This window comes from Pseudomonas palleroniana (assembly GCF_003031675.1).
Lineage (GTDB): Bacteria > Pseudomonadota > Gammaproteobacteria > Pseudomonadales > Pseudomonadaceae > Aquipseudomonas > Aquipseudomonas palleroniana.
Map to the genome: position 1 here is coordinate 56079 of NZ_PYWX01000053.1, position 224850 is coordinate 280928.

Below are 224850 nucleotides of genomic sequence, written 5' to 3' on the forward strand. Positions count from 1 at the left end.
CTGCTCGGCGTCCAGGCGCAGCTCCTTGGCCAGGCTGCCATGGTGCGCGGCCACGGCAGCCTTGCCCAGGCGCTCGCTCAAATGCCGCGCCAGGCGTTCGGCCAGGCGCCGGGTATTGACGAATATCAGGGTGGTGCGGTGTTCGCGGGCCAGTGTGGCGAGGCGGTCGTAGACCAATTCCCACACATCGTTGGCCATCACCGCCGAAAGCGGCACTGGCGGCACTTCGATATCCAGGTCGCGAGCCCGTGCATGACCGATATCGACGATGGCGCACGCGCGCCCCGTGCCCACCAGAAAGCGCGAGACCGCCTCGATAGGTTTTTGCGTGGCCGACAGGCCGATCCGCGTCAGCGGTTCGGTGCACAGCCCTTGCAGGCGCTCCAGGCTTAACGCCAGGTGGCTGCCGCGCTTGCTGGCGGCAATGGCGTGGATCTCATCGACGATCACCGTGCGGGTGCTGCCCAGCATCTGCCGGCCGGAGTCCGAGCCCAGCAGTACATACAGCGATTCGGGGGTGGTCACCAGGATATGCGGCGGGCGCTTGCGCATCAGGGCGCGGTCTTTTTGCGGGGTGTCGCCGGTGCGCACGGCGGTGCGGATCACCAATGGCGGCAAGCCCTGGCGCTGTAACTGTGCGGTGATGCCCGCCAAGGGGTTTTGCAGGTTGATCTGGATGTCGTTGGACAGCGCCTTGAGCGGCGACACATACACCACCAGCGTTGCATCCGGCAGTTGCCCGCCATGGGCCAGGCCCTGATGGACGAGGTCATCGAGCACCGCCAGGAAGGCGGTCAGCGTCTTGCCGGAGCCGGTGGGCGCGGCGATCAGGGTTGAGCGGCGCTGGCGGATCAGCGGCCAGGCCTGGGCCTGCGCATCGGTCACCGAGGGGAAGGTACTGCGGAACCAGGCGCTGACGGCGGGGTGGAAGCCGTCCAGGGCCGTGTCCGTGGATTCAGGAAGGTTCATGCAGTCAGTTATGGCGCCGGCCCCGACAAGTTGCAACCCCACACTTTTATCCGTGACGGTTGCGCGATAAACCCGCAAAATGCAACGATTCTTACAAATATCCAAAAACCTTCGTTCCACACAGACCGGGCCTGCTCAATCTATGCGAATGCGCCTTATGTTACTGGGCGGCGGGAATGCCCTCGGGCAGGCGCTGATTCGCCTCGGTGCAGAGGAAGACATCGGTTTCCTCGCACCCAAACCGCCCCAAGATGGCTGGGATGCCGCGAGCCTCACCCAACTGCTCGACGACACCCGTCCCGATGCGTTGATCAACCTCGCCTACTATTTCGACTGGTTCCAGGCCGAGGCCGTCAGCGAAAGCCGTCTGGCCGCCCAGGAGTTCGCCATCGAACGCCTGGCTGAACTGTGCCAGCACCACGGCATCACCTTGCTGCAACCGTCCAGCTACCGCGTGTTCGACGGTTCCCGCGCCACCGCCTACAGCGAAAAAGACGAGCCGGTGCCTTTGGGCCTGCGCGGCCAGGCGTTGTGGCGTATTGAACAGAGCGTGCGTGCGACCTGCCCGCAGCATGTGTTGCTGCGGTTTGGCTGGCTGCTGGATGACAGTGTGGAGGGCACCCTGGGGCGCTTCCTGGCCCGTGCCGAAAAAACCGATGAGTTGTTGATGGCTGACGACCGTCGCGGCAACCCGACGCCGGTGGATGACGCTGCGCGGGTGATCATTTCAGTGCTCAAGCAACTCGATTGCGCGGCACCGCTGTGGGGCACCTATCACTACGCCGGCCAAGAGGCGACCACGCCGTTGGCCCTGGGCCAGGCGATCCTCACCGAAGCGCGCAATTATCACGCGCTGGCCATCGAATCACCCACCGCCCAGGCCCACGCGGCACGGCCGGATGCGAGCGATGAGCCGCAACATGCGGTGCTGGCCTGCAAGAAAATCCTGCACACCTTCGGCATCAAGCCACGGGCGTGGCGGGCGGGGCTGCCGGCATTGCTGGACCGCTATTACCGCCACACCTGACCCACCACAAAACCGAATGTGGGAAAGCTCCAAATGTGGGAGGGGGCTTGCTCCCGATTGCAGTGCGTCAGCCAATATACATTTGACTGATGCACCGCAATCGGGAGCAAGCCCCCTCCCACAATCCCCTCCCACAGGGTGATACGGTGTTGCTTAGAACTTGTAGCCGATACCCACCATGTAGACCATCGGGTCCACGTCCACATTCACCTTGGCGCGAGTGCCTTGGCCCAGCGCGTTGTTGTCCACGGTCGCCTTGGTGCTGATGTCGATGTAGCGCGCCTGGGCGTTGATCATCCACTTGTCGTTGATCATGTAGTCGGCGCCGATCTGCGCGGCCCAGCCCCAGGAGTTCTCGGCCTTGAAGTTGCTGAAACCGGCTTGCTGTGCACGGCTGCCGACGTGTTCGTCGTAGATCCAGGTGTAGTTGATACCAGCGCCCACGTAGGGTTGGAACGCCGACTTGCTGTCCAGCGGGTAGTACACGACGCTCAGGGTCGGCGGCAGGTGTTTCAAGGTGCCGAGCTTGCCGTTGGCGGCGCCCAGGGCGGTGTTTTTGATCTTCACGTCATGCTCGAACGGAGTGGCGGCCAGCAGTTCGATACCGACGTGGTTGGTCAGCATGTAGGCGAAGTTCAAGCCCAGCTGGGTGTCGCTGCTCATGGTCGCCTTGCCGCCCAGGTTGGTGCCCGCCAATGGGCCCTGGTCAACTTTCACGTGGCCGCTGTCAGCCTTCGGGTTCACGGTGATAGCACCGGCGCGAACCAGAATGTCGCCCGCTTCGTGAGCGTGGACGGCAGGGGCGGCGAGGGCGAGCGCGAAGAGGGACGCGCCGAGCAGGGACTTGTTCATGGGAGCTCCAAAAGGACGTTTAAAAGTTGTACGTCCAATGGTAAAGATCGTTCCGTTCGATCTTTTGACTCAGCTCAATGAATGGGCAATCAGCGCTAGTCCGGCAGTTCGTAGACGTAAATCTTCTCGGCATCCATCTGGTAACCGGCATCCGCCAACTCGCTGGTGGAGGGTTTGACCTGCATTGAACCCTCGATCCAATACGGTTGGTAGAGCTCATCGAGCTTCACGCCGATTTCGCTTTTCACATGCACGATCTGGTTCGACGGCGGCGGCGGTACGTGAATGCAGGCGCCGAAATACGGCACCAGCAGAAACTCGGTGGTGCGGCCTTCTTCGCTGACTTCCAGCGGCACGATATAACCCGGCAAACGGATATGCTGGCCGTCCAGGCTTTGCACCACCGGCGCGTTGGGCAGTTCCTGCTTGGCCGCGGGCGCCGCCTCGACCGACAAGGCATCGGCCATGTTCGACAGGTCGTGCAACGGTTTCATGTTGGGGATTTCCGGTGGCGCATCCGGCGGGATCATCTCCTGCCAGGACAGGTCCTTGGGCTGGTCGGCGGACCAGGCGGGCACGCTCACCAGCAGCAACAGCGCAAACAGGGCACGACGCATCGAAGCCTTCCTCATAAACGGATCGACAGGCCATCGGCCAGGGATTGCCGATAGGCGCGCCACGCGGGCACGCTGCCCATCAACAACGCTGCGCACAGGATACCGGCGAGCAATGTCCATTCATATTCGCTCGGCCACGACATCGGCAAGTCCAGCCCGTAGTTGGCCTGCAAATACCCACGCGATGCGGCGATGCACAGGTACAACAAGCCCACGCCCGCCACCACGCCGGACAACGCCAGGGCGAAGGCTTCAAAGATCAGCAGCGTGGCGATATGCCAAGGCCGCGCGCCCACCGAGCGCAATATCGCCATTTCGCGGCGTCGTTCGTTGAGGCTGGTGAGGATCGCCGTGAGCATGCCGATCAAACCGGTCAGCACCACAAACAACGAGATCACGAACAGCGCCTTTTCGGCGGTGCCCATCATGCTCCACAGCTCTTGCAAGGCCACGCCCGGCAAGATCGCCAGCATGGGCTCGCCACGGAAATCGTTGATTTCCCGTTGCAGGGCGAAGGTGGAAATCTTGTTGTTCAGCCCGAGCATGAACGCCGTGATGGCCTGCGGGGTGAGGTCCATATTGCGCGCCTGATCGGCACTGATGCGGCCCTTGCCCTGGGCCGGTACGCCGTTGTGCCAGTCGATATGGATCGCTTCCATGCCGCCGAGGCTGATGTGCAGCGTGCGGTCTACCGGAGTGCCGGTGCGCTTGAGAATGCCGACCACGGTGAACGGCTTGTCATCGTGTTTCACCAGGCTGACGACCGCCACGCCGTGGGCCAGTACCAGCTTGTCACCGAGTTTGTAATGCAGCGCGTCGGCCACTTCGGCGCCCAGTACCACTTCGAACGGATCGGTGGCGAAAGCGCGGCCGCTGGCCAGTTCGAGGTTCTGTTTGCGGCCGTACTGGTAATGCTCGAAATAGGACTGGTTGGTGCCCATCACGCGGTAGCCGCGATGGGAGTCACCGAGGGAAATCGGGATCGCCCACTTCACTTGCGGGCTGGCGGCGAAGTGCTCGAAGCTGTCCCAGCGGATGTTGTTGGTCGCGTTGCCGATGCGGAACACCGAATACAGCAACAGGTTGACCGAGCCTGAGCGGGCGCCGACGATCAAGTCGGTGCCGCTGATGGTGCTCGCGAAGCTGTTGCGCGCTTCGGTGCGTACCCGCTCCACGGCGAGCAACAAGCACACTGAAAGCGCGATGGCGAAGGCGGTGAGGATCGCGGTAAAGCGGCGGTTAGCCAGGCTGGCCATGGCTAGACGGAACAGATACATCTCAAACCTCTGCGGGCGTGGCGGCGCGATTGAGTTCGGCCAGCGACAGGTTGCGGTCGAACAGCGGTGCCAGGCTCTGGTCATGGCTGACAAACAACAGGCTGGCGCCCGCTTCGCGGCATTCGGCGAACAGCAACTGGATGAACGCTTCGCGGGCGTCATGGTCCAGGGCCGAGGTGGGCTCGTCGGCAATCACCAGTTCCGGCTGGCCGATCAGCGCACGGGCGGCGGCCACCCGTTGCTGCTGGCCGATGGACAGCGAGTCGGCACGGCGCTCCAGTAGGTCTGGAGCGTTGAGCCCCAGATGCGCGAGCAAGGTGGCAGCCGCCTGATCGACACTGCCGTGACGCTGAACCGCCCGTTGCGCGCGCAGCCTGGAGAAGTGGCAGGGCAGTTCGACGTTCTCGCGTACCGACAGAAACGGCAGCAGGTTGAACTGCTGGAAGATATAGCCGGTGTGGTCGACGCGGAAACGGTCGCGGGCACCCGCCGACAGTTCGGTGAGTTCCTGGCCGAGCAGGCGGATGCTGCCGCGGCTGGGTTTCTGCACGCCGCCCAGCAACCCGAGCAGGGTGGTTTTGCCGCTGCCGCTCGGGCCTTTGAGGAACAGGGTTTCACCCGCTTCCAGGCGGAACGCGGGAATGTCCAGCAACTGGGGGTGACCGGGCCAATTGAAGCCCAGGTCAGACAGTTCGATCAATGCTTGGGTCATGTGTTCAGAACTTCAGGGTGGCTGCGGCGGCCGTCGCTTCAACACCTTGCTGGCCGCTCGGACCGATCAGTTGTACCTGGATTTTCTGGGTCGCGGGGAAGGTCTTGAACACTTGCGTCAGGTCAAGGTTGCTCAATGCCGTCGGCGTGGCGCAGGTGAATTGATAGTGGGCGTGGATCTCGCTGTGATCGTGATGATGCTCGTGGGCGGCGGCGCCTTTGCCGTCGGTGGCATGGTCGTCATCGTCGTCGTCATGCTCGGCTTGCGGCTTGTCGCCGAACAGCGGGCTGTTGAGTTCCTGGGTGCTGATCACGCAGCCGGCGGCCTTGGGCAGGTTGAACAGCGCCAGCGGGTTTTCCAGCTGTTTGCGTGCGGCGGCGACCTTGGCCTTGTCGGCGGCGGTGCTGGCCTGGTGTTCGAAACCCACAAGGTTCATGGCCGGGCTGTCGAACTCCACTTCCAGCGCCTGGCCGTCGAGCACGGCGTTAAGGCGGCCGACCCCGTGCTCATGGGCGCCGAGGCTGCCATGTTCATGTTCGTGATCATCATGAGCGTGGGCGACAGCCAATGGCAGCAGGGCAAACGGCAAAGCGAGCAGCAGACGGCGCATGAGAAGGCTCCAGAACATGAAAGTTTTGTTATGTGATCTTATAACAATGTGTGCAGAGTTTGACCGCCCGCTTGGCGTTGCGCAAGCCGCGTGGGAGCATGCCTGTCAGAAAAATGCAGGAGGAAGGACGATGTTGCGAATTCGTGGAACCGTTGGCGATCTGCCGGTGGATTTGACCCTGGAGCTGGACGACGGCGACTGGGCCCGGCTGGGCGCGCAGTTGCAGGCCGCCCCGGCGCCCCTCGCGCCGACTGCTGCGCCAGTCAAGCAGATCGATGATCTATGGCAGAAGGCCCAGGACCTGTTGCGCCAGGCCGGGCAACTCAGCGGGCTGGAATTGCTCGATCAACTGGAAGGGCTGGCCGGCGATGCCGCGTCCGGCAAGCGCCTGTTGGTGCGCTTGCGACACAGTGCCAATGTCAAAGTCGCTAGCGGCGGGGACACGCCGCTGTACCGTTGGGTCGACGCTTAATACAGCGCGGCGAACAACTTGCGGCGGTATGCCGTGACCAATGGGTGGTCGTTGCCGAGCAATTCGAACACCTGTAGCAGGGTCTTGTGCGGCAAGCCTTCGCTGTAGCTGCGATTGCGGATAAACAGTTTCAGCAAGCCTTCCAGCGCCGCGTCGTACTGCTGGCGCGCCAGTTGTTGAATCGCTAGCTGATAGGCTGCTTCATCATCCTGCGGGTTTTGCGCCAGGCGGCTTTTCAGCTCGGCGGCGTCCGGCAGGTCGGCCGCCTGGCGCAGGAAGGTGATCTGTGCCTTCGCCCCGGCGAGTGCGGCTTTGTGATCGTCGCTCTTCACGGCATCCAGCACCGCCTGGGCTTCGCCCAATTCACCGCGTTCGGCCAGGCAGCGTGCGTACAGGATCAGCGCGGCGGCGTGGGTGTTGTCCTCGCCCAGCAGTGCGACCAGCACCGCTTCGGCCTCGCTGATACGCCCTTCGGCAAACAGCGCCTGAGCCTGTTCCAGCGGATCGGCCGCGGCCGGTGGCGGCATCTGCACATGTGGCTCCAGCATCGCCCGCACCGCCGACTCCGGCTGCGCTCCGGCAAACCCGTCCACCGGCTGGCCATCCTTGAACAACACCACCGTCGGCAGGCTGCGAATGCCAAAACGCGCAACGATATCCTGCTCGGCCTCGCAGTCGACCTTGGCCAACAGCAACTCGCCCTGATAACTCTCGGCAATCTGCGCCAACAGCGGCATCAACGCCTTGCACGGGGCACACCACTCGGCCCAGAAATCCACCAACACAGGCTTGTGGAACGAGTTTTCGATGACTGCCTGATCAAAGGTGGCAGTGGTGGCATCGAAGATGTACGGCGTGGGCTCACTCATGGGGCGTCTCGAATAAAGCGGGAATGGCGCAACTATAAGGGCTGGCGCGGGCTACCGGAAGCGGCTTGGCGTTCACTCGCGAGCGGCGTGCCAAAAGGTGTCTTCATACCAATCGCGGGGAAAACCCATCGACTTAAGGTTAACGGCGGGAAACTCACTGATCAGGTGATATAAGCGTTGGTCCCAGCCATATACCAGTGGCTACCGTAGGTAGGTCCCATGGGTTGCTGATAACGGCGCGGGATGCAATCTCAACTCTTTCGATGGCATCCATCGTTAGTAATCGAAGGCGCCGGTCAAAATCGTACAGTTGGGTTAACTGGCGGAACTGGCTGCCCTCACGGAACCGATGGTCGAGACCTTCCGGCTTTTGGAAAGGCCGCATGTAAGGGCTTAATCGAAAGAAACTGACGGCCTGTAAAAAGGACTTGGCGCGGGCTGATGCCAGTCAGTTAAAGGGTGGGCTGTAGAACACATGATCTGTAGTGAGCGGGCTTGCCCCGCGCTGGGTGGCGAAGCCGCCCCAAACCCAGGCACTTCGGTCCTTCTGAAATACGGCGGCGTCTTTGTTGGGGCGGCTGCGCCACCCAGCGCGGGGCAAGCCCGCTCACTACAGAGTTTGGTTGCGGCAGGTTCTCTTAACTGACTGGCATTACTCGGCGCGGGCCTCATTTTGAATGTGCAAACCGCGCTGCTTGAGCAGTTCCAATTGAGCAGGAACGTCTATGGCAGGCTTGTTGAATGTCCTCATGCTCAAAAAATACCGAGCATAAAAAACCCGCACAATTTGTGCTTGGTTACTGACGCAACCAGAGGCATGGCGGGTGTATTACTGCGAAGGCTAGGCAGCTGCCCGGCGTTTTGCAAGCCCTTCATACGACCGGCGATAGGCGACGGGGTCTGGAAATGCATGCTGATTAATTGTCCAAGTGCGTGCAAAAGGAGGGCATTTTCCACAGCCATTCCTTTTATGTCTCAGCGAACGTATTGCCAGAAATTTGTAACGTTCGGGTTTAACGCCGCGAATGGTACAGGCTCACCTTGCGAAACTCCCAAGGCTCGGCCAGGTCGGGCAGTGTCAGTGCATCAAGGATCTGCAACCGCCGGTAATCCGGGTGCTGGAAGTCCCTGACCCGCGAGTCGGCCACCAGCGCTTCGCGGCCACGGGTGAGGAATTGATCCAGCAGCGGCAGGTTGGCCCGGTCGTAGAGCACGTCGGCCACCAGGATCAGGTCGAAGCGGTCGGCTTCGGCGAAGAAGTCTGCCGAATAACCCAGCGTCACACCGTTGAGTTCGGCATTGGCCCGGCAGGCGGCCAGCGCCAGTGGGTCAAGGTCACAGGCCACCACTTCGCGCGCGCCCGCCTTGACGGCGGCAATCCCGGCCACGCCGGAGCCGGCGCCGAAGTCCAGTACGCGTTTGTCGGCGACCCACTCGGGGTTGGCCGCCAGATATCGCGCCAGTGCCAGGCCGCTGGCCCAGCAGAAACTCCAGTAGGGCGGTTCATGCAGGATACGCCGGGTTTCTTCCTGGCTGAATTCGCGGTCCATGTTGTCCGCATCCAGCAGCCACAATGACAACTCGGTGCCCGGCAGCGGGCAGGGCACCAGTTGCGCATCGCCGATCAGCTCGCTGAGGGCGCGCTGCAGAGGCAGCGGTGGCGTCATGGTGCCTTGACGAGTTGCAAGGGACCGGTGGTCTGGGTGATCGCCTGGGTGATACGCACGGCGGGCAGGTGCAGGATCAACTGGCCGGACTGGCTGGCGCGGCCGCGTAATTCAACCCGCGCACCGGCCGGGAACGCCTCGGGGTTGAAGCGCAGGCGGAAGGCCAGGGGCTTGCCGTTGGCGGACAACACGCTGCTGGCGAGCAATTGTTGCGGGCGGTTGCGTTCATCGATCACCAGCAGTGCCAATTCGACTTCGGCATTGGCCGGCACGCCATTGAGCACGCCGCTGATTTCCCGCTGATACGCCGGCAAGGGGCCAAGGTCTTCAATACCCGGGACTTTTTTCTCTTGGGCTGGTGTCGGTTGAGGTGCGGCCGGCTTGGGGGCTTCGCTGCTGCAGGCGACCAGAAAACTGAACAGGCCGAGTAAAACCAGTGGTCGTAACTGCATGTACGGCTCCAGAAGTGACAAAATCCGTGGTTTGAAAATCAAGAAACATAATAGCCCGCCTATATACCGTAAAGGCTATGGCTTGTCTTGCCACGGGGATGCGCTACCATGGCCCTCCCTTTTTTTGTTGCCTGCCACCATGCACTGTCCCTTCTGCGGTGCCAACGACACCAAGGTCATTGATTCGCGTCTGGTCGCCGAGGGCGATCAAGTGCGTCGCCGGCGCGAATGCCTGGCCTGCGGTGAACGTTTCACCACCTTCGAAACCGCCGAACTGGTATTGCCGCGTCTGATCAAGTCCGACGGCAGCCGCCAGCCTTTCGACGAAGACAAACTACGCGCCGGTATGCAGCGCGCCCTGGAAAAACGCCCGGTGAGTGTCGAGCGGCTGGAGGCGGCGCTGGTGCACATCAAGCACAAGCTGCGCGCAACCGGCGAGCGCGAGGTCAAGAGCCTGGTGGTTGGAGAACTGGTGATGGGCGAGCTGCAAAAGCTCGACGAAGTCGCCTATATCCGTTTCGCCTCGGTGTATCGACGCTTCCAGGACCTCAATGAGTTCCGCGAAGAGATCGACCGCCTGGCCCGTGAGCCGGTCAAAGAATGAACCCGTCTTCCACTGCCGAGCAGGCTGTCCTCGACGCTCATTACATGGCTCGCGCCCTGGAACTGGCGCGCAAGGGCCTGTACACCACCCACCCTAACCCGCGTGTAGGCTGCGTGATCGTGCGCGATGGGCAGGTGGTCGGCGAAGGCTGGCATGAGCGCACCGGCGAACCCCACGCCGAGCCCAACGCCCTGCGCGCCGCCGGCGACAAGGCGCGTGGCGCCACGGTGTACGTGACCCTCGAACCCTGCAGCCATCATGGGCGTACCCCGCCGTGCGCGGATGCATTGGTGAGTGCCGGTGTGGCGCGTGTCGTCGCCGGGATGCAGGACCCGAACCCGGAAGTGGCCGGGCGTGGTATGCAGCGCCTGGCTCAGGCCGGTATCGAGGTACAGAGCGGTGTGCTGGAAGCGCAGGCGCGTGCATTGAACCCGGGTTTCCTCAAGCGCATGGAACACGGCCTGCCATTTGTGCGGGTCAAGCTGGCAATGAGCCTGGACGGCCGCACCGCCATGGCCAGCGGCGAAAGCCAATGGATCACCGGCCCGGCTGCCCGCGCCGCCGTGCAACGCCTGCGTGCCGAAGCCAGTGTGGTGCTGACCGGCGCCGACACCGTGTTAGCCGACGGCGCCCGCCTGACCGTGCGTGCTGCCGAACTGGGCCTGGATGAGGCGACCACCGCTTTGGCCATGTCGCGTCCGCCCTTGCGCGTGCTGATCGACGGCCGCCTGCGCGTGCCGCTTAACGCGCCGTTCTTCAAGGCCGGCCCGGCCCTGGTCATCACCTGCGTCACTCCGGAGAATCAGTTCCCGCGGGGCCCTGAATGCCTGGTGGTGCCGGGGGTTGATGGCCAGGTCGACCTGCGTTCGGCCCTGGTTGCCCTGGCCGCGCGTGGCGTCAACGAGGTGCTGGTGGAGGCCGGTCCGAGCCTCGCAGGCGCCTTCGCCCAGCAGGGGCTGGTGGACGAGTACGTGATTTTCGTCGCCGGCAAGTTCCTTGGCTCCGCCGCTCGGCCTTTGTTGGACTGGCCGCTTGAGAAACTGGCGGATGCCCCCCAACTCAAGATCACTGAAATGCGCGCTGTGGGCGACGACTGGCGAGTCACTGCCATTCCTTTGCCAGTAGCGAGCGTATAATTTCCGGCCTGCGCCCGGCGCAGCCCTGTTTTCCTGGAGAAGGCCATGTTCACCGGCATTATCGAATCCATCGGCAGCATCCGCGCCATGACCCCAAAAGGCGGCGATGTACGCCTGCTGGTTGAAACCGGCAAGCTCGACCTCGGCGACGTCAAGCTGGGCGACAGCATCGCCGTCAACGGCGTATGCCTGACGGTCATCGAACTGCCGGGCAACGGCTTTGCCGCCGACGTCAGCCGGGAAACCCTGGACTGCACGGCGATGAATGACCTCAAGGCGGGCAGCCCGGTCAACCTGGAAAAAGCCCTGACGCCCACCACCCGCCTGGGCGGTCACCTGGTCAGCGGCCATGTCGACGGCGTCGGCGAAGTGGTGGCGCGCAGCGAAAACGCGCGTGCTGTGGAGTTTCGCATCCGGGCTCCCAAAGAGCTGGCCAAGTACATCGCCCACAAAGGCTCGATCACCGTCGATGGCACCAGCCTGACCGTTAACGCGGTCAATGGCGCCGAGTTTGAATTGACCATCATTCCCCACACGCTCAGCGAAACGATCATGGCCTCGTACCAGCCGGGTCGCCGGGTGAACCTGGAAGTGGACTTGCTGGCCCGTTACCTGGAGCGCCTGCTGTTGGGCGAAAAGGCCGCAGAGCCAACCGGTAGTAACATCACTGAAAGTTTTCTGGCCGCTAACGGCTACCTGAAATCCTGACCAAGGGGGTGCCGCGTGGCGCTCAATAGCATCGAAGAACTGGTTGAAGACATCCGCCAAGGCAAGATGGTCATCCTGATGGATGACGAAGACCGTGAAAACGAAGGCGACATCATCATGGCCGCCGAGGCCTGCCAGCCTGAGCACATCAACTTCATGGCCAAGCACGCCCGCGGGCTGATCTGCATGCCCATGAGCCGCGAGCGCTGCGAGTTGCTCAAGCTGCCGTTGATGGCGCCGCGCAACGGCTCGGGTTTCGGCACCAAGTTCACGGTTTCCATTGAGGCGACCACCGGCGTCACCACCGGTATCTCCGCCGCTGACCGCGCACGCACTGTGCAAGCCGCCGCCGCCAAAGATGCCAAGGCGGAAGACATCGTCAGCCCGGGTCACATTTTCCCGTTGATGGCCCAGCCGGGCGGCACCCTGGCACGTGCCGGCCACACCGAGGCGGCCTGCGACCTGGCGCGCATGGCCGGTTTTGAGCCGAGCGGGGTGATCTGCGAGGTGATGAACGACGACGGCACCATGGCCCGTCGTCCTGAGCTGGAAGCTTTTGCCGCTGAACACAACCTCAAGATCGGCACCATTGCCGACCTGATTCACTACCGCATGATCCACGAACGTACCGTTCAGCGGATTGCCGAGCAGCCTCTGGACAGCGAACTGGGCCAATTCAATTTGGTGACCTACCGTGATTCAGTGGAAGGCGACGTGCACATGGCCCTGACCCTGGGCAACATCTGCGCCGAAGAACCGACCCTGGTGCGGGTGCACAACATGGACCCGCTGCGTGACCTGCTGATGGTCAAGCAACCGGGGCGCTGGAGCCTGCGGGCCGCCATGGCTGCGGTTTCCGAGGCCGGCAGCGGTGTGGTGCTGCTGCTCGGTCACCCGCTTGATGGCGATGTGCTGCTGGCGCATATCCGCGAAACCGCCGACCACGCGCCGGTAAAAAAACCGACCACCTACAGCATCGTCGGTGCCGGTTCGCAGATCCTGCGTGACCTCGGTGTGCGCAAAATGCGCCTGATGAGTGCACCGATGAAATTTAATGCGATATCCGGTTTCGACCTGGAAGTTGTAGAATACGTGCCCTCCGAATAAAGGCCGGCGATTTTTGCCCCTTGTTCGCGGTTAAATCATCACTAAGGGGCGCCTTTTTCGCGTCCCGGCTCTTTAAGAGATTTGTCGAATGACCCTGAAGACCATCGAAGGTACCTTCATCGCCCCCAAAGGCCGCTATGCCCTGGTGGTTGGCCGCTTCAACAGCTTCGTGGTTGAAAGCCTGGTAAGCGGTGCCGTGGACGCCCTGGTTCGCCACGGTGTGAGCGAAAGCGACATCACCCTCATCCGTGCCCCTGGCGCCTTCGAAATTCCGCTGGTTGCGCAAAAAGTCGCACAGCAGGGCGAATACGCGGCGATCATCGCCCTGGGCGCGGTCATTCGTGGCGGTACTCCGCATTTCGAATACGTGGCTGGCGAATGCACCAAGGGCCTGGCCCAGGTGTCCATGGAATTCGGCGTACCGGTTGCCTTCGGCGTGCTGACCGTTGACTCCATCGAGCAAGCCATCGAGCGCTCCGGCACCAAGGCCGGTAACAAAGGCGCCGAAGCTGCCCTGTCCGCCTTGGAAATGGTCAGCCTGCTGTCGCAGTTGGAGGCCAAGTGATTTCCGACGAGAGCGATCGTTTCAACCCACGCGACCCACGCCCAGCGGACGCCGGCAAGCCATCGAAGAACGAGAAGCGTCGTGCTGCTCGTCAGCTGGCGACCCAGGCGCTGTACCAGCGCCACCTGGCGGGTGCTTCGTTGAACGAAATCGAAGCGCAGTTTCGCGTCGACAACGATTTTACCTTTGCCGACCTGCCGTACTTCCACGACATCCTGCACGGTGTGCATGCCCACCTGAGCGAGATCGATGCGGCCCTGGCACCGTGCCTGGACCTGACCATCGAAGAGCTGGACCCGGTTGAACTGTGCGTGATGCGCTTGTCGGCCTGGGAACTGCTCTATCGCGTCGACGTACCGTACCGCGTGGTGATCAACGAAGGTATCGAACTGGCGAAAGTCTACGGTTCGACCGACGGCCACAAGTTCGTCAACGGCGTGCTCGACAAGCTGGCCCCGCGCCTGCGTGAAGCCGAAGTGAAGGAACACAAGCGCTGATTTGCGCTTGAGTCCCTGATGGGTGAGTTCGAGCTGATCCGCAACTACTTCGCCGCCGCGGCCTGTGCGCAAGGCGGCGAAGGCATTGCCCTGGGGATCGGCGACGACTGCGCCTTGCTGGCGCTCCCGCCTGGGGAGCAGTTGGCAATCTCCACGGATACGTTGGTGGCCGGCGTGCATTTTGCCGACCCTTGCGATCCGTTCCTGCTCGGCCAGCGCTCGTTGGCTGTGGCGGTGAGCGACCTGGCTGCCATGGGCGCCAACCCTCTTGCGTTTACCCTTGCCCTGACGACGCCGACGGTCAATGCCGATTGGCTGCAACGCTATGCCCAGGGTTTGAACGCCATGGCCCAACGCTGCGGTGTGAGCCTGGTGGGTGGCGACACCACCCGTGGGCCGCTGAGCCTGACCCTCACGGTATTGGGGCGTGTCCCGGCTGGGCAGGCGTTGACGCGCGGCGGTGCACGGCCGGGTGACCTGCTGTGTGTGGGCGGTGAGTTGGGCAACGCTGCTGGTGCCTTGCCGCTGGTGCTGGGCCAACGCAGTGCACAGGCGGCCATCGCCGATCCGTTGCTGGCGCATTACTGGTCGCCACAACCGCAGCTGGCCTTGGGGCTGGCGTTGCGGGGCAAGGCCACGTCTGCGATGGATATCTCCGACGGGCTGCTGGCCGATTGCGGGCATATTGCCAAGGCGTCATCTGTCGGCCTGTTGGTCGAACGTCAGAAACTGCCACTGTCCACGGCCTTGCTGGCGTTTGTCGGCGATGACGAGGCGCGTGTGGCCGCCTTGAGTGGCGGCGACGATTATGTGCTGGTATTTACCTTGCCACCGGCCCAGTTGGCGCCGCTGCAGGCCGACGGCTGGCCGATCCATGTGATCGGTCGGGTCGAGGCGGGGCAGGGCGTGAAGCTGCTCGATGTAAACGGGCAGGACATCACCCCGGCCGTGCGGGGCTATCAGCATTTTAGCGAAACGCCATGAACCGGCGAGCTGCGCTACCCTTTATACGGTCCACACTGTGTTGGAGACCGTCACCATGCCTATGCGTCACTGGCTGCTGATTGCGTTGTGTGCCGTCGCCCCGCTGGTGCAGGCGGATGAAGCGTCGCCCCCAGGCAAGATCATGCTGGCCAGCGAGGAATGGAACGACTACACCAACGCGGATGGTACGGGGCTGGCCTGGGACGTGTTACGTCAGATCTTCGAGCCGGCAGGCATCACCTTGCAACACCGCAGCGTGCCTTATACGCGCTCGGTCGGCCTGGCCCAGCGCGGCGAAGTGGATGGCTGGGTGGGGTCGTACCGCAACGAAGCCGATGGCGTGCTGTACCCCCACTGGCACTTTGACTCGGATCACATCTACGCCCTCGGGCTGGCCACCGCGCCGGCACCGAGTATCGCCACGCTGGGCAACTATCGTCTGGCCTGGGTGCGTGGCTACAAATATGAGGCGTACCTGCCCAATGTGAAGCGCTTCCACCCGATTGAGCGGCGCAGCGGCATTCTGCCGATGCTGCAATACGGCCGTGCCGACTTTTATATCGATGCGCTCCCCGAAGCCCAATACATCCTGGCTCAGGCAGACGACCCCACACAATTCAAGCTCACCCATATCGCCGAACTGCCGGTGTACGTAGGCTTTGCCGATAACGAGCGGGGGCGTGCCCTGATGGCGGTGTATGACCAGCGCGTGGCTGCCCTGGTCAAAAGTGGCGAATTGAAGCCGATTTTTGCACGCTGGAAACAGCCCTATCCGTTCTGACCTGCATAGAACCAGGATGAAGGCCAATCGAACCGATTGATCTTTATCAGCGATAATTCAGCTTAAGCGTCTGTAGGAACCTGCTGTTACAATGACCGCCTTTGTGAAATCTAGAAATCAGGAGCACACGGTGCCCGTCGTTTTCGTCGCCGCTTCCAAGCTGCCTACCCCTTTTGCCACGTTCACCATGAACGGCTTCCTTGAAGAGGCCACCGGTCGCGAGCACGTTGTGCTCAGCCTGGGTGACATCGCCGACGGCGCGCCGGTGCTGGGCCGTGTGCATTCTGAGTGCCTGACCGGTGACGCACTGTTCAGCCAGCGTTGTGACTGCGGTTCGCAATTGGAAGCGGCTTTGCGCGCCATCGCCCGTGAAGGCCGTGGCGTGTTGTTGTACCTGCGTCAGGAAGGCCGTGGTATTGGCCTGATGAACAAGATCCGCGCCTATGAATTGCAGGACGGCGGCGCCGATACGGTGGAAGCCAACGAGCGCCTGGGCTTTGCCGCCGACCAGCGTGACTACGCCATCTGCCTGCCGATGCTGGAGCATCTGGGTGTGAAATCCCTGCGCCTGATGACCAACAACCCGCGCAAGGTCAAAGCCTTGACCGAGATGGGCATCACCGTGGCCGAGCGTGTGCCGCTGCACACGGGGCACAACCCGCACAACAAACTGTACCTGGCGACCAAGGCCAGCAAGCTCGACCACATGATGGGCAACGAACATCAGGGCGAGGTCGACCGCGCGTGACCCGTGGCCAGGTAAAGCGACGACTGTCCTTCAATTGGTGGCAGTACCTGGCCCTGGCGTTGCTGCCCTTGTTCGTGATCAACCTGCTGTTCAGCCAGGCCGAACCCATGCTATCGGTGCTGGCCATGCCGTTTTTTATCGCCGGCGTGGCCTCGATGTTTTTGAGCCTGCGCTACTTCAACGGCTATAAACACGCGCTGATCGCCACCTCTAAAGCCCTCGACACCCCCGATGAACCGGCCGCCTGGATTACCCTCGCGGCGCGTCGACGCACGGCGTTGATGGTGGCTGCCCTGCCGGCCTGGATCGGTACGCTGGCGGTATTCGTGGGCCTGGAAGCCGTGCCGTTGTGTTTGCTGGCACTCTCGACCCTGGTGTTGTTCTACCTTTATCGCATCCCGCGTCAGCTGGGATGAGGCGTCATTGGCTGGCGGTGCTGCTGCTGGCATTCAGTGTGCCGGGGCTGGCCGTTGAACGGGTGGTCAGCCTGGCGCCATCTCTCTCTGAAATCGTCGTGGAACTGGGGGCGGCCGACCTGCTGGTGGGCGTGCTCGACGGCGGCGAACGTCCTGCTGCATTGGCCAAGGTGCCCTCGGTCGGGCATTACGGCCAACTGGATATGGAGCGCCTGCTCAGCCTCAAGCCGGACCTGATCCTGCTGTGGCCCGGCAGCATCGGCCCGGCCCAGCGTGAGCAACTGCAACGCCTGGATATCCCCGTGTATGTCGCCGAACCCCACAGCCTTGAGCAACTGACCGGCCAAATCCAAGCCATCGCCGAGCAGTTGGGGCGGGCCGAGGCGGGCCGGCAGTTGGCGGGGCAGTTGCATCAGCGCCTGGCCGACCTGCGCCAGCGCTACCAACGGGCCGAGCCGCTGCGGGTGTTTTATCAGGTGTGGAACCAGCCGCTGTATACCGTCGGTGGCGGGCAGATCATCAGCAATGCGTTGAGTGTGTGCGGTGCGCGCAATGTGTTCGATGACCTCAAGCTGCCTGCGCCGCAAGTCAGCATCGAGTCAGTGTTGCAGCGTAATCCCGAGGTGATCCTGGTCGGCGATCAGCCTCAGTTGGAGGCATGGAAAGCATGGCCTCAACTCGCCGCAGTGGCGCAGGGGCGGTTGCTGGTGGTGCCGGACAAGGGCCTTGAGCGGCCCAGCGGGCAGATGCTGGAGGCGGTGGCGCGCTTGTGTGAGGTGCTTGCCCGTTAGAGTTCCGGAGTCCAGGTGATGCCAAACATCAGCGTCCTACCTTCTTCGCGGTAGCCATATTGCTGGCCTTGATACTGATACAACGCCCGGCTGTAGCGTTTATCCAGCAGGTTATCGAGCTTCATGTTCAGCGCGATTTCGCGGCTCATGGCCCAACTGGCGCGTAACCCGAGCAGTCCATAGCCGCCCAATGGGTGTTGGTTCTTCGGGTCGTCGTAGCTGCTGCTGACGGCTTGCCAGCTGGCGCCTACGCCGAAACGCTCGAATTGCCGATCCAGGTCCAGGCTCAGGGTACGCCGGGCGCGACGTGCCAAGGTGCGCCCGGTATCGCGGTCGCGTGGGTCAATCATGGCCAGGCCCAGGCTGCCTTGCCAGCCGAACAGATCCTGCCTGAGTGTGGCTTCGAAGCCATTGATGCGTGCCGAACTGACGTTTTGCGGGCCGTCGCTGCCGAACACGATCGCGTCCTGGATATCGGTGCGGTACAGCGAAGCTTCCAGGCGGGCGGTGTCGCTGAGTTGGCTGCGCCACTGCACTTCGTAACTTTTCGAGGTTTCGGGGCGCAGGTTCGGGTTGCTGTTTTTAAAGCCGTATTCGTCCGGGTAGTACAGGTCATTGAACGTCGGGGCGCGAAACCCCTCGCTGTAACTGAACAGCAGGTCGTTGTCCGGGTTGACGGGCAGGGTCAAGCTGCCGCTCCAGCTGTTGTGGCCGCCGAACTGCTGGTTCTGGTCGCGACGCAGGCCCAGCTCGGTGGAAAAGTACCGCGCTGCAAAGCGATGCTGGATAAACACCGCACGGTTCCAGCGGCTGTCTTCGGCGAGCGCGGTGCTGCTGTTGACCTGATCTTTGTAGCCATCGGCGCCCAGGATCAGGCTGTTCTGATCATTGAGGGTCAGGTCGTTCTGCCAGTTCAGCGAATTGCGGTAGGTGTTGAACACACTGTGTTCATCGCTGAGTTTATCCAGCGACTCTTCGCGGTTTTCGCTGTGGCCCAGTTCGACGCGGGACTTCCAGGTGTCGTTGATCCGCGCGTCGATAAAGCTGCTGACGTTACTGACGCTGAAGTCGGTGTAGGGTTTCTGTTGGAAACTCTGGAAGGTGGTCGAGTCATAGCGACCAAACGGGTTGTCGTACGCGCTTTTGCCACGGTTATCCAACACGTTGATGCCGGCGTCGACCTGGTCGCTGAAGGCGTGGCTCAGGCTGAAACTGAGGGCCTGGTTGCGATAGGCATCATGATCGCCATCGCTGGGGTAGGAGGTGTAGGTGCGGTTGATCCCGGCGGTGTCATCCAGGCTGGCGCCGAGGTTGAAGCGGGTCTGCGAATCGCCCCCGGACACTCCCAGGCTGCGTTCCCACGTCTGGCGGCTGCCGAAGCCCAGGTGAAGGCGCGGTTGCAGACCGGACGTCGTATTGCGCCGGGTGAAGATCTGAATCACCCCGCCAATGGCATCACTGCCGTAGATCGCCGAGCGTGAGCCTCGCAGCACCTCGACGCGCTCGATCTGCTCGATATTGAGGTATTGCAGGTTGCTGGTGCCGGTGGTGGAACTGCTGATGCGTTGGCCATCCACCAGCACCAGGCTCTGGGCGGTGGAGGTCCCCCGAATGTAAACGTTGGTCGCGCTGCCGCGGCCACCACTCTGTGCTACCTGCACACCCGGCACGCGGCTCAGCAAGTCGCTCATGCTGCTGGGCTGCAAGCGGTCGATGTCGTCGCGGGTGAAGACCGTGTTGGCGGTGCTGCTGTCACTACGTGCCTGGACCTGGCGGTTGACGCTGATGACCACGTCGGGGAGTTTCAGGGCGTCGTCGCGGGTGTCGGCGAGCAGTTCGCAGGAAGGCAGAAGCAGCAGGGCGAGGCACAGGCGTTTCATGGTCTTTCCGTAGTTTTGAAGTGAACACCCATCAAATGTGGGAGGGGGCTTGCTCCCGATAGCGGTGCATCAGTCATAGATATTGTGACTGACACACGGCAATCGGGAGCAAGCCCCCTCCCACAGTTTGATGCTTGTTACAGGCCCAGCAGCGTCATGCGCTCACGCACCGCCGCCTCGATACCGGCTTCATCCAGCCCGCACTCAGCCAGCATCTGCGCCGGCTTGGCATGTTCGACGTACACATCCGGCAAGCCCAGGTGCAGTACCGACTTGAGCACATTCTCCCGCGCCAGGAACTCGCTGACCGCCGCGCCCGCACCGCCCATGATGGCGTTCTCTTCGAGGGTCACCAGCAGCTCATGGCTACCGGCGATCTCGCGCACGAGTGCTTCATCCAGCGGCTTGACGAAACGCATGTCGACCACGGTGGCGTCGATCTTTTCGGCCACTTTCAAGGCTTCGGCCAATTGCACGCCAAACACCAGGAATGCCGTCTGGCGGCCTTGGCGGCGCACGATGCCCTTGCCGATTTCGATCGGTTCCAGGTCCTTCTCGATCACCGCATTCGGGCCCGTGCCGCGTGGGTAACGCACTGCAGCCGGGCCGTTGTACAGGTGGCCGGTGCTGAGCATTTTGCGCAGTTCGTTCTCGTCGCTTGGCGTCATCACCAGCATGCCGGGGATGCAACGCAGGTACGACAGATCGAAACTGCCGGCGTGGGTCGGGCCGTCTTCGCCCACCAGGCCGGCGCGGTCGATGGCGAACAAGACGTCGAGATTCTGCACGGCCACATCGTGGACGAGTTGGTCGTAACCGCGCTGCAGGAACGTCGAGTAGATCGCCACCACGGGCTTGGCGCCTTCACAGGCCATGCCGGCGGCGAAGGTGACCGCGTGCTGCTCGGCAATCGCCACGTCGAAGTAACGCAGCGGGAAACGCTCGCTGAACGCCACCAAGTCAGAGCCTTCCTTCATGGCCGGGGTAATGCCCACCAGGCGCGGGTCGGCGGCGGCCATGTCGCACAGCCATTCGCCAAATACCCCGGAATACTTAGGCCCGCTGGCCTTTTTCGGTGCAGCGGCGGGGGCGTCCAGTGGCTCCAGCTTGGTGATCGCGTGGTAACCGATCGGGTCGACTTCCGCCGGCGCGAAGCCTTTGCCCTTCTTGGTGACGATATGCAGGAACTGCGGGCCCTTGAGGTCGCGCATATTGCGCAGTGTGGCGATCAGGGTCGGCAGGTCGTGGCCGTCGATGGGGCCGATGTAATTCCAGCCCAGCTCTTCGAACAGGGTGCCAGGCACCAGCATGCCCTTGGCGTACTCTTCGGTGCGCCGGGCAATTTCCCACGCGCCCGGCAGACGCGAGAGCACTTTCTTGCTGCCTTCACGCATGCTCGCATAAGTGCGGCTGGAGAGGATTTTGGCCAGGTAGTTGGACAGGCCACCGACATTGCGCGAGATCGACATGTCGTTGTCGTTGAGGATCACCAGCATATTGGCGTCCACTTCCGGCGCATGGTTCAGCGCCTCGAAGGCCATGCCGGCGGTCAATGCGCCGTCACCAATCACCGCAATCGCCTTGCGCTCGCTGCCTTGCAGGCGGGCGGCAATCGCCATGCCCAGCGCTGCACTGATGGAGGTGCTGGAGTGGCCGACGCCAAAGGTGTCGTACTCGCTCTCGGAGCGACGCGGGAAGGCGGCCACGCCGTCCTTCTGGCGCAGCGTGCTCATGCGCTCGCGACGACCGGTCAGGATTTTATGCGGGTACGCCTGGTGGCCCACGTCCCACACCAGCCGGTCGTCCGGAGTGTCGAACACGTAATGCAGGGCGATGGTCAGCTCGATAACGCCCAGCCCGGCACCGAAATGCCCACCGGTCTGGCCGACCGTGTAGAGCAATTCCAGGCGCAACTCATCGGCCAGGGTTTCCAGCTCGGCTTCACCCAGTCGACGCAGGCCGTCCGGCGTGGCAGCACGGTCGAGCAGGGGCGTGGACGGGCGCTTGCGGGGAATCTCTTGAAACGTCGTGGGCATCAGGCGAATCGTTATAGGTATAAAAGAGGCGGCAGTTTACCTCAAGCATCGCAAACTGCCCACGCGAAGCGCCGAACTTGGCTGATTAGGCGGCGCGAATGGCCGCACTTGCTCAGTGGCGGCTCAGTGGCGGCGTTCGACGATATACCGCGCCAGGTCGCGCAGCGGCTCGGCGGCCGCGTCGAAAGGTCGCAGGGCCTCCAGGGCCTGGTCGCGCAGTTCCAGGGCATAGACCTTGGCGGCTTCAAGGCCGAGCAGGGACGGATAAGTCGGTTTGTCCCGCGCGATATCGGCACCTTGGCGTTTGCCCAGGGTGGCGGTGTCACTTTCCACATCCAGAATGTCGTCCTGCACCTGGAACGCCAGGCCGATGGCCCGGGAGTAGGTCTGCAGGGCCGCCAATTGCGCAGCTTGCGCGCGGCCACTGGCCAGGGCGCCCAGGTGCACGGCGGCTTCGATCAGCGCGCCGGTCTTGTGGCGATGCATGTGTTCCAGGGCGTGCTGGTCCAGCTTGAGGCTGACGGAGCCCATGTCGATGGCTTGCCCGCCGACCATGCCGGCCGGGCCGGCGGCGTGGGCGAGTGTGGTCACCATGCGCAGGCGGATCTCGGCATTCACGCTGCTCAAGCGTGGGTCCAGCAAGGCGCTGAACGCCAGGCTCTGCAGGCCATCACCGGCCAGAATCGCATAGGCCTCATCAAAGGCTTTGTGAGTCGTCGGTTGACCGCGACGCAGATCGTCGTCGTCCATGGCCGGCAAATCGTCATGCACCAGGGAGTAGGCGTGAATCAGTTCCACCGCACACGCCGCGCCATTGGCCTCCTCGGCCGGCGCACCCAGGGCTTCACAGGCGGCATACGCCAGCAATGGGCGCACGCGCTTGCCGCCATTCATCACGCTGTAGCGCATGGCGGCATACAGGCGGTTCATTTCCGGGCTGGGCGCCACAAACAAGGGTTCCAGCGCCGCGTTGACCCGGGCTTGGCTACTGGCCTGATACGCGTCGATCATTCCGGCTGTTCCGCATCGAAAGGTTCCTCGGCCAGCTCCCCGTCACGTTCCAGCAGCACTTGCACCTTCTGCTCCGCCTGCGCCAACGCGCTCTGGCAGTCGCGAGTCAGGCCGATGCCTTGCTCAAACGCCGTCAACGAGTCTTCCAGCGACAACTCGCCGTTCTCCAGACGCTCGACCAGGGCTTGCAGGTCGGCGAGGGATTGTTCGAAATCGAGTGCAACTTTTTTGCGGGCCATGGCGGCTATTCCGGTAGACGGTAAACCGGCGCGACACTAGCAGACATGGGGATTCTGGGCAAATGAGCGGGGCGCTGTTCAATCTTTCCCATTGTTGATTTGATAGCGTGTGCTGCGGCCTCCACCGGGCAATCGCACCAGGCAGCCGGTTTCCAGCAGATCAGCCAGGTGACGCGTCGCCGTGGCTTTTGACACCTTGGCGACGGCTTGGTACTGAGCGGCGCTGATCCCGTGCTCAAAGCCCTTTTCACCGCCGTCGAGCAGGCGGTTGAGCACCTTGATCTGTTCGGCGGACAACGCGAGGTCGCGGTGCTGCTGCCAGAAACGGCTTTTGTCCAATACCCGATCAATCCGAGCCATCGCCTGCTGCAGGCTGTTCAACAGGGTTTTGAGGAACCATTCCAGCCAGTCGGTGATATCCAGCGTGGCCTTCTGACTGGACTCCAGTGCGTGGTAATAACCGGCGCGGTCCTCGAGAATGCTGGCCGACATTGCGTAAAAACGGATGGCTTGGTGCTCGCCCTGGGCCAACGCCAAATCCGTGATGGCACGGGTCAGGCGACCGTTGCCGTCATCGAATGGGTGCAGTGTGACAAACCAGAAATGTGCCACGCCGGCGCGGACCAGTGGGTCCAGTTCCGGTTGATTACGACTGCTTTCAAACCATTCCAGGAACTCCTCCAGCGCTTGCTCAAGGCCCAGGCGTGGCGGCGCCTCGAAATGCACGGTCGGTCGGTCAAGCCGGCCCGATACCACCTGCATGGGCTCATCCCCGCGCAGTGCACCTATATTCAATGCGCGGGCGGCAAAGCCTGCCTCGGGTGCCGGAAACAATAAGTGGTGCCAATTCAATAGACGCGCGAGGGTGAATGGCTGCGCGAATGGTTGAGTGGCATCCATCATCAGTTCAGCAAGGCCCTCGCTGCGACGGCTGACCTGCCCGTCTGTCATTGCCTCCAGGCCCATCCGTCGTGCCAGGGACGAACGCACCGAACCCACATTCAACTGTTCCCCCTCGATGGCCGAAGAGGTCAGGATGTTTTGCAGCAACGCATCCAGCGCATTCTGCGCACTGACCGTTTGGCTGACTGTACCGAGCATACCCAGCAGCTTGCCTTGCGCTTGCCCGCACTCGCGCAACAAGGCGGCCAGGCGTCCCGGTTGCCAGTGGAAATGCGGCCAATCGTTGTGTTGCCAGATCCAGAGCGGGTGATCCATGGAGAGATACCTGAGCGTGTGAGCCGAATAAAAACGCTATTCGGCTCATTATGTGAGCCGATTGTGCATTCTATTCGGCTCATCGTCCACTCAGGCAGGGGCTGTGGCCGATTGAGAGCAACGGCCGTGTGCGTTTTTTAATTGGGCTTCGAACTCGAGCAGCCCCGCCTGCATCTTTTGCAGTGCAGCCATTTGTACGGCCAACTCGCGTTTCTTATTGTTGATGGCCTGTTCCGCCCGTTCCCAAGGCAATGCGTCACCCTGATGGCCCTGGAGGATTTCCTGCAATTCCTTGAGTTTGAACCCCAGTTGCTGCGCGCACTTGATAAACATCAGCAACTCAACGCTCTGCTCCGAATAGACCCGGTATTGGCCTTGGCGCTGCGGTTCTGGCAGCAGCCCAATCGCCTCATAGTGACGGATCGCCTTGATGGTCGTGCCTGACAACTGCGCGGCTTTGCCGATGTACATGAAAACTCCCTTTTCCTATTAAAGCGCCGGCCTGTTTCAGCCACTTGTCCCGCTGCGCCGCAGTAGAGCCCAGCACCGGCCCGAACTGCAACGTCTTGACCGGCTTGATGCCGCAAAACGCCAGTGTGGTCTTGCGCATCTGATGGATGCCCGGCATGCGATAGAACCAGCGGTAATACCAGGGTGGTGTGTCCAGGGTCACCAACAAGTGTGCGGTCCGGCCCTGCAGCAGCTTGTCAGGGAACGCCTTGCCGGCTCGGTATTTGAAGGCGAAGCCGGACAGGAACACGCGATCGATGAAGCCCTTCATCAAGGCGGGGATGCCGCCCCACCAGACCGGGAAAACAAACGTCAGATGGTTGGCCCAAAGGATGTCGCATTGCGCGCTGAGCAGGTCGAGCTCCAGTGGTTGGGCCTGGCTGTAGCCGTGGTGCAGGACGGGGTCGAAAGCCAGCTCCCCCAGGCGCAACACGCGTACTTCATGGCCGGCGGCTTTTGCGGCATGGATGTAGGCGTCGGCCAGGGCCGAACAGAAGCTGGCGTTAGAGGGGTGGCCGAGAATAACCAGAGTGCGCGGCGGCATGAGGTGGGGTCCTGAACAAGGTGTTTCAGGGTAAGGGTTGCCGTATAGGGGAGAGTCAAGCGTGGGGTCCGCAATGCGCCGATTTGTCATTGCCAGCAGGACGTTTCGGTAATCCTTGGAAGGCTGTTCCTGAACCGCCCTTGGCCCCTTGTGACAGCCAATACCCCTGACTAGCCTGCCTCAAAACTCAACGAGTGAAACGGCATGAGCGAAACCTGTATCGGCTTGACTACGCCTCCAGCGGGCTACAGCGACTGGCTGACGGACCTGAAAGGGCGTATTCACGCGGCGCAACAGCGCGCCACATTGGCGGTCAATCGGGAGCTGGTGTTGCTCTATTGGCAGATTGGCCACGACATCTTGACCCGCCAGGCCGAGCAGGGGTGGGGGAGCAAAGTCATTGATCACCTGGCCCAGGATTTGCGCACGGCTTTTCCCCGCATGAAGGGGTTCTCGCCGCGAAATCTCAAGTACATGCGCGCTTTTGCCGAGGCGTGGCCGGACTCGGAATTTGTGCAACAAGCTGCTGCACAATTGCCCTGGGGCCACAATGTGGTATTGCTCGACAAACTCCCCAGTCCCGAAACCCGGCGCTGGTATATCGCCCAGGCAATCGAGCACAACTGGTCGCGTAATACCCTGGTCATGCAGATCGAAAACCGATTGCTGGAGCGCAGTGGCAAGGCTGTCAGCAACTTCGAATATCACCTGCCCAAACCGCAATCCGACCTGGCGCGGGAATCGCTAAAAGATCCCTATCGTTTCGATTTCCTCAGCCTGGGCCTGGACGCGCAGGAGCGTGACATCGAAAACGCCTTGATCAAGCACGTCACCGATTTCTTGTTGGAGCTCGGTGCAGGTTTCGCCTTCGTCGGCCAGCAAGTATTGCTGGACGTCGGCGGCGATGAGTTCTTCGTCGACCTGTTGTTCTATCACTTGAAGCTGCGCTGCTACGTGGTGATAGAACTGAAAGCGGGCAAGTTCAAACCCGAGCACCTGGGGAAGTTGAGCTTTTATCTCGCGGCTGTCGATGCCCAGCTTAAACATCCACAAGACGGACCCACCATCGGCCTGCTGTTGTGCAAGAGCAAGAACGAAGTCGTCGCCGAATATGCGCTGCGCGACAACAATCGACCGATTGGCGTGGCGCAATACCAGTTGGTTGAGTCGTTGCCCGCAGAGTTGCAAACCAATCTGCCGAGTATCGAGCAGATCGAACGGGAACTGGCGGGCTGATTGCGAATGGCGAGTTACTCACGAAAAAAGCCTGCTGTTCAAGGCAGGCTCAGTGGTGCAGCGGTTGACTCAGTCCTTGCGCGCCGTCAGCGCCGAATAACTATTCATCAAGTTGCGATAGTTAGGGATGCGCTGGGACAACAGGTTCCCCAGCCCTTCAATGTCGTTGCGCCAGTCGCGGTGCAGCTCACACGCCACCGAGAACCAGTTCATCAGCTGCGCCCCGGCTTGGGTCATCCGGCTCCACGCCGCTTGCTGCACCGTGGTGTTGAACGTACCGGAGGCATCGGTGACCACAAACACCTCAAACCCTTCCGCCAATGCCGACAACGTCGGGAACGCCACGCACACATCCGTCACCACACCGGCAATGATGATCTGCTTGCGGCCGGTGGCCTTGATCGCCTTCACGAAATCTTCGTTGTCCCACGCATTGATCTGACCAGGGCGAGCGATGTACGGCGCGTCCGGGAACATTTCCTTCAGCTCCGGCACCAGTGGGCCGTTAGGGCCTTGCTCGAAGCTGGTGGTCAGGATGGTCGGCAGGTTGAAGAGCTTGGCCAGGTCGGCCAGGGCGAGCACGTTGTTCTTGAATTCGTTGGGGGAGAAGTCCTGCACCAGAGAGATCAGGCCGGTCTGGTGGTCAACCAGCAGAACGATGGCGTCGTCTTTGTTGAGGCGGTTGTAGGTTGGAGTGCTCATGGTTGAATCCTTTTTGTTTAAGTGGGTTTGGCGTTGCGTTCAACATGGGCACAGATTACTGGGGGAGTGCTGGGCGATAAATCGGCTGAAACAAGTCATACCGTCAACTCAAAAGGGACAATCATGGATGGCTAAAAATCTCACGCGTGAGCTATTGAGCCCGGCAAGCATTACCTGTAGATTTTCTCACGCGTGAGTTTTTCAGAGCGAGGTCAGTGGTATGAACAGCAGCTCTCCATCGAGCCCGTCAGCAGGGCCCGAGACCGATTCAGCAAGCCTTCAGGGAGAGCGCTTGAAACCGTCCGCGAAAAAACCATCGAGCTTCTACATGAAGCAGATGCGCGCGGGCCTGGCGGCCGCCGGTTATGTGAAACACGAGACTTGGGTGCTTCCCGAAAATCGAAGCCTGCTCAAGCAAATGGAGAAACAGCTTCGCCAGCCGATTCTAGCTGGCTCATTCTTGTCGGAGACTTATATGAGCGCAGGTACTAACTGGAACATCGATCGCCTCTTCAGCGCGCTTCAGGCCCTGGACGAGGTGGTCAACAAGGACATCACGCTTTCTCTGCTTCAAGGGTCCGAGTCCAGCATCAAGCTGGAAATGAACGACTTCGGTGGCTTGCCGATTTACATCGCGGTGGTGGGCGAACAGATCATCGTGGATACCGTGCTGGTCGACGTCGAGTCCATCAACGACGTACCCCGGTTCAATGACGCGGTGCTGCGCAGCCGGGAAATGTTCCCGCTGTCTTCCATCGGTATCGAGTCCATGCCTAACGGGCAGGTCGTCTACAACATGTTCGGCGCGTTGAGCTCCGACTCCAGCCTGACCAACATCGTGACCGAGGTGAAAACCCTCGTCGACAACGTGCAGCGCGCCAGCGAAGCCTTTGAACGTTTCTTCAATTAAGTATTCGGGAGTATCCAATGACTCAATCCATCTGGAGCAAACTGTTCACCGCGCTGCGTGGCGGTGCCAACGAAGTCGGCGAATCGATCGTCGATCAACAAGCATTGCGCATCCTCGACCAGGAAATCCGCGATGCCGACAGCGCCCTGGCCAACGCCAAGCGTGAACTGGTCAGCATCATGGCCAAGCACAAACTGGCGACTGATCGCGTCAATGAGTACAACGCCAAGATTTCTGACCTGGAGTCCAAGGCGATGGCCGCGATCCAGGCCAATCGTGAAGACCTGGCCCTTGAAGTGGCCGAAGCCATTTCGACCCTGACCAACGACCGCGACGTCGAGCAAAAGCAGGCGGCCGAGTTCGGTGGCTATGCCGACGGCATGCGCAAGGACATCACCAAGGCCGAAGGCCGGATCAAAAGCCTGCGCCAGCAAGTGGATATGGCCAAGGCGCGTGAAAGCGTGCAGAAGGCCCAGGTCAGCGCTTCCATCGCCAGCGGCGGTGCCAACGGCAAGCTGGAAACCGCCGTCGGTACGCTCAATCGTCTGCAGGCCAAGCAGCAGCAACGCGCCGCTGAGCTGCAAGCCCAGGACGAACTGGCCGATGCATCGACCGGTACCGACCTCGAGCGCAAGCTTCGCGAAGCTGGCATCACGCCGAACGAAGGCAGTGCCAATGCGATTCTGGAGCGTCTGAAGCAAAAGTCGGCCGAGTAAATACAGCCGCAACAAGAAGGGCGCTGTCTGCCCTTCTTTTAGGTCGAGGTCAGGATGGACGCCCTGAAAGGTTTCAAGACAATCGCAGGCCTGGCTCTGTTCATGGTCGCGCTGCAACTGCTGAATGTAGCGACCGGCTACAGCCTCATGGCGTTTGGTCTGATCCCAAGAACACTACAGGGGTTGGCCGGCATCCTCACGTCACCGTTTTTGCACGCGTCTTTCGCCCACCTGAGTGCGAACCTGATTGCCTTCCTGGTACTGGGCACGCTGGTGATTATCGAAGGGCTCAATCGGTTCGTGACCGTCAGCGCGATCATTATTCTGCTGGGCGGTTCGCTGGTCTGGTTATTCGGTTTCGCGGGCATACACGTGGGGGCCAGCGGTTGGGTATTCGGCTTATGGGCCTACCTGTTGTCTCGCGCCTGGTTTCACAGGAGCTGGAGCAACCTGATAACAGCGGGTGTCGTGGCGGCACTGTATGGCGGCCTGGTCCTGGGCTTTCTTCCTCGCCAAGGGGTTTCCTTCGAAGGGCATCTGTTTGGTGCATTCGCCGGATTTATTGCAGCCAAGGTACTTCTCTCCAAACCACGTAGCAGGTTTAATGCCGGCTGAGCGCACTCGAGCATCCAGATGCCGAGGCGACGACATCAGGAAGCAAGAACCCAGGGAACCAGGGACGAAATGTCGATTTTTCTTCTGTTGCGCATGTACGCTTCCTCCCTTTTTCACCGTTTCGGCTGGGCAGGTCTGGTCATTGCCTTGGGCGTCCACCTGAGCACGGCTTATCTGGGCCTGGTGTATCTGGGCGAACAACACCTGACCGCTCTCGCCACATTTGTTTACTTCTATCTCACCACCACGCTGACCGTCGGCTATGGCGATCTTGCGCCGCAGACTTCGGCAGGCCGAGTGTTCGTGGCGGCTTGGGTCATGCTCGGAGGCATCGCGCTGCTGACCGCAGCCATCGGTAAAACCACCAGCAGTGTCATCGATGCATGGAGAAAAGGCATGAAGGGAAAAGGCGATTTCACCGGCAAGGTCGGCCATACCGTGCTCATCGGCTGGGAAGGTGCATCCAGTGAGCGGGTCATTGAGTTGTTGCTGCAGGACGAGACCTCGAACGACAACCTGATCGTCATCTGCGATTGCACCCTCGACGAAAACCCGATGCCGGGCAAAGCGGCATTCATCCGCGGCGAAAGCCTGTCCTCCATCGCGTTATTGCTGCGTGCGGGGGTACCCGGTGCAGAGCGCGTGCTGGTGCGAACCCCCTCTGACGATCTGACCCTGGCCACCGTGCTGGCGGTGAACCAACTCAATCCTGTCGGGCATGTGGTCGCCCACTTCAATGACAGTGAAATCGCCGCACTGGCCAGCTCCTATGCACCCCGCCTGGAGTGCACCTCAAGCATGGCTATCGAGATGCTGGTGCGCGCCTCTCAGGATCCGGGCTCGTCGGTGGTCATTAATGAGCTGCTGTGCGTGGGGCAAGGTGCCACCCAATACCTGATGAAGTTGCCCGAAGCCTTTGAAGCCACCTTCGGCGACCTGTACACCCGGATGAAAGAACAGCACAACGCCACGCTCATCGGCTATCGCGCCAAAGATGCCCAGCAACCGTCGATCAACCCGCCCAGCGCCACGCGTGTTGAAGGCGGCGAACTTTTCTACATCGCCTCCACCCGCCTCAAGGAAATCTCCAATGGGATGGTTTAAACAGTTGATGGGGCTTGAGGCCCCGAACGCGAATACCCCAGCGAACCGGGCCGCCGCCGAACCGCTGCCGACGACCGGGCCGCTGGGCCTGGCGCCGGGCAAAGGTGTGATGTTCGACAGCAGCCTGAAGTTGCTGCTCGACGGGCAAACCACAGTGGTCATACCCGGCTCCCAGGAAATCTGGAGCAACGGCACCATTGACCTCGGGCAGTCGACCTGGCTGTCGCGTTATTACATGAACGATGAAGATTACTGGTTGCAGGTGCACACCACGGGCGACATCGCCGGCCAGGTGGAGTCAGTGATCCTGTTCAACTACCTGAGTTACGTCACCCTCAGCAGCGAAGCGGAACTGCGTCGGCTGGCCGGCCCGCAAAGCCTGATCGGGTTGCCGACCTACACCCACGACGGCGTCGAATACGCGCGCGTGTGGGGCAGCGAAAATGGCCAGACAGAACTGGTGGCGATGAGCGAGCAGGTGATAAACCCCGAGACCTCCTACAGCGTCGAGCACCGCTCGATGCTATATGCCCGTGATACCGGCCTGACCGATCGCCGGGAGTTCCTGCTGTTCTCCGTCGAGGAAGACGCTGAAGGCACCGTCAGCCTGAGCACGTCGCTGGGCATCTCGCTGTACACAACCGATTTGAATGTGCTCTAAAAAAGGAAGAAGTCCATGCTCGAAGCTCTCTCTATTTCCCTGAACAAAGCGGCCGTGTTCGGGTTTGTCATCTACATCCTGGGGGCTGCCGTGCTATTCGGCCTGTTCCAGTTCATCTACACCCGCGTCACTCCGCACAAGGAGTTCGAGCTGATCCGTGCGAACAACGTGGCGGCGGCGGTCGCGCTGGGCGGTGCGATTATCGGTTTCGCGATTCCGGCCAGCAATGTGATTGCGTACTCGATCAACCTCCTCGACTTCGCCGTCTGGGCGGTGATCGCAGCCGTCGTCCAGCTGTTGGCGTTTCTGCTGACCAGCCTGGTGCTCAAAGGCACGTCCGAGCGCATCAAGAACGGCGAGCTCGCGGCCGGTATCTACGTGGCCGCCGTCGCCATCAGCGTCGGCATGTTGAATGCCGCGTGCATGACGCCTACCCAGAACTGATTACGCACGGAGCCTTTGATGAAACGAAGCAAGTATGTCCAGCTGTCGCTGGCTGCGTCGGTCGCCATGGCGATATCCGGTTGTGGGCCGACGGAAAAAACCTACGATTTGCAGAAGAAGTACAACTTCCAGTCGGTTCAGCAATGCGCCGATGAAAAGCTTCCGGTGGACGTCTGTTCGGATGCCTACATGACGGCCATGGCTGAGCACCGCCGCATTGCGCCGGTGTACGACAGCCAGGCCGATTGCGATGCCGACTTTGTCGCCGACTGGTGCCAGCAGGACTCCACCGGCAAGTTCATCCCCAGGCTGGGCGGTTTCGAACTGACCGCGGCGGGCCAGGTGACACAGTCCCAGGTCGACGCTGCCAACGCCCAAGTGGCTGGCGCGCAAGCCAGCGGTGGCGGCTCCGGCTTCTCCACCAGCAGCCTGCTGACCGGGCTGCTGATCGGCAACATGCTGAGCAACAACCGCAACAGCTACAGCTCCGAGCCGGTGTATCGCTATCGCGATGATCGCGGCAACTACGCCTCCTCGACGCTCAACCAGCGCGTGTCCAATGGGGCTACATTCGGCCGCTCGAACCAGGCCCGGTACGGCAGCAGCAACTACTCGAACACGCTGCGCTCTTCGAGCAAGCCGGTGTCCGTTGCATCGTCCACCTCCCGTGGCGGTTTTGGCAGCAAGGCCAGCGCACGCAGCGGCTGGGGTGGCGGCGGGTCGAGCAGTTAAGGAAATCTGGCCATGAAGAAGATCCATTGCGCAGAGCGTCATGACTGGAAACAGACGGCCGAAAGCCTCGGCTTTCTGTTCCATACCATTGACGACGAACCCTACTGGGACGAGCGCGCGTATTACCAGTTCACGCTCAAGCAAATCGAGCAAGACCTCGAAGACCCGACCACCGAGATCCATGACATGTGCATGGACCTCGTGGCCCGCGTGGTCCACAGCGAAGAGCTGCTCGGGCGCCTGAGCATTCCCGCAGCCTTCTTCGACATGATCCGAACCTCATGGCTCGAAGGGCACCCGCACTTGTATGGGCGCATGGACTTCTCCTACAACGGCGCCGGGCCGGCCAAGTTGCTGGAACTCAACTACGACACACCGACCAGCTTGTATGAAGCGGCGGCGTTCCAGTGGGGCTGGCTGGAACAATGTATCGAGCGTGGCTTGCTGCCCAAGCATGCCGACCAGTTCAACAGCATCGACACCAAACTGCACCAGGCTTTCGCCCAGTTGCAGGTCAAGCAGCCGTTCTACTTCGCCTCGATGAAAGACTCGGTCGAAGACAAGGGCACCACCGACTACCTGCGCCTGGTCGCGGAAACAGTCGGCATCGAATCGCGCCACATCGACATCGAAGACATCGGCCTGACCAGTGAAGGCCGTTTCGTCGATCTCGAAGATCGCTGGATTCCCCACCTGTTCAAACTGCACGCCTGGGAATTCATCTTCCACGAGCCTTTTGGTGCGGCGATCGCCCAGAGTGACACGCAGTTTTTCGAGCCCGCCTGGAAATCCATCCTCTCCAACAAAGGCATCCTGCCGCTGTTGTGGGAGTTCAACAAAGGCCACCCGAATCTGCTCGCGTCCCACCTGGATACCGACCCCGGCAAGGCCGTGCCGAAGGGCTGGGTGCGCAAGCCGTTCTTCTCGCGGGAAGGTGCGAATATTGAGCTGCAAACCGCTGACGGCCTGATCGTGAAAGAGGACGGGCCTTACACGGATGCGCCGTTTATCCTTCAAGAGTTTGCGCCACTGCCACGGTTTGGCGACAGCTACACGCTGATTGGCTCTTGGGTGATTGGCGATCAGGCCGCAGGCATCGGCGTGCGGGAGGACAATAGTCTGATTACCAAGGATTCGAGCCGGTTTTTGCCGCACTTGATATTGGACTGAGAAAGCCTGTCGGGCTGGTGATGGACAATAAGCACGCCTTACGCTTTTTGTCATTCAACTGTCCAACAGCTGTTGGACAGTTGGTTTGGGATTTTTACAGGCATTAAAAAGCCGGCTTGTGGCCGGCTTCTCGGGGACTGCCTCAGCTTGTTTTTGACAAACCTCAGCAGCCTTCAAATCGCTCAGCCAACATCGCGTCTGGCTGAATAGTAGGGGCATCCGCGGGAACTCCTCCGCTTCGCCTGGCAGGGTGTGTGGCTGAAAGCCTCCCCTGCCCAATGTGCCGCGCATGATACCCACATTCACCTCAATTGCCCACCTCCGGTTCCGATTTAGAGCCTTCCCAGCCCAAAAGCTGGTCATCCAGCGGCACGGGTGGGCGGCGGTTGTTGAGGGTGGACCACCAGAATACCCAGCCCACGATCTCAAAGTTCTGTTCGAAGCGTTGTTCGTAGGTGAGGTATTCGTCGGGGTGTTCGGCGGCGTTGTGGCTGCGCATGCGCAGGCCGCCGCCGGGGCGGTTGTAGAGGTATTTGATGCGTAGCATGCCGTCGTGTTCGACGGCGTAGATTTCGCCGTCGATGATTTGGGTGCGGCCACGGTCGACGGCGAGGGTGGCGCCTTGTTGGATGATCTCGATCATGCTGTTGTCGACCATGTAGGCGCCACAGGCGCGGTCAGGGTTTACTGTGAGGAGGTCGAGGGTGTGCCGGGAGACGCGGATGCGTTCGGTGGAGGTGAATGTGGGGTGGAGGGGGATCTCCACGTCGAGTTTTTCCGCAGGGCAGGCCGGGCCTGTGAGGTATTTGCCGGTGTCTTCGCGGGTGAGTGCAGTCCTTGCAGTGGGGCCGTCCAACAGGAAGTTGGCCGGTGGATGTTTGGGGCCCAGGCCGGTGTTCAGCCACCGGCTGGAGACGCATAACAACTCTGCGATCTCGTTGAGTCGGCCCATGGGGACGCCGCGCTTGAACCAGTTGTTCACGTGTTGAGGCGTGACGCCGCGGTTCTTGGCGAAGTCGGAGGCGGAAAGATGAACTTCCCGTAATAGCGCTTTTAAACGATCACCTGATGTATTCATAAACGCAGAGTTTACTGGCCGGGAAAACTAATCAAATAAACTATGCGTTGAATTGCGCTTGTAGGCTTTTACTGGGTTGTAGCCGGATTTTTCTATAGTTTCAGGATATTAAACATCGGTAGTTGTTAGTTGAACTTGGTGTTTAATTTCATGCATAAAAAAGCCCCGAATAGTCGGGGCTTTTTTGTATTGCCTAAGCAATGAAGAGCCGGTATCAGCCTTTGTAGGCGGCAACCGACTTCATGATCTCGGCGCGGGCGGCGTCTGCGTTGCCCCAACCGTCGATCTTCACCCATTTGCCTTTTTCGAGGTCTTTGTAGTTCTCGAAGAAGTGCTTGATCTGTTCCAGCAACAGTGGTGGCAGGTCGGTGTATTCCTTCACGTCCACGTACAGCTGGGACAGTTTGTCGTGGGGGACTGCGATAACTTTGGCATCGCCGCCGCCATCGTCGGTCATGTTCAGGATGCCGACCGGGCGTGCACGGATAACCGAGCCTGGGGTCACCGGGTAAGGGGTTACCACCAGCACGTCGAGGGGGTCACCGTCGTCAGCCAGGGTGTTGGGGATGAAACCGTAGTTGGCCGGGTAGAACATTGGGGTGGCCATGAAACGGTCAACGAACAGGCAGTCGCTGTCTTTGTCGATTTCGTATTTGATCGGCGCGTGGTTGGCCGGAATCTCGATGGCGACGTAGATGTCGTTCGGCAGGTCTTTGCCAGCCGGAATCTTGCTGTAGCTCATTGGGCGTTGCCCCCGTTAATTGGCCAAGAAACTTGGCCGGATTGGCCTAAAAGTGGCGGCGATTATAGGCATATTCTGACGCTGATGCCATGCGCCAGACGTCGTAAGCTCATTCGCCGTGCGGCGAGTAGCGCGGGTCATGGGCTTGCAGCCGGACCAGGCGTTCCAGCGGGTCCTGGCGGTAAAAACGGCTGAGTTGCGCGTATACCTGCGGATAATGGCTGACCAGTAAATCCGGGGCACTGAAGAAATATTCGCTGGTGACGGCGAAGAACTCCGCCGGGTTTTCGGCGGCGTAGGGGTCGATCTCGGTTTCGGCGTCCGGGTTGGCGTCCAGTTGGCGATTGAGGTCATCAAACGCGCTTTGCATCACGCTGGCCCATTCCTGCACGCGCATGTCGTGATGCAGCGGCGGCAGGCCGTTGGCGTCGCCGTTGAGCATGTCGAGTTTGTGCGCCAGTTCGTGGATCACCAGGTTGTAGCCTTCCCAGTTGCCGCTGGCCAGGACGCCGGGCCAGGCGAGGATCACCGGGCCTTGTTGCCAGGCCTCGCCGCTGTGTTCGCCGTCCCATTCATGCTCGACGCCGCTGGCATCGCGATGGCGCTGCGGGCTCAGGAAGTCGTCGGGGTACAGCACGATTTCATGGAAGCCCTGGTACCAGTCCAGGTCTCCCAGATTCATCAAGGGCAGTTGCGCCTGGGCGGCGAGCAGCAGGCGTTGTTCCTGATGCAGTTCGACGCCGGGCAGGGCGGTGAGGTGCTTTTCGGCGAGGAACACCACGCAGGCTTCGCGCAGCCACTGGTCTTGCTCGGCGCTGATGCCGTCGAGGAAGGTCAGGTGGTGGCGCACCCGCTGCCAGGTGTCATCGGCAATCGGGTGCTTGGCCAGCAGGCGCCGGCGACGCCAGGCGCTGAGGGACCACATCGGTGATCAGGGCTTGGCTTCGGAGGAAGCGTTGCCGAAGCGGCTGCGGATCACGCCGATGATCATCGGCACCAGGGACAGCAGAATGATGAACACCACCAGCAACGACAGGTTTTTCTTGATAAAGGGCACGTTGCCGAAGAAGTAACCCAAGGTCACCAGGCCACCGACCCAGATCACGGTGCCGAACACGCTGAACCCGAAGAAGCGCGGGTAAGGCATCTTGGCGATACCGGCGACGAACGGGGCAAAGGTGCGCAGGATCGGCAGGAAACGCGCCAGGGTCACGGTTTTGCCGCCGTGCTTGTCGTAGAAATCGTGAGTCTTTTGCAGGTAGTCGCGGCGGAAGATCTTCGAGTTCGGGTTACTGAACAAGCGTTCTCCCGCCGTTCGTCCGATCACATAGTTGGTGCTGTCCCCCAGGATCGCCGCCAACATCAACAGGCCGGCCAGCAACACCGGGTCCATGCCGCCACCTGCGGCGACGGCGCCGGCGATGAACAGCAGCGAATCACCTGGCAGGAATGGCATGACCACCAGGCCGGTTTCACAAAAAATAACCAGGAACAAAATGGCGTAGATCCACACACCGTAGTTTTTCACCAGCATGTCGAGGTACACGTCGAGATGCAGGATAAGGTCGAGCGGGTTGAAATCCATGAAAGGCACCTGTGTGAATGGCCCGGCTCAGCAGGCCAGTGCGGGGGGGCTACGGTTAAGTTGGGCTACAAGCTTATGTCGTGATTCTTACAACCGAAAGAGGCCCGCATTATACGGATCGGCAAGTGAAAAGCGTGTTGGTTTTGTAGCGGGGGATGTCGCGATTATCAAAGCTATACATCAATTCAGGTGCGGGAGATGTGGGAGGGGGCTTGCTCCCGATAGCGCAGTGTCAGTCGATACATCGATTGGCTGACCTGCCGCTATCGGGAGCAAGCCCCCTCCCACAGGTCACCTTCCACAGGTGATTGAGGGTGTTCTGCGGTCAGTCTTCACTGATCGGCAATACATAGTTCTTGAACTCGGTGTCTTCACGAAACCCGATCGACTCGTAGGTCTTCTGCGCCACCTTATTGTCACTGCTGGTGGATACTCGCAGCCGCACCGCCTGGGTTTCCTTGGCCATCTTCTTCGCCGTGCGCATCAGGTTGTCCGCCACCAGTTGTCGGCGGGCGTCTTCGGCGACGTAGATGTCGTTGAGAATCCACACGCGCTTGAGCGACAACGACGAAAAGCTTGGGTACAGCTGGCAGAACCCCAGCAGTTTCTTGTCGTCGTCATCCGCCAGGGCCAGGTAAATCACCGACTCCTTGCGCCGCAGGCGCTTTTCCAGGAAGTTTCGCGAGGAGTCCGGGAACGGCAGTGCGCCGTAGAATTCGCGGTATTTGACGAACAGGGGCGTCAGCAGGTCCAGGTGTTCCAGGGTCGCTTGAGTAATCCGCATGTCAGGCCTCGACGTCAAATGGGGGGATGACCACGCAAGCGGCCGTGACTCGATGCTGCCTAATGGCGCTAAAAAGCGCAATCACGCGGCTATCGGTCATCCGCTGGGCTAAGCAGGAAATTCCCTTTCATCAGGTCCGGATCATCTGACTCGATGGTCTGAACCTGCGCCTCGTCCTTGAGGTTGACGCCCGACAGTTGCCGGCGGCACGCCTCTTTCATCAAGTAAAGCAGGCGATGAGCCGCCATGCCGTAACTGAGCCCCTCCAGGCGCACATTCGAGATGCAATTACGGTAAGCGTCGGTGAGGCCGACCTTGGGGTTGTAGGTGAAATACAGCCCCAGGCTATCTGGCGAGCTTAGCCCTGGACGTTCACCGATCAGGATCACGACCATCTTGGCGCCGAGCAATTGGCCGATTTCGTCGGCCACCGCCACACGGCCCTGTTCCACCAGAATGACGGGAGACAAAGACCAGCCTTCGATGTGGGTCTGTTCTTCCATGCGCGTCAGAAATGGCAGCGTATGTTTATGCACCGCCAGCGCCGACAAACCATCCGCGACCACCACGGCCAGGTCGACCCCGCCAGGGTGGGCGCTCGCGTAGTCGCGCAACTGTTGCGCCGAGTCATCGCTCAGGCGTCGCCCCAGGTCCGGGCGTTGCAGGTACATATGCCGGTCGACGGCGGCGCTGTGCAGCAACAGGCTGTCACGGCCACGTTCGGCCAGTTGGCGGCTCAGGCCGGCGTGGTCGAAGGGCAAGTGCACCGCGTCACGCGCCTGGGCGTGGGCGAATTGAAAATCCAGCTGCGCCTGGGTGGGAATGCTGGTGCCGGTGCGGCCCAGCGCAATGCGCGCCGGCGTCAGGCGGCGCAGTTCCAGCCAGGGGTTGTCGGGGAGTTCTACGGGTTGCACAGGCGGCTCCTTCATCCCAATTGCGCCAAGGCGTGGCGAAACGCTGGTGGCAGGCTGTTGCCGAAGTGCACCTTGCCGTCGGCTTGCGTGAAGATGCCCATTTTCGCCAGCCACTGTTCAAACTCCGGTGCCGGTTTCAGCCCCAGGGTCTGGCGGGCGTACAAGGCATCGTGGAACGAGGTGGTCTGGTAGTTGAGCATGATGTCGTCGGAGCCCGGGATGCCCATGATGAAGTTGATCCCGGCCACACCCAGCAGGGTCAGCAGGGTGTCCATGTCATCCTGGTCGGCTTCGGCGTGGTTGGTGTAGCAGATGTCGCAACCCATCGGCACGCCCAGTAATTTGCCGCAGAAGTGATCTTCAAGGCCGGCGCGGATGATCTGTTTGCCGTTGTACAGGTACTCCGGGCCGATAAATCCTACGACTGTGTTGACCAGAAACGGCTTGAAATGCCGCGCCACGGCGTAGGCACGGGTTTCGCAGGTTTGCTGGTCCACGCCAAAGTGTGCGTTGGCCGACAAGGCACTGCCCTGGCCGGTTTCGAAATACATCAGGTTCTGGCCCAACGTGCCGCGGTTCAGGCTCAGGCCGGCGTCGTAACCTTCCTGCAGCACGCTCAGGCTGATGCCGAAACTGGCGTTGGCCGCCTCGGTACCGGCAATCGACTGAAACACCAGGTCCAGCGGCACGCCACGGTTGATCGCCTCGATGGAGGTGGTGACATGGGTGAGCACGCAGGCTTGGGTGGGGATTTCGTAGCGTTGGATGATCGCGTCGAGCATTTCCAGCATGGCGCAGATCGAGGCGATGCTGTCGGTGGCCGGGTTGATGCCGATCATGGCGTCGCCATTGCCATAGAGCAGGCCATCGAGAATGCTCGCGGCGATGCCTGCCGGTTCATCCGTCGGGTGGTTGGGTTGCAGGCGGGTGGATAAGCGCCCGCGCAGGCCCAGGGTGCCGCGAAACTTTGTGACCACGCGGATCTTCTGCGCCACCAGCACCAGGTCCTGCACGCGCATGATCTTCGATACGGCGGCGGCCATTTCGGGTGTCAGCCCTGGCGCCAGGGCGCGTAGGGATTGTTCATCGGCGGCGTCGCTGAGCAGCCAATCGCGCAGGCCACCGACGGTCAGGTGGCTGACGGCGGCAAACGCCTGTTGATCATGGGTGTCGATGATCAGCCGGGTGACTTCATCGCTTTCATACGGGATCAGCGCTTCCTGCAGAAAGTGCTTAAGCGGGATATTCGCCAACGCCATCTGCGCGGCCACCCGTTCACCGTCGTTCTGCGCGGCCACGCCGGCAAGAAAATCCCCGGAGCGTGCAGGGCTGGCCTTGGCCATCACGTCCTTGAGGCTGTCAAAGCGGTAGGTTTGCGTACCCACCGCGTGAGAAAAACTTGCCATACAGTGTCTCCTTGGCGGCACGGGCAAGGCGCCCGCGCCGAGGTTTACGGCATTTCAGTGCAAGGCGGCTTCCGCGGCCTGGATCGCCGCGAATTCCTCTTCCGGCGTGCCTGCTACCAAGTGATGCCGGCTGTAGAAAGCAAAGTAAGCAATTAATACTCCATAGATGATCGCGGCGCCAATGACGACGCGAGGGTCGACCAGAAAGCCCGCCACCACGGCCACGCAGGCCAGCACCAGGGCGACACCCGAGGTAAAGATCCCGCCCGGTGTGCGGTACGGACGGTCCATTTTGGGGCGGCGAATGCGCAAGGTGATGTGCGCGGCCATCATCAGTACGTAGGAAATGGTCGCGCCAAACACCGCCACCAGAATCAGCAAATCACCTTGGCCGGTCAGCGACAGGCCAAAGCCGATGATGCCGGGGATCACCAAGGCAAAGACCGGTGCTTTGCTTTTGGTGGTCTGGGACAGTTTGCGCGGCAGGTAACCGGCGCGGGACAGGGCGAAGATCTGCCGCGAATACGCGTAGATAATCGAGAAAAAGCTGGCGATCAACCCGGCCAGGCCAACCAGGTTGACGAAGCCGCCCATCCAGGTCGAACCGCCGTAGGACAGCGCCAGCGCTTCAACCAGCGGGTTACCCGACTTGATCAGCGCATAGGTGCCCGCGCCGCCGGGTGCAATGACCAGAATCAGCAAGGCGAAACTGGTCAGCACCACAATGGCGCCGATCAGGCCCCGAGGCAGGTCGCGCTTGGGGTTCTTGGTTTCTTCGGCGGCCAGGGGCACGCCCTCTACGGCGAGGAAAAACCAGATCGCATAGGGGATCGCCGCCCACACCCCGACGTAGCCGAAGGGCAGGAAGGTGCTGGCGCCCTTGGCTTGCGTCACCGGTATATCCAACAGGTTGGCGACGTTGAAGTGCGGCGCCATCGACACCAGGAACACCCCCAGGGCAATGGCTGCGATGGCGGTGATCACAAACATCAGCTTCAGGGCTTCGCCCACGCCGAAGATGTGGATGCCGATAAAAATGACGTAGAACGCGAGGTAAATCATCCAGCCGCCAATGCCGAACAGCGACTCGCAATAAGCCCCGATAAACACCGCGATGGCGGCTGGCGCAATGGCGTATTCAATCAGGATGGCGGTGCCCGTGAGGAACCCGCCCCAAGGGCCGAAGGCGCTGCGGGCAAACCCGTAGCCGCCGCCGGCGGTGGGGATCATCGACGACAGTTCGGCCAGGGAAAAACACATGCACAGGTACATGGTGGCCATCAGCAATGTCGCCAGGAACATGCCGCCCCAGCCACCTTGGGCCAGGCCGAAGTTCCAGCCGGCGTAGTCGCCGGAGATGACATAGGCAACGCCAAGGCCGACCAGCAGTACCCAGCCGGCGGCGCCTTTTTTCAGTTCGCGTTGTTGGAAGTATTCGGAGTCGACTTTTTCGAAGTCGACGGAAGAACTCGTGGGTTCGCTAGGCATGGGAAGTACCTTCCATTCTTATTGTTTTTAACTCGGCCTCTGTGTGCCGAATGTGGGAGGGGGCAAGCCCTAATGCCAGTCAGTTAAGAGAACCTGCCGCACCAAACTCTGTAGTGAGCGGGCTTGTCCCGCGCTGGGTGGCAAAGCCGCCCCAACAAAGACGCCGCGGTATTTCAGGAGGACCGAGGTGCCTGGGTTTGGGGCGGCTGCGCCACCCAGCGCGGGGCCAGCCCGCTCACTACAGATGATGTGTTCTACATCCCACCCTTTAACTGACTGGCATTAGGGCAAGCCCCCTCCCACAGTTGAGTGCATTTCAAATGCAGGAGAGGGGTATTAGTTAGAAGAAGCCCAACGGATTAATGTCGTAACTGACCAGCAAGTTTTTAGTCTGCTGGTAGTGATCCAACATCATCTTGTGCGTTTCACGGCCCACGCCGGATTTCTTGTAACCGCCAAACGCGGCATGCGCCGGGTACAGGTGGTAGCAGTTGGTCCACACGCGACCGGCCTTGATCGCCCGGCCCATGCGGTAGGCGCGGTTGATGTCGCGGGTCCATACACCGGCGCCCAGGCCGAACTCGGTGTCGTTGGCAATGGCCAGGGCTTCGGCTTCGTCCTTGAAGGTGGTGATGCTCACCACCGGGCCGAAGATTTCTTCCTGGAACACGCGCATCTGGTTGTTGCCCTTGAGCAGGGTCGGCTGGATGTAATAGCCGCCGGCCATGTCGCCGCTGAGCTGCTCGACCTTACCGCCGGTCAGCAGTTGCGCACCTTCGCCCTTGGCGATATCCAGGTAGGACAGGATCTTGTCGAACTGCTGCTCGGACGCCTGGGCGCCGACCATGGTGTCGGTGTCCAGCGGGTCGCCGCGTTTGATCTGTTCGATCTTCTTCATCACCACCTTCATGAAGTCGTCGTAGATCGACTCTTGCACCAGCGCCCGCGACGGGCAGGTGCACACTTCACCTTGGTTGAAGAACGCCAGCACCAGGCCTTCGGCGGCTTTTTCGATAAACGAAGGCTCGGCCTTCATGATGTCTTCGAAGAAGATGTTCGGCGACTTGCCACCCAGTTCAACGGTGGACGGAATAATGTTGGTGGCCGCCGCATGCATGATGTGCGAGCCCACCGGCGTGGAACCGGTGAAGGCGATCTTGGCGATGCGCTTGCTGGTGGCCAGGGCTTCGCCGGCTTCTTTGCCGAAACCGTGCACCACGTTCAGCACGCCCGGCGGCAGCAGGTCGCCGATCACTTCCAGCAGCACGTTGATCCCCAGCGGGGTTTGCTCGGCAGGCTTGAGCACCACGCAGTTGCCGGCGGCCAGGGCCGGGGCGAGTTTCCACGCGGCCATCAGCAGCGGGAAGTTCCACGGGATGATCTGGCCGACTACGCCCAGGGGTTCGTGGAAGTGGTAGGCGGCCGTGTGTTCGTTGATTTCGGCGCTAGTGCCTTCCTGGGCACGGATGCAACCGGCGAAGTAGCGGAAATGGTCGGCGGCCAGCGGGATGTCGGCGTTGAGGGTTTCACGCACGGCCTTGCCGTTGTCCCAGGTTTCGGTGATGGCCAGCAGTTCGAGGTTCTGCTCGATGCGGTCGGCGATTTTCAGCAGCACCAGCGAGCGGTCCTGGGCCGAGGTCTTGCCCCAGCCGTCAGCGGCGGCATGGGCGGCGTCCAGCGCCTTGTCGATGTCTTTGGCTGTGGAACGGGGGAATTCGGCGATAGGCTTGCCGTTGACCGGCGAGGTGTTGGTGAAATAGTTGCCCTCGACAGGCGCAACGAATTCGCCACCAATGTAGTTGCCGTACTTGGCCTTGAACGAAACGATCGCGCCTTCAGTACCGGGGTGTGCGTAACGCATGGTGGGTATCTCCTGGCTTTTATGTTTATTGGAGTGCAGCGCAAAGCGCTTGATAAAGCGTAGAGCAAAGGTTGGGCCACTGCTGCGCGAGCCAGGCAAATCAAGGGGTTAGGGTTTGTTGCAAGGCATTGCTGTGACGTAGCTGGTACAGGCGGTGTGACAGTTTGTGCCACACGCGATACAGCCTGTGACCGGTGAGTCTGCCCGGGATTGCAATGGTCGGATGGCTGGGGGATGCTGGCTGTTCTCACGCAGGGAGAATAATAAGAACATGCACAACGATCATTTCAGTCGCCATGCCCAGCAAGTCTTGACCGTCACCCGTGGGCAAGACCTTTCCCAGGGCCCGGGCAGCGACCCGTCCATCGCCCGCTCCTGGCTGCGCTGCCTGGAGGACTATCACCTCGACCCCGCCCAGACCCTCGCCCCCACCGTGCTTGAACACGGCCGCCTGCTGGAAAGCCGCGAGCGCCTGCAACAAGTGCTGCACATTGCGGGCAGCGAAATGAACAGCCTGCACCAGCAATTATCGGGCGCCGGCCATGCCGTGCTGCTCACCGATGCGCGCGGGGTGATCCTCAACTGTGTGACCGCGCCGTCCGAGCGCAAGATTTTCGAGCGCGCCGGGCTGTGGCTCGGCGCCGATTGGAGCGAGGCCTGTGAGGGCACCAATGGCATCGGCACCTGCCTGGTGGAGCGCCAGTCCCTGACCATTCACCGCGACGAGCATTTTCGCGGCCGTCATACCGGGCTGACCTGCTCGGCGAGCCCGGTGTTCGACCCGCAAGGTGAATTGCTCGCGGTGCTGGATGTGTCATCCGCGCGGGAGGCGGTGTCGCGCCAGAGCCAGTTCCACACCATGGCGCTGGTGAACCTGTCGGCGAAGATGATCGAGAGCTGCTATTTCCTGCGGCATTTTGAACATCACTGGCTGTTGCGCTTTCACCTGCAAGCCGAGTCGGTGGGGCTGTTCAGTGAAGGGCTGGTGGCGTTCGATGGCGACGGGCGTATCTGTGCGGTCAATCAGAGCGCATTGAACCTGCTGGGGCAGGGGCGCAGTGGCCTGTTGGGGCAGCCGGTGGAAGCCTATTTCGACTGCTCCCTGGACTTGCTGCTGGGCCGGGCCAGCGCCAATGCCACGGCCAGTTGGCCGCTGCGCACCCGTGATGGCCGGCAGTTGTTCGCCGCTGTGAGGGGGCAGTCGCGCAGCGTACCGGTCGCCATGCCGGTTCCTGCGGTGAAGACCGAGCCGCCTCGCCAACCGGGGATCTGCCTGGGCGATCCGGCCCTGCAAAACGATTTTCGCAAGGCGCTGCGGGTTTTCGAGCGCGACGTACCGTTGCTGGTCAGCGGTGAAACCGGGTCCGGCAAGGAAGCGTTCGCCAAGGCCGTGCACCAGGCCAGTCAGCGCGCCGATAAAGCCTTTATCGCCCTCAACTGTGCGGCCATCCCGGAAAGCCTGATTGAAAGTGAACTGTTTGGTTATCGTGCCGGCAGCTTCACGGGTGCCCGTAAGGAAGGCATGCAGGGCAAGTTGCAACAGGCCGACGGGGGCACGCTGTTCCTCGATGAAATCGGTGACATGCCGCTCGCGTTGCAATCGCGGCTCTTGAGGGTGCTGGAAGATCGCATGGTGGTGCCCCTGGGCGGCGAGCCCCAGGCGGTGAATGTCAGAATTGTCAGCGCCACGCACCGCAATCTGATTGAGCGCGTGCAGGAAGGCAGCTTTCGAGAGGACTTGTACTATCGACTGAACGGCCTGGAAGTTTCTTTGCCCGCAGTGCGTGAGCGCAGTGATAAAGAGCAGTTGCTGGCGTTTGTGCTGGAGCAGGAAGCCAGCGGGCAGCCGGTTTCGCTGCACGCCGCAGCGCGCCAGGCACTGTTGGCGTACGCCTGGCCGGGCAATGTGCGGCAGTTGCGTACGGTGTTACGCACGTTGGTCGCGTTATGCGATGACGAATGGATCGGCCTGGATGACTTGCCCGCCATGATTCGCCAGGCGTCAACGCGCCAAGGCGTGGCGGATGTGCCGTCCCGCTCGATGCTGGAGGATGCCGAGCGCCTGGCGTTGGTCAGCGTCCTGGAACAACAGCGCTGGCAGATGACCCGTGCCGCCGAGCAGTTGGGGGTCAGCCGTAATACCCTCTATCGAAAGTTGCGTAAGTATGGCGTCGAGTTGCGTATTAAACGTGAACAGGGGTAATTATGTAGTTTCTACTGTGTGTGGATATGTGGAACTGGGGAATTTTTTTATCCACTTATTGAGTGCCACTGAATGATTGGCTCAATAAGGTGATTGCTATGAGAATTCCCGCTATTTTTAACCCGTTTAAAAGTGCTCTCCATAAAATCAGCCCGCCAAAAGTCGAGGTACCTGCTGCGGGTACTGCAGGTAAGTACCTACCTGTTCCCCGTACGAACTTGCCCAACGTTCCGTCTGATCCCCATCGAGTGCTAGCTAATCAGAACTTCAAAAAACTCTTGTTGGATATGAAGAGTCCTGGTGCCGCGGGGGCCAAGCTTCCTTCACATTCGCACCCTGCTCCAAAGACGATGGGTGACGTTGTACAGAACATGATCACGGCGGATCGCTTGGTCAAGGCGGGTGTTTTCAAGACTGGGCCAGACTTGAAAACGGTGACCCGCGACGCTTTTGTCAATGCGGCGGTCAATGGGCTGGCCAGCACGCCCCTGAGCATTGCGACCTATGCAGGCTCCGTCTGGAGTGGTGAGCAGATCAAGGGCGCGTTCTCCGCCAATACGCCCTTGTTGCCTGCGGCGCACCAGCCGGCACCCAGCCAACAGTCCAAAGGGGTGGCAGGCTTGGGCAATGAGCTGCCCAAGCCATCGGCGCAAGATCTGCAGTTACGCCTGGAAAACGCGGAATTAAAGCTGCTGTTGACGGTTAATACCATCCAGTCATTTGCCGAGGGAGGTAAGGGGCTTGCTTTGGATAAGTCGGCAGGCTGGCCAACTGAGTCGAGTGCACGTCTTGATCATCTGGAAAAGTTATATGACGCCGCCGAAACTTCCTTGAAAGCGCTCGCCGAACATAACGAGTTCATCTTCAAACCTTATAAAAATCCATTGCTGACGCCTGAAACTTCCATGACGTCGCGCCTTGATGTGCTGGATAAGAGAAACGAAGTTATCCAGAAAATGATTGTTCGTATGCTTAATGTCTTGCAGGAAGAGGCGCCTCAGGAATCTGCGCAAGTCGTTTAATAATAGCGTTTGGTCGGGTACTGGCGCAGTGTCCGGGCATCGGACTCCGGGGGGAGGGGGCGGCAGCCTGCCAGGGCAAGCGCCGTGTGTAGGTAAAAGAGTGCCATTTGCCCCTCCCTGCGCTAACCTGCCTCGATGTTTTACGAGGTCGACTATGCACATTCATATTCTTGGTATCTGCGGCACATTCATGGGTTCGATGGCGGTTCTGGCCAAAGAGCTGGGCCATCATGTCACCGGCTCCGATGCCAACGTCTACCCCCCCATGAGCACGCAACTCGAGGCACAGGGCATCGAGCTGACCCAAGGCTATGACCCGTCGCAATTCGACCCGGTGCCCGACCTGGTAGTGATCGGCAATGCCATGTCCCGTGGCAACCCGGCGGTCGAGTACGTGCTCAATAAAGGTTTGCCTTATGTCTCCGGCCCGCAGTGGCTGGCGGACCATGTGTTGCAAGGCCGCTGGGTGTTGGCGGTGGCCGGCACGCACGGCAAGACCACCACCAGCAGCATGCTGGCCTGGGTGCTGGAGCACGCGGGCATGAGCCCGGGTTTCCTGATCGGCGGTGTACCGCAGAACTTCTCGGTGTCGGCGCGCCTCGGCGATACGCCGTTCTTCGTGATTGAGGCGGATGAGTACGACAGCGCGTTCTTCGACAAGCGTTCCAAATTTGTCCATTACCGCCCGCGTACGGCGATATTGAACAACCTTGAGTTCGATCACGCGGATATCTTCCCTGACCTGGCGGCGATCGAGCGGCAGTTCCATCATCTGGTGCGCACCATCCCGAGTGAAGGCCTGGTTATCCACCCGACCACTGAGCCTGCGTTGCAGCGCGTGATCGAGATGGGCTGCTGGACCCCGGTGCAAACCACCGGCGCGCACGGGCAGTGGCAGGTCAAACTGCTGAGCGACGACGGTTCAAGGTTTGAAGTGCTGTTTGAGGGTGAGTCCCAGGGCATCGTCGATTGGGGCATGACCGGCCAGCACAACGTCGCCAACGCGTTGGTCACCCTGGCGGCGGCACGCCATGTGGGCGTGGTGCCTTCCATGGGGATTGCCGCGTTGAGCGCTTTCAAGAGCGTCAAGCGCCGTATGGAAAAGGTCGCCGAGGTGAATGGGGTGACGATCTACGACGACTTCGCCCACCATCCGACGGCGATTGCCACCACCCTGGACGGCCTGCGCAAACGTGTTGGCGACGCGCCGATCATTGCCATTGTCGAGCCGCGCTCCAATTCGATGAAGCTTGGTGCGCACCGTGATGGCTTGCCGGAAAGCGTCAACGACGCCGATCAGGTGGTCTGGTACGCGCCGGCCAACCTGGGGTGGGACCTGCCGGCCATTGCGGCGCTGTGCACGGTGCCGTCGAAGGTCTGTGATTCGATCGAAGGCATCATCGAACACGTCAAGCAACGGGTCACGCCTGGCACTCACGTCGTGGTGATGAGCAACGGCGGTTTTGGCGGCCTGCACGGTAAATTGGCCGAGGCGCTGAAATGAGCGGCCCCGAGCGCGTCACCCTGGCGATGACCGGCGCCTCCGGCGCGCCCTATGGGCTGCGCCTGCTCGATTGCCTGGTACGCGAAGACCGTGAAGTGCACTTCCTGATCTCCAAGGCGGCGCAGTTGGTGATGGCGACCGAGACCGATGTCGCGCTGCCGGCCAAGGTCCAGACGATGCAGGCGTTCCTCACCGAATACACCGGTGCGGCGGCGGGGCAGATCAAGGTCTACGGCAAAGAAGACTGGATGTCGCCGGTCGCCTCCGGCTCCGGCGCGCCGGCCGCGATGGTGGTGGTGCCGTGTTCCACCGGTACCTTGTCGGCGATTGCGACGGGTGCTTGTAACAACCTGATCGAGCGGGCGGCGGATGTGACGCTGAAGGAGCGTCGCCAGTTGATCCTGGTGCCACGCGAGGCGCCGTATTCGAGCATTCACCTGGAACACATGCTGAAGTTGTCGAACATGGGCGTGACCATCTTGCCGGCCTCGCCAGGCTTCTATCACCAGCCGCAGACCATCGATGACCTGGTGGATTTCGTGGTGGCGCGCATTCTGAACCTGCTGAATATTCCCCAGGACATGCTGCCACGTTGGGGTGAACATCATCTGAGCAGTGATGAATAAGGCGCTGTTGCTGTTGCTGGCGCTGCAACTGACGGGCTGCGCGACCGCACGCACGCTGGATGCGGCGCAACCGGGCGCGCCGGTAGTGTATGCCGGCACGCGCTTGGACCTGTATGCAATGAACGGCGGTTGCTGCGCCAAGGACCGGTTTGGCGCTGAGGCCCCGGCTTATCCTGGCGTGGACCTACCGGCAAGCGCAGTCCTGGATACGCTGCTGTTGCCACTGTCGGTGTTGACGGTACTGGGCGTAGGATTCAACGCAACGGGTGGCCTCTGACCTGAGTCTTCAAAACCCCACAAAACCATTGTGGGAGGGGGCTTGCTCCCGATGACGGTGTGCCAGTCAGCTTATCTGTAACTGACCTGCCGCTATCGGGAGCAAGCCCCCTCCCACAGGGTTTTGTGTTGCCAGGTCTTTAAATGGGTTATTTGCCGAGCGTGCGCAGCTCATCCGACTTCAGCACTCGCACTCCATCCCTGGCATGGATCTACCGGCAAGCGCAGTCTTGGATACGCTGTTGTTGCCACTGTCGGGGGCTTCAAAACAACATAAAACCATTGTGGGAGGGGGCTTGCTCCCGATAGCAGTATGTCAGTCAGCTTATCTGTAACTGACCTGCCGCTATCGGGAGCAAGCCCCCTCCCACAGGGTTTTGTGTTGCCAGGTCTTTAAATGGGTTATTTGCCGAGCTTGCGCAGCTCGTCCGACTCCACCACCCGCACGCCATCCTGCTCTTCCAGCGCCAGACGCCACATGGCGCGGGCCAGTTCACAGACTTCGATGCCGCGGTATTTGCCCGGGATCAATCGCGACAATGGCCCGGCCAATTGTTCGGCCAATCGCGGCTCCAGGCGCTCCCCCAGCAATAGCGAAGGCCGCACGATGGTCAGTTGCGGCCAGTCCTGTGCCTTCAACGCCAGCTCCATTTCGCCTTTGACCCGGTTGTAGAAAATCGAGGATTTCGGATCGGCGCCAATGGCGCTGATCACGATCAAGTGGCGCGCGCCCAATTCCCGTGCGCGCTTGGCAAAGGCCACCACCATGTCCAGGTCAACGGCGCGAAAGGCGGCTTCCGAGCCCGCTTGCTTGATGGTGGTGCCCAGGCAGCAGAAGGCGATATCCACCTGGCCACCCAGTTGCGGCAGAAGCACGGCGGGGTCACCTACAGGGTTCTCCAGGCGCGGGTGTTCGGCCAGGGGTTTGCGGCTCGGCGCCAGTACGCGGGTCACCGTAGGCTCGTTGAGCAAGCGGTCGAGCAGATGCTCGCCGGTCAGCCCGGAAGCTCCGGCCAACAGGATATGTTGAGGTGTCAGGTACATGGTGTTTCCCCCCTTGTTACACGTTACAGCTTAGTTGCCTTTGGCTTCCTTGCTATTCATTGAGACGCTTTCGAGCGCCTTTCGGGCCTGCTGTTTACGTAAGAGTTGCCAATGGGCAATCACGCCTTTGGGGGCCCACATCTGCGGTTCCGAGGCTTCGAAGTTGTCAGCTTGTTCGCGCTCGGCCACGTGTAGTTGTGCCAGCTTGAACGCGTGTTGTAAATCGTCGGTCTGGTTGAAAGCCTGTACGAAAAGGGCATCGCCAAAGTAGGTAAAGTCTGCTTCTTCTGAGCAGCCGAAGGACACGCGATCAGCGCGCGAAGCGGTCATGATCAAGGTGCGTTCATCCTTGAGTGCCGGAATGAAGCCGCCGGAATAGCAGGCGGAGATCACGATGATCTTGTCACGGTTTTTCAGCGGCTCGAGCACGGCGGCCAATTCGTCGGCGGGCAGGTCGGCCAGTTCCATGCGCGGCTGGTCCAGCACGAACTCATGTTCGTGGGTGCCGTGGCTGGTCATGTAAATGAACACCAGGTCTTCCGGCCCGGTGCGTTCGGCCAGGGTCTGCACGGCGCGGCGCAGGCTCTCGCGAGTGGCCAGCGGGCGGTCGGTGATATGGTCGCGGTGGTTGACCAGGCGAATCTGCCCTCGCGCACCGAAGCGGCTGGCGAGCATATTGCTGACGTAGTCGGCTTCGCGCAGGAACACGCTTTGCTTGCCATCGCCGGCGATGGCCAAGGTGTAGAGCTCGACGGCGGGCGTGGAGGGCGGCACCGCCGCGAGGGCCGCCTCGAGCAAGCGGCCTTGGGCCAGCACGCCGATTTCCAGCGGGTCGGGCAGCAGCTTGCCGTCGGCATCACGCACGCGCATGCCGTTGACCCAAGTGCCGGCCTGTACCGTGCCGTCGGTGAGGACGAGGGTGCCTTTGCCTTGATAGTTGTCGCTGTCGAAACCACCGATATAGAAGCTGCCATCGGTGAGGTTCAGGCGACCCTCGCCGGTAAAGCGCCATTCGCTGAACTGGCCCACATAGTGGCTGCCATCGATGCCGATCAGCTCGCCCTTGCCGCTCAGTGCGCCTTCCTTGAACTGGCCGATCCACACGTCGCCGTCGGCGTTTTCATAGCGGCCTTTGCCGTTGAGCTGGTTCTGCTTGAACTGGCCGACATAGATATCACCGTCGGCGCTGTTGAAGGTGCCATTGCCTTCGAGCTGGCCATCGACGAAGTGGCCGCTGAACTGGTTGCCGCTGTCGTCGTTGCGCTGGCCTTCGCCATTGGGTTTGCCGTGGGCGAACTGCCCCTGGTACTGGCTGCCATCAGCCAGCTCGAGGCGACCGAGGCCGGAATACTGGTCGTCGAGGAACTCGCCGCGATAGGTCATCTGCCCTTCTTTGAGGGTGCCTTCGCCGTTGCGTCGACCGTTTTTGAACCCGCCGACGTAGCTGCTGCCCGGCGTGGTCAGGCTGCCCTGACCGTCGAACAAGCCTTGCTTGAACTGGCCTTTATAGACCTCGCCGTTGCTGCCATGCCATTCGCCCTGGCCGTGCCACTGGCCCTTGTCGAAATGGCCGGCGTACCAACTGCCGTTGGGGTAGTCCACACGGCCCTGGCCTTGCAACAAACCGTCGACCACATCGCCACGATAGCGGCCGCCATCGGGCAGGCGCGCATCGGGCGGCAACAGCGATTCGCCGTCTCCGCAAGCGGTGAGCAACAGGGCAAGGGCAAGGGGAGCAAGTGGGCGCATAGCGGGATCCGGATAATTGAGCGCCGAGTATGCCGCAGCTGCGAGGTTCATACATAAATTTACATACACTGTGGCAAGGTTTATCACCTCACCACAGGCACGCCGTTACACGAAGCAGAGTGACAGCGACTCGGCGATGTAAGCGGGTTTTTCCTGGCCTTCGATTTCCAGGGTGGCGGTGGCTTTAAATAGCCATTGGCCAGGTTTCTTCTCAGTGACGTCGGTGAGGGTGACGTTCAGGCGGACCTTGGAGTTCACTTTCACCGGCTGGATGAAACGTACGCTGTCCAGGCCATAGTTGACCGCCATCTTCAGGCCCTCGGGCATGATCAGGATGTCTTCCATCAGCTTGGGCATCAGCGACAGCGACAGGAAACCGTGGGCGATGGTGCTGCCGAACGGTGTCTGGGCGGCCTTGACCGGATCGACGTGGATGAACTGATGATCGCCGGTGGCTTCGGCGAACAGGTTGATACGCGCCTGGTCGATGGTGAGCCATTCGGAACGTCCCAGTTCCTTGCCGACATAATCTTTGAGCTGCGCTACAGGTACATAGGGCATTGCGACTCTCCTTGGTTCATCGGTTTTTTATAGGGGGCCAGATCCATGGTAGATCATCATGGGCAATCAGCTCGGTCAACCCACCATGCCTTTGGCGAATGCCGGAGCATAGGGCGGGCATGCTTATAATGCGGGCGAGTCTTGAGGGGGGAGAGAGCGGATGCTGTTACGTGGCCTGACCTGGCTGGTGCTGTTTCAATTGATCGGTACGGCGATCAACCACTTGCTGTTGCCGGTGCTGCCGGGGCCGATCATTGGCTTGCTGCTGATGCTGGGTTTCCTGATCTGGCGCGGTGAAGTCGGCGAGCCCCTGAGCCTGGCGGCCGGCAGCCTGTTGCGTTACTTGCCGCTGCTGCTGGTGCCGCCGGCGGTGGGGGTGATGGTGTACGCCAAGGACATTGCCGCCGACTTCTGGGCTATCGTCGGTGCGCTGGTGGTGTCGTTGGTGATCGCCATGGGCTTTGTCGGCGTGCTGATGCAACAGCTGGTCAAGCGCAAGGAGAAGGACCAATGACCTTCGACTGGTCGGGCGCGTGGGTGGCGGTGATTCATCATCCGCTATTCGGTATCGGCATCACCCTGGGCGCCTATCAACTGGTGTTGGCCGGTTTCGAGAAAACCCGCTGGATCTTCTTGCAACCCGTGCTGGTCTCCATGTTGCTGGTGGTCGCGGTGCTGCTCACCTGTGGCCTGAGTTACACCGAATACCGCAAGAGCACCGAGATCATGGGCATCCTGCTCGGCCCTGCGACCGTCGCCCTGGCTGTACCGCTTTATCTGAATTTGCGGCGGATTCGCCAATTGTTCTGGCCGATTTTTACTACGCTGGTGGTAGGCGGGGTATTGGCCACCGGCCTGTGCGTGTGGCTGGGCTGGTGGTTTGGTGCCGAGCATATGATGCTGATGACCATGGCACCCAAGTCGGTGACTTCACCGATCGCCATGCTGGTGGCTGAGCAGATCGGCGGCGTGGCGGCGTTGGCGGCGGTGTTTGTGCTGATCACTGGGGTGATCGGCGCGATGATCGGGCCGGCGTACCTGTCGGCACTGGGCGTGCGCAGCCCTGAAGCACGCGGCATGGCCCTGGGCATGACCGCCCACGCGGTGGGCACGTCGGTGGCCTTGCAGGAAAGCGAAGAGTGCGGCGCCTTTGCGGCGCTTGCCATGAGTCTGATGGGCGTGGCCACGGCAGTGTTCCTGCCGTTGGCCGTGTCGGTGATTGTTTAAACCGGGGTTAAGGAAACCTTTATGAGTCTGGCGCTGTTCCCGCTCAATACCGTGCTGTTCCCTGGCTGCACCCTCGATTTGCAGCTGTTCGAGGCGCGTTACCTGGACATGATCAGCCGTTGCATGAAACGGGGCGAAAGCTTCGGCGTGGTGTGCATCCTCGATGGCAAGGAGGTCGGCCAGGCGCCCGATGGTTACGCGCTGATCGGCTGTGAAGCGTTGATCCGCGACTTCAAGCAGCAGGACAACGGCCTGTTGGGCATTCGTGTCGAAGGCGGGCGGCGTTTTCGCGTGCGGGAGGCCGGTGTGCAGAAAGACCAGTTGCTGGTGGCCGAGGTGCAATGGCTCGAAGAGCTGCCGGACCAGCCGCTGGAAGAGGAGGATGCAGACCTGCTGGCGCTGCTGCAGGCTCTGGCCGAACACCCGATGGTTGCCTCGCTGGACATGGGCACCCAGGCCGAAGGCCAGCAGGCCCTGGGCAATCAACTGGCTTATCTGCTGCCGTTCACCGAGGCGGACAAGGTCGACCTGTTGCAACTCGACGATCCGCAACAACGGTTGGATGCCATCCAGATGTTGCTCGACGAGTTGCAGGGCGAGCTTTTCGCTCAGTAGGCGTAGCGCAGCAGGGCGCTGGAGGTGCCGGTGAAGGCGATGACACCCAGCACCGCCACGATCACCGGCAACAGCAACCACCAGGTTTTTTGCGGCATGGCGGGCAGCGGGCTGCGGTATTGGCTGGCGGTCAGGCTCAAGGCACACACACTCATCGCCAGCAGCGTGCCGGCCAGAATATCCGTTGGCCAATGCGCGCCCAGGTAAACCCGTGACAGTGCGATGAATGCGGCGGGAATGCAGCCCAGCAGCAGCCAGGTCAGGCGCAGGCGTGTGGGTTGGCCGCGACCGGCGAGCACGGCCAGGGCGAGGAAGAACGCAAATGAACCTGAGGCGTGCCCGCTGGGCATGCTGAAACTGGTCAAGGGGTCGGTGAGGATTTCAGGGCGGCCACGAGCGAAAAACAACTTGGTGCCCGTGTTGATCACCGCCGCCCCGGCCAAGGTCGCGCCGACGAACAGCGCATGGCGCCATTGCCGCGCCAAAAACAGCAGGCCGGTGAACACGGCGCTGGCGACAAACATCTTCTTGAATTCGCCCAACTGGGTGATCATCACCATGGCCTCGTCCAGCCACGGGCTGCGGTGTTCCTGCACCAGTGCGCTCAAGCCCTGATCGAACGCGTCGAGGTGCGGGTAGCCGATAAACAAGGCAACCAATAGCGTCAGGCTGGCGCAGCCTATCCACAAAGTGGCACGACGATGGCCGCGCAAGCTGGCGTTCAAGCTCAGCCCCAGCAGCACCGCGAGACAGGCGGCGACCACCCCGGCTTGGGGCCAGAAGCCTTCGGGCAGCGGCAAGCGGAACGCTGCGCCCGTCGCCCAGCCCGGCAACAGATAGGCCACCGACCAACCTGCCGCCGCCACAAGGCTCACGGCGGCGAAGCGTGGGAAGGGCATGTCGCACATGCCGGCCACCATCGGCAGCATGGGGCGCAACGGGCCTATGAACCGTCCTACCAACAGACTGGCGATGCCGTACTTGTGGAAATAGGTTTCGGCACCGTTCATCCATTCTGGATGGTGACGCAGGCCGGGCAGGCGCCGGATATTCTGATGGAAGTGCCGGCCCAGGTAGTAGGAAACCCCATCCCCCAGCAAGCCGCCGAGGAAACCCAGCAACAGGGTTTCACTCAAGGACAGCGCGCCGCTGCCCGCCAGCGCGGCAATCGCAAACAGCAACACCGTGCCGGGTACGATCAGCCCGGCAATGGCCAGGCACTCCACGCACGCGACGACAAACACCGCCACCGCCAGCCATTCGGGGTTCAGCGTCAGCCAGCCGGTAATGCTATCGAGCCATTGGCTCATAAATCCTCACTCCCACATGCCTTGTTCACAATAAAAAATAATCGCGGCCTTCGACCTGGCCCCGGCGCAGCGGGTTCCGCGTGCAATAAGCGGCATAGCCGGCATCGACAAAGCGGTACATCAGGTGTTCGTCGCGCCCGCTGGGTATGCCCAGGCGAGTGGTCTGGAGGATATGCGTCGGCGCCTGGCCGACGTCTTCCACGTAGAGCGATTGCGGGTCAAAACGTTTTGCGTCCCACATCGGCACTTTCAGGCCCAGCGCTTTGCACAGCAGGGTCTGGCCGGCGCACAGCTTGTGCGAGGGGCGCGGGTGGCCGTTGGCGTCCGGGTTGTTCAGCAGCATCTGCGCCAGGCTGGCCGGGCCGGACACTTCGTCGACCCAGGGATAGGCTGATTTGATCAGCACGGCATTGCCGGGGCCCTTGGCGCTGAAGTTCAGCGAATCGCCACCGCGGGCGTAATACATATAGATATGACCACCATCCAGAAACAAAGCCTTACGCTTTTCTGTGTAGCCGAGTGAGGCGTGGCTGCCTTTTTCGGCCATGTAGTAGGCTTCGGTTTCAATAATTCGCGCTGAAAGCCAGAGATCGCCGACGCGATGACGTATGACTTTTCCGAGTAAATCGCGTGCAAGCATTTGCGCGTCGCGGTCGAAAAAGCTGTCGGGCAGCGCGCTGGCGGGGTGTTCGGGCAAAAAAATCGACATGGCGGTAGGGGGGAATACGGCTAAATGTGACGGAATCATAACAACTCCCACCTTAATTACCGCTGAACCTCGGATTTTTACAGTTCATTTCGACCATCCGCCCCTCACCGCTGTCAGTCGAGCGGCGTCACAGCTATAATCTGCCGCTTTCCTCCCTGCCAAGACTCCCTGACTATGACTGAGTCCGTTCTTGACTACATGACCCGCCTGGGTCGCGCCGCCCGTCAGGCCTCGCGATTGATCGCCCGTGCGAGCACCGCGCAGAAGAACCGCGCCCTGATGGCCGCCGCCGATGCTCTGGACGCCTCGCGCTCCGAGCTGACCGCCGCCAACGAGCTGGACCTGGCCAACGGCCGCGCCAATGGCCTTGAGCCAGCCCTGCTGGACCGCCTGGCGCTGACCCCGGCGCGTATCGACGACATGATCGAAGGCCTGCGTCAGGTGGCCAAGCTGCCTGACCCCATCGGTGAAATCCGCGATATGCGCTACCTGCCGTCCGGCATCCAGGTCGGCAAGATGCGCGTGCCCCTGGGCGTGATCGGCATCATCTATGAGTCGCGCCCGAACGTGACCATCGACGCCGCGAGCCTGTGCCTCAAGTCCGGCAATGCCACCATCCTGCGCGGCGGTTCCGAGGCGATCAATTCCAACCGCGCCATTGCCGCGTGCATTCAGCAGGGCCTGGCAGTGGCCGAGTTGCCGGCCGAAGTGGTGCAAGTGGTGGAAACCACCGACCGCGCTGCCGTAGGTGCGCTGATCACCATGCCGGAGTTTGTCGACGTCATCGTGCCACGCGGTGGCAAGAGCCTGATCGAGCGCGTCAGCCGTGATGCCAAGGTGCCAGTGATCAAGCACCTGGACGGCGTGTGCCACGTGTTCATCGACGTCGCCGCCGATATCGACAAGGCCATCCGCATTGCCGACAACGCCAAGACCCACCGCTACGCTCCGTGCAACACCATGGAAACCCTGTTGGTGCACGCCGGCATTGCCGAGCGCGTGCTGCCGCCGCTGGCTGCCATCTACCGGGACAAGGGCGTGGAACTGCGCGGTTGTGTGCGTACCCGTGCGTTGCTGGGCGCGGACGTGATCGAAGCGACCGAGCTGGACTGGTACACTGAGTACACCGCGCCGATCCTGTCGATCAAGATTGTCGACGACCTGGACGAAGCCATCGAACACATCAACACCTACGGTTCCAAGCACACCGACGCCATCGTTTCCGAGCATTTCAGCGATGCCCGGCGTTTCCTCAACGAAGTGGACTCCGCTTCGGTGATGATCAACGCCTCGACGCGTTTTGCCGACGGCTTCGAGTATGGCCTGGGGGCGGAGATCGGCATCTCCACCGACAAGCTGCACGCTCGCGGCCCGGTGGGCCTGGAAGGCCTGACCAGCGAGAAATACGTGGTGTTCGGCGACGGTCATGTGCGCACTTGATGAGTAAACGCATCGGGCTGCTCGGCGGTACCTTCGACCCCGTGCACATCGGCCATTTGCGCAGCGCGCTGGAAGTCGCGGATGCCCTCGCGCTGGATGAGCTGCGCATGATGCCCAACGCACGTCCGCCGCATCGCGATACGCCGCAGGTGTCACCGCAGCAGCGCCTGGAAATGGTGCGCCTGGCGGTGGAGGGCATTGCGCCGCTGGTGATGGACGACCGTGAGCTCAAGCGCGATAAACCGTCCTACACTGTTGACACCCTGGAGCTGATGCGCGCCGAGTTGGCCGCGGATGACCAGTTGTTTCTGCTTTTGGGCTGGGACGCATTTTGCGGCCTGCCCTCTTGGCATCGCTGGGAGGAACTCCTCCAGCATTGCCACATCCTGGTTTTGCAACGCCCGGATGCCGACAGCGAACCGCCGGATGCCTTGCGCAACCTGCTGGCCGCGCGGTCGGTAAGTGACCCCTTGGCCCTGACCGGGCCGAACGGGAATATTGCATTCGTCTGGCAGACCCCGCTTGCGGTGTCCGCCACCCAGATCCGTCAACTGCTGGCCAGCGGGAAGTCGGTACGTTTCCTGGTGCCTGACGCGGTCCTGGCCTACATCGATGCGCACGGGCTTTACCGTGCGTCGAACTGAAAAGGCGCGCTTGAACGCACGCACAGTCGTGCAGCGAGCGCCCGAACATACGAGCAAAACGAGTTTTATATGACGAACAAAGACGTAAGCAAAGTTAAGCGCAAAGGCACCTTCAAAAGCGCGCCGTTGCCGGTTGAAGCCCATGTTGGCCCGGAGCTGGCCGGCGAAGAGCTGGTGAAGGTTGCCGTGGCCGCCCTGGAAGACGTCAAGGCCCAGGACATCCAGGTGCTGGACGTACGCGACAAGCAGAGCATCACCGACTTCATGATCATCGCCACCGGTACTTCGAACCGCCAGATCGGCGCGATGCTGGACAAGGTCCGCGAAGCCGTCAAAGCCCAGGGCGTGAAGCCGCTGGGTGAAGAAGGCAAGGGCGACAGCGACTGGGTGCTGCTGGACATGGACGACGTGATCGTTCACATGATGACGTCCAACGCCCGCCAGTTCTACGACCTGGAGCGTCTGTGGAAAGGCGCCGAGCAGAGCCGCGCGGCTGACGGCAAGCACCACAGCCCGGAAGTGGGCCACGCACACTTCGACAAGCTCAACAAAGACCAGGAATAAGGAACGGCTGTGCGCCTGCGTCTGATCGCTGTCGGTTCACGCATGCCCAAGTGGGTGGAAGAAGGCTGGCACGAGTATGCCAAGCGTCTGCCCGCTGAGCTGTCGCTGGAACTGGTGGAAATACCGCTCAATACCCGGGGCAAGAATGCCGACGTGGCTCGCTTTATCCGTCAGGAAGGCGAAGCCATGCTGGCCAAGGTCGGCCCCAACGAGCGCATCGTCACCCTCGAAGTGCACGGCAAACCCTGGAGCACCGAGCAGTTGGCGGTGGAGCTGGATCGCTGGCGCCTGGACTCGCGCACCGTCAACTTCATGGTCGGCGGCCCCGAAGGGCTGGCCCCGGAAGTCTGTGCGCGGGCCGACCAGCGCTGGTCGCTGTCGGCGCTGACGTTGCCGCACCCGTTGGTAAGGATCCTGATCGGTGAACAGCTGTATCGCGCCTGGACAGTGCTGTCCGGGCACCCTTACCACAAATAGTCTGCGCCCCTCCCGATGACCCAGCCGATCCGCATCAAGGACCACGAGAAAGACGCACGTCTGGTACGTTCGCGGGTGGTGTTTGGTGCGATTCTGGTGGTCGCCCTGCTGGGTGTGCTGATTGCGCGCCTGTATTTCCTGCAGGTGATCCAGTACGACTATCACTCCACGTTGTCGGAGAACAACCGGGTGCATGTGCAGCCGATTCCCCCGACCCGTGGCCTGATTTTCGACCGCAATGGCGTGGTGGTGGCGGACAACCGACCCAGCTTCAGCCTGAGCATGACCCGCGAGCGTTCCGGCGACTGGCAGCAGGTCCTCGATGTGATCGTCGAGGTGCTGCAACTGACGCCGGAAGACCGGGCGATCTTCGAGAAGCGCATGAAACAGGGGCGTCGGCCATTCGAGCCGGTGCCGATCCTGTTTGAGCTGACCGAAGAACAGATCGCGCGGATCGCGGTGAACCAGTTCCGCCTGCCGGGTGTGGAAGTGGTGGCGCAGTTGGTGCGGCATTACCCGCAAGGGCCGCACTTTGCCCACTCCGTAGGCTATATGGGGCGGATCAACGAGAAAGAGCTGAAAACCCTCGACCCGGTCAATTACAGCGGTACTCACCATATCGGCAAAACCGGTATCGAGCGCTTCTACGAGCCCGAGCTGCACGGCCAGGTCGGTTACGAAGAAGTCGAGACCAACGCTCGCGGCCGGGTGCTGCGGGTGCTCAAGCGTACCGATCCGGTGCCGGGCAAAGACATTGTGTTGAGCCTGGACATCAAGCTGCAGGAAGCGGCTGAGATGGCGCTGGGTGGGCGTCGTGGCGCCGTGGTAGCGCTGGACCCGAAGACAGGCGAAGTGCTCGCGATGGTCAGCCAGCCGAGCTTCGACCCGAACCTGTTTGTCACCGGGATCAGCTTCAAGGCCTACGCCGAGCTGCGCGACTCCATCGACCGGCCGCTGTTCAACCGCGTGCTGCGCGGCCTGTACCCGCCGGGTTCGACGATCAAGCCCGCCGTGGCAATTGCCGGCCTGGATGCTGGTGTGGTGACAGCCTCCAGCCGTGTGTACGACCCCGGCTATTACATGCTGCCCAACTACGATCACAAATACCGTAACTGGAACCGTACCGGCGACGGCTATGTCGACCTGGACACTGCGATCATGCGTTCCAACGACACTTATTTTTACGACCTGGCCCACAAGCTGGGGATCGATCGCCTGTCTGCCTATATGAGCAAGTTCGGCCTCGGTCAGAAAGTCTCCCTGGATATGTTCGAAGAGTCCCCCGGCCTGATGCCGTCGCGGGAATGGAAGCGTGCGACCCGTCGCCAGGCCTGGTTCCCAGGTGAAACCCTGATCCTCGGCATCGGCCAGGGTTATATGCAGGCCACGCCTTTGCAACTGGCCCAGGCGACGGCGCTGGTGGCCAACAAAGGGATCTGGAACCGCCCGCATCTGGCCAAGACCATCGAAGGCGAGAAGCCCGTGGATGAAAACCCGATCCCGGACATCGTGCTGCGCGACTCGTCCGATTGGACCAAGGTCAATCACGGCATGCAGCAGGTGATGCACGGCGCCCGCGGTACGGCGCGCAAGGCGGCAATCGGCGCGCAATACCGCATCGCCGGCAAGAGCGGTACGGCCCAGGTGGTCGCGATCAAGCAGGGCGAGAAATACGACCGCTCCAAGGTTCAGGAACGCCACCGTGACCACGCGTTGTTTGTTGGTTTCGCTCCGGCGGACGACCCGAAGATCGTGGTGGCCGTGATGGTCGAAAACGGTGAGTCCGGTTCCGGCGTTGCCGCGCCCGTGGTGCGCCAAGTGATGGACGCCTGGTTGTTGGCCGACGACGGCAGGCTCAAGCCCGAATATGGTGGCCCCCCTTCAAGCCCCGAGGTTACGGCCCGTGAAGAGTAATTTTGACCGCATCCTCTCCAGCGACGATGTGATGCGTCGCCGTGCGACGCTGCTGCAGCGCATGCACATTGATGGCCCGTTGTTGATCCTGCTGCTGACCCTGGCGGCCGGCAGCCTGTTCGTGCTGTATTCGGCCAGTGGCAAGAACTGGGATTTGCTGATCAAACAGGCGTCCTCGTTTGGCCTGGGTCTGTTGTCGATGGTGGTGATCGCCCAGCTGGAGCCACGGTTCATGGCGCGCTGGGTGCCGCTGGGTTACGTGGCCGGTGTGTTGCTGCTGGTGGTGGTGGATGTGATGGGGCACAACGCCATGGGCGCGACCCGCTGGATCAACATTCCAGGGGTGATTCGCTTCCAGCCGTCGGAATTCATGAAGATCCTGATGCCGGCGACCATCGCCTGGTACCTGTCCAAGCGCACCTTGCCGCCGCAGCTCAAGCATGTGGGCATCAGCCTGATCCTGATCGGCGTACCGTTTATCCTGATCGTGCGCCAACCCGACCTTGGCACCTCGCTGTTGATTCTCGCGGGTGGTGCGTTCGTGCTGTTTATGGGCGGGCTGCGCTGGCGCTGGATTCTCAGCGTATTGGCTGCCGCCATCCCCGTGGCCGTGGCCATGTGGTTCTTCTTTATGCACGATTACCAGAAGCAACGGATCTTGACCTTCCTCGATCCGGAAAGCGACCCGTTGGGCACCGGCTGGAACATCATCCAGTCCAAGGCGGCCATTGGCTCGGGTGGCGTATTCGGCAAGGGCTGGTTGCTGGGCACCCAGTCGCACCTGGACTTTTTGCCGGAAAGCCACACCGACTTCATTATTGCGGTGATGGGCGAAGAGTTCGGCCTGGTGGGCATTTGCGCGCTGTTGCTGATCTATCTGCTGTTGATCGGTCGCGGGCTGGTGATTACCGCCCAGGCGCAGACGCTGTTCGGTAAATTGCTGGCCGGCAGCCTGACCATGACTTTTTTTGTTTACGTTTTCGTCAACATCGGTATGGTCAGTGGCCTGCTGCCGGTGGTGGGGGTGCCGTTGCCGTTCATTAGCTACGGCGGAACTTCGCTGGTGACATTGCTGTCAGCGTTTGGGGTTTTGATGTCGATTCATACGCATCGCAAGTGGATCGCACAGGTTTGAATAAGGTGAAGATGTCAATGCAAGTAATGCGCGGCTGGGCGACTCGGCACGCGTCCTGGATGGGCCTGATCGGGCTGCTGGGCGCGACGCAGGAGGCGCTGGCCGGTGACTACGATGGTTCACCCCAGGTTGCCGAATTTGTCGGTGAAATGACCCGCGACTACGGTTTCGCTGGCGAGCAGCTGATGGGTGTGTTTCGCGAAGCCCAGCGCAAGCAGGCGATCCTCGACGCGATTTCGCGCCCCGCCGAACGCGTGAAGCAGTGGAAGGAATATCGTCCCATGTTCCTCACCGATGCCCGCGTGGCACGTGGTGTGGACTTCTGGCGTCAGCACGAAGCCGTACTGGCCCGCGCCGAGCAGGAATACGGTGTGCCGGCCCAAGTCATCGTTGCGATCATCGGCATTGAAACCTTCTACGGACGCAATACCGGCAGTTACCGGGTGATCGACGCCTTGTCGACCCTGGGTTTCGATTACCCGCCACGCGCCGAATTCTTCCGTAAGGAGCTGCGCGAATTTCTCTTGCTGGCTCGCGAAGAGCAGGTTGACCCGTTGACCCTCAAGGGCTCCTACGCCGGCGCGATGGGCCTGCCGCAATTCATGCCGAGCAGCTTCCGGGCTTATGCAGTGGATTTCGACGGCGATGGCCACATCAATATCTGGAGCAACCCCGACGACGCGATTGGCAGCGTGGCCAGCTACTTCAAGCGCCATGGCTGGGTGGCCGGCGAACCCGTGGTGATTCGTGCCGATGTGACCGGCGATCGCGCCGATGAAGGCCTGACCCAGGGCATCGAGCCTGCCAAGACGGTCGGGGAGTTGCGGGCGCTGGGCTGGTCGAGTCAGAATGCGCCACGCGATGATATGCCGGTGACGGCGTTCCGCCTGGAAGGTGAAAATGGCCCGGAATACTGGATGGGCCTGAAGAATTTCTACGCAATCACGCGTTATAACCGCAGCGTGATGTACGCCATGGCCGTGCATCAGCTGTCAGACATGCTGGTCCAAGCACGGGGCAACAAGTAATGCGGGTATCGCCGTTCAATAAACCGCTCAAGCTGGTGGCGTTTGCCGCGTTGTCCTTGCTGGTTGTCAGTTGCTCCTCCACGACCAGTCGCGCACCCGCGCAGAAGGGTGGTGCTATCGTCCGCGCCCAGCCGGGCCTGGACATCAACCGCGCGCATAAAGATGGCGCACCGTGGTGGGATGTCGATGTTTCGAAGATCCCGGACGCCACCCCAACCCTGCACACCGGCCCGTACAAGGCCAACCCCTATACCGTGCTGGGTAAAAACTACTTCCCGTTGCAGGAATCCAAGAGCTACTCGCAAACGGGTACGGCGTCCTGGTACGGCACCAAGTTCCACGGCCAGAACACCGCCAATGGCGAAGTGTATGACCTGTACGGCATGAGCGCGGCCCACAAGACCTTGCCGCTGCCCAGCTATGTGCGGGTGACCAACCTGGACAACAACCGCACGGTGATCCTGCGGGTCAATGACCGTGGGCCGTTCTATTCCGACCGGATCATCGACCTGTCCTACGCGGCCGCCAAGAAGCTCGGTTATGCCGAGACCGGTACGGCGCGGGTGAAGGTCGAAGGTATCGACCCGGCGCAGTACTGGGCCCAGCGTGGCAAGCCGGCGCCGTTGATGCTCAACGAACCGCAGACGCCGCAGCCACAGGTCACCGCTTCGGCCGGCAAGATCGAACAGTGGACGCCGCCGCCGGCGCAGCACGCACCGGATACCGTGGTTGTACCGCGTGCCGCACCCGGCGCCTCGATGGCCGGCGGGCAATACCTGCAAGTGGGCGCTTTCGCCAACCCGGACGCGGCGGAACTGCTAAGGTCGAAACTCAGCGGTATGGTCAGGGCGCCGGTATTCATCAGCTCCATCGTGCGTAACCAGCAGACCCTGCACCGTGTGCGCATGGGCCCGATCGGCTCGCCGAGCGAGGTTGCGCAAGTACAGAACAGCGTGCGTCTGGCCAACCTGGGGCAACCCAGCGTGGTCACCGCAGAGTAAAAGTAAAGGATTGATGGCTTGGGCCCGCACGCGGGTTCGAGCCTTGGTTGTTGGCTCGTTGAACAATAAAAACCCGGGGGCAAGGGGTGAGCGGGCAACCGAACACGCGACAGTCTGGAAGCGGGCTGTCTGAATAGTTTTGCCCGCGAGGGCAAGTTTTTATAAGCAATTTCGAGAGACGGATGAACATCACCACCTTAGCCAAACGCACGTGCCTGCTTCTTTCGCTGATCATCACCCCGGCCGCCTGGGCGGCTGAGATGGTGCCGGCTTCCCCGCAACTGGCCGCCAAGGCCTGGGTCCTCATGGATGCCGCCAGCGGCAACGTGCTGGTCGAGAGCAACGGTGACGAACGCCTGCCACCGGCCAGCCTGACCAAGCTGATGACGGCTTACATCGCGACCCTGGAAATCCGTCGCGGCCAGATCGGCGAGAACGACCCGGTGACCGTCAGCGAAAACGCCTGGCGTACCGGCGGTTCGCGGATGTTCATCAAGGTGGGTTCGCAGGTGACTGTCAGTGACCTGCTGCACGGCATCATTATCCAGTCCGGTAACGACGCCAGCGTCGCCCTGTCCGAGCACATCGCCGGCAGCGAAGATGCATTCGCCGACCTGATGAACAAGACCGCCGGCGACCTGGGCATGACCAATAGCCACTTCATGAACCCGACCGGCCTGCCGAACCCTGAGCATTACTCGTCGGCGCATGACATGGCGGTGCTGGCTCGCGCCATCATCCGTGTCGACCCGGTTCACTACGCGATCTACTCCCAGAAAGAATTCTTCTGGAACAACATCAAGCAGCCTAACCGCAACCTGTTGCTGTGGCGTGACAAGACCGTCGACGGTCTGAAAACCGGCCACACCGACGAAGCCGGCTACTGCATGGTGTCGTCCGCTGTACGTGATGGCCAGCGCCTGATCGCCGTAGTCTTCGGTACCAACAGCGAGCAGGCTCGTGCGGCCGAGACGCAAAAACTGCTGACTTACGGCTTCCGTTTCTTCGAAACCCAGACCTTCTACAAGAAGGGTGCCGAGCTTGCGACCGCGCCGGTATGGAAAGGCGCCACCTCCCAGGTCAAGGCCGGCCTGGCTGAAGACCTGACCCTGACCATGCCGAAAGGCCAGCTGAAAAAGCTCGCCGCCAGCATGACCATGAACCCGCATCTGGTTGCGCCAATCGCCAAGGGCGACGTGATCGGTAAGGTCGAAGTGAAGCTGGACGACAAAGTGGTGCACAGCGCCGACTTGATCGCTCTGGACGCCGTCGATGAAGGTGGTATCTTCCGCCGCGTGTGGGATAGCATCCGTCTATTCTTCTACAGCTTGTTCAACTGATAGTGTGCACCTGCAAAGCCCCGTGTCGACCCGACACGGGGCTTTGCCCGTCGCCACGGCTTACGCTTACGAGGCCGTTACGCCATGACCGATAAAGAAGTAAAGGCGCCAAAGATCGAATTCCCAGTGACTGATTATCCAGTCAAAGTGATCAGCGATACCGGTGTAGGCAACAAGGACAAGATTCTCGAGATCGTGCGTAAACACGCCACGATCAACGACAACCGGGTGGACGAGCGTTCGAGCACCAACGGTAAGTACACCACGATCCAATTGCACATTGTTGCGACGGATCAGGACCAGCTCTACAACATCAACAGCGAACTGCGGGCCACCGGCTTCGTACACATGGTGCTGTGATGTCGCAGGTCCTGGGCTTTCGCGAGCTCGGCCGGATGGACTACGAGCCCGTCTGGCATGCCATGCAGCGCTTCACCAACGAACGCGGTACCTCGGCTCCCGACGAAGTCTGGCTGGTGGAACACCCGCCGGTGTTCACCCAGGGCCAGGCCGGCAAGGCCGAGCATCTGCTGTTGCCGGGTGATATTCCGGTGGTGCAGGTCGACCGGGGTGGCCAGGTGACTTACCATGGGCCTGGTCAACTGGTGGCTTACCTGCTGCTGGACGTACGCAGGCTGGGTTTCGGCGTACGCGATCTGGTCAGCCGCATGGAGGCTTGCCTGATCGAGCTGTTGGCCAGTTACGGCGTGACGGCCGCGGCCAAGCCCGATGCGCCGGGTGTGTACGTGCAAGGCGCGAAAATCGCTTCGCTGGGGCTGCGTATTCGTCATGGGTGTTCCTTTCATGGCCTGGCCCTGAACGTGGACATGGACCTGGCGCCGTTTCGCCGGATCAACCCGTGCGGTTACGCCGGGCTGGCCATGACCCAATTGAGCGAGCATGCCACACCGATTAAATTTGCCGAGGTAAGTGCCCGGCTGCGTGCGCAGCTCGTCAAACACCTCGACTATGCTGAGCAGACGACCCTGACGGGCGGAATCGACTGATTATGACTACTGATGCAGTGCAAACCATGATCCCGACGGTGGACGTTACCGAACGTCCGGCCCCGGCCCCGCGTGCCAAGGTGGAAGCCGGCGTCAAGCTGCGCGGCGCCGAGAAGGTTGCACGCATCCCGGTGAAGATCATCCCGACCACCGAACTGCCGAAGAAACCTGACTGGATCCGCGTGCGCATCCCGGTTTCCCCGGAAGTCGACCGTATCAAGTCCCTGCTGCGCAAGCACAAGCTGCATAGCGTGTGCGAAGAGGCCTCCTGCCCGAACCTGGGCGAATGCTTCTCCGGCGGCACCGCCACCTTCATGATCATGGGTGATATCTGCACCCGTCGTTGCCCGTTCTGCGACGTTGGCCACGGCCGGCCGAAGCCATTGGACGTCAACGAGCCGGAAAGCCTGGCCATCGCCATCGCCGACCTGCGCCTCAAGTACGTAGTGATCACTTCGGTAGACCGTGACGACCTGCGCGACGGCGGTGCCCAGCACTTTGCCGACTGCATTCGTGAAATCCGCAAGCTGTCGCCGAACGTGATGCTGGAAACCCTGGTGCCGGACTACCGCGGCCGTATGGACGTAGCGCTTGAAATCACCGCTGCCGAGCCGCCGGATGTGTTCAACCACAACCTGGAAACCGTGCCACGCTTGTACAAGGCTGCACGTCCTGGTTCGGACTACCAGTGGTCGCTGACCCTGCTGCAGAAATTCAAGCAGATGATGCCGCACATTCCGACCAAATCCGGCCTGATGCTCGGCCTGGGCGAGACGGACGAGGAAGTGATCGAAGTCATGAAGCGCATGCGCGAGCACGACATCGACATGCTGACCCTGGGCCAGTACTTGCAACCGTCGCGCAGCCACCTGCCGGTGCAGCGTTTCGTGCACCCGGACACCTTCGCCTGGTTCGCCGAGGAAGGTTACAAGATGGGCTTCAAGAACGTGGCTTCCGGCCCGTTGGTACGCTCCTCGTACCATGCCGATGAGCAGGCCAAGCTGGTCAAGGCAAGCCTGGTTTCCTGATAGGGATTCAGACCCAATGTGGGAGGGGGCTTGCTCCCGATAACGGAGTATCAGGCAGCTTATGTGCTGCAGATGTACCGCTATCGGGAGCAAGCCCCCTCCCACATTTCGTTGCGTGTCAGTTAGGGAGAGTTGTGTATGACCGTAGCCGTTCCAGCCCTGCGTTCCGAAGGCACCATTGCCCTGATCGCACCCGCCGGCCCCGCCGCGCTGGATGTCGAAAAAGCCGGCCAGTGGATGCGTGCCCGCGGCTACCAACTGCGAATCTTCCCTGGGGTCTATGAGCGCGACGGCTACCTTGCCGGCAGCGATAAAACCCGCCTCAACGATCTTCACAAGGCGTTTGCCGACCCTGACATCGACGCGATCTTCTGCCTGCGCGGCGGCTACGGCACGCCCCGGCTGCTCGATAGCATCGATTTCGACCTGCTACGCACCCACCCCAAGCCTTTCGTGGGCTATAGCGACATTACCGCGCTGCACCTGGCAATCAGCCGTTACGCCGGGTTCGTGACCTTCCATGGCCCCATGCTCAATGCCGACCTGTTGGGCGACAAGCTGCCACCTACCGAGTCTTCATTGTTCGCCATGCTGCGCGGCCAACTGGGCACCGGCAGCGTGCTGGCGCACCCGGTGGCCTACCCGTTGAGCACCGTCTCGCCGGGCATTGCCTGCGGGCGCTTGCTGGGCGGCAACCTGTCGATGATCGCGGCAGTGATGGGCACGCCTTACGAGATCGAGGCTGAGGGCATCATCCTGTTGATCGAAGACGTCAACGAACCCCTTTACCGGATTGACCGGCTGCTGACCCATTTGCGCCTGGCAGGCAAGTTGGCCCAGGTCGCCGGCGTGCTGGTGGGGGATGTCGCCGGGGTGGATCAAGCGGCGTTAGAGCGCCTGCTGAAGCAAACCTTCGAGCCGCTGTGCATTCCGGTGCTGTCCGGCTGGCGCAGTGGGCATTGCGATCCGAACCTGACACTGCCGATGGGCGCGTTGGTGCGGTTGGATGCGGGGGAGCAGCGGGTGGTGTTGGAACAGGATGTGGTGTTTAAACCCTGAAACCGCCATCGGGAGCAAGCCCCCTCCCACACTGACGGTGTTCACAAATTCAGATATGTGAATACAGTCAGTGTGGGAGGGGGCTTGCTCCCGATGGCGTCAGTCGCCATAAGCCGATCTACCGGCTCTGCAACGACTCCAGCAGCTTCACCGTCGGATACCCATCTGCCGGCCAGCCCAATGACTGCTGCGCCGTGCGAATGGCCTTGCGCGTATTCGCGCCGATGATCCCGTCTGCGTTGCCCGCGTCATAACCCTTGGCGCTGAGCACTGTCTGCAAATCTATACGCTGGGAGCGGCTCAGCGGCAGCTCGTCCTTCGGCCAACTGCCGAGGATCACACCTGCTCCGCTGAACCGCTGCGACAACAAGCCCACCGCCAGCGCATAGGATGAAGAGTTGTTGTACTTGAGGATTGCCCGGAAGTTATCCAGCACCAGGAATGCCGGGCCTCGATAACCGGCCGGCAGCAGCAGGGCGGCGGAGAGTTGCTCGACATTCGGCGGCATACTGCTGCCGGGCGGCAGTTGGATACCCAGCCGCATCCATTCGGCGACGGTCTTGCGGATGCCGCCGTCGGCCAGGCTGTAGTCGAAGTTGGCTGGCAATTGCCGTACTTCAAAGCCCCACGGCTGGCCGCGCTGCCAGCCGGAGCTCTGCAGGTAATGGGCGGTGGAGGCGAGGGCGTCGGCCGGGCTGTTCCAGATGTCGCGGCGACCGTCGCCGTCGAAGTCGACCGCGTGGGTGTTATAGGTGGTCGGGATGAATTGGGTCTGGCCCATGGCGCCGGCCCAGGAGCCTTTCATCTGGTCGGCAGCGATATCGCCATGCTGGATGATTTGCAGCGCCGCTAGCAGTTGGGCCTGGGCGAACGCCGGGCGACGGCCTTCATAGGCCAGGGTCGCCAGGGAGCGAATCACCGAATTGTTGCCCTGGAACTGGCCGAAGTTGCTTTCCATGCCCCAGACGGAGACCAGCGCCTGGCGATCAACGCCGTAACGCTCCTCGATGCGTTGCAGGATGTCGGCGTATTTGATCAGCAAGGCCTGGCCGTTACGCACACGCAGCGGCGACAGTGCGCCGTCGAGGTATTCCCATACCGGGCGGGAAAATTCCGGTTGGCTGCGGTCGGCGCGGATAACCGCCATATCGGGCGTGACCCCGGCAAAGGCGTTATCGAACACCGCCGGCGTGATGCCGGCCTTCAGGGCGTCGGCACGAAACCCGGCCATCCACTCGGCAAAGGTTTGGGTCGGCTGGATATCGAGATTGTCCACCGCCAACGGGGCCACCACTGCGGGCGCTACGGCCGGCGCGGTCTGGAGTTTAGGCAGGGGCTGGGCATCTGCGGCGGTGGGTTTTTCCGCGCAGGCGACAAGCAGAATGAGGCTGGAGGCAGCGATCAATTGGCGAAGGTGCCAACGACGGGAAAGACTAGAGGGCATGCACAGGTCCAGGAATTACAGATCAGGTGCAGACCTTATCATGCCGGAGGGGCGCTTGCCTTCAGGCAGCCAGAAAGTAAGAAGCCTCCCAGCTATTAGACTGGAAGGCTTCGCGGCGGTAACTGCCTTTGCCCTTGCCGGCGCGTTCCTGACGGCTGCGGAACAGTGGCTGGGCGATGATGGATTTGGCCTTGTTGGGGCCATGCTTGGATGGCTTTTTGCTCATGGTGTTTACTCTCGTTTGGGTGGGAAGAAGCGGTGCAAATAATCTGCCGAAGTTGTGCGGCTGTAAAGCCTGAGAAGTTTCTTGGAATGTAAGCGCAGTCAAAATCTGCGAAGGAAGGTTATTCGGCGGGAAGGCTGAGCCGCTGACCCGCCATCAACAGCGACAAGCGACTCAGGCTCATCCACGGCGAACCTGCCGCCTGGCCCTTGATCTGCGCGTCAATGCGTTGTGCCTCCAGCAATAACTGCGCCCAGCGTTGCGCCGAGTGCCGTTGCAGGGCTTTGCTCATCAGGGGTTTGCGTTTGTCCCAGACGGGTGGCTTGGCCTGGCTGAAGGCTCTGTCCAGGGGCGTGCCCTGGCTGTATTGCAGGGCAATATTGGCCAGCACCCGTAGCTCCCGGGCCAGGGCCCAGAGAATCACCGGCGGTTCGACGCCTTCGCCGCGCAGCCCTTCGAGCATGCGCAGGGCGTGGGCGGGCTCACCGTTGAGGATCGCATCCACCAGCCCGAATACATCGAAGCGCGCGCTGTCAGCCACTGCGCCTTGCACGGTTTCGACGGTGATCTGCCCGTCTTCGGCCATCAGCTTGAGCTTTTCGATCTCCTGGGCGGCGGCAAGCAGGTTGCCTTCGACCCGCGCAGCGATCAGCTCGACCGCGTCTTGCGTCGCCGACAGCCCCGATTGGGACAGCCGTTGACGAATCCACTGGGGCAACTGGTTGCTGTCCACCGGCCAGATCTGGATGAACTGAGTCTGCGCACCCTCAACCAGCGCCTTGCCCCACTTGGTCTTCTGCGCACTGCCATCGAGCTTGGGCAAGCTGATCAGCAAGACCGTGTCTTCGGCGGGGCGTGAGCAGTATTCCATCAAGGCGGCTGCGCCCTTGTCACCGGGTTTGCCCGAAGGCAGGCGCAGTTCCAGCAGGCGTTTTTCGGCGAACAGCGACATGCTCGCGCCGGCTTGCAGCAACGTCCCCCAGTCGAAACTGGCATCGGCGCTGAACACCTGGCGTTCATCGAAGCCCTGCTGGCGCGCAGCCACGCGGATAGCGTCGGCGGCTTCCTGGCACAGCAGCGGGTCATCCCCACTGACGATGTAGACAGGCGCGAGGCCACTTTGCAGGTGTTTGGCGAGTTGAGCGGGAGCGAGTTTCATAGGCAGGGCGAACGGGGCGCCTGGGGCGCCCCGTATGGCTTACTCGGCAGGGACTTCAACAGGCGATTGTTTCGGCGTGTTGTCTTCATACTCCTGCGCGGCTTTCAGGGCATCGGCGTCAGCCTTGGCCTTGTTGTCAGCCGTCTGTTGCAGGGCTGCCAGTTTTTCCGGGGTCAGCTGTTGCAGGCGGACCATCAGACGCTGGATCAGCTCACGACGCATTTCCTTGCGCACCTGGATAATTTCCGAGTCCGAGCCCACCAGGTTGTTGCCGTCGTGGCTGACGACCTTCTGCACTTCAACCTTGTCGCCCATCAATGGCAGTTGATCACGGCCACGCAGTTCATACACGACTTTGGTATTCAGCTCGATGTCCGACGCACGACCGGCGCTGGCGTAGCTGAGGTTACGCTGGGTTTCCTGCTCGTCGATCAGGTTCAGCTTGTAGGTCGCACCGTTGTAGACGTGCACGCCGCTGTTTTCCAGGGTCTGGCGCAGTTGCTTGACGGTTTCGCCGTAGGCGTTGCGGGCGCTGACGTCTAGTTCCTTGAGTGACAGCTCGTTGGTGCCGGTACCGCGCAGCTGGAAGCCGCAAGCGCTCAGCAGCACGGCAAGGCCCATTACCAGCAGGTTGCGTTTGATCATTTTGTTGCTCCCCTTGAAACCATGTGGGCCCTATCGAGGCCCTGAAGGCTTTGTTCGGCGCAGGGCCCAAGCCCTGCGCCCGATCCGATTAGCTAGCGACGATATTGACCAGTTTGCCAGGCACCACGATCACTTTGCGGATCGTCAGGCCTTCGGTAAAGCGCAGCACGTTTTCGTTGCAACGCGCCGCCGCTTCAACTTCCTCGCGAGAGGCGCTGGCCGGCATGTCGATCTGGCCGCGCAGTTTACCGTTGACCTGGATCACCAGTTGCAGCGTGTCCTGTACCAGGGCGCTGTCGTCCTGCACTGGCCAGCGCGCATCGATGACCGCGTCGCTGTGGCCCAGGCGGCTCCACAGTTCGTGGCTGATGTGCGGCGTGATCGGTGCCAGCAACAGGGTGACGGTTTCCAGGCCTTCCTGGATCAACGCACGGTCCTGTTCGGTGGCTTGCGGTGCTTTTTCCAGCACGTTCATCAGCGTCATCACCTGGGCGATGGCGGTGTTGAATTTGTGGTTCTGGCCCACGTCCTGGCTGGCTTGGCGGATAGCCAGGTGAGTGCTGCGGCGAACGGCTTTCTGCTCATCGCTCAAGGCTGCAACGTCCAGCTTGCCCGGCAGGCCCTGGCTGACATGGGCGTGCGCCAGGCGCCAGACGCGCTTGAGGAAGCGGTGTGAACCTTCGACGCCCGAGTCGGACCATTCGGCGCTCATGTCGGGCGGCGAGGCGAACATCATGAACAGGCGGCAGGTGTCGGCGCCGAACTGGTCGATCATCGACTGTGGGTCGACGCCATTGTTCTTCGACTTGGCCATCTTCTCGGTGCCGCCGATTTCCACCGGCAGGCCGTCGGCTTTCAGCTTGGCGCTGATCACCTTGGCTTTGCTGTCGCGCTCAAGCTCCACGTCCGCCGGGTTGAACCAGGTGTAGGCGCCATTGGCTTCGCGGCGATAGTAAGTCTCGGCGATCACCATGCCCTGGGTCAGCAGGTTCTTGAACGGTTCATCGGAGCTTACCAGGCCTTCATCGCGCATCAGCTTGTGGAAGAAACGCGCGTACAGCAGGTGAAGAATGGCGTGTTCGATACCGCCGATGTACTGATCCACCGGCAGCCAGTGGTCGGCCGCGGCTTTTTCCACCAGGCCGCCCTCATAGTGCGGCGAGGCGTAGCGGGCGTAGTACCACGAGGACTCGACGAAGGTGTCCATGGTGTCGGTTTCACGCTTGGCCGGCTGTCCGCATTTCGGGCAGTTGCACTCGTAGAACTCGGGCATGCGCGCCAGCGGCGAACCGGCGCCATCCGGCACCACGTCTTCCGGCAGTACCACCGGCAATTGGTCTTCCGGCACCGGTACGTCACCGCAGCTTTCGCAGTGGATGATCGGGATCGGGCAGCCCCAGTAGCGCTGGCGGCTGATGCCCCAGTCGCGCAGGCGGAACTGGGTGCGCGAGGCGCCGAGGTTTTTCTTGATCAGGGCGACTTCGATGGCGTCGAAAGCGCCCTGGAAATCCAGGCCATCGAACTCACCGGAGTTGATCAGCGTACCGTGCTCGCCGTAGGCGTCTTGCCACGGGGCCGGGTTGGTGTCGCCGGAACTGGTGCGCACCACGGATTTGATCGGCAGGCTGTACTTGGTGGCGAACTCGAAATCGCGTTCATCGTGCGCCGGCACAGCCATTACCGCGCCGTCACCGTAGTGCATCAATACGTAGTTGGCGACCCACACCGGCAGCTTCTCGCCGGTCAGCGGGTGTTCGACGAACAGGCCGGTTGGCAGGCCTTTCTTTTCCTGGGTGGCGACGTCGGCTTCGGCCACGCTGCCGCCTTTGCATTCGGCGATGAATGCCTGCAGCTCAGGGTTGTTCTGCGCGGCCTGGGTGGCCAGCGGGTGTTCGGCGGCGACGGCAACGTAGGTTGCGCCCATCAGGGTGTCCGGACGGGTGGTGAAGACTTTCAGTGCGCCCGCTTCGCCGATCGAATCGACGTTGTACGGGAACTGCACTTCCATGCCCTTGGATTTGCCGATCCAGTTGCGCTGCATGGTCTTGACCTGTTCCGGCCAGCCTGGCAGGTCGTCAAGGCTCGACAGCAGTTCATCCGCGTAGGCGGTGATCTTGAAGTAGTACATCGGGATTTCGCGCTTTTCGATCAGCGCGCCGGAACGCCAGCCGCGACCGTCGATGACCTGCTCGTTGGCCAGTACGGTCTGGTCGATCGGGTCCCAGTTCACGGTGCCGTTCTTGCGGTAGATCACGCCTTTTTCGAACAGGCGCGTGAACAGCCATTGTTCCCAGCGGTAGTAGTCCGGCTTGCAGGTGGTCACTTCGCGGGACCAGTCCACCGCCAGGCCCAGGCTGCGCAGCTGGGTCTTCATGTAGGCGATGTTTTCGTAGGTCCACTTGGCGGGCGCCACGTTGTTTTTCATCGCGGCGTTTTCCGCCGGCATGCCGAAGGCGTCCCAACCCATGGGTTGCAGGACGTTCTTGCCGAGCATGCGCTGGTAGCGGGAAATGACGTCGCCGATGGTGTAGTTGCGCACGTGCCCCATGTGTAGCTTGCCGCTGGGGTAAGGGAACATCGATAGGCAGTAATAAGTCTCCTTGCCTGGCTGTTCACTGACTTCAAAGGACTTTTGCTCGTCCCAGAAGGTTTGGGCGGCATTTTCTATTTCACGGGGCTGATATTGTTCGTGCATGGCTACTTTTGAACTGAATAGGGGTGGCCTAATCCTCTTCGGTACAACATTCAGGTGATCGACGCCAAAAAGCGGCGCGTCTGTGCCCAAACCCTGCGGGAAGTGGAGTTACAGGAAGCGCCGTAGCATACATGACCCCACTCTATCGAGGGAAACCCTGATTGCGCGGTCGAGGCCGTCTGTCGCGGCGCCGGGCAGGCACAGTCACGCAGACTACGCTGTTTATTGGGGAGCAAGTATTTCTTCAATGAGGTGAGGGGATGGTTGAATCGCAGCGAACCTTAACGAAACCGCAATTGTACGAAGGGCTGATCGACCGTTTGGGTCGGGCATTGGATGCTGCAAAAACCGCAGGCCGATTGCGTGATGAGCGGCCTCTGGAACTGGAGTTGCGAGGCTTGAGCCAGGCTGAACTTGAACTGATCAAGCGCTACCTGGAATTGAATCAACATCGCGCCTCTTCTGGGCAGGCTTCCCCGCCGTCCCAGTCTCAAGAGCCGACGCGTTCAGCCAAGGTGATCTGGCTGAAGGACCTGTCCGCCGGGCGGGCAGGCGACAAACTCAAGGCGGTGAGGTGCAAGTGAAATAAACCGCGTGTCTGTCGTTGGTTTTTCTCGGAATGTGCTGGTAAGGATTGTCGCTGAACCCCGTTGCATCTAGGCTTCGGGCATCTTAGGAGATGCCCGATGCCTTTTCGTTATTTCATCAAACAACTATTGCTGCCGCCCGGCATCTTCTTGCTGTTGCTGGCGTTCGCCTGGTGGGTTCGTCGCAGCCGCCCGCGCCTGGCAGGGTTTTGCTTTGCCCTGGGTTTGGGGGGCATGTGGCTGATGAGCCTGCCGGTGATGGTGCAATGGGGAGCGCATGCGCTGGAGACCGAACCACCCCTGGCCCGTGAAGAGTGGGCGAGCCTGGCGCAACGGGCCGATGCGATTGTGGTACTGGGTTCGGGGCGCGAGCGCGGTGACTCCGCATGGGGAACTGACCAGCCGACCGGGATCGGGTTGGAGCGCGAGCGTTATGCCGCACGTCTGGCCAAGGCATCCGGCTTGCCGGTGTTGACCAGCGGCGGCTTGCACTACGGCACGCCGCCCAGCGAGGCCGAGCTGATGGCTGTGTCGATGCAGGATGACTTTGGCGTCACCGTACGCTGGAAGGAAGAGCGTAGCCGTACCACCTGGGAAAACGCGCAGATGAGTGCCGAGATCCTGTTGCCCCAGGGTATCAAGCGCGTCGTCGTGGTGACCCAGGCCTGGCATATGCCGCGTTCGGTGTGGAGCTTCGAGAAGGCCGGTTTCACGGTGGTGCCGGGGCCGGTGGGGTTCCTTGGCGTAGACAATGCGCGACCGCTAGGAGGCTGGATGCCCGAGTTCAAGTCGGTGTGGCAGAGCGGGCAGTTGCTCAACGAGGCCGTGGGGCAGGTAGGGTATCGGTTGTTCTACCGATAACACCGCAGATCAAAATGTGGGAGGGAGCAAGTCCCCTCCCACATTCGGTTAGAGCGCCTTGGACATCCGGCCGGCCAGCAGCGCCCAGCCAAACAGCAGCACGCACACGATGATCAGCGGCCACGAACGCCATTGCAGGTACGGCGTCAGGTTGTGCATCGGCACGACCTCTCCGTAGAGAATCCCGCGTTCGAACTGTGGGATCTGCGCAGTGATCTGCCCGAATGGGTTGATCAGGCCGGTCACGCCGTTGTTGGTGGCGCGGATCATCCAGCGACCGGCTTCCAAAGCCCGCATCTGCGCCATTTGCAGGTGTTGCAATGGGCCGATGGAGCGGCCGAACCACGTGTCGTTGCTGATGGTCAGCAGCAGGTCGCTCTGGGCCGCCAGGCCTGCGGCAAACTCCGGGTACACCACTTCGTAGCAGATGAACGGCGCAACGTGATAGCCCTTGGCCTGGAGCATGGCCTGGTCAGAAGGGCCTCGGGCGAAGTCCGACATGGGCAGGTCGAAGAAGGCGATCAGCCCGCGCAACAGGTCTTGCAGCGGCACGTACTCACCGAAAGGCACCAGCTTTTGCTTGAGGTAGGTGCCGTCGCCTTCGCCCACAACCGTGATGCCGTTGAAGTAGCGCTTCTCGTGATGGACTTCCTGGCGAATCGGTACGCCGGTGATCAGCGCTGAATTCCGCTCGGCGGCGAACTTGCCCATCATGCCCAGGTAACCCTCGACGGACTCCTTGAGCACCGGTACAGCGGTTTCCGGCCATATCAGCAGGTCGGTGCGCTTGGCGCTGAAGCTCATGTCGCGGTACAGCGCCAGCTGCGCATTGAGTTGCTCGGGGTCCCACTTCATGCTTTGTTCGACGTTGCCCTGGATCGCGGCCACGCTCAGTGGCGCGCCGGCAGGGCTGGTCCAGGCATGGTGTTTAAGTGCAAAGCCGACGGCCCATGGCCCAACCAGCAGCACCAGGCCCGCGCCGATAAAAGCGTTGCGCTTGCCCGCCAACAGGCGGGGCAGGTTGCACAGCAGGGCCGCCGTGAGTGCCAGGGCAAAGGAAATCAGCCACATGCCGCCCAGCGGCGCGAGTCCGCTGAGCGGGCCGTCGAGCTGGCTGTAGCCGGAGTACAGCCACGGGAAGCCAGTGAGGAACCAACCGCGGAACGCTTCCTGGCCGACCCACAACGCAGCAAAGGCCAGCGCATCCGCCAGCGGCGCCTCATTACGGCGCAGCCAGCGTGCCCATAGCCACGCGGGCAGGGCGAAGAACCAGGCGATGGCGGCGGTGAACAGCAGCATCAGGAAGCCGGCCAGCAGCGCCGAAGCGCCGCCAAAGTGGTGGATGCTGTAGTAGATCCAGCTGGTGCCGGCGCCAAACAGGCCGAAACCGAAACACCAGCCACGGCCCAGGGCCTGGCGTGGCGTCAGTTCCCGGAGCCCGACATAGAACAATCCGACGGCCACCAGGGCAAACGGCCACAGGTCGAAGGGTGCCAGGGCCAGGGTGGTGACGGCGCCGGCCACCACGGCTAGCAAGTTACCGGGCCAGCCGGGGGCTATAAAGCGGCGCATATCAGTCCTTAGCGGGCAATAGGTGTCAGGCGGATCAAGTGGATACGACGGCTGTCCGCATTCAGGATGCGAAAGCGATACGCACCGATTTCGGTGGTTTCGTTACGCTTTGGCAGGTGCCCGAACGCATTCATTACCAGGCCGCCCACTGTGTCGAACTCATCGTCGGAGAATTCGCTGTCGAAGAACTCGTTGAAGTTCTCGATCGGCGTCAGCGCCTTGATCAGGAAGTCACCGCTGGGCAGGGGCTTGATGTAGCTGTCTTCTTCGACGTCGTGTTCGTCTTCGATGTCGCCGACGATCTGCTCCAGTACGTCTTCGATCGTTACCAGGCCAGCCACGCCACCGTATTCGTCGATCACAATGGCCATGTGATTGTGGTTGGCGCGGAACTCGCGCAGCAACACATTCAGGCGCTTGGATTCAGGCACGAAGGTGGCCGGACGCAGCAGGTCCTTGATGTTGAAGTTGTCACCGTTCTCCTTGAGGATCAGCGGCAACAGGTCCTTGGCCAGCAGGACACCCATGACGTCGTCATGGCTTTCACCGATCACCGGGTAGCGCGAGTGCGCCGAGTCGATCACGGCCGGGAGGAATTCCCGTGGGGTCTGGGTCGCCTTGATGCTGATCATCTGCGAGCGCGGGACCATGATGTCCCGTACTTGCAGGTCAGCGACCTGGATGGCGCCCTCGACGATGGCCAGCGCTTCGCTGTCCAGCAACTTGTTCTGATGGGCTTCGCGCAGCAGCTCCAGCAGCTCCTGGCGGTTTTTCGGCTCGTGGGCAAAAGCCTGGGTCAACTTGCCCAGCCATGACTTCTGCCCGTTGCTCGATCGGTCTTCGCTCATAGCGATTACTCTGAATCCTTTGTTGTATAGGTTAAGTGTTGATCAGTTTTCGTCATCTGCATAAGGGTCAGGGTGACCCAGTTCTGCAAGCAACGTTTGTTCCAGTGTTTCCATTTCCTCGGCTTCGTCATCGTCTATATGGTCGTAACCCAAGAGATGCAAGCAGCCGTGGATGACTAGATGGGCCCAGTGGGCTTCAAGTTCCTTGCCTTGTTCACGCGCCTCGCGCTCCACCACCGGCACGCAGATGACCAGATCGCCCAGCAGGGGAATATCCAGTAACTCATCCGGTACGTCGGCGGGGAAGGACAGCACGTTGGTGGCGTAATCCTTTTGCCGCCAGGTGTGATTCAGCTCACGGCCCTCAGGCTCGTCCACCAGGCGGATGGTCAGCTCAGAGTCGGCGGTACGCTGGCGCAGGGCCAGGGCGCACCAGCGGCGAAACTGTTCTTCACTGGGCGCGGGCGCGTCGGTCGCCAGTTGCAGGTCTAGCTCAAGCATCGTGGCGTGCGTCCTTCGGGGCGTCGCCCTGGTGTTCGAAGCGCTCGTAGGCTTCGACGATGCGCTGCACCAGCGGGTGGCGCACGACGTCCTTGGGCATGAAATGCGTGAAGCTGATGCCCGGCACATCCTTGAGTACCTCGATCACCTGGCCCAGGCCCGATTTGGTGCCCTTGGGCAGGTCGACCTGGGTGATGTCACCGGTAATCACGGCGGTGGAGCCGAAGCCGATGCGGGTCAGGAACATTTTCATCTGCTCGACGGTGGTGTTCTGGCTCTCGTCGAGGATGATGAAGCTGTTGTTCAAGGTACGGCCACGCATGTAGGCCAGCGGGGCGATCTCGATCACCTGGCGCTCGATCAGCTTGGCCACGTATTCAAAGCCGAGCATCTCGTAAAGTGCGTCGTAGAGCGGGCGCAGGTACGGGTCGATCTTCTGCGCCAGGTCGCCGGGCAGGAAGCCGAGTTTCTCGCCGGCTTCGACCGCCGGGCGCACCAGCAGGATGCGGCGTACTTGCTCGCGCTCCAGGGCATCCACCGCGCAGGCTACGGCCAGGTAGGTCTTGCCGGTACCGGCGGGGCCGATGCCGAAGTTGATGTCGTTGCCGAGGATTTCCTTGACGTAGCGCTGCTGATTCAAGCCGCGTGGGCGAATCATGCCTTTCTTGGTGCGCAGGGCCACGCTGGCTTCGGCCACCGGGTTGTTGGCCAGGTCTTGCACGGCGGATTCCTGCAGGTACAGGTGCACGGTCTCCGGCGACAGCTCACTACCTTTGGTTTCGCGGTAGAGGCGACGCAGCAGGTTTTCTGCCGACGTGGTGTGCTGGGGTTCGCCAATCAGCTCGAACTGATTGCCGCGGTTGCGGATCTCGATGCTCAGACGTTGTTCGATCAGGCGCAGGTGCTCGTCGAACTGTCCGCACAGGTTGGCGAAACGGCGAGCCTCAAAGGGCTCGAGGAGAAAACGATGAGGTTCTATGGGTGCGTTCAAGGTCGCTTTTAGCCGCCCTTTGGCTGTTGAGGTGAAAGAGAGGATAACGCCAGCCGCCAGTGTGCGAAAGCACTTATATAACCCGAATTCGGCGTAATCCCATTGTGGGAGGGGGCTTGCTCCCGATAGCAGTGCTTCAGATAAAGCATCTGGGGCTGACACTCCCTCATCGGGAGCAAGCCCCCTCCCACATTTGATCTGTGTCGTTCACAAGGTCACTGCAATAACGACCCACGCAACGAGTGCGGTTGCGCCGCGTCGATGTGCACGTCGGCGAATTGGCCGATCAGGGTCGGATTGTCGCAGCGGAAGTTGACGATTCGGTTGTTCTCGGTGCGGCCTTGCAGTTCGCCCGGGTCCTTTTTCGAATAGTCGGTGACCAGGATGCGCTGGATCGAGCCGACCATTTGTCGGCTGATCTCGAAACCTTGCTGGTTCAGGCGATGTTGCAGTGCGTTCAGGCGTTCTTTTTTCAGCGCTTCGGGGGTGTCGTCCGCCAGATCGGCGGCCGGGGTGCCCGGGCGCGGGCTGTAGACGAACGAGTAGGAAAAGTCGAAACCAACATCTTCGATCAGCTTCATGGTCTGCTCGAAGTCTTTTTCGGTCTCGCCCGGGAAGCCGACGATGAAGTCCGAGCTGATGCAGATGCCCGGCACCGCCGCCCGCAGTTTGCGCAGTTTGGATTTGTATTCCAGGGCGGTATGGTTGCGCTTCATGGCCGCCAGAATGCGGTCCGAGCCCGACTGCACCGGCAAGTGCAGGTGCTTGACCAGTTCCGGTACTTCGGCGTGGGCCTGGATCAGGCTGTCGGAGAACTCCAGCGGATGGGAGGTGGTGTAGCGAATGCGTTCGATGCCGTCGACCGCGGCCACCACGCGGATCAGTTCCGCCAGGTCGGCCATTCGTCCATCATGGGTCTGGCCGCGGTAGCCATTGACGTTCTGGCCCAGCAGGGTCACTTCGCGCACGCCGTTTTCGGCCAGGTGGATGATTTCCGACAGCACATCGTCAAACGGCCGGCTGACTTCTTCACCGCGTGTGTAAGGCACCACGCAGAAGGTGCAGTACTTGCTGCAGCCTTCCATCACCGACACGTAGGCGCTCGGCCCGTCGATGCGCGGCTCGGGCAAGTGGTCGAATTTTTCGATTTCCGGGAACGAGACATCGACCTGCGGCATCTTGGTCACGCGGGCGGCGTCGATCATTTCCGGCAGGCGGTGCAGGGTCTGTGGGCCGAAGACCACATCGACATAGGGCGCGCGGTCGCGGATCGCAGCACCTTCCTGGCTGGCCACGCAGCCGCCGACGGCGATTACCATCTCCGGGTTCGCCAGCTTCAATTCGCGCCAACGGCCCAACTGGGAGTACACACGGTCCTGGGCTCGTTCGCGGATCGAGCAGGTGTTGAGCAGGATCACGTCGGCATCTTCGGCGCGGGCGGTGACTTCCAGGGCCTGGTGTTCGCCCAGCAGATCGACCATGCGCGAGCTGTCGTACTCGTTCATCTGGCAACCGTGGGTTTCGATGTAAAGCTTCTTGGCCATGGGGATCGTCAACTGGTGGTAAAGAACCGCGCATTATAGGGGGCATGCCCATGGGTTCCTAGCGTTGTGCATCGGGTGGCATGCTATAGTTCGCGCCCCCTTTTATATCCCCCGATGTGTTGTTTGCCCGCCATGACCAAACGTGAAGCTCCAATCTACAAGGTGATTTTCCTCAACCAGGGCCAGGTGTTCGAAATGTACGCCAAGCAGATCTATCAAAGTGATCTGTGGGGCTTCCTGGAAGTGGAAGAGTTCGTCTTTGGCGAGCGCACCCAGTTGGTCGTCGACCCGGGCGAGGAAAAGCTCAAGGCGCAGTTTGAAGGCGTGGTGCGCAGCTTTGTGCCGATGCATTCGATTGTGCGCATCGACGAGGTGGAGCGCCTGGGCACGCCGAAGATCAGCGAGGCCCGGGGCGTGGGCAATGTCATGCCGTTTCCGATGCCGATGCCCGAAAAGTAAAGCGTAGTGAGCGGGCTTGCCCCGCGCTGGGGAGCGAAGCCGCCCCAACAAGGACGCTGGTGTGTTTCAGGTAGACCGAGGCGCCTGGGTTTGGGGCGGCTTTGCCACCCAGCGCGCGGCAAGCCCGCTCACTACAGGTTCTGATCAGGGGAGGGGGGAGAAGGGCGAGCGCCCATCGGCACTCTGCAATTCCTGCAGGTAATTGCGGAAGATCTGGCCCAGTACTTGGGTGGCTACTTCCAACTCATCACGCTGCATGTGTTCGGCGACTTCGTCGGCGGTGTCCAGCGCGTCTTCGGCGCCGTTGACCGCGGCCATTTTCAGCACGATATACGCCTGGACGTTATTGGCCGGTACGCCTTCGCCCTTGAAGAACATGTTGCCCAGCTGGAATTGCGCCTGGGCGTGGCCCTGCAACGAGGCTTTCTCGAAGTAGCTCAAGGCTTTGTTGAGGTCGCGGGCCGGATTTTTACTGTCGTGGTAATACTCACCCAACTCGTATTGCGCCTGCGCATCACCGCCGTCGGCCTGTTTCTGGCACGCGCTCAGGGCTTCGGCCTGGCTGTCTGGCTGTGTATTGAGGGTGCAACGACCCATCGCTGGGATTAACAACGAGTTGCCGCCTGCTTGTGCATGTGCCAGCAGCGGCTGAAGGAGCAACAGGCAGCCCAGTACCAGGGTGCGGCCGGTGCGTTTCATGGGAATCGACTTACCTCTGACGGGGCGCGCGGACCCTCGGGGAGTCCAATGAGCGCGCATTATGAAATAAGCAGGCCCCTGCTTACAAAGTCTTTACTCGATTTTCTGCTGCGAGGGCAAGTTATCTGCCGGATTGCAGGGAGATTCTCGAAAAAACTAGGAAAAGTCTGTAGGCAAAGTAGTAAATCAGGCGTCGCCCAAGGCAACGCCTGACGTGTTGTCACTGTTATTTCAACGCGGCGAAGGCACGCTCGGCAGCATCCAGGGTCAGTTTCAGCTCGGCTTCGCCATGGGCGATCGAAGTGAAGCCGGCTTCAAAGGCGCTCGGAGCCAGGTACACACCGCCTTCCAGCATCAGGTGGAAGAAGCGTTTGAACAGGTCGGCATCGCTGCCCATGACGTCATCGAAGGTGACGATGTCGTCGGCACCGCTGAAGTACAGGCCGAACATGCCGCCCGCCTGAGTGGTGACAAACGGGATGCCCGCGGCATCGGCGCGCAGTTGCAGGCCGTCCAGCAGGCGCGTGGTGTAGTCGGTCAGCTCGGCGTGGAAGCCTGGGCGGCTGATCAGGCGCAGGGTGGTCAGGCCGGCCGCCATCGCCAACGGGTTACCCGACAAGGTGCCGGCCTGGTACACCGGGCCCAACGGTGCGATGTGCTGCATGATTTCGCGTTTGCCGCCGAAGCAGCCTACTGGCATGCCGCCACCAATGATCTTGCCGAAGGTGCTCAAGTCCGGCGTGACGCCGTAGTAGGCCTGGGCGCCGCCGAGCGCGACTCGGAAACCGGTCATCACTTCATCAAAGATCAGCACCACACCATGTTTGTCGCACTGTTCGCGCAAGCCTTCGAGGAAGCCTGGCGCCGGTGGTACGCAGTTCATGTTGCCGGCCACCGGTTCGACGATGATGCACGCCACGTTTTGGCCGACTTCATTGAGCATCTGCTCGACGGCGGCGATGTCGTTGAACGGCAGGGTCAGGGTGTGTTTGGCGAACGCCGCCGGTACGCCGGCCGAGCTTGGCACACCTTGGGTCAGCAGGCCGGAACCGGCTTTCACCAGCAGGCTGTCGGAGTGGCCGTGGTAGCAGCCTTCGAACTTGATGATGCTGTCGCGGCCGGTAAAGCCACGGGCCAGGCGGATCGCGCTCATGGTGGCTTCGGTGCCCGAGCTGACCATGCGCACCATCTCCATGGATGGCACGATGGCACACACCAGGTCGGCCATCTCGGTCTCCATGGCGGTCGGCGCGCCATAGGACAGGCCGTGTTCCAGTTGCTTGCGCACGGCGTCGAGTACGTCCGGGTGGCTGTGGCCGAGGATCATCGGGCCCCAGGAACCCACGTAATCCACATAGCGTTTGTCATCTTCGTCGGTGACGTAGGCGCCTTCAGCATGCTTGAAGAACAGTGGCGTGCCACCCACGCTCTTGAACGCACGCACGGGGGAGTTCACACCGCCGGGGATGTGTTTCTGGGCATTGGCAAACAGCGTTTCGGAACGGGACATGTCGGGGCTCTCTGAATTCAGGTGTGTTGTCTATTTAAGGCGCAGAAGGTCGTTGAATGCGCGGGCGCGGCGCGTGACTTCCTGGGTGCTTTCGGCACCGAACAGGCCATGCACCACGGCCAGCAGGTCGGCACCGTGGGCCACCAGTGGTTCGGCGTTTTCCAGGGTGATGCCGCCGATTACGCAGATCGGCAACTGCAACCGGGTGCGGGCCTGGGCGAGCATTTCGACGGTGGCAGCGGGGGCGCCAGGCTTGGTATTGGAATTGAAGAAACGGCCGAAAGCGACGTAGCTTGCGCCTTCCCTGGCGGCCTGCTCCGCCAGTTCGATCTGGCTGTGGCAGGTGGCGCCGATAATCGCCTTGGAACCCAGCAGGGCGCGGGCAGGGGTCAGCGGGCCGTCGGTCTGGCCCAGATGCACGCCGACGCCCAGGCGTGCGGCCAATTCGGCGTCGTCATTGATAATCAGCTGGGTCTTGTAGCGCGAGCACAGCTCTCGCAGCTTCTCGGCTTCGCGCAGGCGCCGTGCTTCGTCGCTGCTTTTGTCGCGGTATTGCAACAGGCTCACACCGCCTTCCAACGCCGCTTCGACGTAGGCGAGGAATTTGCCGGCCAACAGTTGGCTGTCGGTTATGGCATACAGGCCACGTAGTTTCATCGGGCAGGCCTCTTGCTTTTAAGGACGAAAAGTTACGAGCAGAAATCCAGCGGCAGCCGGCGCGGCACGAACTGGCCCTGGCCGAGTTGTTCGGCGTCGCGCAGGGTCCGCCAAGTGTAGTTGAGCGCCGATTGCACGGCACTGGCCAAGCCTTCGCCCTGGGCGATGCGGCCGGCCAGCGCACTGGCCAGCGTGCAACCCGAGCCGTGATAACTGCCGGGCAAGCGCTGGCAGGTAAAGGTCTGGCGGCTGCCGTCACGGCTGTACAGGCGGTTGTGCACTTCGTGCTCGTCGCCATGGCCGCCGGTGATCAGCAGGTGCTTGATATAGGGCAACAGCTTCTCGGCGCATTCGTCCGCCGTCCCCTCAGGCAACTCGGCGAGGATGCGCGCTTCAGGCAGGTTCGGCGTGGCGATCAGCGACAGCGGCAACAGGCGCTCACGCATCGCGTAGCCGACTTCGTCCTTGCCCAGGCTGCCACCACCGCCGGCGCGCAGCACCGGGTCGCACACCACTGGCAGGTGCGGATGCGCCTGTAGCAGTTCGACCACGGTGTCGACCATTGCGATGGAGCCCAGCATGCCCAGTTTGACCGACGCCACTTCGGAGTCGCCGAGCACGGCATTGGCCTGGGCCAGCACCCATTCGCGGTCGAGCACGCGGAAATCACTGACGTTGACCGTGTTCTGCACGGTCAACGCGGTGACGGCCGGGGCCGCATGGCAGCCTTGGGCGAGCAGGGCTTCGATATCTGCCTGCAAGCCGGCGCCACCACTGGGGTCGTGGCCGGAGAGACAGAGGACAACGGGACGAGAGCTGTAGATATTCATGGTGCGCGAGCTTACCACCAAACGCTTTTGGCGTGGCTGTCGGGCGTGGGGGGAATTAATGGCTTGAAAACCACCTGGATATTCCCTGCCAATGATCTGACTGAGCCGATGAAAAAGCGCTGAAAGCCTCGTGATAGAGGCTTTCAAAAAATTATTTCAATAGTGTCTAATGGCCTTTACTGGCTATGCTAGAGTGGATTCAAACAACTCACGGTATCGCCGGTGTACGTCTACTCAAAAGGAATGGGGGGCTTTTGACATAACCGGACAGTCCACGCTGGGGCTCTATGCGCTATTTGCTGATCTTATTGTTGTGCGGGTTGCCGCTGCTCGCCAACGCCGTCGACTTCGATCAGGAGACTCGAAGCCTGCCGCTGGGCCGGGTCATGCAAGTGCTCGAAGACCCCACGGATGCCCTCACCATCGCCGAAGTCAGTTCCCCGGCTTACGCTGCCCAGTTCAAGACCCATGACAAAGCCACCCTCAATGCCGGCTATTCACGCTCGGTGTTCTGGCTCAAGGTCGACCTGCATTACCTCGCCCAAGACCCTCGCGCCCCGCGTGGCTGGTTTCTGGAACTGGCCTATCCGCCGCTCAACCATGTGGACCTGTACCAGAAGGACGGCACCGGTCACTACCGCCTGACGGCGCGCACGGGCAGCGCCCTGCCGTTTTCCAGCCGTGAGGTCCGCCAGAGCAACTACCTGTTCAAGCTCAACTTCGTGCCCGACCAGCAGGAAACCGTCTATCTGCGCCTGCAAAGTGAAGGTTCGATCCAGGCGCCGCTGACACTGTGGTCCGGCACCGCCTACCTGGAACAGCAACCACTGCGCCTTTACGTGCTCGGGGCCATCTATGGCGTATTGCTGGGGATGCTGGTCTACAACCTGTTCATCTACTTGAGCGTGCGTGACACCAGCTACCTCTATTACATCCTCTACATTGCCTCGTTCGGCCTCTATCAGCTGGCGGTCAATGGCGTGGCGATGGAGTATTTCTGGCCGAACAGCCCGTGGTGGGCGAATGCGGCGGTGCCGTTCCTGATCGGCTCGGCAGCGCTGTTCGGCAGCCTGTTCGCACGCAGCTTCCTGCACACGGCGCAGCACAGCCGCTGGCTTGATCGTCTGTTGCTGGCGTTGGCGGCCTGCGGCGCGGTGGTGATGGTGCTGGCGCTGCTGACCAGCTATGCACTGGCCTTGCGCCTGGCGACCGGCCTGGCGCTGGTGTTTACCGTGACCATCTTTTTCACGGCCATCAAGGCCTGGTTCTGTGGCCAGCGCATGGCGCGTTATTTCATCATTGCCTGGTCGGCGTTCCTGTTGGGCGGGGTGGTCAACACGATGATGGTGCTGGGCTACCTGCCCAATGTGTTCCTGACCATGTACGCCAGCCAACTCGGCTCGGCCATTGAGGTGGCGTTGCTGTCCCTGGCCCTGGCCGATCGCATCAACGGCATGCGTGAGCAACAGGCGCAAATCCTCTTCGATGCCAGCCAGAAGCTCGAAGTGCTCAACCAGCAATTGGCCCGCAGCAACCGTCTCAAGGATGAATTCCTCGCCACGCTGACCCACGAGTTGCGTACGCCGATGAATGGCGTGATCGGTTCCCTGGAGCTGATGCACACCGTGCCGCTGGACGATGACTTGGCGCAGTACCAACAAACGGCTGCCGGCTCGGCGCGGGACATGATGCGCATGGTCAATGGCATCCTCACCTTGACCGAACTGCAAGCCGGGCGCCTCACCGCTCAGCCCCAGGTATTCAGCCTGCGCGGCACCCTGGATACCTTGCGCCAGCAGTTCAGCGCCAGCGCCCAGAGCAAGGGGCTGGCGTTTTCCATCGATGTCGCCGATGAACTGCCGGACCGCATGATCGGTGACGCGGGCAAACTCACTCAGTGCCTGGATTGCCTGTTGGACAATGCCTTCAAGTTCACCCACGAAGGCAGTGTGCGTTTGCGCGTGGTGGGCGTGCCCCATGCGGATGGCGGGTTGCGCTTGAGCTTTATCGTAACCGACACCGGCGTGGGCTTCGCCTTTCTGGACGAGGCCACGCTGTACCAACGCTTCTTCCAACTCGATGGTTCGACCACCCGCGAATACGGCGGCCTGGGTATTGGCTTGGCGATTTGCCGGCAGTTGATCGAGTTGCTGGGCGGGCGTCTGACCCACCATTCCGAGCCGCGTAAAGGCAGCCGGTTCCAGTTGGAGATGGAAGTTGGCGCAGCGCCGTCTGAACTGAAAGTGCCGCCTGAACCGAAAGTCGCCTCCGACAGGCAGCGTGCCCCTCAGGATTGCGCGGTGCTGTTGGTAGACGATAACAGCGTGGGCCAACTGGCGGTGCGCGGGATGTTGCTCAAGCTCGGTTACCGGGTGAAAACCGCAGACAGTGGCGCGTCAGCCCTGGCGCTCCTGCAAGACGAAACCTTCGATGCCGTGTTGCTGGATGTGCCCGAAGGTGGTTTCTCATTGTGCTGTCAGATCCGTGCCTTGCCGGGGTGCGGTGAGTTGCCGGTGATTGCCTTGAGTACCTCTTTGCAGGCGCCGGAACGTGAGCGTTGCCACGGTGTCGGCGTCAGCGACCGGCTGTCAAAACCCGTGCGCTTCGACGCTTTGCAGGCGGTACTGGAGCGGCGTGTATTGTGCTCGGTAGAGGGCGAAAGCGCCGGACATTCGGCGTTTATGCCACTTTTTAAAGGCCGATGACGGTGCTTAACTGAAACTTCGGCCCTACCGGTAGGCAGCGTGCAGCAGCGAGCAAGCTCGCTCCTGTAAACCGCCTTGATCGACGTGGCCTTTATTTCAGGAGGCCCGCCATGAACCTGCATTCGTTCGCCGAAACCCACGACGTCACCAACCAGCCGCCCTCCCTGGACGGTACCAACCTCTACCGCGTCGACTTGCCCCTGCAAGAATGGTCGCGGCGTTTCGGCGCCGGCTGGGCGCAGACACGTATCGATGCTTACGGTGCGCTGGCCGGTGGCCCGTTGATGGAAGCCGGGTTCCTGGCCAACCAGAACAAGCCGGTGTTCAATAGCCATGACCGTTATGGTCATCGCATCGACCTGGTTGAATTTCACCCGGCTTATCATGAACTGATGCGCACCGCCGTCGAACATGGCCTGCCGTCGCTGCCCTGGGCCCATCCGCAGCCCGGTGCCCATGTGGCCCGCGCTGCGATGACCTACCTGCACAGCCAGGCCGAAGCCGGTACCGGCTGCCCGCTGACCATGACCTTCGCCTGCGTGCCGGCGCTGCGCCTGCAGCCAGACCTGGCGCAGACCTGGCTGCCCAAAGTGCTCAACACCCAATACGATCCGCGCAACGTCGGCATCGCGCACAAGGGCGGTGCCACCATCGGCATGGCCATGACCGAGAAGCAGGGTGGCACCGATGTGCGCGCCAACACCACCCGTGCCTTCCCGGTGGGCGCGGGCGGCCCCGGGCAAGCCTATGAACTGGTGGGGCACAAGTGGTTCTGCTCGGCACCGATGTGCGACGCGTTCCTGACCCTGGCCCAGACCGACAAGGGGCTCACCTGTTTCCTGCTGCCCAGGCACCGCCCGGATGACACGCGCAACGAGTTCTACATCCAGCGCCTGAAAAACAAACTTGGCAACTGCTCCAATGCGTCCAGCGAAGTGGAGTTTCGCGGCGCCCTGGCCTGGATGATCGGCGAGGAGGGGCGTGGCGTGCCGACCATCATCGAGATGGTCGCCATGACTCGCTTCGATTGCATGGTCGGCTCCAGTGCCCTGATGCGCCAGGCGCTGACCCAGGCCAGCCATCATTGCGCCCATCGCTCGGTCGGCGGTCGCGTGCTCAGCGCGCAACCGCTGATGCAAAACGTACTGGCCGATCTGGCCCTGGAGAGCGAAGCCTCCCTGGCATTGAGCCTGCGCATGGGGCGGGCGTTGGACCATCTCGCTGACGAGCAGGAAGCCAAGTTCGCCCGGCTGGTCACAGCGGTGGGCAAATATTGGATCTGCAAGCGTGCGCCGGCGATGATCAACGAAGCGGCCGAGTGCATGGGCGGCGCCGGGTATGTGGAGGACAGCATCCTGCCGCGCCTGTACCGTGAGGCACCGGTGAATTCGACGTGGGAAGGTTCGGGCAATGTGCAGTGCCTGGACGTGCTGCGGGCGTTGTCCAAAGAGCCGGGTGTGCTGGAGGCGCTGTTCGTCGAACTGGGCAGCGGTCACGGCGATAAACAACTGGCGCGGCATATCGAACAGTTGAAGACGGCGTTCATGGACACCCAGGATATCCAGTACCGCGCACGGCAACTGACCGAGGATATCGCCCTGGCCTTACAGGCAAAGCTGTTGCTGGAAGCGGGGAATGCGGCGGTCAGTGACGGGTTTATCGCCAGCCGGCTGGGGGCATCGTCCGGCCGCGTGTATGGCACCTTGCCGCGAGGGGTGGAAGTCGAGGCGATTGTTGCGCGTTCCACGCCAGCCCTTTGAGGCGCTCGGTCAAGCCCACCCATTTTGCACGCATTTCAATCCTTGGTTTCCGTCCAGCAGGGATACAGGCAAGATAAAGGCCTGCAAGTCAGAACACAGGATGCTTACCGTGACCGAAGCTTTTGTTGTCGTTCAAACCGCTGAAGAAGCCGTGGACCGGCTGGCGGCTCTGCATGAGCGTGCTACCGGGGCGCTCAATCAGGCTCTCAAGCAATACCTCAAGAACCGCGTCGAACCCGACGCCGAACAGCGCGCACTGTTTCGCTACCCGGAACTGCGCCTGACCTACCATTGCCACGGTGAAGTCCCACAGACCACCCGGGCATATGCCAAGGTCCAACTGCCGGGAACCTACAGCGTTACCGTCACCCATCCTGCGGCGTTCCGTAAGTATCTGCTGGAGCAACTGGTGCCGCTGATGCACGACTTCACCGTGACGGTAGAAGTGGGCGTCAGCCAGCAGAACATCCCTTACCCGTACGTGGTGGAGCAGGGCGACGAACTGGCCGGCTCCGGCGTTACCGCCGCGACCCTGGCTCGCGTATTCCCCAGCACCGACCTGTCCGCCGCCACCGACGGCATCGCCGATGGCCTCTACGATTGGGAAAACACCGACCCGCTGCCTCTGGCACTGTTCGATGCGGCCCGCGTGGACTTTTCCCTGCGTCGCCTGGTGCACTACACCGGTAGCGACTGGCGCCATGTGCAGCCGTGGATTCTGCTGACCAACTACCATCGCTATGTTGACCAGTTCATCGTGCATGGCCTGGAGCAACTGCGCAGCGACCCGCGCTTTATCCGCATGGTGCTGCCGGGCAACGTGGTGATCGACAAGAGCATGGATCACGGCGAAGCCTCGGCGATTGCCGCCGGTGTGGTCTGGCACCGCTATCAGATGCCGGCCTACCACTTGCAGGCCGCTGACGGCCACGGCGTGACCCTGGTGAACATTGGCGTCGGCCCGTCCAACGCCAAGAACATCACCGACCACCTGGCTGTGCTGCGCCCTCATTGCTGGCTGATGATCGGCCACTGCGGCGGCCTGCGCCAATCCCAGACCATCGGCGACTACGTACTGGCCCACGCCTATATGCGCCGCGACGGGATTCTCGATCGCGTCGTGCCGCCGAACATTCCGATCCCGGCCCTGGCCGAAGTGCAACTGGCGCTGCAGCAGGCCGCGGCGAATGTCACCGGCGAGAAAGGCGAAGAGCTGAAAAAACGCCTGCGCACCGGCACCGTGCTGACCTACGACGACCGCAACTGGGAACTGCGTTGGGCCCAGGAACGGCCGCTGATCAACCTGTCCCGCGCCGTGGCGGTGGATATGGAAAGCGGCACCATTGCCGCCCAGGGCTACCGCTTGCGTGTGCCTTACGGCACCTTGCTGTGTGTGTCGGACAAACCGTTGCACAGTGAGATCAAGCTGCCAGGTTCGGCCAACGCGTTCTATGAGCGCGCGGTCAGCCAGCACTTGAAGATCGGCATCGAGGCGGTCGACCTGTTGCGCACCGAGCTCAACTCGCTGCACTCGCGCAAGCTGCGCAGCTTCGACGAACCACCGTTCCGCTAAGCGGTTGGGATGGTCATTTAGCGGTCAGGCCACTAGCATTGTCGGTCCTGACCGTTAGATGTTCTTTTTGCCATGTCCCGTCCCACTCGCCCCGATTCGCGCCGCCCTGGCGTGAAACCTCCGTATTCCGCTGCGCGGCGTGTCGCCAAGGCGCCCCCGGCCGAGCCGAAGCTGATCCTGTTCAATAAGCCGTTCGATGTACTGACCCAGTTCAGCGACGAAGGCGGGCGTGCGACCCTCAAGGACTTTATCGACATCCCCGGTATCTACCCGGCCGGTCGCCTGGACCGTGACAGCGAGGGGTTGTTGTTGCTGACCAACGATGGGCAACTGCAGGCGCGGATTGCCGACCCCAAGCATAAGCTGGCGAAAACCTACTGGGTGCAAGTCGAAGGCGAGCCAACGCCAGAGCAGCTGCAACGCCTGCGTGACGGCGTGGAGCTTAACGACGGCATGACCCTGCCCGCCGAAGCGCGCCAATTGGATGAGCCCCAGTTGTGGCCACGCAACCCACCGGTACGCTTTCGCAAAAGCGTGCCGACGTCGTGGCTGGAGTTGGTGATTCGCGAAGGCCGCAACCGCCAAGTGCGGCGCATGACGGCGGCGGTTGGGTTGCCGACCTTGCGCCTGGTGCGGGTACGCATTGGCGGCTGGTCGATCGATGGCCTGGATCAAGGCCAGTGGAAGGAAGTGCCGGCGCGTTTATAGGGCGCCGGATTCGATCAGGCCGATCACCACGCTTTTGATGATGAACGCCGCCACGCCCAGCCCCAGTACGAAAAACAGGATGAACGAGCCAAAGCGACCGGCTTTGGACTTCTTCGCGAGGTCCCAGACGATAAAACCCATGAAAATAATCAGGACAGTGACCAGGCCGGTCATCATCCATTCTTCAAACAGGGCGGGGTCGATGTTGTTCATGGGGATTTTTCCGGCAGTGAAGGCGGCGAGTATACGGCAGCGCTACTGACGCAATATTGACCTGGATCGAACTGTGGGAGGGGGCTTGCTCCCGATGGCGGAGTGTCATTCACTGGATGCATCAACTGACACACTGCCATCGGGAGCAAGCCCCCTCCCACATTGGATCGCCATTGTTCTTGGGGTCAGGTGCGCAGGTGGGTCAGGGGCAGTTCGGTGCTGTTCAACACCTGGTTCAGCACAAAGCTCGACCGCACGCTGGTCACGCCTTCGATGCGGGTCAGGTGGCCCAGCAGCAATTTTTGATAGTGGTCCATATCCGGCACCACGACTTTCAATTGATAGTCCGCATCCATCCCGGTCACCAGGCTGCATTCCAGCACCTGGGGCAGGGTGCGGATGGCCGCTTCGAAGTTCTCGAAACGCTCTGGCGTGTGACGGTCCATGCCGATCAATACATAGGCTGTGAGGCTCAGGCCCAGCATCTTGCGGTCGAGCAAGGCGACCTGGCGGGCAATGTAGCCGTCGTCTTCCAATTGCTTGACCCGGCGAGAGCAGGGCGACGGTGACAGGCCGATGCGCTCGGCCAACTCCTGATTGGAGATCCTCGCGTCGCGCTGCAATTCCGCCAAAATACTCAGGTCGTATCGGTCAAGCTTGCTCATTGGGTTGGCCTTTGTCGTAACTATTGCGGTGAATTATCTATGAAGGGTTAAAAATTGCGCAAGCACTGTTTATTGACGCAATCTTCGCAATCATCTGTCGGGCACACGCGGGTATCGTTATCAACAGAATCACCGCCTGGACAACAGTCCACTCCCAGCGAGCCCAATCAGGCACGCTGCGGCCGCCGCCCCAGCAGGGTTGAGCCGGCCTCCAGGCTGCACACTGTCTACCAGACGGCGTGAGGTGAGCCAACGTCAAAAGCGTTGAGCCAGGACAAAATTCTCAAGGGGTGGCCGACGGGTCGCCCCTTTTTCTTTGCCTTGAGAAAATTGTTCTCGTGACTGATAACCTGTCTCAGAACCGGGTGAGGCTTTTCCAGTCTCATATATGAGGCCGGGTATCCAGGCCCTAATCCGCAGTGAGGAATAGCATGAAACGCATCTGGCGTTTGGCAGGTGTAGGTTTGCTGATGGTCACCGTCAGCGCGCAAGTGATGGCTGATGACCCCCGTTCTGAAGGCGGCGGCCAACATGAAAGAGGGCCGGAGGGTGGGCGGCAGGGCAACGAACCGCCCCGCCCGCAAAACAACCAGCCCCGTCCACAGAATCAACATTTCGAGAACAATGCGCCGCGCCCGCAAAACGAGCATTTCGAGCGTGGCGAGCAGCAGGGGCACGGGCAGTGGCAAGGCCGGCCGCAAGGCGCCGAATCGCCTCGGCCAGCGCCGCAGCCTGCGAATAACCTGCCGATCCAGGGGCGCCCGGACACCGTTCGGCAAACCCAGGAGCCGCGCCAGGGTTACTATCAGGACATCCCACGGCGTAATGACGGCAATCCGCATTGGCAGCCCGGTAATGGCCCCGGGCCGCGTCCCGGTGGCGGTTTCAACAATGGCCGCCCCGATGACCACCGCTGGCCAGGCCGCCCCGATGGGCACGGCAACGGCTGGGGCCCAGGCCCGCAATACCGACCGGGCTATGTCGTCGACCGTTTCCCCGAGCGTAATTACCGCGTTCCCTACCGTGGCCAGGATTATTTCTACTCTGGTGGCTATTGGTATCGCCCGCAAGGCCCGCGTTATGTGGTGGTAACGCCGCCGTACGGTATCCGCGTGCAATACCTGCCGGATTACGCACGGGAAGTGTGGGTGGGCAGTGCGCTGTTCTTCCTCGCGGCCGGCGCCTATTACACCTACGAAAGCAGCACCCAGCAGTACGTGGTGGTGCAACCGCCGACCCAAGTGCCGACGCCGCCGCCGGCGCCACAGGGCAATGGTTACGACGTGGTGGCCTACCCGGCCAACGGCCAGTCACCGGGCCAGGTGCAACAGGATGGTTATGACTGCTATCGCTGGGCGGTGCAGCAAAGCGGTTTTGATCCGCAGGCGGTGACCTACGCCCCGGCGCCTGCGGTGGTGCAAACCTACCGTCAGGCCCAGGGCAACTGCCTGAGCAGTCGCGGTTATCAGGTGCAGTATTAGGTTTTATTGCCCGTGACCACTTCCCGCGGGTCGGCGTGCACCAGCACTTCGGCACGCGGGTAGGCTTGGTGAATGGCGTCGGCGGCTTGATCGCTGATGCCATGGGCGACTGACAGCGTCAATTCCCCCGGCAATTCCAGATGCAACTGCACGAACCAGTGGCTGCCGGAGATTCGCGTGCGCAAGTCATGGGCGCCCAATACACCGGGGACGCCACGGGCCAGTTCCAGCATGTGCTGGCTCACGTCCGGTGGCAGTTCCTCGTCCATCAATACCGCAAAGCTCTCCCGAGCGATCTGGATGGCGCTCCACAAGATGTAGGCGGCAATGCCCAGGCCGAACCAGGCGTCGACCTGATGGTAACCAAAACCCGCCAACACCAGCGCCACCAGGATGCTGCCGTTGAGCATCAAGTCCGAGCGGTAGTGCAGCGAGTCGGCGCGTACCGCGTTGGAGCCGGTTTCACGGATGACCCGGTGTTGCAGCATCAGCAGCGCCACCGTCATCAACAGCGAAAAGACGATCACCCCGATGCTCAACCACGGCGCGCCGACGGGTTCCGGATGCTGCAAGCGCTGGTACGCCTGGAACGCGATCAACACCGCGCTGCCGGCGATAAACAGCGCCTGGGCCATGCCCGACAGCGACTCCGCCTTGCCGTGCCCATAACGGTGGTCGTCATCGGCCGGGCGCAGCGCGTAATGCACGGCGAGCAAATTCAGCAGCGAGGTCACGCCATCGAGCAGCGAGTCGGTCAACCCGGCGAGCATGCTCACCGAGCCGCTGAACCACCAGGCGATGGCCTTGGTGATAATCAGCGCGGAGGCCACGCCCACTGAAGCGCGGGTGGCCAGGCGCAGGAGCCTGGCGTGTTCAGGACTGCTGGTCATGGACGATCCTTAGGCAGCGGGTTGCAGGCCCAGGGCGGCCAGTTGTTGCACGCTGCCCTTGAACTGGATCAGACGCGGGTCATCGAGTGGCAGGCTGCGCCCGGTTTCTTGCTGGATGATGGTTTGCAGCTTGGCGTTGTCGACCTTGCCGTCTGCGCCAATGGCGTCGTGGAGTTTTGCCGGGTCAACCTGGGCGGTCTTGCCCGGTTCGAAGTAGATGGCGCCGGTGGCGAAGTCCACGCCGAACGCGATCAGGCCGGGGATTACATAGAACAGCAGGCCCACGGCGTCGAGCACGGCAATCGCCGGGTCGATCTTGCCGTCGATCTGGCCACGGCGGTCCGGGTAGAAGATCGAACCGCAGGCGGTCAGCTGGCTCAACAGGGTGACGGCGAGGACACCGCCGATGATGCGGGAAGCGATACGCATGGAAACTCTCCTGAACACGTTTTAAGGGTGAATATAAGCCAGTTTTGTCAGGCGACGATGATCAAGTGTGGGAGGGGGCTTGCTCCCGATGGCAATGTGTCAGGCAACTGCTTGGCTACTGACCCACTGCTATCGGGAGCAAGCCCCCTCCCACAGTTGACCGCGTCGACAGCCCAGAACCGTGGTGTTGTTGAGACCATCATCGGCATCCGGCAGTTCGCCGTTATACTCGCCGCTCTGTTCTGGAGCCAGTATGAATTCGTTGCCGATTGATGAAGTTTTACCCGCCCTGCGTGACGCCTTGGCGATTCGCCATGAAGCCGTGCTGGAAGCGCCGCCCGGCGCCGGTAAAACCACCCGCGTGCCCTTGGCCTTGTTGAACGAGCCGTGGCTGGCCGGGCAAACCATCCTGATGCTCGAACCCCGGCGCCTGGCCGCTCGCGCCGCGGCCGAACGCCTGGCCAGTGAGTTGGGTGAAAAAGTCGGCGAAACCGTCGGTTATCGCATTCGCCTGGACAGCAAGGTCGGCCCGAACACCCGTATCGAGGTGGTCACCGAAGGCATTCTCACCCGTCGCCTGCAGGACGATCCGGCACTGGAGGGCGTGGGCTTGCTGATCTTCGACGAATTCCACGAGCGCAGCCTCGATGCGGACCTGGCGCTGGCCCTGAGCCTCAATGGCCGCGAGCTGTTTCGTGATGAGCAGCCGCTGAAAATCCTGTTGATGTCGGCCACCCTCGAAGGTGAACGCCTGGCGAGCCTGCTGGAGGATGCGCCGATCCTGCGCAGCGAAGGACGCATGTTCCCGGTGCAGGTGCGTTGGGGGCGGCCGTATCAGGCCGGTGAATTTATCGAGCCGCGTGTGCTGCAGACCATCCTTGAGGCCTTGCAGGACGAAGCCGGCAGTGTGCTGGTGTTCCTGCCGGGGCAGGCGGAAATTCGTCGGGTCAACCAGCAACTGGCGGACGCCCTGGGCGAGCGCAATGATGTGCTGCTCTGCCCGCTGCATGGCGAACTGGACCTCAACGCCCAACGCGCCGCCATCGACCCGGCGCCTGTCGGTAAACGCAAAGTGGTACTGGCTACCAACATCGCTGAGACCAGCTTGACGATTGACGGTGTGCGCGTAGTGATCGACGCCGGGTTGGCGCGGGTGCCGCGTTTCGACCCCGGCAGCGGCATGACCCGCCTCGACACCCAGCGCATCTCCCGCGCCAGTGCCACGCAGCGCGCCGGCCGGGCGGGGCGTCTGGAGCCGGGGGTGTGTTATCGGTTGTGGTCCGAGGATCAGCATGAAGGTTTGGCGGCGTATGGCAGCGCGGAAATCCTCGCGGCGGATCTCGCGGGCCTGGCCTTGCAACTCGCGCGCTGGGGCGTCGCCCCGACGCAACTGGTGTGGCTGGATGTGCCGCCGACCGCCGCCTATGCTCAGGCTCAGGACTTGCTGGTACGCCTGGACGCGCTGGAGGACGACAAACTGACCCCGCACGGTCAGAAAATGGCCGAGTTGCCGGCGCATCCGCGTATCGCTCATTTATTGCTGCGTGGGCAGGACCTGGGTTTGGCGGCCACGGCCTGTGAGGTGGCTGCCCTGTTGGGCGAGCGCGATATCCTGCGCGGTGGCGGTGCCGATTTGCACAGTCGGTTGGCCTTGCTGTCCGGCGAAGAGCGCGCACGTGGCACCCAGGGTGGTGTGCAAAGAGCCAGGCAACTGGCCCGGCAGTACCGTGGTTATCTGCGCAGCAAGGCGACTCAGGCGGTGGCTGATCCCGACCACCCGCGCTGGCTCGGCGCCTTGCTGGCCCTGGCCTACCCGGACCGCGTCGCGCAACAACGTCGCCCGGGTGGCGCCGAATACCGCCTGGCCAATGGGCGCGCCGCGCTGTTCGCCGAGGCTGACAGCCTGATGAAACAACCTTGGCTGGTGATCGCCGACCTCGGCAGCCGCCAGGGCCAGCGGGAAGAACGCATCTATCTCGCGGCGGATTTCGACCCGGCGCTATTCGATACGGTATTGGCCGAACAAGTGCGCAACGTCGACCAGTTGGATTGGGACGAGCGCGAAGGCGTGCTGCGCGCCGAGCGCCAACGCAAAGTCGGCGAACTGGTGCTCAGCCGCGAGCCCCTGACCGGCCTGGATGAATCCGCCCGCAGCCAGGCGTTGGTCAACTTCATCCGCCGCAAGGGGCTGGCGCTATTGCCCTGGACCCCGGAGCTGCGTCAATGGCAGGCCCGTGTCATGCTGCTGCGCCAGCTGGACGCCGGAAAAACCAGCGAATGGCCCGACCTTAGCGACAGCGCCTTGCTCGCCAGCCTGGAGCACTGGCTGATGCCGTACTTGGGCAAGGTGTCGCGCCTCAGTCATTTTTCCAACCTGGATATCTCCAGTTTTCTCCACAACCTGCTGCCCTGGCCGCTGCCCCAACGCCTGGACGAACTGGCACCGCAGCATGTGAAGGTGCCATCGGGTTCGTCGGTGCGACTGGACTACAGCGAACAGCCGCCGATCCTGGCGGTGCGCCTGCAGGAATTGTTCGGGTTGGCGGATACGCCGCGCATTGCCGGTGGGCGGCAGGTGGTGAAGCTGCACTTGTTGTCGCCTGCGCGGCGCCCGGTGCAGGTGACGCAGGATCTGGCGAACTTCTGGCGCAGCACCTATGCCGAGGTGAAGAAGGATTTGAAAGGGCGCTATCCAAAGCATTACTGGCCGGATGATCCATTGGTCGCCGAGGCGACAGCCCGGATTAAACCCCGCAAGTAGCCACCACGAAGAACAATGGTGGGAGGGGGCTTGCTCCCGATGGACTGCGTAGCAGGCCCATTTTTGAGGCCGCTGCGCGGCCTATCGGGAGCAAGTCGAATCGTCGCACCGCCCCTCCCACAATGACCGCGTTAAGCCTTAACTGACAGGCATTAGGGCAAGCTCCCTCCCACATTATTTCGGGGGTGCCTGTCAGGGCGCGGCGGGCAGCAGGAACCGGGCAATCACCGGCAAATGGTTGGAAATGCGCAACGTATCCTCCTGCCGCACCTTGGCTTCGACCCGCTTGATGCGTGGGCTGTAGAACAGATAGTCCAAGGTGCGATCCGGGCCGTCGAGGCTTGGGTCGTTGGGGTAGTGCGTCAGCCATTTCGCACGGTCGATGCCGCTGGCTTCGCTGTTGCTGGGGATCATCGGGTATTTGTCCCACAGCAAATGCAACTCGCTGTCCGGCGAATACTGACCGCGCTTGCCCGCTTCCAGGCGCAGGAACTGCCCCAGCGGCAGCAGGTTGAAATCCCCGCCGATCAACCAGGGCGTGCCTCGGCCTTCGAGCTTATCCAGCAATTTCACCGTTGCCTTGACTTGCTCATCCACCGCCGAGCGCCCAGGCATATCGCGACCCAGACGCGTATTGAGCACCGCCAGTTGGCCGCCATCGCTCAGCGGCAGATACGTCAGCAGCAAGGCCGGTTTGGGTTGGAACTGGCGGCTGATGAAGTTGCCGGGCGATACCGGCAGTTGCAGGCGTTCGGCGTGTTCGATCTGGTAGCGGCTCAGGGTCGCCAGTTTGCGGCCGACACTGCCGAAAATATGCAGGCTGGGGATGAAATCGGCTTTCCAGTCGAACGCCTGGGCGCTGCACGGGTAAAGGTCGACCAGGCGTTCCTGCAACAGGGCCAGCTGGTCTTGATAGTGGGATGGCTTGGCGTTTTCGTCGAGTTCCTGCAACAGCAGGATGTCGGGTTGTTCGTCACGGATCACCCGCGCCACTTCATCGAGGCTGTAGGCCATGTCTTCCACGGTCGGACGGTCGTCCGGGCCGCTGCCGTCGGGGGTGTCGTACCAGAACACGTAGTTTTTACCGGCCAGGTATTGCACGTTCCAGGTCATCACCTTGAGCGCCTGCCCCGGCAGCAGGGTCGGCGCGCGGGGGGCGCCACAGCTGACGGGCAGGGTTTGCTTGTCGGCAGGGCGCCAGGTCAAGCTGTAGATCAGGGCAATGAGCAGGCCCGCGATGATCAGCAGGCCCAGCAGGAAGATGCGCAATAAACGGGTCATTGGCTCGGCTTATCAGCGTGTCAGGACAGGCACGGAGCATATCACCGTGCGTCGGCGTCGCCACCGATCAGCATGAATAAACGGAACAACACCACACTGGTAAACAACTGCAGGAAACTGTGGGCGCTGTCCATCAACAACCCCAGTAACGGACCCGGGTCTGGATAGGCCGCGGCGCTGGCGCCCTTGAGCAACCACAGCGGCGTCATCACGCACAGCAGGCAGACCAGGATTCGCCAGAAGTGCCCACGGCTCAGGCGAAAGCTTTCCTTCATCGCGTCCAGTGCCGGCATGCCGCGCAGCACCAGCAGGTACTCGGCAAACGCCAGCACCACCATCAGCCACAGGCCGGGCAGGAAGTACAACGACAAGCCCAGCAGAATCAGCAGCGTGCTCATGGCCGTCAGCAGGGCGAAGCGTGGCCACAGGGTCAGGGCCATGGCCCAGACATCTTTAATGCGCGGCGACTCGCCGCGGGTGCGCGCATCCAGAAACAGGATCAGGGCGCCGGTGTACAGCGGATACACCAGCAGCCCGACAACCACGCTGTAACCGGGGAACGCATCCGGCCCCAGCGTGTGGTCCAGCACCTGTTGCAGCAGGGCTTCGAGGATCACCAGCGGCAGGCATAGCTGGACGATGGCACCCAGGTTGCGTTGGGTGAAGCGGAAGGAGTCGCGCAGTACGTCTAACGGATTCATCAGGTTCATCGCAGGCCAAAAAGCAAGGCCCACACTTTAACCGATCAGGGCTGGCGTTAAGCAAACGTAAACCTTACGTAAAGACTATTGAAACGTCTGGTAACAGCCCCATAACTAGTCGCGTAGCTTGCCTGGTCCCAGGCAGGCCCATGATTTCTACCGGCAATCTAACGAGGTCGCCATGAACAGCGAAGAGCAAACCCTGATCGATGGACTGTTTTCACGGTTGCAACAAGCCGAAAAGGACTCAGCCCCCCGCGACGCCCTGGCCGAAGCGCGGATCAAGGAGCACATGACTCGCCAACCGGCCGCCGGGTACTACATGACCCAGTCGATCCTGGTACAGGAACACGCGATCAAGAGTCTCGACGCGCAGAACAAGCAGCAGGCGCAGCAGATCCAGCAATTGCAGGATGAGCTGCAACAAGCCCGTTCCCAGGCAGCCCAGCCTGCGCCGAGCAGTGGCGGTTTCCTGTCGAGCATCTTTGGCGGCGGTTCCCGCGATCCGCAACCGGCCCAGAGCGCCCCGGCGTCGACGGGTGGCGGCTGGCGTGAACCGGGGCGGCCATCGTTCGGCCAACCTGCGCCGCAACAAAACTACGCTGCACCGCCGCAGAACTATCAACAGCCGCAACAGGCGCCGGCAGCGCCGATTGGCAGTGGTTTTCTCGGTGGCGCCCTGAAAACTGCCGCCGGCGTGGCCGGTGGTGTGATGCTGGCCGAAGGCATCAGCAGCTTGTTCAACCATAATTCTCAACAGCCGCAGGTCGTGGAAGAAATCATCCGCGAAGAGCCCGCGCCGGCCAGTGACAACGGCAACTGGGGCAATGACGACCAGCGTTTCGCCGGGAATGACAGTTGGGGCGGCAACAACGCTGACAACTTTTCAGACAGCGACTATTCCGACAATTCCTCGTCTTTTGACGACGACGACTCCTACGTCTGACCTGCATTCAACCGGGGCGCTTCGTCGCCCCGGGCTGATTTTTCTCGGAAACTTTCCCGTGGCTGGCATACTGGCGCCTTTGCGGACCTTCGTGTCCGGCGTCCAAGTGGTAAGCCTGGGGAAGTGCGGTGAAAAAAATTGCGGTGTTCGCCGATGTACAAAACCTCTATTACACCGTGCGCCAAGCCTATGGTTGCCACTTCAATTACGCCGCCTTGTGGGCTGACATCAGCTCACGCGGGCAGATCGTAGAGGCGTATGCCTATGCCATCGACCGTGGCGACAGCAAGCAGCAGCAATTCCAGCAGATCCTGCGCAACCTGGGCTTTACGGTAAAACTCAAGCCCTACATCCAGCGCAGCGATGGCTCGGCCAAGGGCGACTGGGACGTGGGCATCACCCTCGACATCATGGATGCCGCCGACCACGTCGACGAAATCGTACTGGCCTCCGGCGACGGTGATTTCGACATGCTGCTCGAGCGCGTTATCCACAAGCATGGCGTCGAAGCCGTGGCCTACGGTGTCCCGGGGTTGACGGCCAACTCACTGATACGCGCCGCCAGCCGCTATGTGCCGATCGAAGGCGCGCTGCTGCTCAAATAGAACGCTGCGGCGTGATAAACAGTTAGACGGAGTTGGAACGGGTTTGGAACGTATAGCGGTCATCGACTTTGAAACCACCGGCATCACCCCGAGCAGCCACTGCCGGGCCACGGAAATCGCGGTGGTCATCCTCGAGCGCGGCCAGATCGTGGATCGCTACCAGAGCCTGATGAACGCCGGTGTGCGTGTGCCGGGCTTTATCGAGCAACTCACCGGCATCAGTAACGCCATGCTGCGCAGCGCACCGCCGGCCGAGCGTGTGATGAACGAGGTCAACGAGTTCGTCGGCACGACGCCACTGCTGGCGCACAACGCGGCATTCGACCAGAAGTTCTGGGACTATGAGCTGAGCCTGATCCGCCGCACACGCCTGCAGAAATTCGCCTGCTCGCTGTTACTCGCCCGCCGCCTGATGCCCGCGGCGCCCAACCACAAACTCGGCACCCTCAACAGCTACGCCCAGTTGCCCCATACCGGCAAGGCTCACCGGGCGCTGGCGGATGCGGAGATGGCGGCCAACCTCACGGCGTACCTGGCCCAGGAACTGCGCGGGACTCACGGCTTGCGCGAACTCTCCCACGACCTGCTGTGCACCTTGCAGAAAGTGCCGGCGGCGAAGATCACCGAACACCTGAAGAAGCACCGCGGGTTCTGAGCCCCTGACAATGAAACTCCAACTGTGGGAGGGGGCTTGCTCCCGATAGCGGTGTGTCAGCTCCAGATTAGCGGGCTGGTCCACCGCCATCGGGAGCAAGCCCCCTCCCACAGTGTCGTCAGGGAGTAAACGCCATCACCGATGCAGGCGACCCTGATCCGCCTTCGAGCGCCAAGACACCTATCACCAATGTTGCACCCTTGGCCGGCAGGCGGTCGAGATGGGTCAAACACTCCAGCACAATCCCACTCCTGGCCAGCACCGCACGATTGGTCGCGAATGCAGTGCTTTGCCCCGGATCAACCCCATGGGTATCAATACCGACCCCGGCGATCCGACGCTGCTCAAGCAAAAAACCAATCGCCGCCTCGCCGATCCCCGGAAAGTGCGAGCCTTGCGCGTCCAGCCCGAAGAACGCCACCGGGTCGTGCCAAAGGTGTTGCCAGCCGGTGTATATCAAGACCACCGAGCCGGGCTCGATTGGCCCGTGCTGGCGTTCCCACTCTTCAATATCCTGCGGGCTGATTGCGTAATCGGGGTTGCCCTGGGTTTTACTGCGCACGTCCACTACCACTGCCGGCCGCACCAGGTCTTCGGGTTGATAACCGTCGATCCCCATTGCGTCGGCGTAGAAGCTGTTCGGCGCATTCATATGCGTGGCGCTGTGTTCACCCATGCTGAAACGTCGCAGGAAATAGCCATCCTTTTCCAAGGCAGCGACCTCTGCAAAAACCACCGGAGGATCGCCCGGCCATAGCGGGATACGTGGGCTGACCGGGTGGCTGAGGCTGATGACCTTGCGCTGTTTATCCAGCATTTCTGGCCTCCAACTGCCCCAACGGCACCCGACGCTCTATCGCGCTCGACAAAATGATCGAGGTCTTGCTGAACCCGAATTTTGCGATCCGGTTGATCAGGTTCTCCAACTCCGGCATCGAGCCCACGGCGGCTTGCATGATCACGCACGGGTCACCGGTCACGCGGTGACATTCGGTGAGCTCGGGAATTTCGGATAAGGCGTCATACACCTTCTGGCTGCCGTGATTGGTCAGGCGCAGCTCAATCACACACTGAATCGGCAAACCCACTTTGGACAGGTCCACCTTGGCCTGATACCCGGTGATCACGCCACTGGCCTCCAGCTTGGCCACGCGCTCAGCCACGGCGGGGGCGGAGAGGTTGACCGTGCGAGCCAGTTGCGCAAACGAGGCGCGGCCGTCTTCGAGCAAGGCACTGAGGAGCATGCGGTCGTATTTGTCCAATGATAAGGCTCCGTAATGTGCGGCTTTCGAATCTATGGTTTATATCCCTCATAACCGTGTTTTGAAAAGTGTATTGGCGTTTTAAACAGGTTTTGTAACTTATGTTTATCAACCTGCCTTTTTAGAATATGTCTTCTGTCCTCCTGCCATAGAGCCGCCCAATGCCTGGCCCACGTCGCTTTCCCTTACCGTTGATCGCCGCCTTTTTTGCGTTGTACGTGATCTGGGGGTCCACCTACCTGGTGATTCGCGTCGGCGTGGAGTACTGGCCGCCGTTGTTGCTGGCCGGGATTCGGTTTTGCACGGCCGGGGTGTTGATGTACGGCTTCCTCAGGTGGCGCGGGGTGCCGGCGCCGACCTGGGCTCAGTGGAAAGCGGCCGGGATGATTGGCATCTTGTTGCTCACCATCGGCAATGGTGGCGTGAGCATGGCTGAACATATGGGCGTGTCGTCCGGCGTGGCGGCGTTGGCCGTGGCGACCGTGCCGTTGTTCACTTTGCTCTGTGGGTATTTCTGGGGCGCACGTAATACCCGTCTGGAATGGGCCGGGGTGATCCTGGGCATTATCGGCATTGCCATGCTCAACATGGGCAGCACGTTGCAGTCGAGCCCCATGGGCGCGGTTCTGCTGTTGGTGGCGGCCGCGTCGTGGGCGTTCGGTTCGGTGTGGAGCCGGCAATTGCCGCTGCCCCAGGGCGCCATGGCCAGTGCTGCGGAGATGCTGGTCGCCGGTGTGGCGCTGCTGCTGGTCAGCGCGCTTTCCGGTGAGCGCCTGCAGGCCGTGCCGCCACTGGAAGGCTGGCTGGCGCTGGCCTACCTGACCGTGTTCGGTTCGATCATTGCCTTCAACGCCTACATGTACCTGCTCAAGCACGTGCGGCCGGCGGCGGCGACCAGCTATGCCTATGTGAACCCGGCAGTGGCCGTGTTGCTGGGGATCGTGTTCGTCGGTGAGACCATCGGCATGGAAGAAGCCTTGGCAATGCTGGTGATCATCAGCGCGGTGCTGTTGATCAGCCTGCCCCAGTGGCGAAAGCCCCGGCCGGAATAAGGTAAACTGCGCCGAATTGCGGTTTTTTTACCCGCTCATGCGCTGAATTTTCTTACGGTAGACACATGACTTTCGCCACCCTTGGCCTGATCGAACCCTTGCTGCGCGCCCTTGAGACGCTTGGCTACCAGACCCCGACGCCGGTGCAGGCGCAGGCCATTCCGGCGGTGCTGGCCGGTCGCGACCTGATGGCCGCGGCCCAGACCGGCACCGGCAAGACCGCAGGTTTCGCTGTGCCGCTCCTGCAATTGCTGACCCTGGAAGGGCCGAAAGTCGCCCCCAACTCGGCGCGCGCGCTGATCCTGTGCCCGACCCGCGAGCTGGCCGAGCAGGTTCACGCCAGTGTCGCCGAGTACGCTCAACACCTGCCGCTGACCACTTATGCGGTGTACGGCGGCGTGAGTATCAACCCACAGATGATGAAGCTGCGCAAAGGTGTCGACATTCTGGTCGCCACCCCTGGCCGCCTGATCGACCTGTTCCGCCAGAACGCGCTGAAACTCAATCAGCTGCAAACCCTGGTGCTGGATGAGGCCGACCGCATGCTCGACCTGGGCTTTTCCGAAGAACTGGCGAACATCTACCGCATGCTGCCGAAAAAGCGCCAGACCCTGCTGTTCTCCGCGACCTTCTCCGATGACATCCGCCTGCTCGCCGGGCAGATGCTCAACGACCCGCTGAGTATCGAAGTCAGCCCGCGCAACGTCGCCGCCAACACCGTCAAGCAATGGGTGGTGCCGGTGGACAAGAAGCGCAAGCCAGAGCTGTTTGTGCACCTGATGCGCAAAGGCCGCTGGAAGCAGGTACTGGTGTTCGCCAAGACCCGTAACGGCGTGGATGCGCTGGTGGATAAGTTGCAGGGCCTGGGCGTCAATGCCGATGGCATTCACGGTGACAAACCGCAGGCCACCCGCCAACGGGCGCTGGACCGCTTCAAGGCCGGCGAGGTGCAGATCCTGGTGGCCACCGATGTGGCCGCCCGTGGCCTGGATATCGAAGACTTGCCGCTGGTGGTCAACTTCGACCTGCCGATCGTCGCCGAAGATTACATCCACCGTATTGGCCGCACCGGGCGTGCGGGCAACACCGGTGAGGCGATCTCTTTGGTGTGTGCCGATGAAGTGAACATGCTGTCGGCCATCGAGATGCTGACGCGTCAGACCTTGACCCGCAAAGTCGAGCCGGATTTCGAGCCCGAGCACCGCGTGCCGGACACCGATGCCAGTGGGCAGGTGGTAAAGAAACCGAAAAAACCGAAGAAGCCCAAGGCCTCGGGCGGTGGCGGTGGCGGCAAACGTAACCTGGGCAAATGGGTGGACAGTGGCGAAGTGGCGCCGGCGGAGCCATCGATCAAACCGGTGCGCAAGGTGCCGGTGTTTAATACCGGGCCGCGTAAGAAGAAGTAATTTGCTACGTGGCTGATAGCCTCATCATAAGCAAGCCCCCACACTTTGAATCTGTTCACCGTTCAAAATGTGGGAGGGGGCTTGCCCCCGATGGCGGCATTAAAATCACCACAAATCTCAGCGTTTGAGCCACTCCAGCATCCCATGCCCCGCCGCTTTGCCGCTGGCAAAACACCCCGTCAGCAAGTACCCGCCCGTCGGTGCTTCCCAGTCCAGCATCTCTCCCGCACAGAACACGCCCGGTAACTGCTTGAGCATCAAGCGCTCATCCAACGCCTCAAACGGCACGCCGCCCGCGGTGCTGATCGCTTCATCGATTGGCCGGGTTTTAACCAGGGTCAACGGCAGCGCCTTGATAGCCACCGCCAACTGCGCCGGATCATTGAAGTGGCCTGCCGGTGTCAGCTCACGCAACAAGGCCGACTTGACCCCATCCAGGCCCAACTGGCTGTGCAAGTGCTTGCTCATCGAACGCGAGCCACGGGGCTTGGCCAAGGCGGCTTGCACCTTGTCCAGCGGCTTGCTCGGTAGCAGGTCGATATGCACGGTGGCTGAACCGTCGCGATTGATCGCTTCGCGAATCGGTGCCGACAGCGCATAGATCAAGCTGCCCTCGATGCCCGTGGCGGTGACCACACATTCCCCCAGCCGCGGCTTGTCATCCGCCAGGCCGATGGCGACGTTTTTCAGTGGTGCACCGGCGAATTTGCTGATCATCAAGTCGCTCCAGGCCGACACCTCGAAACCACAATTGCTCGGCTGCAAAGGGGCGTACGGCACGCCTTGATCTTCGAACAGCTTAAGCCAGGCTCCGTCGGAACCCAGGCGCGACCAACTGCCGCCACCGAGGGCCAACAATACGGCAGGGCTGTGGACAGTTTTTTCGCCGTCCGGGCTGTGGATAACCAGCCCGCCGTCTGCGGCCCAACCCACCCAGCGATGGCGGGTGTGGATAACCACGCCCTGGTCGCGCAAGCGCTTGAGCCAGGCGCGCAGCAGCGGCGCAGCCTTCATGTCCGTAGGAAAGACGCGGCCCGAAGTGCCGACAAAGGTCTGTATGCCCAGGCCGTGAATCCATTCGCACAACGCCTGGGCACCAAACGCGCGCAACAATGGCGCCATTTGCGGGGCGCGTTCGGCATAACGCGACAGGAACGCCGGGTACGCTTCCGAATGGGTGATGTTCATGCCGCCTACACCCGCCAGCAGGAACTTGCGCCCCACCGACGGCATGCCGTCGTAGAGGTCGACCCGCACGCCTGCCTGGCTCAAGACTTCAGCGGCCATCAGCCCGGCAGGGCCGCCGCCGATAATGATGACGTGTTGGGAAGGGGTATCGGGCATGGGGCAGGGCTACGGTCGCTTCAATAGGCCGAGCATTCTACCCGACGACAGCGCAAACGCCTGATCAAAAAACATACAGCTTCCTACAAGCCTTATGTAAAGCAGCGTTCAGACGCTTACGCTCAAGTTATCCACAGGTGGTTCCACAGGCATTGTGGGTAACGCCCAGGGTTCAATGACAACCTGATGACGCCCACACCCGCTGGGCGCTGTGATGCAAGATGCCGTGGCGGCGGGCCAGGGCGGGGCGGTCTTTGCTGTAACCGCCGCCGATCACGCCCATCACCGCAATATCACGGCCCAGGCAGTGGCGCATCACGCTTTCGTCGCGGGCGGCGACACCTGCGTCGGTCAGCTTCAGGTAACCGAGGGCGTCGTCCTTGTGCACGTCGACACCGGCGTCGTACAGCACCAGGTCCGGCTGGTAGAGCGGCAACAGGTAGTTGAGTGCGTCGTCCACCACCTTGAGGTAGTCGGCGTCCCCCATGCCCATGGGCAGCGGGATGTCCCAGTCGCTTTGGGCCTTGCGTGCCGGGAAGTTCTTTTCGCAATGCAGCGACACCGTGATCGCCTCCGGCGTGTCGTGGAGGATACGCGCGGTGCCGTCGCCCTGATGCACGTCGCAATCGAAGATCAACACGCGGTTGACCCGGCCGCTGGCCAGCAGGTAATGGCTGATCACCGCCAGGTCGTTGAAGATGCAAAAGCCCGCCGGGTAATCGTAATGGGCGTGATGGGTGCCGCCTGCCAAGTGGCAGGCCAGGCCGTGTTCCAATGCCTGCTCCGCCGCCAGTAGCGAGCCGCCGACCGCCCGCACGGTGCGCCGGGCCAGGGCTTCGCTCCAGGGCAGGCCGAGGCGCCGCTGGTCTTCACGGGACAACTCGCCGCTCATATAGCGCTCGATATATCCACGGTCATGCGCCAGGGCCAGAATCTCGGGTGGGCACAGTTGCGGGCGCAGCAACTGGCGGTCTTCGGTCAGGCCGCTGTCGACCAGGTGGTCGCGCAGCAGGCGGAATTTGTCCATGGGGAACCGGTGGTCCGCCGGGAACTCGGGGCTGTAGTCATCGTGATAGATCAATGGCAAGGGCATGGGATTTTCTGACGGGAACCTGCGACGCATCTTACCCGCGTTGTACACTCACGCACATGGCAAGGGAGGGGACCCATGGAGCCGATACTGGAATTGGAAAGCGCACGCCTGGTGCTGCGCCAATGGCGCGACAGCGACCTGCCGGAATTTGCGCGCATGTGCGCCGACCCGCAGGTGATGCGCTATTTCCCGGCTAAATTGAGCCACCTGGAAACGGCTGCGTTGATCGGGCGGATTCGCGGGCACTTTGCCGAGTACGGCTTTGGTTTTTGGGCCTTGCAGCGCAAGGACACTCGCGAGTTTATCGGCCTGACCGGGCTGCAGAATGTCAACTTCGAGGCCGACTTTACCCCGGCCGTGGAGATTGGCTGGCGCCTGGCCCGCGAACACTGGGGCCTGGGTTATGCCAGCGAGGCGGCGTGGACCGCCTTGCGTTGCGGCTTCGATCGTTTGCAGGTGGATGAGATCCTGGCCTTCACCACTGAGTCCAATCTGCCATCACAAAAAGTCATGCAGGCCATCGGTATGCATTACGATCCCCAGGCAGATTTTGAACACCCCAAGGTCGCAGCCGATGACCCGCTGCGCCATCATGTTTTGTATCGCATCACCCGCGCCCAATGGTTGGACACGCTGCACGGATAAGCAGACCGGAATGCCCCATAGATTGTAGGAGTTGCTCTATGAGCCAAGTATTGGAAGATCTGGTGGACCTGCTGACCCTGGAGCCGATCGAGGAAAACCTCTTTCGTGGCCGCAGCCAGGACCTGGGTTTTCGCCAACTGTTCGGCGGCCAGGTGCTCGGCCAGTCGCTGTCGGCGGCCAGCCAGACCGTAGAAGACGCGCGGCATGTGCATTCCCTGCATGGCTATTTCCTGCGCCCGGGCGATGCCGCATTGCCGGTGGTGTACTCGGTGGACCGCGTACGTGACGGCGGTAGTTTCAGCACGCGCCGCGTCACCGCGATCCAGAAGGGCAACCCGATCTTCACCTGCAGCGCCTCGTTCCAATATGACGAGGAAGGTTTTACGCACCAGAGCACGATGCCTGTGGTGGTCGGCCCGGAAAACCTGCCCTCCGAGCTGGAACTGACCCAGCAACGCGCCCACCTGATCCCCGAGCACATGCGCGACAAGCTGCTGTGCCCCAAGCCGATCGAAGTGCGCCCGGTGACCGAGAAAGACCCGTTCAACCCGCAGCCGTCCGACCCGGTCAAGTACGTATGGTTTCGTGCCGACGGCGCCCTGGCCGACTTGCCCGCGCTGCATAAATACCTGCTGGCCTACGCCTCGGACTTCGGTCTGCTGACCACCTCGCTGCTGCCCCACGGCAAAACCGTGTGGCAGAAAGACATGCAGGTCGCCAGCCTCGATCATGCGCTGTGGTTCCACGCGGACCTGCGTGCCGATGACTGGCTGCTTTACGCCATGGACAGCCCATGGGCGGGCAACTCCCGTGGTTTCTCCCGTGGCAGCGTGTACAACCGCGCCGGGCAGCTGGTGGCCTCGGTGACCCAGGAAGGCTTGATTCGTCATCGCAAGGATTGGGCATGAGCCTGGCGCATATCCAACATTGGGTCTTTGACATGGACGGCACCCTCACGGTGGCCGTGCATGATTTTGCGGCGATTCGCGTGGCCCTGGACATTCCGCCGGAGGACGACATCCTCACCCACCTGGCGGCGTTGCCGGCCGATGTGGCAGCAGCCAAGCATGCCTGGTTGCTGGAGCATGAGCGCGAGTTGGCGGTGGGCTCGGTTGCCGCGCCAGGCGCGGTGGAGCTGGTGCGCGAGTTGGCCGGGCGCGGTTATCGCCTGGGCATCCTGACCCGCAATGCGCGGGAGCTGGCGCATATCACCCTGGCGGCGATTGGCTTGGCGGACTGCTTTGCCGCCGAGGATGTATTAGGCCGTGATGATGCGCCGCCCAAACCAGACCCGGGCGGCTTGCTGAAGCTGGCGGCGGCCTGGGATGTTTCGCCGGGCCGGATGGTGATGGTGGGGGATTACCGCTTTGATCTGGATTGCGGCCGGGCGGCGGGAGCCCGGACGGTGTTGGTGAACTTGCCGGAGAACCCGTGGCCAGCGTTGGCGGATTGGCATGCCGCAGACTGTGTGGCATTGCGCCGTATGATCCAGGCCAGCCACTGAAAAAGCGAAGTGTGGGAGGGGGCAAGCCCTTAATGCCTGTCAGTTAAGAGATAGAGCGGACGATGGATAACCTGTGGGAGGGGGCTTGCTCCCGATAGGCCGCGCAGCGGCCTCAAAAATGGGCCTGCTACGCAGTCCATCGGGAGCAAGCCCCCTCCCACATTTTGAGTTGGTTTATTCAGTGCTTACTGGGTAAACAGCACCTTCTCGCCCTCAGGCGAGGTGAACATCTTGTCGCCGTCATGGCCCACGCCCGGTACTTCCACCAGCTTATGGCTCAGTTGCGGATGGCGCGTCTTGAGGTCGTCAAAGTAGTTGTGCCCACGAACCAGCCGGTACGCGCCCTGGGTTTCGGCTTCGCAGCTTTTATCCAGGGCCGGGTGGTTCGGGTCGGTGTCCTGCTGGCCCAGCAGGTAGGTGATGTCGCGTGACACGTAAGCCTGCTCAAGCTGCTCGGCGCCCTGGCCTGTTGCGTAGGCGGGCAGGTGCTGCATGCCGTACTTCCATTCGTTGAAGCTTGGGCAACTGGCCACATCGAACTTCACTGGGCGCTGCGGGCTGAAATAGGCGTACGACGAGGGGTTCGCCACCACGTAACGCAGGCTGATGCCTTCGGTTTGCAGCAGCGGGTGATCGTGGCCGGTGAGGGCAAAACGCTGCACCACTTGGCCGCCGCCGGAGTGGCCGGCGACCACGATTTCTTTCAGCGCCGGGAACAATTTACGGTTACCCAGGTGCTTGATGACCTGGTCCAGTGCACCGTAGGAGCTGAGTTGGCCGGGGCCGGTCGACAGTTCGCCGGCCATCCAGTCATTGCCGTGCCAGCGCAGCACCTGCTTATCCAGATGATTGCGTTGCACGTCCAGCTCGTTGAGAAACTGCGGTGCGATCACCAGGGTATGGCTGGCAACGCCTGCGTGTGCGGCGGCATCTTCGCCACTTTTGAGATAGGTCTGCGCATTGCGCAAGCGACCGTGCACGATGATCAGTGCACGGGTGACATCAGGCAGTGGCTGGCGCCAGTCCTGGCTCAGGCCCAGGCTCAGGTCACCCGCCTGCAGATGGAAACGCTCGGGGCTGACCACTTTGACGCCGTGCGCTTGCTCGGCGGCCCAGGTGTTGGCGGAACAGCTGATCATCAAGCCCAGCAGTAGACCCAGTCGTTGGTTCATTTAGAGGCTCTTGGCGGCAAAGGTATCGCATTGAGTGATCTGCCCCTCGGTAAAGCCGGTCTTGAACCAGCGCACGCGCTGTGCCGAGGTGCCGTGGGTAAACGAGTCCGGCACGACGCGCCCTTGACCCTGTTGCTGCAAGCGGTCATCGCCAATGGCGTTGGCGGCATTCAGTGCGGCTTCAATGTCGCCGGGCTCCAGCCAGTTCAGACGTTTTTGCGCACGGTTGGCCCACACCCCGGCGAAGCAGTCGGCCTGCAGCTCCTGGCGTACCAGCAAACCGCCGTCACCTTGCATTTGCCGGCCTTGCTGGCGCGCGGCCTGGATCTTGGACGAGATGCCCAGCAGTGTCTGCACGTGGTGCCCGACTTCGTGGGCGATCACATACGCCTGGGCGAACTCGCCGGCGGCCTGGAAACGTTGCGACATTTCCCGGAAGAAATCCAGGTCCAGATAGACTTGCTGGTCGGCCGGGCAGTAGAACGGGCCGCTGGCCGAGGTGGCGCTACCGCAGGCTGAGTTGACCCGGCCACGGAACAGAATCAGCTTGGGATTCTTGTAGACCAGGCCATTTTCCTTGAACACCTGGCCCCAGGTGTCCTCGGTGTCGCCCAGCACGGCGCGCACGAAGTCAGCCTGTTGGTCGTTGGCCGGCGGTGCCTGGCGGGTTTGCGTGCTCACCGAAGGCGCTTGCTCCATCTGGCCGGTCAACTGGCCGAGGATCTGCAGCGGGTCCTGGCCGGTCAGCCAGCCTATGCCGACGATCAGCACAATCGCCGTGAGGCTCAGGCCCTTGCCGCCACCAAAGCGCATGCCTCCACCACCGCCGCCACTGTCATCGCGGGCATCCACCACGTTGTCGCTGCGTCGGCCTTTTTTCCATAGCATGGGGGCAATCCTCTCGGTAAACGGTCTTACATTAATTGGGAAAGAGTATGGCCGTTAATCGCGGCAATAACCTTCGCCGGTATCGACAATCAAGCAGTCCTTTTTATCCGCCAGCCATTTCAGGCCGGTGGCCTCGCCGTCGCCGGCGCTCAATTGCTGCGGGCCGTCGGGGCGGGTAAAGGTAATGCCGTCTTCGTTGGCTTCCCCTTTGAAGGTGCCGGCGTCGTCGTTATCCAGGCCGTATTTCATGGTCAGCAGGTAGTGGCCACGGCCGATGCTGTCGTCCTTGGCGATGGTCAGGCTCAAGCCTTCGACGCCGATCCACTTGCCAACCCATTTATCGGTCGGCGGGGTTGCCGGTACCAGCGTGGCCTGTACCGAGGCGGGAGCGGGTTTGGGCGCGGGCGTTGGCTCTTTATTGCAGGCGGTGAGCAGGGCAAGGGCAGGCAGAACAAAGAGTATTTTTTTCATAGCGACATGGCCTTGATCAAAAAGTGTGCAGCCCTTGGGCAAACGTGCTGCGTTGGACTCGAATACCGTGATTTAGTGCGCTGTTCGCACGGTGTTTGGTTATGCTCTTGGGGCAGACTCCGACCCGACTGCTAGATTACCGGGTTGAGTGCTGCCGTGTTCAGTGCTCAGCGTTCAGCCCGCCATGCAAGAGAATTCAATGACCGTCAGCACCCCCCTTTCCGGCGTCAACCGTCCCTTCAAAGGCATTTTGCTGATTGTGGTGGCGACCTTTCTGTTTTCCAGCCACGACGCCTTGTCCAAATACCTGGCCGGGTTCTATCCGATCGTGATGGTGGTGTGGGCGCGTTACCTGGTGCACACCCTGTTGATGGCCGGGATCTTCCTGCCGCAATCGGGCTTGCGGGTATTGCGCAGTAAACGCCCGGGCATGCAGGTGGTGCGCGCTTTGTGCCTGTTGGGCACCAGCCTGTTTTTCACCACGGCGCTGCATTACATCCCGTTGGCGGAAGCCACGGCGGTGAACTTCCTCGCGCCGATCCTGGTGACGGCGCTGTCCGTGCCGCTGCTCGGCGAGCATGTCACGCGTGGCCAGTGGCTGGCGGTGATCTGCGGGTTTGTCGGGGTGCTGGTGATCATCCATCCGGGGGGCGAGTTGTTTACCCCGGCGGTGTTGCTGCCGCTGTGTTCGGCGCTGTTTTTCTGCTTCTATCAACTGCTCACGCGCATCCTCAGCCAATACGACACACCGACCACCAGCAACTTCTTCGCCGGCCTGTGCAATACCCTAGTGATGAGTGCCATGGTGCCGTTCTTCTGGCAAATCCCCACGTTATGGCACGCGGTGTTGATGCTGGCGTTGGGGACGTGCGGGATGACGGCGCACCTGCTGTTGACCCAGGCGTTCCGCTTCGCGGCGCCGGCCTTGCTGGCGCCGTTCGGCTATTGCCAGATCGTGTTCGCAGGGTTGTTGGGCTGGCTGGTGTTCAATCACACCCCGGACCTGACCACGGTGGTCGGGATCGGGGTGATCTGCATGAGCGGGTTGGCCGCTGCCTGGCAGCAACGGCGCAGATAGCTCGGGGGGATAGCTCGTGGGGTAGCTCAGACGTCTACGGTAGGAATTCTGCGCGGTGCCATGAAGTACATCCAGGTCAGGGCAATGAAGTACATCGCCGGGATCAGGGTGAACAGCACCGTGTAGTTGTTGTTCGTGACCGTGAGGATATGCCCGACGATCTGGGTCATGAACATGCCGCCGATCGCCGCGCACATGCCACCGAAACCGAACACCGTGCTCATCATGTGCTTGGGCGTGTAGTCCATCACCAGGCTCCAGATATTGGCGGTCCAGGCCTGGTGCGCGCCGATGGCCAGGGAAATGGCAAACACTGCGACCCACAGCTGGCTGGAACCGGCGGCCATGATCACTCCGATGATGCAGCAGGCAAACAGCAGCATCGACAGCAACCGCGCCTTGATCGGGTTCATCCCGCGGCCGATCAGGAACGACGACAGAATGCCCCCGCCCACACTGCCGAAGTCGGCGGTCAGGTAAATGATGATCAGCGGAATGCCCATCTGGGTCACGTTGATGCCCAGGTTGTATTGCTGGTTCAGGAACGGCGGCAGCCAGTACAGGTAGAACCAGAACACTGGTGCGGTCATTGCGTAGGCAAGGGCGAAGGCCCAGGTACCACGCATGCGCAGGATGCGGCTGAACGGGACGCGAGGTTGTTCCGGTTCGAGTTCCTGCTGTACGTAGTCCAGTTCGGATTGTTTAACGGTGGGGTGGTCTTCCGGGTTGTAGTACTTCAGGCCCCAGCACACCAGCCAGATCCCGCCGAGTGCCGACATGCACAGGAACGCCGCCTGCCAGCCCCACACGTGCAGGATCAACGGCAGCAGCATCGGCGTCACCATCGCACCGACGTTGGTGCCGGCGTTGAAGATGCCGGTGGCGACTGCGCGCTCACCCGCCGGGAACCACAGGCGCGTGGTCTTGACGCAGGCCGGGTAGTTGGCGGCTTCGGTGATGCCGAGGATAAAACGGCAGACCATAAAGCCGAGCGCCGAGGTGGCCAGGCCGTGGGCGCCGGTGGCCAGGCTCCACAGCAAGACCGCGCAGAAGAACACGCGCTTGACGCCGATGCGGTCGATCAGCCGGCCTTGCAGTACAAAACCGATGGCATAACCCACCTGGAACCAGAAGTTGATGTTGGCGTAGTCCATCGCCGTCCAGCTCATTTCCTTGGCCAGGATCGGTTGCATCACGCCCAGGGCGGCGCGGTCGATGTAGTTCAGTGTGGTGGCGAAGAACACCAGGGCCAGCATGCCCCAGCGGGTTTTACCCACGGCCAGGGCGCCGCGGATCTTGTCGCCGATGCCGGCGTGCGGGTTGCCCGGGCGCGCGGCCAGGACGGAGTTTTGCGAAGGCATGAGGTGGTACCCGTTTTTGAAATTGTTATGGTGTGTGCTGGGCTTCTTTTTCGGGTGTAGCTGCGAGAACGATGGTGCGTAGTGGCTAAAAAATCGTCAATTCGCCAAAGGGGCTTAGTGTTCGATAATCGCACCAAAAACTAACCGGTTCGTACATTTTAATTGCTGCGTGTAGGCTGGGGGCGAATAATTTGCCACAAACAACAATTGCCGGGAGTCGCCCCATGCAACGTTCCATTGCCACCGTTTCCTTGAGCGGTACTCTGCCGGAAAAGCTTGAAGCCATTGCCGCCGCCGGGTTTGACGGGGTCGAGATCTTCGAGAATGACTTGTTGTATTACGACGGCAGCCCGCGGGAAGTCAGGCAAATGTGTGCCGACCTGGGCATTGCCATCACCTTGTTCCAGCCCTTTCGCGACTTCGAAGGCTGCCGCCGCGACCGCCTGGCGCGCAACCTTGAACGGGCCGAGCGCAAGTTCGACTTGATGCAGGAACTGGGCACCGACCTGGTGCTGGTGTGCAGTAATGCTTCGGCCGATTGCGTGGGCGATGAACGCATTTTGCTCGACGACTTGAGCCTGCTGGCCGAACACGCCGGGCGCCGTGGACTGCGCATTGGTTATGAAGCGCTGGCCTGGGGCAAGCATGTCAACACCTGGCAGCAAGTGTGGAACCTGGTGCGCCAGGTCGATCACCCCAGCCTCGGCGTGCTGCTCGACAGCTTCCACACCTTGTCGCTCAAGGGCGACCCGAGCGCGATCGCGCAGATCCCCGGCGACAAGATCTTCTTTGTGCAAATGGCTGACGCGCCGATCCTGGCCATGGACGTGCTGGAGTGGAGCCGGCACTTCCGTTGCTTCCCCGGGCAGGGCGAATTCGACCTGGCGGGGTTCCTCGCACCGATCATCCAGAGCGGCTACACCGGGCCGTTATCCCTGGAGATCTTCAACGATGGTTTCCGCGCGGCACCCACCCGGGCGAATGCGGCAGACGGCTTGCGCTCGCTGCTGTACCTGGAAGAGAAAACCCGTGAACGCCTCCAGCAGCAAGCGCCTGCCCAGCCCGTCGATATCCTGTTCGATACCCCGCCCGCCAGCGAATACGGTGGCATCGAGTTCCTGGAGTTCGCCGTGGATGAAAACCTCGGGGCCAGGCTCACTCAATGGCTGGAGCGCCTGGGCTTCGTCAAGGCCGGGCAGCACCGTTCCAAGAGTGTGAGCCTGTTGCGCCAGGGGGATATCAACCTGATCCTCAACTGTGAGCCGTATTCCTTCGCGCACAATTTTTTCGAGGCCCATGGGCCATCGTTGTGTGCCACGGCGATTCGGGTCAAGGACAGTGCCAAGGCGATGGCACGGGCAGTGGCCTACAAAGGCCAGCCGTATCGCGGATTGGTGGGGCCCAACGAGCTGGAACTGGGCGCGGTTCGCGCACCGGATGGCAGCCTGATTTACCTGGTGGACCCAAGCGAAGGCGACTTGTACGACACTGATTTCAACCTGCAGCCGGCAGCGCTTTCCAGCGGCGGCCTGCTGCGCATTGACCATATGGCGATGGCCTTGCCGGCCGACAGCCTCGACAGTTGGGTGCTGTTTTACAAGAGCCTGCTGGATTTCGAGGCCGATGACGAAGTGGTGTTGCCCGACCCTTACGGCCTGGTGAAAAGCCGTGCACTGCGTAGCCGTTGCAGCTCGATCCGTCTGCCGTTGAATATTTCTGAGAACCGCAACACCGCCATTTCCCATGCACTATCGAGCTATCGAGGCTCGGGGGTGCACCACATTGCGTTCGACTGCGCGGATATTTTCGCCGAGGTGAGCCGGGCGAAGGCGGCAGGTGTGCCGTTGCTGGATATCCCGCTCAACTACTATGACGACCTGGCGGCGCGGTTTGATTTCGACGATGAGTTCCTCAGCGAGTTGGCGTATTACAACGTGCTGTACGACCGCGACGCCCAGGGCGGTGAGTTGTTTCATGTGTACACCGAGGCCTTCGAAGGGCGGTTTTTCTTCGAGATTATCCAGCGCAAGAACGGTTACGCCGGCTATGGCGCGGCCAACGTGGCGGTCCGTCTGGCGGCGATGGCCAAATCCCGTAGCGGCGCGGCGCGGCAGGCGCGTTTATAACGGCGGGTCAGGTGCTTCCTTCGGCGGGCGGCGCGGCCCATAATCACCGCCTGCATAACACTGGCCGTGAGCGCACCATGACCTCCGAAGCACCGCGCAAGAGTCGTAAGAACAATCCGGAAAAAACCCGCGAAAACATCCTTCAGGAAGCCATCGCCGAGTTCGTTCAACAGGGCCTGTCCGGCGCTCGCGTGGATGCGATCGCCGAGCGCATCCACACCTCCAAACGCATGATCTATTACTACTTCGGCAGTAAGGAACAGCTCTACGTCGAAGTACTGGAGAAGCTCTACGGCGACATCCGTAATACCGAAACCCGTATGAACCTCACCGCGCTGGAGCCCCGTGAAGCGATCCGGCGCCTGGTGGAGTTCACCTTTGATCACCACGACCAGAACGTGGATTTCGTGCGTATCGTCAGCATCGAGAATATCCACAACGCCGAATACGTGAAGCGTTCGGATGCGATCAAGGCGATGAACAGCAACATCCTTGAAGCGTTGGGCGCCACTTTGCGTCGGGGGGCCGAGATGGGGCTGTTCCGCGAGGGGCTGGAGCCGTTGGACGTGCACCTGCTGATCAACTCTTTCAGCTTTTACCGGGTGTCCAACCGCCATACGTTCAGTGAGATTTTTCAGATCGAGCTGTCGGACGAGGCGATCAAGCAGCGCCACCGCGAGATGATTTGTGATTCGGTGATGCGTTACTTGCAGGCCTAAGGCTGAAACAGGACCCATGTGGGAGGGGGCTTGCTCCCGATAGCGTTGTGCCAGTCAGCAGTTTTTCGACTGACTTGCCGCTATCGGGAGCAAGCCCCCTCCCACAGGTTAACCATCGTCCGCTCTATCGCTTAACTGACTGGCATTAGGGCAAGCCGCTCCCACATTGGGATTTTTTTGCCAGTCAGGTATTCATGCTCTGGAAGTGCGCCAGCATGCGGTCGGCGTCTGGCGCCTTGCCACTGAACAACTCAAACGCCTTCACCGCCTGAAACACCGCCATGTTGCCGCCATCCAGGGTGCGGCAACCCAAGGCGCGGGCGTCGCGCAGCAGTTCGGTTTCCAGGGGGAAGTACACAATTTCCGCGACCCATAACTCAGCCCGCAACAGCGCGGGCGGCACTGGCGTGCCCGGCAGTTTAGCCATGCCCATCGGTGTGGTGTTGACCAACCCATCGGCTTCGGCCATGGCACTTTCCAGGTGGCTGCCGACCTGGGCACGCCCGCTGCCGAAACGCTGTGCAAGGTTATCGACAAGGTCGCGGGCGCGGCTGATCTCCACGTCAAAAATACTCAAGTGTTGTACGCCTTCGGCCAACAGTGCGTGGGCCACGGCCGCTCCCGCACCGCCGGCGCCCATCTGAACCACGCGTTGGCGCGCGACATCATTGAAGTTGCGCCGAAACCCTTCGGCAAACCCCAGGCAGTCGGTGTTGTGGCCGATTCGCTTGCCGGCCTTGAATACCACGGTGTTGACCGCGCCGATGCCTCGGGCTTCGTCGGAGAGTTCATCGAGCAACGGCAGAATCGCCTGCTTGCACGGGTAGGTAATGTTCAGCCCGGTGAAGTGCATCAACTCGGCGGCGCGCAGCAGGTCGGGCAGGGCGTTGATGTCCAGGTGCAGCGGTGCAAGATCAATCAGGCGATACAGGTAACGCAGGCCTTGGGCGTCGCCTTCCTGCTCATGCAGCGCCGGGGTGCGGGAGGCCTGGATGCCCGAGCCGATCAGGCCGGCGAGGATGCGCGGTTTCATCGGGTCGATCCTTTTAGCAACTGGCTGAAGTGGCTCAGGGCCAAGTGGTAGCCGTGGCTACCGAAGCCGGCCAGCACTGCGGTGGCGACCGGCGATACAAAGGAGTGATGCCGAAACGCCTCACGCGCATGCACATTGGATAAGTGCACTTCGATCACTGGCACTTCACTGGCCACCAGTGCGTCGCGAATCGCGACCGAGGTGTGGGTCCAGGCGGCCGGGTTGATCACGATCCCGGCGCAACGGGCGCGGGCGCCATGGATCCAGTCGAGCAGTTCGCCTTCGTGGTTGGTTTGGCGAAACTCCAGTTTCAACCCCAGTTGTTCAGCGCTGCGGCCACACAGGGCGGCGATGTCGGCCAGGGTTTCATGGCCGTAGGTGGCGGGCTCACGGGTGCCGAGCAGATTGAGATTGGGGCCGTTGAGCACCAGGATGAGGGGCGGCATGGGGTGTCTCCACAATTATTGTTCGTTGTGGAGGTAAAATGTACTGAATGGTTAATTTGGTCAATCGACGGCAGTGTGCCCGAGTTGGCATGTGTTCGATTATCGAACCATTAATCCAGGGTAGTCGCTGCAGAAGGTGCGCCGCCCGAATACGGGCGGCGCACGGGTCAGCGTCGGGTCAACAACACGCCGGATTCCATGTGGTGCGTCCACGGGAACTGGTCAAACATTGCACAGCGGGTAATGCGGTGCGTGTCATGCAGTTGCGCAATGTTCGCGGCCAGGGTCTCCGGGTTGCAGGAGATGTACAGGATGTTGTCGAAGCGCCGGGTCAGCTCGCAGGTGTCCGGGTCCATGCCGGCGCGGGGCGGGTCGACGAACACGCTGCCGAATTCATAGCTCTTCAGGTCGATGCCTTGCAGGCGGCGGAACGGACGCACTTCATTGAGCGCCTCGGTGAGTTCTTCGGCAGACAGGCGCACCAGAGTGACGTTATCCACCGCGTTTTCATCGAGGTTGGCCAGCGCTGCGTTCACGGAGGTTTTGCTGATCTCGGTGGCCAGCACCTTACGCACGCGGGTGGCCAGCGGCAGGGTGAAGTTGCCGTTGCCGCAGTACAGTTCCAGCAAGTCATCCGGGCGATCGCCCAAGGCTTCATACGCCCAATTGAGCATCTTCTGGTTCACCGTGCCGTTGGGCTGGGTGAACGCGCCTTCGGGTTGGCGATAGCTGAAGGTACGGCCGCCGACTTCGAGTTTTTCCACCACGTAGTCATGGCCGATCACATCGCGCTTGCCCTTGGAGCGGCCGATGATGCTGACATTCAAGTCGGCGGCCAGCTGTTTGGCGGCGGTGTGCCAATGCTCATCCAGTGGGCGGTGATAGCACAGGGTGATCATCGCGTCGCCAGCCAGTGTGGTGAGGAACTCCACCTGGAACAGCTTGTGGCTCAGGGCGGCGCTGGCTTGCCAGGCGGCCTTGAGTTGCGGCATCAACTGGTTGATGCGGTGGCTGGCGATGGGGAACTCTTCGATCAGGATCGGCGTGCGCTTGTCGTCCTGGGAGAACATCGCGTAGTGGCGTTCACCACCTTCGCGCCACAGGCGGAACTCCGCCCGCAGGCGGAAGTTCTGCAGCGGCGAATCGAAGACCTGTGGCTCGGGTGCGTCGAACGGTGCCAGCAGGTCACGCAAGCGCGTGACCTTGTCTTGCAGTTGAGCGGTGTAGCGTGCGGCGTCAAAAGTCATGCGTTGAACCAGCCCAGCTTGATCACGAACAGAATCGACAGGATCACCAGTGCCGGGTTCAGCTCACGGTAGCGGCCCGAAAGCAGCTTGATGGCGGTCCAGGCGATGAAACCGAAGGCGATGCCGTTGGCGATGGAGTAAGTGAAAGGCATCGCCAGGGCGGTGATCACCACCGGTGCTGCCACGGTAATGTCATCCCAGTCGATTTCCGCCAGGCCCGACGTCATCAACACGGCCACGAACAGCAGCGCCGGTGCGGTGGCGAAGGCCGGCACGCTGGCGGCCAGCGGCGAGAAGAACAGCGCCAGCAGGAACAGGATCGCCACCACGATGGCGGTCAAGCCGGTACGGCCACCGGCGCTTACGCCTGCGGCGGACTCGATGTAGCTGGTGGTGGTCGAGGTGCCCAGCAGGGAACCGGCCATGGCGGCGGTGCTGTCGGCGATCAGCGCACGGCCCATTTTCGGCATGTGGCCATCCTTGCCCATCAGCCCGGCGCGCTTGGCGACGCCGATCAGGGTGCCGGAGTTGTCGAACAGGTCGACGAACAGGAACGCGAAGATCACGCTGACCAGGCCGATATCCAACGCGCCTTTGATATCCAGTTGCAGGAACGTCGGGGCCAGCGAGGGTGGCATCGAGGTCACGCCGCCGAACGGGGTGAAGCCCATGACGATGGAGACGATGGTCACCGCCAGGATGCCGATCAGCACCGCGCCGCGCACGGCCAGGGCTTCCAGCGCCACGATCAGCGCGAAACCGAGGGTGGCGAGGATCGGCGCCGGTTGTTTCAGGTCGCCCAGGCCGACCATGGTGGCCGGGTTGCTGACCACGATACCGGCGTTATGCAGGGCGATCAGCGCCAGGAACAGGCCGATACCGGCGGCAATCGCCGAGCGCAGCGGCAGCGGGATGCTGTTGATGATCCACTCACGGATACGGAAGATCGACAGCAGGAAGAACAGTACCGCCGAAATGAAAACCGCACCCAGGGCAACCTGCCAGGTGTGGCCCATGTGCAGCACCACGGTGTAGGTAAAGAAGGCGTTGAGGCCCATGCCCGGTGCCAGGGCGATCGGGTAGTTGGCGATCAGGCCCATTACCGTCGAACCGATGGCGGCCGCCAGGCAGGTCGCGACGAACACGGCGCCCTTGTCCATGCCGGTTTCGCCGAGGATGCTCGGGTTCACGAACAGGATGTAGGCCATCGCCAGGAACGTGGTGATACCCGCGAGAATCTCGGTGCGCACGTTGGTGTTGTGTGCTTTGAGTTGAAACAGCTTTTCCAGCATGCCGGCTCCCTGTGACGCTATCTTGCGTCGTTATTTGTTGACCTCTAAGTCAAAGCACAAACTGCGCCAAGCGCCTGTGGTTTCAGAGAGGATCGGAAAAAGCGGCGCATCATACCAGCAGCCGAGGCCGTGTGGCGCACGGGGTTGGCTTGGCGATGCATGGCTGTGGATCATGGCCTTGAGGCATACTGCGCCGACGTTCAAGGCAGGGTCGTTAACAGCATGAAAAAAGCCAACGCGTGGAGTCTAGCTCTGATCGCCAGTCTCAGCCTGTGGTGGGGTGCGGCACCAGCGTGGGGCGCAGCTGCACCGCCCTTGAGCGAGGTGCGGGTGTTCAAGGTCGAGTCGGCGCGTTGCAGCGAGAAAGTCGCGGAAGGCGCCCAGAGTACCCAGATGTGCGAGCACCGTGGCCCGACCCAGGTTTCGGTGATGGAAGTCGGACTGGGTAACAGCCCCATGGGCCGCTTCAATGGCGCCGAGTTGGACGGGCGGCGCACGCCGGTGTGCCAGGTCGGCAATATCAGCGAGGCGTGCAATGGCGTGGGCACGCTGATGGGCTACATCTATGTGTTTGACTTGAATGTCGAAGCCCAGGGGTGGTTCGAGTTCAGCAATACGTCGATCAACGGCCCGCAAAATACCTTGAAGGTGATGCTCAATATCCGCTGATCAATCCTCTTGAACGCTCATAACCACGGGTAGTCGTACCCCAGAGACGGCGACTTTCCCGAACGCCGCGAACGGACTTCAACCCGTGAGGTGTTTATGAGCGCAATCCCCAATGACGCGGCGGCCCGACCGTTCGTCAGCCACCCGATACACCTGACCCTGAACGGCCAGCAGCGCCAGCTGAACGTGTTGCCCTGGACCACCTTGCTCGACCTGCTGCGCGAACAACTCGACCTGGTCGGCAGCAAAAAGGGCTGCGACCACGGCCAATGTGGTGCCTGCACGGTATTGCGTGACGGCAAACGCGTGAATGCCTGCCTGACCCTGGCGGTGATGTGCGACGGTGCCGAGTTGACCACCATCGAGGGCTTGGCTGACGGCGACGAGCTGCATCCGATGCAGCAGGCGTTTATCAAGCATGACGCGTTCCAGTGTGGCTATTGCACGCCTGGGCAGATTTGTTCTGCCGTTGGCCTGGCCAATGAGGGGCGGGCCCAGGACCCCGCGCAGATCCAGGAACTGATGAGCGGCAATCTGTGCCGCTGTGGTGCCTACAGCAACATCCGCGATGCAATTGAAGCGGTCGTGCTGGGAGACAAACCATGAACCCTTTCCAGTACAGCAAGCCGACCGACGTACATGAAGCGGTGCGGCTGAGTAGCGCCGCCTCGCGCTTTATTGCCGGCGGCACCAATTTGCTGGACCTGATGAAAGAGAACATCAGCCGGCCCGAACACTTGATCGATATCACCGGCCTGCCGCTGCATGGCGTTGAACCTACGGCCAGTGGTGGCGTGATGATCGGCGCCCTGGTCAGCAACGCCGACCTGGCCTGGCACCCGTTGATCGAAGCCCGTTACCCTTTGCTGTCCCAGGCGATCCTCGCCGGTGCGTCACCGCAGTTGCGCAACATGGCCAGTACTGGCGGCAACCTGTTGCAGCGCACCCGTTGCTATTACTTCTATGACACCGGCGTGCCCTGCAACAAGCGCGAGCCGGGCAGTGGCTGCCCGGCGCGAACCGGCTTGAACCGCATTCATGCCATTCTCGGTGCCAGCGAGCAGTGCGTGGCAACCCACCCCTCGGACATGTGTGTCGCCCTGGCCGCCCTGGAGGCACGGGTGCATGTGGAGGGGCGTGGCGGTTCGCGTGTGATTGAGTTTGCCGATTTCCATCGCTTGCCGGGCGACACGCCGCAGCGCGACAACCTGTTGGCCGATGATGAACTGATCACGGCCATTGAGTTACCGGCCGACCGTCTGGCGGGCCACAGTCATTATTTGAAAGTGCGCGACCGTGCGTCATACGCGTTTGCCCTGGTGTCGGTTGCCGCCGCGTTGGAGCTGGACGGTGACACCATCGTCGACGCCCGCCTGGCCCTTGGCGGCGTGGCGCACAAACCCTGGCGGGACCGAGCGGTGGAAACCGCGCTGATCGGCCGTACGGTCAGCCGCGAAACCTTCAGCAGTGCCGCTGACGCCTTGTTGCAGGATGCCGAGCCGCTGGAACACAACGTCTTCAAGATCAAGCTGGCGCGTCGGGCGATTATCCGCGCCCTGAGCGATGCCGCTGTCGCAGGAGAACGCCCATGACCGCTATCGGAAAACCCCTGGACCGCGTCGATGGTCTGCTCAAGGTGACGGGCCAGGCACGTTATGCCGGTGAGTTTGCCGGTCAGGACCTGCTCCACGGCAGCGTGGTGTCCAGTACTATCGCCAAGGGGCGAGTGGTCAGGATCGATGCGTCCAGAGCCCTGGCATTGCCCGGCGTGGTCATGGTGCTCGATCACCTCAACCGGCCGAAACTCGCCAGTTACGACGACGCGTTTGCCGATGACGATGCCGCGGACGGTTCGCCGTTTCGCCCGTTGTACAACGACCGCGTGCTCTATAGCGGCCAGCCATTGGCCCTGGTGATCGCCGATAACCTGGAGCTGGCGCGGCATGCCGGTTCGCTGGTGCATATCGAGTACGAGCGCGAAGCTTTCGAGACCGACTTGCTGGCGATGCAGGAGCAGGCCCACGCTTCCCCGCAAACGCCGCCCAAGCCGCGTGGCAACTTTCAGGCGCAGTGGAGCGCCGCCGCCGTCAGCCTGGATCTGCACTACAGCACGCCCATCGAGCATCACAACCCTATGGAGCCGCATGCCAGTACGGTGCTGTATCAGCCGGATGGCACCCTGCATATCCATGACAAAACCCAAGGGCCACAGAACTGCCAGGCCTATGTGCAAAAGGTGTTCGGTCTGGATAAAAGCCAGGTGCGCATCTTTGCCGCTTTCGTTGGCGGGGCGTTCGGCTCGGGCTTGCGTCCGCAGTATCAATTGCCGCTGGCGGTGATGGCGTCGCTGGCGCTCAAGCGTTCGGTACGGGTCACCCTGACGCGTCAACAGATGTTCACGTTCGGCTACCGCCCGCGCACCTTGCAGCGCCTGCAAATGGGCGCCGCAGCCAACGGGCAACTGCTGGCACTTGGGCATACCGCAATCGGCCAGACTTCGCGTTTCGAGGACTTCAGTGAGCACGTGGTGGAATGGAGCGGCATGCTCTACCACTGCGACAACGTGCAACTGACCTACAAACTTGTGCCGCTCGATGTATTCACCCCGCTGGATATGCGTGCGCCTGGCGCTGCCCTGGGGGTGATCGGCCTGGAGTGCGCCATGGACGAACTGGCGTGTGCCTTGGGCATGGACCCGGTGCAACTGCGCCTGATCAATTACGCCGAGCGTAACCAGAACGAAGACAAACCTTGGTCGAGTAAAGCGCTGCGTGAGTGCTACCGCGAAGGCGCCGAACGTTTCGGCTGGCAGCGGCGCAACCCGGAGCCGCGCAGCATGCGAGAGGGCCGGCAATTGATCGGCTGGGGCATGGCCGGCGGTGTGTGGGAGGCCATGCAGATGAAGGCCAGCGCCAAGGCGCGGATCGACGCGCAGGGCAAGCTGACGGTGAGCAGCGCCACCACGGATATCGGCACCGGAACTTATACCGTGATGACCCAGATCGCGGCGCAGGCCAGTGGGGTGGCGGTCAAGGACGTGGCGTTTCTATTGGGGGATTCATCGTTGCCTACGGCGCCGCTGCAAGGGGGCTCGTTCACCGTCTCTTCCGTCGGGACCGCCGTTCAGCAAGCGTGCGAAGCGTTGAACGCCAAGTTGCTGAAAGTCGCCCGGCAGACTTACCCGGTTTTTAAAGGGGCTGAAGCGGTGCGCTTCGAAGACGGCCAACTGCACTGCGGGGATGTCAGTGTTTCGCTGGCGCAGTTGGTCAAGGACAGCGGTGAAGAGGCGTTGGAAGTCCAGGTCGACAGCGAGCCCGACAAAAAGCGCGAAGGCTACGCCACCGCCACCCATTCAGCGGTGTTCGTGGAGGTGCGGGTGGACGAAGACCTCGGCACTGTGCACGTCAGCCGGGTGGTCAGCGCCGTTGCGGCCGGGCGTGTGGTCAACCCCAAGATGGCCCGCAGCCAGATTCTCGGTGGGGTGGTGTGGGGCATCGGCATGGCGCTGCACGAAGAAACCCAGGTCGACCATCAGCTGGGTCGTTACATGAATCACAGCCTGGCCGAGTACCACATTCCGGTAAACGCCGATATCGGTGACATTGACGTGCTGTTCGTCGAAGAACACGACGAGATCGTCAATGCCCTGGGTTCCAAGGGGGTCGGTGAAATCGGCATTGTCGGGGTGGCGGCAGCCGTCGCGAATGCGGTCTACCACGCCACCGGCAAGCGGGTCAGGGACTTCCCGATCACCCTGGATAAGGTGCTTTAAACCTTGGCCTCTTCGACCGGAACATGCATCCGGTCGCGGTTGGCCAGGGTCGGGAACAGCTTGATCCACACCCCGGTGACCAGCAATGTCCCGACCCCGCCCATGACCACGGCGGGCACGGTGCCGAACCAATGGGCGGTGATCCCGGACTCGAACTCGCCCAGTTGATTGGACGCGCCGATGAACAGGCCGTTGACCGCACTGACGCGCCCGCGCATTTCATCCGGGGTTTCCAGTTGTACGAACGAGGCGCGGATCACCATGCTGATCATGTCCGCCGCGCCCAACACCACCAGCACCCCCAGGGAGAACCAGAACGAGGTCGACAGGCCGAAGGCGATAGTCGCCACGCCGAATACGCCTACGGCGGTGAACATCACGCGTCCCACGTGCCGGTCCACGGCAAACCGCGCCAGCCACAACGACATCAACAACGCACCCACCGCCGGTGCCGAGCGCAGCAGGCCCAGGCCCCAGGCACCGGTCAGCAGGATGTCCTTGGCGAACACCGGCAGCAACGCGGTGGCGCCGCCCAGCAGCACGGCGAACAGGTCCAGGGAAATGGCGCCGAGGATGTCCGGGCGGCTGCGGATGAAACGGATGCCGGCCAGCAGCGAATCCAGGGTGGCCTTGCCTTTATTGAGTGGGGTCTGGCGGGCGGGCAGGTTGAGAGTCAGTGTGCAGGCAATCAGGTAAAGCACCACGGTAGGCCCGTAGACCCACACGCTGCCGAATGCATACAGCAAACCGCCGAGCGCCGGCGCGACGATGGTCGCCAGTTGCTGGGCCGACTGGGAGGACGCCACCGCCCTCGGGAACAATGCGCTGGGCACGATGCTTGGCAGCAGCGCCTGGGTGGTGGGCATTTCAAAGGAGCGCGCGGCGCCCAACAGGAACGCGAGGATGAAGATCATCTCGCGGGTCACGTGGCCGGTCAGGCCGCCGATGGCCAGGCTCAGGGCAATCAACGCCTGCACGGTCTGGCAGATGGCGGCCACCTTGCGGCGCTCGTAACGGTCGGCCACATGCCCGGTATGCAGCATGAACAGTACGCGTGGCACAAATTCGACCAGACCCACCAAGCCCAGGTCCAGCACGTTGCCGGTCAATTGGTAGAGGTTCCAGCCAATCGCCACGGTGAGCATCTGGAAGCCGCTGGCGGTAAAGATCCGCGCCAGCCAGAACGCGATGAAAGGGCGGTGATGGCGCAGCAGCAACAGGGGTTCGCTTGGCATCGGGAGTTCAGGTCAGGGCCGGAGAAAGGCCGAGATTATCATCAAGTTGTAACAGATGGTTGCAGGAACTGAGCTGAGGCAGTCTGTCACGCGGCAAAAGACCACGCCGTCCTGCAACGAAAATGGGACTACTCTTTCAGCAATGCTTGATCCAGATCAAAACCGGCCGCGGAATTGTTCTGGCGGCCGCAAGGCCAGATTCCCCGCGTGGTGGGTAAAAAAAAGAAACGAATTGAAATTCGCCAGGCTCCATATCCGTGGGGGCAGTGGGTGCAGGCTCCCGCCAGCAGCCGGTATTACCTGACAGAGGAAAACTTATGTTCGGTTTGGAGGCGCTAGATCTCGCCCGAATTCAATTTGCGTTCACCATCTCGTTTCACATCCTGTTCCCGGCGATCACCATCGGCCTGGCCAGTTACCTTGCGGTACTGGAAGGTTTGTGGCTCAAGACCCACAACGACACCTACCGTGACCTCTACCACTTCTGGTCGAAGATCTTTGCCGTCAACTTCGGCATGGGCGTGGTCTCCGGGTTGGTCATGGCCTACCAGTTCGGCACCAACTGGAGCCGCTTCTCGGACTTCGCCGGCTCCGTTACCGGCCCGCTGTTGACGTATGAAGTGCTCACGGCGTTCTTCCTGGAAGCAGGCTTCCTGGGGGTGATGCTGTTCGGCTGGAACAAAGTGGGGCGCAAGCTGCACTTCTTCGCCACGGTGATGGTGGCCGTCGGTACGTTGATCTCCACCTTCTGGATCCTGTCGTCCAACAGCTGGATGCAGACGCCTCAGGGCTTTGAGATCGTTGACGGACGCGTGATCCCGACCGATTGGTTCGCGGTGGTCTTCAACCCGTCGTTCCCTTACCGCCTGGCACACATGGCCACGGCGGCCTTCGTGGCCACCGCGTTCTTCGTCGGCTCCTCGGCGGCCTGGCACTTGTTGCGTGGCAAGGACAACCCGGCAATCCGCACCATGCTGTCGATGGCGATGTGGATGGCCCTGATCGTCGCGCCTATCCAGGCGGTCATCGGCGACTTCCATGGCCTCAACACCCTCAAGCACCAACCGGCAAAGATTGCCGCGATTGAAGGCCACTGGGAAAACGTCGGCAACGAACCGACGCCGCTGATCCTGTTCGGCTGGCCGGACATGAAGGCCGAAAAAACCAAGTACGCGGTGGAAATTCCGTACTTGGGAAGCCTGATCCTGACCCACTCCCTGGACAAGCAGGTGCCGGCGCTCAAGGAGTTCCCGCCTGAGGACCGCCCCAACTCGACCATCGTGTTCTGGTCGTTCCGGGTCATGGTTGGCCTGGGTTTCCTGATGATCTTCACCGGCTTGTTCAGCCTCTGGCTGCGCAAGGGCGACAAAATGTACTCGTGCAAACCGTTCCTGTACCTGGCGTTGTGGATGGGCCCGTCCGGGTTGATCGCGATTCTCGCCGGCTGGTTCACCACCGAAATCGGCCGCCAGCCGTGGGTGGTTTACGGTTTGATGCGCACGGCGGATGCGTCTTCCGGACACAGCTTGGCGCAGATGACGATCACCCTGGTGTTGTTCGTAGTGGTGTACTTCGCGCTGTTTGGCGCAGGTCTGGGTTACATGATGCGTCTGGTACGCAAAGGTCCGGTTACTCACGAAAGTACCGAGCCAACCCACGGTGGCCCTGGCCAGAAACGCACACCGGCGCGTCCGTTGTCGGCGGCCGATGACGGCAGTGATGACCAACACGCCGACATCCAGCACAAGGGGAATTGAGATGGGTATTGATCTTCCGCTGATCTGGGCCGTGATCATCATCTTCGGCATCATGATGTACGTGGTGATGGACGGCTTCGACCTGGGTATCGGCATCCTCTTCCCGTTTATTCCGGGCAAAGTCGACCGTGACGTGATGATGAACACCGTCGCCCCGGTATGGGACGGCAACGAGACCTGGCTGGTACTGGGCGGCGCGGCGTTGTTCGGCGCTTTCCCGCTGGCCTATTCGGTGGTGTTGTCGGCGCTGTACCTGCCGCTGATCCTGATGCTGGTCGGGCTGATCTTCCGTGGCGTGGCGTTCGAGTTCCGCTTCAAGGCCAAGGACCACAAGCGCCACCTGTGGGACAAGGCGTTTATCGGCGGCTCGATTGCCGCGACGTTCTTCCAGGGCGTGGCGCTGGGGGCGTTCATTGACGGCATCCCGGTGGTGAACCGTCAGTTCGCCGGCGGCTCGCTGGACTGGTTGACGCCGTTCACGATGTTCTGCGGTGTCGCCCTGGTGGTTGCGTATGCCCTGCTGGGTTGCACCTGGCTGATCATGAAAACCGAAGGCAAGTTGCAGGAGCAGATGCACAACCTGGCGCGGCCATTGGCCTTCGTGGTGTTGGCGGTGATCGGTATCGTCAGCCTGTGGACGCCCCTGTCGCACCCGGAAATCGCCTCGCGCTGGTTCACCTTGCCGAACCTGTTCTGGTTCCTGCCGGTGCCGATCCTGGTGTTGGTGACCATGTACGGGCTGATTCGCGCAGTGGCACGTAATGCCCATTACACGCCGTTCCTGCTGACGCTGGTGTTGATCTTCCTCGGCTACAGCGGCCTGGGGATCAGCCTGTGGCCAAATATCATCCCGCCATCAGTTTCGATCTGGGATGCCGCCGCACCGCCGCAGAGCCAGGGTTTCATGCTGGTGGGCACGTTGTTCATCATTCCGTTCATCCTGGGCTACACCTTCTGGAGCTACTACGTGTTCCGCGGCAAGGTCACCCATGAAGACGGTTACCACTAGGAGGGAGCGTCCCATGTCCGGCAAACCGACGTTGCACGAGATTGAACAGGCCGAGAAACAGCCGTTGTGGCGGCGCCTGGGGTGGTTGGCGATGATCTGGACCGGCAGCGTGCTGGCCCTGTTCATCGTGGCCAGCCTGATGCGCCTGTTCATGAACGCGGCCGGCTTGACCACGCACTGACATCCCAATCCGGGCCTCACGGCCCGGCTTTCAGCCCTGTCATTTGCACGAGTGGCAGGGTTTTTTTATTTGCGCGCTTTGATAATCACGAATTTTGGCGTGGTGGCGATTTGCTCGACACCCCGGAACAACCGGGCCAGTTTGGTGTGGTAGCCCAAGTGACGGTTGCCGACGATGTAAAGAGCACCGCCGACGACCAGGGTTTCCCGCGCCTGCTGGAACATGCGCCACGCGAGGAAATCGCCGACTACCTGTTGCTGATGAAAAGGCGGGTTGCAGAGCACCACGTCCAGCGACTGCGCCTCCTGGCCGGCCAGGCCGTCGCCTGCGCGTATCACCACGTCGCGCTCACCCAGCGCGGCGCGCCAGTTCTCGGCGGCCGATTGCACCGCCATAAAGGACTCGTCCACCAAGGTGTAGTGCGCAGCAGGGTTTTGCAAGGCGCTGGCGATTGCCAATACACCGTTGCCACAGCCCAGGTCCGCCACGCGGGCGTTGCCGAGGTTTTTCGGCAGGTGGGGCAGAAAGGCGCGGGTGCCGATATCCAGGCCTTCACGGCAGAATACGTTGGCGTGGTTGAGCAGTTCGATGGCCGGGGCGTCGAGGGCGTAGCGGGTGGGGTAGGGCGAGAGGGCGGTGGGCCGTTGGTCGACGGTCGCGATCAACAAGCGTGCCTTCTTGACCGCCAGTGAGGCGTGCATTGGCCCGATGTAGCGCTCCAGCAATTCCCCCGCAGCCCGTGGCAGGTGCTTGATCATCGCCCCGGCGATCACTTCGGCACCCGGTGCCAGCTGACCCTGCAGGCGGATCAATTGTTCCTCCAGTAAGGCCAGGGTTTTCGGCACGCGGATCAGCACCCGGTCGAACGGCCCCGTGGGCACCTGGCTGGCCGGGATGAACGGCACCGCATCAAACGTCTTGCCGTTGCGCACCAGGTTTTTTTCCAACCCCAAGGCTGCAAGAAACGAATCACCACTGGAGGTCACTTGTACCTGCCCCTGGAGGCTGGCGGCCAAGGCGCCAAAGCTGTCATTGAGCACCAGCACGCGAGTGGCTGCCGCCGGCTGCTGCTGCGCCAGATAGTCGAGCAGGTACTCGTCGGCGGCATCGAAGGCTTGCAGCGGATCGTTATGTTGCTCGGGTTGGCGGATCAGATCGAGCTGGGCGAACGGGCTGTGGAGCAGGGGCATGGCGGGGGAGGCTCTGGGTGATCATCGGCGGAACCGTCTGAGTGAACTACGAGGTGACACCTGAAGGCGCCGCTCAACACTCAGAATGGGTCGTAAATGGTACTTTTTTTTGAGCCTGATGACATGCGGTGTTTCCGTGCCGGCTAAAACAACCCCGCTTTGGAGGCTCTGAGGACGGCGGCGATCTTGTTGTTGACCCCCAGTTTGTTGAACGTGCTTTTGATGTGAAAGCCTACGGTGCGCTCGGACAGGCACAGAATGGTCGCAATATCCCCGGCGGTCTTGCCCAAGGCTGACCATTTGAGGATTTCCGTCTCCCGTGGGGTCAGTTTGCAGCAGGGCGACGCACTGGGCTCATCGGTGTACTTGCGTGCAACCACCGAGTGCATTGCATGGCAAAGCCATAACACCTGGCCGGCTTTTTCATACAGCTCCTGCGGGCTCACTTCACCACTGCTGCGTGCAAGGGTCAGCATGCTGTAGACACCTTGGAAGTCGTGCACCGGCTGCGTCCAGGCACAATCCACACCAAACGTCTGGGCCAACGACCATAAGTTGGGTGAGGAGTCGAATGCCTTTTGCTCCCAGACAATAGGCAGTACACAGCGTTTACAGTGGGCAACAACAGGGTCGATGGGGAAGAAGTGCGCCTGTTGATACAGCTCGTTCCATTCCTTTGGGTAGTTATTGACTTGAATGGGTTTTGTTTGGTCGTCAGCGAGTTGGGTACTCATAGTAAAGGAACAGAATTGGAAGCCGAGTTCATTGGTACGGTTAAGGACCATGTCAAATACACTGGTAATCTCGTTTTCACCTTCCAGTTTGGGGAGCCGGGTATTGCGCCATTTCACCATTTGTAACTCTCCATGAATTTTGCGTGGCGTGGGTACGTCCTCCTCCCGACGCTGCACGAAAATTAGTGTAGGACATCGCCTACAGGGCCGTGGAAAAAATGTTCTGTTTAACTAGACGTGAGTTGAGTATTGTCTTGTACGGCTATTGCTGGCGTGTACAAGAATTTTTCTCCCCAATAACTTCTTTATGGAATTTAATGAGTTGTGGATAGTGTCAGACTGATGGCGCGTTGGGGCGCTGTTCCATCTGTCGTTAAAAGTTCGCTGGGCTAATAGCTAAATAGTTTGTTTGAACTAATGTGCCGTTATCGGCAACTGTTTTTGATATTGACAAAATCTGTACCGGTGCGCATTGCGACCCCTTCGGCAATGCCAGTACAAATCAGCGGTGTTTGCGCAGGCTGCTTTGAGGGACACTAGGGCTCTGTGCAAAACGGAGTTCCCCATGACGGCCAGTGCTGAGAAATTTACCCGCCAGACCTTGCTCGACGTGCAGTCGCTGACCCCCAGTCTGTTTACCCTGCGCACCACGCGCGACTCCGGCTTTCGGTTTACCGCCGGCCAGTTCGTGCGCTTGGGGGTGACCAAGGCGGATGGCAGCACCGTATGGCGCGCCTATTCCATCGTGTCTGCGCCCTTTGACGAGCACTTGGACTTTTTTTCGATTGTCGTCCCGGGGGGCGAATTCACCAGCGAGCTGAGCCGCTTGCAGGTGGGGGATACGCTGATGGTGGAGCGTCAGGCCACCGGCTTCCTGACCCTGAACCGCTTTGTGGATGGGCGTGATCTCTGGCTGCTGGGCACGGGGACCGGTGTTGCACCCTTCCTGTCGATGCTGCAGGACTTCGAAGTCTGGGAGAAATTTGAGCGTATCGTGCTGGTGTACAGCGCCCGCGAGGCCAAGGAATTGGCCTACCAGTCGTTGATCCACACGCTGGGCGAGCGGGAGTACCTGGCTGAGCACGCCCACAAGCTGACTTATATCCCCATTGTTACCCGTGAACAGCACCCGGGCGCGCTGAATGGGCGCATCACCACCTTGATCGAAAATGGTGAGCTGGAGCGTGCGGCCGGTGTCGAGTTAACCCCGGAACACTCTCGCGTACTGATCTGCGGTAACCCGCAAATGGTCGACGACACACGCCAATTGCTCAAGCAGCGCGATCTGCAACTGAGCCTGAGCCGTCGTCCGGGCCAGGTGGCCGTGGAAAACTACTGGTAGAAAAAGGCGCCTCGAAGGGCGCCTTTGGGTTGCATCGGTTAAAGCGGCTTGTTGTTCTGAGCCTTGAGCAAGTCGCGGATCTCGGTGAGCAACTCTTCTTCTTTGGTCGGCGTCGGTGGCAAGGTTGGAGCCACCGCCTCTTCGCGCTTGAGACGATTGATGGCCTTCACCCCCATGAAGATCGCGAACGCGATGATCACAAAGTCGATGATGCTCTGGATGAACTTGCCATAGGCCAGTACCACCGCCGGAGCGCCGCCTTGTGCGGCCTTGAGTTGCACCGCCAGGTCCGCGAAGTCCACGCCACCGATCAGCAGGCCGATAGGAGGCATCACCACGTCGCCTACAAACGAGGAAACAATTTTACCGAAGGCGGCACCGATGATGATACCGACGGCCATGTCGACGACATTGCCTTTGACCGCGAAGGCCTTGAACTCACTGATCACGCCCATAGGTTATTCCTTGTTACAGATGAGAAGGGTGGAGGTCAGTGTAAGTCAGTCACAGCAGGCTTGCTTGACACAACTGTTAACACTGACGGCTTTTATCGACACATTAAATCGTAATTAGTTTGCAAAGTGCCATCAATCGCGCGCGAAATACGCCTGAATTCAGTGGTTTACCACATTATTTTCTTAATCGGCCCTGTGGCGTTTTTCTATTTATCTTCTGACTCCCAGGTCACTAGCCTCTGGCAAGCACAACTGAATGTGCACTAAAAAAACCAGAGGAAACCTTGATGAACACTCTCATTCGCCGCAAGCCGGTATCGGCGCGCAGTGCGCTGGCACTGGTGACCGCCAGCCTGCTTTCCCTCTCCGTGCAAGCCGCCAACCTGACCCGTGACAACGGTGCAGCCGTCGGTGACAACCAGAACTCACAAACCGCCGGCGCCAACGGCCCGGTACTGCTGCAAGACGTGCAATTGATTCAGAAACTGCAACGCTTCGACCGCGAGCGCATTCCGGAGCGTGTGGTACACGCCCGTGGCACCGGCGCCCATGGCACCTTCACGGTCACGGATAACCTCAGCGACCTGACCAAGGCCAAGGTGTTCGCCGCCGGTGAAACCACCCCCGTGTTTGTGCGCTTCTCTGCGGTGGTTCACGGCAACCATTCCCCGGAAACCCTGCGTGACCCACGTGGCTTCGCCACCAAGTTCTATACCGCCGAGGGTAATTGGGACCTGGTGGGCAATAACTTCCCGACGTTCTTCATTCGCGACGCCATCAAGTTCCCGGATATGGTCCACGCCTTCAAACCGGACCCACGCACTAACCTGGACGACGACTCACGCCGTTTTGACTTCTTCTCCCATGTACCGGAGTCCACCCGTACGTTGACCGAGTTGTACTCTGACTCCGGCTCCCCGGCCAGTTACCGGGAAATGGACGGCAATGGCGTACATGCCTACAAGTTGATTAACGCCAAGGGTGAAGTGCACTACGTCAAGTTCCACTGGAAGAGCCTGCAAGGCATCAAGAACCTTGATCCCAAGCAAGTCACCGAAGTACAGGGCCGTGATTACAGCCATATGACCAATGACTTGGTCACCCATATCAATAAGGGCGATTTCCCCAAGTGGGATTTGTATGTGCAAGTGCTCAAGCCCGAAGACCTGGCCAAGTTTGATTTCGACCCGCTGGACGCCACCAAGATCTGGCCGAATGTGCCGGAGCGCAAAGTCGGGCAAATGGTGCTGAATCGCAACCCGGCCAACGTGTTCCAGGAAACCGAGCAAGTCGCCATGGCTCCGGCCAACCTGGTACCCGGCATCGAACCGTCGGAAGACCGCTTGCTGCAAGGTCGGGTGTTTTCCTATGCCGACACACAAATGTACCGCCTGGGGCCGAACGCCCTGCAACTGCCGATCAACGCCCCCCGGGTGACCGTCAACAACGGTAACCAGGATGGCGCGATGAATACCGGTAAGACCACCACCGGCGTGAACTACCAGCCGAGCCGCCTGATGCCGCGGGAAGAGCCGCAAACTGCGCGCTACAGCCAGTTGGCGCTGTCGGGCAGCACTCAGCAGGCGAAGATCCAGCGTGAGCAGAACTTCAAGCAGGCCGGTGATCTGTACCGCTCCTACAGCAAGAAAGAACGTCAGGACTTGATCGACAACTTTGGCGGCTCCCTGGCCACCACCGATGACGAGAGCAAGCACATCATCCTGTCGTTCCTCTACAAGGCCGACCCGGAGTACGGCACCGGCGTGGCCAAGATCGCCAAGGGTGACTTGGCGCGTGTGAAGGCGCTGGCTGAAAAACTGACTGACTGATCCGTTGGTTCCGATCGACGCTCCCTGGGGCGTCGATCTCTGACAGGAGAACCCTATGCGAATTTCTATCGGTTTGCTGATGGCCATGCTGGCGTTTGTCGCCCATGCCGAATCCCCAGAACCTGCGGCACTCAAGGCGCAGCTTCAGGACTATTACTTTGACGCTGCCCGCCGTGGCGACCTCGACATGCTCAATACCTTTATCGAGTCCGGCTACAGCCTCAATACGCAGGACGACAAGGGTTACACCGCGCTGATCCTCGCCGCCTACCACGGCCAGGGCCCTTTCGTGGAACGTTTGCTCAACGCCGGCGCCGACGCCTGTGTGCAGGACAAACGCGGCAACACTGCGCTGATGGGCGCGATCTTCAAGGGCGAACTTAAAATCGCCCAGCGCCTGCTGGCCACCGACTGCAACCCCGACCAACGCAATGGCGCCGGGCAGACTGCGGCCATGTACGCCGGTTTGTTCAAGCGTGTCGAGTTGCTGGATGCGTTGAAAGCCAAAGGCGCCGATCTCAACGCCGAGGACCCGATCGGCAACAGTGCTTCACGATTGGCCAGTGGTGAAATCCGGACCCCGGCGCCGCGCTGAGCTATCATCGCGGTTTTTCGGTTGGAGGTTCTCAAATGGCAAAGGCCAAGCGCATGTACGGCTGCACGGAGTGCGGCGCGACCTTTCCCAAGTGGGCCGGCCAGTGCAGCGAGTGCGGCGCGTGGAATACCCTGACTGAAACCATGATCGAAAGCGGCGGTGCGGCGGCGCCTGCCGGGCGTGCCGGCTGGACCGGGCAACAGGCGCAGATCAAGACGCTGGCCGAGGTCAGTGTCGAGGAGATCCCGCGGTTCTCCACGGCGTCCGGCGAGCTGGACCGCGTGCTCGGCGGCGGCCTGGTGGATGGCTCGGTGGTGTTGATCGGTGGCGACCCGGGCATCGGCAAGTCGACCATCCTGCTGCAAACCCTGTGCAGCATCGCCAGCCGCATGCCGGCGCTGTACGTCACCGGTGAAGAGTCCCAACAGCAAGTGGCCATGCGCGCTAGACGGCTCGGTTTGCCCCAGGACCAACTGCGGGTGATGACCGAGACCTGCATCGAAAGCATCATCGCCACGGCCCGTATCGAAAAGCCCAAGGTCATGGTGATCGACTCGATCCAGACCATTTTCACCGAACAACTGCAATCGGCGCCGGGCGGCGTGTCCCAGGTGCGCGAAAGTGCGGCGCTGCTGGTGCGTTATGCCAAGCAGAGCGGCACGGCGATCTTCCTGGTCGGCCATGTGACCAAGGAAGGGGCGCTGGCGGGGCCTCGAGTACTTGAGCACATGGTCGACACCGTGCTGTATTTCGAAGGCGAATCCGATGGTCGTCTGCGTTTGTTGCGGGCGGTGAAGAACCGCTTTGGCGCGGTCAACGAACTCGGTGTGTTCGCGATGACCGACAGGGGGTTGAAAGAAGTCTCCAACCCGTCGGCAATTTTTCTGACGCGTGCCCAGGAAGAAGTCCCGGGAAGCGTGGTGATGGCAACGTGGGAAGGCACCCGCCCGATGCTGGTGGAGGTCCAGGCGCTGGTGGATGACAGCCACTTGGCCAACCCGCGACGGGTCACCCTCGGCCTGGATCAGAATCGCCTGGCGATGCTCCTGGCGGTATTGCACCGTCACGGCGGTATTCCCACCCACGACCAGGACGTGTTCCTCAACGTGGTCGGCGGGGTCAAGGTACTGGAAACCGCCTCCGACCTGGCGTTGATGGCGGCGGTGATGTCCAGCCTGCGCAACCGGCCATTGCCCCATGACCTGCTGGTGTTCGGCGAAGTCGGCCTGTCTGGCGAAGTACGCCCGGTGCCCAGTGGCCAGGAGCGCTTGAAGGAAGCCGCCAAGCATGGTTTCAAGCGCGCTATCGTCCCCAAGGGCAACGCGCCTAAAGAGTCGCCGGCAGGTTTGCAAATTATTGCTGTCACGCGCCTGGAGCAGGCGTTGGACGCACTGTTCGAATAAATCGGGAAGGGACGCTATGCAACGATTGAGTTACCCGGGCCTCGCGGCCCTGTTTGTCCTGCTGGTCGGCGCACCCGCCATGGCCTGGGCTGCGCAGCTACCGGCCGGTTACCGCCTGGCGCAGACACTGACGATCGAAGAGGGCCGTCAGTTGCAAGTGCTGGAAGACCAGCGCATCAGCGCGCAGCTGCACAAGGACAGTTGGGGCAACGGGCAGCTTGAAGACTCGTTTGACGAGCCTGGCGACCTGGTCGACAACCCGCTGCTTGAAGCCCGCGTGCGGCTGGTGTCGGCTGCCGGTGAGGAGATCGCGCAGCAGGACCTGGGCTACCCGTTGGCCAAGGTCAAGAAAGCTGCGCTCAACGGGCTGCCCGAACCTGTGTATTTTTTGATCGTTGATCAAACCGCGCCGATGGGCACCTACAGCGGCCCGGCCACCCAACTGTTGCAGCCGGCTACACAGCAACTCAAGCCGATGAGCTACAAGAATGCCGAGGGCAGAGTCCAGCCGTTGACCCTGGCCCACACGGGCAAGGCAGCCTGGAAAGTGGCTCATCCGGCCAGTGGCGGGCCGGATGAGCTGCTGCAGGTGTCATGCTTCATGGAGGGCGAGGGTGAAGGTGAAGAGGATGATTTCACCACCCGTTATCAGACTTATCGCTTTGTCGACGGGCAATGGCAGAGCACTTCAAGCCAGAAACAGGGTTACTGGGACACGGAAAGCGACTTCCCGGCACGAACCGCATTTCCCTGAGGGATCACACTTCCAGTAAGGCGCCGAGTTCGCGCTCGAGTTCTTCCGGGTCACCCAGGTTCAGCTCGATCAGCCGACGCAGATGGCCGATCGAATCCAGGTCGATTTCCTTGCACATAAACCCCAATTGGTCGTCGCCATCGTGGGCCAGTTTCACCTGCATCTTGATGTGCGCCTTTGGGTCCAGGCGGATATCGACCTCGAACGGTAATGCCTTGTTACCCTTCCAGGCTTCGGGTCGTTTTATTGCCAAACCCTTCAGCGACAAGTCGACTAATTTAACCGGCCATTCGTGGCCGTTTTGCCGAAGTTCGGTCACAGCGTCCATTGCGATCCGGCGAAAGCAGCGACGTTCAGGCGGGTGTTCGGTCATGGTGAGTCCCTCTGTGGATAGAAGCAGTGTAGCCCTGCGCCATCATCGGGCGTGGTTTTCTGCTTTTTTTGCCATTGCAAGGCTCTAGACCAACGTAGGGGGGTGGTCTTTGAAGCCAACAGCGCTAAACTCGGGGTGGCTGTCCTTCTGTCCACCCTGGCTGGAATATAAAAATGAAAAATAATAATAGCCTGCTACGCCACCTACCCTGGCTGGTGCTGGCAATTGTAGGAGCGTGCGCCCTGGGCGTAGTGGCCTTGCGCCGCGGCGAGGCGATCAACGCCTTGTGGATTGTGGTCGCGGCGGTGGCCATTTATCTGGTTGCCTATCGCTACTACAGCTTGTTCATCGCTAACAACGTGATGCAACTCGATCCTCGGCGGGCCACCCCCGCAGTGCTCAACAATGACGGTCTGGACTATGTGCCGACCAACAAACATATTCTGTTCGGTCACCACTTCGCGGCGATTGCCGGTGCAGGCCCGCTGGTCGGTCCGGTGTTGGCGGCGCAAATGGGCTACCTGCCCGGCACCCTGTGGCTGATTGCCGGTGTGGTACTGGCCGGTGCGGTGCAGGACTTCATGGTGCTGTTCCTGTCCACCCGTCGCAATGGCCGTTCGCTGGGCGACATGGTCCGCGAAGAGATGGGCCGCATCCCGGGAACCATCGCGCTGTTCGGCTGCTTCCTGATCATGATCATCATCCTCGCGGTGCTGGCGCTGATCGTCGTCAAGGCACTGGCCGAGAGCCCATGGGGCATCTTCACGGTGATGGCGACCATCCCGATCGCGATGTTCATGGGCGTGTACATGCGCTACATCCGCCCGGGCCGCATTGGTGAGATCTCGATCCTCGGGGTGTTGCTGCTGCTGGGTTCGATCTGGCTGGGCGGGCAAATCGCGGCCGACCCGGTCTGGGCCAAAGCCTTTACCTTCACCGGTATCCAGATCACCTGGATGCTGATCGGCTACGGTTTCGTCGCCGCGGTGCTGCCGGTATGGCTGATCCTCGCGCCACGTGACTACCTGTCGACCTTCCTGAAGATCGGCACCATCATCGCCCTGGCAATCGGCATCCTGGTCACCATGCCAGAGCTGAAAATGCCGGCCCTGACCCAATTCATCGACGGCACCGGCCCGGTCTGGAAGGGCGGCCTGTTCCCGTTCCTGTTCATCACCATCGCCTGTGGCGCGGTGTCGGGTTTCCACGCACTGATTTCCTCGGGCACCACGCCCAAGCTGCTGGATAACGAAACCAACGCCCGCTACATCGGTTACGGCGGCATGTTGATGGAGTCGTTCGTGGCGATCATGGCCATGGTTGCCGCCTCGGTGATCGAGCCAGGCGTGTACTTCGCCATGAACAGCCCGGCTGCCGTGGTCGGTGGTGATGTGATGGCCGTGGCGCAAACCGTCAGCAGCTGGGGCTTTGCGATTACGCCCGAGGCGCTGCAGGCCGTGGCCCACGACATTGGTGAAACCACCATCCTGGCCCGTGCCGGTGGTGCGCCGACCCTGGCGGTGGGTATCGCGCAGATCCTGCACAGCGTACTGCCGGGTGAAAACACCATGGCGTTCTGGTACCACTTTGCGATCCTGTTCGAAGCGTTGTTCATCCTCACGGCCGTCGACGCGGGCACCCGTGCCGGTCGCTTCATGCTGCAGGACCTGCTGGGTTCCTTCGTGCCGGCGCTCAAACGCACCGAATCCTGGACCGCCAACCTGATCGCCACCGCAGGGTGCGTAGCGATGTGGGGTTACTTGCTGTACCAAGGCGTGATCGACCCACTGGGCGGCATCAACACCTTGTGGCCGCTGTTCGGTATCTCCAACCAGATGCTCGCGGGCATCGCGCTGATGCTGGGCACTGTGGTTCTGATCAAGATGAAGCGCCAACGCTACATCTGGGTCACCCTGCTGCCGGCGGTATGGCTGCTGATCTGCACGACCACCGCAGGCTTCATCAAGCTGTTCGACGCGAACCCGGCGATCGGTTTCCTGTCGCTGGCCAAGAAGTACAGCGATGCCCTGGCGAACGGCCAGATCCTGGCCCCGGCCAAGAGCATCGACCAGATGCAGCACGTGATCTACAACGCCTACACCAACGCAACGCTGACGGCGCTGTTCCTGTTTGTGGTGTTCAGTATCCTGTTCTATGCGCTCAAGGTGGGTGTCGCCTCCTGGGGCAACAAGGAACGTACGGATAAAGAAGCCCCATTCCAGGCTGTACCAGACGCGTAATCGAGGGTTGCAACCATGTTCAATGACATCAGTCGCCTCGGTAAATACCTCGGTCAGGCCGCGCGCCTGATGGTCGGCATGCCCGACTACGACACTTACGTCGAGCATATGCAAACCAAACACCCGGACAAACCGGTGATGGACTACAAGGCGTTCTTCCGGGAACGCCAAGAGGCCCGTTACGGCGGCAAGGGTGGGCCCAAGTGCTGCTGACCCGTTAATTCGGGTTGGCGGTGATTCTACTGTGGGAGGGGGCTTGCTCCCGATAGCGGAGTGTCAGTGACCTTATTAGTGGCTGACACTCCGTTATCGGGAGCAAGCCCCCTCCCACATTTGTTTATGTATTGCTTCAGGAGAATTGCGCTTGTCCTCTCCCATTCCAGTCACGGTCCTCAGCGGTTTCCTGGGCGCCGGCAAGACCACCTTGCTGCGGCACCTGCTAAAAGCCGAGCACGGCCTGAAGATCGCCGTGATCGAAAACGAATTCAGCGACGCCGGTATCGACACCCAACTCCTGGGTGATGAGCCGGTGCAAGTCATGACCCTGTCGAACGGCTGCGTGTGCTGCACCATCCACACCGACCTGACCAAAGCCCTGTACCTGCTGCTGGAACGCCTGGACAGCGGTGAGATCGCCTTCGACCGCCTGGTGATCGAATGCACCGGCCTGGCCGACCCCGCGCCCGTGGCCCAGACGTTTTTCATCGACGAAGAACTGCGCGAGCGCTACATCCTCGACGGCATCATCACCCTGGTGGACGCCGCCCACGCCGAACATCACCTGACCCAGACCATCGCCCAGGCCCAGATCGGTTTCGCCGACCGCCTGCTGGTGAGCAAGCGTGATTTGGTGGATGACGCGACGTTTGACGCCCTGAGCCAGCGCCTGACACGCATCAACCGCCGTGCGCCGATTCGTGTGGTGGACCATGGCGCTATCGATCTGGCCGAACTGCTCGATGTGCGCGGTTTCAACCTCAACGCCGGCATGACACTGCGTCCGGTGAGTGCCGCGCCTTCCATCGACCGCATCTCAAGCCTGGTGCTGCGCACCGACCAGCCGCTGGATATCGATCGTCTCAGCGCGTTCATGAACGAGTTGCTCGAAGATCACGGCAAGCAACTGCTGCGCTACAAAGGCGTGCTGAACATTGCCGGGGAGGATCGACGCCTGGTGTTCCAGGGCGTGCTCAAGCTGTACGGGTTCGATTGGGATACCGAATGGGCCGAGGGCGAGGCGCGGGAGAGTGTGATCGTGTTCATTGCCGATGAGTTGCCGGAACAGAAGATTCGCGACGGGTTTCAGCAGGTTTACCAATCCTGACTTGAAATACAGGCAACTGTGGGAGGGGGCTTGCTCCCGATGACGGGGTGCCAGGCAGTTATCTATCACTGACATACCGCCATCGGGAGCAAGCCCCCTCCCACAGTTGATGGTATTTCAAATTGAAAATGGCATAAAAAAACCCGGCTCTGGAGCCGGGCTTCTTATTCAAACCACTGCAATCAAGCGCCGTATACCGGCAGCTTTTTGCAGATGGCCTTGACCTTCTCACGGACCGCGTCGATCACGGCTTCGTTGTTCAGGTCAGCCAGGATGTCGCAGATCCAGCCGGCCAGTTCCTTGCACTCTGCTTCCTTGAAGCCACGAGTGGTCACAGCCGGGGTGCCGAAGCGCAGGCCGGAGGTGACGAACGGCGAACGTGGGTCGTTCGGTACCGAGTTCTTGTTCACGGTGATGAAGGCTTTGCCCAGGGCAGCGTCAGCATCTTTACCGGAAATGTCCTGCTTGATCAGCGACAGCAGGAACAGGTGGTTTTCAGTACCGCCGGATACCACGTCAAAGCCGCGGTCGATAAACACTTTGGCCATGGCCTGGGCGTTTTTCACCACTTGTTGCTGGTAAGCCTTGAACTCAGGCTGCAGGGCTTCCTTGAAGCAGATCGCCTTGGCCGCGATCACGTGCTCCAGCGGGCCACCCTGGGCGCCTGGGAAGACGGCGGAGTTCAGCTTCTTCTCGATGTCGGCGTTGGCGCGAGCCAGGATCAGGCCGCCACGTGGACCGCGCAGGGTCTTGTGGGTGGTGGTGGTGACCACGTCAGCGTAAGGCACCGGGTTCGGGTAGACGCCTGCAGCGACCAGGCCCGCCACGTGGGCCATGTCGACGAACAGGTAAGCGCCGACTTTGTCGGCAATGGCGCGGAAGCGTGGGAAATCCAGGATCTGCGAGTAGGCAGAGAAACCGGCCACGATCATTTTCGGCTTGTGTTCAACCGCCAGGCGCTCGACTTCGTCGTAGTCGATCAGGCCGTTGGCATCGATACCGTATTGAACGGCGTTGTACAGCTTGCCGGAGGAGGAAACGCTGGCGCCGTGGGTCAGGTGACCACCGTGGGCCAGGCTCATGCCCAGGATGGTGTCGCCGCCTTGCAGCAGGGCCAGGTACACCGCGCTGTTGGCTTGGGAGCCGGCGTGCGGCTGGACGTTGGCGTAATCGGCACCGAACAGTTCTTTGGCGCGATCTATCGCCAACTGCTCGACCACGTCGACGTACTCGCAACCACCGTAGTAGCGCTTGCCTGGGTAGCCTTCGGCGTATTTGTTGGTCAGAACCGAACCTTGAGCCTCCATCACCGCAGGGCTGGTGTAGTTTTCCGAAGCGATCAGCTCAATGTGCTCTTCCTGGCGCTGAGCTTCTTGCTCCATGGCGGCGAAGAGATCGGCGTCGTACTTGGCAATAGTCAAATCACGGCTGAACATGGCGGTCCTCAAGGATCGGGGGGCAGAAAAGGAAGGCATTCTAACTCAATGGGTTTTAGATGGCATATGAAAGGACATCATGTCGCGGACAAGTGGGGCTCATCCACGGATCAGCGGTGCCATTGTGTGGGAGGGGGCTTGCTCGCGATGAGGCCAGTTCAGTCGAACATGAACAGCGCATCATTGCTGAACTGCGCCTCGAATCGGTTGGCCGGCATTGGCCGCCCAAACAGATAACCCTGCACCTCATCACAGCCATGCTCACGCAGGAAGTCCAGTTGCTCATGGGTTTCCACGCCTTCGGCGATCACCGCCAGGTTCAGGCTGTGGGCCATGGCGATAATGGCGCGGGCGATCTGGGCATCCTGTTCGCCCGACGGCAGGCCGTCGACAAAGGTACGGTCGATCTTCAGTACGTCGATGGGAAACTGCTTGAGGTAATTGAGCGACGAATAGCCGGTGCCAAAGTCATCCACCGCAATGCTCAGGCCCAGGTTTTTCAGGCCGGCGAGGATTTGCAGGGCTTCGTTGACCTCGCGCATCAGGATACTTTCGGTCAGTTCCAGCTCCAGGCACGCCGGCGGCAGGCCCGTGTCCTTGAGGATGGTGGCGATGCGTTCACCCAACTGACCATCCGAGAACTGCCGCGCCGAGATGTTCACCGAGACTTTGGGCACCCGTACCTTGTTGTGGTGCCAGGTCTTGAGTTGGCGGCAGGCTTCACTGAGCACCCAGTCGCCCACATCCACAACCAGGCCCAACTCTTCCAGCACCGGGATGAAGTCCCCCGGTGGCACCAGGCCACGACGGGGGTGGCGCCAGCGCAACAGGGCCTCGGCGCCCGTCAGGCGTTTGCCGTCGCCGCTGAATTGCGGTTGGTAATAAAGCACGAATTCGTTCTGCTCCAGGGCGTGGCGCAAGTCGCTTTCCAGCTCCAGGCGCTCCAGGGCGCTGGCGTTCATGTCGGCCTGGTAGAACTGGAAGTTGTTCTTGCCGCGCTCCTTGGCGTGATACATCGCGGTGTCGGCGTTTTTCATCAACTGGCTCAGCTCGTTGCCGTCCTGAGGGCTCAAGGCGATGCCGATACTGGCGGTCACGAAAAACTCGCGGCCTTCCAGTACAAAAGGTCGCACCAGGCTGGCGAGAATCTGCTCGGCCACCGTGATCGCACGGTTCAACGCCATCTCACGGCTGACCCGCGGTTGCAGGAGCAAGGTGAACTCGTCGCCGCCCATGCGCGCCACGGTGTCGTCCTCGGCGACACAGCCCAGCAGGCGGGTGGCCATTTCCTTGAGCATGCGGTCGCCGGCGGCGTGGCCGAGGGAGTCGTTGATCGGCTTGAAACGGTCGAGGTCGAGGAACATCAGCACCACCCACGACTTTTGCCGCTCGGCCGACTGCAACGCGGTGTGCAGGCGGTCCTGGAACAGCGTGCGGTTGGGCAGGTGGGTCAGGGCGTCGTAATACGCCAGGCGGTGGATGCGTTGTTCGCTGGCCTTGCGCTCGCTTATATCACTGAAGAAACACACGTAGCTGGCCAGGTCGCCTTCATCGTCGAACACGGCGGTAATGCCGACCCAGGCCGGATAATGTTCGCCGTTGCGGCGCTTGAGCCACACTTCGCCTTCCCAGGTGCTGTGCTGGTGCAACTGCTTGAGCACGTAGCGCAGATGAGCTTCCTGTTGTTCGTCGACGGTGAGCATGTTGGGCAACTGGTCGAGCACATCCGCCACGTCATATCCGCTGACCCGGCTGAACGCCTCGTTGGCCTGCACGATATAACCCGCCGGGTCGGTAATCAGGATCGCCGACGTCGAGTGTTCGAATACCGTGGCCGCCATGCGCAGGTCTTTCTCCGCGCGGCGTTGCTGGCTGATATCGCGGCCCACGCCGAGGATGCCTTCGAACGCGCCGTGCTCATCCCACACCAGCACCAGGCGCAACTCGATCGGCACCTTGCGGCCATCGGCGCGCAGGCAGTCGAACAGGAACAACTGGGTCTGTACTTCATCGCGCAGGGTATTCAGGGCGTCGGCATCACCCAGGGCACGGCTGACTTGCTCCACCAGGGTATAAATGCCGGTCAATTGCTGCGGGTTGGCGATAATCGACTGCCAGCCGTTCTTGAACACCCAGTCCACGTCATACCCGAGTACGGCGTTGACTGACGGGCTGACGTAGTTGAGGGCCAGTTGGCTGTCGGTGGAGCAGATCACGTCACTGATGCTCTCGGCCAGCATGCGGTAGCGCTGCTCGCTGTCGCGCAGGGATTCGCTGGCTTCGATCTGGTCGGTAATGTCCTTGGCCACGCCGATGATCCGCGTGACCACTGCGCTCTTGTCGCGTGCCAGGGCTTGCTCGCGGATATCGAAGCGCCGCCACTGGTTATTGCGATGGCGAAAGCGCAGCTGGCATTGCAATTGGGTCGAATAACCGGCCTGGCGCTGTTGCTGGCGCAGGTCGTGGTAGTATTCGGCGTCTTCGGGGTGCAGCAGGATTTCCCAGAAATACTCACCCATTTGCTGCAGTTCGGCCTTGTTGTAGCCCAGGGTGTGGCCCAAATGGTGGTTGCTGAAGATCATGCGCTGGCTGATGACGTCCTGCACATACAGGTGATCGGGCACGGTGCGCACCACGTCCGACCAGAAGCTTTCGCGCTCCACCAGCGACAGCTCGATCAGCTTGCGGCTGGTGATATCGCTGATGCTCAGGATCACCGCATTAAAATCATCCTGCTGCTCCGGCAGGCGCATGACCAGCCACAGGTATTGCTCGTTGCCGGCCAGGTCCTTGCAGCGGATTTCCAGCTCCAGCTGGTTCTGGTGAGTGCGCAACGCTTCGAGTATCTGGTGGCCGATGGACGTGGCGTTGTCCGGGCAGTCATTGATCAACCGCTGCCAGGCTTCCTCGCAGGACGACACGTTGAGCAGGCGCACCGCAACCTGGTTGACCTCGGTGATGCGTAACTCTTTGAGCAACTGCTTGTGCCCGTGGGGGTTGTCCTGCAGCCAAAGATTCAGTTGCTCGCGGGTCTGCAGGTAGGGCTTGTCAAAAAAGCTGTTGAGGCCCGACAAGTCCAGCACGCACAGGGCCACGCCGGTGCCTTCGAAAATGTCCTGATAGCGCCGCCGGCCTTCATGCACCTGGCGTTGGCGGCGACGCATGTTCAGCAGCACGATCACCGGCACCAGCGAGAAGGCCAGGCCCAGCAGGCATTTGCCGATAAACGCCGGCAGCAGTTGCTCCAGCACCGCACTGCGGTCGAACAGCCCGCGCAATTGCCAGTCGCTTTTGCTCAAGGGCGTGACCAGTACGCTTTTATCCAGCTCGTCCGGGGTCAGCGCAGCAGGCCAGTGAGCCGGCATTCCACTGTCACGGCTGACCACACGCTGGTTCAGGCGGTTCTCGATCGCCCACATCGGGCGTTGGCCCTGGCCGTCCTGGGGCGTGAGGTTGGTCAGGTAGCCGGGGGCCAGGCGTAAGGCCCAATACATCTTCGAGCCGCCGCTGGGCTGGTGCAGCAGCAGATAGATGAGGGTGCCGTCCTTGTTGTTGCTCAGGTAATAGGACTGGGAATGGCTGCGCTTGACCAGTTCTTCCAGCCAGGCGCCGTCCTGGCTGTCACTGGCGGTATCGCTGATCATCGCGCCGCTGGGCGCGAGCAGGGCGAAGCTGCGCAGCTCCGGCAAGGAGCGCTGTAAGCTGCGCATCAAGGCCTGTTGCTGCTCGGGAGTGCTTGGCGGCTCGACAATGGGCAGCAGGTTGAGAGCGATCTGCGCGCTCAGGGCCATGTTCAGGCTGATCTGTTCAGCCAGGTCGGCACTGTAATCGATGGTGTACTGCTGCTGGTTTTTCTGGTTTTGCTGCAGTTGGTCCAGCAACTGCCAGAACAATAGGGCGAGCAGCATGAGGACAAGCGTCGCCAACGCGCCTTTGAGGGTGCCGTGCAGGGGCGCTCCCGGCGCAATATGAGCGGCGCGCAAGGGAGTTGGCGGCGTGACTTTGGACAAGCTGTGATCCTGCGGTTTGGCTGGACTGGCGCGCGACGTGCACTATAAGCCGGACGCCCGAAGGGCGGCTAGCATGCCTTGAGTTGTGGCAAAGTGCCAGTCCCGCTTGGCTGGACTGACCAAGCGCATTGAGGTAGCTTTGCCGGTTACGCGGGGGCGTTCCAGCCCCAGACATTCAGGCTTTTTCCGCACGCAGGCATTGATTTCCGTCAACGGCCCGCGTGGCGCATGGCCTGCACGGGCTTCGCCCGCTTAATCCATCAGTCACTGACGCTAGGTTTACCATGGCTCAATACGTCTTCACCATGCATCGGCTGGGAAAAGTTGTTCCGCCGAAGCGGGAAATCCTGAAAAACATTTCGCTGTCCTTCTTCCCTGGCGCCAAGATCGGCGTGCTCGGCCTCAACGGTTCGGGTAAGTCCACGCTGCTGAAAATCATGGCCGGCGTCGACACCGAGTTCGAAGGCGAAGCCCGCCCGATGCCGGAACTGAACATTGGCTACCTGCCGCAGGAGCCGCAACTGGACCCGGCCAAGACCGTACGTGAAGTGGTCGAAGAGGCCGTCAGCGTGATCAAGGACGCCCAGGCGCGCCTGGACGAGGTCTACGCCGCTTACGCCGAACCGGATGCCGATTTCGACAAGCTTGCCGCCGAACAGGCCAAGCTCGAAGCCATCCTGCAGGCGGGTGACGGTCATAACCTGGAGCGCCAGCTGGAAGTCGCCGCCGATGCGCTGCGCCTGCCGGCGTGGGACGCCAAGGTCGAACACCTGTCTGGTGGTGAAAAACGTCGCGTGGCCCTGTGCCGCCTGCTGCTGTCGGCTCCCGACATGCTGCTGCTCGACGAACCGACCAACCACCTGGATGCCGACTCCGTCGCCTGGCTGGAACACTTCCTTCACGATTTCCCGGGCACCGTGGTTGCGATCACGCACGACCGCTACTTCCTGGACAACGTTGCCGGCTGGATTCTGGAGCTCGACCGCGGCGCCGGTATTCCTTACGAGGGCAACTACTCCGGTTGGCTGGAAGCCAAGTCCGAGCGTCTGGCCGCCGAATCCAAGCAGCAATCGGCCCACGAAAAAGCCATGAAGGAAGAACTGGAATGGGTGCGCAAAGGCGCCAAGGCCCGCCAGTCCAAATCCAAAGCACGTCTGCAACGCTTTGAAGAAATGCAATCGCAGGAATTCCAGAAGCGCAGCGAGACCAACGAGATCTACATCCCGGCCGGCCCGCGCCTGGGTGACAAGGTCATCGAATTCAAGAACGTCACCAAAGGCTATGGCGACCGCGTGTTGATCGACAACCTGTCGTTCTCCATGCCAAAAGGCGCGATCCTCGGCGTTATTGGTGGTAACGGTGCGGGTAAGTCCACGCTGTTCCGCATGCTGATGGGCAAGGAGACACCGGACTCCGGCAGCATCGAGATCGGCGAAACCGTGCAGCTTGCCTGTGTGGACCAAAGCCGCGACGACCTCGACGGCAGCAAGACCGTGTTCCAGCAGATCTCCGACGGTTCCGACCAGATCCGCATCGGCAACTATGAAATCCCGTCGCGTACCTACGTGGGGCGCTTCAACTTCAAGGGCGGTGACCAGCAGAAGTTCGTCAAGGACCTGTCGGGTGGTGAGCGCGGTCGCTTGCACCTGGCCCTGACCCTGAAAGAGGGCGGCAACGTGCTGCTGCTCGACGAACCGTCCAACGACCTCGACGTTGAAACCCTGCGTTCCCTGGAAGAAGCCCTGCTGGACTTCCCGGGCGCCGCCATTGTGATCTCTCACGACCGGTGGTTCCTTGACCGCGTCGCGACCCACATCCTGGCGTACGAAGATGACTCCCAAGCGGTGTTCTTCGAAGGCAACTACACCGAGTATGAAGCGGACCGTAAAAAGCGCCTGGGCGAAGCAGCTGCCCAGCCGCACCGTGTGCGGCACAAGAAACTGGCCTGATTCGGCGGGTGGATAAAGGAACGGAGCCTTCGGGCTCCGTTTTTTTTTGCTTTTTTCCAGGGGGACTGAGGTGGATTCGTTCGCGAGCAAGCCCGCTCCCACATTCGACCGCATTCCAAAGGCTGGAACCCAATCAAATGTGGGAGGGGGCTTGCTCCCGATAGCGCTCCAACTGTTGGTGCGTGCTCCAGGTTGAAATCACTTTTTTGGTGCAAATAAGCCCAGTTATTTATATCCAATGCACCATTTAAATTCACAAAGGCGACATTTTGCGCTTTTCAGGTGCGATATGAATTGTTAAGGTCCGGGTCAAATCGACCCTGATTACAATAAAATTGCCGAGACTTTTCATGATCGAATCCGTCGAATCCTTCCTCGCTCGCCTCAAGAAACGCGACCCCGACCAGCCGGAATTTCACCAAGCCGTGGAAGAGGTCCTACGCAGCCTGTGGCCGTTTCTTGAAGCCAATCCCCACTACCTGACGTCGGGCATTCTCGAGCGCATCTGTGAGCCGGAACGTGCCATTACCTTCCGGGTGTCTTGGGTGGATGATCACGGCAAGGTCCAGGTCAATCGCGGGTTCCGCATCCAGATGAACAGTGCCATCGGCCCCTATAAAGGCGGCTTGCGTTTTCACCCGTCGGTGAACCTCGGCGTACTGAAATTCCTCGCCTTCGAACAGACCTTCAAGAACTCCCTGACCTCGTTGCCCATGGGCGGCGGCAAAGGCGGCTCGGACTTCGACCCGAAAGGTAAGAGCGATGCCGAAGTCATGCGTTTCTGCCAGGCTTTCATGAGCGAGTTGTACCGCCATATCGGCGCTGACGTGGACGTACCCGCCGGCGATATCGGCGTGGGCGCGCGTGAAATCGGCTTCCTGTTCGGCCAGTACAAACGCCTGAGCAACCAGTTCACCTCCGTGCTGACCGGCAAGGGCATGACCTACGGCGGCAGCCTGATCCGACCTGAAGCCACCGGTTTCGGTTGCGTGTACTTCGCCGAAGAAATGCTCAAGCGCGACGGCCAGCGCGTTGAAGGCAAGCGCGTGGCCATCTCGGGTTCCGGCAACGTCGCGCAATACGCGGCGCGTAAGGTGATGGACCTGGGCGGCAAGGTGATTTCCCTGTCCGACTCCGAGGGCACTCTGTACGCCGAAAGCGGTTTGACCGAGGCGCAATGGTCGGCACTGCTGGAGCTGAAAAACGTGCAGCGCGGTCGCATCAGTGAGCTGGCTGAACGCTTCGGCCTGGAATTCCGTAAGGGTAAAACCCCTTGGGAACTGGCCTGCGATATTGCCCTGCCGTGTGCCACCCAGAACGAACTCGACGCCGAGGCCGCCCGTACCCTGCTGCGCAACGGCTGCCTCTGCGTCGCTGAAGGTGCCAACATGCCGACCACGCTGGAGGCAGTGGATCTCTTCATCGACGCGGGCATCCTGTTTGCGCCGGGCAAGGCGTCCAATGCCGGTGGCGTGGCCGTGAGTGGCCTGGAAATGTCGCAGAACGCCATGCGCCTGTTGTGGACCGCCGGTGAAGTGGACAGCAAGCTGCACAACATCATGCAGTCGATCCATCACGCCTGCGTGCACTACGGCGAAGAAAACGGCCGGGTCAACTACGTGAAGGGCGCGAACATCGCAGGCTTCGTGAAAGTTGCCGACGCGATGCTGGCCCAAGGCATCGTCTAAGCCTCGGGCTCGATACGCATCACTTCGATCAACTGATCGCCGACGGGGCGCTTCCACAGCACCTCGTCGCCCACTTGGGCGCCCAGCAATGCGCGGCCCAGCGGCGAGCCCCAGTTGATCAAATGGGCGTGGGCATCGGCCTGGTCTTCTCCGACCAGTTGAATGCGCTGCTGCTCGTCTTGCTCATTGGCAAAGGTCACCCAACTGCCGATCTGCACCTTGTCGGTCGACAAGGCGGGAGGCACCACCTGAGCGCTCTGAACGCGTTGGTTGAAGTAACGCAAATCCCGCTCAAGGTCGGCCTGGCGCTGTTTGTCGGCCTGCTCGCCCTTGGCGGCTTCGGCGCTGTACGCGTGCTGCAATTGCGCAACCCTGGCCTGCAACTGCGCCAGCCCTTGGGCGGTAAGGCGATTGGGCTGGCCGCTGACCTGACGCTCAACCGGCTGGTCGGCCTGGGCGGCGGCGTTGTCTTCATTAACAAAAGCTCGGCTCATGACATTCTCCCTCTATGGAGCTTGGGCCATGTTCGCCGCGCTTTAGTTTCGGCGGATGTCTGAAAGCGACCTATTGCGAGCGATAAGCCCGGGCGGCGTCGCGGTCCTTTTCCTGCTGCCAGGCGCGCTCACGCTCGTCCCAGTGGTTGTCCTTGTAGTCACGCAGCTCTTCGTTCTCACGCATGGCCTTGCACTGGCGAAAGCCATCTTCCCAACCCGCGGCGTATTCGCGGTCTTTCAGATAACGCGGCACGTTCTTGCGAAACTCCCCGCTGATCACCCCGGCAGCCTGGCGCCCGCTGCTGCAGCCATCATCGAAGCCATCGGCAAAGGCCGGTGGATAACCCTTGGCCAGCAACTCTTGATGGGTGGACTGGCAACCCGACAACCACACTGCCGCACACAGCATTACCGCATACCGCCACATTGCTTGCTCCCTGGCCGTTTCACGGCTGATAGGGGAAGTCTAGAAGGGAATTTGTCGGGGCGGCGTGAAAGGGGTGTGAGAACGGTGTTGGGTTAAAGGGCGTTGGGTTAAAGACCTGCACTGCCCGTGTGGCGAGGGAGCTTGCTCCCGCTGGGGCGCGAAGCGGCCTCAAAAGATTGGGACTGCTGCGCAGTCCAGCGGGAGCAAGCTCCCTCGCCACAGAAGTTTATTGTGTAGGGTTGCTCGTCAGCGCCGCATGCTCCGCCAATTCCTGCTCGATAAACGCCGCGATCATCGCGCGATACACCTGTTCAGTGACTTCAGGGTTGGCGCCCACGGTCTGCGATAAACCTCTTACCTTGGCGATCACCTGTTCAACCCGCTGGGGCGCCTTGACGCCATCGGTGTCTTTTTTGAAGCGTGCGGCCTGGGAGACGTAGCGGCCGCGCTCGGCCAGCAGGGTGACGATTTGTTGGTCGAGGTGGTCGATGTGGGTTCGGACTTCTTCGAGGGTGGTGCAGGTAACAGCCATGTTGGTTGAGCTCCTGAATGGGCGGGCGATGCGATGTAGCTGAATATACGCGAGTCGAAATGTGGGAGGGGGCTTGCTCCCGATAGCGGTGTGTCACTCAATGGCTACTTGGCTGATGCAAAGCTATCGGGAGCAAGCCCCCTCCCACACCTTGAATCAGTAGTGGTACCACTTCACTTCAAGCATCACTTCATTCATCGGCGTCGACAGGTGGCTGTACTCGCGCTGCGCACTCAAGCGTAATCCGAGGTTACGTGACAACTCCCATTGCTGGTTCAGGCTGATACTGCGCCGCACTTCACCATTGGTGAAAAAGTCTCCCTTGGCCTCCAGGCTCAAATTCCCCAGCGGATTTTTCCACAGCACGCCGGTGTTGAACCCGGCCGCTGGGGAGATGGCTTCGCTGAAGTCGTTGTTATGCTCCACGCGTACGGTGCCGAGGGCGAAGCCGAGCATGTCGTCACTCAGTTGCCAGGTGCTGCCGGCGCCACCGTTGACGTGGGCCACCAGGGTTTGGTCGTCGTGCTTGCCCGGCACGCGTTCCAGGCCGCCGGTGACTTGCCATGACCAAGGTTGCAAAAGGGCGTTGCGCGGGGTCAGGGAGCGGATGGTGGCGAGATCCAGTTGCTGCAGCTGCCAGTGGTTGCCTTCGTACTGGCGCAGTTTCATTTGCAGGATTTCGATCTGTGCACCAAGCGGGAAGCCTTCGGCGTTGTCGTTGAGGTCGTGGTAGGCCATGCGCAGGCCGTATTCGCCGAAGGTCTTGCTGCCGCGTGTGCCGATGCCGGCCTGCCAGGTGCGTGACTCATGGCCGTTCTCGGGCAGCCCGGGGCGTTCGATCTTGAGGTCGGGCGCCGGGTTCTGGTTGATGGCGCGCAGCAGTTCGAAGCTGCGCTGCGAGCGTTCGGTGTCGCGCTCCAGGCCATTGGCGCGGTAGCGACCGAGGCGGTAGGCCGCGTCGATGATCAGCGCCTGGCGCTCGCGGGGCAGGGCTTTGAAGGCCGGCGCCTGCAATTTCTTCTGGTCGTCGCTGATTTTCAGCACCCATTGCTGTTCATCGCCATCCAGTGGCTTGGCGCGCTCCAGCAGCTCGCGCTCGCGGGACGGGCGATAGTCGATCTTCTCGACCAACCCCGCATCCTTTACCGCCTTGACGGTGTCGGTTGGAATGGCGGTCAGCGGGAATTGCTCCGTCAGGCGCAAGCCGGGACGGGCTACTTGCAGCAGCTCGAGCAGGCGGTACGAGCAGTTCTCGTCGAAGAAGAAGTAGTCGAACTGGATCTGCTTGAGCTCCCACACGTGCTCGACCATGCGTTCGGTTTCGACCTGGGTCAGGTTCAGGCGGTATTCCCACAGGTCGCGGTTTTCGAGGCTGCGGTACTCCGAGAGTTTTTCCTGGTAGGGCACCAGCGCGAACAGGCCGGGATAACCGCCCATCAGGCCCTTCCAGGCGTAAAGAATGCTGTTGTCGGAGCCTTCGATATAGGCGCCGAAGTTGATTGCATAGCTGAGCAGGGCGGTGTTGTTGCTCTGCACGTCAGCTTGGTCGATGCGCAGCAGCGTGTGACCGAACATCGACGACGGGCTGTTGAGGTATGCCGCCGGGAAGATCATCACGGCGCTGTGGGGCGCGACGTCCTTGAACCATTGCTTGAACTCTGTGCAGTCAACGGCGGGCAGGTCGGTCAGGTGCAACTGGTCCTTGAGCCAGCGGGTGCGTGCGGGGTACACGCATTGGGCGTGTTTTTCACCCAGGCTGGCAGGTTGGTACAGCGCCTGGACGGTGGCCTTGAGTTCGGCATCCGGGTGGTGTGCGCCATCGGCAGCAATGAAGAATTTCTTGTCGCTGACATAACTGCGCCAGCCGCTGATTTTGCCGGCTTCGTAATGGCCCAAAGATAGCCAGAACGGGTCGTTGGCCAGTTGCTGCAAACGTTGATCATCAATAGGCGCGGCCGCATACAGCGGGGCGCAAGCGAAGAGTGCCAACCAGGCAAAGCGTTTGAGCATAGGGGCAACTTAAGTCGGAATAAGTGAGACCCAAAGGGGGGCGGGTCCAAAAATAAGGCCCGCGTCTCGCAAGACGCGGGCGGGTCGAGCTTAAGCTTGGGTCGCGTATTTCGCCAAGCGGGCATCACCTTTCAGTACAGCGAGGGTGTTGGTGTGCACGTCGTCGGCGGTCACGTCAGCTTTGCTGAAGATCTGCTGGAAGTGCTCGTGGGTCACTGCCGCAAAGTGCTCGCGGTCCTCAGGGGCTACGCCCAGTACCACCGCGTAGGTGGTCAGTGCTTCGCCATTGCCTTTGGCCATGTCTTCGGACAGCTCGTTCATCATGCCATTCATGGCAATCCAGGACTTGCCGCCGTAGGTCAGCTTGCTGTTGGTGTTACAGCCGTTGGTGCCCGAGGTCATGCCGAAGGTGGCGTTACCCGAGGTGCCGTTGGTGGTCGACGCGAGGAAGTGCGCCGGAGTACCGCGCTGGCCTTCGAACAGCATGTTGCCCCAACCGCAGTTCGGGCCGCCTGGTGCTTCTGCCATAGCATTGAGGGAGACAACGGTGAAGAGAGTACCAAGAAGGATCCGTTTCATAGCTTTGTTCTCTTTGTGTGCAAACCAATGGACAAGGGGTTCAGGCGCTTCGCAGCGCCCTAAGGGGCCAGTTATTAGTCCAACCCGCGCAGTTTGGAGTTTAGGCATGATCCTGGGGTTCCGTTATTTTTTATAAAACAATCGGCCTTATCGCGATTTTTTTTGCAGGGCGCCTACCGCAGCGCAGCTTTCCCAACGGCGCGCCTTGCCATAGCGCGCAAGCGAGAGCCAGAATGCCGTCATCTGCCCCGCCTGATGTAAGGAAGCCCGATGCCTGATCCTGTTGCTGCCAGCTTGCGTCTAGCGCCCGAAGCGCTGACTCGCCCTTTCTCCGCTGAACAGTTCAGCTTCTCGACCACCAATGATTTGGAGCCTTTTCGCGGTGTGCTTGGCCAGGAACGTGCGGTCGAAGCCTTGCAGTTCGGTGTGGCCATGCCACGCCCCGGTTACAACGTGTTTGTCATGGGCGAGCCCGGTACTGGCCGCTTTTCGTTCGTCAAACGCTACCTGAAGGCCGAAGGCAAACGCCTGCAGACCCCGGCAGACTGGGTCTATGTGAATAATTTCGATGAGCCGCGCGAACCGCGTGCCCTGGAGCTGCCAGGCGGCGCCGCCGCAGCGTTCATCGCCGATATCAACGGCCTGGTCGACAACCTGGTGGCGACTTTCCCGGCGGTCTTCGAACACCCGACTTATCAACAGCGCAAAAGCGCCATCGACCGCGCCTTCAACCAGCGTTACGACAAGGCGTTGGACGTCATCGAACGCCTGGCCCTGGAAAAAGACGTAGCGCTGTACCGCGACAGCTCCAACATCGCCTTCACGCCGATGCTCGACGGCAAGGCGCTGGACGAAGCCGAGTTCTCGCAATTGCCGGAAGCTGACCGCGAGCGCTTCCACACGGACATTTCCGAGCTGGAAGAACGCCTCAACGAGGAACTGGCCAGCCTGCCGCAGTGGAAGCGTGAGTCGAATAACCAACTGCGCCAATTCAACGAAGAAACCATCACCCTGGCCCTGCAGCCATTGCTCGCTCCGCTGTCGGAAAAGTACGCGGAAAACGCCGCCGTCTGCGGTTACCTGCAGGCCATGCAGGTGTACCTGCTCAAGACTGTGGTCGAGCAACTGGTGGACGATGCCAAGACCGACGCCCAGGCCCGCAAGCTGCTCGAGGAGCAATACTGCCCGAGCCTGGTGGTAGGCCACCCGACCAATGGCGGCGCGCCGGTGGTTTTCGAACCGCACCCGACCTACGACAACCTGTTCGGTCGTATCGAATACAGCACCGACCAGGGCGCGCTCTACACCACTTATCGCCAGTTGCGCCCGGGTGCCTTGCACCGTGCCAATGGCGGTTTTCTGATCCTTGAAGCGGAAAAAATGCTCGGCGAGCCGTTTGTGTGGGACGCGCTCAAGCGTTCCCTGCAATCGCGCAAGTTGAAGATGGAGTCGCCCCTGGGCGAGCTGGGCCGCTTGGCCACCGTGACCCTCAACCCGCAGATGATTCCGTTGCAGGTCAAGGTCATCATCATCGGTTCGCGCCAGCTCTACTACGCGTTGCAGGACGCCGATCCGGACTTCCAGGAGATGTTCCGCGTGCTGGTGGACTTCGACGAAGACATCCCGATGGTCGACGAAAGCCTGGAGCAGTTTGCCCAGTTGCTTAAAACCCGCACGTCAGAAGAAGGCATGGCACCGCTGACCTCGGATGCGGTGGCGCGCCTGGCCACCTACAGTGCGCGGCTGGCGGAGCATCAGGGGCGTTTGTCGGCGCGGATTGGCGATTTGTTCCAACTGGTCAGCGAAGCGGACTTCATTCGCCATCTGGCGGGGGACGAAATGACCGACGCAGGCCATATCGAACGTGCGCTCAAGGCCAAGGCCACGCGCACCGGGCGTGTGTCGGCGCGGATTCTCGACGACATGCTCGCCGGGGTGATCCTGATCGACACCGCCGGTGCAGCCGTCGGCAAGTGCAACGGGCTGACAGTGCTGGAAGTCGGCGATTCGGCCTTCGGCGTGCCGGCGCGGATTTCCGCCACGGTGTATCCCGGCGGCAGTGGCATCGTCGACATCGAGCGTGAAGTCAACCTCGGCCAGCCGATTCACTCCAAGGGCGTGATGATCCTCACCGGTTACCTGGGCAGTCGGTATGCCCAGGAATTCCCGCTGGCGATCTCGGCGAGTATCGCGCTGGAGCAGTCCTACGGTTATGTGGACGGCGACAGCGCGTCCCTGGGCGAGGCGTGCACGTTGATTTCGGCGTTGTCGAAAACGCCGCTCAAGCAGTGTTTTGCGATCACCGGCTCGATCAACCAGTTTGGTGAAGTGCAGGCGGTGGGCGGGGTCAACGAGAAGATCGAAGGCTTCTTCCGCCTCTGCGAGGCCCGTGGGTTGACCGGCGAGCAAGGGGCGATCATTCCCCAGGCAAACGTCGCCACACTGATGCTCGACGAGAAGGTGTTGCAGGCGGTGCGCAACGGCCAATTCCACATCTATGCCGTGCGTCAGGCGGATGAGGCCTTGAGCCTGCTGGTGGGCGAGCCTGCCGGCGAGCCGGATGCCGAAGGGCAATTCCCGGAAGGCAGCGTGAATGCGCGGGTGGTTGAGCGCCTGCGGGCGATTGCGGAGATGATCAGCGAGGAAGACCTGAAGGAAGCCGAGAAAGAGCTGGCACAGCAAGCCCTGGCTGAAGCCAAACCCACCTGAATTTGGGTTTGACGCGGCAAGTGTGGGAGGGGGCTTGCTCCCGATAGCGGTAGGTCATCACTGAATAGGTTGACTGACACTCCGCTATCGGGAGCAAGCCCCCTCCCACATTGGGTTGGCAGTGTATTTTTTTTGGGGTGGTTAGCCAATAAATTGACGCTTCCTGGGAGGCCATGCCCGTTGGTCCCTACAACCTTGGTTTGTTGTGGTTTTCCTCTATTCTCAACTTAAGGGATATCCACAGGAGTCGCAGGATAGAAACAGCCTCGCCATGTGCCTGAGGTTGAACACCGATCTACCGAGGGTCGCCGCCATGTCGCGCAACCTCAGCCTTACCCGCCAGTGCCTGGGCCTGGTCACCCGTATCGAATGCTCCATTCGTCCTCTGGCAGGGGATAACGGGATGTGGACGTTGTTGTTTGCCGCCGGAATGACCGGCGAACAGCCTTCCACCATCAAGTCCCAAGGCCCGTTTCATGGACCCTTCGTGGCAGAAACCATTCTTCAGTCGATTGTCGACAGCCTGACCCTGCACGGTTACGAGCAGGCGGACGATCCGCAGATCTGGTGCCTGCATATGCAGGCACACCTGCGACAGCTCAACGGTAGCCAGGAACGCCTGGCGCTGTAGCCAGGTTATTGGCTCTCAGGCTTGTCCAACTTGACCTCAAAGCCGTATTGCACGGTGCTCAGGTCGGTGCGCTGGTAGCTTTCCAGAGTGGTCGGCTTGCCATAGAAATAATGCACGTCGAACATGGCCGTGCCGTATTCCTCTGCACGGTGGCTGACACCGAGGATTTCCTTGAGATAGTTGCCGCTGGCGTCCTTGGCGTAGAAGCGCCAGCTGTCGGAAGGGAACGCCTTCTGGTCGACGATCAGGGCGTTGTCTTTAAGTGTCAGGCCCTTGGGCAGTTTGGCGACGTCAATCGTGCTTTTCTCTATGTTCGCCAGGAACAAGGGAATCGAGCCCACCACGTATGCCGGGGTTTCCGGGAACAGGTTGAGGTCGTAGGTGAGCGTGCCTCGCGCCGGGTCCAGCTCAAAGGCTTCGCTGGGCAGCTCGATGGGTTCGCCACGTTCGCCTTTTTCGTCCGCAGTGAAGAAGGTGATGGGTTCGTCGCTGCTGCTGTGGTCGTTGCCCACCAGTTCGTCATTGAAGGTGAAAGGGTGGTCAAACACGATCCTGGCGGCGCTGGCATCGTCGGTCGACTGGCTGATTGTGATGCTTTTTTTCAGCTGGTCTTCGCTCATGCTTGCGTCTTTGAGCCAGCCGGCGGCGCTGTCGTCGTACACCGTGACGGGCATCGGCAAGGCTTGCACCGTATTCTGCAGGCTATTCTTGTCGAAGCGCATCACCGGCAGGTCCAGATCCTTATGCGTCAGTGTGGCTTTGGAAAAATCCAGGACGTTGACCTGCAGCGTGTCGATCAGGCCATTGAAATACACCTTGGCATAATGGCTGGTCTGCTTGTGCTCAAAGGCTTTTTGCTCGTCGGTGAGCTGCTTCTCGAAAGCATCGGACCACGTCTTCTGCTTGCGCATCTCGGCCAACTGCTGCTCATAGAACGCCACTTGCGCGGCACTTTCGTTGATTGAGCCCGAACGCGTCAGAAACTGCCCGGTGCTGTCGCGTGCCTGCACCAGCAACGGGTTAGGCGAGTCGTCGCCGACTTCGGCGGCCAGGGGCTCGCTGTTGGTCAACTCGATCTCGGCGTAGTTTTTTTCAAGCAACACCAGGTTGAGGGTGATGTTGCCTTCGGTGCGCTTGCGGCCCACGTCCTTTTTTGACAAGTCAAAGGTCAGCACCTTGCCCGGTGCCACCACGTCAACCGTGCCTTTGAGGCTGACCGGTTGGGGCTGGCTCTTGTTGTCCGTCTCGATCCCTTCGATAAACGGGTAGCTCACCGTCAGGTCGTCGGGGTTGGTCAGGTTGGAGCTGCTCGGGCTCAGTTGAATGCCGGGATCGGTTTCCGACCATTCCGGTTGGAAGGGGATCACCTTGTTGTTGCTCAGCGTCACCGACTGCCATTCGAGGCTGTGAGGGAAGGGGAACTGGTCGGGGCTGTTGAAGCTGAACGGGAAGACCGGCTGCAAATCCGTGAGGTAGTCGGAATGGGAGGTCTTGCGCAACACGAACAGGCCGTTGATGTAGGTGTCCACCAAGGCTTGGGGTGTGGGGTAATGCTTGAGCAGGGCCAACGTGTTTTCGCCGTATTCGGCTTCGATCGGCTTGTTGGCGAGCTTGACGCGGGCCCGTTCCAGCAGCAGCAGCGAACCGCCAAGGTCGGCGATGGCGTCCCGCAGCTTGGGGTCCTGGATGCTGTCCAGTGACTGTTCGAATTTTGCGGTTTTCTCTTCGAGGGTCGCCTGTTTCTGCTCTTCTTTGGGTGAGCAGCCGCTGGCTATCAGCAACGCCGCACACAGGCCGAGGCTGGCCAAAGGGGATCGCACATCCATCATCTGAGTCTTCCTGTCCGACATCATCGAGCCGAGTTCATGGGCTCGACACTAGCAGAAAAAATCTCTTACAGATGCCACCTGGGTCAGTTTTCTCGCGGTGACAGCGATCAGGTAGCGGCTGGTATACTCGCGGCCATTTTTAGCCAAGCTGTGTGAGATCCAATGGAACGTTTTATCGAAAATGCTATGTACGCTTCGCGCTGGCTGCTGGCGCCCATCTATTTCGGCTTGTCCCTGGGGTTGCTGGCGCTGGCGTTGAAGTTCTTCCAGGAAGTGGTGCACCTGCTGCCGAGCGTGTTCTCGATGGCCGAGTCCGACTTGATCCTGGTGCTGCTGTCGTTGATCGACATGGCGCTGGTTGGCGGCTTGCTGGTGATGGTGATGATTTCCGGCTACGAGAACTTCGTCTCGCAGCTGGATATCGATGAGAACAAGGAAAAGCTCAACTGGCTGGGCACCATGGACTCCTCCTCGCTGAAGATGAAAGTGGCGGCGTCCATCGTGGCGATTTCCTCCATCCACTTGTTGCGCATCTTCATGGACGCCAAGAACGTCGATCCACAACACCTGATGTGGTACGTGATCATCCACATGACCTTCGTGATCTCGGCGTTCGCCATGGGTTACCTGGACAAGGTCACCAAGCACTGATGACCCGCGCCGGCCTTACTGCTCCGCGAAGTAGTAAGGCTGGCGGCCGATTGCCATCTGCTTGATCACCGTGACCTTTTCATTCAGCCGGTCGGTGTGATCCATCAGCGCCACGTTACCCGGTTTGGCCGTGAGGAAGGCGCGCAACTCGGCTTCGGTTTGCAGGATGGGCACGTACGCTTGCATGTAGAACACCCCGGCGCCGAAGATCCGTTCGTTAGGTTGGAATATTGCGACTTCCCGGCCTTCTGCCTGCAGTGCCTGGAGCTGGCTGATCACTGGCACGAATGACTCCACGGCGTCCGCCTTGGGCGCGAACCAGAATGCAGCGCTCATATAGCAGGCAATGAGCACGCCGAATACGCCGCCGATCACCTGGCGGTGGTAGCGGTACACGCCAGGCTTGCGCTCTTTCAAGCGTTCCAGCAGCACCCGCCCGTATTCGGCTGCGAGTACGGCGGCGGCCGGTGTGAGCGACATCAGGTACACGGTGCGCTTGCTGGAGGCCAGGGTCAGCAGGGTGAATTGCGCCAACAGCCACACACTGAAAAACAGACGGTAGCGATTGCGCACCAGGCTTTTGCGAAAGTGCCACAGGCCCAGGTACACCAGGATGTTCCAGGGCAAAAACGCTTGAGGCAATTTCGCGAGGTAGTAGTAGAACGGCTCGTAATGCCCGGCTTCCACAAATGAACCGCTGAAGCGTCCGACGCTGTTGGTCCACAGCACCTCACCGACCGCCTGCATCCCGTCACGCTGGTACAGGAACCCCAGCCAGATCAGCAGCGGTACCAACGCCAACAGCGTGAACAGCGCCGGCTTGAGCCAATCGCCGATGCGCAAGCGCTTGTCCATCAGGCTGGTCGCGGCCAGGTACACGAAGATCACGATGCCCGGCATCGCCAGGCCCAGCACACCCTTGCTCAGGGTGGCGATGACCATGCCCAGCGTAAACAGTGCCCAGGCCCATGTGTTGGAGCCCTGGCGCTCGGACTCGGGCCGCATCGCCTGGTAGAACGCCAGCAGCGCGGTGGTCACACCGAGGCTGAGCAATGAGTCTTCACCCACGCCGCGCACATTGCCCCAGTAGCTGGCCATGGTCGCCAGGATCAACGCGGCGCAGAACGCCAGCGACTTGGGCCGGCCAAACTTGCGCAGCATGCCGTAGAACAGCATCACGCTGAACAAGCCGGCAAACGCCGAAGCCAGGCGCACCGCCCAGGTCGACGCGCCAAACAGACGAATGGCGCCGGCATCCAGCCAGAGACTCAGGGGCGGTTTTTCCAGGAAGGGTTCGCGAAACAGGCGCGGGATCACCCAGTCATTGTCCAGGTGCATGGCCATGGCGATCCCGGCGACGCGGGCTTCGGTGGAGCCTTGCAGCTCATGGCCGCCAAGGGCGCAGAAAAATAACAGTCCAGCGAGAAGAAGCAGCAGAGAGGCGGGGCGCGTCATGGAGTCTGGCTACCGGGAAAGGGGACCGATCGGGGGATCGGTCCTGGGCGATCCAGCAGTATACGAAAGCGATTCTTAATATTTGGTGAATCAATGTGGGGTTTTTGTAAGGCTGGCCGAGCCTGCCGTTCAGGGCTGTTTCAAGCGGGGCAACGCCGCTTTGCCTGCCTCGGTCAGCACCGGTGTCAATTGCTCCCAGGTGAAATTCAGCTCGTTATCGCAACCGTCACCCGTGGCGCGCGTCGCGAGCTGCAAGCCTTGGGTGTTGAAGCTCAGGTCGAAGGTGGAATAGCTGGTGATCGCCGGGCAGCCTTCGTCGGTAGTGGTCTGCCGGGCCAGCCATTGGCTGAATTTGGCCGGCAGCTTCACGTGCCCGGCGTAGGCGTCATACCACTCCTGGCGCCCGCCGAGCCATGCCCAGGGATCGACGCTTTCACCGGTTTGCAGGTCCCATGAGTGCAGGCCCCAGCTGATACCGCCGGCGCCGGTGCCTGCGGCCCATCGGTAAAACCTGACGGTCATGAATTGAGATGACCAGTACGTGGGCGCCACTTCAATTTCGCTGGTGTAGGTCGAGCCGTTGCGGCCCAGGTACTCGCGCCGTTCCTGCAAATACTCCTTCTGATCATCGTCGCTCACGGCCAGGGCCGCGAGTTGCTGGTTGATCTTCTGGATGGCCTGGCCATCGCCCTCGAGCTTGAGCGTGACCTGGGCGCCTTGGGTCTTGAGCTGATAGCGGTGCTCGCCGAAGGTTTTCTTCTCGGTCTTGATCGGTAGCGGCGCGGCTTCCATGGGCGCGTTGTAGGCGTCGCTGCCACAGCCTTGCGTGTCGACGCGTTGCAGGTTAAGTGGCAGCGGTGTGCCGCCCGGGGTTTTGCTCCAGGCGCCTGAAAGCGTATCGCCTTGCGGGGGTTGCAGCGCCCAGAAACCGGTATTTCCGGCTTCCACCCAGGGCGCGTTGTCGCTGGCTTGAGTCAGCTGGATAGGTGTGAGGATGCGCTGATAGTAATAACTGCCGTGCTCGCCATCGGCGCCGTTGAAACAGGCAACGATGGCGGATTTGCCCAGGGTGCCTTTCCACACCCCGGCCAGGTCGGCGGCGCTGGTCAACAAAGGCGTACAGGCGAGGGCAATGGCGGCGAGGGGCTTGAGCACGGGTATCTGACTTCCAGTTGTCTGATAAAGGCCGTTAGGGTAATGCGTCGTGGGGCCGGATTCCAGCCGTCCTTTCAGGCCGGGCTGTAGATCCGCGGCGCGCTTCGATGCGGTACGTGGATCAGGTTGAGCTGGTGTTTGCGTGCCCATTGCACCGTCAGGCTGGTGGGCGCCGACAAACTGACCAAGGTGCCCAGCCCGGCCCTCACGGCCTTGTGAATAAGCTCCAGGCTGCAACGACTGGTGACGACCGTGAACCCACTGCGCGCATCGACCTGTGCCTGTTGCATAGCGCCGATCAATTTATCCAGTGCGTTATGCCGGCCGATGTCTTCACGGCACAGCAAGGCTGAGCCGTCAGCGTCGAAGTGCAGCGCCGCATGCAGGGCGCCGGTACTTTTCCCCATGACCTGGGCGGCGTCGATGCGCTCACGCAGGCCCTTGAGGTGATGCGCGGGCGGCAGGGGCGCCGGTTGCAGGATGTCCAGTTGGGGCAGTGCCTGTTCCAGCGCCTCCACGCCGCACAATCCGCAGCCGCTGGTGCCCGCCATCTGCCGCCGGTGATCTTTCAGCGCCCAGAACGCCCGACTGGAGATGTTGACGTCGGCCTGGCAGGCCTGATCAAAATGCGTGAGCTGGATATCGTAGATTTCACCCTGGTTGTCGATGATCCCATTACTCACGCTGAAGCCGCGGATGAAGTCCTCGATGTCGCCAGGTGAAACCATCATCACCGCCTGGCTTAAGCCGTTGTAACTGATGGCCAGCGCGATTTCCGCCGCCAGCGCCGCCTCGGCGACCTGCGCGCCTTCGTCATACTCCCGATAGGCAACGTTGCGAGGCTGCGGTGCCGGCGCATTGGCATCGCCTGCTTCAACGGCGTATTCGACTCGGCAAATCATGGGCAAACCTCCGTTACTCGCCTGCGCCCTTGGCGATGAGCAATTTCCTGGCCTCGGCAAAACATTTTTCGGCGATGGCCGAGCGCGGCTCGGTCTTGCGCATGACCATGCCCAACGGCGCGAGCACACTGGCATCGGGCAGGTTGATAAACGCCAGATTCTCGATAGGGCTTTCCAGGCCGCTGTCCAACGGCATGATCGCACAGCAAAACCCTTCGTGGATCGCCTGGAACAACTGATAGGTCGAATCGCTCTCGAGGATGGGCTGGGGGTCGAGACCGCGACTGCGGAAACTCAGGTCAATGGACTTACGATAGTGCATGCCATTGCTGATCATCCCCAGGGGCAACTCGGCGGCGTCTTCCCAACTCATCTCGGTGCCTTCGAAATGGAAGTGCCGGGTGTCGTACAACAGCCCGACGCGGGTCTCACCCAGCTCGAAAAAGTCCAGGTAATTGGGGTTCACGTGCTCCAGGTAGCACACGCCCAGGTCCAGTTGGTTGGTGCCCAAGGCTTCGATGATCTTGTCCGAACTCATGGACGACAGGCTGAACTTGAGTTCGGGGAACGAATGAGACAGGCCCTGGATGTAACTGATCGGGTTGAACCCGCTAAGCGGCACCAGGCCCAGGCGCAAGTTACCGACCAACTGACCACGACACGCCGCCGCTTCGGCGAACAACCCATCATGCGCGGCCAGCAAGGTCCTGGCCCACGCCAACACGCGCTCCCCGGCTTCGGTGAAGCCTTCGAAGCGCTGGCCACGGGTGACCAGTTCCAGGCCCAACTCATCTTCCAGATTGCGCAAGCGCATCGACAGCGTCGGTTGCGTGATATGGCAGCGCGCGGCCGCCTGGCCGAAGTGACGGGTTTGCTCCAGTGCGATCAGGAATTTGAGTTGCTTTATGTCCATTAAGGCGCCTGCTTGGGTAAGTAAGAGGTCGTTATGAGTGCCAGTGTCTGAAGCTTGCAAAGCGCAGCGAGCGAGAGAGCAGACCATCTCATTGTAAGGCTCGTGCGTCCAATCGCCTGTATTGAAGGCGTGATCGATTCGCTCGATAACTGAAGAATTCATTGCAGGAAAACCAGTGATAGAAACGCTCGATAACTCAGTCAGCCGTAACGATTAGACAGCCTTGGTTTGAGCGCCTTAGCCTCAAGCAAATGGTTTTGTTAAAAGTCTGCCGGAGGGTCCCATGAGCGTAACGTCGGATGCGTTGTTCGTACCGTTGAATATTGCAGTGTTAACCGTCAGTGATACCCGGGAATATGCCAACGATACTTCCGGGCAATTGCTGGTCAGCCGCCTGTTGGAAGCGGGGCACAGCCTCAGTGAACGCAACCTGCTCAAGGATGACCTCTACAAGATCCGCGCACAGGTTGCGACCTGGATCGCCAGCGAGCAGGTTCAGGTGGTGTTGATTACTGGCGGCACCGGCTTCACCGGCCGCGACAGTACACCCGAGGCGGTGAGCTGCTTGTTGGATAAGCAGATTGAGGGCTTCGGTGAGTTGTTCCGCGCAATCTCCATTCTCGATATCGGCACCTCCACAGTACAAAGCCGCGCCTTGGCCGGGCTGGCCAACGGAACGTTGGTGTGTTGCCTGCCGGGTTCCACGGGTGCCTGCCGCACCGCGTGGGAAGGCATCCTTGCCGAGCAGCTCGATGCCCGCCACCGGCCATGCAATTTTGTGCCACACCTCAAGCCCGTGGCGCTGTGCGGGACGCGAGGATGAAGGGGGCGCCGTTGATGTCAGTGGAGGCGGCCATTGCGTCACTGCTGGCTATGGCGCAGGAGCACTGCCTGCAAGACAGCGAGTCGGTGGCCCTGAGTGATGCACGGCAACGGGTGCTGGCCAGTGACCTGGTTGCGACCCTGGACCTGCCGCTGTGGCCAAACAGTGCCATGGACGGCTACGCCCTGAATCTCGGCGATTGGCAGGGTGAGCCGCTGGCGGTATCGCAACAGATATTTGCCGGTGTTGCGCCCCAGGCCCTGCTGCCTGGCACCTGTGCGCGCATCTTCACTGGCGCTCCGCTGCCCGAAGGCGCCAATTGCATCGAGATGCAAGAAAACGTCGAGGTGCTGCAGGGCGGTCGTGTGCGTTTTATGCAGCCGCTGCGCGTGGGGCAGAATATTCGCCCCCGAGGCCAGGAGAACAAAGCGGGCGAGGTGTTGCTCAACGCCGGTAAGCGCCTCGGGCCTTTCGAACTGGCCATCGCGGCGGCACAGGGTTGCACGCATGTGTCGGTGGTACGTCGGCCAAGGGTGGCGCTGCTGTCCACGGGCAACGAACTGGTGGAGCCGGGGGCGCCCCTCCGGCCGGGCGGTATCTACAATAGCAATCGCACATTGCTCAGCCATTGGTTGAGCGAATTGGGTTGTGAAGTGATCGATGGCGGCATTCTTCCTGACGAGCCGCAACTTACCCGGCTCAAACTGGAACAATTGCCGCCTGCCACCGACCTGATCCTGACCACTGGCGGCGTCTCTGCCGGCGATGCCGATTACCTTGGCCAAGTGCTGCGCGAGTGCGGTAAGCCTTTATTCTGGAAACTCTCGATCAAACCGGGCAAACCGCTGACCGTGGGCTATTTCGGTAACGTGCCAGTCATCGGCCTGCCCGGTAATCCAACCTCGGCACTGGTCACATTCGGTCTGTTGGCGCGGGCTTACTTGCTGCGTATCCAGGGTGTCGAAGACGTCACACCCCTGAGCTTTGCGGTCAGCGTAGGGTTTGACTGGCCGAAAGCTGGCAACCGCCGCGAATTTCTGCGCGCCAGGCTGGAGCAGGGGCAGGCCGTGCTGTATCCGAACCAGAGTTCAGGTGTGCTGTTGGGGGCTTCTTGGGCGGATGGGCTGGTGGAAATCCCCGAGGGCTGTACCCTGCGCTCCGGTGACACGGCGCGTTTCATTCCGTTCTGCGATTTGTTCTGAGGCTTATGCCTCCCAGCGCTTGGCGGCCTGCTGATCACTTTCCCGGCCTTCTACCCAGCGCTCACCGGCCGGCGTCTGTTCACGTTTCCAGAAGGGCGCGCGGGTCTTCAGGGCATCCATCAGGAACGCGCAGGCGTCGAAAGCCGCCTGGCGGTGTTCGCTGGCAACGCCGACAAACACGATGGGGTCGCCCACCTTCAACGCCCCCACGCGGTGCACGACGGTCACCTGCTGCAAGGGCCAGCGTGCCTGGGATTGATCGACGATCCGTTGCAAGGAGCGCTCGGTCATCCCCGGGTAATGCTCCAGGAATAACTCGCTAACCTGATCTCCTTGGTTGATATCGCGGACGTACCCCACAAACGTGGCGACGGCGCCCACGCCCGTGTCGCCGGCGTGGACGCTGCGGGTCAGTTCGTCGAGGTCAAACAGCGCGGTCTGAACGTGAACCGACATGGCTCAGCCTCCTGTCACTGGAGGGAAGAACGCGACTTCGTCGAAGTCCTCTATCACCGCGGCGGGCGTACACAGTTCATGGTTCAGCGCACACATCAGGCTGCTTTCTCCAAGCACCTGCTGCCAGATCGGGCCTCTGGCGCACAACTGCTGTCTCACGTCTTCAATCGTGCGCAACGAGCTGTTCAGCGCAATCTTTTCACCGCCGATGCCCAGCTGATCCCGATAGCGCGCAAAGTAGCTGATCAGAATCATCAGGCGTCTCCAGCGATAAAGGTGCCCGACTTTCCACCTTGTTTTTTGAGCAATTGGATCTGATCGATGATCATCCCGCGATCCACGGCCTTGCACATGTCATAGAGGGTCAATGCCGCCACGCTCGCGGCGGTCAGGGCTTCCAGCTCGACGCCGGTCTGGCCGTTGAGTCGGCAGGTACTGACGATTTTCACGCGGTCGGGTTCGACGGCGCTCAGTTCAAGGTGGATCGAACTGAGTAGCAACGGATGGCAGAGCGGGATCAGTTCGTGGGTTTTCTTTGCCGCCATGATTCCGGCGATACGCGCGACCGCAAACACGTCGCCCTTGGGGTGCCCATGATGCTGGATCAGGCGCAATGTCGACGGCTGCATACGCACCCAGGCCTGGGCTTGCGCTTCACGCGTGGTTGCAGCCTTGTCCGTGACGTCGACCATGCTGGCCCGCCCTGCGGCGTCCAGGTGCGTCAATGTAGAGGAGCTTTGGTTCATGAGTGACCTCGGATCAGTTCAAGATAAAGTCGATGGGTTGAAGCACTGCGGGCAACTCCGTCGCGCCGTTGGCGTGAAGGACTTCGCGTTCGATAGTGCGCACAATCGCATCGGTCGGCAGATCGTTTTCGTCGTAGCCGAACGGGTCTTCCAGCTCATCGCCAATCGCGTCCAGGCCGAAAAATGTGTAGCTCACGATCGCCGTGAATAGCGGCGTCAGCCAACCCAATGGCTCGGCCATGGCGAAGGGCAGCAAGATGCAAAACATGTAGCTGGTGCGGTGCAGCAAGAGTGTGTAGGGGAAGGGCAACGGGGTATTTTTGATGCGCTCACACATCGTCTGCGTCCGGGTCAGGTTGCTCAAATGGCCGGCCATCAGCTGATAGCGCCATTCACTGATGGCGCCTGATACGGCCAGCGCTGAGCACTGTTGGGTGACGCGGCTGAGGATGCTTTCCGGGATATTGGGGGTGCCGGGCGACGGCAGCCTGTCCAGCCAGATCTCTGCCACGCCTGACTCGTCCTCGTGACGCAACCTGGCGTTCAAGGCGTGGGCGAACCCGCACAGGTTGCGCAGGATGGCGCTGCGCTGGTGCGCATCCTCGATAACCTGGGTTTCCCGGATCATGGCGCGTATATCCATCACCATGGCGCCAAGCGCTTTGCGCCCTTCGTACCAGCGGTCATAACAGGCGTTGTTGCGAAAACTCATGAAGATCGAGAGCGACAAGCCCAGCAATGTGAAGGGCGTGGCATTGACCTTGGAGAAGTACGCCGGGTGAAGGGTTTCGATCAGCACAATTGCCGAGGCCAATAGGGTTACCAGCAGGCTGCGCAGCGCAATGCGCCTGGCCACGGAACCCTTGAGTGAAATCAATACGCCGATCAGGTTGGGTTGGGCTCTGACGATCATGGGCAACAGCCTCCAGCAAAGGGGAGATCAGAACGGCTAGCCGCCCGTCATGTTCATGAAACGGACAACCTGCACGTCATCGTTGAGCTCGAAATTGTGCCGATAGGGTTTGATCTTCATCGCCTCGGTGATCGCGTTTTCCAGGCGTTTCGGTTCACCCGGATAGCGGCGCAATACCGCCTTGAGATCGACCGAGTGTTCGTTGCCCAGGCACAACAGCAGGCGGCCTTCAACGGTCAACCGCACGCGGTTGCACGTACCGCAAAAGTTGTGGCTGTGGGGCGAAATAAAGCCCAGGCGAATGGTCGGGGCCTCGGCCAGGCGCCAGTAGCGTGAGGGGCCTTGGGTCGACTCTGCGGAGTCGATCAGTGTGTAGCGCTCGGCGATACGCTCACGTACCTGCGCGCTGGAGTAGAACGCCTCGGCACGGCTGTGTTCGTTGATGACGCCCAAGGGCATTTCTTCAATAAACGAAATATCCAATCCACGGTCGATGGCGAACGCTACAAGGTCATTGATCTCATGATCGTTGCGTCCTTTCATCACCACGCAATTGAGTTTGGTGCGTTGAAAGCCCGCGGCATTCGCAGCGTCGATTCCGGCGATGACGGTGGCCAGGTTGCCCGTGCGCGTCAGCTCACGAAAGCGCTGGGGGTCAAGGCTATCGAGGCTGATGTTCAAACGTTTCAGGCCCGCCTCGAACAGCGGTGCTGCCAGCTTGCCCAACTGCGAGCCGTTGGTGGTCATGCACAACTCGCGCAGGCCCGGGAGTGCGGCGATGCGCTTGCACCATTCAACGACGCCGGGACGAATCAACGGCTCTCCGCCGGTCAGGCGAATTTTCCGAGTGCCCAGCGCCACAAAACGTTCGGCCAGTTGATAAAGCTCTTCCAGCGTCAAAACGCGTTGGCGCGGCAGGAACTCCATGTCTTCGGCCATGCAATAGACACAGCGGAAATCGCAGCGGTCGGTCACCGACATCCTGAGGTAGTCAACCTGACGAGAAAAACGGTCCGTCAAAATCGGCGCGGTCATTAAAACCTCCGGCAGCGACTCAGTGCATGTACGCACTGTATGAGTGTTGGGGGTGTAAGTAAGTGAATCTTTGAGTGGAGGCTAAAGTTGTTTTTTATCGCCGTCTAATCACTATTAACAACTGGATGATCGAGGGAGTCTATGAGGGTTTGATTGGGCTATTTTTGTGAATTTTAATTAAATAAGTGATTGAAAAATAAAAATAATTTACTTGATAGATTGTTTCGATTGTTTGGTCATTATTTGTGATTAGACAGGTTGTTTGCACGCGACATAGTCTGAAAGCGTAACCCGATAGCAAGCCCGTGGAACAGGCCGGTGCGAACCCTATTGGACAAGTTTCAAATAGGTTTGCGTTCCGCACCGGCTAAAAAACAATCATCAATAATGGCTTTCAGTTAGGCCGTCTATGCGTGAAGTCTTGGAGAAAATCATGAGCGAAGTTGAGCGTTATAAACCGTATAAGGGGGCGGCCGCAGGTTGGGGCGCGCTGATTGCGGTGACGAAAAACTGGCTGGGCAGTGAAAACGCCTTCAAGAACATCCGCGCGATGCTCAAGACCAACCAGAATGGCGGCTTTGACTGCCCAGGTTGTGCCTGGGGCGAGTCGCCGGAAAACGGTATGGTCAAGTTCTGCGAGAACGGCGCGAAGGCAGTCAACTGGGAGGCCACCGGGCGCCTGGTCAACCCGGCATTCTTCAATAAATACACGGTGTCGTCGCTGGCGGCGCAAAGTGATTATTGGCTCGAGTACCAAGGGCGCCTGACTCACCCCATGCGTTATGACGACTCGCTGGATCGTTATGTCGAAACCACTTGGGACGACGCCTTTGCCCTGATCGCCAAGCACCTGAAAGAGCTGGAGTCGCCGGACCAGGCAGAGTTCTATACCTCGGGACGCGCCAGTAACGAAGCCGCTTATCTCTATCAGTTGTTCGTTCGTGCCTATGGCACCAACAACTTTCCCGACTGCTCGAACATGTGCCACGAAGCCAGCGGCCTGGGCATGGACGACAGCGTCGGTGTGGGTAAAGGCACGGTAACGTTTGAAGACCTGGGGGAAGCCGACGCGATCTTTGTTATCGGGCAGAACCCCGGCACTAACCACCCACGCATGCTCGAACCATTGCGCGAGGCGGTGAAGCGCGGTGCCCAGGTGATTTGCTTCAACCCTCTTAAAGAGCGTGGGCTGGAGCGCTTCCAGCATCCCCAGCACCCGCTGGAGATGCTCACCAACGGCTCCGAACCGACCTCGTCGGCATACTTTCGTCCGGCACTGGGCGGCGACATGGCGGCCTTTCGTGGCATCGCCAAGTTTTTGCTGAAGTGGGAGCGCGAGGCCCTGGAAAACAATGGCGAGGCGGTATTCGACCGCGCCTTCATCGCCGAACACACCTCGGGTCTGAACAGCTACCTGGAACAAGTGGACGCGACCTCGTGGGAGCACATCGTCGAGCAATCCGGCCTGAGCCTTGAAGAGATCGAGCTGGCCGCGCGCATGTATCGCCGTGCCAAACGCGTGATCATGTGCTGGGCGATGGGGGTGACCCAGCACAAACACTCCGTAGTCACTGTGCAGGAAATCATCAACGTGCAGTTGTTGCGCGGCAATATCGGACGGCCAGGGGCCGGGCTGTCGCCGGTACGTGGGCACAGTAATGTGCAAGGCGACCGCACCATGGGTATCAACGAACTGGCGCCACCGGAACTGATCAATGCACTGGAGGCACGCTTTAACTTCCAGGTGCCGCGTCGTCATGGCCACAACACAGTGATGGCAATTGCCGCCATGGAGGAGGGGCGTTCCAAAGTGTTCATCGGCCTGGGCGGCAACTTCGCGCAAGCGACGCCAGACAGTCCACGCACCCATGAGGCACTGCGCAACTGCGACCTGACCGTGCATATCTCCACCAAACTCAATCGCAGCCATTTGGTGACGGGCCGCGAAGCCTTGATCCTGCCGTGCCTGGGGCGCACCGATATTGACATGCAGGAAGAGGGCCCGCAGGGCGTGACGGTGGAAGACACCTTCAGCATGGTGCACATTTCCCACGGCCAACTGAAACCCAAGTCATCTTTGATGCGCTCGGAACCCGCGATTATCGCTGGGATCGCCAATGCGACCTTGGGGAAACACCCGATCGACTGGCTGTGGGCGGTGGCCGACTACTCGCGCATCCGCGACCTGATCGCCGACACCATTCCTGGTTTCAAGGACTTCAACAAGAAACTGCTGCACCCAGGTGGCTTTCACTTGGGCAACAACGCCGCTCAGCGCATCTGGAAAACCGCCAGTGGGAAAGCCCAGTTTGCCTCCAGTGTGCTGCCCGCACACCTGGTCAGCGAAGGCGTGCGTGACCTTGATGTAAAACCGGACCTGATCCTGCAAACCATGCGCTCCCACGACCAATACAACACCACGTTGTACGGGCTTGATGACCGTTATCGCGGTGTTTATGGCATGCGCGATGTGGTGTTCGTCAACGAGCAGGACATTCGCAAGCTGGGTTATGAGCCTGGGCAGAAGGTCGACATGGTCTCGCTCTGGGGGGATGGCTTGGAGCGTCGAGTCAGTGGTTTTACCTTGATTGCCTACGATATCCCGCCTGGCCAGGCGGCGGCCTATTACCCGGAGACCAACCCTCTGGTGCCGCTGGAGAGCTACGGCGACCGCACCTATACCCCGACGTCGAAGTTCATCGCGATCCGCCTTGAGCCCGCGCCGGCCAGCAACCTGATTCAGTCTATCGGCGCATGAGCCGGGCCGGGGCGGCCTCGGCGCCGCTCCGGGTTTTGCTGATCACCAGACATCTGTTCGCTGCGGGCCGCGAGGCTCAATGAGGGTATCGTCATGTTAAATCCTGGGGCGCTCGACCTGGCGCGGATTCAGTTCGCGTTTACGGTCTCGTTTCACATTATTTTTCCCGCCATCACCATCGGCATGGCCAGTTTCCTGGCCGTGCTGGAAGGGCTGTGGCTGAAGACCAACAACTCGGTCTACAAGGACCTGTACCACTTCTGGTCGAAAATCTTCGCGGTCAACTTCGGCATGGGCGTGGTCTCGGGCCTGGTCATGGCGTACGAGTTCGGCACCAACTGGAGCCGGTTCTCGGATTTCGCCGGGAGTATCACCGGGCCTTTGCTTACTTATGAAGTGCTGACGGCGTTCTTCCTGGAGGCGGGTTTTCTTGGGGTCATGCTGTTTGGCTGGAACCGGGTAGGGCGTGGGTTGCACTTCTTTTCCACGGTGATGGTTGCCATCGGTACGTTGATCTCGACGTTCTGGATTCTGGCCTCCAATAGCTGGATGCAAACACCGCAAGGTTTTTCCATCGTGGATGGTCGGGTGATGCCGTTGGACTGGTTCGCCATCGTCTTCAACCCGTCGTTCCCGTTCCGTCTGATGCATATGGCGATCGCCGCCTTTGTCGCCACGGCGTTCTTTGTCGGGGCCTCTGCGGCCTGGCATTTGCTGCGCAAGAACGACACGCCGGCAATCCGCACCATGTTGTCGATGGCGATGTGGATGGCGTTGATCGTGGCGCCGATCCAGGCAGTGGTCGGCGACGCCCATGGCCTGAACACCCTGGAGCACCAACCCGCGAAAATTGCCGCGATTGAAGGGCATTGGGAAAACGTCGATAACCAGGCGACGCCACTGGTGTTGTTCGGTATTCCCGACATGGAGGCCGAGAAGACGCGTTATGCGATCGAGGTACCTTACTTGGGCAGCCTCATTCTCACCCACAGCCTGGATAAGCAGATCCCGGCGCTCAAGAGTTTCCCCAAAGAAGACCGGCCGAACTCGACCATCATTTTCTTCAGCTTCCGGATCATGGCCGGGCTGGGGATGTTGATGATCGTCACCGGATTGCTTGGGCTGGCTTTGCGGCGTCATGGCGCGCTGTATCGCAACCGACTGTTTCTGCGCCTGGTGCTGTTCATGGGGCCAACCGGCCTGATCGCGATGCTGGCCGGGTGGATCACCACCGAGGTGGGTCGCCAGCCTTGGGTGGTGTACGGGCTGATGCGCACCGCTGATGCGGCGTCCAATCATACCGTCACGCAACTGAGCATCTCGCTGGCGTTATTCGTGCTGATCTACTTCTCGGTATTCGCCGTGGGCATCGGCTACATGATGAAGCTGGTACGCAAGGGGCCGCAGCCCCATCAAGACCACCCGCCCCACGGCGGCCCCGGCCAGGAGCGCACACCACGCCGTCCCCTGTCCGCTGTCACCGAGACGCTGGCGTCCGGCGACCACACCAACTGATCAAGGGGATTGCACATGGGCATTCAAGGCATAGACCTGTCGTTGATATGGGGCGTGATCATTGCCTTCGGGGTGATGATGTACGTGATCATGGATGGCTTCGACCTGGGGTTGGGCATCCTGTTTCCGTTGATCCCGGACGAGCAGGAGCGCGACGTGATGATGAACACCGTGGCGCCGGTGTGGGACGGTAACGAAACCTGGCTGATCCTTGGCGGGGCGGCGTTGTATGGTGCGTTTCCGCTGGCTTACTCGGTGATCCTGGAAGCGTTGTACTTACCGCTGATCTTCATGCTGGCAGGGCTGATTTTTCGCGGGGTGGCGTTTGAATTCCGCTTCAAGGCCAGCCCGCAGAAGCGGCATATCTGGGACATGGCGTTTATCGGCGGCTCGTTCCTGGCGACCTTTTGCCAAGGCGTGGTGATCGGTTCCTACATCGCCGGCATTGCAGTGGTGAACCGCCAATTTGCCGGTGGCACCTGGGACTGGCTGTCGCCCTTCCCATTGTTTTGCGGCGTCGGGCTGGTGGTGGCGTACGCATTGCTGGGTAGCACCTGGCTGCTGGTCAAGACCGAAGGCATGCTGGAATCGCGGATGCGCCTGTTCAGCCACTACCTGGCATTCGCCTTGATGGCAGTGGTGGCCGTGCTATGTGTATGGACACCCTGGTTGCACCCGGAGATCGCCACGCGCTGGTTCACCCATGCGCACATCGTGGTGTTCGGGGCGCTGATGCTGCTGGGCGTACTGGCATTGGTCGGGCTATTGAAGACCTTGCGCCAGCATCACTCCCATTGGCCATTCGTACTGACCCTGGTACTGGTTTTCCTGGGCTACATCGGCCTGGCCTTCAGCATCTGGCCAAACATCGTGCCGCCATCCATCAGCTTGTGGGACGCCGCCTCACCGCCTTCCAGCCAGCTCTTCATCCTGATCGGCACGCTGTTCATCCTGCCGATCATCCTGATGTACACCTGCTGGAGTTACTACGTGTTCCGCGGAAAAGTGAGGATCGGCGATGGCTACCATTGAGACGAAAAAACAGAGGCCACGTCAGGCCGGCCCCTGGTACCAGCGAGTGTTTTGGCTGGTCGCTATTTGGTTCCTCAGCGTGATTGCACTCGGCATCGTGGCCAGTGCGATGCGCTGGATGATGCACATGGCCGGCATGACCAGCCATTGAGGCATATCCCACCCAATCAAGATCCGGCGCCAGAGGTGGCGCCGGCTCAAGGAGGCACTTATGTCGGCACGCATTGATAAATCCCATCCTGTTGAATACAAGACGAAGAAGGGTGTCACGGTACAGATCGGCTTCAGCTGGAGCCCGCCGCTGGATGTTCCTGTCGGCGCGACATTGACCCTGGTCGGCCCACGGCCACTCACGGTTTATGTGGAGGGCGATCACTGGGACAGCTATGAGCAGGCGTTCCAGGAGGCGCATGAGGCGGCGGAGCATTGGGTGAACCTTTTGGCGGGGTGAGGTGCATCGAGGAGGTTGGCTTGGTATTTATGCGCGGGTGCGTTTGATGGTGGAGGTTGGGGGGATATGGTGGGTTGAATGGTGGGTACAAAAAAAGACGTTTTGGGACGTCTTTTTTTGTTGAGCTGGGGTAATTTGAAACAAGTCGGTATCTATCTGTTTTTTCTGGTTAATAATTTATTGGTCAACTTGCTTGGAATACCAGTTGGAACGCTGCGTGGTCTGGATTCCGATGGACGGTGCTTTTTGAGCTCCGCCCCATAAACGAATCGGGATCGAATCTATCAAGCAAATGGTCGAGCTGTTGATTGATGCCCCTGCGCGTACGATGTCCCCACTCGCCGCACGTACAGGGGCTCCTAGCAAACGATAGCGTCAATGATTGCTGTGCTGGCTAAGCCGACTCTCGAAGTATTGCGCAGTCTCTTTGTCGGTGCAGTACAGGTAGCAACCCTTCATCCCGCGTGTCATCAGGGTTCGGTATGTATTTTTGATGATCAGGTCTGTTTCATTTTTCGCGAGGGTAGGTTGCTCTTTCATCATTTTTTTCCAGCCGCGAATCGATTTATCGTGCTTGTCGCGCTCGTCCGGGGATGTCACTACCTTACCGTCACGTACTATTAGGTCTGGCCCGATGATCACCCCGATGTAGTCGACTTCCAAACCTTGGCAGGTATGAATACAGCCAACCTGCTCAATGGAGTTCTCAGCGATGATCCATAGGCTGCCATCCTGATCCAGGTTCCATTGGCGTTTGTAGTCACCAATGACGATATCAGCAGCGGTGGGGTCTTTCTTGCTCAGCCAAGGCCAACAATAGCCCGCGACCACACGAGCTTTGTTTCCGTGGTTTTTCTCGTTGATTGCTTCATGCATCGCCTGAGGTGAGTCGAACACCTTAAACTCGTACTCTTGAGTCTCAAGCGTCGGATTTGCCGTCGAGCGAATGCCTAGTGTGTCATCCAGCCATGCCAGGTAACCGTCAGAACCACTGCAGCGAAACTGCGAAGACAGCACGTATTCTTCAACCTCAGCACCCTTGGCTTTTGCAAAGGCGCGTATCGCCTGCTTGCTGCCGATATCGCTCAAGGTTACACGCTGGTCTTCATCAATGAAGAAAATTGAGCATTTCGCTGAATCAATCAGCTCCTTGATCTGGTTTTCCCCAAGGTTTCCATAAAGCCCGCTTTTCTCATTCAGCCGGTGAGCTTCGTCCACGATAAGCGCATCGAATGTGTTGGGCTCAGTGTCGATGAATGCCCCAGAGCCTGAAAAGAAATTCGAGAAATGGCTGCGCTTGATGGTGCCAACCAGTTTGCTCTCGTAGACCTTGCGCGGGGCTGCGTTCTTGGAGACGTATTTGCTCATCAGCTTCAATTCGGTGAGCCTCACCAGCAGATTGATAGCCAGAACGGTCTTCCCGGTGCCCGGTCCACCTTCAATGATCATCACCTTGGGGGCTTGGTCCGAGGCCTCGCTTGCCGCCGCCAGCGCCGACTCAAAAATTGCTTTCTGATCGTCAATCAATACGAACTCGGGTTTGCCTTTCATCAACCCACCGAGGGCTTCGGCTAGCGCCTTGGACGGGCGAATTTTTCCTTCGGACAGCTCGTAAAGAACCTCTTTGTTGTCGCCATGACTTATATGCTTTTTCAGAAAGCTTCTGAGTTTACTGAGCTCTTCCGGGCCTTTCAGAAACAGCGGAGCCTTGCTGATGTGGGGCTCGTAGTGAGCTGAATCTATGACGCCGTCGCTGACGTAGTTATGGAGGTAGGCACACGGACGGATTTCGATGCTTTTGTCATACACCGCCTCGTTGAAGCCTTCCAGCAGCGCTGCATATGACCATACCTGATAGGACGGGTGAATGGTCTCAATGAGGCCGCCACCCAACGCCGTTTTGACGATGGCATCCTTGGTTGTGGCGTTGGCCTTACTCCATTGCTTCAGCTCTATCAGTACGGCTTTTTTTGCCTGGTTTTCGTCGCGACCGGTGAGTAGAAAGTCGATTCGCTTCGACGACTGCGGAATGTGCAATTCAATGGCCAGGCCTGCGTCGCTCGGCAGGCCCTCATCTCTAAGAACCTTGGCCATGTACGTTAGGGATCCTTGCCACGACCTGATTTCCGAGGTGCCAACGTTCTTGCCGGTAGCTTCCTTGTAATGCCTGAGGATCACCTCCTCAATGTCATCGTTATCGTTGTCTTTAAGAAATTGCTGTTTGGTCGCAGCGTAGACGATCACGGGCTGTCCTTAGATTCGAGTTGTTCAGAGTCGGTCGTACTTTTTGCTGCTGCTTTTGGCTTTATCCACGGGGTACTTCTGGCCGTTCGAGGCGAGTTTCCGTGTCACCGCCTCGTTTAGGTCAATGCCGAGTACGCTGCTCAGGCGAACCAGGTACATCAGTACGTCCGCCAATTCGTCTTTTACGGCGAGGCCGATTTCGGGATCTTTAGCTACGGAGAGCGAATCGGCATCGCTCATCCATTGGAAAATCTCGCACAGTTCTCCTACCTCACCAGTGAGCGCCAGGATGAGATTCTTTGGGGAGTGGAACTGCTGCCAGTCGCGATCATCTGCGAAACGCTGAAGGGATGCAGCAAGCTTCACTACGTCAACCAGTGGCGCGGATGAGGTGTCTGAGTCACTCACGGGGCTATCTCTTGAGTATCGGGGGGCAAAAAAATATGTAGGAAATCTGGCCTAAGATTGTAAGAGTTTTCGCTGCTTGCGCAGCTTTTTTGTGTTTTTCTCACACGCTCTCTGCTGGCCGCATTGCTTGCCAGTGTTCGCTAGGTACTTTGAGCGTGGCAAAGTAGGCCGCGACGACCCCATGCCCACCGACTAGCGGCATTTTCTCGATCTGTTCGTTGGTTTTCAGACTGGACCGATTCTGGTTAGCAGGTGATGGCAATCGGCACCAGACGAACGGTAGCAGTCAGCGGGGCTAGATTTTCTGTGGGTCTAGAAGTCGGTGGAAAATTTTGCGTACCCTTACAAGTAACTATAAATAAATCAGCTAGTTATGGATCTCGGTGGAGTCGAACCGGGACTTTTAGGTGTCAGCACGTTGTCGAGTTGCATGTGAAATATCCAGAGCAGGATACGGTAAGGTAAACCACTTCAAGTTTGAATATTGCCGATTCCCCATGGTGAATCGGCAGGAATCGGCCAATAGCAACTAGTCAGGTGTGTCTAATCAATCAAGGCGATTCACTCAACGGTACACCTGCCTGCCGTGAAATTTTGCGGACGGCGAGTTGTAGTTCGAGCTTGCATTGATATAGATCTTTATTGTTTTCACGCCCATAGGCTTTAACACATGAAAAAGCTGTGTCTACAAAAAACATGCTTGCGATTCTGGTCATCATTATTGAGTAAGCCCAAGCTTCCTTTCCAGCCTTTATTTTGTGCTCGGGTGAGGCGTGCATAAACATAAGCCACATAAGCGTGTCCTCGCCAGTTATATGGCTTGCTCCGCTGAGACGGTGATAGCTTTCATAGTAATCAGTCTCACGCCCAAGTGTTTCAAATCTTTTATAAAGCGACTTAGGCCAGTCAGTCTCCGGATTGGATATATCTACAGAGCATTGAGTTTCAATTTCATTAACGAATTCGTCCAATATGGTAATGACTTTTCTTCTTTCCTCTATCATAGTCGATATTTTTTCTGCGTCGGCTCCGTCTAGTATTTTCTGTTTCCATTCATTGAGCTTTCTATTGTGCTCATTCAGCCATGATTGAAAAAATTTTATTAATGTCCCTGAGTTACCGATTTCGGCTAGGTACATGATGTTTATTGAGCCTTCTACAACAACCCTAGCTAATGCCTCCGCACTGGCTGGCGAACCTGTCGAAATAGCAACTAGCATTCCTTGGACGTGCTCGTATACACGACCAGTCAGGTTTAAAAGCGAGTGAATTCGGAAGCCTTCATTGTTGTTTTTTGGCTCGATTTCTCCCAGGTAGTCATTAAGAATTTTATCTGCTTTGGCACACGACTCAATGGCTACTGCCGACTCAATAAGGTTTGCTTTTTTATCTATCTTAAAGGCTTTTCTGAATTTTGTTATGTGAGGCATTGTCGTGTGTAAATCCTGTAGGTTTAATAATGCAGTTCTAAATGGAAGCGCTATTTGGTTTTTGAGTGTGGCATTTAGTCGCGGCTGTATTTTGTGTTATTAGTATTTTATAATGCTTGATGGCTTATTAAATAGAAAAAGCCAGGTCAAAAATTGTCTCCGAGAATCGCTAGGGAGGAAAGCGATCAAACTCGCACGCTGTGCCGTTTTTTGAGAAAATATCGCTAGGTGTAACTCGTATAGCGCAATATAGAAGTTTTCTGGGGTTTTAGCTATATTTAGTTTGGCTCTGGACTTGTATATCTATATACCTCAAGTCTATTTTATTTTTAAAATTATCTAGGCTCTGCTATAGTACACTGATTAAAATGCTGCGTGCGCCAAAGTAAATCGAGGTGATTGTGCTGGGAGATATTCAAATTAGATCCGCCCTTTTGGCTAGGCTTGGTCGAATGTCGCACCGACCCAGCGCGCTAATTGAAGAGCTGAGAGTGCATAATGGAAGTGCGATAGCTGATGTGGTGGCTATTTACAAGGAGGCTCATTGTTATGAGATAAAAGGTGATGCCGATAAAATTGAGCGAGCAATAAGCCAAGCTGCCTATTATGATTTGGCGTTCAGGAAAATAACTTTAGTTACTACGGAGCGTCATGCGAATAAAGCTATAAGGATTATTCCAGCGCATTGGGGGGTGATGATTGCCAGGGAGGTAAGTGGTGTTGTGGTTCTCCGGGGGGCAAGATCTTCAAAAAATAGCCCTTTTTTTGATAAGAAGACTGCTCTCATGACTCTCTGGAGGACAGAGCTTTCAGATGTCGCCGAAGGGCTAAATATACAGGTTGCTGCAAAGGCAAATAGGGATAATATTTCTAACTCCATTGCAGGGGTTATGGGGAGAGAAGAGCTTAGCCTTGCAATTAGCGCTAAGCTCGCGCAGAGAAAGCTAGGGTTTTTGTAGCATAAATGTGATGTGAGCATTTATAGTCGGATTCAGGATGCTGCTAGGCGTTACTAGGGTTCCATGTGAGTTGGCTTTATCGTTCAGGTAATTGTCTCCCCAAGAGTATGGTGGTGTCCGATAGAAATTTTTTGCCACCAGAATCTTCGCCATATCGTTATACTGCTGGTTCCCTCGCGGATGGTTTTTTAAGCCGTTACCTCTAATAACATATTGAAAGTCTTCAAAGGCATACAGGATTTTGGGCGCAGTAACGTTGCGCATGCTTTCTGGTGGGATGTCGATTTCCGAGAAATTAGGGCTTACGATAGTGTAATCCCCAAGTTCAATGTCGCTTAGTTCGTGGTGGGCAACAACTTTTTTGTGTATGGCTAGCTCACTTCTGGGTAAAGAGATCTCATGCCCGACTTCAAGTATTTCCTTGATTGATGCTGGTATTGAAGAGCCGGTTATTATTATTTTTGAAAATGAATAATCGCGCTTTATAGCGATGATAAAGTTGATTAACTCTCCCGCTCTTTTGGTCGTATCACATGTGCGGCAAATCCTGTTGTCTAAAATAAGGATCATTGACGTGAAGTTGGGAGGGCATTTTCTAACTAATGTTTGTATTTCTAGTTTGGTTGTAGTGTAGTGCTGAAAGTCTTCGGGTTGAACTCTTAGTGCTATAATGTCTGATTTAATTTTGCCTGCGATTTTGGCGTTGAACACAGCATCATTTCGTTGTGGTGTTCTTTCGATGGCGATAACTGGGATGAACGTGGTGTCGGAAAATTTATCGATAATATAATTGTAGTTATCTTGTCCCGAAATCGTTATTGCATCAGGGACATCGAAATTATCAAGGTAGAAATTTCTATATTCTTTTAAGTGCGTTTTTATTTTTTTGTGCGTTCCATCAATAGATTTTTTTAGGGACTGTTCATTCAGGCCTTTTTTCATCGGGAAATCAAAGAAAGGAGCGATAAAAGGCTTCAGCGTAGGATGCAAAACCTTTAGGGCTCCGATCTCATTAGTTTTGGTTTTTAAGAATGGAGTATAGTTATTCATGTTTAAATACCAAATCCCTAGTGTTGTATTCGGACACGATATCGGAAAAGATTTCATACCGATTTAACTCGTGCCTAAGCATGCCTGCAATTATTGCTGGATGCAGTCCTTTTTCGTTTGCGTATTTTATTACGATCTCTCTGCGTAAATCATATTTTGGCTCACAGTTCCGCCATTCGTTTCTACTGACGAAAATTGTTTTGGTAAGTCGATCAGCTTCTAGTTCAATTTCTTCGGTTGATGCTTCTTCAAAGTCATCCAGTATTGGTGTCTCTAGCTGATCCAAGTGCAGGTGTATATGAGATAGCTCGTGCGTTAGTGTGAACCAGAAATTATCTAGTCTACTGTGCCTTAACGTCATGCCAATGACAGGATGGCCAGACTTTAATTTGAATACAGCTCCGTCAAGCTTCATTCCTTTAAGCTGCTCGTCAAATATAAGTATTATGCCGAGGTTTAATAGCGCACTGGAGACTAAGCGGATATTTTCAGGGGCGGGACTCATCCGAGTGATTTGATAAATTTGGTCAGTGGAAATCGGCTGGTATTCAGGTACGGATTGCAAATTTAAAAGTAGCTGGGCTGTATGTTTTATGCGGGAAAGCCAATAGGAAGTGGTGGCAGTATTTGCATTGCTCGATTGTCTAAAGAAAGTTTCGCCTTCGTTGTCTGTCAGTAGGTCGCGAAATAATGAAATGTTTTCACTACAAGGAGCATTTCTTTTAGTAGTTGATGCTTTTACTAAGCGAATAACTTCGTCGTGGGCGTTTAGCGCGTTGATTAAAGCCTTTGGATTTATTATGCTTTCAGATGTTACTACAAAATCATCCTGTTCCTCATTGTTGTTGGTCATACTGCCCCCGCATATTGAGCGGCCTTGGCCTCTGCCATTTCAAAATAGTTTAGTTGATCTTTGTCTAGACTGGGGAAATGTTGCATTCCAATCCGTTCGTAATAGGTTTTTGCTTTTGGTAATGAATGTAAGCTAAATCCGGGCCTGAGCCTCAATGCGTTACAAGAGTAGGCTATCGCGGACTTTATTAAAATGCTGCCAATTCCGCTAAATTGTTTGTTGTTCATTGGGTTTTGCCGATTCCAGGGGGCTACGGCAAGATACTCGATGTAAAAAATATTTCCCTTGTCAAAAATACTTTGTTTGGGGTGGTAGATTAGACATGCCCCTTGAGGCTTCGAGTCAGCTGATAAGAAAAACCAATGATATTCGTCTGTCCGATATGCGATTGATTTTTTAAACCATTCCCAGTGGCTATCCTCAAGGCTTAGGTTGCTTATTTCAGTTTCTAATAGATTCTCATCCTGACAGTTGTCTCTAACGTGTCTGAGAAGTTTTATGTTGAACTCCCCCCATAGTTTATCGCAAAGATTTCCGTGGGCGATGTCCCATCCATGATGAATTTTGAACTCTACTGAGCAGTTATTTAGATCAAGTAGATTACCCTTCTGTATGATCTCGTCTTCATTAGGCGGCATTGCGTCTAATAAACTTCTAATTTCATCTAGAGTCATTATAAATATCCGGCTGAGAAAGCGTAGTCTTTTGATTCTGCTGGGTGGTTATAATTTTGAGGTGAGTACAATTTTTCTAGTGCTCTTCGTAAGAGGAGCATAGATTTAGATGCGGAACGATTATGGCGGTATGTGAGTCGAATGTACTCTTTTTCGATTGCGATTAACGTATCGAAGTTAAATATTTGTTGTTGTATCGAGTTGATCATTTTTTAGCCTTTCCGTGGCAAACAATCGTTCAGGTGTTCCTGCTGTTCCTGCTGAGCGTTAGCTAGCATTCTAGGTCGAGCGTACTCCACATTTTATTTGCGTGCCATGTTTTGGCCATCATTTGAGTCCGTTTTGCTTGCTAGGGAAGCATGCGTTGCGTTTCGGGCGGATTGATTTTCTTTCGGTGTCCCGTCCTGAGTAAGATTTACACCCTCTGATCTATCGACAGGAGGCCCCTTCGCCTAGAGGTTGAACTGCCAGGATTTCCCTAAGCGAAAAGCGAGCAAATGCATGGTCAGCAGATAGTAATAGCGCGTCGATTCAGCGTGCTGGCTCAAGTGGTGGTTCAGAAACCATGCGAGATGCTTTTGCTGCCATGCCCATGGATTATCTCGGTTCCAGCGTTCAGAAATGGCAGCTTGAATAGTCTTGGCCTGGCGGATGTGACGTTCGCGTGTGGCATGTGCTCCAGTCAGCACCCCAGCCAAGAGGATCTCCATATCGAATGGTTTACTCACACCCAACCACCGATATACGCCGATACCACGTCGATACGGCCGTGTCCGAGCTCATAGCTGATTTGTAAGCGTGCCTCTCGATCAAGGCGTGGATTGAGGCGCCTGCACCTGCCACCGTTGATGGGCGCGAGATGATGGGTGATCTGCTCATAGCGTTCGCACGCATAGGCTGCCCGCAATTCGTGGAAGCCTTTGAGGTTGTGCGTATGGAGGATATCTCGGGCGGGGCGGACGATCCCCTGCAAGAAATCGAGGTAGCTTTCGTTCGGTGCCAGCAGGTTGCGGCAACCATTGGGCGAAACCTGTTCGGCAAACCTCAGCGCTTCACGAATATGATCATCTACCGTAATCCAGCGAGGTGCTGACGCACCTGAACGGCCACCTTTGGTGCCGTCCTGGATGTTGATCTTGTCGTAGTGTTCGGCTTCACGCTTGAGTCGCGGTAGGTCGGCCAGAATCGCTTCGCGCAGACGCATGCCAGTGGCTCGCGCTAACTGAGCGATGGCCGCGGCGCGCGGCTGCTGGTTTTCGCAAAGCACCTCTACGATCCGCTTCACCTGTTCGCGGTCCTGGCCTTGCGGCACTGAACGACGAACACTGGTGCGCCGCATTCCCAGTGCCTTACTCGGGCTCGGCACTTTCACATACTGATCACCGCGAAGCGCGGCCATGGTCCGATTCACACTGGACAACCGGTTTTGCGCAGTCGCGATGGCCAGCTCACCTCGTTCAACTTGTTGGCGCAGATGTCCGGCGTAGTCCAGCAAGGTCTGCCAATTAATCTGCCGCGCATCGTTAAATCCTGGTCCATCCTCCGACCGACACCAACGCACAAACGCCTGCCAGCGATCACTGTGTGCCTTGACCGTGCCGTAATGCCCGCCGCCAAACAGATCACGTAGCGCTTGCGGCCCGGCATAACTCAGTTGTCGCCCATAGCCAAAATTACGCCCATCCCGTTTACCCACGAGTGCCATGATCAAACTCCTCTTGAAGCTAAACCTTCAAAACCGTCCCCACGTCATCCCGCCAAGAATGTTGAGTGTTATCAGGGATCAAGGCCCCTGCGACCTGTGAGGGTTTTCCACTAACGCGGGACTGACGGCTCTTTACGACCGGGAGCTTGGGCATCTCAAGATATGTAGCCTCCTGAACACTTGCGAAGAAGTGGGCGGGTGGAGGCTGCGCTGGCTGACGAGACCAGCGCCGCGAGATCCTGAGTCGGGTGAAGGCAGTGAAGCGGTGACCGGGGCATGCCTGACTGTCAGTCAGGTGCAATCCATCCCGTGGGCTGCGGCACCATCATCTGCATCGCTGTTGCTGGTGACTTCGGTGTTTGTCACGCCGATTGTCACGAGGGGGAGTGCCGCAAAGCCTTGTACGAGTTGGGCTGCAGCAGAGGTTGGAGCGCCCGTCTCTTTCCAGAAGAAAGAGACGGGCGCAGGTTGGCGCAGTGGAATGGCCAAATGGATAGGTTGCTGCAGGGCAGCTGGGGAGGGGGATGTATTTGCCGCAATGGCAATGAGCTGAAGTAGGCATCCATCACTCGGTGAGTGACCGTGCGAGCCGCCGGACGCTAATCGCACTTTGGGAGAACCACCACGATGTGGCGTAGCCTTAAAGGTTCGGGCCACCTGGGGTGCTGTCATCGACAGCGCTTGCACGGCCAGTTCTACGCCTGTGGATAAACCCGGTCAAGGGTCGAAACCCACCGCTTCTTTGGACTTTAAGGGCGGTTATCCACCTATGGAATTCCGTGGTAAGCCCCGGACAACGTCGTGGCTTTTAGCTTTTCAAAGTGAGGTCCTTCCAAACAGGGCGGCTTTGCAGCCCTGTTTGGAAGGACCCGCGCTTACAAGCGGATAAACGAGACTGCTTGCCCTGAACCTTGGGCGCTCAGTTGCTGTTGCTGCCGTTATTGCGCCTGTACAGCGCTAGCGGATCGGCACCACGTTCTTGTCTCTGACTTGGCCGTATGCTGAGGCGAGCAGGCTACCGGTGGCGGCTTTCTGGATGTACTCACTCCACCAGGCCATCATCGGGCGCCGGCGCTCAATGTAGTCGGCTCGGTTGTAGGCGCTGCGTACCTCATCCTTGTCGACGTGCGCCAGTGCGACCTCAATGAGTTCCGGGTCCCACCCATGTTCATTCAAGATGGTACTGGCCATCGAGCGCATGCCGTGGCTGACCAACCGATCCTGGAACCCCATGCGTTTCAACGCCATGTTGGCCGTCTGGCTATTGGCGTGGGTGCGCGGATTTCTGTCCGCCGGGAAGACGTATTCGCGATGGCCGCTGTGAGTCTTCAGTGACTCCAACAATGCGACAGCGTGATCACTCAACGGGATGCTGTGAGGGCGGCGCTTCTTCATCCGCTCCGGTGGGATAGTCCAGACACGCCTTTCAAAGTCGATGTCTGCCCAGCGAGTAGTTGCCGCCTCGGCAGGGCGAGTCATCGTGTGCAACTGCCATTCGATCAGGCAGCGGGTGGTGCGTTTGATGCTGGCGTTCGCGATCTCCAGCATGAGCTCGGGGAGCTCTTCGGGTGGAAGCGCGGCCATGTTCTCTTTCTTGGGCTTCTTGAATACTGCCCTGATACCGCTGAGCGGGTTGGCGAAGATCAAGCCGGAGTTGACGCCGTAGGTCATGATCTCGTTTAGCCGCTGGCTAAGACGCTTGACCGTCTCCAGGCTGCCTTTCGCTTCGATAGGGCGAAGTAATCCAATCACCATCGGCGCGGTGATTTTCACCAGTGGTGTCGTTTTCAAGTCGGGGAACACATGCAGCGTGAGCGACCGCCAAATGTCCTCGGCGTAGGCCGGGTGACCGAGTCTTTCTTGAGCTCGAACCAGGCGGTGGCCACGTTCTCGAAGGTGTGTTCCGTTTCTGCGCGCTTGGCTTCATTCAGCGTGTTGCGCTGCACCTTCGGATCAATGCCCTGTGCGAGTAGCTCGCGCGCATCGACTGCCATCTTTCGTACGTTCGCCAGTGACCGTTCGGGATAGGTCCCGAAGCCGATGTTGATGTGCTTTTTGGTCACCGGTTCGCGGTAGTTGAAATTCCACAGCAACGAGACGTTGCTGCGCACCCGGAGCTGCAAACCGTCACCGTCAGTAAGGACGTAATCCTTGGACGCGGGTTTGACTCCCTTGAGCTGTCGATCGGAGAGGCGGAGGTTTTGAGCAGGCATGAGATTGTCCTCAGGCACTGATTCGGTATTCCAAAAATTAGCACCGGGTGAGCTGGAATACCGTCTGGAATACCCGAACGGCTGGAATTCAAAAACTCTCAAAAGACCGAAAAAGCGCTGGAGGCCGCGTATTTACTGGATCGCAGGCACAAAAAAGACGTCCATGGACGTCTTTAGATGTTGAAGTGGTGGAGCCGGGGGGATTTGAACCCCCGTCCGCCAGTACTCCGCTGTCGGTACTACATGCGTAGCCGTGTCTATTAAGTTAACCCTCAGCGACCCGACGGGCAGGGTGCTTTGGGCGAGTTGTGTAAGTTTTAGCCGCTTCGTCCACAACGTACTGCACGGCGATTCTGTTCTATATGACAATCATTTTGGGTTTACAGACATCCCCTGATGATTGCTGAGCCCGAAGGCATCAGGAGTGCATGTCAGCTGCAATTAAGCAGCGAGAGCAGCACCGTATTGGTCGTCATTGGCAACTATAAGAAGTTGCAACAGTGGATTTACGAGTTCTGTTACCAACTCGGCATGCACCTAAAGTTTCGCGACCGGCGTCGAATCCTAAACGGCCCCGTGCTTGTAACTCGTTGTTTCATAGTGAGTGACAAGCTTGTGCAGTGTACGCCAAACGGTCACAGAAGGCCAACCCGAAGGTTGGCCGTGAGCGTCGGCGCGCTATTGGTTGCCACCTTTGTCGCTGTTCTGCAGGTCTTGCAGGGCTTTGGAGGTGATCTCGATGCACTTCTTGTCATCCCCGGCGGCGTGGGCTGCCTTGGCTTGGGAGACGGCGGTGTCGATTTCGCCGCTTTTGCCGGAGGTGTCGGTGGCCAGCAGGGCTTTGCCGTTGTTGATTTTGTCGAGGTTGATTTTGCACAAATCAGGTTCACCGGCCGCGAAAACAGGGGAGGCCAGCATCGCTGCAGTGATGAACAAGCCAGCAAGAGCAGTGCGCTTCATCGGTATTCTCCTTGTACACGTAAGGCTCGATGCTGCTCCCGGGTTGGGGCAGCCAGCGAAGTCGTTGAGGGCCTTCATCGCGAAGACCTATGCAGATGACTACGCCGGCGCGCCGGGGTTCTGTTTTTTTGCAGGTTTAATCTGCGCGGGCCTGGGTGACGCGGTCCACCAGGTACACCAACCCGTGGTAATCGATGCCGCTGTGCTGGCTCAGGCCGATTTCGCAGGTGCGGCTGGTGGAAATCCCTTCGCTGCAGTATTGCACCACGTCCTTGAGGGTCCGCAGTGAGTGGGCGTTGAGCTCCGGCGTGGTGAAGCCCTTGTCGCCGGCAAAGCCGCAGCAGTGGATGCCTTCCGGGATCACCACGGTCTTGGCGCAGCGTCGCGCCAGATCGATCAACGCCTGGCTTTCGCCCAGGTGCTGGGTGCTGCAGGTGACGTGTACGGCGATGGGCGCTTCCTGGGGGGTGAAGTCGAGGCGGTCCATCAGATGGGTGCGAATGAAGCGCACCGGGTCGTAGAGGTCCAGGCGCGTTTCGCCGAGGTCCTGCATCAGCCGCAGGGTACAGGGGCTGGTGTCGCAGTAGATCGGGTCGAGGCCGCCGCGACTGGCGTGGAGCAGGGCGCCGAGCATTTCCTGGCGCTTGTGTTCGGCCTGTTCGGCGTAGCCCTTGGATGCGAAAGGCTGCCCGCAGCACAGGTTATCCAGGTGCTCGGGAAATACGACTTGGTAGCCGGCCTTTTCCAGCAGGCCACGAGTCTTGTCGTACAGCGACATCTGCTCTTTATCACCGGCTGCGGGGCCCATGGCACGCGAGACGCAAGCCGTCAGGTAAACCACGCGAGGGCGTTCGTCGGTCACAGGTGGGCTGAAGCGAATGGCTTTCTCCGGCTGCGGCATGGCGTTGGTCCACTGCGGGATCTGGCCTTGGGACAACCGGGTGAGGTTCGCCGAGAGTTTTGCAAGGCGCGGTGCGCCCAGCAGCATGCGCGCACCATTGGCAACGTGCAGGGTGAAGCGTGCACCTTGCAGGGTGGTGGCGAAATGGCTGGCCAGCCATTCGGCTGTTTTCGTACGGTTGGCGTCGCGAGCACGCAGCTTTTTCACCAGGTCACCGGTATTGATGCCTACAGGGCAGCGTTGGGCGCATAGCCCGGTGGCGGCGCAGGTGTCGATACCCTGGTAGTGGTACGCCGCTTCCAGCTCGGTGGTGTCGACGCCGGCGCGCCGTCTGGCCTGGATGTCGCGCCAGATCACGATGCGCTGGCGCGGGCTCAGGGTCAGCCCCTTCGACGGGCACACCGGCTCGCAGAAACCGCACTCGATGCACTTATCCACCAGCTCATCGGCGGCGGGCAAGGGCTTGAGGTGTTTGAGGTGGATTTGCGGATCTTCGCTGAGCACCACGTCCGGATTGAGAATGCCGTTGGGGTCGAGCAGGCGTTTAAGCTGCCACATCAATTGATAGGCGTCGCTGCCCCATTCCAGTTCGACGAAGGGCGCCATATTACGGCCGGTGCCGTGTTCGGCTTTCAGCGAGCCACCGAATTCCACGGCCACCAGTTGCGCGACGTCGTCCATGAATGCTTGGTAGCGTGCGACTTCTTCGCTGCTGTTGAAACCTTGGGTGAACACGAAGTGCAGATTGCCTTCCAGGGCGTGTCCGAAAAGAATCGCTTCGTCGTAGTGATGCTTGTCGAACAGTTCGATCAAGCGATTGACACCGATGGCCAGTTGTTCGACCGGGAAGGTCACGTCTTCGATGATCACCGTGGTGCCGGTTTTGCGCACGGCGCCGACGGCGGGGAAGGTGTCTTTGCGGATGGCCCATAAGCGGGCGTTCTCCACCGGGTCTTCGGTGAAGTCGACCTGTTTTTCCACAGGGAAAGGTGCCAGGGAGGCCATGATCAGTCTGATCTGTTCCTGCAGCAGCGATGGCGATGCCGCACGGGATTCGATCAGCAACGCGCAGGCGCTTTCCGATAGGTGTTGTACGAAAGCCGGCATACCCGGTTTGTTCTGTACCGAGCGCAGGCTGCGCCGGTCGAGCAATTCGACCGCCGAGACCGGTTGGGTTTTCAGCACCGTCACTGCGTTGCAGCAGGTTTCGACGTCCGGGAAGACAATCAGCGCCGACGCCTTATTCGGGTGATCAATCACCGTGTCGTACGTGACTGCGCTGATAAAGCCCAGCGTGCCCTCGGAGCCCACCAGCAGGTGGCTGAGGATATCCAGGGGCTCGTCAAAGTCGACCAAGGCATTGAGTGACAAGCCGGTGGTGTTTTTCAGACGGTATTTGTGGCGGATCTTGGCTGCCAATTCGGCGTTGGCTCGCGTCTCGCGGCCCAATGTCGCCAAGCGCTCGAGCAGTGCGCCATGTTGTTGCTCAAAGGCTGCGACGCTGGCTGGATCTTCGGTGTCCAGGCGGCTGCCGTCAGCCAGTACCAGGCGGATGCCCGCCAAGGTGTGATAGGTGTTTTGTGCCGTGCCGCAGCACATGCCGCTGGCGTTGTTGGCGACGATACCGCCGATTTTACAGGCGTTGATCGACGCCGGGTCAGGGCCGATCTTGCGCCCGAACGGCGCGAGCCAGGCGTTGGCCTGAGCGCCAATCACCCCGGGTTGCAAGCGGATCTGCGTGCCTTGCCCACGAATCTCGCGGCCGTTCCAGTTGTCGCCCAGCACGATCAGCACCGAGTCAGAGATGGCTTGGCCGGACAAGCTGGTGCCTGCCGCACGAAAGGTCACGGGAACGTGATCGCGTTGGGCCAGTTGCAGCAGCGCCACCACTTCGTCTTCCGACTCTACACGGACCACCAGCTGTGGGATCAGTCGGTAAAAGCTGGCGTCGGTGCCGAAGGCCAGGGTGGAAAGCGGGTCGTCGAAGCGTCGATCTTTCGAAATCAACTGTGCGACGTCACGCAGAAAAGCAGCAGGCAGGCTCATCGGTCCTCCAGGAATAGTTGACGCCGCACCTTGGTCCGGCGTCGATGCTTACCCTATTACGTGCAGGTCTTTAGTGCACCAGCATACCGGTGAACCAGTAGGCCTGTGCCAGGGTGATCAGCCCCACGATCGTGGCGAAAAACAGGCTGTGCTTGAGGGTGAAGCGGAACAGGTCGGATTCCTTGCCCACCAGGCCCGTTGCCGCGCAGGCCACGGCGATCGATTGCGGCGAAATCATCTTGCCGGTCACGCCGCCGCTGGTATTGGCGGCCACCAGCAGGGTGTCGTTGACGCCGATCTGGTGCGCGGTGGTGGCTTGCAGCGAGCTGAACAGGGCGTTGGACGAGGTGTCGGAGCCTGTCAGGAAAACCCCCAGCCAGCCGAGGAACGGCGAGAAAAACGGGAAAGCGGCGCCGGTGGCCGCCAATACCAGGGCCATGGTCGACGACATGCCGGAGTAGTTAGTGACGAAGGCGAACGCCAGCACCATGCCGATGGACAGGATCGGCCAGCGCAGTTCGTAAAAGGTTTCTTTTAAAGTGGTCAGACCAGTTTTGATGTCAATTTTCAACACCAGCATCGAGATCAGTGCGGAGAAGAAAATCGCGGTGCCGGTAGCCGAAATCGGGTCCAGTTTGAAGACTGCGGGAATGGCAGTCGGGTTGGTGACGATCGGCGCGACCTTGATCACCATTTGATCCAGGTGGGGTATGGCGAAGTTGAAGACCCAGCTGTACATCGAGCCGCCTGCGGCGAACATTGCCTTGAAGGGCTTGAGGGTCCAGATAGTGACCAATACGGTCAGGACCAGGAACGGCGACCAGGCTTTGAAAATCTGCCCCAGGCTATAAGGCGAGGCCACTGTGCTACGCGGCTGGCCGAAACCCCCGGCGCTGGCGGTGATCGTCGCGCTAGGCGTGACACCGGCAATCTGTGCGCCGGCAGTGCGCTTGGGCTGCCAGACTTTCAGGAACAGGGTCAGCGCGATCAGGCTGGCCAGGGCTGAGGTGATGTCCGGCAGTTCAGGGCCGATGAAGTTGGAGGTGAAGTACTGCGTGACCGCAAAGCTTGCGCCCGCCACCAACGCTGCCGGCCAGGTTTCGCGAACGCCGCGCAGGCCGTCCATCATGAACACCAGCCAGAACGGCACGAACAGCGACAGCAGTGGCAGTTGGCGGCCCGTCATGGCGCCGATCTTGAACGCATCGATACCGGTCACTTGGCCGGCGACAATGATCGGAATGCCCAGCGCGCCGAAGGCGACCGGTGCGGTGTTAGCAATCAGGCACAGGCCGGCAGCGTACAGCGGGTTGAAGCCCAGGCCCACCAGCAGGGCGGCGGTGATCGCCACCGGCGCACCGAAACCGGCGGCGCCTTCCAGGAAGGCGCCGAAGCAGAAACCAATCAGCAATACCTGCAGGCGTTGATCGTCGGTAATCGACAGCACCGAGCTGCGGATGATCTCGAACTGGCCGCTTTTGACCGTCAGTTTGTAGAGGAAGACCGCGGCGACGATGATCCACGCGATCGGCCACAGCCCATAGGCGAAACCGTAGCCTGCGGCGGCGAGCGCCATGTCTACCGGCATCTGGAAGGCGAAGATTGCCACCAGGATCGACAGCGCCAGGGTGATGCTCCCGGCGACGTGGCCTTTGAGGCGAAACACGGCCAGGGCCAGGAAGAAGAATACGATCGGGATAACGGCGGCCAATGCGGACAGGCCGAGGCTTCCGAGAGGGCTGTAGAGCTGTTGCCAGGTTTGCATATGGGGTGGCCCCTAATTGTTGTTGGTCAGGCGCGATTCAGTCATCTTGGATAATTGGTAATACCAATTTACAAGCGCTGTCGGCTAGAGTAAAAGCCTTGGTGTGGGTGTGTCAATTTGCCGCTTGGCAAACTTTGGTCGTAGCGTCGTCGGCGAGGGGGTTCTGGTTGGGTCAATCGAGGGAGTTCTGATAGGTGCTGCGAGCGCGGCGATAGGCGAGAATAGAGGCCTCGGCGAGTGGTCGGGGTTGTGGGGAGTGAGTTATGGGGTTTGATCAGGTGCGGCAGCGCCGTTTGTCTGACGATATTGTCGAGCAGCTTGAGGGCATGATCCTCGAGGGCACGTTGAAGTCAGGCGAACGCTTGCCGGCAGAGCGTGCTCTGGCGGAGCGGTTTGGCGTGTCGCGTCCGTCGTTGCGCGAGGCGATCCAGAAGCTGGCGGCCAAGGGGTTATTGGTCAGTCGCCAGGGCGGGGGTAACTATGTGGCGGAGTCGCTGGGGTCGACCTTCAGTGATCCGTTGCTGCATCTGTTGGAAAACAACCCCGAGGCGCAGCGTGACCTCTTGGAGTTTCGCCAGACGCTTGAGGCGTCCTGCGCCTATTACGCGGCGCTGCGCGCCACCGAGGTCGACCGTGAGCGGCTGACCGCAGCGTTTGACGCGTTGCAGGATTGCTACACGCGGGCCGACGAGGTGAGCCGCCTGGAAGAGGGGGCGGCCGATGCGCGGTTTCATTTGGCGATTGCCGAGGCTAGCCATAACGCGGTGTTGTTGCACACCATTCGGGGGCTTTTCGATCTGCTCAAGCGCAACGTGGTGACCAATATCGGTGGCATGTACCAGCAACGTACCGAGACGCGAGACATGCTGATCAGCCAACACCGGGACTTGTATCTGGCAATTATCGAGGGGCGGGCCGAGCAGGCACGGGAAGTCTCAACACGTCACCTGCTGTATGTGCAGGAAGTGTTGGAGGAAGTACGTCAGGAGGTTCAGCGCGTGGCGCGGGCGGAGCGGCGTAAAGGCATGTAGCCGGGGTGAGCCCCCCCAGGCTACAGCCTCGCAAGGGCTACTCTTCCTTGCCCTTGTTGCGCACGGCGCGATGCAACTCACGGTTGGAGTCGCGTTCGCGCTCGGTATCGCGCTTGTCGTATTCCTTCTTGCCCTTGCCCAGCGCGATCTCGCACTTGACCAGGTGCTTGCTCCAGTACCAGGACAAGCAGACGCAGGCATAGCCTTTCTGCTGTACGGCTGCCGCGAGTTTATCGATCTCGCGGGCATTGAGCAGCAGTTTGCGCGTGCGTACCGGGTCGGCAATCACGTGGGTGCTCGCGGTGGTCAGCGGGGTGATATGACTGCCAAGCAGCCATGCCTCGCCATCCTTGAGCAATACGTAGCTGTCGACCAGTTGCAGCTTGCTGGCGCGCAGACTTTTTACTTCCCAGCCGGCCAGGACCAGACCAGCCTCGAACCGATGTTCGATGAAGTAATCGTGTCGCGCTTTTTTATTTTGCGCGATGGTCCCTGTGGGGTGTTTCTTTTGTTTAGCCATAGGGGCGGCATTATAGGGAGTTGCGAGCGTGTCGGCTACGGTCAACCTGCGTGCTTGAGCGTGTTCGACGAATCCCGGACAATGCAGACAGTTCTTTGATCTTTTTCGCTCGCGGATCCGGCTGTTCTTTTCGCGATGTTTGCCTCAGCAGTGGAAATCACGCTCACATGACGACGCATATTCAACGTTCGGCCCTGCTGCCCTATCCGGCGCAGGCGCTCTATGACCTGGTCAACGACGTGGCGCGTTACCCGGAGTTCCTGCCGTGGTGTTCTACTGCGCAAGTGCTGGAAAGCACTGATGAGCATATGGTTGCCAGTGTCGGGGTGGCCAAGGGTGGTCTCAGCCAGCACTTTGTTACGCGTAATGTACTGGTGCCTGGGCAGTCCATCGAAATGAACCTGCAGGAAGGCCCCTTCACTCAATTGCATGGGGTGTGGGTCTTCAAGGCGCTGACCGATAAAGCCTGCAAGATCAGCCTGGACCTGTCCTTCGATTACGCGGGCCCGGTTGTGCGGGCGACATTGGGCCCTCTGTTCAATCAGGCCGCCAATACGCTGGTGGACGCATTTTGCCAGCGAGCCAAACAACTGCATGGTTGAGATTGAAGTGGTGTATGCCGCCGAGGACCGCCAGGTGTTGTTGGCGGTAACGGTACCGGTGGGCACGAGCTTAAGGGGTGCGGTGCAGGCGTCGGGGATTGCGGCGCAATTTCCCGGGGTGGAGTTGGCTGAGTATCCCTTGGGTATTTTCGGCAAGGCGGTCGAAAAGCCGGATGAGCGTACCGTCAGCGCGGGGGATCGTATCGAGATCTACCGGCCGTTGCTGGCAGACCCTAAAGAGGTGCGTAGGCTGCGTGCGGCCAAGGCTGCGATGGCCAGGCAGCAAGGCGCATAAGTTCGCCAGATGACACGCAACAAAAAGCCCGGCATGCCGGGCTTTTTTGTTGCTTGCCGCGCAGTTACTGCGGGCTGGCGTCCAGAGGTTCTGGTGTCGGGACCGGGACGGTCTTCACGCCGTCGACGTCCTTCTGGATCTGGTCCAGCAAGGAGCCGGGCTTGGCAGGCTCTTCGGACTTCGGCTTCTCGGCGTCTTGTGCAGGCGCGCTTACGTTCGTGCCGTTATCCTTGCCGAGCAGGGCGTCATCGCGGCTTACACCGGGCTTGAAGTCACCTGACAGGCTGACAAGCTGGTCGTTGCCATTAAAAATAACGCTGACGCGCTCCTGCTGGCGTTCACCGCCACCAGGCTGGATGCTGTAGAGATAATCCCAGCGATCGGCATGGAAAGTGTCGGTCAACAGGGGGTTGCCCATGATAAACCGTACTTGCCGTCGGGTCATTCCCGGGCGTAACTGGTCTATCATGTCCTGCGTGACGACATTGCCCTGTTGGATGTCGATTTTGTAAACCCCGGGGAATGAACAACCGGCGAGTGCGAGCAGTCCCACAAAGGTGAAACTGGTTAGCAAGAGCTTGGTGTTTTGCATCGGTGGGCGACTTCCACTATCTTGGCTGGGACAACGTTAAACGCCGATCATACCCGTATTAAGAGAAGCTGCGAAGCAGCATCCGCGAGAAAGCTAACCATGGTTGAAAATAGCGAACTACGCAAAGTCGGTCTCAAAGTGACTCTGCCACGAGTCAAAATTCTACAAATGCTCGATTCTGCTGAGCAGCGCCACATGAGTGCCGAGGATGTCTACAAGGCGCTGATGGAGTCTAACGAGGACGTTGGCCTGGCCACGGTTTATCGTGTGCTGACCCAGTTTGAAGCCGCAGGGCTGGTGGTTCGCCATAATTTCGACGGCGGTCATGCGGTGTTTGAATTGGCTGACGGTGGTCACCATGACCACATGGTTGACCTGGATACCAATGAGGTTATCGAGTTCACCAGCCCCGAGATCGAAGCTCTGCAGCATAAGATTGCCGAGGACCATGGATTCGAATTGGTCGACCACAATCTGGTTCTGTACATCCGTAAGAAAAAGTAAAAATGACGCAGATTCACTCCGCGCAACGATCGAAGGCGACCTCAGGGTCGCCTTCGTGTTTTCTACCTCTATATAAAGAGAGGCTTGGCTAAGCCTTGGCCGCTACCACCATTTTCTTGGCGTGAGCCAAGGACTCTTTGGTCAAGTCTATACCGCCCAACATGCGTGCCACTTCCTCCACGCGTTCCGATTTGTTCAGCTTGGACACTGCGGTATGCGTTGCATCACTGCCCCGTACTTTATGTACAAACAGGTGCTGATGCCCTTGGGCAGCTACCTGCGGCAAGTGAGTCACTGTCAGCACCTGGCCGCGATCTCCCAAACGTCGCAACAGCTGGCCAACAATCTCCGCAGTCGGCCCGCCGATCCCAACGTCCACTTCGTCGAACACCAGGGTGGGGACGCGTGAGGTCTGGGCCGTTATCACCTGTATGGCCAGGCTGATGCGCGACAGCTCGCCGCCGGACGCCACTTTGGCCAGTGCCTTGAGCGGCTGCCCTGGGTTGGCGCTGACCAGCAGCTCTACCTGCTCCAGGCCGTGGGGTTGCAGTTCATTAGTGGCGTTGGTGCGCAACTCGATGGTAAAGCGACCGCCCGGCATGCCCAGGCGCTGGATTTCCTGTTCCACCGCAGCGGCCAGGCCAGTGGCCGCTTGACGGCGCAGGTCACTGAGTTCTCGTGCTTTCTCCTGGTAATGACGGGCAAACGAAGCGAGCTCTTCACCCAGGCGTTCGATGGATTCGTCATTTGCGTTGAGGGTTTCGATTTCATCCAGCAATTTCTGCTGCATCGTCGCCACTTCGGTGGGTTGGATCCGGTGTTTGCGCGCCAGGGTGTAGATGGTGTCCAGGCGTTCTTCTATTTCCTGGAGGCGAGCAGGGTCGGCATCAAAGTGGTCCAGGAAGCGATTCAGTTCGCCCACTGCCTCCTCAACCTGGATCTGTGCGCTGGTCAGCAGGGTGGTGGCTTCGCTCAATGAGCCGGATGCGCTGTTTACGCTGGACAGCCGATTGAGGCTGGCCGTGAGTGCATTGAGCACATTGCCCGAATCGCTCTCGCTGCACTGCTCCACTACCTGGCGACAAATGCCCAGCAGGGTTTCTGCGTTGGTGAGGTTCTTGTGTTCCTGTTCCAGCTGCTCCAGCTCCGTCTCGCCCAGGCCCAGGCTTTCCAGTTCTTCAAGTTGATAGCTGAGTAACTGGTGGCGAGCGCGTTGTTCGTCGCCGGAGTTGGACAGGCGCTCCAGCTCCTGGCGGGTCTGGCGCCAGCGTTGGGCGGCAAGCTGCACTTGGCGGGCCAGGTCGGTGGCCCCTGCGTATTCGTCCAGCAGGCGGCGGTGGGTATCGGTTTTCAGCAGAGACTGATGTTCGTGCTGGCTGTGGATGTCGATCAGCAGCTCGCCCAGCGCTTTCAGGTCGCCAAGAGGGCAGGGCGTGCCGTTGATGTAGCCGCGTGAACGCCCTTCGGCGGTGATGACCCGGCGCAGGATGCACGGACCTTCGTTATTGAGGTCGCGTTCGGCCAGCCAGGCTTCCGCTTCAGGGATGTCCGCCAGATCAAAGGTGGCCAGGATATCGGCCTTGTCCGCGCCGGGGCGGACCACGCCACTGTCGGCACGGTCACCCAGGGTCAGGCCCAGCGCGTCGAGCATGATCGACTTGCCGGCGCCGGTTTCGCCTGTGATTACGCTCATCCCGCGATCCAGCTCGAGATCAAGGTGTTCAACAATGGCGTAGTTATGTACGGACAGGTGCACCAGCATGACGGCCGCTCCCAGGCTTTAAGTCTGGTTATTTATACAGTGTTTTGTTCGGGCCTGACAATCCTGGCGCTTAGCTCGATTTGCTTGAGTATTGTTTTTTTTTAGTGCAATACGGAATGAATGCGACGGAAATGCTCCCGGGCCTGTGAAAGACTTTTGGTAACGCCTGCGCCCTTGAACCTGGAAATTGTGACCCCATATACCGGAACAGAAGCGCGAGTCGAGTTCGCGCATGATTTTGAAAGGAGAAATCTATGGCTGACGAACAGACGCAGGATACGCAAACTCCAGACGCCAATTCGGCTGTCGGCGATGAGCTGGCAACTCGTGTACAAGTGCTTGAAGAGCAATTGGCCGCTGCGCAGGATCAGTCTTTGCGTGTTGCCGCCGATCTGCAGAACGTCCGCCGCCGTGCCGAGCAGGATGTAGAAAAGGCTCACAAGTTCGCGCTGGAAAAATTTGCCGGCGATTTGCTGCCGATTATCGACAGCCTGGAGCGTGGCCTTGAGCTGTCCAACCCGGACGACGAAAACATCCGTGCGATGCGTGAAGGGATCGAGCTGACCCTGAAAATGTTCCAGGACACCCTGAAGCGTTATCAGTTGGAAGCGATCGATCCACAAGGCGGCGAGCCGTTCAACGCCGAGCATCACCAAGCCATGGCCATGCAAGAGAGCCATGACCTTGAGCCTAACAGTGTGTTGAAAGTGTTCCAGAAGGGTTACCTGCTTAACGGTCGCTTGCTGCGCCCGGCAATGGTGGTGGTGAGCAAGGCTCCTGCACCCGTTTCACCTTCTATTGATGAGCAGGCTTGAAATCAGTCGTAACGGCCCCATCTATAAGTCAAGCGTTTAAGTGCTACCGCGGTTAGCCACCACTGCTGCGGCATCAAAATTCAAGTTTCGGGAGAGTAAATCATGGGCAAAATTATCGGTATCGACCTGGGGACTACCAACTCCTGCGTCTCCGTGCTGGAAAACGGCGTTGCAAAAGTCATTGAAAACGCCGAAGGCGCGCGTACCACGCCGTCGATCATTGCATACGCCAACGACGGTGAAATCCTCGTCGGCCAGTCGGCCAAGCGTCAGGCCGTGACTAACCCGCATAACACGCTGTATGCGGTAAAACGTCTGATCGGTCGTAAGTTCGACGAAGAAGTCGTACAGAAAGACATCAAGATGGTGCCTTACAAAATCGCCAAGGCTGACAACGGTGACGCCTGGGTTGAAGTAAACGGCAACAAGATGTCTGCACCGCAAATCTCGGCTGAAGTCTTGAAAAAGATGAAGAAGACTGCCGAAGATTACCTGGGTGAAACCGTGACTGAGGCGGTGATCACCGTTCCGGCCTACTTCAACGACAGCCAGCGCCAGGCGACCAAAGACGCCGGCCGCATCGCGGGCCTGGACGTAAAACGTATCATCAACGAACCTACCGCGGCGGCTCTGGCCTACGGTATGGACAAGGCCAAAGGCGACCACACTGTGATCGTTTATGACCTGGGTGGCGGTACCTTCGACGTTTCCGTGATCGAAATCGCGGAGGTCGACGGCGAGCACCAGTTCGAAGTGTTGGCCACCAACGGTGACACGTTCCTGGGCGGTGAAGACTTTGACATTCGTCTGATCGACTACCTCGTTGACGAATTCAAGAAAGAAAGCGGCATGAACCTCAAGGGTGACCCGCTGGCCATGCAGCGCCTGAAAGAAGCCGCTGAGAAAGCCAAGATCGAGCTGTCCTCGAGCATGTCGACCGACGTGAACCTGCCGTACATCACTGCAGACGCCACCGGTCCGAAGCACTTGAACGTGAAGATCTCGCGCGCCAAGTTGGAAGCGCTGGTTGAAGACCTGGTTCAGCGCACCATCGAACCTTGCCGCATCGCCCTGAAAGACGCAGGTATCGACGTTGGCTCCATCAACGACGTGATCCTGGTGGGCGGTCAGACCCGTATGCCACTGGTACAGCAGAAAGTCACCGAGTTCTTCGGCAAGGAAGCACGTAAAGACGTGAACCCGGACGAAGCGGTTGCCATGGGTGCTGCTATTCAGGGCGCGGTACTGGCTGGTGACGTGAAAGACGTACTGCTGCTGGACGTCAGCCCGCTGACCCTGGGTATCGAAACCATGGGCGGCGTGATGACTGCGCTGATCGAGAAAAACACCACGATTCCTACCAAGAAATCGCAAGTGTTCTCGACTGCCGACGACAACCAGGGCGCCGTGACTATTCACGTGCTGCAAGGTGAGCGTAAGCAGGCTGCGCAGAACAAATCCCTGGGCAAGTTCGACCTGTCCGAGATTCCGCCAGCACCACGTGGCGTGCCGCAAATCGAAGTGACCTTCGACATCGACGCCAACGGTATCCTGCACGTCGGTGCGAAAGACAAGGCGACCGGCAAAGAGCAGAAGATCACCATCAAGGCCAACTCAGGCCTGTCTGATGAAGAAATTCAACAGATGATTCGTGATGCTGAAGCCAACCAAGAGGCGGATAACAAGTTTGCAGAATTGGCCGGCGCCCGTAACCAAGGCGATGCGCTGGTTCACTCGACCCGCAAAATGGTCGCTGATGCTGGCGATAAAGTGACTGCTGAAGAGAAAACTGCAATCGAAGCTGCCGTGGTTGCCCTGGAAGCCGCTGTCAAAGGCGACGACAAGGCTGCCATCGAAGCCAAGATCGAAGAGCTGTCGAAAGTCTCCGCGCCGGTCGCTCAGAAAATGTACGCCGAACAACAGGCCCAGCCTGAAGGCGGCGCGCAACACGCTGAGCCTGAAGCCAAGCACGACGACGTTGTCGATGCTGAGTTCGAAGAAGTCAAAGACAACAAGTAAGTTAGTCGTCCGGTTGACCGCTATCAAGCGGTGACTGGTAGGATGTCGCCGCGCGGGAGCTTGCTCCCGCGTTGGCGTGTCTGGGGTACGTGAATTTTTACAGCATGCGACAGCGTTCGGATGCCGGCGGTGTGATCGGGAATGCTCCTGCTTCCCGAGCAGTAAATACCGCGTTTTTGATCGGGGCTCCGGTTAAAAAGTAGTAATGACCAGGATCGTTGAATTGACGTGAGTTGGGTCCGGGCCTGTATTGGGGCTCAACGAGTTTGGCGAGGCTCAGGAGGGTCTGGCTGAACGTCCTTAAGAGTGCAAAGACTTATGGCAAAGCGTGACTATTACGAAGTGTTGGGTGTGGAGCGCAGCTCCAGCGAGTCGGACCTGAAGAAGGCCTACCGTCGCCTGGCGATGAAGCATCACCCGGACCGTAATCCGGATAGCAAGGAATCCGAAGAACTGTTCAAAGAGGCCAACGAAGCCTACGAATGCCTATCTGACCCTAACAAGCGTGCGGCCTACGACCAGTACGGCCATGCCGGCGTCGATCCGAGCATGGGCGGTGGTGGCGCCGGTTTTGGTGGTCAGAACTTCTCCGATATCTTCGGCGATGTCTTCAGCGACTTCTTTGGTGGTGGTCGTGGTGGCCAGCGTGGCGGTGCCCAGCGCGGCAGCGATCTGCGCTACACCCTGGAACTGAACCTGGAAGAAGCGGTACGCGGTACCAGTGTCAATATCCGTGTGCCGACGCTGGTCAACTGCAAGCCGTGTGATGGCTCGGGTGCCAAGAAGGGCTCCTCGCCGATTACTTGCCCGACCTGTGGGGGTATCGGTCAGGTTCGCATGCAGCAAGGTTTCTTCTCGGTGCAGCAGACCTGCCCGCGCTGCCATGGCCAGGGCAAGATCATTTCCGACCCGTGCGACTCCTGCCACGGCGAAGGGCGTGTCGAGGAGTACAAGACCCTGTCGGTGAAAGTGCCGGCGGGTGTGGATACCGGTGATCGTATTCGCCTGTCGGGCGAGGGCGAGGCGGGTACTCAGGGCGGCCCTACGGGTGACTTGTACGTGGTGATCAACGTGCGTGAGCACTCGATCTTCCAGCGTGATGGCAAGCACCTGTTCTGTGAAGTGCCGATCAGTTTTGTCGATGCGGCTTTGGGTGGCGAGATCGAGATTCCGACGCTTGATGGGCGTGTGAAACTCAAGATTCCTGAAGGCGCGCAGACCGGCAAGCAGTTCCGCATCCGTGGCAAAGGCGTTGCGCCGGTGCGCGGCGGTGGCGCCGGTGACCTGATGTGCCGTGTGGCGGTGGAAACGCCGGTCAACCTGAATCGCCGTCAGCGTGAATTGCTTGAAGAATTCCGCAGTTCGTTGGAGGGGGATCACTCCCACTCTCCGAAGACCACTGGCTTTTTCGATGGCGTGAAGCGCTTCTTCGGCGACCTGTAAGGAAGTGAGTATGCGACGTATAGCCGTAATGGGCGCTGCAGGGCGCATGGGCAAGACGCTGGTCGAGGCGGTGCAGCAGCGCTCGCCGGCTTCCGGGCTGACCGCGGCCATCGTGCGCCCCGGTAGCACATTGATCGGTGCGGACGCCGGTGAGCTGGCCTCGTTGGGGCGTATCGGCGTTTCGCTGTCCGGCAACCTGGAACAGGTGGCTGACGAGTTCGACGTATTGATCGATTTCACCCTGCCGGACGTCATGCTGAAGAACCTGGCGTTCTGCCGCAAGGCCGGCAAGGCCATGGTGATCGGTACCACGGGCTTGAGTGCCGAGCAGAAGCAGTTGTTGGTGGAGGCGGGCAAGGATATTCCTATCGTCTTCGCCGCCAATTTCAGCGTGGGTGTGAACCTTTCGCTCAAGCTGCTGGATCTGGCGGCTCGCGTGCTGGGTGATGAGGCAGATATCGAGATTATCGAGACTCATCACCGCCACAAGATCGATGCGCCGTCCGGTACCGCACTGCGTATGGGGGAGGCAATTGCCGATGCGTTGGGGCGTGATTTGTCGAAAGTCGCCGTTTACGGTCGCGAAGGCCATACCGGTGCGCGCGCGCATGACACTATCGGGTTTGCCACGGTTCGCGGTGGTGATGTGGTGGGAGATCACACTGTGTTGTTCGCCGCTGAAGGCGAGCGCCTGGAAATCACTCACAAGGCGTCTAGTCGTATGACGTTCGCCAAGGGCGCGGTGCGTGCCGCGCTTTGGCTGGAAGGGCGTGAGCCTGGCCTTTACGACATGCGTGACGTGCTGGATCTGCACTAATCAGTAGCTAAAAGGGGGTCTCAAGCTTATGCTTAGGCCCCGTTTTTACCCGCTAGGCGACGTCCTGTCGCATTCCCCTGCCTTTAAGGCTCATTAGCGGTGGACCAAAAAAGCCTTTTTCTGTAAGCTACAGCTTTAGTGTGTCCACTAAAAGCGCGCAGAATAATTCAGTGAACAAGCGGGGTGACGTGTCCATACGTCACTCCGCTTTTTTACAACCTGCGATCGCCCTTTCAGGCTTTATTTACGGGAGGTCTTCTTGACTAAGCCAGCCATACTCGCCCTTGCTGATGGCAGCATTTTTCGCGGCGATGCCATTGGAGCCGACGGTCAAACCGTTGGAGAGGTAGTGTTCAACACTGCCATGACCGGCTATCAGGAAATCCTTACTGATCCTTCCTACGCCCAGCAGATCGTTACCCTGACCTATCCGCACATCGGCAACACCGGTACTACACCGGAAGACGTCGAGTCTGATCGTGTCTGGTCGGCGGGTCTGGTGATTCGTGACCTGCCACTGGTTGCGAGCAACTGGCGTAACACGATGTCGCTGTCCGATTACCTGAAAGCCAACAACGTTGTGGCGATCGCCGGTATCGACACTCGCCGCCTCACACGCATCCTGCGTGAAAAAGGCTCGCAGAACGGCTGCATCATGGTCGGTGACAATATCTCCGAAGAGGCGGCGATTGCCGCGGCGCAAGGTTTCCCTGGCCTGAAAGGCATGGACCTGGCGAAGGTCGTCAGCGTCAAAGAGAAGTACGAGTGGCGCTCCACGGTCTGGGATTTGAAGACTGATGACCATGCGACCATCGAAGCCGCTGAGTTGCCTTACCACGTAGTGGCCTACGACTACGGCGTCAAGTACAACATCCTGCGCATGCTGGTCGAGCGCGGCTGCCGCGTGACGGTGGTTCCGGCGCAAACCCCGGCCAGCGATGTGCTCGCCTTGCAACCGGATGGCGTGTTCCTGTCCAACGGCCCGGGTGACCCCGAGCCATGCGACTACGCTATCCAGGCAATCAAGGACGTGCTGGAAACCGAGATTCCGGTATTCGGTATCTGCCTGGGCCACCAGCTGCTGGCCCTGGCCTCCGGCGCCAAGACCCTGAAAATGGGCCACGGCCACCACGGTGCCAACCACCCGGTACAAGACCTGGACACTGGCGTTGTGATGATCACCAGCCAGAACCACGGTTTCGCGGTGGATGAAGCAACCTTGCCGAGCAACGTCCGCGCTATTCACAAGTCGCTGTTCGACGGTTCCCTGCAGGGTATCGAGCGCACCGACAAGAGCGCGTTCAGCTTCCAGGGCCACCCTGAGGCCAGCCCGGGCCCGAACGACGTCGCGCCGCTGTTCGACCGTTTCATCAATGAGATGGCCAAGCGACGCTGACTGAGCGGCTTGCGGGCGGCCCCGGACCTCGGTGGCCCCTGCAGGCGCTTCAAAGATTGTTCAAGACGGCTTGCCGACTGACCTGCGGATTTGAGTGACAAACCCATGCCAAAACGTACAGACATAAAAAGCATCCTGATTCTCGGCGCCGGCCCGATCGTGATCGGCCAGGCCTGCGAATTCGACTACTCCGGCGCCCAGGCTTGTAAAGCACTGCGCGAAGAGGGTTACCGCGTCATCCTGGTGAACTCCAACCCGGCCACCATCATGACCGACCCGGCCATGGCCGACGCTACCTACATCGAACCGATCAAGTGGCAGACCGTTGCCAAGATCATCGAGAAAGAGCGTCCGGACGCACTGTTGCCGACCATGGGCGGCCAGACTGCTCTGAACTGCGCCCTGGACCTGGAGCGCGAAGGCGTCCTGGAGAAATTCGGCGTAGAGATGATCGGTGCCAATGCCGACACCATCGACAAGGCTGAAGACCGTTCGCGTTTCGACAAGGCCATGAAGTCCATCGGCCTGGCATGCCCGCGTTCGGGTATCGCCCACAGCATGGAAGAAGCCAATGCGGTCCTCGAGACCCTGGGTTTCCCGTGCATCATCCGTCCATCCTTCACCATGGGTGGCACCGGTGGCGGTATCGCCTACAACCGTGAAGAGTTCGAAGAAATCTGCTCCCGTGGTCTGGACCTTTCGCCGACCAAAGAGCTGCTGATCGACGAATCCCTGATCGGTTGGAAAGAGTACGAGATGGAGGTTGTCCGCGATAAAAAGGACAACTGCATCATCGTCTGCTCTATCGAAAACTTCGACCCGATGGGCGTGCACACCGGTGACTCGATCACCGTGGCTCCGGCACAGACCCTGACCGACAAGGAATACCAGATCCTGCGTAACGCCTCCCTGGCGGTACTGCGCGAGATCGGCGTGGAAACCGGTGGTTCCAACGTACAGTTCGGCATCTGCCCGAACACCGGCCGCATGGTCGTGATCGAAATGAACCCGCGTGTATCCCGTTCGTCGGCCCTGGCTTCGAAAGCCACCGGCTTCCCGATTGCCAAGGTCGCGGCCAAGCTGGCAGTGGGTTATACCCTGGACGAGTTGTCGAACGACATCACCGGCGGCAAGACCCCGGCGTCTTTCGAGCCGTCCATCGACTACGTCGTGACCAAGCTGCCACGTTTTGCTTTCGAAAAATTCGCCAAGGCCGACGCGCGCCTGACCACTCAGATGAAGTCTGTGGGTGAAGTCATGGCCATCGGCCGTACCTTCCAGGAATCCCTGCAGAAAGCCCTGCGCGGCCTGGAAGTGGGCGTTTGCGGCCTGGACGAGAAGCTCGACCTGGCCAGCCCGGAAAGCATGAGCGTGCTCAAGCGCGAGCTGACCGTGCCGGGCGCCGAGCGTATCTGGTACGTGGCTGACGCCTTCCGTGCCGGCATGAGCGTTGAAGACATCTTCGGCATGAACATGATCGACCCTTGGTTCCTGGTCCAGATTGAAGATCTGATCAAGGAAGAAGAGAAGGTCAAGACCTTGGGCCTGGCCAGCATCGACCGCGACATGATGTTCCGCCTCAAGCGCAAGGGGTTCTCCGACCAGCGCCTGGCCAAACTGCTGGGTGTGACCGAGAAAAACCTGCGCACCCATCGTCACAAGCTGGAGATCTTCCCGGTCTACAAGCGCGTTGACACCTGTGCTGCCGAGTTCTCCACCGACACCGCCTACCTGTACTCCACCTACGAGGAAGAGTGCGAAGCCGCGCCGTCGGGCCGCGACAAGATCATGATCCTGGGTGGTGGTCCGAACCGTATCGGCCAGGGTATCGAGTTCGACTACTGCTGCGTGCACGCCGCCCTCGCTCTGCGCGAAGACGGTTACGAAACCATCATGGTCAACTGCAACCCGGAAACCGTTTCCACCGACTACGACACCTCCGATCGCCTGTACTTCGAGCCAGTGACCCTGGAAGACGTGCTGGAAATCGTGCGCGTCGAGAAGCCTAAAGGCGTGATCGTCCAGTACGGCGGCCAAACCCCGCTGAAGCTGGCGCGTGCCCTGGAAGCTGCCGGTGTGCCGATCATCGGTACCAGCCCTGACGCCATCGACCGCGCTGAAGACCGTGAGCGCTTCCAGCAAATGGTCGAGCGCCTGAACCTGCGCCAGCCACCAAACGCCACCGTGCGCAGCGAAGACGAAGCGATCCGTGCAGCCAGCAAGATCGGCTACCCGCTGGTGGTGCGTCCGTCCTACGTATTGGGCGGTCGTGCGATGGAAATCGTCTACGAAGAAGAAGAACTCAAGCGTTACCTGCGTGATGCGGTGAAAGTGTCCAACGACAGCCCGGTGCTGCTGGACCACTTCCTCAACTGCGCCATCGAAATGGACGTGGACGCTGTTTGCGACGGCACCGACGTGGTGATCGGCGCGATCATGCAGCACATCGAACAGGCCGGTGTTCACTCCGGTGACTCCGCTTGCTCGCTGCCGCCTTATTCGCTGCCGGTACACATCCAGGACGTGATGCGTGAGCAGGTCAAGAAAATGGCCCTGGAGCTGGGTGTAGTCGGCTTGATGAACGTACAGTTGGCGCTGCAAGGCGAGGACATCTACGTGATTGAAGTCAACCCGCGTGCTTCGCGTACCGTGCCGTTTGTTTCCAAGTGCATCGGTGTGTCTCTGGCCATGATCGCTGCCCGCGTGATGGCCGGTAAGACCCTGAAGGAAATCGGTTTCACCCAGGAAATCATTCCGAACTTCTACAGCGTGAAAGAGGCGGTGTTCCCATTCGCCAAATTCCCTGGTGTGGACCCGATCCTGGGCCCAGAGATGAAGTCCACCGGTGAAGTGATGGGTGTGGGCGATACCTTCGGTGAGGCGTTCGCCAAGGCCCAGATGGGTGCCAGCGAAGTGCTGCCGACCGGCGGTACTGCGTTTATCAGCGTGCGTGATGATGACAAGCCACTGGTTGCAGGCGTGGCCCGTGATCTGATCAACTTGGGCTTCGAAGTCGTGGCCACTGCCGGGACCGCCAAGCTGATCGAGGCTGCGGGCCTGAAAGTGCGTCGCGTGAACAAGGTGACGGAAGGCCGTCCGCACGTGGTCGACATGATCAAGAATGACGAAGTCACTCTGATCATCAATACCACCGAAGGTCGCCAGTCGATCGCGGACTCTTACTCCATCCGTCGTAACGCCTTGCAGCACAAGATCTACTGCACCACGACTATTGCTGCTGGCGAAGCCATCTGCGAAGCGCTCAAGTTCGGTCCGGAAAAGACCGTGCGTCGCTTGCAGGATCTACACGCAGGATTGAAGGCATGACCAAATACCCAATGACTGTCCAGGGCTTCAAGGCCCTGGAAGAGGAGCACGCCCATCTGACCAAGGTCGTCCGTCCGAAGCTGAGCCAGGACATCGGTACGGCCCGTGAGCTGGGTGACTTGAAGGAGAACGCCGAATACCACGCTGCTCGTGAGCAGCAGGGTATGGTCGAGGCGCGTATTCGCGATATCGAAGGCCGTCTTCAGAACTCGGTGGTTATCGATGTAACGACCATTCCCCATACGGGTAAGGTGATCTTCGGCACCACCGTTGAAATCGCCAACGTCGAGACCGATGAAAGCGTGACTTACCACATCGTGGGTGAGGACGAAGCTGACATCAAGCAGGGCAAGATCTCTGTAGGTTCGCCGATTGCCCGTGCCTTGATTGCCAAGGAAGAGGGTGATGTGGTGGCTGTGAAAACGCCAAGTGGCGTGATCGAGTACGAGATTGTTGAAGTTCGTCACATCTGAAAGACGGCGCCCATTTAGTGTGGGCGCCATGCTTTGGCAGCTCGCCCAGATGCTTTGGGTGGGTGGCCTGTGGCTGTTTCATGTTGGCGTATTACCGGTGCTGGGCTTGATTGGCCTGGCGCCGTTGCTGATCGATGAGATCGACGGATTGCTCAGTGCGCTGCTGGTGGATTTTGCGGCGGCGTGCGTGACGCTCCAGGTGCTGGTGCTGATCAAGGCCGAAGGCTTGGGGAGTTTGTGGCGGGATATTCGCGGCCAACTGCTGTTGATGGCGCTGTATGCATGCGCAATGTTTTGCGTGGTGCATGTGTGGCTGCCGGAAGCGTTGCGCTGGCAGCTATTCAGCTATCTTGTGCTAGGGTTCTGCGGGTTGGTGCTGGTTTTACAGCCGGCGCCAGGGTGGAGTGGCGGGGCGCGCGAAGCACGCCCGTGACCCTTGTTACTTGAAACGATGAACGTTCGACAATTGCTTGTTGACGCTGAAATTCTTGCGATACAGCAGCGCCATCTTGCCGATGACCTGAACCAGGTCCGCTTTACCGACCTTGCACAGTTCTGCAATGGCGGCCAGGCGTGCTTCGCGATCAAGGATGTTGACCTTGATTTTGATCAGTTCATGATCGTTCAGTGCGCGTTCAAATTCGGCTAACACACCTTCAGTCAAACCGTTGTCTGCCACAATCAGAACTGGTTTCAGATGGTGGCCAATGGATTTGTACTGTTTCTTCTGCTCTTGAGTGAGCGGCATAATCTGACCCCTGCGTCTGATCTTGTAAAAAAGCGGCGGCCAGTTTACCCGAGCGAGTCCGGGACCGCCCAGTTAATCACGACCCGTTTTATTTTTCGAGGTGGCCCGTGGCCCGTTCCAAAACTAGCCTTAAGTGGCTGCAAGAGCATTTCAACGATCCTTACGTCAAAAAGGCGCAAAAGGATGGCTATCGTTCCCGGGCCAGTTACAAACTGCTGGAGCTCCAGGACAAGGACAAATTGTTTCGCCCCGGCATGAGCGTGATCGACCTCGGGGCTGCCCCGGGTGGCTGGTCCCAGGTGGCCAGTCGTCTGATTGGTGGGCAAGGCCGGTTGATCGCTTCCGACATCCTTGAGATGGACAGCATCCCGGATGTGACCTTCGTGCATGGCGACTTTACCCAGGATGCCGTGCTGGCCGACATATTGGAGGCTGTGGGAAATTCGCAGGTAGACCTTGTGATTTCCGACATGGCCCCCAATATGAGTGGATTACCGGCTGTTGATATGCCGCGAGCCATGTTCCTCTGCGAGTTGGCACTGGACCTGGCGGGGCGGGTATTGCGTCCGGGTGGTGATTTCCTGGTCAAGGTTTTCCAGGGGGAGGGCTTCGACGAGTACCACAAGAACATCCGCAAGCTGTTCGACAAGGTGCAGATGCGCAAACCAGACTCCTCCCGGGACCGATCTCGCGAGCAGTATCTGTTGGCGCGGGGGTTCCGCGGTATCGAAGGCGCCGCCAGTGATGAGCGTCTTTGAGGTTTTTAAGAGAGCCGATAGGTTTTTTTATATCGCTTTCGTCACGAAGCTTTACGAATATTGTGTAGTCAAAGTTTCACAAAGGGTTACAGACGGCGCCTGCCAGAGTTGTAGGTAATGTAGTAAGTTAGGCCGGTGAATATCATGCGAAGCGCGCGCCAGTAGCGGAGCTTGCTTCAGAGGGTAGTTAATTGAACGATATGGCAAAGAATCTGATCCTGTGGTTGATCATCGCGGCTGTCCTGGTGACGGTGATGAACAACTTCTCCAGCCCTAACGAGCCGCAGACCCTCAACTATTCCGACTTCATCCAGCAAGTTAAGGATGGCAAGGTCGAGCGCGTGGCGGTTGATGGCTACGTGATCACCGGCAAACGCAACGATGGCGACAGCTTCAAGACCATTCGTCCGGCCATTCAGGACAACGGTCTGATCGGCGACCTGGTGGATAACCACGTGGTTGTCGAAGGCAAGCAGCCTGAACAGCAGAGCATCTGGACTCAACTCCTGGTGGCGAGCTTCCCGATCTTGGTGATTATCGCCGTGTTCATGTTCTTCATGCGCCAGATGCAAGGTGGCGCGGGAGGCAAGGGCGGGCCGATGAGCTTCGGCAAGAGCAAGGCGCGCCTGCTCTCCGAGGACCAAGTGAAAACCACGCTGGCTGACGTTGCCGGTTGCGATGAAGCCAAGGAAGAAGTGGGTGAGCTGGTCGAGTTCCTGCGTGATCCGGGCAAGTTCCAGCGCCTGGGTGGTCGCATCCCTCGTGGCGTGCTGATGGTAGGTCCTCCAGGTACTGGTAAAACCTTGCTCGCCAAGGCGATTGCCGGCGAGGCGAAGGTGCCGTTCTTCACCATTTCCGGTTCCGACTTCGTCGAAATGTTCGTCGGTGTCGGTGCCAGCCGTGTTCGCGATATGTTCGAACAGGCTAAGAAACACGCGCCATGCATCATCTTTATCGACGAAATCGACGCCGTTGGTCGCCATCGTGGTGCCGGCATGGGCGGCGGTCATGACGAGCGTGAGCAGACACTCAACCAGTTGCTGGTCGAGATGGATGGCTTTGAGATGAATGACGGCATCATTGTCATTGCCGCGACCAACCGTCCGGACGTGCTGGACCCTGCGCTGTTGCGTCCGGGGCGTTTCGACCGTCAGGTTGTCGTCGGTCTGCCGGATATCCGTGGCCGCGAGCAGATCCTTAAAGTGCACATGCGCAAAGTACCGATGGGCGATGACGTCGCTCCGGCGGTGATTGCCCGTGGTACTCCAGGCTTCTCCGGTGCTGACTTGGCCAACCTGGTGAACGAAGCTTCATTGTTCGCTGCTCGTACCGGCAAGCGCATCGTCGAAATGAAAGAGTTCGAACTGGCGAAAGACAAGATCATGATGGGCGCAGAGCGCAAAACCATGGTCATGTCCGAAAAAGAGAAGCAGAACACCGCTTATCACGAAGCCGGTCATGCCATTGTCGGTCGCGTTGTGCCTGAGCACGACCCGGTCTACAAAGTATCGATCATTCCTCGTGGCCGGGCGCTGGGTGTCACCATGTTCCTGCCGGAAGAGGATCGTTACAGCCTCTCCAAGCGTGCGTTGATCAGCCAGATCTGCTCGCTGTACGGTGGTCGGATCGCTGAGGAAATGACCCTTGGTTTCGATGGTGTAACCACCGGCGCCTCCAACGACATCATGCGTGCCAGCCAGATTGCGCGGAACATGGTGACCAAGTGGGGCTTGTCGGAAAAACTCGGCCCACTGATGTATGCCGAGGAAGAAGGCGAAGTGTTCCTGGGACGTGGCGGTGGTGGTCAGAATGCCAGCTTCTCCGGCGAGACAGCCAAGCTGATCGACTCCGAAGTGCGCAGCATCATCGACCAGTGCTATGGCACGGCCAAGCAGATCCTCACCGACAATCGCGACAAGCTGGATGCGATGGCTGATGCGCTGATGAAGTATGAAACCATTGATGCCGACCAGATCGACGACATCATGGCCGGGCGCGCACCGCGTGAACCTCGCGATTGGGAGGGTGGTTCGGGTACCTCGGGCACCCCGCCAGTAGTACAGAATGAGCGCCCTGAAACCCCGATCGGCGGCCCGGCAGCTGACCACTAAGGTTTGAAATGACTTCTGCGTTGTCCTCTACCACCCGGTTGCCTTGCGGCAGCCGGGTTCTTGATTTGGCCCATACTCATGTGATGGGTATTCTTAACGTAACCCCCGACTCCTTTTCCGATGGCGGCCGCTTCAGCCAGTCGGATGCCGCATTGCGTCACGCTGAAGCAATGGTGGCTGCGGGGGCGACGCTGATCGATGTCGGCGGTGAGTCGACTCGGCCTGGTGCTCGCGTGGTTTCTCCATTGGAGGAGCTGGAGCGGGTAGCACCGATCGTCGAGCGTATTGCACGCGAGCTGGATGTGATCATCTCGGTCGATACATCGACCCCGGCTGTGATGCGCGAAACGGCGCGTTTAGGGGCGGGGCTGATCAATGATGTGCGATCTCTTCAGCGGGATGGCGCACTGGATGCGGCAGCGGCGACCGGTTTGCCGGTCTGCTTGATGCATATGCTGGGGGAGCCCGGCAATATGCAGGACAGTCCTCATTACAATGACTTGGTCGGTGAGGTCAGTGAGTTTCTTGCTGAGCGTATTGCTCAATGTGTCACTGTGGGCATTGCACCCGAGAAGATCATCCTTGACCCCGGTTTTGGTTTTGCCAAAACGTTACAGCACAATTTGAGTCTGTTTAAGCACATGGAATCCTTGCATGTGCTGGGTCGGCCTTTGTTGGTCGGTGTTTCGCGTAAGAGCATGATAGGGCTGGCCTTGAATCGCCCGGTGGGCGAGCGGCTATATGGCGGTCTTGCGCTTGCAGCGCTCGCAGTGGCCAAGGGCGCGCGTATTTTGCGTGTGCATGACGTCGCAGAGACTGTCGATGTGGTGCGCATGATTGAGGCTGTAGAGTCCGCCAAATAAGAATGATGGAGTATTTATGACTAAAAAGTATTTTGGCACCGACGGCATTCGTGGTCGTGTCGGCGAATTCCCTATTACTCCTGACTTTATGCTGAAGCTGGGTTGGGCGGCAGGTATGGCGTTCCGTAGCATGGGCGCGTGCCGCATCCTGGTAGGCAAGGACACCCGTATTTCAGGTTATATGTTTGAGTCTGCACTGGAGGCCGGTTTGTCCGCCGCAGGTGCCGATGTGATGTTGCTGGGGCCTATGCCGACACCGGCAATCGCTTACCTGACCCGTACATTTCACGCTGAAGCCGGTATCGTGATCAGTGCTTCGCACAATCCTCATGATGACAACGGCATCAAGTTTTTCTCGGGGCAGGGCACGAAGCTGCCGGACGAGATCGAGTTGATGATTGAGGAGTTGCTGGACGCGCCAATGACGGTGGTCGAATCCAGCAAGCTGGGTAAGGTATCGCGTATCAACGACGCCTCCGGCCGTTACATCGAGTTTTGCAAGAGCAGCGTACCCACCAGTACCAATTTCGCTGGGCTGAAGATTGTTGTGGACTGCGCTCATGGGGCTACCTACAAGGTAGCGCCAAGCGTGTTCAAGGAGTTGGGCGCTGATGTGACGGTGCTGTCGGCCCAGCCCAACGGTTTGAACATCAATGAAAACTGTGGCTCCACCCACATGGGACAGCTGCAGGCCGCAGTTCTTGCGGAGCATGCTGACCTGGGGATCGCTTTTGACGGTGATGGCGACCGGGTTCTGATGGTGGATCACACCGGTGCGGTGGTCGATGGTGATGACCTGTTGTTCATCATTGCTCGCGACCTGCATGAGCGTAATAAGCTGCAAGGGGGGGTCGTCGGTACGCTGATGAGCAACCTTGGCTTGGAATTGGCACTGGCGGATCTGGGAATTCCCTTCGTGCGGGCCAACGTGGGGGATCGCTATGTCATCGCCGAGTTGCTTGAGCGCAACTGGCAGGTGGGTGGTGAGAACTCCGGGCACGTGGTCTGCTTCCATCACACCACCACGGGTGATGCGATTATTGCGGCCTTGCAGGTTTTGCTGTCCCTGCGCCGTCGTGATGAGAGCCTGGCTCAGGCGCGTCAGGCTCTGCGCAAGTGCCCGCAGGTTTTGCTCAATGTGCGTTTCGCTGGGGGTGAAAACCCAATCGAACACCCTTCTGTGAAGGAGGCTTGCGAGCGCGTGACCCTGGCGATGGCGGGGCGTGGCCGTGTGCTGCTGCGTAAGTCCGGCACAGAGCCTTTGGTGCGCGTTATGGTCGAGGGTGATGATGAAAATCAGGTTCGCGGCCATGCCGAAGACCTGGCAAAACTGGTAACTGAAGTTTGCGGCTGAATTCGGCTTGCCAGTGAGGGTGTGGTTGGGTAACATCTGCGCCCACTTTGACCGACGGGGTACAGCATGCGTCGCACTATGGTAGCTGGTAACTGGAAGATGCACGGTACCCGCGCCAGTGTCGCTGAGCTGATCAATGGCCTTCGTCACCTGGCCTTGCCTAGCGGTGTTGATGTTGCGGTTTTCCCGCCTTGCTTGCATATCAATCAAGTGATTGAAGGCTTGAAGGGCAAGTCGATTCAGGTCGGCGCGCAGAACTCTGCGGTGGAGCCCATGCAAGGTGCGTTGACCGGCGAGATATCGCCGAGTCAGCTGGTTGATGCGGGTTGTTCCTATGTGCTTGTCGGGCACTCCGAGCGTCGTCAGATGATGGGCGAGCGTGATGGGACACTCAATCGCAAGTTCGCTGCCGCACAGGCTTGTGGCTTGGTTCCGGTGTTGTGCATAGGGGAGACCCTTGAGCAGCGTGAATCGGGCAAGACTCTTGAAGTTGTCTCGCGTCAGCTGGGCAGCATCATCGAGGAGCTGGGTGTTGGTGCATTTGCAAAGGCGGTAATTGCTTACGAGCCGGTCTGGGCCATTGGCACCGGGCTGACTGCTACGCCGCAACAAGCGCAGGATGTGCACGCAGCCATTCGCGCACAGTTGGCGGCAGAGAATTCTGAAGTTGCACAAGGTGTGCGTCTTCTATACGGCGGCAGCGTGAAGGCGGCCAATGCGGTCGAACTGTTCGGCATGCCGGATATCGATGGGGGGCTCATTGGTGGAGCTTCCCTGAATGCAGATGAGTTCGGTGCGATTTGTCGCGCCGCGGGAAACTGAAAAAATGCTGGAAACAGTCGTAGTCGTTTTTCATCTGTTGGCTGCCCTGGGCGTAGTTGCCCTGGTTTTGTTGCAACAGGGTAAAGGTGCGGATGCTGGTGCGTCTTTCGGTGCAGGTGCTTCAAATACTGTGTTCGGAAGCCAAGGTTCCTCTACCTTTCTTAGTAAGTTTACTGCTATACTTGCCGCAGGTTTCTTCATAACCAGCTTAGGGTTAGGTTACTTTGCTAAAGAGAAAGCTCATGTGCTGACTCAAGTAGGTCTCCCAAATCCGGCAGTGTTGGAAGTACCAAAAGCAAAACCGGCTTCTGATGATGTCCCGGTGCTTCAAGAGCAAAAGTCGGCTACTCCAGCGACTGACGTACCTCCAGCTCAAGAGCAGAAGTAAGAAGGGTTGTAAACGCTGTATTGCCGAGGTGGTGGAATTGGTAGACACGCAACCTTGAGGTGGTTGTGCCCATAGGGTGTAGGGGTTCGAGTCCCCTTCTCGGTACCAATTATCAGGAGAGCCCGCTGTTGCGGGCTTTCTTGTAGGTGGAAGGTTACATTGACCCTGTAAGGGATCGGTCGTATACTTCCGCCCCAGCTTTGTCGCGGGGTGGAGCAGTCTGGTAGCTCGTCGGGCTCATAACCCGAAGGTCGTCGGTTCAAATCCGGCCCCCGCAACCAGTTTTAGCGGAGCCCCTTTTAAGGGGCTTTTTGTTAGCTGGACACTTTCAACGCCGCTGTTCGACGGCGTTTCAAGGATGGGCGTTTCGCCCATTTTTTTATTTTGCACAGCATGCACATACATGCACGAGGGGGTTCAGGTGTCGAGCAAGCTAGAAGAGTTGCAGGCCTTGTTGGCCCCGGTGGTCGTGGCCCTAGGCTATGAATGCTGGGGTATTGAGTTTTCGGCTCAAGGTCGCCACTCAATGTTGCGCGTTTATATCGATAAAGAGGGCGGCGTGCTGGTGGACGATTGTGCCATTGTCAGCCGTCAGCTCAGCGGTGTGCTGGATGTTGAAGATCCGATCTCCGTTGAATACACCCTCGAAGTTTCCTCGCCAGGCATGGAACGCCCACTGTTCACTATTGAGCAGTTTGCAAAATTTGCCGGTGAACAAGTGAAGATCAGGCTGCGATCTCCCTTTGAAGGGCGACGCAACTTTCAGGGCCTTCTGCGCGGTGTAGAAGAGCAGGATGTCGTGGTGCAGGTAGAAGACCATGAGTTCCTGTTGCCGATCGATATGATCGACAAGGCCAACATTATTCCCAGTTTTGACTGAGACGCGGATCCCGCGGATCCAATGGCTTGCGAAAGGCGAGGCGTACGATGAGCAAAGAAGTACTGCTGGTTGTTGAGTCGGTATCCAATGAAAAGGGCGTACCGGCAAACGTGATTTTTGAAGCGCTGGAGCTGGCCCTGGCCACTGCGACCAAAAAGCGTTTTGAAGACGAAGTTGATCTGCGTGTGGAAATCAACCGCCACACCGGTGCCTATGAGACTTTCCGTCGCTGGACGGTCGTCGAAGAGGCCGATCTTGATGATCCGGCCATCGAAACCTGGCCAAGCAAGGTTGCCGAAACGCATCCTGGTGCCAAGGTCGGTGATGTCGTCGAAGAAAAGATCGAATCGATCGAATTCGGCCGTATTGCTGCACAGACCGCCAAGCAGGTCATCGTGCAGAAGGTTCGCGAAGCCGAGCGCGCTCAAGTCGTTGACGCTTATCGCGAGCGCCTGGGTGAAATCATCTCCGGCACCGTGAAAAAAGTGACTCGTGACAACGTGATCGTTGACCTGGGCAACAACGCCGAAGCGTTGCTGGCTCGCGAAGACATCATCTCTCGCGAAACCTTCCGTGTCGGCGTGCGTCTGCGTGCGCTGCTCAAGGAAATCCGCACCGAGAACCGCGGCCCTCAGTTGATCTTGTCGCGTACCGCGCCAGAAATGCTGATCGAGCTGTTCCGTATCGAAGTGCCGGAAATTGCCGAAGGCCTGATCGAAGTCATGGCTGCGTCCCGAGACCCGGGTTCGCGCGCCAAGATCGCGGTCCGTTCCAAGGACAAACGCATCGATCCGCAAGGCGCTTGCATTGGTATGCGCGGTTCGCGTGTCCAGGCAGTGTCGGGCGAATTGGGCGGTGAGCGTGTGGATATCGTTCTGTGGGACGATAACCCGGCGCAGTTCGTGATCAATGCCATGTCGCCGGCTGAAGTGGCGGCAATTATCGTTGACGAAGATGCCCATGCAATGGACATCGCTGTTGGCGCAGACAATCTGGCTCAGGCCATTGGTCGTGGTGGTCAGAACGTGCGTCTGGCGAGCCAACTGACCGGTTGGACCCTGAACGTGATGACCGAATCGGACATCCAGGCTAAGCAGCAAGCTGAAACCGGTGACATCCTGCGCAACTTCATCGAAGAGCTTGAAGTCGATGAAGAACTGGCTCAGGTGCTGGTAGATGAAGGTTTCACCAGCCTGGAAGAGATTGCCTACGTACCGTTGGAAGAAATGCTCAACATCGACGGCTTTGACGAGGACATCGTCAACGAGCTTCGCGCTCGGGCCAAGGATCGTTTGTTGACTAAAGCCATCGCTACTGAGGAAAAGCTGGCAGACGCCCATCCGGCCGAAGACCTGCTCTCGCTTGAGGGTATGGACAAGGATTTGGCGATGGAACTGGCGGTGCGCGGCGTAATTACCCGCGAAGACCTGGCCGAGCAGTCTATTGACGATCTGCTCGACATCGACGGCATTGACGATGATCGTGCCGGCAAGTTGATCATGGCCGCCCGAGCCCATTGGTTCGAGTAATAGGCGCGGCCTGAGGAGAGAAGTGCATGACGCAAGTCACGGTGAAACAACTGGCCGATGAGGTCAAAACACCGGTAGAGCGCCTGTTGCAGCAGATGCGTGAGGCAGGTCTGCCGCACACCGCCGCCGATGAAGGTGTGAGCGACAGTGAGAAGCAGTCTTTGCTGACTCACTTGAAGAGCAGCCACAAGGCGAAAGTGGAAGAACCGCGCAAGATTACATTGCAGCGCAAAACCACCAGCACCTTGCGTGTTGCTGGTAGCAAAAGCATCAGCGTTGAAGTACGCAAGAAGAAAGTCTTCGTACAGCGCAGCCCGGAAGAAATCGAAGCCGAGCGCAAACGCGAGCTGGAAGAACGTCGCGCAGTAGAAAATGCTGCTCGCCAGAAGGCTGAAGAAGAAGCCAAGCGTCGCGCCGAAGAAGAAGCGCGTCGCCAGCCTGCGGCTGTGCAACCTGCTGCCGAAGCGGTTGCCGCACCTAGCGCGCCTGTTGAGGCTGTACGTGAGACCGCTCCGGTTGCCGCTGCACCTGCGCCTGCAGCAGAGCGCAAGCGTGACGAACCTCGTCGTCCGGACAAGCCACGTGCCGACGATAACAATCGTCGCGGTGGCGGCGGCGATGGTGAGCGTAAAAATGCTCCACATCGCGCTTCGGTCAAAGAGAAAGCACCTGCTCCACGCGTTGCCCCGCGCACCACTGACGAAGAAAGCGATGGCTTCCGTCGTGGTGGCCGCGGCAAGGCCAAGCTGAAGAAACGCAACGCCCACGGTTTCCAGAGCCCAACCGGTCCTGTCGTGCGTGAAGTGAAGATCGGCGAGACCATCACTGTGGGCGATCTCGCCCAGCAGATGTCGGTCAAGGCTGCTGAAATCATCAAGTTCATGTTCAAGCTGGGTACTCCGGCCACCATCAACCAGGTACTGGATCAGGAAACTGCCCAGCTGGTTGCTGAAGAGCTGGGCCACAAAGTGACCCTGGTCAGCGACACTGCCCTGGAAGATTCCCTGGCCGAGTCCCTGAAGTTTGAAGGTGAGGCGGTTTCCCGTGCGCCGGTTGTGACCGTAATGGGCCACGTTGACCACGGTAAGACTTCCCTGCTCGACTACATCCGTCGTGCCAAGGTGGCTGCTGGCGAAGCCGGCGGTATCACCCAGCACATCGGTGCGTACCACGTTGAAACCGACCGTGGCATGGTGACCTTCCTCGACACCCCTGGTCACGCCGCGTTTACCGCGATGCGTGCCCGTGGTGCCAAGGCGACCGACATCGTGATCCTGGTGGTTGCAGCCGATGACGGCGTGATGCCACAAACCATCGAGGCTGTTCAGCACGCTCAGGCGGCTGGCGTGCCACTGGTGGTTGCCGTGAACAAAATCGACAAGCCGGGCGCTGATCTCGATCGCATCCGTAGCGAACTGTCGGTTCACGGCGTGACGTCCGAAGAGTGGGGTGGCGACACTCCATTCGTACCAGTCTCCGCGAAGATGGGTACTGGCGTTGACGAACTGCTCGAGGCCGTTCTGTTGCAAGCCGAGGTTCTGGAACTGACCGCTACGCCTTCGGCCCCGGGCCGTGGTGTGGTGGTTGAATCGCGCCTCGACAAGGGCCGTGGCCCGGTTGCCACCGTTCTGGTTCAAGACGGTACCCTGCGCCAAGGCGACATGGTGCTGGTCGGTTCGAACTACGGCCGTGTACGTGCCATGCTCGACGAGAACGGCAAGCCAATCAAGGAAGCCGGCCCGGCTATCCCGGTCGAAATCCTCGGCTTGGACGGTACTCCGGACGCTGGCGACGAGATGAGCGTGGTTGCCGACGAGAAGAAAGCCCGTGAAGTGGCTCTGTTCCGTCAAGGCAAGTTCCGCGAAGTCAAACTGGCTCGCGCTCACGCCGGCAAGCTCGAAAACATCTTCGAGAACATGGGCCAGGAAGAGAAGAAGACGCTTAACATCGTCCTCAAGTCTGACGTACGTGGTTCCCTCGAAGCGTTGAACGGCGCCTTGAACGGCCTGGGTAACGACGAAGTGCAAGTGCGTGTTGTTGGTGGCGGTGTCGGTGGTATCACCGAGTCCGACGCCAACCTGGCACTGGCTTCCAACGCTGTACTGTTCGGCTTCAACGTGCGTGCCGATGCCGGCGCTCGCAAGATCGTCGAGCAGGAAGGCCTGGACATGCGTTACTACAACGTCATCTACGACATCATCGAAGACGTCAAGAAAGCCCTCACCGGCATGCTTGGCAGTGACGTCCGGGAGAACATCCTGGGTATCGCCGAAGTGCGTGATGTGTTCCGCTCGCCTAAATTCGGCGCGGTCGCTGGCTGCATGGTTGTCGAAGGCACCGTATACCGTAACCGTCCGATCCGTGTACTGCGTGAAGACATCGTTATCTTCGAAGGCGAGCTGGAATCCCTGCGCCGCTTCAAGGATGACGCTTCCGAAGTACGTGCCGGCATGGAGTGCGGTATCGGCGTCAAGAGCTACAACGACGTCAAGGTTGGCGACAAGATCGAAGTCTTCGAGAAGGTTCAGGTTGCTCGCAGCCTCTAACTCGCGCACTTCAGGAGCCACGCAGCGTGTGGGCATGCAGATGCCCAACACCGCGTACGGACTCTAAACGCAACGCCCGGTCTGGCTTTTGTCAGGCCGGGCGTTTGCCGCTTTCAGACCCCACGGGTTTCACCGTGTGGCAGTAACAGGTAACAAGACATGGCAAAAGAATACAGCCGTACCCAGCGTATCGGCGATCAGATGCAGCGCGAGCTGGCCCAACTGATCCGTCGCGAAGTCAAAGACCCACGCGTTGGCCTGGTTACCATCACCGCAGTTGAAGTGAGCCGTGACGTCGGGCACGCCAAGATCTTCATCACCGTGATGGGCCAGGACAGCAGCGAAGAAATTGCGCAAAGCATCAAGGTGCTCAACTCCGCCGCAGGGTTCCTGCGCATGCAGTTGGCCCGCGAAATGAAGCTGCGCAGCGTTCCTCAGTTGCACTTCCACTACGACGAAAGCGTCGTGCGTGGTGCGCACCTGTCGGCCCTGATCGAGCGCGCCGTGGCTGAAGACAGCCAGCATTCGTCCACACCTGAAGACGCCAAGGAGTAAGCGGGTGGCTCAGGTCAAACGTATCCGTCGCAACGTCAGCGGCATCATTCTGCTCGACAAGCCCATTGGCTTTACTTCCAATGCCGCGTTGCAGAAGGTCCGCTGGCTGCTCAACGCCGAGAAGGCCGGGCACACCGGCAGCCTCGATCCCCTGGCCACCGGCGTGCTGCCGTTGTGCTTTGGCGAGGCCACCAAGTTCTCGCAATACTTGCTCGACTCCGACAAGGGTTACGAAACCCTGATGCAACTGGGCAAGACCACCACCACGGCCGATGCCGAAGGTGATGTCTTGCAGGTTCGTGACGTGACCGTTGGTCGTGCTGATATCGAGGCCGCTTTACCCGCTTTTCGTGGGGAAATCAGTCAGATACCGCCGATGTACTCGGCGCTCAAGCGTGATGGGCAGCCTCTTTACAAGTTGGCACGTGCCGGTGAAGTAGTGGAGCGCGAACCGCGTTCTGTTACTATTAGCCGCTTGGAATTGCTCGCCTGCGAAGGCGATACCGCTCGTTTGGCGGTGGACTGCAGCAAAGGCACCTATATCCGTACCCTGGTGGAAGATATCGGTGAAAAGCTCGGTTGCGGCGCGTACGTTGCAGAACTGCGACGCACGCAGGCCGGACCTTTCAGCCTGGCGCAGACCGTAACGCTGGAAGAGTTGG

The 224850-nt window shown here is 60.1% G+C and carries 216 protein-coding genes, 2 tRNA genes, 1 other RNA gene and 1 pseudogene (2 of these 220 running past the window's edge); 117 read left to right on the forward strand and 103 right to left on the reverse strand.

Annotated features, from left to right (window positions below; all coding sequences use genetic code 11):
* On the reverse strand, window positions 1-969 hold the beginning of the coding sequence (locus C9383_RS18225; RefSeq protein ID WP_090365585.1) for an Lhr family helicase. 3279 nt of this gene lie to the left of the window's left edge; only the first 969 of its 4248 coding nucleotides appear in the window; it begins with the start codon at window positions 967-969; its stop codon lies off the left edge, out of view.
* Window positions 970-1111: 142 nt separating this feature from the next.
* On the opposite strand from C9383_RS18225, the gene C9383_RS18230 reads away from it, so the two are divergent.
* Window positions 1112-1996, forward strand: a complete 885-nt coding sequence (locus tag C9383_RS18230; RefSeq protein ID WP_090365586.1) for a sugar nucleotide-binding protein — start codon at window positions 1112-1114, stop codon at window positions 1994-1996.
* Window positions 1997-2149: 153 nt separating this feature from the next.
* Here C9383_RS18230 and C9383_RS18235 read toward each other — a convergent pair whose 3' ends face one another.
* The 5 genes from C9383_RS18235 to C9383_RS18255 all read right to left on the reverse strand — a co-directional run bounded on the left by C9383_RS18235 (window position 2150) and on the right by C9383_RS18255 (window position 6064).
* Window positions 2150-2848, reverse strand: a complete 699-nt coding sequence (locus C9383_RS18235) for an OmpW/AlkL family protein (protein ID WP_060755268.1) — start codon at window positions 2846-2848, stop codon at window positions 2150-2152.
* 95 nt (window positions 2849-2943) lie between these two features.
* Window positions 2944-3465, reverse strand: coding sequence for a DUF3299 domain-containing protein (locus tag C9383_RS18240; RefSeq protein WP_060755267.1), 522 nt, complete (start codon window positions 3463-3465; stop codon window positions 2944-2946).
* 11 nt (window positions 3466-3476) lie between these two features.
* Entirely contained in the window at window positions 3477-4742 is a 1266-nt protein-coding gene (locus tag C9383_RS18245; RefSeq protein WP_090365588.1) for an ABC transporter permease, read from the reverse strand.
* Between the two features lies 1 nt (window position 4743).
* The gene (locus C9383_RS18250; protein ID WP_060755265.1) at window positions 4744-5454 is read right to left on the reverse strand and encodes an ABC transporter ATP-binding protein; all 711 of its coding nucleotides are present in this window, start codon (window positions 5452-5454) and stop codon (window positions 4744-4746) included.
* A 4-nt stretch (window positions 5455-5458) separates the two neighbouring features.
* Window positions 5459-6064 (reverse strand): DUF2796 domain-containing protein, encoded by a 606-nt coding sequence (locus C9383_RS18255; protein ID WP_090365589.1) that lies wholly within the window; start codon window positions 6062-6064, stop codon window positions 5459-5461.
* Between the two features lie 130 nt (window positions 6065-6194).
* Here C9383_RS18255 and C9383_RS18260 point away from each other — a divergent pair, with 130 nt between their 5' ends.
* Window positions 6195-6536 (forward strand): hypothetical protein, encoded by a 342-nt coding sequence (locus tag C9383_RS18260; protein WP_090365591.1) that lies wholly within the window; start codon window positions 6195-6197, stop codon window positions 6534-6536.
* On the opposite strand, the gene trxA is transcribed toward C9383_RS18260, so the two are convergent.
* The 4 genes from trxA to C9383_RS18290 form a co-directional block, all read right to left on the reverse strand.
* Window positions 6533-7405, reverse strand: coding sequence for a thioredoxin (gene trxA, locus C9383_RS18265; RefSeq protein WP_090365592.1), 873 nt, complete (start codon window positions 7403-7405; stop codon window positions 6533-6535). The genes C9383_RS18260 and trxA overlap by 4 nt on opposite strands.
* A 154-nt stretch (window positions 7406-7559) precedes the next feature.
* Window positions 7560-7790, reverse strand: a complete 231-nt coding sequence (locus tag C9383_RS18270; RefSeq protein ID WP_235863162.1) for an Abi family protein — start codon at window positions 7788-7790, stop codon at window positions 7560-7562.
* A gap of 628 nt (window positions 7791-8418) precedes the next feature.
* Window positions 8419-9072, reverse strand: coding sequence for a class I SAM-dependent methyltransferase (locus tag C9383_RS18285; RefSeq protein ID WP_060755259.1), 654 nt, complete (start codon window positions 9070-9072; stop codon window positions 8419-8421).
* A complete protein-coding gene (locus tag C9383_RS18290) occupies window positions 9069-9524 on the reverse strand; it encodes a YbaY family lipoprotein (RefSeq protein ID WP_090365596.1) in 456 nt (151 codons plus the stop codon). The genes C9383_RS18285 and C9383_RS18290 overlap by 4 nt, the downstream gene beginning before the upstream one ends.
* A 139-nt stretch (window positions 9525-9663) precedes the next feature.
* Here C9383_RS18290 and nrdR point away from each other — a divergent pair, with 139 nt between their 5' ends.
* The 11 genes from nrdR to C9383_RS18345 all read left to right on the forward strand — a co-directional run bounded on the left by nrdR (window position 9664) and on the right by C9383_RS18345 (window position 17861).
* Window positions 9664-10128 (forward strand): transcriptional regulator NrdR, encoded by a 465-nt coding sequence (gene nrdR / locus C9383_RS18295; protein WP_029299433.1) that lies wholly within the window; start codon window positions 9664-9666, stop codon window positions 10126-10128.
* A complete protein-coding gene (gene ribD / locus C9383_RS18300; RefSeq protein ID WP_060755257.1) occupies window positions 10125-11264 on the forward strand; it encodes a bifunctional diaminohydroxyphosphoribosylaminopyrimidine deaminase/5-amino-6-(5-phosphoribosylamino)uracil reductase RibD in 1140 nt (379 codons plus the stop codon). The genes nrdR and ribD overlap by 4 nt, the downstream gene beginning before the upstream one ends.
* A 45-nt stretch (window positions 11265-11309) precedes the next feature.
* Window positions 11310-11972 (forward strand): riboflavin synthase, encoded by a 663-nt coding sequence (locus C9383_RS18305; protein ID WP_060755256.1) that lies wholly within the window; start codon window positions 11310-11312, stop codon window positions 11970-11972.
* Window positions 11973-11987: 15 nt separating this feature from the next.
* Entirely contained in the window at window positions 11988-13079 is a 1092-nt protein-coding gene (gene ribBA / locus C9383_RS18310) for a bifunctional 3,4-dihydroxy-2-butanone-4-phosphate synthase/GTP cyclohydrolase II (protein ID WP_060755255.1), read from the forward strand.
* An 88-nt stretch (window positions 13080-13167) separates the two neighbouring features.
* Window positions 13168-13644, forward strand: coding sequence for a 6,7-dimethyl-8-ribityllumazine synthase (gene ribH, locus C9383_RS18315; protein ID WP_003194576.1), 477 nt, complete (start codon window positions 13168-13170; stop codon window positions 13642-13644).
* Window positions 13641-14141: a transcription antitermination factor NusB gene (gene nusB / locus C9383_RS18320; protein WP_090365597.1), complete on the forward strand. Its 501-nt coding sequence runs from the start codon at window positions 13641-13643 to the stop codon at window positions 14139-14141. The genes ribH and nusB overlap by 4 nt, the downstream gene beginning before the upstream one ends.
* Window positions 14142-14159: 18 nt before the next feature.
* Window positions 14160-15125, forward strand: a complete 966-nt coding sequence (gene thiL / locus C9383_RS18325) for a thiamine-phosphate kinase (RefSeq protein WP_090365599.1) — start codon at window positions 14160-14162, stop codon at window positions 15123-15125.
* 55 nt (window positions 15126-15180) lie between these two features.
* Entirely contained in the window at window positions 15181-15906 is a 726-nt protein-coding gene (locus C9383_RS18330) for a substrate-binding periplasmic protein (RefSeq protein WP_090365600.1), read from the forward strand.
* Between the two features lie 130 nt (window positions 15907-16036).
* Window positions 16037-16654: a GTP cyclohydrolase II gene (ribA, locus tag C9383_RS18335; RefSeq protein WP_060755251.1), complete on the forward strand. Its 618-nt coding sequence runs from the start codon at window positions 16037-16039 to the stop codon at window positions 16652-16654.
* Entirely contained in the window at window positions 16651-17070 is a 420-nt protein-coding gene (locus C9383_RS18340) for a hypothetical protein (protein ID WP_060755250.1), read from the forward strand. Before ribA ends, C9383_RS18340 begins: the two co-directional genes overlap by 4 nt.
* Window positions 17067-17861, forward strand: coding sequence for a cobalamin-binding protein (locus C9383_RS18345; protein ID WP_090365603.1), 795 nt, complete (start codon window positions 17067-17069; stop codon window positions 17859-17861). Before C9383_RS18340 ends, C9383_RS18345 begins: the two co-directional genes overlap by 4 nt.
* Here C9383_RS18345 and C9383_RS18350 read toward each other — a convergent pair.
* The 7 genes from C9383_RS18350 to C9383_RS18380 form a co-directional block, all read right to left on the reverse strand.
* The gene (locus C9383_RS18350) at window positions 17858-19741 is read right to left on the reverse strand and encodes a TonB-dependent receptor domain-containing protein (protein ID WP_090365605.1); all 1884 of its coding nucleotides are present in this window, start codon (window positions 19739-19741) and stop codon (window positions 17858-17860) included. The two genes, C9383_RS18345 and C9383_RS18350, sit on opposite strands and share 4 nt — an antisense overlap.
* Window positions 19742-19878: 137 nt before the next feature.
* Window positions 19879-21777 carry a 1-deoxy-D-xylulose-5-phosphate synthase gene (gene dxs / locus C9383_RS18355; protein WP_060755247.1) on the reverse strand — a complete coding sequence of 633 codons (1899 nt, stop codon included), beginning with the start codon at window positions 21775-21777 and terminating at the stop codon, window positions 19879-19881.
* Between the two features lie 123 nt (window positions 21778-21900).
* Complete coding sequence (gene ispA / locus C9383_RS18360) at window positions 21901-22788, reverse strand: (2E,6E)-farnesyl diphosphate synthase (protein WP_090365606.1); 888 nt, start codon at window positions 22786-22788, stop codon at window positions 21901-21903.
* A complete protein-coding gene (locus C9383_RS18365) occupies window positions 22785-23027 on the reverse strand; it encodes an exodeoxyribonuclease VII small subunit (protein WP_003194556.1) in 243 nt (80 codons plus the stop codon). Before C9383_RS18365 ends, ispA begins: the two co-directional genes overlap by 4 nt.
* Before the next feature lie 78 nt (window positions 23028-23105).
* Window positions 23106-24245 carry a Fic family protein gene (locus C9383_RS18370; RefSeq protein ID WP_090365608.1) on the reverse strand — a complete coding sequence of 380 codons (1140 nt, stop codon included), beginning with the start codon at window positions 24243-24245 and terminating at the stop codon, window positions 23106-23108.
* A gap of 90 nt (window positions 24246-24335) precedes the next feature.
* Window positions 24336-24716: a MerR family transcriptional regulator gene (locus tag C9383_RS18375; protein WP_090365609.1), complete on the reverse strand. Its 381-nt coding sequence runs from the start codon at window positions 24714-24716 to the stop codon at window positions 24336-24338.
* Entirely contained in the window at window positions 24655-25299 is a 645-nt protein-coding gene (locus tag C9383_RS18380) for an NAD(P)H-dependent oxidoreductase (RefSeq protein ID WP_090365611.1), read from the reverse strand. The genes C9383_RS18375 and C9383_RS18380 overlap by 62 nt, the downstream gene beginning before the upstream one ends.
* A 204-nt stretch (window positions 25300-25503) precedes the next feature.
* On the opposite strand from C9383_RS18380, the gene C9383_RS18385 reads away from it, so the two are divergent.
* Window positions 25504-26535 carry a PDDEXK nuclease domain-containing protein gene (locus C9383_RS18385; protein ID WP_090365612.1) on the forward strand — a complete coding sequence of 344 codons (1032 nt, stop codon included), beginning with the start codon at window positions 25504-25506 and terminating at the stop codon, window positions 26533-26535.
* Between the two features lie 69 nt (window positions 26536-26604).
* Here the strand turns inward: C9383_RS18385 and ycaC are convergent, their stop codons facing one another.
* Window positions 26605-27237 carry an isochorismate family cysteine hydrolase YcaC gene (gene ycaC, locus C9383_RS18390; RefSeq protein ID WP_090365614.1) on the reverse strand — a complete coding sequence of 211 codons (633 nt, stop codon included), beginning with the start codon at window positions 27235-27237 and terminating at the stop codon, window positions 26605-26607.
* A 328-nt stretch (window positions 27238-27565) separates the two neighbouring features.
* Here ycaC and C9383_RS18395 point away from each other — a divergent pair, with 328 nt between their 5' ends.
* The 8 genes from C9383_RS18395 (at window position 27566) to C9383_RS18430 (ending at window position 33589) form a co-directional block, all read left to right on the forward strand.
* Window positions 27566-28147: a YjfI family protein gene (locus C9383_RS18395; RefSeq protein ID WP_060755240.1), complete on the forward strand. Its 582-nt coding sequence runs from the start codon at window positions 27566-27568 to the stop codon at window positions 28145-28147.
* A 17-nt stretch (window positions 28148-28164) separates the two neighbouring features.
* Window positions 28165-28863: a PspA/IM30 family protein gene (locus C9383_RS18400; protein WP_060755239.1), complete on the forward strand. Its 699-nt coding sequence runs from the start codon at window positions 28165-28167 to the stop codon at window positions 28861-28863.
* A gap of 54 nt (window positions 28864-28917) precedes the next feature.
* On the forward strand, window positions 28918-29478 hold the full coding sequence (locus C9383_RS18405) for a rhomboid family intramembrane serine protease (protein ID WP_090365615.1): 561 nt from the start codon (window positions 28918-28920) through the stop codon (window positions 29476-29478).
* A gap of 69 nt (window positions 29479-29547) precedes the next feature.
* Entirely contained in the window at window positions 29548-30582 is a 1035-nt protein-coding gene (locus C9383_RS18410) for an ion channel (protein WP_090365617.1), read from the forward strand.
* Window positions 30569-31243 carry a DUF2491 family protein gene (locus C9383_RS18415; RefSeq protein ID WP_090365618.1) on the forward strand — a complete coding sequence of 225 codons (675 nt, stop codon included), beginning with the start codon at window positions 30569-30571 and terminating at the stop codon, window positions 31241-31243. Before C9383_RS18410 ends, C9383_RS18415 begins: the two co-directional genes overlap by 14 nt.
* A gap of 15 nt (window positions 31244-31258) precedes the next feature.
* Complete coding sequence (locus C9383_RS18420) at window positions 31259-31687, forward strand: DUF350 domain-containing protein (protein WP_090365620.1); 429 nt, start codon at window positions 31259-31261, stop codon at window positions 31685-31687.
* 18 nt (window positions 31688-31705) lie between these two features.
* A complete protein-coding gene (locus C9383_RS18425; protein WP_060755234.1) occupies window positions 31706-32419 on the forward strand; it encodes a DUF1190 domain-containing protein in 714 nt (237 codons plus the stop codon).
* A gap of 12 nt (window positions 32420-32431) precedes the next feature.
* Window positions 32432-33589: a glutathionylspermidine synthase family protein gene (locus C9383_RS18430; RefSeq protein ID WP_060755233.1), complete on the forward strand. Its 1158-nt coding sequence runs from the start codon at window positions 32432-32434 to the stop codon at window positions 33587-33589.
* Window positions 33590-33896: 307 nt separating this feature from the next.
* On the opposite strand, the gene C9383_RS18440 is transcribed toward C9383_RS18430, so the two are convergent.
* The 9 genes from C9383_RS18440 to exaC all read right to left on the reverse strand — a co-directional run bounded on the left by C9383_RS18440 (window position 33897) and on the right by exaC (window position 43447).
* On the reverse strand, window positions 33897-34667 hold the full coding sequence (locus C9383_RS18440; RefSeq protein WP_090365621.1) for a LexA family transcriptional regulator: 771 nt from the start codon (window positions 34665-34667) through the stop codon (window positions 33897-33899).
* A 214-nt stretch (window positions 34668-34881) separates the two neighbouring features.
* Window positions 34882-35409, reverse strand: coding sequence for an inorganic diphosphatase (ppa, locus tag C9383_RS18445; RefSeq protein ID WP_003176323.1), 528 nt, complete (start codon window positions 35407-35409; stop codon window positions 34882-34884).
* A gap of 109 nt (window positions 35410-35518) precedes the next feature.
* Entirely contained in the window at window positions 35519-36334 is an 816-nt protein-coding gene (locus tag C9383_RS18450) for a M90 family metallopeptidase (RefSeq protein WP_060754750.1), read from the reverse strand.
* Between the two features lie 6 nt (window positions 36335-36340).
* Window positions 36341-36994 carry a DedA family protein gene (locus tag C9383_RS18455; RefSeq protein WP_060754749.1) on the reverse strand — a complete coding sequence of 218 codons (654 nt, stop codon included), beginning with the start codon at window positions 36992-36994 and terminating at the stop codon, window positions 36341-36343.
* A 325-nt stretch (window positions 36995-37319) separates the two neighbouring features.
* Window positions 37320-37778, reverse strand: a complete 459-nt coding sequence (locus C9383_RS18460) for a GNAT family N-acetyltransferase (RefSeq protein ID WP_060754748.1) — start codon at window positions 37776-37778, stop codon at window positions 37320-37322.
* An 89-nt stretch (window positions 37779-37867) separates the two neighbouring features.
* Entirely contained in the window at window positions 37868-38707 is an 840-nt protein-coding gene (gene eutC / locus C9383_RS18465; RefSeq protein WP_060754747.1) for an ethanolamine ammonia-lyase subunit EutC, read from the reverse strand.
* Window positions 38704-40098 carry an ethanolamine ammonia-lyase subunit EutB gene (locus C9383_RS18470; protein ID WP_060754746.1) on the reverse strand — a complete coding sequence of 465 codons (1395 nt, stop codon included), beginning with the start codon at window positions 40096-40098 and terminating at the stop codon, window positions 38704-38706. The genes eutC and C9383_RS18470 overlap by 4 nt, the downstream gene beginning before the upstream one ends.
* 54 nt (window positions 40099-40152) lie before the next feature.
* Window positions 40153-41586: an ethanolamine permease gene (gene eat / locus C9383_RS18475; RefSeq protein ID WP_090365623.1), complete on the reverse strand. Its 1434-nt coding sequence runs from the start codon at window positions 41584-41586 to the stop codon at window positions 40153-40155.
* A gap of 340 nt (window positions 41587-41926) precedes the next feature.
* Window positions 41927-43447 carry an acetaldehyde dehydrogenase ExaC gene (exaC, locus tag C9383_RS18480; protein ID WP_090365625.1) on the reverse strand — a complete coding sequence of 507 codons (1521 nt, stop codon included), beginning with the start codon at window positions 43445-43447 and terminating at the stop codon, window positions 41927-41929.
* Between the two features lie 271 nt (window positions 43448-43718).
* On the opposite strand from exaC, the gene C9383_RS18485 reads away from it, so the two are divergent.
* The 6 genes from C9383_RS18485 (at window position 43719) to C9383_RS28570 (ending at window position 49413) form a co-directional block, all read left to right on the forward strand.
* A complete protein-coding gene (locus tag C9383_RS18485) occupies window positions 43719-45650 on the forward strand; it encodes a sigma-54-dependent Fis family transcriptional regulator (protein ID WP_090365626.1) in 1932 nt (643 codons plus the stop codon).
* 98 nt (window positions 45651-45748) lie between these two features.
* Window positions 45749-46672, forward strand: a complete 924-nt coding sequence (locus C9383_RS18490) for a hypothetical protein (RefSeq protein WP_090365628.1) — start codon at window positions 45749-45751, stop codon at window positions 46670-46672.
* Between the two features lie 154 nt (window positions 46673-46826).
* On the forward strand, window positions 46827-48176 hold the full coding sequence (gene mpl / locus C9383_RS18495; protein WP_090365629.1) for a UDP-N-acetylmuramate:L-alanyl-gamma-D-glutamyl-meso-diaminopimelate ligase: 1350 nt from the start codon (window positions 46827-46829) through the stop codon (window positions 48174-48176).
* On the forward strand, window positions 48173-48802 hold the full coding sequence (gene ubiX / locus C9383_RS18500) for a flavin prenyltransferase UbiX (RefSeq protein WP_060754740.1): 630 nt from the start codon (window positions 48173-48175) through the stop codon (window positions 48800-48802). The genes mpl and ubiX overlap by 4 nt, the downstream gene beginning before the upstream one ends.
* Window positions 48795-49079 (forward strand): YceK/YidQ family lipoprotein, encoded by a 285-nt coding sequence (locus C9383_RS18505; RefSeq protein WP_060754739.1) that lies wholly within the window; start codon window positions 48795-48797, stop codon window positions 49077-49079. The genes ubiX and C9383_RS18505 overlap by 8 nt, the downstream gene beginning before the upstream one ends.
* A gap of 205 nt (window positions 49080-49284) precedes the next feature.
* Entirely contained in the window at window positions 49285-49413 is a 129-nt protein-coding gene (locus tag C9383_RS28570; protein ID WP_107338874.1) for a YceK/YidQ family lipoprotein, read from the forward strand.
* A gap of 67 nt (window positions 49414-49480) precedes the next feature.
* Here the strand turns inward: C9383_RS28570 and C9383_RS18515 are convergent, their stop codons facing one another.
* The 3 genes from C9383_RS18515 to C9383_RS18525 all read right to left on the reverse strand — a co-directional run bounded on the left by C9383_RS18515 (window position 49481) and on the right by C9383_RS18525 (window position 52432).
* Entirely contained in the window at window positions 49481-50122 is a 642-nt protein-coding gene (locus C9383_RS18515) for an oxidoreductase (RefSeq protein ID WP_090365631.1), read from the reverse strand.
* 30 nt (window positions 50123-50152) lie between these two features.
* Window positions 50153-51871, reverse strand: coding sequence for a C13 family peptidase (locus tag C9383_RS18520; RefSeq protein ID WP_060754737.1), 1719 nt, complete (start codon window positions 51869-51871; stop codon window positions 50153-50155).
* A gap of 105 nt (window positions 51872-51976) precedes the next feature.
* Entirely contained in the window at window positions 51977-52432 is a 456-nt protein-coding gene (locus C9383_RS18525; RefSeq protein ID WP_003194496.1) for a MaoC family dehydratase, read from the reverse strand.
* 160 nt (window positions 52433-52592) lie between these two features.
* Here C9383_RS18525 and C9383_RS18530 point away from each other — a divergent pair, with 160 nt between their 5' ends.
* From C9383_RS18530 to C9383_RS18540, 3 genes are read left to right on the forward strand one after another with little or no spacing between them, the layout of a single operon-like run.
* The gene (locus C9383_RS18530) at window positions 52593-52946 is read left to right on the forward strand and encodes a CidA/LrgA family protein (RefSeq protein WP_090365632.1); all 354 of its coding nucleotides are present in this window, start codon (window positions 52593-52595) and stop codon (window positions 52944-52946) included.
* Window positions 52943-53659, forward strand: coding sequence for an LrgB family protein (locus C9383_RS18535; RefSeq protein WP_090365634.1), 717 nt, complete (start codon window positions 52943-52945; stop codon window positions 53657-53659). The genes C9383_RS18530 and C9383_RS18535 overlap by 4 nt, the downstream gene beginning before the upstream one ends.
* A gap of 21 nt (window positions 53660-53680) precedes the next feature.
* Window positions 53681-54274 carry an LON peptidase substrate-binding domain-containing protein gene (locus C9383_RS18540; protein ID WP_060754733.1) on the forward strand — a complete coding sequence of 198 codons (594 nt, stop codon included), beginning with the start codon at window positions 53681-53683 and terminating at the stop codon, window positions 54272-54274.
* On the opposite strand, the gene C9383_RS18545 is transcribed toward C9383_RS18540, so the two are convergent.
* The gene (locus C9383_RS18545; protein WP_090365635.1) at window positions 54268-55584 is read right to left on the reverse strand and encodes a bifunctional DedA family/phosphatase PAP2 family protein; all 1317 of its coding nucleotides are present in this window, start codon (window positions 55582-55584) and stop codon (window positions 54268-54270) included. The two genes, C9383_RS18540 and C9383_RS18545, sit on opposite strands and share 7 nt — an antisense overlap.
* Window positions 55585-55609: 25 nt before the next feature.
* Window positions 55610-56293 (reverse strand): DNA-3-methyladenine glycosylase, encoded by a 684-nt coding sequence (locus C9383_RS18550; RefSeq protein WP_090365637.1) that lies wholly within the window; start codon window positions 56291-56293, stop codon window positions 55610-55612.
* A gap of 174 nt (window positions 56294-56467) precedes the next feature.
* On the opposite strand from C9383_RS18550, the gene C9383_RS18555 reads away from it, so the two are divergent.
* From C9383_RS18555 to C9383_RS18615, 13 genes are all read left to right on the forward strand, one after another.
* Window positions 56468-57733 carry a glutamate-5-semialdehyde dehydrogenase gene (locus C9383_RS18555; protein ID WP_090365639.1) on the forward strand — a complete coding sequence of 422 codons (1266 nt, stop codon included), beginning with the start codon at window positions 56468-56470 and terminating at the stop codon, window positions 57731-57733.
* On the forward strand, window positions 57733-58377 hold the full coding sequence (nadD, locus tag C9383_RS18560) for a nicotinate-nucleotide adenylyltransferase (RefSeq protein ID WP_090365640.1): 645 nt from the start codon (window positions 57733-57735) through the stop codon (window positions 58375-58377). The genes C9383_RS18555 and nadD overlap by 1 nt, the downstream gene beginning before the upstream one ends.
* Before the next feature lie 69 nt (window positions 58378-58446).
* Window positions 58447-58941 carry a ribosome silencing factor gene (gene rsfS, locus C9383_RS18565; RefSeq protein ID WP_003176298.1) on the forward strand — a complete coding sequence of 165 codons (495 nt, stop codon included), beginning with the start codon at window positions 58447-58449 and terminating at the stop codon, window positions 58939-58941.
* A gap of 9 nt (window positions 58942-58950) precedes the next feature.
* On the forward strand, window positions 58951-59418 hold the full coding sequence (rlmH, locus tag C9383_RS18570; protein WP_003176297.1) for a 23S rRNA (pseudouridine(1915)-N(3))-methyltransferase RlmH: 468 nt from the start codon (window positions 58951-58953) through the stop codon (window positions 59416-59418).
* A gap of 15 nt (window positions 59419-59433) precedes the next feature.
* On the forward strand, window positions 59434-61332 hold the full coding sequence (gene mrdA / locus C9383_RS18575; RefSeq protein WP_060754728.1) for a penicillin-binding protein 2: 1899 nt from the start codon (window positions 59434-59436) through the stop codon (window positions 61330-61332).
* Window positions 61333-61363: 31 nt separating this feature from the next.
* On the forward strand, window positions 61364-62467 hold the full coding sequence (gene rodA / locus C9383_RS18580) for a rod shape-determining protein RodA (RefSeq protein WP_057703348.1): 1104 nt from the start codon (window positions 61364-61366) through the stop codon (window positions 62465-62467).
* A 17-nt stretch (window positions 62468-62484) separates the two neighbouring features.
* Entirely contained in the window at window positions 62485-63495 is a 1011-nt protein-coding gene (gene mltB / locus C9383_RS18585) for a lytic murein transglycosylase B (protein WP_090365642.1), read from the forward strand.
* The gene (locus C9383_RS18590) at window positions 63495-64496 is read left to right on the forward strand and encodes a septal ring lytic transglycosylase RlpA family protein (protein ID WP_090365644.1); all 1002 of its coding nucleotides are present in this window, start codon (window positions 63495-63497) and stop codon (window positions 64494-64496) included. The genes mltB and C9383_RS18590 overlap by 1 nt, the downstream gene beginning before the upstream one ends.
* Before the next feature lie 182 nt (window positions 64497-64678).
* Window positions 64679-65836: a D-alanyl-D-alanine carboxypeptidase family protein gene (locus C9383_RS18595; protein ID WP_060754725.1), complete on the forward strand. Its 1158-nt coding sequence runs from the start codon at window positions 64679-64681 to the stop codon at window positions 65834-65836.
* 84 nt (window positions 65837-65920) lie between these two features.
* On the forward strand, window positions 65921-66196 hold the full coding sequence (locus tag C9383_RS18600; protein WP_090365645.1) for a DUF493 domain-containing protein: 276 nt from the start codon (window positions 65921-65923) through the stop codon (window positions 66194-66196).
* On the forward strand, window positions 66196-66843 hold the full coding sequence (lipB, locus tag C9383_RS18605; RefSeq protein WP_090365647.1) for a lipoyl(octanoyl) transferase LipB: 648 nt from the start codon (window positions 66196-66198) through the stop codon (window positions 66841-66843). Before C9383_RS18600 ends, lipB begins: the two co-directional genes overlap by 1 nt.
* A gap of 26 nt (window positions 66844-66869) precedes the next feature.
* Window positions 66870-67871: a lipoyl synthase gene (lipA, locus tag C9383_RS18610; protein ID WP_161548486.1), complete on the forward strand. Its 1002-nt coding sequence runs from the start codon at window positions 66870-66872 to the stop codon at window positions 67869-67871.
* A 138-nt stretch (window positions 67872-68009) separates the two neighbouring features.
* Window positions 68010-68930, forward strand: coding sequence for a S66 peptidase family protein (locus tag C9383_RS18615; RefSeq protein ID WP_090365650.1), 921 nt, complete (start codon window positions 68010-68012; stop codon window positions 68928-68930).
* A 118-nt stretch (window positions 68931-69048) separates the two neighbouring features.
* Here the strand turns inward: C9383_RS18615 and C9383_RS18620 are convergent, their stop codons facing one another.
* The 5 genes from C9383_RS18620 to leuS all read right to left on the reverse strand — a co-directional run bounded on the left by C9383_RS18620 (window position 69049) and on the right by leuS (window position 75096).
* Complete coding sequence (locus C9383_RS18620; protein WP_090365651.1) at window positions 69049-70374, reverse strand: lytic murein transglycosylase; 1326 nt, start codon at window positions 70372-70374, stop codon at window positions 69049-69051.
* A 61-nt stretch (window positions 70375-70435) separates the two neighbouring features.
* Entirely contained in the window at window positions 70436-70600 is a 165-nt protein-coding gene (arfA, locus tag C9383_RS18625) for an alternative ribosome rescue factor ArfA (protein ID WP_003176285.1), read from the reverse strand.
* A gap of 118 nt (window positions 70601-70718) precedes the next feature.
* The gene (gene holA, locus C9383_RS18630) at window positions 70719-71756 is read right to left on the reverse strand and encodes a DNA polymerase III subunit delta (RefSeq protein ID WP_090365653.1); all 1038 of its coding nucleotides are present in this window, start codon (window positions 71754-71756) and stop codon (window positions 70719-70721) included.
* 39 nt (window positions 71757-71795) lie between these two features.
* Window positions 71796-72401 carry an LPS-assembly lipoprotein LptE gene (locus C9383_RS18635; protein WP_090365654.1) on the reverse strand — a complete coding sequence of 202 codons (606 nt, stop codon included), beginning with the start codon at window positions 72399-72401 and terminating at the stop codon, window positions 71796-71798.
* A gap of 88 nt (window positions 72402-72489) precedes the next feature.
* Complete coding sequence (leuS, locus tag C9383_RS18640) at window positions 72490-75096, reverse strand: leucine--tRNA ligase (protein ID WP_090365655.1); 2607 nt, start codon at window positions 75094-75096, stop codon at window positions 72490-72492.
* 260 nt (window positions 75097-75356) lie between these two features.
* Here leuS and C9383_RS18645 point away from each other — a divergent pair, with 260 nt between their 5' ends.
* Window positions 75357-75680 carry a hypothetical protein gene (locus C9383_RS18645; protein WP_090365657.1) on the forward strand — a complete coding sequence of 108 codons (324 nt, stop codon included), beginning with the start codon at window positions 75357-75359 and terminating at the stop codon, window positions 75678-75680.
* A 102-nt stretch (window positions 75681-75782) separates the two neighbouring features.
* Complete coding sequence (locus tag C9383_RS18650) at window positions 75783-76544, forward strand: YdcF family protein (RefSeq protein WP_090365658.1); 762 nt, start codon at window positions 75783-75785, stop codon at window positions 76542-76544.
* A gap of 48 nt (window positions 76545-76592) precedes the next feature.
* Here C9383_RS18650 and lnt read toward each other — a convergent pair whose 3' ends face one another.
* The 5 genes from lnt to miaB all read right to left on the reverse strand — a co-directional run bounded on the left by lnt (window position 76593) and on the right by miaB (window position 82000).
* Window positions 76593-78116: an apolipoprotein N-acyltransferase gene (gene lnt, locus C9383_RS18655; RefSeq protein WP_090365660.1), complete on the reverse strand. Its 1524-nt coding sequence runs from the start codon at window positions 78114-78116 to the stop codon at window positions 76593-76595.
* 8 nt (window positions 78117-78124) lie between these two features.
* Complete coding sequence (locus C9383_RS18660; RefSeq protein ID WP_017735641.1) at window positions 78125-78964, reverse strand: CorC family transporter; 840 nt, start codon at window positions 78962-78964, stop codon at window positions 78125-78127.
* A 42-nt stretch (window positions 78965-79006) separates the two neighbouring features.
* On the reverse strand, window positions 79007-79465 hold the full coding sequence (ybeY, locus tag C9383_RS18665; RefSeq protein ID WP_060754712.1) for an rRNA maturation RNase YbeY: 459 nt from the start codon (window positions 79463-79465) through the stop codon (window positions 79007-79009).
* Window positions 79458-80456 (reverse strand): PhoH family protein, encoded by a 999-nt coding sequence (locus C9383_RS18670; protein ID WP_060754711.1) that lies wholly within the window; start codon window positions 80454-80456, stop codon window positions 79458-79460. Before C9383_RS18670 ends, ybeY begins: the two co-directional genes overlap by 8 nt.
* Window positions 80457-80671: 215 nt before the next feature.
* On the reverse strand, window positions 80672-82000 hold the full coding sequence (gene miaB / locus C9383_RS18675; protein WP_090365661.1) for a tRNA (N6-isopentenyl adenosine(37)-C2)-methylthiotransferase MiaB: 1329 nt from the start codon (window positions 81998-82000) through the stop codon (window positions 80672-80674).
* A 132-nt stretch (window positions 82001-82132) separates the two neighbouring features.
* On the opposite strand from miaB, the gene C9383_RS18680 reads away from it, so the two are divergent.
* A complete protein-coding gene (locus C9383_RS18680; RefSeq protein ID WP_040071161.1) occupies window positions 82133-82459 on the forward strand; it encodes a DUF1820 family protein in 327 nt (108 codons plus the stop codon).
* A 144-nt stretch (window positions 82460-82603) separates the two neighbouring features.
* Here the strand turns inward: C9383_RS18680 and C9383_RS18685 are convergent, their stop codons facing one another.
* The 4 genes from C9383_RS18685 to C9383_RS18700 all read right to left on the reverse strand — a co-directional run bounded on the left by C9383_RS18685 (window position 82604) and on the right by C9383_RS18700 (window position 86155).
* On the reverse strand, window positions 82604-83158 hold the full coding sequence (locus C9383_RS18685) for a tetratricopeptide repeat protein (protein ID WP_090365663.1): 555 nt from the start codon (window positions 83156-83158) through the stop codon (window positions 82604-82606).
* A gap of 226 nt (window positions 83159-83384) precedes the next feature.
* Window positions 83385-84668 carry a glutamate-1-semialdehyde 2,1-aminomutase gene (hemL, locus tag C9383_RS18690; RefSeq protein ID WP_090365664.1) on the reverse strand — a complete coding sequence of 428 codons (1284 nt, stop codon included), beginning with the start codon at window positions 84666-84668 and terminating at the stop codon, window positions 83385-83387.
* A gap of 30 nt (window positions 84669-84698) precedes the next feature.
* A complete protein-coding gene (gene thiE / locus C9383_RS18695) occupies window positions 84699-85325 on the reverse strand; it encodes a thiamine phosphate synthase (protein WP_090365665.1) in 627 nt (208 codons plus the stop codon).
* A 32-nt stretch (window positions 85326-85357) separates the two neighbouring features.
* Window positions 85358-86155, reverse strand: coding sequence for a hydroxymethylpyrimidine/phosphomethylpyrimidine kinase (locus C9383_RS18700; RefSeq protein WP_090365667.1), 798 nt, complete (start codon window positions 86153-86155; stop codon window positions 85358-85360).
* A gap of 287 nt (window positions 86156-86442) precedes the next feature.
* Here C9383_RS18700 and C9383_RS18705 point away from each other — a divergent pair, with 287 nt between their 5' ends.
* The 4 genes from C9383_RS18705 to C9383_RS18720 all read left to right on the forward strand — a co-directional run bounded on the left by C9383_RS18705 (window position 86443) and on the right by C9383_RS18720 (window position 92901).
* Window positions 86443-88860, forward strand: a complete 2418-nt coding sequence (locus tag C9383_RS18705; RefSeq protein WP_090365668.1) for a hybrid sensor histidine kinase/response regulator — start codon at window positions 86443-86445, stop codon at window positions 88858-88860.
* 110 nt (window positions 88861-88970) lie between these two features.
* On the forward strand, window positions 88971-90620 hold the full coding sequence (locus C9383_RS18710) for an acyl-CoA dehydrogenase family protein (RefSeq protein ID WP_090365670.1): 1650 nt from the start codon (window positions 88971-88973) through the stop codon (window positions 90618-90620).
* A 100-nt stretch (window positions 90621-90720) separates the two neighbouring features.
* Window positions 90721-92193, forward strand: coding sequence for an AMP nucleosidase (gene amn / locus C9383_RS18715; RefSeq protein WP_161548420.1), 1473 nt, complete (start codon window positions 90721-90723; stop codon window positions 92191-92193).
* A 72-nt stretch (window positions 92194-92265) separates the two neighbouring features.
* Entirely contained in the window at window positions 92266-92901 is a 636-nt protein-coding gene (locus tag C9383_RS18720; RefSeq protein WP_090365671.1) for a pseudouridine synthase, read from the forward strand.
* Here the strand turns inward: C9383_RS18720 and C9383_RS18725 are convergent.
* Both C9383_RS18725 and C9383_RS18730 read right to left on the reverse strand, forming a co-directional pair.
* Complete coding sequence (locus C9383_RS18725) at window positions 92896-93105, reverse strand: DUF2788 domain-containing protein (RefSeq protein WP_032884769.1); 210 nt, start codon at window positions 93103-93105, stop codon at window positions 92896-92898. The genes C9383_RS18720 and C9383_RS18725 overlap by 6 nt on opposite strands.
* 194 nt (window positions 93106-93299) lie before the next feature.
* Entirely contained in the window at window positions 93300-93779 is a 480-nt protein-coding gene (locus tag C9383_RS18730; protein ID WP_003194418.1) for an Lrp/AsnC family transcriptional regulator, read from the reverse strand.
* Window positions 93780-94210: 431 nt separating this feature from the next.
* Here C9383_RS18730 and C9383_RS18735 point away from each other — a divergent pair, with 431 nt between their 5' ends.
* Complete coding sequence (locus C9383_RS18735) at window positions 94211-95260, forward strand: DUF6515 family protein (protein WP_090365673.1); 1050 nt, start codon at window positions 94211-94213, stop codon at window positions 95258-95260.
* On the opposite strand, the gene C9383_RS18740 is transcribed toward C9383_RS18735, so the two are convergent.
* Together C9383_RS18740 and C9383_RS18745 are read right to left on the reverse strand one after the other, a co-directional pair.
* On the reverse strand, window positions 95257-96150 hold the full coding sequence (locus C9383_RS18740; protein ID WP_090365674.1) for a cation diffusion facilitator family transporter: 894 nt from the start codon (window positions 96148-96150) through the stop codon (window positions 95257-95259). The genes C9383_RS18735 and C9383_RS18740 overlap by 4 nt on opposite strands.
* A 9-nt stretch (window positions 96151-96159) precedes the next feature.
* Complete coding sequence (locus C9383_RS18745; protein ID WP_090365676.1) at window positions 96160-96579, reverse strand: polyribonucleotide nucleotidyltransferase; 420 nt, start codon at window positions 96577-96579, stop codon at window positions 96160-96162.
* Window positions 96580-96832: 253 nt separating this feature from the next.
* On the opposite strand from C9383_RS18745, the gene hrpB reads away from it, so the two are divergent.
* Window positions 96833-99340, forward strand: coding sequence for an ATP-dependent helicase HrpB (gene hrpB / locus C9383_RS18750; RefSeq protein ID WP_090365677.1), 2508 nt, complete (start codon window positions 96833-96835; stop codon window positions 99338-99340).
* Between the two features lie 192 nt (window positions 99341-99532).
* On the opposite strand, the gene C9383_RS18755 is transcribed toward hrpB, so the two are convergent.
* A complete protein-coding gene (locus C9383_RS18755; protein WP_090365679.1) occupies window positions 99533-100621 on the reverse strand; it encodes an endonuclease/exonuclease/phosphatase family protein in 1089 nt (362 codons plus the stop codon).
* 41 nt (window positions 100622-100662) lie between these two features.
* Window positions 100663-101322, reverse strand: coding sequence for a DUF7847 domain-containing protein (locus C9383_RS18760; protein ID WP_090365836.1), 660 nt, complete (start codon window positions 101320-101322; stop codon window positions 100663-100665).
* A 181-nt stretch (window positions 101323-101503) separates the two neighbouring features.
* On the opposite strand from C9383_RS18760, the gene C9383_RS18765 reads away from it, so the two are divergent.
* From C9383_RS18765 to C9383_RS18775, 3 genes are all read left to right on the forward strand, one after another.
* Entirely contained in the window at window positions 101504-102268 is a 765-nt protein-coding gene (locus tag C9383_RS18765; RefSeq protein WP_090365680.1) for a DUF2076 domain-containing protein, read from the forward strand.
* A 128-nt stretch (window positions 102269-102396) separates the two neighbouring features.
* Window positions 102397-102873, forward strand: a complete 477-nt coding sequence (locus C9383_RS18770; protein WP_060752345.1) for a LabA-like NYN domain-containing protein — start codon at window positions 102397-102399, stop codon at window positions 102871-102873.
* A 43-nt stretch (window positions 102874-102916) separates the two neighbouring features.
* On the forward strand, window positions 102917-103528 hold the full coding sequence (locus C9383_RS18775; protein WP_090365682.1) for a 3'-5' exonuclease: 612 nt from the start codon (window positions 102917-102919) through the stop codon (window positions 103526-103528).
* A gap of 118 nt (window positions 103529-103646) precedes the next feature.
* On the opposite strand, the gene C9383_RS18780 is transcribed toward C9383_RS18775, so the two are convergent.
* Together C9383_RS18780 and C9383_RS18785 are read right to left on the reverse strand one after the other, a co-directional pair.
* Window positions 103647-104345 carry a cyclase family protein gene (locus C9383_RS18780; protein ID WP_090365683.1) on the reverse strand — a complete coding sequence of 233 codons (699 nt, stop codon included), beginning with the start codon at window positions 104343-104345 and terminating at the stop codon, window positions 103647-103649.
* Window positions 104335-104790, reverse strand: coding sequence for an Lrp/AsnC family transcriptional regulator (locus C9383_RS18785; RefSeq protein ID WP_090365685.1), 456 nt, complete (start codon window positions 104788-104790; stop codon window positions 104335-104337). The genes C9383_RS18780 and C9383_RS18785 overlap by 11 nt, the downstream gene beginning before the upstream one ends.
* Window positions 104791-104951: 161 nt before the next feature.
* Here C9383_RS18785 and yedA point away from each other — a divergent pair, with 161 nt between their 5' ends.
* The gene (gene yedA, locus C9383_RS18790; RefSeq protein ID WP_090365686.1) at window positions 104952-105842 is read left to right on the forward strand and encodes a drug/metabolite exporter YedA; all 891 of its coding nucleotides are present in this window, start codon (window positions 104952-104954) and stop codon (window positions 105840-105842) included.
* Between the two features lie 65 nt (window positions 105843-105907).
* Window positions 105908-107248, forward strand: coding sequence for an RNA helicase RhlE1 (gene rhlE1 / locus C9383_RS18795; protein WP_090365688.1), 1341 nt, complete (start codon window positions 105908-105910; stop codon window positions 107246-107248).
* A 117-nt stretch (window positions 107249-107365) separates the two neighbouring features.
* Here rhlE1 and C9383_RS18800 read toward each other — a convergent pair whose 3' ends face one another.
* Both C9383_RS18800 and C9383_RS18805 read right to left on the reverse strand, forming a co-directional pair.
* Window positions 107366-108592, reverse strand: coding sequence for a TIGR03862 family flavoprotein (locus C9383_RS18800; protein WP_090365690.1), 1227 nt, complete (start codon window positions 108590-108592; stop codon window positions 107366-107368).
* Window positions 108593-108764: 172 nt separating this feature from the next.
* The gene (locus C9383_RS18805; RefSeq protein ID WP_060752338.1) at window positions 108765-109685 is read right to left on the reverse strand and encodes a histone deacetylase family protein; all 921 of its coding nucleotides are present in this window, start codon (window positions 109683-109685) and stop codon (window positions 108765-108767) included.
* 75 nt (window positions 109686-109760) lie between these two features.
* On the opposite strand from C9383_RS18805, the gene C9383_RS18810 reads away from it, so the two are divergent.
* The 3 genes from C9383_RS18810 to C9383_RS18820 are packed head-to-tail and all read left to right on the forward strand — an operon-like array spanning window position 109761 to window position 111834.
* Window positions 109761-110330, forward strand: a complete 570-nt coding sequence (locus C9383_RS18810) for a GNAT family N-acetyltransferase (RefSeq protein WP_060752337.1) — start codon at window positions 109761-109763, stop codon at window positions 110328-110330.
* Between the two features lie 38 nt (window positions 110331-110368).
* Window positions 110369-111238, forward strand: a complete 870-nt coding sequence (gene tesB, locus C9383_RS18815) for an acyl-CoA thioesterase II (protein ID WP_060752336.1) — start codon at window positions 110369-110371, stop codon at window positions 111236-111238.
* A complete protein-coding gene (locus C9383_RS18820; protein WP_090365691.1) occupies window positions 111235-111834 on the forward strand; it encodes an HAD family hydrolase in 600 nt (199 codons plus the stop codon). Before tesB ends, C9383_RS18820 begins: the two co-directional genes overlap by 4 nt.
* A gap of 185 nt (window positions 111835-112019) precedes the next feature.
* Here C9383_RS18820 and C9383_RS18825 read toward each other — a convergent pair whose 3' ends face one another.
* From C9383_RS18825 to C9383_RS18835, 3 genes are read right to left on the reverse strand one after another with little or no spacing between them, the layout of a single operon-like run.
* Window positions 112020-113006: a hypothetical protein gene (locus C9383_RS18825; RefSeq protein ID WP_090365693.1), complete on the reverse strand. Its 987-nt coding sequence runs from the start codon at window positions 113004-113006 to the stop codon at window positions 112020-112022.
* Window positions 113007-113894, reverse strand: a complete 888-nt coding sequence (gene ypfJ / locus C9383_RS18830) for a KPN_02809 family neutral zinc metallopeptidase (RefSeq protein ID WP_060752333.1) — start codon at window positions 113892-113894, stop codon at window positions 113007-113009.
* A gap of 54 nt (window positions 113895-113948) precedes the next feature.
* Window positions 113949-114365, reverse strand: a complete 417-nt coding sequence (locus C9383_RS18835; protein ID WP_060752332.1) for a membrane lipoprotein lipid attachment site-containing protein — start codon at window positions 114363-114365, stop codon at window positions 113949-113951.
* A gap of 199 nt (window positions 114366-114564) precedes the next feature.
* Between C9383_RS18835 and C9383_RS18840 the strand changes: the two genes are divergently transcribed.
* Window positions 114565-115443: a DMT family transporter gene (locus C9383_RS18840; RefSeq protein ID WP_090365694.1), complete on the forward strand. Its 879-nt coding sequence runs from the start codon at window positions 114565-114567 to the stop codon at window positions 115441-115443.
* A 26-nt stretch (window positions 115444-115469) separates the two neighbouring features.
* Here C9383_RS18840 and C9383_RS18845 read toward each other — a convergent pair whose 3' ends face one another.
* A complete protein-coding gene (locus tag C9383_RS18845; protein ID WP_090365696.1) occupies window positions 115470-116804 on the reverse strand; it encodes an MFS transporter in 1335 nt (444 codons plus the stop codon).
* 224 nt (window positions 116805-117028) lie between these two features.
* Here C9383_RS18845 and quiC point away from each other — a divergent pair, with 224 nt between their 5' ends.
* Together quiC and C9383_RS18855 are read left to right on the forward strand one after the other, a co-directional pair.
* Complete coding sequence (gene quiC, locus C9383_RS18850; protein ID WP_060752329.1) at window positions 117029-118930, forward strand: 3-dehydroshikimate dehydratase QuiC; 1902 nt, start codon at window positions 117029-117031, stop codon at window positions 118928-118930.
* Window positions 118931-119007: 77 nt separating this feature from the next.
* Complete coding sequence (locus C9383_RS18855) at window positions 119008-119649, forward strand: TetR/AcrR family transcriptional regulator (RefSeq protein WP_090365697.1); 642 nt, start codon at window positions 119008-119010, stop codon at window positions 119647-119649.
* Window positions 119650-119833: 184 nt separating this feature from the next.
* Here C9383_RS18855 and C9383_RS18860 read toward each other — a convergent pair whose 3' ends face one another.
* The 4 genes from C9383_RS18860 to C9383_RS18875 all read right to left on the reverse strand — a co-directional run bounded on the left by C9383_RS18860 (window position 119834) and on the right by C9383_RS18875 (window position 123667).
* Window positions 119834-120682: a shikimate dehydrogenase gene (locus C9383_RS18860; RefSeq protein ID WP_090365699.1), complete on the reverse strand. Its 849-nt coding sequence runs from the start codon at window positions 120680-120682 to the stop codon at window positions 119834-119836.
* Complete coding sequence (aroQ, locus tag C9383_RS18865) at window positions 120679-121128, reverse strand: type II 3-dehydroquinate dehydratase (protein WP_060752326.1); 450 nt, start codon at window positions 121126-121128, stop codon at window positions 120679-120681. Before aroQ ends, C9383_RS18860 begins: the two co-directional genes overlap by 4 nt.
* Window positions 121129-121295: 167 nt before the next feature.
* The gene (gene trmA, locus C9383_RS18870; protein ID WP_090365700.1) at window positions 121296-122375 is read right to left on the reverse strand and encodes a tRNA (uridine(54)-C5)-methyltransferase TrmA; all 1080 of its coding nucleotides are present in this window, start codon (window positions 122373-122375) and stop codon (window positions 121296-121298) included.
* On the reverse strand, window positions 122372-123667 hold the full coding sequence (locus C9383_RS18875; RefSeq protein ID WP_034100857.1) for an NCS2 family permease: 1296 nt from the start codon (window positions 123665-123667) through the stop codon (window positions 122372-122374). The genes trmA and C9383_RS18875 overlap by 4 nt, the downstream gene beginning before the upstream one ends.
* Window positions 123668-123889: 222 nt before the next feature.
* Between C9383_RS18875 and C9383_RS18880 the strand changes: the two genes are divergently transcribed.
* The 4 genes from C9383_RS18880 (at window position 123890) to C9383_RS18895 (ending at window position 128108) form a co-directional block, all read left to right on the forward strand.
* Window positions 123890-124336, forward strand: coding sequence for a DUF4879 domain-containing protein (locus tag C9383_RS18880; protein WP_090365702.1), 447 nt, complete (start codon window positions 123890-123892; stop codon window positions 124334-124336).
* 96 nt (window positions 124337-124432) lie between these two features.
* Window positions 124433-124942, forward strand: coding sequence for a (2Fe-2S)-binding protein (locus C9383_RS18885; RefSeq protein WP_090365703.1), 510 nt, complete (start codon window positions 124433-124435; stop codon window positions 124940-124942).
* Entirely contained in the window at window positions 124939-125928 is a 990-nt protein-coding gene (locus C9383_RS18890) for an FAD binding domain-containing protein (RefSeq protein ID WP_090365705.1), read from the forward strand. The genes C9383_RS18885 and C9383_RS18890 overlap by 4 nt, the downstream gene beginning before the upstream one ends.
* A complete protein-coding gene (locus C9383_RS18895; protein WP_090365706.1) occupies window positions 125925-128108 on the forward strand; it encodes a xanthine dehydrogenase family protein molybdopterin-binding subunit in 2184 nt (727 codons plus the stop codon). The genes C9383_RS18890 and C9383_RS18895 overlap by 4 nt, the downstream gene beginning before the upstream one ends.
* On the opposite strand, the gene C9383_RS18900 is transcribed toward C9383_RS18895, so the two are convergent.
* Window positions 128105-129343, reverse strand: a complete 1239-nt coding sequence (locus C9383_RS18900) for an MFS transporter (RefSeq protein WP_090365708.1) — start codon at window positions 129341-129343, stop codon at window positions 128105-128107. The genes C9383_RS18895 and C9383_RS18900 overlap by 4 nt on opposite strands.
* 317 nt (window positions 129344-129660) lie before the next feature.
* On the opposite strand from C9383_RS18900, the gene C9383_RS18905 reads away from it, so the two are divergent.
* The 3 genes from C9383_RS18905 to C9383_RS18915 are packed head-to-tail and all read left to right on the forward strand — an operon-like array spanning window position 129661 to window position 132290.
* Complete coding sequence (locus tag C9383_RS18905; RefSeq protein WP_060752318.1) at window positions 129661-131100, forward strand: cytochrome ubiquinol oxidase subunit I; 1440 nt, start codon at window positions 129661-129663, stop codon at window positions 131098-131100.
* Window position 131101: 1 nt separating this feature from the next.
* Entirely contained in the window at window positions 131102-132109 is a 1008-nt protein-coding gene (gene cydB / locus C9383_RS18910) for a cytochrome d ubiquinol oxidase subunit II (protein WP_060752317.1), read from the forward strand.
* A gap of 13 nt (window positions 132110-132122) precedes the next feature.
* Window positions 132123-132290: a DUF2474 domain-containing protein gene (locus tag C9383_RS18915; protein ID WP_081086932.1), complete on the forward strand. Its 168-nt coding sequence runs from the start codon at window positions 132123-132125 to the stop codon at window positions 132288-132290.
* A gap of 65 nt (window positions 132291-132355) precedes the next feature.
* Here the strand turns inward: C9383_RS18915 and C9383_RS18920 are convergent, their stop codons facing one another.
* Both C9383_RS18920 and C9383_RS18925 read right to left on the reverse strand, forming a co-directional pair.
* Entirely contained in the window at window positions 132356-133480 is a 1125-nt protein-coding gene (locus C9383_RS18920) for a methyltransferase (protein ID WP_090365710.1), read from the reverse strand.
* Window positions 133481-133623: 143 nt separating this feature from the next.
* The gene (locus tag C9383_RS18925) at window positions 133624-134334 is read right to left on the reverse strand and encodes a helix-turn-helix transcriptional regulator (RefSeq protein ID WP_090365711.1); all 711 of its coding nucleotides are present in this window, start codon (window positions 134332-134334) and stop codon (window positions 133624-133626) included.
* Between the two features lie 445 nt (window positions 134335-134779).
* Between C9383_RS18925 and C9383_RS18930 the strand changes: the two genes are divergently transcribed.
* The gene (locus tag C9383_RS18930; protein ID WP_060752314.1) at window positions 134780-135556 is read left to right on the forward strand and encodes a ferredoxin--NADP reductase; all 777 of its coding nucleotides are present in this window, start codon (window positions 134780-134782) and stop codon (window positions 135554-135556) included.
* A 38-nt stretch (window positions 135557-135594) separates the two neighbouring features.
* Here C9383_RS18930 and mscL read toward each other — a convergent pair whose 3' ends face one another.
* Window positions 135595-136011, reverse strand: a complete 417-nt coding sequence (gene mscL / locus C9383_RS18935; protein WP_060752313.1) for a large-conductance mechanosensitive channel protein MscL — start codon at window positions 136009-136011, stop codon at window positions 135595-135597.
* Window positions 136012-136298: 287 nt separating this feature from the next.
* Here mscL and katB point away from each other — a divergent pair, with 287 nt between their 5' ends.
* The 4 genes from katB to C9383_RS18955 are packed head-to-tail and all read left to right on the forward strand — an operon-like array spanning window position 136299 to window position 140592.
* The gene (katB, locus tag C9383_RS18940) at window positions 136299-137840 is read left to right on the forward strand and encodes a catalase KatB (protein WP_090365713.1); all 1542 of its coding nucleotides are present in this window, start codon (window positions 136299-136301) and stop codon (window positions 137838-137840) included.
* 55 nt (window positions 137841-137895) lie between these two features.
* Window positions 137896-138435 carry an ankyrin repeat domain-containing protein gene (locus C9383_RS18945; RefSeq protein ID WP_060752311.1) on the forward strand — a complete coding sequence of 180 codons (540 nt, stop codon included), beginning with the start codon at window positions 137896-137898 and terminating at the stop codon, window positions 138433-138435.
* A gap of 35 nt (window positions 138436-138470) precedes the next feature.
* Entirely contained in the window at window positions 138471-139838 is a 1368-nt protein-coding gene (radA, locus tag C9383_RS18950) for a DNA repair protein RadA (RefSeq protein WP_060752310.1), read from the forward strand.
* A 16-nt stretch (window positions 139839-139854) separates the two neighbouring features.
* The gene (locus C9383_RS18955; RefSeq protein WP_090365714.1) at window positions 139855-140592 is read left to right on the forward strand and encodes a hypothetical protein; all 738 of its coding nucleotides are present in this window, start codon (window positions 139855-139857) and stop codon (window positions 140590-140592) included.
* A 4-nt stretch (window positions 140593-140596) separates the two neighbouring features.
* On the opposite strand, the gene C9383_RS18960 is transcribed toward C9383_RS18955, so the two are convergent.
* A complete protein-coding gene (locus C9383_RS18960; RefSeq protein WP_090365716.1) occupies window positions 140597-140965 on the reverse strand; it encodes a PilZ domain-containing protein in 369 nt (122 codons plus the stop codon).
* 173 nt (window positions 140966-141138) lie between these two features.
* Here C9383_RS18960 and C9383_RS18965 point away from each other — a divergent pair, with 173 nt between their 5' ends.
* From C9383_RS18965 to yjiA, 3 genes are all read left to right on the forward strand, one after another.
* Window positions 141139-143205 carry a carbon starvation CstA family protein gene (locus C9383_RS18965; protein ID WP_090365717.1) on the forward strand — a complete coding sequence of 689 codons (2067 nt, stop codon included), beginning with the start codon at window positions 141139-141141 and terminating at the stop codon, window positions 143203-143205.
* 15 nt (window positions 143206-143220) lie between these two features.
* Window positions 143221-143418, forward strand: coding sequence for a YbdD/YjiX family protein (locus C9383_RS18970; RefSeq protein ID WP_003194308.1), 198 nt, complete (start codon window positions 143221-143223; stop codon window positions 143416-143418).
* A 151-nt stretch (window positions 143419-143569) separates the two neighbouring features.
* Window positions 143570-144529: a GTPase gene (yjiA, locus tag C9383_RS18975; protein WP_090365719.1), complete on the forward strand. Its 960-nt coding sequence runs from the start codon at window positions 143570-143572 to the stop codon at window positions 144527-144529.
* A 182-nt stretch (window positions 144530-144711) separates the two neighbouring features.
* Here yjiA and glyA read toward each other — a convergent pair whose 3' ends face one another.
* Complete coding sequence (gene glyA, locus C9383_RS18980; RefSeq protein WP_060752305.1) at window positions 144712-145965, reverse strand: serine hydroxymethyltransferase; 1254 nt, start codon at window positions 145963-145965, stop codon at window positions 144712-144714.
* 158 nt (window positions 145966-146123) lie between these two features.
* Window positions 146124-149975, reverse strand: coding sequence for a sensor domain-containing protein (locus C9383_RS18985; protein WP_090365720.1), 3852 nt, complete (start codon window positions 149973-149975; stop codon window positions 146124-146126).
* A gap of 284 nt (window positions 149976-150259) precedes the next feature.
* On the opposite strand from C9383_RS18985, the gene ettA reads away from it, so the two are divergent.
* The gene (gene ettA, locus C9383_RS18990; protein ID WP_090365722.1) at window positions 150260-151924 is read left to right on the forward strand and encodes an energy-dependent translational throttle protein EttA; all 1665 of its coding nucleotides are present in this window, start codon (window positions 150260-150262) and stop codon (window positions 151922-151924) included.
* A 350-nt stretch (window positions 151925-152274) separates the two neighbouring features.
* The gene (gdhA, locus tag C9383_RS18995; protein WP_090365723.1) at window positions 152275-153612 is read left to right on the forward strand and encodes an NADP-specific glutamate dehydrogenase; all 1338 of its coding nucleotides are present in this window, start codon (window positions 152275-152277) and stop codon (window positions 153610-153612) included.
* Here gdhA and C9383_RS19000 read toward each other — a convergent pair.
* The 5 genes from C9383_RS19000 to C9383_RS19020 form a co-directional block, all read right to left on the reverse strand.
* On the reverse strand, window positions 153609-154106 hold the full coding sequence (locus tag C9383_RS19000; protein ID WP_090365725.1) for a GreA/GreB family elongation factor: 498 nt from the start codon (window positions 154104-154106) through the stop codon (window positions 153609-153611). The two genes, gdhA and C9383_RS19000, sit on opposite strands and share 4 nt — an antisense overlap.
* Window positions 154107-154176: 70 nt before the next feature.
* Complete coding sequence (locus C9383_RS19005; RefSeq protein ID WP_060752300.1) at window positions 154177-154533, reverse strand: hypothetical protein; 357 nt, start codon at window positions 154531-154533, stop codon at window positions 154177-154179.
* 226 nt (window positions 154534-154759) lie between these two features.
* On the reverse strand, window positions 154760-155065 hold the full coding sequence (locus tag C9383_RS19010) for a chorismate mutase (protein WP_060752299.1): 306 nt from the start codon (window positions 155063-155065) through the stop codon (window positions 154760-154762).
* Window positions 155066-155221: 156 nt separating this feature from the next.
* Entirely contained in the window at window positions 155222-157075 is a 1854-nt protein-coding gene (locus C9383_RS19015) for an Lnb N-terminal periplasmic domain-containing protein (RefSeq protein WP_090365727.1), read from the reverse strand.
* A 90-nt stretch (window positions 157076-157165) separates the two neighbouring features.
* The gene (locus tag C9383_RS19020; protein ID WP_060752297.1) at window positions 157166-157654 is read right to left on the reverse strand and encodes a DUF3015 domain-containing protein; all 489 of its coding nucleotides are present in this window, start codon (window positions 157652-157654) and stop codon (window positions 157166-157168) included.
* 270 nt (window positions 157655-157924) lie between these two features.
* On the opposite strand from C9383_RS19020, the gene C9383_RS19025 reads away from it, so the two are divergent.
* Both C9383_RS19025 and C9383_RS19030 read left to right on the forward strand, forming a co-directional pair.
* The gene (locus C9383_RS19025) at window positions 157925-160363 is read left to right on the forward strand and encodes a Lon protease family protein (RefSeq protein WP_090365728.1); all 2439 of its coding nucleotides are present in this window, start codon (window positions 157925-157927) and stop codon (window positions 160361-160363) included.
* Window positions 160364-160676: 313 nt separating this feature from the next.
* Window positions 160677-160994, forward strand: coding sequence for a PA4575 family protein (locus C9383_RS19030; RefSeq protein WP_060752295.1), 318 nt, complete (start codon window positions 160677-160679; stop codon window positions 160992-160994).
* Window positions 160995-160999: 5 nt separating this feature from the next.
* On the opposite strand, the gene C9383_RS19035 is transcribed toward C9383_RS19030, so the two are convergent.
* Window positions 161000-162823, reverse strand: a complete 1824-nt coding sequence (locus tag C9383_RS19035) for a hypothetical protein (RefSeq protein WP_090365730.1) — start codon at window positions 162821-162823, stop codon at window positions 161000-161002.
* A 162-nt stretch (window positions 162824-162985) separates the two neighbouring features.
* Between C9383_RS19035 and C9383_RS19040 the strand changes: the two genes are divergently transcribed.
* Window positions 162986-163474, forward strand: a complete 489-nt coding sequence (locus C9383_RS19040; RefSeq protein WP_060752294.1) for a TIGR00645 family protein — start codon at window positions 162986-162988, stop codon at window positions 163472-163474.
* A 15-nt stretch (window positions 163475-163489) separates the two neighbouring features.
* Here the strand turns inward: C9383_RS19040 and C9383_RS19045 are convergent, their stop codons facing one another.
* From C9383_RS19045 to C9383_RS19060, 4 genes are all read right to left on the reverse strand, one after another.
* Window positions 163490-164929 carry an ArnT family glycosyltransferase gene (locus C9383_RS19045; RefSeq protein ID WP_090365731.1) on the reverse strand — a complete coding sequence of 480 codons (1440 nt, stop codon included), beginning with the start codon at window positions 164927-164929 and terminating at the stop codon, window positions 163490-163492.
* A gap of 129 nt (window positions 164930-165058) precedes the next feature.
* Window positions 165059-166084, reverse strand: a complete 1026-nt coding sequence (locus C9383_RS19050) for a hypothetical protein (RefSeq protein WP_090365733.1) — start codon at window positions 166082-166084, stop codon at window positions 165059-165061.
* A 74-nt stretch (window positions 166085-166158) separates the two neighbouring features.
* Window positions 166159-166986, reverse strand: a complete 828-nt coding sequence (fdhD, locus tag C9383_RS19055; RefSeq protein ID WP_090365735.1) for a formate dehydrogenase accessory sulfurtransferase FdhD — start codon at window positions 166984-166986, stop codon at window positions 166159-166161.
* A 13-nt stretch (window positions 166987-166999) separates the two neighbouring features.
* Entirely contained in the window at window positions 167000-167899 is a 900-nt protein-coding gene (locus C9383_RS19060) for a LysR family transcriptional regulator (RefSeq protein ID WP_090365736.1), read from the reverse strand.
* Between the two features lie 283 nt (window positions 167900-168182).
* Here C9383_RS19060 and moaB point away from each other — a divergent pair, with 283 nt between their 5' ends.
* Both moaB and C9383_RS19070 read left to right on the forward strand, forming a co-directional pair.
* Entirely contained in the window at window positions 168183-168722 is a 540-nt protein-coding gene (gene moaB / locus C9383_RS19065) for a molybdenum cofactor biosynthesis protein B (RefSeq protein ID WP_090365737.1), read from the forward strand.
* Window positions 168719-169924, forward strand: a complete 1206-nt coding sequence (locus C9383_RS19070) for a molybdopterin molybdotransferase MoeA (protein WP_090365739.1) — start codon at window positions 168719-168721, stop codon at window positions 169922-169924. The genes moaB and C9383_RS19070 overlap by 4 nt, the downstream gene beginning before the upstream one ends.
* 3 nt (window positions 169925-169927) lie before the next feature.
* Here C9383_RS19070 and moaE read toward each other — a convergent pair whose 3' ends face one another.
* The 5 genes from moaE to moaA are packed head-to-tail and all read right to left on the reverse strand — an operon-like array spanning window position 169928 to window position 173074.
* A complete protein-coding gene (gene moaE, locus C9383_RS19075) occupies window positions 169928-170380 on the reverse strand; it encodes a molybdopterin synthase catalytic subunit MoaE (protein WP_090365741.1) in 453 nt (150 codons plus the stop codon).
* A gap of 3 nt (window positions 170381-170383) precedes the next feature.
* On the reverse strand, window positions 170384-170635 hold the full coding sequence (gene moaD, locus C9383_RS19080; protein WP_090365743.1) for a molybdopterin converting factor subunit 1: 252 nt from the start codon (window positions 170633-170635) through the stop codon (window positions 170384-170386).
* A complete protein-coding gene (moaC, locus tag C9383_RS19085; protein WP_090365744.1) occupies window positions 170635-171126 on the reverse strand; it encodes a cyclic pyranopterin monophosphate synthase MoaC in 492 nt (163 codons plus the stop codon). The genes moaD and moaC overlap by 1 nt, the downstream gene beginning before the upstream one ends.
* Before the next feature lie 13 nt (window positions 171127-171139).
* Entirely contained in the window at window positions 171140-172039 is a 900-nt protein-coding gene (locus C9383_RS19090) for a bestrophin family protein (protein ID WP_090365746.1), read from the reverse strand.
* 36 nt (window positions 172040-172075) lie between these two features.
* On the reverse strand, window positions 172076-173074 hold the full coding sequence (gene moaA, locus C9383_RS19095; RefSeq protein ID WP_090365747.1) for a GTP 3',8-cyclase MoaA: 999 nt from the start codon (window positions 173072-173074) through the stop codon (window positions 172076-172078).
* A gap of 433 nt (window positions 173075-173507) precedes the next feature.
* Between moaA and C9383_RS19100 the strand changes: the two genes are divergently transcribed.
* The 5 genes from C9383_RS19100 (at window position 173508) to C9383_RS19120 (ending at window position 178830) form a co-directional block, all read left to right on the forward strand.
* Complete coding sequence (locus C9383_RS19100; protein WP_090365749.1) at window positions 173508-175832, forward strand: FdhF/YdeP family oxidoreductase; 2325 nt, start codon at window positions 173508-173510, stop codon at window positions 175830-175832.
* A 93-nt stretch (window positions 175833-175925) separates the two neighbouring features.
* Window positions 175926-177347, forward strand: a complete 1422-nt coding sequence (locus tag C9383_RS19105; RefSeq protein ID WP_090365750.1) for a cytochrome ubiquinol oxidase subunit I — start codon at window positions 175926-175928, stop codon at window positions 177345-177347.
* A 15-nt stretch (window positions 177348-177362) separates the two neighbouring features.
* Entirely contained in the window at window positions 177363-178379 is a 1017-nt protein-coding gene (cydB, locus tag C9383_RS19110; protein ID WP_090365752.1) for a cytochrome d ubiquinol oxidase subunit II, read from the forward strand.
* A complete protein-coding gene (locus tag C9383_RS19115; protein ID WP_090365754.1) occupies window positions 178366-178530 on the forward strand; it encodes a DUF2474 domain-containing protein in 165 nt (54 codons plus the stop codon). The genes cydB (C9383_RS19110) and C9383_RS19115 overlap by 14 nt, the downstream gene beginning before the upstream one ends.
* A 60-nt stretch (window positions 178531-178590) precedes the next feature.
* Window positions 178591-178830 (forward strand): hypothetical protein, encoded by a 240-nt coding sequence (locus C9383_RS19120; protein WP_090365755.1) that lies wholly within the window; start codon window positions 178591-178593, stop codon window positions 178828-178830.
* 375 nt (window positions 178831-179205) lie between these two features.
* On the opposite strand, the gene C9383_RS19125 is transcribed toward C9383_RS19120, so the two are convergent.
* The 3 genes from C9383_RS19125 to C9383_RS19135 all read right to left on the reverse strand — a co-directional run bounded on the left by C9383_RS19125 (window position 179206) and on the right by C9383_RS19135 (window position 182912).
* The gene (locus C9383_RS19125) at window positions 179206-181074 is read right to left on the reverse strand and encodes a DUF2075 domain-containing protein (RefSeq protein WP_090365756.1); all 1869 of its coding nucleotides are present in this window, start codon (window positions 181072-181074) and stop codon (window positions 179206-179208) included.
* A gap of 24 nt (window positions 181075-181098) precedes the next feature.
* Window positions 181099-181482, reverse strand: a complete 384-nt coding sequence (locus C9383_RS19130) for a nucleotide pyrophosphohydrolase (RefSeq protein ID WP_090365758.1) — start codon at window positions 181480-181482, stop codon at window positions 181099-181101.
* Window positions 181483-182033: 551 nt separating this feature from the next.
* On the reverse strand, window positions 182034-182912 hold the full coding sequence (locus tag C9383_RS19135; protein WP_090365759.1) for a DUF5677 domain-containing protein: 879 nt from the start codon (window positions 182910-182912) through the stop codon (window positions 182034-182036).
* A gap of 401 nt (window positions 182913-183313) precedes the next feature.
* Between C9383_RS19135 and C9383_RS19140 the strand changes: the two genes are divergently transcribed.
* Window positions 183314-183871, forward strand: coding sequence for a sce7726 family protein (locus tag C9383_RS19140; protein ID WP_153189002.1), 558 nt, complete (start codon window positions 183314-183316; stop codon window positions 183869-183871).
* Here the strand turns inward: C9383_RS19140 and C9383_RS19145 are convergent.
* The 10 genes and pseudogenes from C9383_RS19145 to C9383_RS19195 all read right to left on the reverse strand — a co-directional run bounded on the left by C9383_RS19145 (window position 183857) and on the right by C9383_RS19195 (window position 196038).
* Window positions 183857-184921, reverse strand: a complete 1065-nt coding sequence (locus C9383_RS19145; RefSeq protein WP_159438922.1) for a beta family protein — start codon at window positions 184919-184921, stop codon at window positions 183857-183859. The two genes, C9383_RS19140 and C9383_RS19145, sit on opposite strands and share 15 nt — an antisense overlap.
* A complete protein-coding gene (locus tag C9383_RS19150) occupies window positions 184914-185774 on the reverse strand; it encodes an ImmA/IrrE family metallo-endopeptidase (RefSeq protein WP_107338875.1) in 861 nt (286 codons plus the stop codon). Before C9383_RS19150 ends, C9383_RS19145 begins: the two co-directional genes overlap by 8 nt.
* A complete protein-coding gene (locus C9383_RS19155; RefSeq protein WP_090365764.1) occupies window positions 185771-186448 on the reverse strand; it encodes a GNAT family protein in 678 nt (225 codons plus the stop codon). The genes C9383_RS19150 and C9383_RS19155 overlap by 4 nt, the downstream gene beginning before the upstream one ends.
* Before the next feature lie 452 nt (window positions 186449-186900).
* Entirely contained in the window at window positions 186901-187176 is a 276-nt protein-coding gene (locus tag C9383_RS19160; protein WP_090365765.1) for a hypothetical protein, read from the reverse strand.
* The gene (locus C9383_RS19165) at window positions 187173-188153 is read right to left on the reverse strand and encodes an integrase domain-containing protein (protein WP_090365766.1); all 981 of its coding nucleotides are present in this window, start codon (window positions 188151-188153) and stop codon (window positions 187173-187175) included. Before C9383_RS19165 ends, C9383_RS19160 begins: the two co-directional genes overlap by 4 nt.
* 957 nt (window positions 188154-189110) lie before the next feature.
* Window positions 189111-190366 (reverse strand): annotated as a pseudogene (locus tag C9383_RS19175) (integrase domain-containing protein).
* Window positions 190367-190552: 186 nt separating this feature from the next.
* Window positions 190553-190942, reverse strand: a transfer-messenger RNA (tmRNA) gene (gene ssrA / locus C9383_RS19180).
* 102 nt (window positions 190943-191044) lie between these two features.
* On the reverse strand, window positions 191045-191326 hold the full coding sequence (locus C9383_RS19185; RefSeq protein ID WP_060752284.1) for a hypothetical protein: 282 nt from the start codon (window positions 191324-191326) through the stop codon (window positions 191045-191047).
* A 136-nt stretch (window positions 191327-191462) separates the two neighbouring features.
* Window positions 191463-194273, reverse strand: coding sequence for an FAD-binding and (Fe-S)-binding domain-containing protein (locus tag C9383_RS19190; protein ID WP_090365768.1), 2811 nt, complete (start codon window positions 194271-194273; stop codon window positions 191463-191465).
* Window positions 194274-194343: 70 nt separating this feature from the next.
* Window positions 194344-196038 (reverse strand): lactate permease LctP family transporter, encoded by a 1695-nt coding sequence (locus C9383_RS19195; RefSeq protein WP_090365769.1) that lies wholly within the window; start codon window positions 196036-196038, stop codon window positions 194344-194346.
* 263 nt (window positions 196039-196301) lie between these two features.
* On the opposite strand from C9383_RS19195, the gene C9383_RS19200 reads away from it, so the two are divergent.
* Window positions 196302-197069 (forward strand): GntR family transcriptional regulator, encoded by a 768-nt coding sequence (locus C9383_RS19200; protein ID WP_060752281.1) that lies wholly within the window; start codon window positions 196302-196304, stop codon window positions 197067-197069.
* A gap of 37 nt (window positions 197070-197106) precedes the next feature.
* Here the strand turns inward: C9383_RS19200 and smpB are convergent, their stop codons facing one another.
* Entirely contained in the window at window positions 197107-197589 is a 483-nt protein-coding gene (gene smpB / locus C9383_RS19205) for an SsrA-binding protein SmpB (protein ID WP_060752280.1), read from the reverse strand.
* Between the two features lie 167 nt (window positions 197590-197756).
* Between smpB and C9383_RS19210 the strand changes: the two genes are divergently transcribed.
* Window positions 197757-198191, forward strand: a complete 435-nt coding sequence (locus C9383_RS19210; RefSeq protein ID WP_060752279.1) for a type II toxin-antitoxin system RatA family toxin — start codon at window positions 197757-197759, stop codon at window positions 198189-198191.
* Entirely contained in the window at window positions 198184-198486 is a 303-nt protein-coding gene (locus C9383_RS19215) for an RnfH family protein (RefSeq protein WP_090365771.1), read from the forward strand. The genes C9383_RS19210 and C9383_RS19215 overlap by 8 nt, the downstream gene beginning before the upstream one ends.
* Window positions 198487-198550: 64 nt before the next feature.
* Here the strand turns inward: C9383_RS19215 and C9383_RS19220 are convergent, their stop codons facing one another.
* Window positions 198551-199078, reverse strand: a complete 528-nt coding sequence (locus tag C9383_RS19220; RefSeq protein WP_060752277.1) for an outer membrane protein assembly factor BamE — start codon at window positions 199076-199078, stop codon at window positions 198551-198553.
* 99 nt (window positions 199079-199177) lie between these two features.
* Between C9383_RS19220 and fur the strand changes: the two genes are divergently transcribed.
* Window positions 199178-199582 carry a ferric iron uptake transcriptional regulator gene (gene fur / locus C9383_RS19225; protein WP_090365772.1) on the forward strand — a complete coding sequence of 135 codons (405 nt, stop codon included), beginning with the start codon at window positions 199178-199180 and terminating at the stop codon, window positions 199580-199582.
* Window positions 199583-199670: 88 nt separating this feature from the next.
* On the opposite strand, the gene recN is transcribed toward fur, so the two are convergent.
* A complete protein-coding gene (gene recN, locus C9383_RS19230) occupies window positions 199671-201344 on the reverse strand; it encodes a DNA repair protein RecN (protein ID WP_060752275.1) in 1674 nt (557 codons plus the stop codon).
* A 254-nt stretch (window positions 201345-201598) separates the two neighbouring features.
* Here recN and grpE point away from each other — a divergent pair, with 254 nt between their 5' ends.
* The 8 genes from grpE to C9383_RS19270 all read left to right on the forward strand — a co-directional run bounded on the left by grpE (window position 201599) and on the right by C9383_RS19270 (window position 212067).
* Complete coding sequence (grpE, locus tag C9383_RS19235) at window positions 201599-202159, forward strand: nucleotide exchange factor GrpE (protein WP_060752274.1); 561 nt, start codon at window positions 201599-201601, stop codon at window positions 202157-202159.
* Window positions 202160-202261: 102 nt separating this feature from the next.
* Complete coding sequence (gene dnaK / locus C9383_RS19240) at window positions 202262-204178, forward strand: molecular chaperone DnaK (protein ID WP_090365774.1); 1917 nt, start codon at window positions 202262-202264, stop codon at window positions 204176-204178.
* Window positions 204179-204496: 318 nt separating this feature from the next.
* Window positions 204497-205621: a molecular chaperone DnaJ gene (dnaJ, locus tag C9383_RS19245; protein ID WP_090365775.1), complete on the forward strand. Its 1125-nt coding sequence runs from the start codon at window positions 204497-204499 to the stop codon at window positions 205619-205621.
* A gap of 10 nt (window positions 205622-205631) precedes the next feature.
* Window positions 205632-206438 carry a 4-hydroxy-tetrahydrodipicolinate reductase gene (gene dapB, locus C9383_RS19250; RefSeq protein WP_090365776.1) on the forward strand — a complete coding sequence of 269 codons (807 nt, stop codon included), beginning with the start codon at window positions 205632-205634 and terminating at the stop codon, window positions 206436-206438.
* 259 nt (window positions 206439-206697) lie between these two features.
* Window positions 206698-207834: a glutamine-hydrolyzing carbamoyl-phosphate synthase small subunit gene (gene carA / locus C9383_RS19255; RefSeq protein WP_090365778.1), complete on the forward strand. Its 1137-nt coding sequence runs from the start codon at window positions 206698-206700 to the stop codon at window positions 207832-207834.
* A gap of 105 nt (window positions 207835-207939) precedes the next feature.
* Window positions 207940-211161, forward strand: a complete 3222-nt coding sequence (carB, locus tag C9383_RS19260; RefSeq protein ID WP_090365780.1) for a carbamoyl-phosphate synthase large subunit — start codon at window positions 207940-207942, stop codon at window positions 211159-211161.
* A complete protein-coding gene (gene greA / locus C9383_RS19265; protein WP_060752268.1) occupies window positions 211158-211634 on the forward strand; it encodes a transcription elongation factor GreA in 477 nt (158 codons plus the stop codon). Before carB ends, greA begins: the two co-directional genes overlap by 4 nt.
* Before the next feature lie 28 nt (window positions 211635-211662).
* Window positions 211663-212067: an MFS transporter gene (locus tag C9383_RS19270; protein ID WP_090365782.1), complete on the forward strand. Its 405-nt coding sequence runs from the start codon at window positions 211663-211665 to the stop codon at window positions 212065-212067.
* Window positions 212068-212073: 6 nt separating this feature from the next.
* On the opposite strand, the gene C9383_RS19275 is transcribed toward C9383_RS19270, so the two are convergent.
* The gene (locus tag C9383_RS19275) at window positions 212074-212382 is read right to left on the reverse strand and encodes a YhbY family RNA-binding protein (RefSeq protein ID WP_010206607.1); all 309 of its coding nucleotides are present in this window, start codon (window positions 212380-212382) and stop codon (window positions 212074-212076) included.
* 107 nt (window positions 212383-212489) lie between these two features.
* On the opposite strand from C9383_RS19275, the gene rlmE reads away from it, so the two are divergent.
* The 13 genes from rlmE to truB all read left to right on the forward strand — a co-directional run.
* Window positions 212490-213140 carry a 23S rRNA (uridine(2552)-2'-O)-methyltransferase RlmE gene (rlmE, locus tag C9383_RS19280; protein ID WP_090365783.1) on the forward strand — a complete coding sequence of 217 codons (651 nt, stop codon included), beginning with the start codon at window positions 212490-212492 and terminating at the stop codon, window positions 213138-213140.
* 200 nt (window positions 213141-213340) lie between these two features.
* On the forward strand, window positions 213341-215251 hold the full coding sequence (gene ftsH / locus C9383_RS19285; protein WP_060752266.1) for an ATP-dependent zinc metalloprotease FtsH: 1911 nt from the start codon (window positions 213341-213343) through the stop codon (window positions 215249-215251).
* Window positions 215252-215259: 8 nt separating this feature from the next.
* Window positions 215260-216114: a dihydropteroate synthase gene (gene folP, locus C9383_RS19290; RefSeq protein WP_090365785.1), complete on the forward strand. Its 855-nt coding sequence runs from the start codon at window positions 215260-215262 to the stop codon at window positions 216112-216114.
* A gap of 16 nt (window positions 216115-216130) precedes the next feature.
* Window positions 216131-217468 carry a phosphoglucosamine mutase gene (gene glmM / locus C9383_RS19295; protein WP_090365786.1) on the forward strand — a complete coding sequence of 446 codons (1338 nt, stop codon included), beginning with the start codon at window positions 216131-216133 and terminating at the stop codon, window positions 217466-217468.
* 66 nt (window positions 217469-217534) lie between these two features.
* Entirely contained in the window at window positions 217535-218290 is a 756-nt protein-coding gene (tpiA, locus tag C9383_RS19300; protein WP_090365788.1) for a triose-phosphate isomerase, read from the forward strand.
* Window positions 218291-218294: 4 nt separating this feature from the next.
* Window positions 218295-218678 carry a preprotein translocase subunit SecG gene (gene secG, locus C9383_RS19305; RefSeq protein ID WP_010206600.1) on the forward strand — a complete coding sequence of 128 codons (384 nt, stop codon included), beginning with the start codon at window positions 218295-218297 and terminating at the stop codon, window positions 218676-218678.
* 22 nt (window positions 218679-218700) lie between these two features.
* Window positions 218701-218786: transfer RNA gene (locus tag C9383_RS19310), tRNA-Leu, on the forward strand.
* A gap of 96 nt (window positions 218787-218882) precedes the next feature.
* A tRNA-Met gene (locus tag C9383_RS19315) sits at window positions 218883-218959 on the forward strand.
* 140 nt (window positions 218960-219099) lie between these two features.
* Window positions 219100-219558, forward strand: a complete 459-nt coding sequence (rimP, locus tag C9383_RS19320) for a ribosome maturation factor RimP (protein ID WP_060752349.1) — start codon at window positions 219100-219102, stop codon at window positions 219556-219558.
* Window positions 219559-219605: 47 nt separating this feature from the next.
* Window positions 219606-221087, forward strand: a complete 1482-nt coding sequence (gene nusA, locus C9383_RS19325; protein WP_056854968.1) for a transcription termination factor NusA — start codon at window positions 219606-219608, stop codon at window positions 221085-221087.
* Between the two features lie 26 nt (window positions 221088-221113).
* Window positions 221114-223633, forward strand: a complete 2520-nt coding sequence (gene infB, locus C9383_RS19330) for a translation initiation factor IF-2 (RefSeq protein WP_090365789.1) — start codon at window positions 221114-221116, stop codon at window positions 223631-223633.
* A 159-nt stretch (window positions 223634-223792) separates the two neighbouring features.
* The gene (gene rbfA, locus C9383_RS19335; RefSeq protein ID WP_060752261.1) at window positions 223793-224188 is read left to right on the forward strand and encodes a 30S ribosome-binding factor RbfA; all 396 of its coding nucleotides are present in this window, start codon (window positions 223793-223795) and stop codon (window positions 224186-224188) included.
* 4 nt (window positions 224189-224192) lie between these two features.
* Window positions 224193-224850, forward strand: the 5' portion of a protein-coding gene (truB, locus tag C9383_RS19340) for a tRNA pseudouridine(55) synthase TruB (RefSeq protein ID WP_060752260.1). 260 nt of this gene lie beyond the right edge of the window; 658 of the gene's 918 nt are visible here — the first part of the coding sequence; the start codon lies at window positions 224193-224195; its stop codon lies beyond the right edge, outside the window.

Excerpts from the sequence above, each read along its gene's own strand:
- C9383_RS18230 (WP_090365586.1), top strand. The coding sequence starts at position 1,112 with ATGCGAATGCGCCTTATGTTACTGGGCGGCGGGAATGCCCTCGGGCAG.
- C9383_RS18235 (WP_060755268.1), bottom strand. The coding sequence starts at position 2,848 with ATGAACAAGTCCCTGCTCGGCGCGTCCCTCTTCGCGCTCGCCCTCGCC.
- C9383_RS18240 (WP_060755267.1), bottom strand. The coding sequence starts at position 3,465 with ATGCGTCGTGCCCTGTTTGCGCTGTTGCTGCTGGTGAGCGTGCCCGCC.
- C9383_RS18245 (WP_090365588.1), bottom strand. The coding sequence starts at position 4,742 with ATGTATCTGTTCCGTCTAGCCATGGCCAGCCTGGCTAACCGCCGCTTT.
- C9383_RS18250 (WP_060755265.1), bottom strand. The coding sequence starts at position 5,454 with ATGACCCAAGCATTGATCGAACTGTCTGACCTGGGCTTCAATTGGCCC.
- C9383_RS18255 (WP_090365589.1), bottom strand. The coding sequence starts at position 6,064 with ATGCGCCGTCTGCTGCTCGCTTTGCCGTTTGCCCTGCTGCCATTGGCT.
- C9383_RS18260 (WP_090365591.1), top strand. The coding sequence starts at position 6,195 with ATGTTGCGAATTCGTGGAACCGTTGGCGATCTGCCGGTGGATTTGACC.
- trxA (WP_090365592.1), bottom strand. The coding sequence starts at position 7,405 with ATGAGTGAGCCCACGCCGTACATCTTCGATGCCACCACTGCCACCTTT.
- C9383_RS18270 (WP_235863162.1), bottom strand. The coding sequence starts at position 7,790 with ATGCGGCCTTTCCAAAAGCCGGAAGGTCTCGACCATCGGTTCCGTGAG.
- C9383_RS18285 (WP_060755259.1), bottom strand. The coding sequence starts at position 9,072 with ATGACGCCACCGCTGCCTCTGCAGCGCGCCCTCAGCGAGCTGATCGGC.
- C9383_RS18290 (WP_090365596.1), bottom strand. The coding sequence starts at position 9,524 with ATGCAGTTACGACCACTGGTTTTACTCGGCCTGTTCAGTTTTCTGGTC.
- nrdR (WP_029299433.1), top strand. The coding sequence starts at position 9,664 with ATGCACTGTCCCTTCTGCGGTGCCAACGACACCAAGGTCATTGATTCG.
- ribD (WP_060755257.1), top strand. The coding sequence starts at position 10,125 with ATGAACCCGTCTTCCACTGCCGAGCAGGCTGTCCTCGACGCTCATTAC.
- C9383_RS18305 (WP_060755256.1), top strand. The coding sequence starts at position 11,310 with ATGTTCACCGGCATTATCGAATCCATCGGCAGCATCCGCGCCATGACC.
- ribH (WP_003194576.1), top strand. The coding sequence starts at position 13,168 with ATGACCCTGAAGACCATCGAAGGTACCTTCATCGCCCCCAAAGGCCGC.
- thiL (WP_090365599.1), top strand. The coding sequence starts at position 14,160 with ATGGGTGAGTTCGAGCTGATCCGCAACTACTTCGCCGCCGCGGCCTGT.
- C9383_RS18330 (WP_090365600.1), top strand. The coding sequence starts at position 15,181 with ATGCCTATGCGTCACTGGCTGCTGATTGCGTTGTGTGCCGTCGCCCCG.
- C9383_RS18345 (WP_090365603.1), top strand. The coding sequence starts at position 17,067 with ATGAGGCGTCATTGGCTGGCGGTGCTGCTGCTGGCATTCAGTGTGCCG.
- C9383_RS18350 (WP_090365605.1), bottom strand. The coding sequence starts at position 19,741 with ATGAAACGCCTGTGCCTCGCCCTGCTGCTTCTGCCTTCCTGCGAACTG.
- dxs (WP_060755247.1), bottom strand. The coding sequence starts at position 21,777 with ATGCCCACGACGTTTCAAGAGATTCCCCGCAAGCGCCCGTCCACGCCC.
- ispA (WP_090365606.1), bottom strand. The coding sequence starts at position 22,788 with ATGATCGACGCGTATCAGGCCAGTAGCCAAGCCCGGGTCAACGCGGCG.
- C9383_RS18365 (WP_003194556.1), bottom strand. The coding sequence starts at position 23,027 with ATGGCCCGCAAAAAAGTTGCACTCGATTTCGAACAATCCCTCGCCGAC.
- C9383_RS18370 (WP_090365608.1), bottom strand. The coding sequence starts at position 24,245 with ATGGATCACCCGCTCTGGATCTGGCAACACAACGATTGGCCGCATTTC.
- C9383_RS18375 (WP_090365609.1), bottom strand. The coding sequence starts at position 24,716 with ATGTACATCGGCAAAGCCGCGCAGTTGTCAGGCACGACCATCAAGGCG.
- C9383_RS18380 (WP_090365611.1), bottom strand. The coding sequence starts at position 25,299 with ATGCCGCCGCGCACTCTGGTTATTCTCGGCCACCCCTCTAACGCCAGC.
- C9383_RS18385 (WP_090365612.1), top strand. The coding sequence starts at position 25,504 with ATGAGCGAAACCTGTATCGGCTTGACTACGCCTCCAGCGGGCTACAGC.
- ycaC (WP_090365614.1), bottom strand. The coding sequence starts at position 27,237 with ATGAGCACTCCAACCTACAACCGCCTCAACAAAGACGACGCCATCGTT.
- C9383_RS18395 (WP_060755240.1), top strand. The coding sequence starts at position 27,566 with ATGAAGCAGATGCGCGCGGGCCTGGCGGCCGCCGGTTATGTGAAACAC.
- C9383_RS18400 (WP_060755239.1), top strand. The coding sequence starts at position 28,165 with ATGACTCAATCCATCTGGAGCAAACTGTTCACCGCGCTGCGTGGCGGT.
- C9383_RS18405 (WP_090365615.1), top strand. The coding sequence starts at position 28,918 with ATGGACGCCCTGAAAGGTTTCAAGACAATCGCAGGCCTGGCTCTGTTC.
- C9383_RS18410 (WP_090365617.1), top strand. The coding sequence starts at position 29,548 with ATGTCGATTTTTCTTCTGTTGCGCATGTACGCTTCCTCCCTTTTTCAC.
- C9383_RS18415 (WP_090365618.1), top strand. The coding sequence starts at position 30,569 with ATGGGATGGTTTAAACAGTTGATGGGGCTTGAGGCCCCGAACGCGAAT.
- C9383_RS18420 (WP_090365620.1), top strand. The coding sequence starts at position 31,259 with ATGCTCGAAGCTCTCTCTATTTCCCTGAACAAAGCGGCCGTGTTCGGG.
- C9383_RS18425 (WP_060755234.1), top strand. The coding sequence starts at position 31,706 with ATGAAACGAAGCAAGTATGTCCAGCTGTCGCTGGCTGCGTCGGTCGCC.
- C9383_RS18430 (WP_060755233.1), top strand. The coding sequence starts at position 32,432 with ATGAAGAAGATCCATTGCGCAGAGCGTCATGACTGGAAACAGACGGCC.
- C9383_RS18440 (WP_090365621.1), bottom strand. The coding sequence starts at position 34,667 with ATGAATACATCAGGTGATCGTTTAAAAGCGCTATTACGGGAAGTTCAT.
- ppa (WP_003176323.1), bottom strand. The coding sequence starts at position 35,409 with ATGAGCTACAGCAAGATTCCGGCTGGCAAAGACCTGCCGAACGACATC.
- C9383_RS18450 (WP_060754750.1), bottom strand. The coding sequence starts at position 36,334 with ATGTGGTCCCTCAGCGCCTGGCGTCGCCGGCGCCTGCTGGCCAAGCAC.
- C9383_RS18455 (WP_060754749.1), bottom strand. The coding sequence starts at position 36,994 with ATGGATTTCAACCCGCTCGACCTTATCCTGCATCTCGACGTGTACCTC.
- C9383_RS18460 (WP_060754748.1), bottom strand. The coding sequence starts at position 37,778 with ATGCGGATTACTCAAGCGACCCTGGAACACCTGGACCTGCTGACGCCC.
- eutC (WP_060754747.1), bottom strand. The coding sequence starts at position 38,707 with ATGAAGGAGCCGCCTGTGCAACCCGTAGAACTCCCCGACAACCCCTGG.
- C9383_RS18470 (WP_060754746.1), bottom strand. The coding sequence starts at position 40,098 with ATGGCAAGTTTTTCTCACGCGGTGGGTACGCAAACCTACCGCTTTGAC.
- eat (WP_090365623.1), bottom strand. The coding sequence starts at position 41,586 with ATGCCTAGCGAACCCACGAGTTCTTCCGTCGACTTCGAAAAAGTCGAC.
- exaC (WP_090365625.1), bottom strand. The coding sequence starts at position 43,447 with ATGCGTTACGCACACCCCGGTACTGAAGGCGCGATCGTTTCGTTCAAG.
- C9383_RS18485 (WP_090365626.1), top strand. The coding sequence starts at position 43,719 with ATGCACAACGATCATTTCAGTCGCCATGCCCAGCAAGTCTTGACCGTC.
- C9383_RS18490 (WP_090365628.1), top strand. The coding sequence starts at position 45,749 with ATGAGAATTCCCGCTATTTTTAACCCGTTTAAAAGTGCTCTCCATAAA.
- mpl (WP_090365629.1), top strand. The coding sequence starts at position 46,827 with ATGCACATTCATATTCTTGGTATCTGCGGCACATTCATGGGTTCGATG.
- ubiX (WP_060754740.1), top strand. The coding sequence starts at position 48,173 with ATGAGCGGCCCCGAGCGCGTCACCCTGGCGATGACCGGCGCCTCCGGC.
- C9383_RS18505 (WP_060754739.1), top strand. The coding sequence starts at position 48,795 with ATGAATAAGGCGCTGTTGCTGTTGCTGGCGCTGCAACTGACGGGCTGC.
- C9383_RS28570 (WP_107338874.1), top strand. The coding sequence starts at position 49,285 with ATGGATCTACCGGCAAGCGCAGTCTTGGATACGCTGTTGTTGCCACTG.
- C9383_RS18515 (WP_090365631.1), bottom strand. The coding sequence starts at position 50,122 with ATGTACCTGACACCTCAACATATCCTGTTGGCCGGAGCTTCCGGGCTG.
- C9383_RS18520 (WP_060754737.1), bottom strand. The coding sequence starts at position 51,871 with ATGCGCCCACTTGCTCCCCTTGCCCTTGCCCTGTTGCTCACCGCTTGC.
- C9383_RS18525 (WP_003194496.1), bottom strand. The coding sequence starts at position 52,432 with ATGCCCTATGTACCTGTAGCGCAGCTCAAAGATTATGTCGGCAAGGAA.
- C9383_RS18530 (WP_090365632.1), top strand. The coding sequence starts at position 52,593 with ATGCTGTTACGTGGCCTGACCTGGCTGGTGCTGTTTCAATTGATCGGT.
- C9383_RS18535 (WP_090365634.1), top strand. The coding sequence starts at position 52,943 with ATGACCTTCGACTGGTCGGGCGCGTGGGTGGCGGTGATTCATCATCCG.
- C9383_RS18540 (WP_060754733.1), top strand. The coding sequence starts at position 53,681 with ATGAGTCTGGCGCTGTTCCCGCTCAATACCGTGCTGTTCCCTGGCTGC.
- C9383_RS18545 (WP_090365635.1), bottom strand. The coding sequence starts at position 55,584 with ATGAGCCAATGGCTCGATAGCATTACCGGCTGGCTGACGCTGAACCCC.
- C9383_RS18550 (WP_090365637.1), bottom strand. The coding sequence starts at position 56,293 with ATGTCGATTTTTTTGCCCGAACACCCCGCCAGCGCGCTGCCCGACAGC.
- C9383_RS18555 (WP_090365639.1), top strand. The coding sequence starts at position 56,468 with ATGACTGAGTCCGTTCTTGACTACATGACCCGCCTGGGTCGCGCCGCC.
- nadD (WP_090365640.1), top strand. The coding sequence starts at position 57,733 with ATGAGTAAACGCATCGGGCTGCTCGGCGGTACCTTCGACCCCGTGCAC.
- rsfS (WP_003176298.1), top strand. The coding sequence starts at position 58,447 with ATGACGAACAAAGACGTAAGCAAAGTTAAGCGCAAAGGCACCTTCAAA.
- mrdA (WP_060754728.1), top strand. The coding sequence starts at position 59,434 with ATGACCCAGCCGATCCGCATCAAGGACCACGAGAAAGACGCACGTCTG.
- rodA (WP_057703348.1), top strand. The coding sequence starts at position 61,364 with ATGCGTCGCCGTGCGACGCTGCTGCAGCGCATGCACATTGATGGCCCG.
- mltB (WP_090365642.1), top strand. The coding sequence starts at position 62,485 with ATGCAAGTAATGCGCGGCTGGGCGACTCGGCACGCGTCCTGGATGGGC.
- C9383_RS18590 (WP_090365644.1), top strand. The coding sequence starts at position 63,495 with ATGCGGGTATCGCCGTTCAATAAACCGCTCAAGCTGGTGGCGTTTGCC.
- C9383_RS18595 (WP_060754725.1), top strand. The coding sequence starts at position 64,679 with ATGAACATCACCACCTTAGCCAAACGCACGTGCCTGCTTCTTTCGCTG.
- C9383_RS18600 (WP_090365645.1), top strand. The coding sequence starts at position 65,921 with ATGACCGATAAAGAAGTAAAGGCGCCAAAGATCGAATTCCCAGTGACT.
- lipB (WP_090365647.1), top strand. The coding sequence starts at position 66,196 with ATGTCGCAGGTCCTGGGCTTTCGCGAGCTCGGCCGGATGGACTACGAG.
- lipA (WP_161548486.1), top strand. The coding sequence starts at position 66,870 with ATGATCCCGACGGTGGACGTTACCGAACGTCCGGCCCCGGCCCCGCGT.
- C9383_RS18615 (WP_090365650.1), top strand. The coding sequence starts at position 68,010 with ATGACCGTAGCCGTTCCAGCCCTGCGTTCCGAAGGCACCATTGCCCTG.
- C9383_RS18620 (WP_090365651.1), bottom strand. The coding sequence starts at position 70,374 with ATGCCCTCTAGTCTTTCCCGTCGTTGGCACCTTCGCCAATTGATCGCT.
- arfA (WP_003176285.1), bottom strand. The coding sequence starts at position 70,600 with ATGAGCAAAAAGCCATCCAAGCATGGCCCCAACAAGGCCAAATCCATC.
- holA (WP_090365653.1), bottom strand. The coding sequence starts at position 71,756 with ATGAAACTCGCTCCCGCTCAACTCGCCAAACACCTGCAAAGTGGCCTC.
- C9383_RS18635 (WP_090365654.1), bottom strand. The coding sequence starts at position 72,401 with ATGATCAAACGCAACCTGCTGGTAATGGGCCTTGCCGTGCTGCTGAGC.
- leuS (WP_090365655.1), bottom strand. The coding sequence starts at position 75,096 with ATGCACGAACAATATCAGCCCCGTGAAATAGAAAATGCCGCCCAAACC.
- C9383_RS18645 (WP_090365657.1), top strand. The coding sequence starts at position 75,357 with ATGGTTGAATCGCAGCGAACCTTAACGAAACCGCAATTGTACGAAGGG.
- C9383_RS18650 (WP_090365658.1), top strand. The coding sequence starts at position 75,783 with ATGCCTTTTCGTTATTTCATCAAACAACTATTGCTGCCGCCCGGCATC.
- lnt (WP_090365660.1), bottom strand. The coding sequence starts at position 78,116 with ATGCGCCGCTTTATAGCCCCCGGCTGGCCCGGTAACTTGCTAGCCGTG.
- C9383_RS18660 (WP_017735641.1), bottom strand. The coding sequence starts at position 78,964 with ATGAGCGAAGACCGATCGAGCAACGGGCAGAAGTCATGGCTGGGCAAG.
- ybeY (WP_060754712.1), bottom strand. The coding sequence starts at position 79,465 with ATGCTTGAGCTAGACCTGCAACTGGCGACCGACGCGCCCGCGCCCAGT.
- miaB (WP_090365661.1), bottom strand. The coding sequence starts at position 82,000 with ATGGCCAAGAAGCTTTACATCGAAACCCACGGTTGCCAGATGAACGAG.
- C9383_RS18680 (WP_040071161.1), top strand. The coding sequence starts at position 82,133 with ATGACCAAACGTGAAGCTCCAATCTACAAGGTGATTTTCCTCAACCAG.
- C9383_RS18685 (WP_090365663.1), bottom strand. The coding sequence starts at position 83,158 with ATGAAACGCACCGGCCGCACCCTGGTACTGGGCTGCCTGTTGCTCCTT.
- hemL (WP_090365664.1), bottom strand. The coding sequence starts at position 84,668 with ATGTCCCGTTCCGAAACGCTGTTTGCCAATGCCCAGAAACACATCCCC.
- thiE (WP_090365665.1), bottom strand. The coding sequence starts at position 85,325 with ATGAAACTACGTGGCCTGTATGCCATAACCGACAGCCAACTGTTGGCC.
- C9383_RS18700 (WP_090365667.1), bottom strand. The coding sequence starts at position 86,155 with ATGAATATCTACAGCTCTCGTCCCGTTGTCCTCTGTCTCTCCGGCCAC.
- C9383_RS18705 (WP_090365668.1), top strand. The coding sequence starts at position 86,443 with ATGCGCTATTTGCTGATCTTATTGTTGTGCGGGTTGCCGCTGCTCGCC.
- C9383_RS18710 (WP_090365670.1), top strand. The coding sequence starts at position 88,971 with ATGAACCTGCATTCGTTCGCCGAAACCCACGACGTCACCAACCAGCCG.
- amn (WP_161548420.1), top strand. The coding sequence starts at position 90,721 with ATGCTTACCGTGACCGAAGCTTTTGTTGTCGTTCAAACCGCTGAAGAA.
- C9383_RS18720 (WP_090365671.1), top strand. The coding sequence starts at position 92,266 with ATGTCCCGTCCCACTCGCCCCGATTCGCGCCGCCCTGGCGTGAAACCT.
- C9383_RS18730 (WP_003194418.1), bottom strand. The coding sequence starts at position 93,779 with ATGAGCAAGCTTGACCGATACGACCTGAGTATTTTGGCGGAATTGCAG.
- C9383_RS18735 (WP_090365673.1), top strand. The coding sequence starts at position 94,211 with ATGAAACGCATCTGGCGTTTGGCAGGTGTAGGTTTGCTGATGGTCACC.
- C9383_RS18740 (WP_090365674.1), bottom strand. The coding sequence starts at position 96,150 with ATGACCAGCAGTCCTGAACACGCCAGGCTCCTGCGCCTGGCCACCCGC.
- C9383_RS18745 (WP_090365676.1), bottom strand. The coding sequence starts at position 96,579 with ATGCGTATCGCTTCCCGCATCATCGGCGGTGTCCTCGCCGTCACCCTG.
- hrpB (WP_090365677.1), top strand. The coding sequence starts at position 96,833 with ATGAATTCGTTGCCGATTGATGAAGTTTTACCCGCCCTGCGTGACGCC.
- C9383_RS18755 (WP_090365679.1), bottom strand. The coding sequence starts at position 100,621 with ATGACCCGTTTATTGCGCATCTTCCTGCTGGGCCTGCTGATCATCGCG.
- C9383_RS18760 (WP_090365836.1), bottom strand. The coding sequence starts at position 101,322 with ATGAATCCGTTAGACGTACTGCGCGACTCCTTCCGCTTCACCCAACGC.
- C9383_RS18765 (WP_090365680.1), top strand. The coding sequence starts at position 101,504 with ATGAACAGCGAAGAGCAAACCCTGATCGATGGACTGTTTTCACGGTTG.
- C9383_RS18780 (WP_090365683.1), bottom strand. The coding sequence starts at position 104,345 with ATGCTGGATAAACAGCGCAAGGTCATCAGCCTCAGCCACCCGGTCAGC.
- yedA (WP_090365686.1), top strand. The coding sequence starts at position 104,952 with ATGCCTGGCCCACGTCGCTTTCCCTTACCGTTGATCGCCGCCTTTTTT.
- rhlE1 (WP_090365688.1), top strand. The coding sequence starts at position 105,908 with ATGACTTTCGCCACCCTTGGCCTGATCGAACCCTTGCTGCGCGCCCTT.
- C9383_RS18800 (WP_090365690.1), bottom strand. The coding sequence starts at position 108,592 with ATGCCCGATACCCCTTCCCAACACGTCATCATTATCGGCGGCGGCCCT.
- C9383_RS18805 (WP_060752338.1), bottom strand. The coding sequence starts at position 109,685 with ATGCCCTTGCCATTGATCTATCACGATGACTACAGCCCCGAGTTCCCG.
- C9383_RS18810 (WP_060752337.1), top strand. The coding sequence starts at position 109,761 with ATGGAGCCGATACTGGAATTGGAAAGCGCACGCCTGGTGCTGCGCCAA.
- tesB (WP_060752336.1), top strand. The coding sequence starts at position 110,369 with ATGAGCCAAGTATTGGAAGATCTGGTGGACCTGCTGACCCTGGAGCCG.
- C9383_RS18820 (WP_090365691.1), top strand. The coding sequence starts at position 111,235 with ATGAGCCTGGCGCATATCCAACATTGGGTCTTTGACATGGACGGCACC.
- C9383_RS18825 (WP_090365693.1), bottom strand. The coding sequence starts at position 113,006 with ATGAACCAACGACTGGGTCTACTGCTGGGCTTGATGATCAGCTGTTCC.
- ypfJ (WP_060752333.1), bottom strand. The coding sequence starts at position 113,894 with ATGCTATGGAAAAAAGGCCGACGCAGCGACAACGTGGTGGATGCCCGC.
- C9383_RS18835 (WP_060752332.1), bottom strand. The coding sequence starts at position 114,365 with ATGAAAAAAATACTCTTTGTTCTGCCTGCCCTTGCCCTGCTCACCGCC.
- C9383_RS18840 (WP_090365694.1), top strand. The coding sequence starts at position 114,565 with ATGACCGTCAGCACCCCCCTTTCCGGCGTCAACCGTCCCTTCAAAGGC.
- C9383_RS18845 (WP_090365696.1), bottom strand. The coding sequence starts at position 116,804 with ATGCCTTCGCAAAACTCCGTCCTGGCCGCGCGCCCGGGCAACCCGCAC.
- quiC (WP_060752329.1), top strand. The coding sequence starts at position 117,029 with ATGCAACGTTCCATTGCCACCGTTTCCTTGAGCGGTACTCTGCCGGAA.
- C9383_RS18855 (WP_090365697.1), top strand. The coding sequence starts at position 119,008 with ATGACCTCCGAAGCACCGCGCAAGAGTCGTAAGAACAATCCGGAAAAA.
- C9383_RS18860 (WP_090365699.1), bottom strand. The coding sequence starts at position 120,682 with ATGAAACCGCGCATCCTCGCCGGCCTGATCGGCTCGGGCATCCAGGCC.
- aroQ (WP_060752326.1), bottom strand. The coding sequence starts at position 121,128 with ATGCCGCCCCTCATCCTGGTGCTCAACGGCCCCAATCTCAATCTGCTC.
- trmA (WP_090365700.1), bottom strand. The coding sequence starts at position 122,375 with ATGACTTTTGACGCCGCACGCTACACCGCTCAACTGCAAGACAAGGTC.
- C9383_RS18875 (WP_034100857.1), bottom strand. The coding sequence starts at position 123,667 with ATGCTGGAAAAGCTGTTTCAACTCAAAGCACACAACACCAACGTGCGC.
- C9383_RS18880 (WP_090365702.1), top strand. The coding sequence starts at position 123,890 with ATGAAAAAAGCCAACGCGTGGAGTCTAGCTCTGATCGCCAGTCTCAGC.
- C9383_RS18885 (WP_090365703.1), top strand. The coding sequence starts at position 124,433 with ATGAGCGCAATCCCCAATGACGCGGCGGCCCGACCGTTCGTCAGCCAC.
- C9383_RS18890 (WP_090365705.1), top strand. The coding sequence starts at position 124,939 with ATGAACCCTTTCCAGTACAGCAAGCCGACCGACGTACATGAAGCGGTG.
- C9383_RS18895 (WP_090365706.1), top strand. The coding sequence starts at position 125,925 with ATGACCGCTATCGGAAAACCCCTGGACCGCGTCGATGGTCTGCTCAAG.
- C9383_RS18900 (WP_090365708.1), bottom strand. The coding sequence starts at position 129,343 with ATGCCAAGCGAACCCCTGTTGCTGCTGCGCCATCACCGCCCTTTCATC.
- C9383_RS18905 (WP_060752318.1), top strand. The coding sequence starts at position 129,661 with ATGTTCGGTTTGGAGGCGCTAGATCTCGCCCGAATTCAATTTGCGTTC.
- cydB (WP_060752317.1), top strand. The coding sequence starts at position 131,102 with ATGGGTATTGATCTTCCGCTGATCTGGGCCGTGATCATCATCTTCGGC.
- C9383_RS18915 (WP_081086932.1), top strand. The coding sequence starts at position 132,123 with ATGTCCGGCAAACCGACGTTGCACGAGATTGAACAGGCCGAGAAACAG.
- C9383_RS18920 (WP_090365710.1), bottom strand. The coding sequence starts at position 133,480 with ATGCCCCTGCTCCACAGCCCGTTCGCCCAGCTCGATCTGATCCGCCAA.
- C9383_RS18925 (WP_090365711.1), bottom strand. The coding sequence starts at position 134,334 with ATGGTGAAATGGCGCAATACCCGGCTCCCCAAACTGGAAGGTGAAAAC.
- C9383_RS18930 (WP_060752314.1), top strand. The coding sequence starts at position 134,780 with ATGACGGCCAGTGCTGAGAAATTTACCCGCCAGACCTTGCTCGACGTG.
- mscL (WP_060752313.1), bottom strand. The coding sequence starts at position 136,011 with ATGGGCGTGATCAGTGAGTTCAAGGCCTTCGCGGTCAAAGGCAATGTC.
- katB (WP_090365713.1), top strand. The coding sequence starts at position 136,299 with ATGAACACTCTCATTCGCCGCAAGCCGGTATCGGCGCGCAGTGCGCTG.
- C9383_RS18945 (WP_060752311.1), top strand. The coding sequence starts at position 137,896 with ATGCGAATTTCTATCGGTTTGCTGATGGCCATGCTGGCGTTTGTCGCC.
- radA (WP_060752310.1), top strand. The coding sequence starts at position 138,471 with ATGGCAAAGGCCAAGCGCATGTACGGCTGCACGGAGTGCGGCGCGACC.
- C9383_RS18955 (WP_090365714.1), top strand. The coding sequence starts at position 139,855 with ATGCAACGATTGAGTTACCCGGGCCTCGCGGCCCTGTTTGTCCTGCTG.
- C9383_RS18960 (WP_090365716.1), bottom strand. The coding sequence starts at position 140,965 with ATGACCGAACACCCGCCTGAACGTCGCTGCTTTCGCCGGATCGCAATG.
- C9383_RS18965 (WP_090365717.1), top strand. The coding sequence starts at position 141,139 with ATGAAAAATAATAATAGCCTGCTACGCCACCTACCCTGGCTGGTGCTG.
- C9383_RS18970 (WP_003194308.1), top strand. The coding sequence starts at position 143,221 with ATGTTCAATGACATCAGTCGCCTCGGTAAATACCTCGGTCAGGCCGCG.
- glyA (WP_060752305.1), bottom strand. The coding sequence starts at position 145,965 with ATGTTCAGCCGTGATTTGACTATTGCCAAGTACGACGCCGATCTCTTC.
- ettA (WP_090365722.1), top strand. The coding sequence starts at position 150,260 with ATGGCTCAATACGTCTTCACCATGCATCGGCTGGGAAAAGTTGTTCCG.
- gdhA (WP_090365723.1), top strand. The coding sequence starts at position 152,275 with ATGATCGAATCCGTCGAATCCTTCCTCGCTCGCCTCAAGAAACGCGAC.
- C9383_RS19000 (WP_090365725.1), bottom strand. The coding sequence starts at position 154,106 with ATGAGCCGAGCTTTTGTTAATGAAGACAACGCCGCCGCCCAGGCCGAC.
- C9383_RS19005 (WP_060752300.1), bottom strand. The coding sequence starts at position 154,533 with ATGTGGCGGTATGCGGTAATGCTGTGTGCGGCAGTGTGGTTGTCGGGT.
- C9383_RS19010 (WP_060752299.1), bottom strand. The coding sequence starts at position 155,065 with ATGGCTGTTACCTGCACCACCCTCGAAGAAGTCCGAACCCACATCGAC.
- C9383_RS19015 (WP_090365727.1), bottom strand. The coding sequence starts at position 157,075 with ATGCTCAAACGCTTTGCCTGGTTGGCACTCTTCGCTTGCGCCCCGCTG.
- C9383_RS19020 (WP_060752297.1), bottom strand. The coding sequence starts at position 157,654 with ATGAAACGGATCCTTCTTGGTACTCTCTTCACCGTTGTCTCCCTCAAT.
- C9383_RS19025 (WP_090365728.1), top strand. The coding sequence starts at position 157,925 with ATGCCTGATCCTGTTGCTGCCAGCTTGCGTCTAGCGCCCGAAGCGCTG.
- C9383_RS19030 (WP_060752295.1), top strand. The coding sequence starts at position 160,677 with ATGTCGCGCAACCTCAGCCTTACCCGCCAGTGCCTGGGCCTGGTCACC.
- C9383_RS19035 (WP_090365730.1), bottom strand. The coding sequence starts at position 162,823 with ATGATGGATGTGCGATCCCCTTTGGCCAGCCTCGGCCTGTGTGCGGCG.
- C9383_RS19040 (WP_060752294.1), top strand. The coding sequence starts at position 162,986 with ATGGAACGTTTTATCGAAAATGCTATGTACGCTTCGCGCTGGCTGCTG.
- C9383_RS19045 (WP_090365731.1), bottom strand. The coding sequence starts at position 164,929 with ATGACGCGCCCCGCCTCTCTGCTGCTTCTTCTCGCTGGACTGTTATTT.
- fdhD (WP_090365735.1), bottom strand. The coding sequence starts at position 166,986 with ATGATTTGCCGAGTCGAATACGCCGTTGAAGCAGGCGATGCCAATGCG.
- C9383_RS19060 (WP_090365736.1), bottom strand. The coding sequence starts at position 167,899 with ATGGACATAAAGCAACTCAAATTCCTGATCGCACTGGAGCAAACCCGT.
- moaB (WP_090365737.1), top strand. The coding sequence starts at position 168,183 with ATGAGCGTAACGTCGGATGCGTTGTTCGTACCGTTGAATATTGCAGTG.
- C9383_RS19070 (WP_090365739.1), top strand. The coding sequence starts at position 168,719 with ATGAAGGGGGCGCCGTTGATGTCAGTGGAGGCGGCCATTGCGTCACTG.
- moaE (WP_090365741.1), bottom strand. The coding sequence starts at position 170,380 with ATGTCGGTTCACGTTCAGACCGCGCTGTTTGACCTCGACGAACTGACC.
- moaD (WP_090365743.1), bottom strand. The coding sequence starts at position 170,635 with ATGATTCTGATCAGCTACTTTGCGCGCTATCGGGATCAGCTGGGCATC.
- moaC (WP_090365744.1), bottom strand. The coding sequence starts at position 171,126 with ATGAACCAAAGCTCCTCTACATTGACGCACCTGGACGCCGCAGGGCGG.
- C9383_RS19090 (WP_090365746.1), bottom strand. The coding sequence starts at position 172,039 with ATGATCGTCAGAGCCCAACCCAACCTGATCGGCGTATTGATTTCACTC.
- moaA (WP_090365747.1), bottom strand. The coding sequence starts at position 173,074 with ATGACCGCGCCGATTTTGACGGACCGTTTTTCTCGTCAGGTTGACTAC.
- C9383_RS19100 (WP_090365749.1), top strand. The coding sequence starts at position 173,508 with ATGAGCGAAGTTGAGCGTTATAAACCGTATAAGGGGGCGGCCGCAGGT.
- C9383_RS19105 (WP_090365750.1), top strand. The coding sequence starts at position 175,926 with ATGTTAAATCCTGGGGCGCTCGACCTGGCGCGGATTCAGTTCGCGTTT.
- cydB (WP_090365752.1), top strand. The coding sequence starts at position 177,363 with ATGGGCATTCAAGGCATAGACCTGTCGTTGATATGGGGCGTGATCATT.
- C9383_RS19115 (WP_090365754.1), top strand. The coding sequence starts at position 178,366 with ATGGCTACCATTGAGACGAAAAAACAGAGGCCACGTCAGGCCGGCCCC.
- C9383_RS19120 (WP_090365755.1), top strand. The coding sequence starts at position 178,591 with ATGTCGGCACGCATTGATAAATCCCATCCTGTTGAATACAAGACGAAG.
- C9383_RS19135 (WP_090365759.1), bottom strand. The coding sequence starts at position 182,912 with ATGCCTCACATAACAAAATTCAGAAAAGCCTTTAAGATAGATAAAAAA.
- C9383_RS19145 (WP_159438922.1), bottom strand. The coding sequence starts at position 184,921 with ATGAATAACTATACTCCATTCTTAAAAACCAAAACTAATGAGATCGGA.
- C9383_RS19150 (WP_107338875.1), bottom strand. The coding sequence starts at position 185,774 with ATGACCAACAACAATGAGGAACAGGATGATTTTGTAGTAACATCTGAA.
- C9383_RS19155 (WP_090365764.1), bottom strand. The coding sequence starts at position 186,448 with ATGACTCTAGATGAAATTAGAAGTTTATTAGACGCAATGCCGCCTAAT.
- C9383_RS19165 (WP_090365766.1), bottom strand. The coding sequence starts at position 188,153 with ATGGCACTCGTGGGTAAACGGGATGGGCGTAATTTTGGCTATGGGCGA.
- C9383_RS19185 (WP_060752284.1), bottom strand. The coding sequence starts at position 191,326 with ATGAAGCGCACTGCTCTTGCTGGCTTGTTCATCACTGCAGCGATGCTG.
- C9383_RS19190 (WP_090365768.1), bottom strand. The coding sequence starts at position 194,273 with ATGAGCCTGCCTGCTGCTTTTCTGCGTGACGTCGCACAGTTGATTTCG.
- C9383_RS19195 (WP_090365769.1), bottom strand. The coding sequence starts at position 196,038 with ATGCAAACCTGGCAACAGCTCTACAGCCCTCTCGGAAGCCTCGGCCTG.
- C9383_RS19200 (WP_060752281.1), top strand. The coding sequence starts at position 196,302 with ATGGGGTTTGATCAGGTGCGGCAGCGCCGTTTGTCTGACGATATTGTC.
- smpB (WP_060752280.1), bottom strand. The coding sequence starts at position 197,589 with ATGGCTAAACAAAAGAAACACCCCACAGGGACCATCGCGCAAAATAAA.
- C9383_RS19210 (WP_060752279.1), top strand. The coding sequence starts at position 197,757 with ATGACGACGCATATTCAACGTTCGGCCCTGCTGCCCTATCCGGCGCAG.
- C9383_RS19215 (WP_090365771.1), top strand. The coding sequence starts at position 198,184 with ATGGTTGAGATTGAAGTGGTGTATGCCGCCGAGGACCGCCAGGTGTTG.
- C9383_RS19220 (WP_060752277.1), bottom strand. The coding sequence starts at position 199,078 with ATGCAAAACACCAAGCTCTTGCTAACCAGTTTCACCTTTGTGGGACTG.
- fur (WP_090365772.1), top strand. The coding sequence starts at position 199,178 with ATGGTTGAAAATAGCGAACTACGCAAAGTCGGTCTCAAAGTGACTCTG.
- recN (WP_060752275.1), bottom strand. The coding sequence starts at position 201,344 with ATGCTGGTGCACCTGTCCGTACATAACTACGCCATTGTTGAACACCTT.
- grpE (WP_060752274.1), top strand. The coding sequence starts at position 201,599 with ATGGCTGACGAACAGACGCAGGATACGCAAACTCCAGACGCCAATTCG.
- dnaK (WP_090365774.1), top strand. The coding sequence starts at position 202,262 with ATGGGCAAAATTATCGGTATCGACCTGGGGACTACCAACTCCTGCGTC.
- dnaJ (WP_090365775.1), top strand. The coding sequence starts at position 204,497 with ATGGCAAAGCGTGACTATTACGAAGTGTTGGGTGTGGAGCGCAGCTCC.
- dapB (WP_090365776.1), top strand. The coding sequence starts at position 205,632 with ATGCGACGTATAGCCGTAATGGGCGCTGCAGGGCGCATGGGCAAGACG.
- carB (WP_090365780.1), top strand. The coding sequence starts at position 207,940 with ATGCCAAAACGTACAGACATAAAAAGCATCCTGATTCTCGGCGCCGGC.
- greA (WP_060752268.1), top strand. The coding sequence starts at position 211,158 with ATGACCAAATACCCAATGACTGTCCAGGGCTTCAAGGCCCTGGAAGAG.
- C9383_RS19270 (WP_090365782.1), top strand. The coding sequence starts at position 211,663 with ATGCTTTGGCAGCTCGCCCAGATGCTTTGGGTGGGTGGCCTGTGGCTG.
- C9383_RS19275 (WP_010206607.1), bottom strand. The coding sequence starts at position 212,382 with ATGCCGCTCACTCAAGAGCAGAAGAAACAGTACAAATCCATTGGCCAC.
- ftsH (WP_060752266.1), top strand. The coding sequence starts at position 213,341 with ATGGCAAAGAATCTGATCCTGTGGTTGATCATCGCGGCTGTCCTGGTG.
- folP (WP_090365785.1), top strand. The coding sequence starts at position 215,260 with ATGACTTCTGCGTTGTCCTCTACCACCCGGTTGCCTTGCGGCAGCCGG.
- glmM (WP_090365786.1), top strand. The coding sequence starts at position 216,131 with ATGACTAAAAAGTATTTTGGCACCGACGGCATTCGTGGTCGTGTCGGC.
- tpiA (WP_090365788.1), top strand. The coding sequence starts at position 217,535 with ATGCGTCGCACTATGGTAGCTGGTAACTGGAAGATGCACGGTACCCGC.
- secG (WP_010206600.1), top strand. The coding sequence starts at position 218,295 with ATGCTGGAAACAGTCGTAGTCGTTTTTCATCTGTTGGCTGCCCTGGGC.
- nusA (WP_056854968.1), top strand. The coding sequence starts at position 219,606 with ATGAGCAAAGAAGTACTGCTGGTTGTTGAGTCGGTATCCAATGAAAAG.
- infB (WP_090365789.1), top strand. The coding sequence starts at position 221,114 with ATGACGCAAGTCACGGTGAAACAACTGGCCGATGAGGTCAAAACACCG.
- rbfA (WP_060752261.1), top strand. The coding sequence starts at position 223,793 with ATGGCAAAAGAATACAGCCGTACCCAGCGTATCGGCGATCAGATGCAG.